This window comes from Sphingosinicella rhizophila (genome assembly GCF_032378825.1).
GTDB lineage: Bacteria > Pseudomonadota > Alphaproteobacteria > Sphingomonadales > Sphingomonadaceae > Allosphingosinicella > Allosphingosinicella rhizophila.
This window is the reverse complement of sequence record NZ_JAVUPU010000004.1, coordinates 1-226,848: the sequence shown is the minus strand read 5'-3', so window position 1 is coordinate 226,848 and position 226,848 is coordinate 1. Positions and strand designations below refer to the sequence as shown.

The 226,848-nt window shown below is 64.1% G+C and carries 208 protein-coding genes, 3 tRNA genes and 2 pseudogenes (1 of these 213 only partly in view); 109 read left to right on the top strand and 104 right to left on the bottom strand.

Annotation, left to right across the window (positions count from 1 at the left end):
• Positions 1–516 carry the 5' portion of a DUF3617 domain-containing protein gene (locus tag RQX22_RS09605; protein WP_315725912.1) on the bottom strand. 24 nt of this gene lie to the left of the window's left edge, so the window shows 516 of its 540 coding nt (coding positions 1–516); its start codon is at positions 514–516; its stop codon lies beyond the left edge, outside the window.
• A gap of 67 nt (positions 517–583) precedes the next feature.
• Here RQX22_RS09605 and uvrB point away from each other — a divergent pair, with 67 nt between their 5' ends.
• From uvrB to RQX22_RS09550, 11 genes are all read left to right on the top strand, one after another.
• The gene (uvrB, locus tag RQX22_RS09600; RefSeq protein WP_315725910.1) at positions 584–2,779 is read left to right on the top strand and encodes an excinuclease ABC subunit UvrB; all 2,196 of its coding nucleotides are present in this window, start codon (positions 584–586) and stop codon (positions 2,777–2,779) included.
• Between the two features lie 78 nt (positions 2,780–2,857).
• Complete coding sequence (locus RQX22_RS09595; RefSeq protein WP_315725908.1) at positions 2,858–4,639, top strand: ABC-F family ATP-binding cassette domain-containing protein; 1,782 nt, start codon at positions 2,858–2,860, stop codon at positions 4,637–4,639.
• Positions 4,640–4,829: 190 nt separating this feature from the next.
• On the top strand, positions 4,830–6,440 hold the full coding sequence (locus RQX22_RS09590; protein ID WP_315726283.1) for an amidohydrolase family protein: 1,611 nt from the start codon (positions 4,830–4,832) through the stop codon (positions 6,438–6,440).
• Between the two features lie 164 nt (positions 6,441–6,604).
• Positions 6,605–6,883: a hypothetical protein gene (locus RQX22_RS09585; RefSeq protein ID WP_315725906.1), complete on the top strand. Its 279-nt coding sequence runs from the start codon at positions 6,605–6,607 to the stop codon at positions 6,881–6,883.
• Positions 6,884–6,976: 93 nt separating this feature from the next.
• Positions 6,977–7,534, top strand: a complete 558-nt coding sequence (locus RQX22_RS09580) for an RNA polymerase sigma factor (RefSeq protein ID WP_315725904.1) — start codon at positions 6,977–6,979, stop codon at positions 7,532–7,534.
• Complete coding sequence (locus RQX22_RS09575; RefSeq protein ID WP_315725902.1) at positions 7,531–8,577, top strand: FecR family protein; 1,047 nt, start codon at positions 7,531–7,533, stop codon at positions 8,575–8,577. Before RQX22_RS09580 ends, RQX22_RS09575 begins: the two co-directional genes overlap by 4 nt.
• Positions 8,578–8,678: 101 nt before the next feature.
• Positions 8,679–11,168: a TonB-dependent receptor gene (locus tag RQX22_RS09570; RefSeq protein ID WP_315725901.1), complete on the top strand. Its 2,490-nt coding sequence runs from the start codon at positions 8,679–8,681 to the stop codon at positions 11,166–11,168.
• A 45-nt stretch (positions 11,169–11,213) separates the two neighbouring features.
• Positions 11,214–12,299 (top strand): alpha/beta hydrolase, encoded by a 1,086-nt coding sequence (locus tag RQX22_RS09565; protein ID WP_315725899.1) that lies wholly within the window; start codon positions 11,214–11,216, stop codon positions 12,297–12,299.
• Positions 12,289–12,585 carry a histidine kinase gene (locus tag RQX22_RS09560; protein WP_315726281.1) on the top strand — a complete coding sequence of 99 codons (297 nt, stop codon included), beginning with the start codon at positions 12,289–12,291 and terminating at the stop codon, positions 12,583–12,585. The genes RQX22_RS09565 and RQX22_RS09560 overlap by 11 nt, the downstream gene beginning before the upstream one ends.
• Before the next feature lie 161 nt (positions 12,586–12,746).
• A complete protein-coding gene (locus tag RQX22_RS09555) occupies positions 12,747–13,727 on the top strand; it encodes an aldo/keto reductase (protein WP_315725897.1) in 981 nt (326 codons plus the stop codon).
• On the top strand, positions 13,717–13,842 hold the full coding sequence (locus RQX22_RS09550) for a hypothetical protein (RefSeq protein ID WP_315725895.1): 126 nt from the start codon (positions 13,717–13,719) through the stop codon (positions 13,840–13,842). The genes RQX22_RS09555 and RQX22_RS09550 overlap by 11 nt, the downstream gene beginning before the upstream one ends.
• Before the next feature lie 209 nt (positions 13,843–14,051).
• Here RQX22_RS09550 and RQX22_RS09545 read toward each other — a convergent pair whose 3' ends face one another.
• The gene (locus tag RQX22_RS09545) at positions 14,052–14,519 is read right to left on the bottom strand and encodes a hypothetical protein (RefSeq protein ID WP_315725893.1); all 468 of its coding nucleotides are present in this window, start codon (positions 14,517–14,519) and stop codon (positions 14,052–14,054) included.
• Between RQX22_RS09545 and RQX22_RS09540 the strand changes: the two genes are divergently transcribed.
• The 4 genes from RQX22_RS09540 (at position 14,512) to RQX22_RS09525 (ending at position 19,138) form a co-directional block, all read left to right on the top strand.
• The gene (locus tag RQX22_RS09540) at positions 14,512–15,828 is read left to right on the top strand and encodes a serine hydrolase (RefSeq protein WP_315725891.1); all 1,317 of its coding nucleotides are present in this window, start codon (positions 14,512–14,514) and stop codon (positions 15,826–15,828) included. The genes RQX22_RS09545 and RQX22_RS09540 overlap by 8 nt on opposite strands.
• A gap of 136 nt (positions 15,829–15,964) precedes the next feature.
• Positions 15,965–16,639 carry a hypothetical protein gene (locus tag RQX22_RS09535; RefSeq protein WP_315725889.1) on the top strand — a complete coding sequence of 225 codons (675 nt, stop codon included), beginning with the start codon at positions 15,965–15,967 and terminating at the stop codon, positions 16,637–16,639.
• Entirely contained in the window at positions 16,639–17,913 is a 1,275-nt protein-coding gene (locus RQX22_RS09530; RefSeq protein WP_315725887.1) for a HEPN/Toprim-associated domain-containing protein, read from the top strand. Before RQX22_RS09535 ends, RQX22_RS09530 begins: the two co-directional genes overlap by 1 nt.
• A 199-nt stretch (positions 17,914–18,112) precedes the next feature.
• On the top strand, positions 18,113–19,138 hold the full coding sequence (locus tag RQX22_RS09525) for an IS110 family RNA-guided transposase (RefSeq protein ID WP_315725885.1): 1,026 nt from the start codon (positions 18,113–18,115) through the stop codon (positions 19,136–19,138).
• 502 nt (positions 19,139–19,640) lie between these two features.
• On the opposite strand, the gene RQX22_RS09520 is transcribed toward RQX22_RS09525, so the two are convergent.
• The 6 genes from RQX22_RS09520 to RQX22_RS09495 all read right to left on the bottom strand — a co-directional run bounded on the left by RQX22_RS09520 (position 19,641) and on the right by RQX22_RS09495 (position 30,699).
• On the bottom strand, positions 19,641–20,672 hold the full coding sequence (locus RQX22_RS09520; RefSeq protein WP_315725884.1) for an IS110 family RNA-guided transposase: 1,032 nt from the start codon (positions 20,670–20,672) through the stop codon (positions 19,641–19,643).
• A gap of 499 nt (positions 20,673–21,171) precedes the next feature.
• Positions 21,172–23,145 (bottom strand): serine hydrolase, encoded by a 1,974-nt coding sequence (locus RQX22_RS09515; protein ID WP_315725882.1) that lies wholly within the window; start codon positions 23,143–23,145, stop codon positions 21,172–21,174.
• A 223-nt stretch (positions 23,146–23,368) separates the two neighbouring features.
• Entirely contained in the window at positions 23,369–24,859 is a 1,491-nt protein-coding gene (locus tag RQX22_RS09510; protein ID WP_315725880.1) for an ABC transporter permease, read from the bottom strand.
• On the bottom strand, positions 24,856–25,788 hold the full coding sequence (locus RQX22_RS09505) for an ABC transporter ATP-binding protein (protein ID WP_315725878.1): 933 nt from the start codon (positions 25,786–25,788) through the stop codon (positions 24,856–24,858). Before RQX22_RS09505 ends, RQX22_RS09510 begins: the two co-directional genes overlap by 4 nt.
• A 243-nt stretch (positions 25,789–26,031) precedes the next feature.
• Positions 26,032–28,356 carry a TonB-dependent receptor gene (locus tag RQX22_RS09500; RefSeq protein ID WP_315725876.1) on the bottom strand — a complete coding sequence of 775 codons (2,325 nt, stop codon included), beginning with the start codon at positions 28,354–28,356 and terminating at the stop codon, positions 26,032–26,034.
• Positions 28,357–28,689: 333 nt separating this feature from the next.
• Positions 28,690–30,699: a serine hydrolase domain-containing protein gene (locus tag RQX22_RS09495; RefSeq protein ID WP_315725874.1), complete on the bottom strand. Its 2,010-nt coding sequence runs from the start codon at positions 30,697–30,699 to the stop codon at positions 28,690–28,692.
• A 387-nt stretch (positions 30,700–31,086) separates the two neighbouring features.
• Between RQX22_RS09495 and RQX22_RS09490 the strand changes: the two genes are divergently transcribed.
• The 3 genes from RQX22_RS09490 to RQX22_RS09480 all read left to right on the top strand — a co-directional run bounded on the left by RQX22_RS09490 (position 31,087) and on the right by RQX22_RS09480 (position 35,013).
• Entirely contained in the window at positions 31,087–31,563 is a 477-nt protein-coding gene (locus RQX22_RS09490; protein WP_315725872.1) for an Lrp/AsnC family transcriptional regulator, read from the top strand.
• A 202-nt stretch (positions 31,564–31,765) separates the two neighbouring features.
• On the top strand, positions 31,766–32,776 hold the full coding sequence (locus RQX22_RS09485; RefSeq protein WP_315725871.1) for a 1-aminocyclopropane-1-carboxylate deaminase: 1,011 nt from the start codon (positions 31,766–31,768) through the stop codon (positions 32,774–32,776).
• 5 nt (positions 32,777–32,781) lie between these two features.
• Positions 32,782–35,013, top strand: a complete 2,232-nt coding sequence (locus RQX22_RS09480) for a prolyl oligopeptidase family serine peptidase (protein ID WP_315725869.1) — start codon at positions 32,782–32,784, stop codon at positions 35,011–35,013.
• Positions 35,014–35,047: 34 nt separating this feature from the next.
• On the opposite strand, the gene RQX22_RS09475 is transcribed toward RQX22_RS09480, so the two are convergent.
• The 8 genes from RQX22_RS09475 to RQX22_RS09440 all read right to left on the bottom strand — a co-directional run bounded on the left by RQX22_RS09475 (position 35,048) and on the right by RQX22_RS09440 (position 45,226).
• The gene (locus RQX22_RS09475) at positions 35,048–36,979 is read right to left on the bottom strand and encodes a tetratricopeptide repeat protein (protein ID WP_315725867.1); all 1,932 of its coding nucleotides are present in this window, start codon (positions 36,977–36,979) and stop codon (positions 35,048–35,050) included.
• Entirely contained in the window at positions 36,976–38,340 is a 1,365-nt protein-coding gene (prsR, locus tag RQX22_RS09470) for a PEP-CTERM-box response regulator transcription factor (protein ID WP_315725865.1), read from the bottom strand. The genes RQX22_RS09475 and prsR overlap by 4 nt, the downstream gene beginning before the upstream one ends.
• Positions 38,337–40,415 carry an XrtA/PEP-CTERM system histidine kinase PrsK gene (gene prsK, locus RQX22_RS09465; protein WP_315725863.1) on the bottom strand — a complete coding sequence of 693 codons (2,079 nt, stop codon included), beginning with the start codon at positions 40,413–40,415 and terminating at the stop codon, positions 38,337–38,339. Before prsK ends, prsR begins: the two co-directional genes overlap by 4 nt.
• Positions 40,415–41,803: a TIGR03013 family XrtA/PEP-CTERM system glycosyltransferase gene (locus RQX22_RS09460; protein ID WP_315725861.1), complete on the bottom strand. Its 1,389-nt coding sequence runs from the start codon at positions 41,801–41,803 to the stop codon at positions 40,415–40,417. Before RQX22_RS09460 ends, prsK begins: the two co-directional genes overlap by 1 nt.
• Before the next feature lie 220 nt (positions 41,804–42,023).
• A complete protein-coding gene (locus RQX22_RS09455; RefSeq protein ID WP_315725859.1) occupies positions 42,024–42,317 on the bottom strand; it encodes a hypothetical protein in 294 nt (97 codons plus the stop codon).
• Positions 42,318–42,440: 123 nt separating this feature from the next.
• Positions 42,441–43,757, bottom strand: coding sequence for an amidohydrolase (locus tag RQX22_RS09450; protein ID WP_315725857.1), 1,317 nt, complete (start codon positions 43,755–43,757; stop codon positions 42,441–42,443).
• Positions 43,758–43,796: 39 nt separating this feature from the next.
• Positions 43,797–44,423 (bottom strand): DUF4893 domain-containing protein, encoded by a 627-nt coding sequence (locus RQX22_RS09445; protein ID WP_315725855.1) that lies wholly within the window; start codon positions 44,421–44,423, stop codon positions 43,797–43,799.
• A 20-nt stretch (positions 44,424–44,443) separates the two neighbouring features.
• Positions 44,444–45,226, bottom strand: coding sequence for a 3-hydroxybutyrate dehydrogenase (locus RQX22_RS09440; protein ID WP_315725853.1), 783 nt, complete (start codon positions 45,224–45,226; stop codon positions 44,444–44,446).
• 113 nt (positions 45,227–45,339) lie between these two features.
• On the opposite strand from RQX22_RS09440, the gene ypfJ reads away from it, so the two are divergent.
• Positions 45,340–46,218, top strand: a complete 879-nt coding sequence (ypfJ, locus tag RQX22_RS09435) for a KPN_02809 family neutral zinc metallopeptidase (RefSeq protein WP_315725852.1) — start codon at positions 45,340–45,342, stop codon at positions 46,216–46,218.
• Between the two features lie 9 nt (positions 46,219–46,227).
• Here ypfJ and RQX22_RS09430 read toward each other — a convergent pair whose 3' ends face one another.
• The 5 genes from RQX22_RS09430 to RQX22_RS09410 form a co-directional block, all read right to left on the bottom strand.
• The gene (locus RQX22_RS09430; RefSeq protein WP_315725850.1) at positions 46,228–46,914 is read right to left on the bottom strand and encodes a glutamine amidotransferase-related protein; all 687 of its coding nucleotides are present in this window, start codon (positions 46,912–46,914) and stop codon (positions 46,228–46,230) included.
• A gap of 67 nt (positions 46,915–46,981) precedes the next feature.
• The gene (smc, locus tag RQX22_RS09425; RefSeq protein ID WP_315725848.1) at positions 46,982–50,419 is read right to left on the bottom strand and encodes a chromosome segregation protein SMC; all 3,438 of its coding nucleotides are present in this window, start codon (positions 50,417–50,419) and stop codon (positions 46,982–46,984) included.
• A gap of 19 nt (positions 50,420–50,438) precedes the next feature.
• On the bottom strand, positions 50,439–51,140 hold the full coding sequence (locus tag RQX22_RS09420) for a thioredoxin domain-containing protein (RefSeq protein ID WP_315725846.1): 702 nt from the start codon (positions 51,138–51,140) through the stop codon (positions 50,439–50,441).
• Position 51,141: 1 nt separating this feature from the next.
• Positions 51,142–51,876: a DsbA family protein gene (locus tag RQX22_RS09415; RefSeq protein ID WP_315725844.1), complete on the bottom strand. Its 735-nt coding sequence runs from the start codon at positions 51,874–51,876 to the stop codon at positions 51,142–51,144.
• Complete coding sequence (locus RQX22_RS09410) at positions 51,873–52,490, bottom strand: DUF721 domain-containing protein (RefSeq protein ID WP_410001626.1); 618 nt, start codon at positions 52,488–52,490, stop codon at positions 51,873–51,875. Before RQX22_RS09410 ends, RQX22_RS09415 begins: the two co-directional genes overlap by 4 nt.
• On the opposite strand from RQX22_RS09410, the gene mutY reads away from it, so the two are divergent.
• The 4 genes from mutY to RQX22_RS09390 all read left to right on the top strand — a co-directional run bounded on the left by mutY (position 52,475) and on the right by RQX22_RS09390 (position 55,719).
• Positions 52,475–53,479 (top strand): A/G-specific adenine glycosylase, encoded by a 1,005-nt coding sequence (gene mutY, locus RQX22_RS09405; RefSeq protein WP_315725843.1) that lies wholly within the window; start codon positions 52,475–52,477, stop codon positions 53,477–53,479. The genes RQX22_RS09410 and mutY overlap by 16 nt on opposite strands.
• Positions 53,461–54,378 (top strand): NAD(+) diphosphatase, encoded by a 918-nt coding sequence (nudC, locus tag RQX22_RS09400; protein ID WP_315725842.1) that lies wholly within the window; start codon positions 53,461–53,463, stop codon positions 54,376–54,378. Before mutY ends, nudC begins: the two co-directional genes overlap by 19 nt.
• Positions 54,379–54,441: 63 nt before the next feature.
• Positions 54,442–55,146, top strand: coding sequence for a c-type cytochrome (locus tag RQX22_RS09395; RefSeq protein WP_315725841.1), 705 nt, complete (start codon positions 54,442–54,444; stop codon positions 55,144–55,146).
• Positions 55,147–55,272: 126 nt separating this feature from the next.
• Positions 55,273–55,719 carry a DUF1801 domain-containing protein gene (locus RQX22_RS09390; protein WP_315725839.1) on the top strand — a complete coding sequence of 149 codons (447 nt, stop codon included), beginning with the start codon at positions 55,273–55,275 and terminating at the stop codon, positions 55,717–55,719.
• A 6-nt stretch (positions 55,720–55,725) separates the two neighbouring features.
• Here RQX22_RS09390 and RQX22_RS09385 read toward each other — a convergent pair whose 3' ends face one another.
• The 3 genes from RQX22_RS09385 to RQX22_RS09375 all read right to left on the bottom strand — a co-directional run bounded on the left by RQX22_RS09385 (position 55,726) and on the right by RQX22_RS09375 (position 58,320).
• Complete coding sequence (locus tag RQX22_RS09385) at positions 55,726–56,601, bottom strand: LOG family protein (protein WP_315725838.1); 876 nt, start codon at positions 56,599–56,601, stop codon at positions 55,726–55,728.
• Between the two features lie 164 nt (positions 56,602–56,765).
• Positions 56,766–58,130 carry a putative O-glycosylation ligase, exosortase A system-associated gene (locus tag RQX22_RS09380; protein WP_315725835.1) on the bottom strand — a complete coding sequence of 455 codons (1,365 nt, stop codon included), beginning with the start codon at positions 58,128–58,130 and terminating at the stop codon, positions 56,766–56,768.
• Complete coding sequence (locus RQX22_RS09375; protein WP_315726307.1) at positions 58,123–58,320, bottom strand: hypothetical protein; 198 nt, start codon at positions 58,318–58,320, stop codon at positions 58,123–58,125. The genes RQX22_RS09380 and RQX22_RS09375 overlap by 8 nt, the downstream gene beginning before the upstream one ends.
• A gap of 53 nt (positions 58,321–58,373) precedes the next feature.
• On the opposite strand from RQX22_RS09375, the gene RQX22_RS09370 reads away from it, so the two are divergent.
• Positions 58,374–59,576, top strand: a complete 1,203-nt coding sequence (locus RQX22_RS09370; RefSeq protein ID WP_315725834.1) for a TIGR04063 family PEP-CTERM/XrtA system glycosyltransferase — start codon at positions 58,374–58,376, stop codon at positions 59,574–59,576.
• Entirely contained in the window at positions 59,573–60,448 is an 876-nt protein-coding gene (locus RQX22_RS09365; protein WP_315725832.1) for a hypothetical protein, read from the top strand. The genes RQX22_RS09370 and RQX22_RS09365 overlap by 4 nt, the downstream gene beginning before the upstream one ends.
• 26 nt (positions 60,449–60,474) lie before the next feature.
• Here the strand turns inward: RQX22_RS09365 and RQX22_RS09360 are convergent, their stop codons facing one another.
• Positions 60,475–60,657 carry a hypothetical protein gene (locus RQX22_RS09360; protein WP_315725830.1) on the bottom strand — a complete coding sequence of 61 codons (183 nt, stop codon included), beginning with the start codon at positions 60,655–60,657 and terminating at the stop codon, positions 60,475–60,477.
• 95 nt (positions 60,658–60,752) lie between these two features.
• Positions 60,753–60,920: a hypothetical protein gene (locus RQX22_RS09355; protein WP_315725829.1), complete on the bottom strand. Its 168-nt coding sequence runs from the start codon at positions 60,918–60,920 to the stop codon at positions 60,753–60,755.
• Positions 60,921–61,153: 233 nt separating this feature from the next.
• Between RQX22_RS09355 and RQX22_RS09350 the strand changes: the two genes are divergently transcribed.
• Complete coding sequence (locus RQX22_RS09350) at positions 61,154–61,366, top strand: hypothetical protein (RefSeq protein ID WP_315725827.1); 213 nt, start codon at positions 61,154–61,156, stop codon at positions 61,364–61,366.
• A gap of 133 nt (positions 61,367–61,499) precedes the next feature.
• Entirely contained in the window at positions 61,500–62,846 is a 1,347-nt protein-coding gene (locus RQX22_RS09345) for an omega-aminotransferase AptA (protein WP_315725825.1), read from the top strand.
• Positions 62,847–62,873: 27 nt separating this feature from the next.
• Here RQX22_RS09345 and RQX22_RS09340 read toward each other — a convergent pair whose 3' ends face one another.
• Positions 62,874–63,806 (bottom strand): LysR substrate-binding domain-containing protein, encoded by a 933-nt coding sequence (locus RQX22_RS09340; protein WP_315725824.1) that lies wholly within the window; start codon positions 63,804–63,806, stop codon positions 62,874–62,876.
• Between the two features lie 187 nt (positions 63,807–63,993).
• Here RQX22_RS09340 and RQX22_RS09335 point away from each other — a divergent pair, with 187 nt between their 5' ends.
• Genes RQX22_RS09335 through RQX22_RS09325 form a run of 3 tightly spaced genes read left to right on the top strand, consistent with a single transcriptional unit; the run spans position 63,994 to position 67,060 of the window.
• A complete protein-coding gene (locus RQX22_RS09335; RefSeq protein ID WP_315725822.1) occupies positions 63,994–64,962 on the top strand; it encodes a mechanosensitive ion channel family protein in 969 nt (322 codons plus the stop codon).
• Positions 64,959–65,705 carry a hypothetical protein gene (locus RQX22_RS09330; protein WP_315725820.1) on the top strand — a complete coding sequence of 249 codons (747 nt, stop codon included), beginning with the start codon at positions 64,959–64,961 and terminating at the stop codon, positions 65,703–65,705. Before RQX22_RS09335 ends, RQX22_RS09330 begins: the two co-directional genes overlap by 4 nt.
• The gene (locus tag RQX22_RS09325; protein ID WP_315725818.1) at positions 65,702–67,060 is read left to right on the top strand and encodes a DUF2254 domain-containing protein; all 1,359 of its coding nucleotides are present in this window, start codon (positions 65,702–65,704) and stop codon (positions 67,058–67,060) included. Before RQX22_RS09330 ends, RQX22_RS09325 begins: the two co-directional genes overlap by 4 nt.
• 27 nt (positions 67,061–67,087) lie before the next feature.
• Here RQX22_RS09325 and RQX22_RS09320 read toward each other — a convergent pair whose 3' ends face one another.
• The 6 genes from RQX22_RS09320 to RQX22_RS09295 are packed head-to-tail and all read right to left on the bottom strand — an operon-like array spanning position 67,088 to position 73,042.
• On the bottom strand, positions 67,088–68,368 hold the full coding sequence (locus tag RQX22_RS09320; protein WP_315725816.1) for an NAD(P)/FAD-dependent oxidoreductase: 1,281 nt from the start codon (positions 68,366–68,368) through the stop codon (positions 67,088–67,090).
• Positions 68,369–68,375: 7 nt separating this feature from the next.
• Positions 68,376–68,831: an SRPBCC family protein gene (locus tag RQX22_RS09315; protein ID WP_315725814.1), complete on the bottom strand. Its 456-nt coding sequence runs from the start codon at positions 68,829–68,831 to the stop codon at positions 68,376–68,378.
• A 49-nt stretch (positions 68,832–68,880) separates the two neighbouring features.
• Positions 68,881–69,267 carry a RidA family protein gene (locus RQX22_RS09310; RefSeq protein WP_315725812.1) on the bottom strand — a complete coding sequence of 129 codons (387 nt, stop codon included), beginning with the start codon at positions 69,265–69,267 and terminating at the stop codon, positions 68,881–68,883.
• Between the two features lie 21 nt (positions 69,268–69,288).
• The gene (locus RQX22_RS09305; RefSeq protein WP_315725811.1) at positions 69,289–71,529 is read right to left on the bottom strand and encodes a TonB-dependent receptor; all 2,241 of its coding nucleotides are present in this window, start codon (positions 71,527–71,529) and stop codon (positions 69,289–69,291) included.
• 47 nt (positions 71,530–71,576) lie between these two features.
• Positions 71,577–72,017 (bottom strand): nuclear transport factor 2 family protein, encoded by a 441-nt coding sequence (locus tag RQX22_RS09300; RefSeq protein WP_315725809.1) that lies wholly within the window; start codon positions 72,015–72,017, stop codon positions 71,577–71,579.
• Positions 72,018–72,046: 29 nt separating this feature from the next.
• Positions 72,047–73,042 carry an aromatic ring-hydroxylating oxygenase subunit alpha gene (locus RQX22_RS09295; protein WP_315725808.1) on the bottom strand — a complete coding sequence of 332 codons (996 nt, stop codon included), beginning with the start codon at positions 73,040–73,042 and terminating at the stop codon, positions 72,047–72,049.
• 185 nt (positions 73,043–73,227) lie between these two features.
• Between RQX22_RS09295 and RQX22_RS09290 the strand changes: the two genes are divergently transcribed.
• The 6 genes from RQX22_RS09290 (at position 73,228) to RQX22_RS09265 (ending at position 82,671) form a co-directional block, all read left to right on the top strand.
• Positions 73,228–73,857, top strand: a complete 630-nt coding sequence (locus tag RQX22_RS09290; protein ID WP_315725807.1) for an Lrp/AsnC family transcriptional regulator — start codon at positions 73,228–73,230, stop codon at positions 73,855–73,857.
• Positions 73,857–74,306, top strand: coding sequence for an SRPBCC family protein (locus RQX22_RS09285; RefSeq protein ID WP_315725805.1), 450 nt, complete (start codon positions 73,857–73,859; stop codon positions 74,304–74,306). Before RQX22_RS09290 ends, RQX22_RS09285 begins: the two co-directional genes overlap by 1 nt.
• Positions 74,306–75,124, top strand: coding sequence for a hydroxyacylglutathione hydrolase C-terminal domain-containing protein (locus tag RQX22_RS09280; RefSeq protein WP_315725803.1), 819 nt, complete (start codon positions 74,306–74,308; stop codon positions 75,122–75,124). Before RQX22_RS09285 ends, RQX22_RS09280 begins: the two co-directional genes overlap by 1 nt.
• Positions 75,125–75,222: 98 nt before the next feature.
• Entirely contained in the window at positions 75,223–76,485 is a 1,263-nt protein-coding gene (locus RQX22_RS09275; RefSeq protein WP_315725801.1) for a DmpA family aminopeptidase, read from the top strand.
• A gap of 197 nt (positions 76,486–76,682) precedes the next feature.
• A complete protein-coding gene (locus RQX22_RS09270; RefSeq protein WP_315725799.1) occupies positions 76,683–78,335 on the top strand; it encodes an N-acyl-D-amino-acid deacylase family protein in 1,653 nt (550 codons plus the stop codon).
• A 436-nt stretch (positions 78,336–78,771) separates the two neighbouring features.
• The gene (locus tag RQX22_RS09265) at positions 78,772–82,671 is read left to right on the top strand and encodes a hypothetical protein (protein ID WP_315725797.1); all 3,900 of its coding nucleotides are present in this window, start codon (positions 78,772–78,774) and stop codon (positions 82,669–82,671) included.
• A gap of 303 nt (positions 82,672–82,974) precedes the next feature.
• Here RQX22_RS09265 and RQX22_RS09260 read toward each other — a convergent pair whose 3' ends face one another.
• Positions 82,975–83,658 carry a hypothetical protein gene (locus RQX22_RS09260; protein WP_315725795.1) on the bottom strand — a complete coding sequence of 228 codons (684 nt, stop codon included), beginning with the start codon at positions 83,656–83,658 and terminating at the stop codon, positions 82,975–82,977.
• Between the two features lie 74 nt (positions 83,659–83,732).
• On the opposite strand from RQX22_RS09260, the gene RQX22_RS09255 reads away from it, so the two are divergent.
• The gene (locus RQX22_RS09255; RefSeq protein WP_315725793.1) at positions 83,733–85,514 is read left to right on the top strand and encodes a putative bifunctional diguanylate cyclase/phosphodiesterase; all 1,782 of its coding nucleotides are present in this window, start codon (positions 83,733–83,735) and stop codon (positions 85,512–85,514) included.
• A gap of 40 nt (positions 85,515–85,554) precedes the next feature.
• Here RQX22_RS09255 and RQX22_RS09250 read toward each other — a convergent pair whose 3' ends face one another.
• The 10 genes from RQX22_RS09250 to RQX22_RS09205 all read right to left on the bottom strand — a co-directional run bounded on the left by RQX22_RS09250 (position 85,555) and on the right by RQX22_RS09205 (position 92,059).
• Complete coding sequence (locus RQX22_RS09250) at positions 85,555–86,364, bottom strand: TlpA disulfide reductase family protein (protein ID WP_315725791.1); 810 nt, start codon at positions 86,362–86,364, stop codon at positions 85,555–85,557.
• Between the two features lie 6 nt (positions 86,365–86,370).
• The gene (locus tag RQX22_RS09245) at positions 86,371–87,150 is read right to left on the bottom strand and encodes a sulfite exporter TauE/SafE family protein (RefSeq protein ID WP_315725790.1); all 780 of its coding nucleotides are present in this window, start codon (positions 87,148–87,150) and stop codon (positions 86,371–86,373) included.
• Positions 87,151–87,177: 27 nt separating this feature from the next.
• A complete protein-coding gene (locus RQX22_RS09240; RefSeq protein WP_315725789.1) occupies positions 87,178–87,513 on the bottom strand; it encodes a protein tyrosine phosphatase family protein in 336 nt (111 codons plus the stop codon).
• 5 nt (positions 87,514–87,518) lie between these two features.
• Positions 87,519–87,962 (bottom strand): YeeE/YedE family protein, encoded by a 444-nt coding sequence (locus tag RQX22_RS09235; protein WP_315725788.1) that lies wholly within the window; start codon positions 87,960–87,962, stop codon positions 87,519–87,521.
• Position 87,963: 1 nt separating this feature from the next.
• Complete coding sequence (locus RQX22_RS09230; RefSeq protein WP_458309540.1) at positions 87,964–88,383, bottom strand: YeeE/YedE family protein; 420 nt, start codon at positions 88,381–88,383, stop codon at positions 87,964–87,966.
• A 19-nt stretch (positions 88,384–88,402) separates the two neighbouring features.
• Positions 88,403–89,332, bottom strand: coding sequence for an MBL fold metallo-hydrolase (locus RQX22_RS09225; protein WP_315725783.1), 930 nt, complete (start codon positions 89,330–89,332; stop codon positions 88,403–88,405).
• A 2-nt stretch (positions 89,333–89,334) separates the two neighbouring features.
• Positions 89,335–89,691, bottom strand: a complete 357-nt coding sequence (locus RQX22_RS09220; RefSeq protein ID WP_315725782.1) for an ArsR/SmtB family transcription factor — start codon at positions 89,689–89,691, stop codon at positions 89,335–89,337.
• A 118-nt stretch (positions 89,692–89,809) separates the two neighbouring features.
• Complete coding sequence (locus RQX22_RS09215) at positions 89,810–90,430, bottom strand: YbhB/YbcL family Raf kinase inhibitor-like protein (RefSeq protein ID WP_315725780.1); 621 nt, start codon at positions 90,428–90,430, stop codon at positions 89,810–89,812.
• A 117-nt stretch (positions 90,431–90,547) separates the two neighbouring features.
• Positions 90,548–91,036, bottom strand: coding sequence for a GFA family protein (locus RQX22_RS09210; protein WP_315725778.1), 489 nt, complete (start codon positions 91,034–91,036; stop codon positions 90,548–90,550).
• Between the two features lie 147 nt (positions 91,037–91,183).
• Positions 91,184–92,059: a dienelactone hydrolase family protein gene (locus tag RQX22_RS09205; protein ID WP_315725776.1), complete on the bottom strand. Its 876-nt coding sequence runs from the start codon at positions 92,057–92,059 to the stop codon at positions 91,184–91,186.
• Between the two features lie 187 nt (positions 92,060–92,246).
• Between RQX22_RS09205 and RQX22_RS09200 the strand changes: the two genes are divergently transcribed.
• On the top strand, positions 92,247–93,281 hold the full coding sequence (locus RQX22_RS09200) for a metal-dependent hydrolase (protein ID WP_315725774.1): 1,035 nt from the start codon (positions 92,247–92,249) through the stop codon (positions 93,279–93,281).
• Here the strand turns inward: RQX22_RS09200 and RQX22_RS09195 are convergent.
• Complete coding sequence (locus RQX22_RS09195) at positions 93,186–93,548, bottom strand: hypothetical protein (protein WP_315725773.1); 363 nt, start codon at positions 93,546–93,548, stop codon at positions 93,186–93,188. The two genes, RQX22_RS09200 and RQX22_RS09195, sit on opposite strands and share 96 nt — an antisense overlap.
• Positions 93,549–93,691: 143 nt before the next feature.
• Here RQX22_RS09195 and RQX22_RS09190 point away from each other — a divergent pair, with 143 nt between their 5' ends.
• The 3 genes and pseudogenes from RQX22_RS09190 to RQX22_RS19330 form a co-directional block, all read left to right on the top strand.
• Complete coding sequence (locus RQX22_RS09190) at positions 93,692–95,254, top strand: leucyl aminopeptidase (protein ID WP_315725771.1); 1,563 nt, start codon at positions 93,692–93,694, stop codon at positions 95,252–95,254.
• A 288-nt stretch (positions 95,255–95,542) separates the two neighbouring features.
• Positions 95,543–95,740, top strand: coding sequence for a hypothetical protein (locus RQX22_RS09185; protein ID WP_315725769.1), 198 nt, complete (start codon positions 95,543–95,545; stop codon positions 95,738–95,740).
• 131 nt (positions 95,741–95,871) lie between these two features.
• Positions 95,872–95,922: pseudogene (locus RQX22_RS19330) on the top strand (hypothetical protein); the annotation flags it as partial.
• A gap of 39 nt (positions 95,923–95,961) precedes the next feature.
• Here the strand turns inward: RQX22_RS19330 and RQX22_RS09180 are convergent.
• The 4 genes and pseudogenes from RQX22_RS09180 to RQX22_RS09165 form a co-directional block, all read right to left on the bottom strand.
• Positions 95,962–96,234 (bottom strand): annotated as a pseudogene (locus RQX22_RS09180) (DUF3297 family protein); the annotation flags it as partial.
• Between the two features lie 96 nt (positions 96,235–96,330).
• Positions 96,331–96,510: a hypothetical protein gene (locus RQX22_RS09175; RefSeq protein ID WP_315725767.1), complete on the bottom strand. Its 180-nt coding sequence runs from the start codon at positions 96,508–96,510 to the stop codon at positions 96,331–96,333.
• Positions 96,511–96,650: 140 nt separating this feature from the next.
• Positions 96,651–98,483 (bottom strand): DUF885 domain-containing protein, encoded by a 1,833-nt coding sequence (locus RQX22_RS09170; protein WP_315725765.1) that lies wholly within the window; start codon positions 98,481–98,483, stop codon positions 96,651–96,653.
• A 39-nt stretch (positions 98,484–98,522) separates the two neighbouring features.
• The gene (locus RQX22_RS09165) at positions 98,523–99,473 is read right to left on the bottom strand and encodes a LysR family transcriptional regulator (RefSeq protein WP_315725763.1); all 951 of its coding nucleotides are present in this window, start codon (positions 99,471–99,473) and stop codon (positions 98,523–98,525) included.
• A gap of 91 nt (positions 99,474–99,564) precedes the next feature.
• On the opposite strand from RQX22_RS09165, the gene RQX22_RS09160 reads away from it, so the two are divergent.
• Complete coding sequence (locus tag RQX22_RS09160) at positions 99,565–100,194, top strand: FMN-dependent NADH-azoreductase (protein WP_315725762.1); 630 nt, start codon at positions 99,565–99,567, stop codon at positions 100,192–100,194.
• Positions 100,195–100,241: 47 nt separating this feature from the next.
• Entirely contained in the window at positions 100,242–100,940 is a 699-nt protein-coding gene (locus tag RQX22_RS09155; RefSeq protein ID WP_315725760.1) for a pirin family protein, read from the top strand.
• A gap of 50 nt (positions 100,941–100,990) precedes the next feature.
• Here RQX22_RS09155 and RQX22_RS09150 read toward each other — a convergent pair whose 3' ends face one another.
• A complete protein-coding gene (locus tag RQX22_RS09150) occupies positions 100,991–101,341 on the bottom strand; it encodes a PilZ domain-containing protein (RefSeq protein WP_315725758.1) in 351 nt (116 codons plus the stop codon).
• A 242-nt stretch (positions 101,342–101,583) separates the two neighbouring features.
• Here RQX22_RS09150 and RQX22_RS09145 point away from each other — a divergent pair, with 242 nt between their 5' ends.
• From RQX22_RS09145 to RQX22_RS09135, 3 genes are all read left to right on the top strand, one after another.
• On the top strand, positions 101,584–102,339 hold the full coding sequence (locus RQX22_RS09145) for a Crp/Fnr family transcriptional regulator (protein ID WP_315725756.1): 756 nt from the start codon (positions 101,584–101,586) through the stop codon (positions 102,337–102,339).
• Between the two features lie 209 nt (positions 102,340–102,548).
• Entirely contained in the window at positions 102,549–102,755 is a 207-nt protein-coding gene (locus RQX22_RS09140; RefSeq protein ID WP_315725754.1) for a cold-shock protein, read from the top strand.
• Between the two features lie 149 nt (positions 102,756–102,904).
• Positions 102,905–103,105, top strand: coding sequence for a hypothetical protein (locus RQX22_RS09135; protein WP_315725752.1), 201 nt, complete (start codon positions 102,905–102,907; stop codon positions 103,103–103,105).
• Here RQX22_RS09135 and RQX22_RS09130 read toward each other — a convergent pair whose 3' ends face one another.
• Positions 103,106–103,789, bottom strand: coding sequence for a DNA-3-methyladenine glycosylase family protein (locus RQX22_RS09130; protein ID WP_315725750.1), 684 nt, complete (start codon positions 103,787–103,789; stop codon positions 103,106–103,108).
• A 102-nt stretch (positions 103,790–103,891) separates the two neighbouring features.
• On the opposite strand from RQX22_RS09130, the gene RQX22_RS09125 reads away from it, so the two are divergent.
• A complete protein-coding gene (locus RQX22_RS09125) occupies positions 103,892–104,209 on the top strand; it encodes a 2Fe-2S iron-sulfur cluster-binding protein (protein WP_315725749.1) in 318 nt (105 codons plus the stop codon).
• 101 nt (positions 104,210–104,310) lie between these two features.
• Here RQX22_RS09125 and RQX22_RS09120 read toward each other — a convergent pair whose 3' ends face one another.
• Positions 104,311–105,009: a hypothetical protein gene (locus RQX22_RS09120; RefSeq protein WP_315725747.1), complete on the bottom strand. Its 699-nt coding sequence runs from the start codon at positions 105,007–105,009 to the stop codon at positions 104,311–104,313.
• Positions 105,006–105,758: a TrmH family RNA methyltransferase gene (locus RQX22_RS09115; protein ID WP_315725745.1), complete on the bottom strand. Its 753-nt coding sequence runs from the start codon at positions 105,756–105,758 to the stop codon at positions 105,006–105,008. Before RQX22_RS09115 ends, RQX22_RS09120 begins: the two co-directional genes overlap by 4 nt.
• A gap of 148 nt (positions 105,759–105,906) precedes the next feature.
• Between RQX22_RS09115 and RQX22_RS09110 the strand changes: the two genes are divergently transcribed.
• Both RQX22_RS09110 and RQX22_RS09105 read left to right on the top strand, forming a co-directional pair.
• Positions 105,907–105,992 (top strand) — tRNA-Tyr (locus RQX22_RS09110).
• 293 nt (positions 105,993–106,285) lie between these two features.
• Positions 106,286–107,491: a DUF4118 domain-containing protein gene (locus RQX22_RS09105; RefSeq protein ID WP_315725743.1), complete on the top strand. Its 1,206-nt coding sequence runs from the start codon at positions 106,286–106,288 to the stop codon at positions 107,489–107,491.
• 23 nt (positions 107,492–107,514) lie between these two features.
• On the opposite strand, the gene RQX22_RS09100 is transcribed toward RQX22_RS09105, so the two are convergent.
• Complete coding sequence (locus RQX22_RS09100; RefSeq protein ID WP_315725741.1) at positions 107,515–108,816, bottom strand: SLC13 family permease; 1,302 nt, start codon at positions 108,814–108,816, stop codon at positions 107,515–107,517.
• 152 nt (positions 108,817–108,968) lie between these two features.
• Between RQX22_RS09100 and RQX22_RS09095 the strand changes: the two genes are divergently transcribed.
• Positions 108,969–109,826 (top strand): hypothetical protein, encoded by an 858-nt coding sequence (locus RQX22_RS09095; protein ID WP_315725739.1) that lies wholly within the window; start codon positions 108,969–108,971, stop codon positions 109,824–109,826.
• A 9-nt stretch (positions 109,827–109,835) separates the two neighbouring features.
• Here the strand turns inward: RQX22_RS09095 and RQX22_RS09090 are convergent, their stop codons facing one another.
• Together RQX22_RS09090 and RQX22_RS09085 are read right to left on the bottom strand one after the other, a co-directional pair.
• Entirely contained in the window at positions 109,836–110,297 is a 462-nt protein-coding gene (locus RQX22_RS09090) for an MgtC/SapB family protein (RefSeq protein ID WP_315725737.1), read from the bottom strand.
• A gap of 135 nt (positions 110,298–110,432) precedes the next feature.
• Positions 110,433–110,825, bottom strand: a complete 393-nt coding sequence (locus tag RQX22_RS09085; RefSeq protein WP_315725735.1) for a PRC-barrel domain-containing protein — start codon at positions 110,823–110,825, stop codon at positions 110,433–110,435.
• A gap of 252 nt (positions 110,826–111,077) precedes the next feature.
• On the opposite strand from RQX22_RS09085, the gene nhaA reads away from it, so the two are divergent.
• Complete coding sequence (gene nhaA / locus RQX22_RS09080) at positions 111,078–112,292, top strand: Na+/H+ antiporter NhaA (RefSeq protein WP_410001624.1); 1,215 nt, start codon at positions 111,078–111,080, stop codon at positions 112,290–112,292.
• A 103-nt stretch (positions 112,293–112,395) separates the two neighbouring features.
• On the opposite strand, the gene RQX22_RS09075 is transcribed toward nhaA, so the two are convergent.
• Both RQX22_RS09075 and RQX22_RS09070 read right to left on the bottom strand, forming a co-directional pair.
• Positions 112,396–112,908, bottom strand: coding sequence for a DUF421 domain-containing protein (locus tag RQX22_RS09075; protein ID WP_315725731.1), 513 nt, complete (start codon positions 112,906–112,908; stop codon positions 112,396–112,398).
• Positions 112,909–113,013: 105 nt separating this feature from the next.
• Positions 113,014–113,499 carry a MarR family winged helix-turn-helix transcriptional regulator gene (locus RQX22_RS09070; protein WP_315725730.1) on the bottom strand — a complete coding sequence of 162 codons (486 nt, stop codon included), beginning with the start codon at positions 113,497–113,499 and terminating at the stop codon, positions 113,014–113,016.
• Between the two features lie 245 nt (positions 113,500–113,744).
• Between RQX22_RS09070 and ectA the strand changes: the two genes are divergently transcribed.
• From ectA to RQX22_RS09025, 9 genes are read left to right on the top strand one after another with little or no spacing between them, the layout of a single operon-like run.
• Positions 113,745–114,254 (top strand): diaminobutyrate acetyltransferase, encoded by a 510-nt coding sequence (gene ectA / locus RQX22_RS09065; RefSeq protein WP_315725728.1) that lies wholly within the window; start codon positions 113,745–113,747, stop codon positions 114,252–114,254.
• Between the two features lie 13 nt (positions 114,255–114,267).
• On the top strand, positions 114,268–115,578 hold the full coding sequence (gene ectB, locus RQX22_RS09060) for a diaminobutyrate--2-oxoglutarate transaminase (protein ID WP_410001623.1): 1,311 nt from the start codon (positions 114,268–114,270) through the stop codon (positions 115,576–115,578).
• A 13-nt stretch (positions 115,579–115,591) separates the two neighbouring features.
• Positions 115,592–116,005 carry an ectoine synthase gene (locus RQX22_RS09055; protein ID WP_315726277.1) on the top strand — a complete coding sequence of 138 codons (414 nt, stop codon included), beginning with the start codon at positions 115,592–115,594 and terminating at the stop codon, positions 116,003–116,005.
• A gap of 12 nt (positions 116,006–116,017) precedes the next feature.
• Entirely contained in the window at positions 116,018–116,920 is a 903-nt protein-coding gene (gene thpD, locus RQX22_RS09050) for an ectoine hydroxylase (RefSeq protein ID WP_315725724.1), read from the top strand.
• A complete protein-coding gene (locus RQX22_RS09045; protein ID WP_315725722.1) occupies positions 116,917–118,359 on the top strand; it encodes an aspartate kinase in 1,443 nt (480 codons plus the stop codon). The genes thpD and RQX22_RS09045 overlap by 4 nt, the downstream gene beginning before the upstream one ends.
• Entirely contained in the window at positions 118,356–119,765 is a 1,410-nt protein-coding gene (locus tag RQX22_RS09040; RefSeq protein WP_315725720.1) for a sodium/proline symporter, read from the top strand. Before RQX22_RS09045 ends, RQX22_RS09040 begins: the two co-directional genes overlap by 4 nt.
• Entirely contained in the window at positions 119,765–121,003 is a 1,239-nt protein-coding gene (locus tag RQX22_RS09035) for an MFS transporter (protein ID WP_315726275.1), read from the top strand. The genes RQX22_RS09040 and RQX22_RS09035 overlap by 1 nt, the downstream gene beginning before the upstream one ends.
• A gap of 2 nt (positions 121,004–121,005) precedes the next feature.
• Positions 121,006–122,436 (top strand): MFS transporter, encoded by a 1,431-nt coding sequence (locus RQX22_RS09030; protein ID WP_315725718.1) that lies wholly within the window; start codon positions 121,006–121,008, stop codon positions 122,434–122,436.
• Between the two features lie 59 nt (positions 122,437–122,495).
• Positions 122,496–123,005, top strand: a complete 510-nt coding sequence (locus RQX22_RS09025) for a hypothetical protein (protein ID WP_315725717.1) — start codon at positions 122,496–122,498, stop codon at positions 123,003–123,005.
• 127 nt (positions 123,006–123,132) lie between these two features.
• Here RQX22_RS09025 and RQX22_RS09020 read toward each other — a convergent pair.
• Positions 123,133–123,206, bottom strand: a tRNA-Gly gene (locus RQX22_RS09020).
• Between the two features lie 82 nt (positions 123,207–123,288).
• Positions 123,289–123,933 (bottom strand): PilZ domain-containing protein, encoded by a 645-nt coding sequence (locus tag RQX22_RS09015; RefSeq protein WP_315725715.1) that lies wholly within the window; start codon positions 123,931–123,933, stop codon positions 123,289–123,291.
• Between the two features lie 154 nt (positions 123,934–124,087).
• On the opposite strand from RQX22_RS09015, the gene RQX22_RS09010 reads away from it, so the two are divergent.
• The 4 genes from RQX22_RS09010 to RQX22_RS08995 all read left to right on the top strand — a co-directional run bounded on the left by RQX22_RS09010 (position 124,088) and on the right by RQX22_RS08995 (position 130,494).
• A complete protein-coding gene (locus RQX22_RS09010; protein ID WP_315725714.1) occupies positions 124,088–125,401 on the top strand; it encodes a methyltransferase family protein in 1,314 nt (437 codons plus the stop codon).
• A gap of 76 nt (positions 125,402–125,477) precedes the next feature.
• Positions 125,478–125,753 carry a hypothetical protein gene (locus tag RQX22_RS09005; RefSeq protein WP_315725712.1) on the top strand — a complete coding sequence of 92 codons (276 nt, stop codon included), beginning with the start codon at positions 125,478–125,480 and terminating at the stop codon, positions 125,751–125,753.
• A gap of 362 nt (positions 125,754–126,115) precedes the next feature.
• Positions 126,116–128,314 carry a penicillin acylase family protein gene (locus RQX22_RS09000; RefSeq protein WP_315725710.1) on the top strand — a complete coding sequence of 733 codons (2,199 nt, stop codon included), beginning with the start codon at positions 126,116–126,118 and terminating at the stop codon, positions 128,312–128,314.
• A gap of 131 nt (positions 128,315–128,445) precedes the next feature.
• Positions 128,446–130,494, top strand: a complete 2,049-nt coding sequence (locus RQX22_RS08995; RefSeq protein ID WP_315725708.1) for a M13 family metallopeptidase — start codon at positions 128,446–128,448, stop codon at positions 130,492–130,494.
• 186 nt (positions 130,495–130,680) lie between these two features.
• On the opposite strand, the gene RQX22_RS08990 is transcribed toward RQX22_RS08995, so the two are convergent.
• The 4 genes from RQX22_RS08990 to RQX22_RS08975 form a co-directional block, all read right to left on the bottom strand.
• Positions 130,681–131,991, bottom strand: coding sequence for an MFS transporter (locus RQX22_RS08990; RefSeq protein ID WP_315725706.1), 1,311 nt, complete (start codon positions 131,989–131,991; stop codon positions 130,681–130,683).
• An 84-nt stretch (positions 131,992–132,075) separates the two neighbouring features.
• The gene (gene pip, locus RQX22_RS08985; protein ID WP_315725704.1) at positions 132,076–133,047 is read right to left on the bottom strand and encodes a prolyl aminopeptidase; all 972 of its coding nucleotides are present in this window, start codon (positions 133,045–133,047) and stop codon (positions 132,076–132,078) included.
• Positions 133,048–133,058: 11 nt separating this feature from the next.
• On the bottom strand, positions 133,059–134,432 hold the full coding sequence (locus RQX22_RS08980; protein ID WP_315725702.1) for a glutamate--cysteine ligase: 1,374 nt from the start codon (positions 134,430–134,432) through the stop codon (positions 133,059–133,061).
• A gap of 43 nt (positions 134,433–134,475) precedes the next feature.
• On the bottom strand, positions 134,476–135,231 hold the full coding sequence (locus RQX22_RS08975) for a 16S rRNA (uracil(1498)-N(3))-methyltransferase (protein ID WP_315725700.1): 756 nt from the start codon (positions 135,229–135,231) through the stop codon (positions 134,476–134,478).
• Positions 135,232–135,258: 27 nt separating this feature from the next.
• Here RQX22_RS08975 and ubiA point away from each other — a divergent pair, with 27 nt between their 5' ends.
• From ubiA to RQX22_RS08955, 4 genes are all read left to right on the top strand, one after another.
• On the top strand, positions 135,259–136,176 hold the full coding sequence (gene ubiA / locus RQX22_RS08970; RefSeq protein ID WP_315725698.1) for a 4-hydroxybenzoate octaprenyltransferase: 918 nt from the start codon (positions 135,259–135,261) through the stop codon (positions 136,174–136,176).
• Between the two features lie 37 nt (positions 136,177–136,213).
• A complete protein-coding gene (locus tag RQX22_RS08965) occupies positions 136,214–137,560 on the top strand; it encodes a TldD/PmbA family protein (RefSeq protein ID WP_315725696.1) in 1,347 nt (448 codons plus the stop codon).
• Complete coding sequence (locus RQX22_RS08960; protein ID WP_315725694.1) at positions 137,553–138,314, top strand: 3'(2'),5'-bisphosphate nucleotidase CysQ; 762 nt, start codon at positions 137,553–137,555, stop codon at positions 138,312–138,314. The genes RQX22_RS08965 and RQX22_RS08960 overlap by 8 nt, the downstream gene beginning before the upstream one ends.
• A gap of 82 nt (positions 138,315–138,396) precedes the next feature.
• Positions 138,397–139,383 (top strand): retroviral-like aspartic protease family protein, encoded by a 987-nt coding sequence (locus RQX22_RS08955; RefSeq protein WP_315725692.1) that lies wholly within the window; start codon positions 138,397–138,399, stop codon positions 139,381–139,383.
• A gap of 22 nt (positions 139,384–139,405) precedes the next feature.
• Here RQX22_RS08955 and RQX22_RS08950 read toward each other — a convergent pair whose 3' ends face one another.
• Together RQX22_RS08950 and RQX22_RS08945 are read right to left on the bottom strand one after the other, a co-directional pair.
• Positions 139,406–139,834: a CoA-binding protein gene (locus tag RQX22_RS08950; RefSeq protein ID WP_315725690.1), complete on the bottom strand. Its 429-nt coding sequence runs from the start codon at positions 139,832–139,834 to the stop codon at positions 139,406–139,408.
• 17 nt (positions 139,835–139,851) lie between these two features.
• Positions 139,852–140,829 carry an Mrp/NBP35 family ATP-binding protein gene (locus RQX22_RS08945; protein ID WP_315725688.1) on the bottom strand — a complete coding sequence of 326 codons (978 nt, stop codon included), beginning with the start codon at positions 140,827–140,829 and terminating at the stop codon, positions 139,852–139,854.
• A 71-nt stretch (positions 140,830–140,900) separates the two neighbouring features.
• Between RQX22_RS08945 and hflK the strand changes: the two genes are divergently transcribed.
• The 3 genes from hflK (at position 140,901) to RQX22_RS08930 (ending at position 144,471) form a co-directional block, all read left to right on the top strand.
• Positions 140,901–141,959: an FtsH protease activity modulator HflK gene (gene hflK / locus RQX22_RS08940; protein WP_410001628.1), complete on the top strand. Its 1,059-nt coding sequence runs from the start codon at positions 140,901–140,903 to the stop codon at positions 141,957–141,959.
• The gene (hflC, locus tag RQX22_RS08935; protein ID WP_410001622.1) at positions 141,956–142,819 is read left to right on the top strand and encodes a protease modulator HflC; all 864 of its coding nucleotides are present in this window, start codon (positions 141,956–141,958) and stop codon (positions 142,817–142,819) included. Before hflK ends, hflC begins: the two co-directional genes overlap by 4 nt.
• 107 nt (positions 142,820–142,926) lie before the next feature.
• Positions 142,927–144,471, top strand: coding sequence for a Do family serine endopeptidase (locus RQX22_RS08930; RefSeq protein ID WP_315725686.1), 1,545 nt, complete (start codon positions 142,927–142,929; stop codon positions 144,469–144,471).
• Positions 144,472–144,630: 159 nt separating this feature from the next.
• Here RQX22_RS08930 and RQX22_RS08925 read toward each other — a convergent pair whose 3' ends face one another.
• Both RQX22_RS08925 and queF read right to left on the bottom strand, forming a co-directional pair.
• A complete protein-coding gene (locus RQX22_RS08925; protein ID WP_315725684.1) occupies positions 144,631–145,674 on the bottom strand; it encodes a 2-dehydropantoate 2-reductase in 1,044 nt (347 codons plus the stop codon).
• 15 nt (positions 145,675–145,689) lie between these two features.
• Positions 145,690–146,136, bottom strand: a complete 447-nt coding sequence (queF, locus tag RQX22_RS08920; RefSeq protein WP_315725682.1) for a preQ(1) synthase — start codon at positions 146,134–146,136, stop codon at positions 145,690–145,692.
• 55 nt (positions 146,137–146,191) lie between these two features.
• On the opposite strand from queF, the gene sseA reads away from it, so the two are divergent.
• The 3 genes from sseA to RQX22_RS08905 are packed head-to-tail and all read left to right on the top strand — an operon-like array spanning position 146,192 to position 149,489.
• Positions 146,192–147,034: a 3-mercaptopyruvate sulfurtransferase gene (gene sseA / locus RQX22_RS08915; protein WP_315725680.1), complete on the top strand. Its 843-nt coding sequence runs from the start codon at positions 146,192–146,194 to the stop codon at positions 147,032–147,034.
• Complete coding sequence (gene metC, locus RQX22_RS08910) at positions 147,031–148,215, top strand: cystathionine beta-lyase (RefSeq protein ID WP_315725677.1); 1,185 nt, start codon at positions 147,031–147,033, stop codon at positions 148,213–148,215. Before sseA ends, metC begins: the two co-directional genes overlap by 4 nt.
• A 5-nt stretch (positions 148,216–148,220) precedes the next feature.
• Positions 148,221–149,489 (top strand): mechanosensitive ion channel family protein, encoded by a 1,269-nt coding sequence (locus RQX22_RS08905; protein WP_315726271.1) that lies wholly within the window; start codon positions 148,221–148,223, stop codon positions 149,487–149,489.
• Between the two features lie 175 nt (positions 149,490–149,664).
• Here RQX22_RS08905 and RQX22_RS08900 read toward each other — a convergent pair whose 3' ends face one another.
• The 11 genes from RQX22_RS08900 to RQX22_RS08850 form a co-directional block, all read right to left on the bottom strand.
• Positions 149,665–150,024: a hypothetical protein gene (locus tag RQX22_RS08900; protein WP_315725675.1), complete on the bottom strand. Its 360-nt coding sequence runs from the start codon at positions 150,022–150,024 to the stop codon at positions 149,665–149,667.
• Positions 150,025–150,125: 101 nt separating this feature from the next.
• Positions 150,126–150,542, bottom strand: a complete 417-nt coding sequence (locus RQX22_RS08895) for a DUF3035 domain-containing protein (protein WP_315725673.1) — start codon at positions 150,540–150,542, stop codon at positions 150,126–150,128.
• A gap of 2 nt (positions 150,543–150,544) precedes the next feature.
• Positions 150,545–151,093: a signal peptidase II gene (lspA, locus tag RQX22_RS08890; protein ID WP_315725671.1), complete on the bottom strand. Its 549-nt coding sequence runs from the start codon at positions 151,091–151,093 to the stop codon at positions 150,545–150,547.
• The gene (gene ileS, locus RQX22_RS08885) at positions 151,086–153,872 is read right to left on the bottom strand and encodes an isoleucine--tRNA ligase (RefSeq protein WP_315725669.1); all 2,787 of its coding nucleotides are present in this window, start codon (positions 153,870–153,872) and stop codon (positions 151,086–151,088) included. The genes lspA and ileS overlap by 8 nt, the downstream gene beginning before the upstream one ends.
• A 172-nt stretch (positions 153,873–154,044) precedes the next feature.
• Entirely contained in the window at positions 154,045–154,986 is a 942-nt protein-coding gene (locus tag RQX22_RS08880) for a bifunctional riboflavin kinase/FAD synthetase (protein WP_315725667.1), read from the bottom strand.
• Positions 154,987–155,130: 144 nt separating this feature from the next.
• Entirely contained in the window at positions 155,131–155,616 is a 486-nt protein-coding gene (locus RQX22_RS08875) for a dihydrofolate reductase (RefSeq protein ID WP_315725665.1), read from the bottom strand.
• Between the two features lie 2 nt (positions 155,617–155,618).
• Entirely contained in the window at positions 155,619–156,413 is a 795-nt protein-coding gene (locus RQX22_RS08870; protein WP_315725663.1) for a thymidylate synthase, read from the bottom strand.
• 48 nt (positions 156,414–156,461) lie between these two features.
• Positions 156,462–157,154, bottom strand: coding sequence for a methyltransferase domain-containing protein (locus RQX22_RS08865; RefSeq protein ID WP_315725661.1), 693 nt, complete (start codon positions 157,152–157,154; stop codon positions 156,462–156,464).
• Positions 157,144–158,271, bottom strand: coding sequence for a peptide chain release factor 2 (gene prfB / locus RQX22_RS08860; protein ID WP_315725659.1), 1,128 nt, complete (start codon positions 158,269–158,271; stop codon positions 157,144–157,146). The genes RQX22_RS08865 and prfB overlap by 11 nt, the downstream gene beginning before the upstream one ends.
• Positions 158,272–158,312: 41 nt before the next feature.
• Positions 158,313–160,835, bottom strand: a complete 2,523-nt coding sequence (locus RQX22_RS08855; RefSeq protein ID WP_315725657.1) for a penicillin-binding protein 1A — start codon at positions 160,833–160,835, stop codon at positions 158,313–158,315.
• Positions 160,836–160,909: 74 nt separating this feature from the next.
• On the bottom strand, positions 160,910–161,845 hold the full coding sequence (locus RQX22_RS08850) for an N-acetylmuramoyl-L-alanine amidase family protein (protein WP_410001621.1): 936 nt from the start codon (positions 161,843–161,845) through the stop codon (positions 160,910–160,912).
• A gap of 384 nt (positions 161,846–162,229) precedes the next feature.
• On the opposite strand from RQX22_RS08850, the gene RQX22_RS08845 reads away from it, so the two are divergent.
• The 3 genes from RQX22_RS08845 (at position 162,230) to RQX22_RS08835 (ending at position 167,016) form a co-directional block, all read left to right on the top strand.
• Complete coding sequence (locus RQX22_RS08845) at positions 162,230–164,797, top strand: Rne/Rng family ribonuclease (protein ID WP_315725656.1); 2,568 nt, start codon at positions 162,230–162,232, stop codon at positions 164,795–164,797.
• Between the two features lie 64 nt (positions 164,798–164,861).
• Positions 164,862–166,259, top strand: a complete 1,398-nt coding sequence (locus RQX22_RS08840; protein ID WP_315725654.1) for a M48 family metalloprotease — start codon at positions 164,862–164,864, stop codon at positions 166,257–166,259.
• Positions 166,246–167,016, top strand: a complete 771-nt coding sequence (locus RQX22_RS08835) for a DsbA family protein (protein ID WP_315725653.1) — start codon at positions 166,246–166,248, stop codon at positions 167,014–167,016. The genes RQX22_RS08840 and RQX22_RS08835 overlap by 14 nt, the downstream gene beginning before the upstream one ends.
• A gap of 33 nt (positions 167,017–167,049) precedes the next feature.
• On the opposite strand, the gene RQX22_RS08830 is transcribed toward RQX22_RS08835, so the two are convergent.
• Together RQX22_RS08830 and RQX22_RS08825 are read right to left on the bottom strand one after the other, a co-directional pair.
• The gene (locus RQX22_RS08830; RefSeq protein ID WP_315725651.1) at positions 167,050–167,727 is read right to left on the bottom strand and encodes an RlmE family RNA methyltransferase; all 678 of its coding nucleotides are present in this window, start codon (positions 167,725–167,727) and stop codon (positions 167,050–167,052) included.
• Positions 167,724–168,773: a Ppx/GppA phosphatase family protein gene (locus RQX22_RS08825; protein WP_315725649.1), complete on the bottom strand. Its 1,050-nt coding sequence runs from the start codon at positions 168,771–168,773 to the stop codon at positions 167,724–167,726. Before RQX22_RS08825 ends, RQX22_RS08830 begins: the two co-directional genes overlap by 4 nt.
• 145 nt (positions 168,774–168,918) lie before the next feature.
• Between RQX22_RS08825 and RQX22_RS08820 the strand changes: the two genes are divergently transcribed.
• The 8 genes from RQX22_RS08820 (at position 168,919) to typA (ending at position 179,550) form a co-directional block, all read left to right on the top strand.
• Positions 168,919–168,992, top strand: a tRNA-Gln gene (locus RQX22_RS08820).
• A gap of 125 nt (positions 168,993–169,117) precedes the next feature.
• Positions 169,118–170,785: a dipeptidyl-peptidase 3 family protein gene (locus RQX22_RS08815; RefSeq protein WP_315725647.1), complete on the top strand. Its 1,668-nt coding sequence runs from the start codon at positions 169,118–169,120 to the stop codon at positions 170,783–170,785.
• Positions 170,786–170,971: 186 nt separating this feature from the next.
• The gene (locus RQX22_RS08810; protein WP_315725645.1) at positions 170,972–172,936 is read left to right on the top strand and encodes a serine hydrolase domain-containing protein; all 1,965 of its coding nucleotides are present in this window, start codon (positions 170,972–170,974) and stop codon (positions 172,934–172,936) included.
• Positions 172,937–172,945: 9 nt separating this feature from the next.
• Positions 172,946–174,934: a serine hydrolase domain-containing protein gene (locus tag RQX22_RS08805; protein ID WP_315725643.1), complete on the top strand. Its 1,989-nt coding sequence runs from the start codon at positions 172,946–172,948 to the stop codon at positions 174,932–174,934.
• 95 nt (positions 174,935–175,029) lie between these two features.
• A complete protein-coding gene (locus tag RQX22_RS08800) occupies positions 175,030–176,535 on the top strand; it encodes a cytochrome ubiquinol oxidase subunit I (protein ID WP_315725641.1) in 1,506 nt (501 codons plus the stop codon).
• On the top strand, positions 176,535–177,536 hold the full coding sequence (gene cydB / locus RQX22_RS08795; RefSeq protein ID WP_315725639.1) for a cytochrome d ubiquinol oxidase subunit II: 1,002 nt from the start codon (positions 176,535–176,537) through the stop codon (positions 177,534–177,536). Before RQX22_RS08800 ends, cydB begins: the two co-directional genes overlap by 1 nt.
• An 11-nt stretch (positions 177,537–177,547) precedes the next feature.
• Positions 177,548–177,661, top strand: coding sequence for a DUF2474 family protein (locus tag RQX22_RS08790; RefSeq protein ID WP_315725637.1), 114 nt, complete (start codon positions 177,548–177,550; stop codon positions 177,659–177,661).
• 68 nt (positions 177,662–177,729) lie between these two features.
• Positions 177,730–179,550, top strand: coding sequence for a translational GTPase TypA (gene typA / locus RQX22_RS08785; RefSeq protein WP_315725635.1), 1,821 nt, complete (start codon positions 177,730–177,732; stop codon positions 179,548–179,550).
• Between the two features lie 74 nt (positions 179,551–179,624).
• Here typA and RQX22_RS08780 read toward each other — a convergent pair whose 3' ends face one another.
• Positions 179,625–180,023 carry an EVE domain-containing protein gene (locus tag RQX22_RS08780; protein WP_315725633.1) on the bottom strand — a complete coding sequence of 133 codons (399 nt, stop codon included), beginning with the start codon at positions 180,021–180,023 and terminating at the stop codon, positions 179,625–179,627.
• A 95-nt stretch (positions 180,024–180,118) separates the two neighbouring features.
• Here RQX22_RS08780 and RQX22_RS08775 point away from each other — a divergent pair, with 95 nt between their 5' ends.
• Positions 180,119–180,628, top strand: coding sequence for a hypothetical protein (locus RQX22_RS08775; RefSeq protein WP_315725631.1), 510 nt, complete (start codon positions 180,119–180,121; stop codon positions 180,626–180,628).
• A gap of 15 nt (positions 180,629–180,643) precedes the next feature.
• On the opposite strand, the gene RQX22_RS08770 is transcribed toward RQX22_RS08775, so the two are convergent.
• On the bottom strand, positions 180,644–181,231 hold the full coding sequence (locus RQX22_RS08770) for an alpha-ketoglutarate-dependent dioxygenase AlkB (protein WP_315725629.1): 588 nt from the start codon (positions 181,229–181,231) through the stop codon (positions 180,644–180,646).
• Positions 181,232–181,365: 134 nt separating this feature from the next.
• On the opposite strand from RQX22_RS08770, the gene RQX22_RS08765 reads away from it, so the two are divergent.
• Positions 181,366–182,121: a prolyl hydroxylase family protein gene (locus tag RQX22_RS08765; RefSeq protein WP_315725627.1), complete on the top strand. Its 756-nt coding sequence runs from the start codon at positions 181,366–181,368 to the stop codon at positions 182,119–182,121.
• 136 nt (positions 182,122–182,257) lie between these two features.
• Here the strand turns inward: RQX22_RS08765 and RQX22_RS08760 are convergent, their stop codons facing one another.
• A complete protein-coding gene (locus tag RQX22_RS08760; RefSeq protein ID WP_315725625.1) occupies positions 182,258–184,315 on the bottom strand; it encodes a 3-hydroxyacyl-CoA dehydrogenase NAD-binding domain-containing protein in 2,058 nt (685 codons plus the stop codon).
• A 120-nt stretch (positions 184,316–184,435) separates the two neighbouring features.
• On the opposite strand from RQX22_RS08760, the gene RQX22_RS08755 reads away from it, so the two are divergent.
• On the top strand, positions 184,436–186,409 hold the full coding sequence (locus RQX22_RS08755; protein ID WP_315725623.1) for a sulfatase-like hydrolase/transferase: 1,974 nt from the start codon (positions 184,436–184,438) through the stop codon (positions 186,407–186,409).
• A 59-nt stretch (positions 186,410–186,468) separates the two neighbouring features.
• Here the strand turns inward: RQX22_RS08755 and RQX22_RS08750 are convergent, their stop codons facing one another.
• The 5 genes from RQX22_RS08750 to RQX22_RS08730 form a co-directional block, all read right to left on the bottom strand.
• Positions 186,469–187,275 carry an SDR family NAD(P)-dependent oxidoreductase gene (locus RQX22_RS08750; protein ID WP_315725621.1) on the bottom strand — a complete coding sequence of 269 codons (807 nt, stop codon included), beginning with the start codon at positions 187,273–187,275 and terminating at the stop codon, positions 186,469–186,471.
• Positions 187,272–188,048 (bottom strand): SDR family NAD(P)-dependent oxidoreductase, encoded by a 777-nt coding sequence (locus tag RQX22_RS08745; RefSeq protein WP_315725619.1) that lies wholly within the window; start codon positions 188,046–188,048, stop codon positions 187,272–187,274. Before RQX22_RS08745 ends, RQX22_RS08750 begins: the two co-directional genes overlap by 4 nt.
• A 3-nt stretch (positions 188,049–188,051) precedes the next feature.
• Complete coding sequence (locus RQX22_RS08740) at positions 188,052–189,302, bottom strand: acyl-CoA dehydrogenase family protein (protein WP_315725618.1); 1,251 nt, start codon at positions 189,300–189,302, stop codon at positions 188,052–188,054.
• 92 nt (positions 189,303–189,394) lie between these two features.
• Positions 189,395–189,781, bottom strand: a complete 387-nt coding sequence (locus RQX22_RS08735) for a PaaI family thioesterase (RefSeq protein ID WP_315725616.1) — start codon at positions 189,779–189,781, stop codon at positions 189,395–189,397.
• A gap of 51 nt (positions 189,782–189,832) precedes the next feature.
• A complete protein-coding gene (locus RQX22_RS08730) occupies positions 189,833–191,119 on the bottom strand; it encodes a glycerate kinase type-2 family protein (RefSeq protein ID WP_315725614.1) in 1,287 nt (428 codons plus the stop codon).
• Between RQX22_RS08730 and RQX22_RS08725 the strand changes: the two genes are divergently transcribed.
• Together RQX22_RS08725 and RQX22_RS08720 are read left to right on the top strand one after the other, a co-directional pair.
• Complete coding sequence (locus tag RQX22_RS08725) at positions 191,085–191,777, top strand: TIGR02117 family protein (RefSeq protein ID WP_315725612.1); 693 nt, start codon at positions 191,085–191,087, stop codon at positions 191,775–191,777. The two genes, RQX22_RS08730 and RQX22_RS08725, sit on opposite strands and share 35 nt — an antisense overlap.
• A gap of 93 nt (positions 191,778–191,870) precedes the next feature.
• A complete protein-coding gene (locus RQX22_RS08720) occupies positions 191,871–192,455 on the top strand; it encodes a urate hydroxylase PuuD (RefSeq protein WP_315725611.1) in 585 nt (194 codons plus the stop codon).
• Between the two features lie 68 nt (positions 192,456–192,523).
• On the opposite strand, the gene RQX22_RS08715 is transcribed toward RQX22_RS08720, so the two are convergent.
• Genes RQX22_RS08715 through RQX22_RS08695 form a run of 5 tightly spaced genes read right to left on the bottom strand, consistent with a single transcriptional unit; the run spans position 192,524 to position 195,911 of the window.
• Positions 192,524–193,270 (bottom strand): J domain-containing protein, encoded by a 747-nt coding sequence (locus RQX22_RS08715; RefSeq protein ID WP_315725609.1) that lies wholly within the window; start codon positions 193,268–193,270, stop codon positions 192,524–192,526.
• 48 nt (positions 193,271–193,318) lie between these two features.
• The gene (locus RQX22_RS08710) at positions 193,319–193,795 is read right to left on the bottom strand and encodes a VOC family protein (protein WP_315725608.1); all 477 of its coding nucleotides are present in this window, start codon (positions 193,793–193,795) and stop codon (positions 193,319–193,321) included.
• A gap of 36 nt (positions 193,796–193,831) precedes the next feature.
• Positions 193,832–194,674: a VOC family protein gene (locus RQX22_RS08705; protein ID WP_315725606.1), complete on the bottom strand. Its 843-nt coding sequence runs from the start codon at positions 194,672–194,674 to the stop codon at positions 193,832–193,834.
• Positions 194,675–194,714: 40 nt separating this feature from the next.
• A complete protein-coding gene (locus RQX22_RS08700) occupies positions 194,715–195,434 on the bottom strand; it encodes a DUF1428 domain-containing protein (RefSeq protein WP_315725604.1) in 720 nt (239 codons plus the stop codon).
• Between the two features lie 39 nt (positions 195,435–195,473).
• Positions 195,474–195,911: a VOC family protein gene (locus RQX22_RS08695; protein WP_315725603.1), complete on the bottom strand. Its 438-nt coding sequence runs from the start codon at positions 195,909–195,911 to the stop codon at positions 195,474–195,476.
• Positions 195,912–195,972: 61 nt separating this feature from the next.
• Here RQX22_RS08695 and RQX22_RS08690 point away from each other — a divergent pair, with 61 nt between their 5' ends.
• From RQX22_RS08690 to RQX22_RS08665, 6 genes are all read left to right on the top strand, one after another.
• Positions 195,973–196,671: a winged helix-turn-helix transcriptional regulator gene (locus tag RQX22_RS08690; protein ID WP_315725602.1), complete on the top strand. Its 699-nt coding sequence runs from the start codon at positions 195,973–195,975 to the stop codon at positions 196,669–196,671.
• A gap of 78 nt (positions 196,672–196,749) precedes the next feature.
• On the top strand, positions 196,750–198,060 hold the full coding sequence (locus RQX22_RS08685) for an MFS transporter (protein ID WP_315725601.1): 1,311 nt from the start codon (positions 196,750–196,752) through the stop codon (positions 198,058–198,060).
• A 105-nt stretch (positions 198,061–198,165) separates the two neighbouring features.
• Positions 198,166–198,546: a hypothetical protein gene (locus RQX22_RS08680; RefSeq protein WP_315725599.1), complete on the top strand. Its 381-nt coding sequence runs from the start codon at positions 198,166–198,168 to the stop codon at positions 198,544–198,546.
• Between the two features lie 168 nt (positions 198,547–198,714).
• Positions 198,715–199,053: a hypothetical protein gene (locus RQX22_RS08675; RefSeq protein ID WP_315725597.1), complete on the top strand. Its 339-nt coding sequence runs from the start codon at positions 198,715–198,717 to the stop codon at positions 199,051–199,053.
• A 223-nt stretch (positions 199,054–199,276) separates the two neighbouring features.
• A complete protein-coding gene (locus RQX22_RS08670) occupies positions 199,277–201,292 on the top strand; it encodes a serine hydrolase domain-containing protein (RefSeq protein WP_315725596.1) in 2,016 nt (671 codons plus the stop codon).
• Between the two features lie 113 nt (positions 201,293–201,405).
• Entirely contained in the window at positions 201,406–201,918 is a 513-nt protein-coding gene (locus tag RQX22_RS08665) for a hypothetical protein (protein ID WP_315725595.1), read from the top strand.
• A gap of 424 nt (positions 201,919–202,342) precedes the next feature.
• Here the strand turns inward: RQX22_RS08665 and RQX22_RS08660 are convergent, their stop codons facing one another.
• Positions 202,343–202,909, bottom strand: coding sequence for an NAD(P)H-dependent oxidoreductase (locus RQX22_RS08660; RefSeq protein WP_315726269.1), 567 nt, complete (start codon positions 202,907–202,909; stop codon positions 202,343–202,345).
• Between the two features lie 134 nt (positions 202,910–203,043).
• Here RQX22_RS08660 and RQX22_RS08655 point away from each other — a divergent pair, with 134 nt between their 5' ends.
• From RQX22_RS08655 to RQX22_RS08640, 4 genes are all read left to right on the top strand, one after another.
• The gene (locus RQX22_RS08655; protein WP_315725593.1) at positions 203,044–203,469 is read left to right on the top strand and encodes an ion channel; all 426 of its coding nucleotides are present in this window, start codon (positions 203,044–203,046) and stop codon (positions 203,467–203,469) included.
• Positions 203,470–203,608: 139 nt separating this feature from the next.
• The gene (locus RQX22_RS08650; protein ID WP_315725591.1) at positions 203,609–204,418 is read left to right on the top strand and encodes a universal stress protein; all 810 of its coding nucleotides are present in this window, start codon (positions 203,609–203,611) and stop codon (positions 204,416–204,418) included.
• Positions 204,419–204,497: 79 nt separating this feature from the next.
• Positions 204,498–205,541: an HWE histidine kinase domain-containing protein gene (locus RQX22_RS08645; RefSeq protein WP_315725589.1), complete on the top strand. Its 1,044-nt coding sequence runs from the start codon at positions 204,498–204,500 to the stop codon at positions 205,539–205,541.
• Positions 205,542–205,597: 56 nt separating this feature from the next.
• Positions 205,598–206,005: a low affinity iron permease family protein gene (locus tag RQX22_RS08640; RefSeq protein ID WP_315725587.1), complete on the top strand. Its 408-nt coding sequence runs from the start codon at positions 205,598–205,600 to the stop codon at positions 206,003–206,005.
• A 39-nt stretch (positions 206,006–206,044) separates the two neighbouring features.
• On the opposite strand, the gene RQX22_RS08635 is transcribed toward RQX22_RS08640, so the two are convergent.
• A complete protein-coding gene (locus RQX22_RS08635) occupies positions 206,045–207,358 on the bottom strand; it encodes an NAD(P)/FAD-dependent oxidoreductase (protein WP_410001620.1) in 1,314 nt (437 codons plus the stop codon).
• A gap of 179 nt (positions 207,359–207,537) precedes the next feature.
• Between RQX22_RS08635 and RQX22_RS08630 the strand changes: the two genes are divergently transcribed.
• The 3 genes from RQX22_RS08630 to RQX22_RS08620 are packed head-to-tail and all read left to right on the top strand — an operon-like array spanning position 207,538 to position 212,236.
• Complete coding sequence (locus RQX22_RS08630) at positions 207,538–208,560, top strand: efflux RND transporter periplasmic adaptor subunit (RefSeq protein WP_315725586.1); 1,023 nt, start codon at positions 207,538–207,540, stop codon at positions 208,558–208,560.
• On the top strand, positions 208,557–211,814 hold the full coding sequence (locus tag RQX22_RS08625; protein WP_315725585.1) for an efflux RND transporter permease subunit: 3,258 nt from the start codon (positions 208,557–208,559) through the stop codon (positions 211,812–211,814). Before RQX22_RS08630 ends, RQX22_RS08625 begins: the two co-directional genes overlap by 4 nt.
• Positions 211,815–211,825: 11 nt before the next feature.
• Entirely contained in the window at positions 211,826–212,236 is a 411-nt protein-coding gene (locus tag RQX22_RS08620; RefSeq protein WP_315725584.1) for a DUF302 domain-containing protein, read from the top strand.
• Positions 212,237–212,507: 271 nt separating this feature from the next.
• On the opposite strand, the gene RQX22_RS08615 is transcribed toward RQX22_RS08620, so the two are convergent.
• Both RQX22_RS08615 and RQX22_RS08610 read right to left on the bottom strand, forming a co-directional pair.
• Positions 212,508–212,906, bottom strand: coding sequence for a hypothetical protein (locus tag RQX22_RS08615; protein ID WP_315725582.1), 399 nt, complete (start codon positions 212,904–212,906; stop codon positions 212,508–212,510).
• Between the two features lie 153 nt (positions 212,907–213,059).
• Positions 213,060–214,403, bottom strand: a complete 1,344-nt coding sequence (locus tag RQX22_RS08610) for an erythromycin esterase family protein (RefSeq protein ID WP_315725580.1) — start codon at positions 214,401–214,403, stop codon at positions 213,060–213,062.
• Between the two features lie 164 nt (positions 214,404–214,567).
• On the opposite strand from RQX22_RS08610, the gene RQX22_RS08605 reads away from it, so the two are divergent.
• The 4 genes from RQX22_RS08605 (at position 214,568) to RQX22_RS08590 (ending at position 218,905) form a co-directional block, all read left to right on the top strand.
• Entirely contained in the window at positions 214,568–216,457 is a 1,890-nt protein-coding gene (locus tag RQX22_RS08605; protein WP_315725578.1) for a PAS domain S-box protein, read from the top strand.
• Positions 216,458–216,473: 16 nt separating this feature from the next.
• Positions 216,474–217,130 carry a response regulator transcription factor gene (locus tag RQX22_RS08600; RefSeq protein ID WP_315725576.1) on the top strand — a complete coding sequence of 219 codons (657 nt, stop codon included), beginning with the start codon at positions 216,474–216,476 and terminating at the stop codon, positions 217,128–217,130.
• 121 nt (positions 217,131–217,251) lie between these two features.
• Positions 217,252–217,683 (top strand): response regulator, encoded by a 432-nt coding sequence (locus tag RQX22_RS08595; protein WP_315725574.1) that lies wholly within the window; start codon positions 217,252–217,254, stop codon positions 217,681–217,683.
• Between the two features lie 46 nt (positions 217,684–217,729).
• Positions 217,730–218,905, top strand: coding sequence for a L,D-transpeptidase family protein (locus RQX22_RS08590; protein WP_315725572.1), 1,176 nt, complete (start codon positions 217,730–217,732; stop codon positions 218,903–218,905).
• Between the two features lie 115 nt (positions 218,906–219,020).
• Here RQX22_RS08590 and RQX22_RS08585 read toward each other — a convergent pair whose 3' ends face one another.
• From RQX22_RS08585 to RQX22_RS08575, 3 genes are read right to left on the bottom strand one after another with little or no spacing between them, the layout of a single operon-like run.
• Positions 219,021–219,830: a universal stress protein gene (locus tag RQX22_RS08585; RefSeq protein WP_315725570.1), complete on the bottom strand. Its 810-nt coding sequence runs from the start codon at positions 219,828–219,830 to the stop codon at positions 219,021–219,023.
• Complete coding sequence (locus tag RQX22_RS08580) at positions 219,827–220,093, bottom strand: 2TM domain-containing protein (protein WP_315725569.1); 267 nt, start codon at positions 220,091–220,093, stop codon at positions 219,827–219,829. Before RQX22_RS08580 ends, RQX22_RS08585 begins: the two co-directional genes overlap by 4 nt.
• Positions 220,094–220,107: 14 nt before the next feature.
• Positions 220,108–220,722 carry a GNAT family N-acetyltransferase gene (locus RQX22_RS08575; protein ID WP_315725567.1) on the bottom strand — a complete coding sequence of 205 codons (615 nt, stop codon included), beginning with the start codon at positions 220,720–220,722 and terminating at the stop codon, positions 220,108–220,110.
• A gap of 123 nt (positions 220,723–220,845) precedes the next feature.
• Here RQX22_RS08575 and RQX22_RS08570 point away from each other — a divergent pair, with 123 nt between their 5' ends.
• Together RQX22_RS08570 and RQX22_RS08565 are read left to right on the top strand one after the other, a co-directional pair.
• Positions 220,846–221,526, top strand: coding sequence for a response regulator transcription factor (locus tag RQX22_RS08570; protein ID WP_410001619.1), 681 nt, complete (start codon positions 220,846–220,848; stop codon positions 221,524–221,526).
• Positions 221,527–221,584: 58 nt separating this feature from the next.
• Positions 221,585–222,388: a universal stress protein gene (locus tag RQX22_RS08565; RefSeq protein WP_315725565.1), complete on the top strand. Its 804-nt coding sequence runs from the start codon at positions 221,585–221,587 to the stop codon at positions 222,386–222,388.
• An 80-nt stretch (positions 222,389–222,468) separates the two neighbouring features.
• Here the strand turns inward: RQX22_RS08565 and RQX22_RS08560 are convergent, their stop codons facing one another.
• From RQX22_RS08560 to RQX22_RS08550, 3 genes are all read right to left on the bottom strand, one after another.
• Positions 222,469–224,055 (bottom strand): MBL fold metallo-hydrolase, encoded by a 1,587-nt coding sequence (locus RQX22_RS08560; protein WP_315726263.1) that lies wholly within the window; start codon positions 224,053–224,055, stop codon positions 222,469–222,471.
• Positions 224,055–224,912, bottom strand: coding sequence for a universal stress protein (locus RQX22_RS08555; RefSeq protein ID WP_315725563.1), 858 nt, complete (start codon positions 224,910–224,912; stop codon positions 224,055–224,057). Before RQX22_RS08555 ends, RQX22_RS08560 begins: the two co-directional genes overlap by 1 nt.
• Before the next feature lie 152 nt (positions 224,913–225,064).
• Complete coding sequence (locus tag RQX22_RS08550; RefSeq protein ID WP_315725561.1) at positions 225,065–226,738, bottom strand: SulP family inorganic anion transporter; 1,674 nt, start codon at positions 226,736–226,738, stop codon at positions 225,065–225,067.
• Positions 226,739–226,848: the final 110 nt, after the last annotated feature.

The following is a 226,848-nucleotide window of genomic DNA, read 5'->3' as shown; positions in this document are numbered from 1 at the left end:
AGCGGCATCATTACCGGCCGGCTCCGCGGGGCAGGCGCCGACATGGCGGCCGGCGATCTTGCTGGTCATCCGATAATCTCCGTCGCCGGGAAGATAGGAGGTCGAACTGACCGATCCGTCGAAACTGTCCGCTCCATATTTGCCGTCGATGACCATCATGATCTCGCCCTTCAAATCTTCGCTGGTGCAGGTGAGCGAGGCATTGAGGCGGCCGTTGCGGATATAGGAGTCGCGATAGCTGCACTCATAGCCTTCGCCCGCGAAAAGCGCCGGATCGGGCTTGGTCCGATTGGCTTCGCCGACGCAGACCTGGCTGCTTGCTTTGTCGCCGGTTTTGGCCTTGATCGCCGTCGCCGGGGCATGATCGGTGGCCGTGATGGCGCCGATTTCATGCGTCACTTCCCAAAGACCGGCGTCGATGCTGGCGGCGGGGGCGACCGGCTCGGCCGCTTTCTCTTCGGTGCCGCCGGAGCAAGCGGCAACGGCCGCAAACGCCATGATGATCGTTGCGCGCATCCCTATCCCCTTTTTTTGTTGGATCCCGACGGTAGCGCGGTGGCGGCGGAAACACCATATGGAAGCCATGGCGATCGCGATCAGGACCGGCCTCGAAGAGCCGGATACGGGCCAGGCCTTCGTTCCCCACCGTCCCCAGCGCCCCGAAAAGGCGGAGGGCGGACGGAGATTCACGCTCGTTTCCGATTATGAGCCGTCGGGCGACCAGCCGGCGGCGATCGCGGAGATCACGCAGCAGATGCGCGAGGGCGAGCAGACCCAGGTCCTGCTCGGCGTCACCGGATCGGGCAAGACCTTCACCATGGCCAAGGTGATCGAGGAATTGCAGCGTCCCGCTCTGGTGCTGGCGCCCAACAAGATCCTGGCCGCCCAGCTCTATGGCGAGTTCAAGAGCTTCTTCCCCGACAATGCGGTCGAATATTTCGTCAGCTATTACGATTATTACCAGCCCGAGGCCTATGTGCCGCGGTCCGACACCTATATCGAGAAGGAAAGCTCGGTGAACGAGGCGATCGACCGCATGCGCCATTCGGCGACGCGGTCGCTGCTCGAGCGCGACGACGTCATCATCGTCGCTTCGGTCTCCTGCATCTACGGCATCGGTTCGGTCGAAACCTATTCGGCGATGACCTTCAGCCTGAAGAAGGGCGACACCGTCGACCAGCGCGAGATCATCCGCAAGCTGGTCGCGCTTCAATATAAGCGCAACGACCAGGCCTTCGCCCGCGGCAATTTCCGGGTGCGCGGCGACAATCTGGAGATCTTCCCGTCCCATTATGAGGACATGGCCTGGCGGGTCAATTTCTTCGGCGACGAGATCGAGGAGATCGTCGAATTCGATCCGCTGACCGGCAAGAAGATCGCGTCGCTCGAATTTGTGAAGGTCTATGCCAACTCCCACTATGTGACGCCCGGCCCGACGCTCAAGCAGGCGATGGAGGCGATCCGCCACGAACTTGCCGAGCGGCTGAAGGAGCTTGTCGCCGAAGGGAAATTGCTGGAGGCGCAAAGGCTGGAACAGCGCACCAATTTCGACCTTGAAATGATCGCCGCCACCGGCAGCTGCGCCGGCATCGAGAATTACAGCCGCTTCCTCACCGGCCGCATGCCGGGCGAGCCGCCGCCGACCCTGTTCGAATATATTCCGGAAAACGCGCTCCTGTTCCTCGACGAAAGCCATCAGACGGTGCCGCAGATCGGCGCGATGGCGCGCGGCGATCATCGCCGCAAATTGACCCTCGCCGAATATGGCTTCCGCCTGCCCAGCTGCATCGACAACCGGCCGCTTCGCTTCAACGAATGGGACGCGATGCGCCCGCAATCGGTTGCGGTGTCGGCGACGCCGGGCCCGTGGGAAATGGAGCAGACCGGCGGTGTCTTTTCCGAACAGGTGATCCGGCCGACCGGCCTCATCGATCCGCCCGTCGAGATCAAGCCGGTCGAAGACCAGGTCGACGATCTCATCTTCGAGGCGAAGGAGACGGCGAAGAAAGGCTATCGCACGCTCGTCACCACATTGACCAAGCGCATGGCCGAGGATCTTACCGAATTCCTCCACGAAGCCGGGCTCCGCGTCCGTTACATGCACTCCGATGTCGAGACTTTGGAGCGGATCGAGCTGATCCGCGACCTGCGGCTTGGCGTCTACGATGTGCTGGTCGGCATCAACCTGCTGCGCGAAGGACTGGACATTCCCGAATGCGGCCTGGTCGCCATATTGGATGCGGACAAGGAGGGCTTCCTTCGCTCCGAAACCTCGTTGATCCAGACGATTGGCCGCGCCGCCCGCAACGTCGAGGGCAAGGTCATCCTCTATGCCGACCGCATCACCGGATCGATGGAGCGCGCGCTTCGCGAAACCGATCGCCGCCGCGAAAAGCAGAAGCAATATAATGAGGCGCACGGCATCACGCCGACCACGATCAAGCGCGACATCGCCGACATATTGACCCACGTTACCAACCGCGACAGCGTCATGGTCGATACCGGCGACGAGGAGACGCCGCATCTCGTCGGCCATAATCTGCGCGCCTATATCGAGGATCTCGAAAGCCGCATGCGCAAGGCCGCGGCGGATCTCGAATTCGAAGAAGCGGGACGGCTGCGCGACGAGATCCGGCGGCTCGAAGCCGACGAACTCGGCATTCCCGATCACGAGAAAGTCGCCCCCGTCACTGGCCGCGCCACCGAAGGCCGCCCGGGCACCCGCAAGACCCGCTATGGCAAGCAGAAGCAGATCAGGATGGGGAAGAGGGGTCGTTGAACCCCTGAAGGCGACCTCCGGGTAACGCTCGAATTCCCCTGGGGTGACGAATCTCGATTGTGTCCCTATCTGCCCCGCATGGCAGCCCCGGTCCTCGCTTATGAAAATCTCGGCCTCGTCCAAGGCAGCGGCTGGCTGTTCCGCGGCCTCGACCTGTTCGTCGGGCAGCGCGACCGGCTGGCCCTGATCGGCCGCAACGGCGCCGGCAAGACCACCTTGCTCAAATGCATCGCCGGCCTGATCGAGACGGACGAGGGCCGCCGCACCATCCAGCCCGGCGTGAAGGTCGTTCTGCTCGAACAGGATCCGCCGGTCGCCCGCTTCGCGACGCTTCGCGATTATGCCTTGGCCGCGCCCGATGCCCCGGCCGAATATGAAGTCGACGCCATCGCCGACCAGCTCGGCATCGACCTCGATCGCCCGGCCGCCACCGCCAGCGGCGGCGAGCGCCGCCGCGCCGCGATCGCACGGGCGCTGGCCCAGGATCCGCAGGTGCTGCTGCTCGACGAGCCCACCAACCATCTCGATCTCGCCGCCATCGAATGGCTGGAGGAATGGCTGGGCCGCTATCGCGGCGCCTTCATCGCCATCAGCCATGACCGCACCTTCCTGAAGCGCCTCACCAATTCGTCGCTCTGGCTCGACCGCGGCCAGTTGCGCCGCGCCGAGATCGGCTTCGGCGGCTTCGATGCCTGGACCGAGCAGGTCTATGCCGAGGAAGCGCGCGCCGCCGAGAAATTGGACGCGAAGCTGAAGCTGGAGCTGCACTGGCTTCAGCGCGGCGTGACCGCGCGGCGCAAGCGCAACATGGGCCGCCTCGCCAAGCTGCACGAAATGCGGGCGGCGCGGGCGGCGATGCTTGGGCCGGCGGGCACGGCCAAGCTCGGCCTCGCCAATGACGATGCCAAGACGAAGATGGTGATCGACGCCGAACATGTCACGAAAAGGTTCGGCGATCGCACGATCATCCGGGACTTCACCTTGCGCATCCAGCGCGGCGACCGCATCGGCGTGGTCGGCGCCAACGGCACCGGCAAGACCACCCTGCTCAAATTGCTGACCGGGGAGATGGCCCCGGACGAAGGCCGCATCGCCCGCGCCAAGACGCTGACCGGGATCGTCATCGACCAGCAGCGCAAATTGCTCGATCCCGACAAGCAGGTCCGCGACATCCTTGCCGACGGCGGCGACTGGATCGACGTGCGCGGCGTCCGCAAGCATGTGCAGGGCTATCTGAAGGAGTTCCTGTTCGCGCCGGAGCTGGTCGACGCGAAGATCGGCACCCTTTCCGGCGGCGAGCGCTCGCGGCTGCTGCTGGCCCGCGAATTCGCCCGGGAATCGAACCTGCTCGTGCTCGACGAGCCGACCAACGATCTCGACCTCGAAACCCTGGATCTGCTCCAGGAAGTGATCGCCGATTATGACGGAACGGTGCTGATCGTCAGCCACGACCGCGACTTCCTCGACCGCACCGTCACCATCACCCTCGGTCTCGACGGGTCCGGCAAGGTCGACATCGTCGCCGGCGGTTATGAGGATTGGCAGCGTCGGCGGGAGCCGGCTCGAAATGCTGCGGTCAAAGGCGCGCCTGCCGCCAGACCGGCGGCCGCGCCCAAGCGCCAGACCAAGCTGACCTACAAGGATCAGCGGGATTATGATCTGCTGCCGGGACGGATCGAGGAATTGGAGGCGGCCATCGCGCGCGACGAAGCGGCGCTGTCGGACCCGGATCTCTATACCAGCGATCCAGGGCGCTTCGCGGCCCTCACCGCCGCCATCGATCGGGCGCGGAGCGAAAAGGATGCGGCGGAGCTGCGCTGGCTGGAACTGGCGGAGCAGGCGGAAGCGCTCACGGCCTGACTGCGCTGCACCTTTCGCATAGAGCATGATTCACGCTTCGGATTGGTTCAATCTGAAGCGATCATGGTCTAGCTTACAAGACGAGGCGACAAGAGCAGTCGGCATTTCAGAGGGGGAAGAGACGGTGCGGAGCGGATTTCGATACAAGGCCATTTTGCCGATCCTCGTTTATGCGGCATCGTTTCCGGCCATGGCCGCCGCCGCCCCGCTTCCGCCGGAAGCCGGCGCAAATCCCGATGTGTCGCGGATCGTGGCGAATCCCGCGCCTCTTCGCCGTTCCGGCGAGGGTGCCGGCCCGTTCCGGAAGATGGTCATCCGCGGTGCGATCCTGATCGACGGCACCGGTGCGCCGCCGCGCGGACCGGTCGACATCGTCGTCGAGAATGACAGGATCGCCGAAATCCTCGTCGCCGGCACGCCGGGCCTTCCGCTCAAGGACGGGCGCGCGCCGCGAGATTTCGACTATGAGCTGGATGCGACCGGCATGTATGTCCTGCCCGGTTTCATCGACATGCATGCCCATGGCAGCTCGATCGATAAGGCGCCGGACCTCAGCTATTCCTACAAATTATGGCTTGCCCATGGGGTGACCGCGGTCCGCGGCGTGCAGCTTTCCGAATGGGATGTCTCCAGCGTCGAAAAGGCGCGCTCGGCGCGCAACGAGATCGTGGCGCCGCGCATCTTCGATTATCAACGCCTCGGCGCGGCCTGGGGCCAGGGCACAGTCCGCACGCCGGAGCGGGCGCGGGCATGGGTGCGCTGGGCGGCCAAGAACGGGATCGACGGGATCAAATTCTCTCTCAGCCCGACCGAGGTGCCGGAAGTGGTCAAGGCGGCGCTGGAAGAAGCCGAAAAGCTCGGCCTCGGCACCACCGCGCATCTGTCGCAGATCGGTGTTGCCCGCATGAATGCGCGCCAGGCCGGCGACCTCGGCCTCGGCACCGTCACCCACTTTTACGGGCATATGGAATCTCTTCTGAAATCCGGCGCCATCCAGGATGTCTCCACCGATTATAATTTCTACGACGAGCAATATCGCTTCGGCGAGGTGGCGGACATCTGGGACGAGATCCATGAGCCGGGCACGCCGGAATGGAAGGAATATCTCGCCCATCAGAAGGAAAACGGGATCGTCTTCGATCCGACGATGACGATCTATGCGGCCTCGCGCGACCTGATGAAGGCGCGCAACGCCGACTGGCACGATAAATATACGATGCCGCAGCTATGGAATTATTTTCAGTCGAACCGGGAAAATCACGGCTCCTATTTCTTCGACTGGACCACGCGGCACGAAGTGCAATGGCGCAATTTCTACAAGCGCTTCATGGCCTTGATGAACGATTACAAGAATATGGGCGGGCGCGTCGTCACCGGAACGGATTCCGGCTTCATCTACAAAAGCTATGGCTTCGGCTTTCCCGAGGAGATGGAATTGCTGCAGGAGGCGGGTTTCAACCCGCATGAGGTGATCCAGGCCGCGACCCTCAACGGCGCCTTGACGCTCTACGAGCCCAAGGGGATCGTCGATCCCCCGATCGGCACTGTCCGGGTCGGCAAGCTTGCCGACCTCGTCATCGTGAAGGAAAATCCGCTCCAGAATTTCAAGACGCTCTACGGCACGGGCACGCCGCGCCTGAATGAAAGCACGCAGCGGCAGGAGCGGGTTGGCGGCGTCAGCTATACCGTCAAGGACGGCATCGTCTATGACGCGAAGAAGCTGCTGGCCGAGGTCGCCGACATGGTCGTGGCCGAAAAGCGCCGGCTGGGCATGCCCGAACAGGGCCTTCCCCGTCCCTGACCGACGGCCCTCCATCCGCATCTGGCCCGCCGCGCTAACCATCTTTGTGCGGAACTTGAACCGGACCCCGGGCTTTTGACCATCCTGGCCGCCTGTCATGCGGCCGGCCGTGCGTTCGGGTCTTTAGGCCGGACGCCCCATGGTTGAAACGACGCAAAGGAAACATGATGAGGATCTTGGCTCAGGCAGCAGCTTCTGTCGCCTTTCTGGCACTCGCGGCATGCAACAATACGCCCGCCGAACAGGCCGCCGAAAATGTCGAGGAGGCCGCCGAGCATCAATCCGACATCCTCGAGGATCAGGCCGATAATGCGAGCAACGAAATGGTCGAGGATATGCTCGAAAACCATGCTGACGCCATCGAGGAACAAGGCGAACGCCAGGCCGACGCCATCGAAAACGGCACGGCACCCGTCACCGAAAGTGCGATCAACGGGATGTGATCCATCGGGCGGGCGCCGGCGCGGCGCCCGCCCTTCCGGGGGTTCTTGATCCGCCGCCATGCCCGTATCACCCTCGCGCGCGAGGAGTGGATCTTGGCCCAGCCGCCGCAATCGGATCATGCAGAACCAGGCGAAGCGGGCGCAGGCCTGCCCGCTTTCCTGGAAGGCGTTGCGCGCCGTTACCGCAGCGCCCTCAATGCCTATTTCCGTCGCCGCATGGGCAATCAGCGCCAGGACAGCGAGGATCTGACCCAGGAGGTGTTTGTCCGCCTGGCCAGGCGCGGCCAGCCCGCCGATATCCGCAACATCGAACCCTATCTTTTCCAGGCGGCGGCCGGCGTGCTGACCGATTATTCCCGGCGCCGCGCAGTTCGTCATGAAAGCGGCAGCCTGCCTTATTCCGACGACGATCACGCACCTGCGGATTTCTCGCCCGAGCGCGTCTTGCTCGGCAAGGAGCAGGCGGCGCGCGCGCTGGCCGCCATCGAGGCGCTTCCGGAACGGGCGCGGCACGCCGTGTTGATGTTTCGCTTCGAAGGGTTGAAACAGGCCGAAATCGCGCGGCGCATGGGCATCACTTTAAGCGCCGTCGAAAAGCATATCAGGCTGGGCATGATCCGCATCAGCGAAGCATTGAAGGACGAAGAGTGACCGGCGCCGCGCATCCGATTTCGCCCCAGGGGCAAAGGCTGGACGAAGCGGCCGCCGCCTGGCTCGCGCGCCGCCACGAAGGTCTCGGGCCGCGCGAAGAAGAAGCCTTCCTCGCCTGGCTCGGCGCCGATCCTGTCCACAAACAGGCCTATGACAGGCTCGCCCACGGCTGGGCGGCGCTGGACGCCATGGCGGCCGTGCCCAGGATCTCGGCCTTGCGGAGCGAGGCTCTGGTCGCCCATCCGCCCCGCCGCCGCCTGTCGGCGCAATGGGCGGCGATCGCGGCGATGCTCCTCCTGGCCTTCATCATCGGCGTCGGTCTCTTCGCGCGGCCCGACAGGCTCGGACCGGACGACGCGCGGACCGCCGCCGCCGCTGCGCCCCGCGACCTTCGCACCGTCAAGGGCGAACGTTCGACGATGATGCTCGCCGACGGATCGACGATCACGCTCAACACCGACACACGCGTCCGCATTGCCTTCGCGCCCGCCGAACGCCGCGTCATCCTGCTCGCCGGACAGGCCTATTTCGAGGTCGCGCAGGACAAGGCCCGCCCGTTCGTAGTCGGCGCCGGCGATCGCGAAGTGGTCGCCTTGGGCACCGCATTCGAGGTCCGTTTCGACCGCGCGAAAGTCGCCGTGGCATTGGTCGAAGGCAAGGTGAAGGTGCGTCCGCGCACCGATGTCGAAACCGGATCGGGCGCGTCCGCGGCCGCCGAGCTCAAGCCCGGCGAACAGCTCGTCTTCGCCTTGAACAGCCCTGCCACGTCGATCCGGGCGGCGGACGTCGCCAACCTCACCCGCTGGCGCGAAGGGCAGGTCCGCTTCGATGCCGCGCCGCTCGCCGAAGCCGTCGCCGAAATGAACCGCTACAGCATGATGCCGATCGTGATCGAGGATCCGCGCCTGGCAGCCATGCAGGTCAGCGGCGTCTTCCAGACCGGTCAGTCCAGGAACTTCGTGGCCGCGCTGACGGAGCTTTTCCCGGTCGCCGCCGAGACCACGGAAACGGAGATCCAGCTTCGCAAGCGCGACGCCTCCTGACGCGAAAATAATTTCGTCACCCGACCTGCGGGTAATCCGTGTCGCTGCGTCATGCCCCGCAGACAAGCCGCACCGAAGCGGTTCGCACCGGGGGGAATGACATGCGCAAGGCTTTGATCACACTGGGACTCCTGATCGGCGGCGGCACCGCCGCCTTCATCGCGGCCGCGCCCGCTGTGGCGCAGCCGGCCACGGCGAAGCGCAGCTACGATATCCCCAGCCAGCGCCTCGATCTGGCGCTCAACAGCTTCGCCGAACAGTCCCGCCTCCAGATCATGTTCGATCCTGCGCTGGTCCGCGGGCGCCGGAGCGCGGCCTTGCAGGGAAGCTTCCTTCCCTCCGACGGCCTCAGGAAATTGCTGGCCGGCAGCGGTCTGGTGGCGGCGCGAGGTGCGGGCGGCGTCTATATGGTGAAAAGCGGGCAGGGCGGCGGCGACACCTCGCTCTCCACCGGGGAGGGCGCGGCCACCGGTTCGGTCTCGAACGATGCTGCGGCAATGGCCGGCACCCAGGACATGGTCGGCGAAATCGTCGTGACGGCACAGAAGCGCAGCGAGAATCTGCTCGACGTGCCATCGTCGGTCAGCGTGGTCGGAAGCGAACAGCTCGAGCGGTTCAATGCAACCCAGCTTTCCGATTTCGCCGGCTATGTGCCGGGCTTCATCGTTGCCGGCGGCGGCATACCCGGTGCGGCCCGCCTTTCGCTCCGCGGCATCGCCAGCAATACCAGCGCGACGGTGGCGACCTATGTCGACGAGGTGCCGCTGGGCTCCAGTTCCTCCTACGGCGATCGCGGCTCCCTCTCGCTCGATCTCTTTCCCTATGACGTCGCCCGGGTCGAAGTGCTGCGCGGTCCCCAGGGCACGCTTTACGGCGCGAACGCGATGGGCGGCTTGCTGAAATATACGACCGTCCTGCCCGACGCGAACGCGTTCGAGGCGCGGCTTGGTGCCGACCTGTTCGATATCGGCGGAAGCGGGTCGCTCGGCTGGGGGATAAGAGGCGCCGTCAACATACCGCTGGCGACCGATGTCGCGGGTGTGAGGCTGAGCTATTTTCGGCAGCGCAATCCCGGCTTCATCGACAATCGCGCGACAGGCGAGGAGGACGTCAATGTCGGCAGGCAGGAGGGCGGTCGCATTGCTTTGCTCCTGCGGCCGGCGCCCGATCTGTCGTTGAAGCTGTCGGCGGTGAGGCAGAATCTGGACTATGACGGCGGCACCGCGATCACCGTCACGCTCCCCGATCGCCGGCCGGTCGACTCCGGTCTTTCCCGGTCGGACGTCTTGCCGACGCCCTATCGGCAGCGCCTGACCGTCCTGAACGGCACGATCGACTGGGACCTTGGCGGCTTGAGCCTGGTTTCATCCACCAGCTATGCGCGGTCCCACACCAACTCCCGCGGCGGCTTTGCCGATCTGCTGCCCATCTTCGGCATCATCGGGGCGCTGAACACCGACAACAGGATGACGAAGTTCACGCAGGAACTGCGTCTCGTGTCGCCGACGGGTGCCAGCTTCGAATGGATGGCGGGCGGTTTCTACACCCGCGAGAATTACAGGATCCGGCAGACTGGCGACGCCATCTTTCCCGACGGCACGCCGGCGGACGCTTTCAACCCGCTGCTGGATGCGGGACAGCCGAGCCGTTACGTCGAATATGCGCTTTTCGGGAATGCGACCTATCGGCTGACGGATCGGCTGGAATTGGGCGGCGGCCTTCGATGGACCAAGGATCGCCAGCTGTTCGGGCAGACCAATACCGGCTTCTTGTTCAATCCTGCGGATCCGACATCCGTCCTGACTGTCGAAACGCGTGCGTCTGAAGATGTGGTCAATTACATGGCGAGCGCGCAATATCGGTTCGGCCGCGATGCGATGCTCTATGCGCGCGTCGCCAGCGGATACCGGCCCGGCGGCCCCAATATCGTCTTCCCCGGCGCCCCCGCCAAGTTCGATTCCGATTCGCTCACCAATTACGAGGCGGGAATAAAAAGCGAATTCTGGGATCGGCGTGCCCGGATCGATCTGTCCCTGTTCTACATCGACTGGAAGGACATGCAGGTCGTCCTGACCACGCCCTCCTCCATTCCCTATTTCGTCAACGCTTCCGAAAAGACGATCAGCAAGGGCGCTGAATTCAGTGCTCAGCTGGTGCCGGTGGAGGGCCTGCGCCTCAACGTCAACATGGCTTATACCGATGCCACCATTCGCGGCGACGTGCCGGGCCTGCGCGCGCGCGCCGGAGACCGGGTACCCAATGTTCCCAGATGGACCGCATCCGCCACGGCCGATTACTTTATTCCGATCGGCCCCGACCTCGATCTCACTTTTGCCGCCGGCTATCGATATGTCGGCGAACGCCGGTCGCGCTTCACCTCCGATCCGGTCGGCGTGGACCTTGGTGACTATGGAATCCTGGATGCCAGCATGAGCGTGTCGACCGGGGTCTGGACGGCGCGGATCTATGCCAGGAACCTCGCCGACAAACGCGGCTTTTCGACCGATGGCGGCGCCGTCGCTGGGGGTTTCCGCAATCTGGCGATCATCACCCCGCGCACGATCGGCATCGCTCTGGACACCCGCTTCTGAACGGCGGACAATTTTCCCTGTGACTGGCCAATGGAAGGAATGACGATGCGGGCGCAAATGAGGATATTCGGGGCGGCTGCGATCGGCCTGGCCTGCCTGCTTCCGATGGCGGGGATCGCCGCCGGCGGCTCTGCCCGGGCCGAGGCGCCCGTACAGGCACAGGCACAGGCGACCGCGCCTTCGGCCAACGCCGCGCCCTCGGCCCACGCCGCGCCCTCCGCCAACGCCGCGCCCTCTGCCAACGCCTTGCCCACTGTACGCCCGCGCCGCAGCGAAATCGTCTCGCTGAAATCGGACCAGGGGCTCGATTACAGGATTTTCATATCGGCGCCCGAAGGGGAGCCGCCCGAAGGCGGTTTTCCCGTCATCTACGTTCTCGACGCCAACGCCTGGTTCGGCCTCGCTGCCGAAATCACCCGCCTCTACGAACTGGAGGGAGGGCCGGCCATCGTGGTCGGCATCGGCTATCCGGTGGATTCGCTTTACGCGCCAAAGCGTCGCGGCCACGATTTCACGCTCGGCGCGCCGGTCCGCGGCGAGACCTCGGTCTATGCCGGCACCGATTTCGGCGGGGCCGATACGTTCATCGACTTTCTGACCAATGATCTTCGCGCCGCGATCGGGGGCAGATACAGGATCGACCGCGAACGCCAGTCTTTGTTCGGCCATTCCCTCGGCGGCTATTTCGTCTTCCACGTCCTGCTTACCCGGCCGGATGCGTTCCACGCCTACACCGCCGCAAGCCCCGCAATCTGGTGGGATCCCGCCAAACTGGCGGCCGACGAAAGGGCCGCCGCCGCGCGCGTCCCGGCCGGCGATCGGCCGCCTCTGCTCGTGACGGTGGGCAGCGCCGAACAAAAGCTCGGCCGCGCCGACGAAAATCTGTTTCGGCGCATGCATGCGCAAAACCCCGCCGCCTTTGGCGGCAAATCGATCGAACAGGTGATTGCCGATACGCGCGAACAGATGGCGAAATCGGGCTTCGTCGACAATGCGCGCGACATGGCCGATCGCATGAAAAAGCTCGGCTACCCCACCGAATTCCTCCTCCTCGAAGAAGACAATCACCGCTCCTCCGTCCCCGCCGCCCTGATGCGCAGCATGCCTTTGTTCTTGGACGCTGGCCGCTGAGGGGCTGACCTTCGCGCCCTCGGCGGAGCTGTCGGTCAAGGCCCAGGAGGCGCAGGTCCTTGCGCTGCGCTATCAGATCAACCCCCATTTCCTGTTCAACACGCTGAACGCCATCTCGGCTCTCGTTCGCGACGCGCCAGCCAAGGCGGAGGAGATGCTGGTGCAGCTTTCGGACTTCTTCAGGCGCACCCTGACGGTCGATCTGGCGGAGGATGTGACATTGCCTGAAGTAGCCTGTAGCCAGCGTGTGAACGAGAATGGGTTGGCCTCCGCGCAGGATGCGTAAACAACCCCTTTGGGTACAACAATATCGGCGAAAGCCATTATTACAGTCCGCCTCGCCGTTTCCAGATGAGTTTGACCGTGGACATGTGAGGACATGTTGACCCAGGAAACACTCAAGTAGAACATGCAGAAACAGGACAGCTCAACCCGAGGAGGAGAATCATGATCGATCGGCGCACCTTACTTGGAACCTTGGCGGCCCTTCCAATGCTCGGGACGGGCGCCTGCGCCGCCACCAGCCGGCAGCCATTATCATCGGCAGCCGCGACCCACACTCGGCCGATACCGGGCGCGAACGAGCAGGTGCCGGTGATCGGTGTCGGCACCGCCCGTCGCTTCCAGGGCGCGAGCAGCGAAGAGCAGCTTGCGCCGCTGCGCGCGGCGATCACCCGCTTCGTCGAACTTGGTGGCCGGTTGATCGACACTGCCCCTTCCTACGGCGATGCGGAGCAGGTGATCGGTCGCCTGGTGGAAGAGCTCGGCGTAAGCGACCGCCTGTTCCTCGCCACCAAGGTGGCAGGCGCGAACGCCGCCGAAGCCCAGACGCAGATCGAACAATCGTTCCGTAACCTGCGTACCAGGCACATCGATTTGATCGCCCTCCACAATCAGCAGGACGCCATCAACAAGCTGGCCGTCTTGCGCGAGTTGAAGGCCCAGGGCCGGGTTCGGTCAATCGGCGCGTCCATTTCGTCCCAGGCGGGCTTCGCTCCGACTATCGACGCGGTTTCCTCGGCGCCGGGGCAGGCGGAGCAATATGCCGGCTTCGAGGAATTGATGCGTCGCGAGCGGCTGGACGTGATCCAGGTCGATTACGCGATCGACAATCGCGGTGCCAGCGAGCGCATCCTGCCGCTGGCGCAGGAGCAGGGGCTGGCGGTGATGGTCAACCTGCCGTTCGGCCGCGGCCGTCTGCTACAGGCGACGCAGGGTCGTCCGCTTCCGGATTGGGCAAGCGAAATCGGTGCGAAGACCTGGGCGCAGGTCTGTCTCAAATATATCGTGAGCCATCCGGTACGCCCGATCGCCATCCCGGGTATGGCGCAGGCACGCTATGTCGAGGACAATATGGGCGCGGCGCGCGGCCCCCTCCCTGACGCGGCGATGCGGAGGCGTATGGAGCAGTATATCGATGCGCTCTGAAGCCGAGGGTGGACCGCGGCGGCGCCTTGCCAACCTGATCGTCGCGGCCGGCATCTCAGTCGCGGCGGCCATCGTCGGCACGTTCGTCGCCAACGCATGGGCGGCGGCGGGCTAGCTCCTCGGCCGCCGCCACGAGAGAAATGCGGATCATGTGATTGCGTCAGCCCAGCGCAAAGGCATTGTGACCCTTGAGATGATGTGTAGCCTTCGCGCATTAGGCATCCCATCGCGTCCGCATCGCGTGATCCCAGGACGCAAATGAATGACCGCTAATGGCGCGCTTAGCGGAATGGCAGAAGATGGGCCGTTAGCCCTGTGGCAGCTTCAGATCGAGTTGAGCAGAAGCGGACGTTCGAGCCGCCGATCCGCTCGGTGTAAACGAACTGCTCGGGCTATCGCGTAGATCGGGGTCGCGCCGTCAATGTGATCTCCCTCCTTGATGAACGCCACCGTTGAGTCCGTAAGCTGCGCTAACAGCCACGGTTCGCGCTGGCATTGGCTATAGTTCCAGCAGGATCGGCTTGTCCCTATTGGAAATTGCGCTTGACCGATGAGATTGTGACGACCTAGCCAATTTGCAGAAAAGTCGAAGCGAATCGCAATATGGTTCGCACCGGGAAACGCCGGATTCTGGCAAAAAAGGGGAATGGTTACGATGATCCGTCGTTGCGTTTGCTTGCTCGCCATCTCGGCGCTTTTCGTTTTCCCCGGATCCGTGGCGATCGCACAAAGCGCACAAAGCGCACCGAGCGCGCGCTTCGATCTTGCGAAAACGCAAGCGGTCTTGACCACCCTGATCAAGCGAACACTGGCCGAAAACGGCATTCCGTCGATGTCGATCGCGTTGGTTCGCGGCGACAAGATCGTTTGGTCGGCAGCGTTCGGCTACGCCAATATGGCCACTCGCACGCCTGCCACCATCGATACGATCTACAGCACCGGGTCATCGTTCAAGTCGGTCACCGCAACCGCGCTGATGCAGCTCGCCGAGCAAGGCAAACTCAAGCTGGACGACCCGATCAACAATTACCTCGGCGACGACAGGGTTCAGGACCGGCTGCAGAGCGAAAAGCCGGTGACGTTCACCCACTTGCTGTCCATGTGGTCCGGGCTTATCGGCGGCGCGAATACCGAGCCGATCTGGGGCCGGAAATTGCCGAAGACCATGGAGGAATTTACCGGCAAGCTCTACTCGATCCGGGCCCCCGAAACGAAGTGGGAATACAACAATTTCGGCTACGGGACAGCGGGTCTTCTGGTGCAGAAGATTTCGGGGGTCGAGTATGAGAAATATGTGGTCGACAATATCCTGAAGCCGATCGGCGTGACGACGCCTCACCCGGTCTACCCCTCGGCCGACATGGTCGAGCACATGGCGCTGCCCTATTTGGCGGGCGGCTCGCTCGGCCGGCCTGTGCCGACGGCACAAGTGCATTTCGACGTCTATCCGGCCGGTGACATCTATCTGCGTCCCTCCGACATGGCGCGCTACCTCATCGCGCAACTCAACGGCGGCGTCGTCGACGGTCAGCGGATCCTGTCGGAAGAATCGGTGCGCGAGATGCACAAGCCCCGCTTTGGCGGCGACTATGGGTTCGGGTTTTGGAGCGTACGTGACCCGGTCTCGGGCCACACCATGATCCATCATGGCGGGGCCATCGCGGGCCAGCGGGCATTCCTGGTCGGCGACCTCGATGCCAAGGTCGGACTCTATTACATGACCAATTCCGACTCCCTGCCCGATGAGGCCCCGCCCGCCTGGTCGGACGTGACGGACGCAGCTCTCAAGCTGTTACGCGGAGAGGACTACACCATCCCGGCGAAACGCGAGGGCATCGCCGTGAACGAAAGGCTGCTCGACGCCTATGTCGGCACCTACGACATGGAGCGCGGGAGCATCGTCATCAGCCGCGAAGGTCGCACCCTTGTCATCCAGCAAAAGGACAATCCGGCAAGAAATGAACTGCTCGCTGCAACTCCCGAGCGCTTCTTCGTGCGGGGCAGCAATCGCACAATCATCTTCGAAGGCGATGGCGGCAACATCGATCGGCTCGTCATGGAGGTCGGCAGCAGACGGATGATAGCGACCCGCAACAAGTAGCTCGGAGCGTTCCGCCCTGCACAAGGGAGAGCTTCCAAGATTGGCGCGGCGGTTCTGAATAGCCGGAATTGGGCCGATTGCGGACTGATGGCTTTGAATATCAGGTACCGGAACAGCTGACATTCGCCGAGTACTGATGACTGGCAGCACGCGCCTCAATCTCTGCCACTCCCGTTACGCCTCTTTGGCGCTGCATCGCATTCCGTTAGCAGCCGCTGACACCGGCTCAGTCCCTTGCTATTGTTCCGGCATGATAACAGAAAGCTATTACTGGAAAAAACCACTCCTGACCGGTGCCAATTTCATCCGAAAATACATGGATGAAGAGAACATCACGGACGCGCAGTTCGCCCGGATTGAGCGCGAGATTTTCATTGGCTTCTATACCGTTCGCAAATTGCTCGAAGCGACGGGGAAGGTCAGCCCGGAGACCCGCGATTTGCAGGTTTCCCTAAAGCGTTACCCCAAGCGGAACGGGCAGCCACTGGTGGACTGGTATAACCGCAGCGAATTCTGGGAGCTGTATGATCTGGAGGATGGTCGCTCCGAGCAGCGTGATCTTCTCTACGTCGCGCATCAGATGGTTCACAGCTTCATCTTCGTATTATCTGGACATGATGATGGGCACGGCGCTTTCTTCACCAGCGACCGTGACAGGAAAGCCCGTCTCAGCTTCATCGCGACAAGCGAGATCGCCCGCATTTTCGAAATAGTCGGGAATGATTACCCCTCCGGGTTCAACGCTTGGCGCGACCCTGACACTGGCGAGATGAAGTGGGCCGTCCCGCTTCGCAAGGAGTCAGCCGCCTGATGGGAACCGCGATCGAACTGGAGGTCGGCGATGTATCTATCTCCTACGCCAAAAACCACATGGGCATGGATTTCGGATATCTGTTCCAGCCGGGAGATGAGACGCGCCGTAAATCGGACGCGATCAACTACGACTATTACGAGGAGCACCCGGAGGAAAAAGACGAGTTGGTCGTGCATGAGGCGGCTTTCGTCAGCCCTTTATCGCGTGTGCTCCCCCGCCTTTTGCTCTTCGGGTCCAGTATCGATAGCGCGCGCTTTGAATACGAGGCAATCATCGCCGAGGCGCGCGAGATTGCGTTCTATGGCGAGCCGCCCGAAGAACCTGATTTCCTGACCTTCGAGGAATACTGCGCTCTCGTTCGGCGTTATCCGCTTTCAAGCCTTGGCGGCGGAACAGAGTTTGACGATAAAGAAAAAGCGAAAGGCAGGCTCGCGGCGGATAAGAATTTCGCCCGCCTGCCTTGGACTGACAACTCTGACAGCTTCTGGTCGGAATCGAGCTTTTTCGCTGCGAAACTCGCGATTCTAAGCCCTGAGTCCATGCTCCATGTCTTTGCGCTGAATCCCGACAACCTCGACGCGGAGGTGAAGTGGGAGTTTGGCCCGCTGGTCGTAGCAGGCTGGGCGAGCCGCGAGAATTTCGAGTCGGGCGCGCGCCGTATGCAGAAAATCCTGATCGCGACGGAAGGCGCATCGGACGCACGCATCATCAAGCGTGCGCTCGAAATCCTTCGCCCTGATGTCGTGGACTTCTTCAATTTCGTCGATGTGGACGAACGGCATCACTTCTGGGGCACGGGCAATCTCGTGAAATTCGCCGAGGGTCTGCTCCGCATAGACGTACAGAACAAAGTGCTATTCCTTTTCGATAACGATGCTGAAGGGGTGGACGCCTACCGGAAGCTCAATGTGCTCAAGCTGCCCGGCAACATGCGCTCCATGCTGCTGCCAGACCTAGACGACTTTCTAAGCTTTCCGACCCGCGGACCGGAGGGCGTTGGCATTTCGGATATCAACGGCCGGGCCGCTTCGATCGAGTGCTATCTCGATCTCAACCTCCCCTCCTACGGTCCCGCGCAAGTTCTCTGGAGCAATTACAAAAGGGACATAGATGCGTGGCAGGGCGCTCTTGAGTTCAAGGAGTCCTATCAGCGCCACTTCTATGATCATGCTCCTGAGGCGTTGCTGTCAGCGAGCTATGACGTTTCGAAGCTTCTCAAACTCCTCGACGCGCTGATCGAGGAGGCCGCACTGGTTTCTTCTGTTGCGTAGTGCTAAGTAGCATGTGAGTGGTTTGATCCCGAAAATTTCAAGCAAGAAACCAAGCGGACAGAAGATTTGGCTGTCAGAACGTCGGCTTTCAGGCGATCGCCGTCGAGCCTTCGAGGACCGAGATTGATGCTGTGGACGGCTCTCCACCCTCGGCGGAGTCGGACCTAGTGTGCTCCGCTCATGATGGAGGAGAAGCACCATGGCGGATGTTAGGATCATCGGATTGGATATCGCGAAGTCGGTTTTTCAGCTGCACGGAGTAGATGATGCCGGTGCGACCGTGCTGCAGAAGCGGCTGACGCGAGCACGTTTGCTACCGTTCTTCGAGAAGCTGCCCCCTTGTCTGATCGGGGTCGAGGCATGTGCCACCTCGCACTTCTGGGCCCGCGAGCTCACGAAGCTCGGTCACGAGGTCAAGCTCATGCCGGCCCAGTACGTGAAGCCGTATGTGAAGCGGCAAAAGAACGACATGGCCGACGCGGAGGCGATTGCCGAGGCGGTCACTCGGCCGAGCATGCGCTTCGTAGGCCCCAAGTCGCCGGACGAGCAGAGTGCGATGATGTTGCACAAGGTCCGGCTAATGCTCACCCGGCAGCTGATCATGATCACCAACGCGACGCGCGCGCATATGGCCGAGTTCGGGCTTATCGCGCCGGTCGGGAGAGGCGGCGTCGATCGACTGCTCGCCATCATCGACGATCAGACTGATGAGCGGATACCTGCACAAGCTCGATCCTGCCTTCAGATGCTGGTTGCCCAACTCAGGCTCGTAAAGCTGCAGATCCTCGATAATGATCGTCAGGTCCTGACGCTGGCCCGTTCGACCGAGCTGGGTCGTAGGCTGATGGAAGTTCCTGGGATCGGCCCGCTCGTCGCCTCGGCCCTGGTGGCCTGCGTGCCCGACCCATCGATGTTTCGCTGCGGCCGCAACATGGCAGCGTGGCTCGGCCTGGTCCCGAAGCAGAACTCCTCAGGCGGGAAGGAGCGACTGGGATCGATCACCAAGGCGGGCAACCGGTATCTACGCCAGATGCTGTTCGCCGGCGCTATGGCCGTCATCCGCCGAGCGATGCAGGGCACGCGCCGGACCTGGCTCATCCGTTTGCTTGAACGGCGCAAGCCCAAGGTTGCAGCGATGGCGCTGGCGAACAAGAATGCCAGGATCGCCTGGGCGATGATGATGAGTGGCGAGGGCTATCGCGAACCGATGGCGATCGCCGCATGACGAGACCGCGCAGCTGAGACGCTGCGCCCAGAGGTTGGAAAGGGCAAAGGAGCTATTGCACGAAAGCCGGTCGACACCGCCAGATCAGACCACCCCATTTGCGCCCCGCACCTCGAGTGCGCGAAATTGATTGGGGACCAGATCCGCGGAAGGCATTATGGCCAGCGGCGATGAAACGGCCGCATCACAGGCCGAACACATGGCCGCACCGACCACCTAGTGCAGATGCTCAACTAGCTCTTGCCAACGGAGGGCCGTTCTCTAATCGCGCCTCCTCAGTCAATCTCTGTCTCGCGTTCTTGCTAGCCCGGGGTCACGGTTCTCTCCGCGGTCGGCAATGCCGCCGCAACATCTGGTACGAAGCCGAGGTGCTGCAAGGTCCACAACGGGCTCTCTTGAGGATCAAGAGGCCCAAGGCCCTCTCGCGCAGTCACCTACATCCTCGCCCGTTGGGCAAGCATCCATTCGGAAAATCGACCGAATGGAAAACGTACATGTCGCGTTAGGCAGTGGCGGGACTCTCCTGCCAGCGAAATGGCTCTCCTGAGCGCCAGATGCTGTGAAGAATAACCGACAGCTTGCGCGCCAAGGCCACCCTGGCCTTGCCTGCGCCCGATCGCCTGGCGATCGCCCCCGCCCACTCCTTGAGTTGGGATGGACGCTTTATCCGCGCCAGGATCACGACGGCTGCTTCATACAGCAGCGTGCGGGTGAGCGTATCGCCGCACCGTGATATTCTGCCGCTGCGATCAATCTCGCCCGACTGATATTGTCGGGGTGTCAGCCCGCAATGTGCACCAACAGACCGTGATCGGCGAAACCGAGCCGGATCTTCGACGGTGCTCACGTAGGCGAGCACCGACAATGCACCGATGCCGGGCACGCTCATCAGAAGCCTGCAGACCGGACTTGCCTTGACCAGCGCGCGCACGGCTTTGTCGAAGACAGCGATCTGCTCGCGCAACTGCCGCCAAGCGACGAGCATGGGTTGCACGATCGGCGCTACATCCGAACGGTCGGCGAGCAGGGCTTCAACCCGCCGGTCGAATGGCACACCGCGCATCGCGCCCGGCAGCAGACCAAATGTCTTCAGCACACCACGAATGTTGTTGGACAGCCGCGTTGTCATGCCGACAAGTTGGGCACGCGCGCCGAGGAGAGCACGCGCGCGGTGGGTCTCGAACGACTTCACGTGGACCGATCGATACCAGCCTGTGCGCATGATCTGCGCCAATCCCTCGGCGTCGTTCTGGTCCGTCTTGTTGAGCTGCATCTTCAGAGCGGCGCGTGCATGGCGAGCGTCTAGACACACAACGTCGAACCCTCGGGCGCGCAGCTCGTGAACCAGCCACGGCGTCATCGGACCTGTCTCTATGCCGAGACGCGCATCAGTACCAGCTCGACTGCGCACACTCGCCTCAATCTGCTCTGGCGTCGAGCCACACTGGTCTCGCCACAGCCTTTGCCCCTGCGTATCGACTGCGCAGATCGCCGTGATCTTCTGCGACACATCCAAACCGACATAGTGGATCATGATAGCCTCCGATGGTCAAACCACCGGGCGAACACGCCCGGACCGCGACACTATCAGCGACTCAAGAGCGCGCCGCGATTACCGGATGTCCACACATGGGCGCAAAGCAGCCACGGCTGGGAAAACCGTTGCGGGTCGTCGGCAATCGCGTGAAAGAGCCCGTTCCGTCTTACCCGGCGAGACTCCCGACAATCGACTTGAGCGTCAGGCGTCCTGACGCCGTATCCTGCTGATCAGCTCCACCGCGATGAACGCGGCGAGCAGCAGGCCGGTGCAGAGAACCTCCCAGGCCGGTGTGCCCGTGCGAGCCGCGCGAGGATGGCAAGGGGGGCATGGTGCTGGTCCGTCCGATCGACCGACCACGCCCCGCATGTTCGAAACGGATGCGACTACGGCTCCAGAGTTATTTCAAGGCAGATGGATCATCTGCCGACCCGGAAATAACGAAGAACAAGGAAAAGCCAGGCTCGGTCTCGGTTAAATATGACCGTCAACGAGTCTAGCCGCTCACCTTCTTGAACGCGATGTCGCGTGCCCGGCCGTTGCCGGCGTCGAACCCGATGACCTTGCCTTGCGCATCGCGGCGGAAGACGACCAGGTTGACTGGCAGCGTTCCGGAGAAGCTGTCCCCGCTGGTGTGCGTCAGCACGGCCGGGCCGAACCGACGGTGCCGGATGACGAGCTGTCCGTCCTCGACCCTCATGTCGTAGAACGTCTCCAGCTCCTCGCTATAATAGCGGCCCGTATAGTCGGTGAGGTCCACCGCGGCCGCTGTTTCCACGACGCGTTTCCCGGAATGCTCCCCGTCCTGATGAAAGGTGATCGTGTCCACCGCGCCGTCGGCTGCCGCGTTGAAAGTGATCCGCGCCGGTGCGCCGACCACTTCGAAGTCGATCATGGACGTCGGCCGCAGCGGGAGCGCCGGCTGGCCGGGAAGCTGGAGCCGCAGCTGGCCGTCCTCCATTTCCACGGTCATCAGCATGCCGCCGAGCGTCGTCATCTCATACTTGCCGACATAGCGCTCGAGCGTCGCAGCAGGCACGTCGACGGCGGCGCCCGTGGTCGCGGTCTCGGGCGCCGTCATATGCTGACCGAAGAAGGCGTCGGCCGCGACGCGGGCGATCCCGCCGGGGACCCCCTGATAGTTGCTGAACACGACATAGCCGGCGTCGAGGTCGGGATAATATACGAAGGTGGAGCTGTGCGCGACGTCGTTCCCGCCATGCTGCCACCGCCGCAGGCCGCGATTCGTGTCGAGAGACACACCGTAGCCGTAGTTCGTCGGCTTGCCATCGTTGAGCACGAACGAGGTCGTCAGCTCCTTGATCACTGCCGGCCCGCCCAATTTGCCGGTCTTCAAATTGCCCATCCACTTCGCGACGTCGCCCGGCGTCGTGTAGATGCCACCCGCGCCCATCGAACCGTGGAGATCCTGCACTTCGCGGAATCCGCCCTCGCCGGCGACATACCCGGCCGATCGGCGGGGGATGATCTGGCCGGGATGCGCGCGCACCCACGTCTTCGTCATGCCCAGGGGCAGGAAGACCTCGTCGCGCATCCACTCCGCGAACGGGCGGCCGGTGACGCGCTCCACCAGGATGGTCGCCAAGGCGAAGGCCGAATTGTTGTAGTTGAACTCCGCGCCGGGCTCGTTCTGCAGCGTCGGCTGCCGGTTGATCACCTTGATGACTTCATCGGGGGCGATGTAATCCCCCTGCAGCACCTGGCGCCCCTCGATGAGCAGCGTGTTGATGAACTCGCGATAGCCGGTCGTGTGCGTCAGCAGGTTCCGCACGGTGATCGTCTTGCCGAAATCCTTGAGCTCGGGAATGTGCTTCCGCACGTCGTCGTTCATCGAAAGCTTGCCCCGCGACGCCAGCAGGGCGATCGCGAACCCGGTGAACTGCTTCGACGAGGAGCCGATGTTCGTCGGCGTACCAGCCGTGAACGGCATCGCCCAGGTCAGGTCCGCGGCGCCATACCCCTTCACGAACGTCAGCTTGCCGCCATTGATCACGCCCACGACGGCGCCCGGGGTGTCCTCGTACAATTGGGCGGCGGCCTGATCCACCTTGCCTGCCGGTGTCGTCGCCACCGGCTCCGAGCGCGTGAGCTGCACGCGAAGGGCGCCACCCTTGCCCGCCGTCGCCGGCGTCACCTCGATCAGGTACCGGCCCGCCGCGTCGGTCGCGAACGCGAACGTCTCGGGCCCGCCTCGCCCGACGCGCGCCGCCTTCACCACATTCTTGCCTGCCGGGTCGGTGATCGTCACCGTTGCGTCCACCCCGTCCTGATCCACTCGGCCGGCGACGAAGTGGTCCTTCGGCAGATCCAGCGCGTACCGGAGCGTAGCGTCGGCCGCCAGCGTCGCCGGCACGGGCGCTCCGACCTGCAGCCGCGACGCTTGTTGCGCGTGGACGCCGCCGGCGCCCAGGAGAAGGAGGGCGAAACCGCCCGGAATGGAGACTTTCATGATGGGTCCTTGGAAGACAGGGCCGCCGCAAGGGGCGGAGAAGGTTGGAACATTGTCTATGCGACTTGGCATAGAGGGGATAGCCGCGCAACTGCAGCTGTGCCGGTTCCGCGCCGCGTGCGGACGGGGCTGCGCCTGATGATTACGCGCGGCATATCCGTGCAGCGCATGACCGGCCGCAGCGGACGACAGCGGTTGCCGGGCGTCTGCCCCGCCTTCAGCGTCAGGCGTCCTGGCGCCGCATCCTGCTGATCAGCTCGGAAAATCCGGGCTTCTGCCCCTGGGCCAACAGGCTGGCCCGGAACAGGCGGCCGAGCATGATCAGCTCCACCGCGATGAACGCCGCGAGCAGCAGGCCGGTGCAGAGGACCTCCCAGGTCGGTATGCCCGTGCCGAGCCGCGCGAGGATGGCAAAGGGCGTCCAGATGGGGACCCACGTCAGGACGGTGATGCCGATACCCTTGCCGCCCTGCAGGATGCTCTGGATCAGCACCGTGATCGGCAGGAGAATGGCCAGCAGGATCGGCATCAGATAGCCTTGCGCCTCATTCATCGAATCGCTGATCGCACCCACGGCCAGGAAGAAGATCGAGATGGCCAGATAGCCGGCGATGAAGAAGTAGATCATGGCGGCAATGGTACCGGGCGAGGTCAGCGGCGCGAGCGCCGGACGGATCAGGTCCGCAATGGCCCCCTGCGTGGCATAGGCCGCGACCGCGCCGCATCCGACCCACACCGCGATCATGGTCAGGCCCACGGCAACCGTGCCGAGCAGCTTGCCATACATCAGCTCTTCGGGGCTGACGGTGGCCAGGACCGTCTCCAGCAATTTGTTCGAACGCTCCTCGACCGTCCCCTGCAGCATCCAGCTGCCCGACAGCATCAGTGCCACCATCAGCAGATAGGAGGATGCCAGCGGCAGGATCGAGCGGACCAGCATGGCCTCCTTGGCGCCGCCGCCCGGAGGAGGCTTGGAGATCATCAAAGACGGAGCGATCGTGGACGCCGCCTCGGCCACGTCGGGCGCCGTTCCTTCGGTGAGGAGGAAGGTCTTGCGCAGGTTTCGCGTCAGGACATCCTGCACTGTCGTGACGAAGCCTATGTTCGGCTCCCCGGTGGACCAGAGGCGAACGGCGCCGTCCCGGCCGAAGCTGGCCGGCACCTGGAGAATATAATCGACCGGCTTGGCACCCTTGCCCTCCGGCTTGAGCAAGGGGCGGACGCGCGCGTCGAGCTCCGACGGCGGTGCCGCTGCGAGAGGCTTCGGCACCGGGACCAGCTCGTAACCGGATCCGGGCGGGTCGAATTCGGGCGTGTCCTCGGGCGCATGCGCCTGCAGCTTGGCGAGCGCCCGCGCTAGCCCGCCGCCTGCGGTGAACTGGCGCACTTCGGCGTCGGTGTACCAGCGGTCGTGCTGGGACCAGGGCGCCTTCGGATCGGCGCCTTGAAGCTTGTGCCGCTGAACGTAGCGGGAGAGGCTGATCAGCACGTCGCGGCTATGGTCGAGCGCCAGCCGATCCTGAAGCGCTTCGGCGGCATTGCCCCCGCTCTGGTCGATGATCATGATCCTGCGCGGATCGTCGTCGTTCATGAATCGCTGCGCCAGCGGCGCGATGGCAAATGCGAGCGGCAGGATCAGCAGCGTCAGCCAGAAGCTGCGCATCCGGGTGATCTGACGATATTCGCGGGCGGCGATGAGCAGGATTCGTTTCATGTCTGCGCTCCCGCCGGCCCCACCAAATGCAGGAAAACGTCATGAAGGCTCGGCCGGTGCTCCTCGAAGCGCCGCAGCGATATTCCGGCGGCGAAGCAGCGCTCCAGCACGTCGCCGGGCTCCACTCCCGGCTCGAGACGCAGCTTGCACTCGCGCCAGCCGCCGCCGATCTCCGCGCCCTCCGCGACGCTCTCCACACCCGGCAAGGCGGCGAGCGATTGTTGGGCGATCACGGACAGCCGGGCCGGAAGCAGGGCCCGGGCCTCGTCCAGCGTTCCCTGGAATTTCTTGCGCCCCTTGGCGAGCAGCAGCAGCCGGTCGCACAGCCGTTCGGCATGCTGCATCACGTGCGTGGAGAAGATGACGGTGGCGCCGTCGGCGGCCGCGCGTTTGATCTCGTCCTCCAGCAGGCCCTGGTTGACGGGGTCGAGGCCGGAGAAGGGCTCGTCCAGCATCAGCAGGCGCGGCCGATTGACCACCGCCGTGGCGAGCTGAACCTTCTGCGCCATGCCTTTCGACAGCTGGTTCATGGGCGAGCGGGCGTTGGCGGACAGGCCGAAGCGATCCAGCAGCGTCGAGCCTTCGGTCCTGGCGGCGGCGGCGCTCATCCCTTTCAGGCGGCCGAAATAGACGATCGTGTCGAGCGCCGTCATGTTCCGGTAGAGCCCGCGCTCTTCGGGAAGGAAGCCGATTTCCGAGGCATTCTCCCGCCCGGGGTCGCGCCCCAGGACGGTGATGCGACCTTCGGTGGGACGGATGATATCCAGCACCATCCGAAGCGACGTCGTCTTCCCGGCGCCGTTGCCGCCGAGGAAACCATAGACCTCACCCTGGGACACGTCGAAACTGAGCCGATCGACCGCGCAGACGGCGCCGAAGCGCTTCGTCACCCCGTCGAGTGAAAGTGCAGTATCGCCGTCCGAACTCACTCAAGACCCTCCAAACTCACGCAAAGAGCGTAGAACCGATGGAGATCGCTTGGTCAAGCGCGCGCTCGGCGAGAGAGGTCAGAGGTCAGGTGCGCACCGGCTTTGCCACCAGGTGGGGATGCGAAGTTCGATCTTTTACATCCCCGCCATGCTGGAAGCCGGGAATGGCCGCACGATATCGGGTGCAAAACCAGTCATCATCATCCTGCCCCTCGGCAGCGGAGGGGCAGGGCGGATGCTCGGTCAGAAATTGTAATTCAGTCGTGCCCCCACGGTGCGCGGGCGCATCCGGAACCCGAAAAATTCGCGGCCGGCATCGGATGTCCCGCGGAATGTATAGGAATCTTCGTTCATCAAATTCTGGACATATATGTCCAGGCCGACCCGCCCGAACATGATGCGGCCCGACAGGTCGATCTTGACATAGTCGCCCGCCTTGGTCGCCGGGGACTGATAGACGTCGCCATAGAATGACCCGACGTAGATGGAATCCGCCCGGATGAAGACGTCACGGCCGGCCACCATAAAATCATACTGGAGCGAGAGGTTGGCGTTCACCTTCGGCGAACCGGGCAACCGGTCCCCATCGAACGCCCCAAGCGCAGGCGCGTCCTGCGCGAGCTTGGCGTCAATGTAGGAGGCACCGAAATCCGCGCGAAGCGCATCGGTAATCGCCAGGCTGGCCTGGAATTCCGCACCTTTCGTGCGTGCCTTTCCGGCATTGGCATTATAGGTCAGCCCGCAGCCCTCCGGTGCGTCGGGAGCAGCAGTGCGAAACGGCACACCGTCCCAATCCATCAGGAAGACGGCCGCGGACGCCGTCAGGCGTTTTTGAAACAGGCTGAACTTGGTGCCAAGCTCGTAATTCCGAACCTTGTCGGATTCGAGCGACCGGGTCGACTCGATGGTGATCGTGGACCCGTCCACGATCCCGTCATTATTCACATCGCAGACCCCGGACGGGAGTCCTGCTTCGGGCTTGCCCAGGCGGAAGCCTTCCGACCAGGATGCGTAAAGCAACGTATTCGGCCCGGGCTTCCAACTCAAATTGCCGCGGAAGGTGGATCCGTTGGACTTGGTTTCCCGCGTATCGCTACTATCGCCAAAGAACTCGCCGCTCGTCATTTCCGAGACAGTCCGCGAATAATCATAATAGCGCCCGCCAACGGTCGCGGTCAGCCCATCGACGATCTCGTACGACAATTCCCCGAAGGCCGCTTTCTGGGTGAGGCGACGATTGTCCAGGAAATCGCCGGCAAATTCCTGGCTGAACAAAGCCGTGTCGGCTCTCGTCCCCAGATAGCGATAGTCGAATATCGCATTGTCTTTCACCTTTTCGGCATAAACGCCGACGAGGAAATTGAACCGCCCCCCGAGGTCGGATGCAAAGCGGATTTCGCCGCTATCCTCCTCGTGCTTGCCGTCCTGGATATAGGAAAGCGGCCAGATCGGCTGCGACTGGCTGAACGAGCTCGAATTGAGCGCCCAGCTGTCGATGTGGGAATAGGTCGCGAGCAGGCTCCCCCAACCCAGGCTATATTCGAGCGTGGCGTTGAACAGATCGATCTTCATGTCGGAGGCACCGCCCCTCTGCCCGCGAATGGCATGGCTTGGCGCGACGTCGAAAATCGCTTGCTCGAACCGCCCGCTATTGGCGAGTGCGTTCCCGTTGAGTTCGGTTTTCTGGGACAGATAGGAGAGAGTGAGCGAGAGGTCGTCCGTCGGCCTGATCAAAACTGCAATGCGCCCGCCCGTGAATTTGGAACTGCCGACATTCGTGTCGTCGCTCACCGCGCCCTCCGCGCCATAAAAGGCCGCGGCCTCCTGTATGGTCGGGTCCGTGGTGGCATTCTTGCGGTAAATGCCGCTGTCCGAAAAATGATAGGCACTGGCCCGAACGGAGACGATGTCGTTGATGATGGGAACGTTTATCGTCCCCTGGATCATGTAATTGTCGCTGCCATAGCCGCCCGTGCGTGAATAGCCGGCCCCGACATGTCCCTCCAGTCGACCGAGTTTCGGCGCCACCGGTATCTGGCGAACGGCACCGCCGAGCGAGGAATTGCCGAAGGCGGTCCCCTGCGGCCCGCGAAGGACTTCGACCCGCTCGATGTCGACCAGCTTGATGTCGACGTTGGTGTTTGCGGCCAGGCCGCCCGAATTGGTGATCGGGGTCTCGCCGAAATAGGTGGCCACTGTTGTGCCCGAGGAATAATTCTGGAAGGAGGGCGACGTCTCGAGGCCACGGATGATGATCGACGATCCGACCGGATCGGTCGTCTGGTTCACGCCGGGAATGCCGCGCAGATAATCTTCCGCGCTCACCAGTCCGCGTTTGCTGATTTCATCGGCCGTCACGACGGAAATGCTCAAGGGAACATCCTGGACGCTTTCGGCACGCTTTGTCGCGGTGACGATGATCTCCTGGGAAACGTCCTCGGTCTCGGTCGATACGGAATCGGAAGATTCGACCGCTTCGCTTGTCTGGCCGAATGCCGGAGAAACAATCGCCATGGACGCAATTGATGCGAGCATGGTGCAGCGAAGTATCGACCTGTAATTACGCATGGACATTCCCCTCTTTATTCAATCTGGCTCCGGGCCTATTTGCCGTTACTGTCTCACATTTGGGAGCAGGCCGCTCTATCCTTCTTTTTCCGGAAGCCCTCATCTCATTGTTGGATAAATTAACACGGCTGAAATGTCCCATCTAAATAGGGGTTATTTTGAATGCTCCTTGCGCAACTCTGCTTTATGATCGCCATTTTAGAGCAATTTTGCTTCACTCCGCGAACATATCTTCCAGAGATACGAATCTCCGCCTCAAGATAGTATAAGAATAGCAAATGAAAACAACGGGTTATAGCACCCGACAATCGCTATCGCGAATTGCCTCTTCCCTCAAAAGTCGGTGCTGAAGCTCAGCAGCTTATATTGCCAGGCGACCCAGGCCAGTATGAAGAAGGACAGAATGAGCGTGACGCTCCAGAGCCGGGAGGCCCAGCCTCGATTCCTCCAGGCCATCCATCCGTTGGCGAAAGCGAGCAACAGGCCGCCCGCATAGCCGACCAGGGTCAGCAGCGACGCCATGATGATACGGAAATCGATTGTGTTTTCGTCCGCTGTGAAGGTCATGATCGGTGCGATCGTCCCCACCCAGATGGACGGCACGATCAAGCCCGCCAGCGCAGCGATCCTGAGCCCGAGATAGACGCGCCGGTCTGCGGCAGGGAGCAATGCAGGCTTTCCACTGTAGCGGCGCAGCGCGGCGCTCGCCGGCCAAGCGGCGATTGTCAGAAGCAAGACGGCGAAGGCGAATTTGGAAAGCGGTTGCAGCCAGACGGTGGATCGCCACCATGGCAGGCGGTCCCAGACGACCAGAGGCGAAAGTTCGTCCGTGCTGAATCGAACCGGCCGGCCATCGACCAATTGTGCCGCCAGCCGCTCCCTGCCGTTCACCTCCCGCCACACCCAGGGCGTGATTTCGCGCCAGCGCTTCGGCGCGCCGTCGAGTCCGGTAAAGGCGGGAATGATCAAATTGCCGTCGCCATCGACCTCGATCGCGATTGGATGCCTGAAGAGGTTGACGGCGAGAAAGTTGGTCGCCGAGCGGTCGCTCACTTCATAATGGCCGACCATCGCCCGCGCATGGCGGGCGGCAATGTTGGGATCGACCCGGCCATCGACCTGTACGGACGGGAAATAGCGATCGGCGAATTTCGTGAAGAGCGCGGCCCGCACGATATCCGCGCCGCCATCTCGACCGCTACTGTTCAGCGAGACGAAGATGCCGACATTGTCGTCGAGGAATAGATTCAGCTGGCTGTGAAAGAAGCGGGTGTCGCCGTCATGGACGAGAACGCGCCGCCCGTTGATATCGTGCTGGTAGAAGCCAAGGCCCATGGCATGAAGCGGCGGCAGTATCGGATTTGGGATCACATGCATCATGCGGGCGGTATCAGGCTGCAAAATGCGATTTCGCCCGAGGGCGCCGTCGTTCAGATGGGCAATCATGAACCGGGCCATATCGGGCGCGGTGGAGGCCATTCCGCCCGCTGGCCGATAGGATACATATTCGTAGGGATGGGATGCGCCCGAGCCGAGCATATAGCCCTCCGACAGATCCTTCGCGAAAGCCGATGGCAAAGGCTGGCGGGAGGTCGAACGTGACATTCCCAGGGGGCGCAGGATGTGGCGGTCGACATAATCGTCGAAAGCCTCACCCGAGACCCGTTCCAATATATAGCCGGCAAGCGCCGGGCCATAGTTCGAGTAAGTCGGCGTGGTGCCTGGGGCGTAAATGCGGCTCGGAACCCACAGCTTCACCGCCGCTCCGAGATCCGCACCATTCGGCCTGGCACTGAACAGGTCCCGCATGACGAGTTCGAAGCCGGCCGTGTGCGTCATGAGATTGCGCATCGTCAGCGGCTTTCCCCTGTACGGGGGAATCCTGAAATCGAGATAATGGTTGATGTCGACATCGAGGTCGATCTTCCCTTTCTCGACTTGCTGCATGACGGCAGTCCAGGTGAATAATTTTGAGATCGAAGCGATCCTGAAGAGATGGCGGTCGGCATCGACCGGCACGCGCCGCTCGACATCGGCATAACCATAGCCTTTGGTCAGCAGGACCTGGCCATCCTTGACGATCGCGACGGTGGCGCCGGCAATGTCGCTTCGGGGCAGCGCAAGCGACATGAATCCGTCCAGCCAGCTTTCGACGTCCGCTTTGTCCAGCCTCGATGGAATGGGTGCGACAGGGTTGATCGCCGGACTCTTCTGGTACGCGGCCTGGCTAGCCGGGGGATCGGCCGGTCGCCCATGCGCCGGAGCGCCCCCAACAAGAAAACTGAAGAGAATGAAAAGAATGACAGCATGCATCTGGCGAGCAAAGGCCCCTATGATTTCCATGTCGCCCCTTTCTCGCCGCACGCCATGGCGTTTGACCAGGTCGGGCCTCATCGGTCGTGACTGGTGCAATGCCGTAAAGCCTATCCATGTTTGGGCTGGAGTGTCTCACCTAATATTGGCCGGAATCCTTGCATTCTCCTCCTGGGAGGCGCGACCTTTGGAAGGAATGGATGAATGAAAGGGCCTTTGTGAAAGGATTCCCGGGCCTGCACAGAACAAGCGATCATGCCGTGCCTATCCAGATCGGTCTGGCAGACGGGAGGGTTGCGAGTGGCGGTGAAAGATCTGACGCCTCATGAACCATCCTTCCAGGACAGACTTGAATATGTTCCATTCTTGCGTCACCTCCGTTGCTTTTGGGGAGTTTCCAGGATGCCGCAGGAAAAGATGGATGAATCTAGAAACGCCGCCCTCTCCCCGTCCGACCTGAAGATACTCCGCATCCTTCAGGCGGACGGCCGGATTTCGAATGTGGATCTGGCTCGGAAAGTGAATATGAGCCAGGCAACCTGCTTTCGAAAAACGCAGCGCCTTTTCGATGAAGGCTACATCAAGGAAGTCCGTGCGGAACTGGATCCGCAGAAGCTGAGCCGGGCCGCCCTGATCTTCGTCGGTGTCGTGCTCGACCGATCGACGCCCGAATCCTTCGCTGCTTTCGAAGCGGCCATACTCGAAATACCAATGGTCCTCGATTGCCACCTCGTCGCGGGTGACTTCGATTATTTTCTGAAAATCCGTGTCGAGGACATGGCTGCCTTCAACCGGCTGCACGGCAACAAGCTTATTGCACTTCCGTCGGTCCGCCAGACACGCACATTCTTCGTCATGCGCGAAGTGATCGACAACGCGCCATTCACCGTTTGAGCGACAATTTCGGCGCTGGCCTTGCCCGCCGCTGCGATTTGAACGATCCTTTCATAGCTATGGGCGATAGTGGGTGGACAGGATCCATATCGGCCCCATTCTCTATGATATCAGTCAAGTTTTACGGCCAAATAGGAAGGACATTCGACCGCCCTCCGATTACAATGGGCGCACCCTACTGAATTTGTGCACGGAGTGTTGAATGCTGTCCGACTTCGAACGCTATCCCCTGACTTTCGGTCCGACCCCGATCGAGCGCCTTGGTCGTCTGACGGACCATCTCGGTGGGAAGGTGGAGCTGTTCGCAAAGCGCGAGGACTGCAATTCCGGCCTGGCCCTTGGCGGCAACAAGCTGCGCAAGCTCGAATATATCGTCCCCGACGCTATCGCGAGCGGGGCCGACACGCTCGTTTCGATCGGCGGCGTGCAATCCAATCATACTCGCCTCGTCGCGGCGGTGGCTGCGAAGATCGGCATGAAGTGCCACGTCATCCAGGAAAGCTGGGTACCGCATGAGGACGCCGTCTATGATCGCGTCGGCAACATATTGCTGTCCCGCATCATGGGTGCGCAAGTCAGCCTGGTCGACGAAGGTTTCGACATCGGCATCCGCGATTCCTGGGTAAAGGCGCTGGACGAGGTGAAGGCCAAAGGCGGCATTCCCTATGCGATTCCGGCCGGTGCGTCCGTCCACAAATTCGGCGGCCTCGGCTATGCCGGCTTCGCCGAGGAAGTGCGCCAGCAGGAAGAGGCGCTCGGCTACGCATTCGATTATGTCGTCGTCTGCACCGTCACCGGCTCCACCCATGCCGGCATGGTCGCAGGCTTTGCTCTACAGGGGCGGCAACGCAATGTGATCGGCATCGATGCCTCCTGCACCCCCGCCCAGACCCATGCCCAGGTCCTGCAGATTGCGCAGAACACCTCCGCCTTGATCGGCGGACCGGAGATCGTCGCCGACGATATCGTCATCAAGGAGGATTATGCCTATCCCGTCTATGGCGTGCCGTCGCAGGAAACGCTTGAGGCGATCCGGCTGTGCGCACGGCTGGAGGGGATGATCACCGATCCCGTCTATGAAGGCAAATCGATGCAGGGCCTGATCGACCTCGTCAAGAAAGGCTATTTCCCGGAGGGCGCGCGCGTGCTTTACGCCCATCTCGGCGGCGCGCCGGCGATCAACGGCTACAGCTATACTTTCCGAAACGGCTGATGGTCATGTCTGCCACGCGAACCGACCGGCGCGTGCAATCCGTTCGAAGGTCCGGCCTGCGCGCGATCATCTTGTTCACCCTGTTCCTCGGACTCGCGATCGCGGCTTTTGCCGGTCCCATCCCGCCGGCGCCGGAGTTTCCGCGCGGGACGGTCGTTGAAACGATCCACCATGTCGCCGTCGCCGATCCCTATCGCCGACTGGAGAATGGCGACGATCCCGCCGTCCGGGCGTGGAGCGATGCGCAAAATGCCCGTACGCGCGCCTATCTGGATATGCTCCCCGGTCGCACAGAGGTCGCCGCCAAGCTGGCCCGGATGCTGAGGACGGCCTCGCCCTATACCAGCCAGCTAAAGGCGCGCGGCGTGCATATATTCGGCCTCCGCAGCGACCCGACGAAACAGCAGCCCTTGCTGGTCGTCATGCCGTCCTCGGGCGATGTTTCGCAGGCGCGCACGATCGTCGATCCCAACCGCCTGGATCCCGGCGGCGGCATCATGATCGACTGGTACGCGCCATCCCCGGACGGGAGCAAGGTCGCCGTCTCGCTTTCGAAAAACGGCAGCGAGGAAGGAAGGCTGCACCTCTACGAAACGGCGTCCGGGCGGGAGATTGGCGAGCCCATCGATCGCGTCCATCAGCCCACCGGCCTTGGCGCGGCCGCCTGGGCCGCGAATGGCCGGGGCTTCTGGTACACGCTTTATCCTGGGGAGGATGCGCCACCGGCCGAACGCCGGTTCAACGTCGCGGTCTACTTTCACGAATTGGGTACGCCCGTCGCATCGGACGTTCGGGTGCTTTCGGCGAAGGAGGGCGTGCCGCGCACCGGAATGATCTTCCTCGACGACGGCGCAGGCGCGCCTGCGACCCTGGCATCCGTCCAGTTCGGCGACGGCGGCCGCTGGCAGCAATATGTGCTGCGCGAAGGCCAGCCGGCATTGAGAATTGCCGCCTATGCGGATCGGGTGATTGCCGGCGCCGTCGCCAAGGACGGCACGATTTACGGCGTGTCGCGCAAGAACGCGCCGATGGGCAAGGTGTTGAGGCTGCCCGCACCTTATGCCGGGGGCTTCGGAGCCGCGAAGACCATCATCGCCGCGCGCCCCGATGCCGCGATCGTCGATGGCGGCGAGTTCGGCGCGCCTTTGAAAGTCGATGGCCGCCGCATCTATGTGACGCGGATCTCTGGGGGGCCGATCGGCACCGCTGTCTATTCCGATCGCGGCCGGCGCATCGCCACCTTGCCCGCCCCGCCCATCTCCTCGATCGATGAGGTGGTGCCGTTGCCGGGCGGCGACGTGCTTTATTCGGTCGAGACTTTTGTCGATCCGCCGCATTTCATGCGCTGGTCGCCGAACACCGGCAAAGCCGCAAGGACGCGCATCGCAATGACGTCCCCGGTCTCCTATGACGATGCAACGGTCGCCCGCGTCTACGCACGGTCGAAGGACGGGACCAGGATCCCGCTCAATATCCTCGCGAAGAAAGGTGTGAAGCTGGACGGCCGCAATCCGACCCTGCTCTACGCTTATGGCGGCTTCGGAGCGAACATGTCGCCAAGCTTTTCGACCGGATTTCGAAGGATGTGGCTGGATGCCGGCGGCGTCTATGTGATCGTCAACATTCGCGGCGGCGGCGAATATGGCGATGATTGGCACCAGCAAGGCATGCTGGGCAGGAAGCAGAATGTCTTCGACGATTTCGCCGCGGCTGCGGAAACCATGATCGCGCTCGGTTATACCAGCCGCTCCAAACTGGCGATGCGCGGCGTCTCGAATGGCGGCCTGCTGATGGGCGCGATAGTCACCCAGCATCCCGGCCTGGCCAGGGCCGTCGTCGGCCGTGTCGGCGTCTACGACATGCTGCGGCTCGAGCAGGACGAGAATGGGGCATTCAACGTCGGTGAGTTCGGTTCGGTCAAAGATCCCGAACAGTTCAAACGGCTTCACGATTATTCGCCCGCCCATCACGTCGTGCCGGGGAAAGTCTATCCTGCGGTCCTCCTTATGACCGGCGCCAATGACGGCCGCGTCAATCCGATGCATTCACGCAAATTCGCCGCATTGCTGCAGGCGGCGCAGGCCGAACCCCGCCACCCCATCCTGTTGCGAACCTCCCAGACGAGCGGTCACGGCATCGGTACATCGCTCGACGAGCAGATCGACCAGGACACGGACGAGCTCATGTTCCTCTACGATCAGCTCGGCATGAGCGTCGAACAGGCGGCAAAAGAATAGACCAGGAGGCGAAGCCTGATCCGCTCGTGCCTCTTCAGCCGCCTCGCACAGCGGCAAGCCGCCGCCTGATATCCGCATCGCTCGGCGCGCCCCGTGCCGCCTGCTCCAGCAGCGCCAGGCCCTGGGCCTTGTTCTTGCCGCTCTTGAACAAAAGCCACCCATAGGTGTCGGCGGTGGCGGGATTGTTCCTGTCCAATTGCCAGGCGCGGCGGGCGAGGGGGAGGGCGCGATCATGGTCGCCCGTCTCCGAATAGGCCCATGCGAGATTGTTGAGCAGGGTCGCGTCGCGATTGCCGATGCGGAGCCTCAGATTTTCGTAGATGCGGATGGCGCCGTCCCAACCTTCGGCCTGCATCAGGCTGTTGGCGGCCAGCATCTGCGCCGGCACGTTCTGCGGGTTCTGCTGGAGGAACAGGCGGAGCACCAAAGCTGCGCCGGCCTGATCCCCCGCATTGCGCAAAGCCTCGATCAGCCGCAGCGCCACCGGTTCGGTGAAGCTGAGATTCGCCGCCCGCCGATAGGCGCCAGCGGCGGCCGCGAAATCGCCCTGGATGCCGAAGGCGTCGCCGACCAGCATATGGGTTTCCGGCGTGCCCGGATGGGCTGCCTGCAGCCGGCGGGACCTCTGCAGCGCTTCGCCGCCGAGGCCGGTCGCGAGCAGCCCGCGGATCAGCCTGATCTGCAGCCCGGCATCGTCGGGCGCAGCGTCCGCGTCGGCCCGCCAGGCGTCGAGCGTCTGCGGGTCGAGCGGATCCGCCAGCAGCGCGGAGGCGTTGCGGGACGCGGGTTGCGCGGCCCGGGCATAATATAAGGAGGCGCCTTCGCGGTCGCCCTTGCTGGCCAGCGCCTGCCCCATCAAAGTCAACGTATAGGCATCGGCGTCGGGCCGGTCGGCGAGCGGCCGGAGCACGGCCAGCACGGCGTCGGCGTCGCCGGCCCGCATATGCGCGGCGGCCAGCAGCCGCCGTGCCTTGCCATTGTCCGGCTGCAGCGCGACCAGCCGGTCAAGCCACTTCACCGCTTCGGCGGTGCTGCCCGTCTCGAACGCAATCGCCCCCGCCAGCAGCATCGCCGCCGGCTGATCGTCGAGCGCTCCCTTGGTGCGCCGGAAGATGGCATCGGCCAGTTCGAAATTCCGGCCGCGCGCGGCCAGCATTGCCTGCAGGTAATAAGCCACCGGATTGCCCGGCGCGATCGCCAGCACCTTGCGCGCATCGGCGAGCATGGCGCCCATCCGGCCGAGATCGCCATAAGTGATGGCCCGTTCGAGCAGGACGCCGACATTGTCGGGATCGATCTCGATCGCCCGGTCGAACCAGGGCAAGGCGGCGCCGAGCCCATATTGACGGCGCGTAAGCTCGCCGCGAAGCGTCAGCGCCTCGACGCTGCGCGGGTCCAGTTTCGCTGCCTTGTCGGCGGCGGCGATGGCTGCGGCAAGGTCGCCCGTGCTGCGGCGGAAGCGGGCGAGATCGGTCCAGGCGGCGCTATCCGACGGGGCCGCTGCCAGCGCATCCTCGAAGGCGGCAAGGGCGTCCTGCTCGTCCCCCAGCAGCATCGCCGCGCGTCCGCGCATGCGGGCGGCATAAGCGGCATAAGCCGGCCCCGCCTGCTTCGCTTCGGCGACGGCGCGGTCGGGCTGGTCCTGGAGGATCAGCGCATGCGCCATCAGATGGCCGGTGTCGGAAACCGAAACGCCCAATTGCCGGGCCCGCACCAATTCCGCCTCGGCGGCGATGCCGTCGCCGAGCTGGAGATAGGTCAGGGCCTGGGCGATACGGATCCGCCCGTTGCCGGGCTGCGCCTTGATCGCGTTGAGGAATTCGATGCGGGCGGTGCGCGGCTGGCCCTGCTCCAGCGCCAGCAGGCCTTTCCTGTAAGCCGCCTCGGCCGATTCGTCGCCTTGGACGTTCGAACATGCGGCCGCCGCCAGCAGCGCCGGCAGGACAAGGCACAGGCTCCGTCTCAACGCTGCAGCCCATATTGCTTGAGCAGATCGTAGAGCGTCGGCCGGCTGATGCCGAGAAGCTTCGCGGTGCTGGAGATATTGTTGTCGTTCCGCGCCAGCGCCTGGCGGATCGCGCGCCGATCGGCATGTTCGCGCGCGGCCTTCAGGTTGAACGGCAGTGCTTCCTCGGCTTGCGGGCCGAGGTCGAGGTCCTGCGCGCTGATCAGCTTGCCGTCGGCCATGATCACCGCCCGCTTCATCCTGTTCTCCAGCTCGCGGACATTGCCGGGCCAGGGCCATTGGTCGATCGCCGTCATCGCCTCCGGCGAAATCCCCTTCACCTGCGGGTTCATCTCGCGGGAAAAGCGGTGCAGGAAATGCTTGGCGAGCAGGATCGAATCGCCCGGCCGTTCGGCGAGCGTGGGGATGGTCACGACGATCTCGGCGAGCCGGTAGAACAGATCCTCGCGGAAGCTGCCGGCCTTGATCATCTCCGGCAGGTCCTGGTGGGTGGCGCAGACGATGCGCGTGTCGACCGCGATCGGCTTGCGGCCGCCGATCCGCTCGATCACCCGTTCCTGCAGGAAGCGCAGCAATTTAACCTGGAGCGGCAGCGGGATGTCGCCGACCTCGTCGAGGAACAATGTCCCGCCTTCGGCCAGCTCGATCTTGCCTTCGGTCGTCTTGACCGCGCCCGTGAAGGCGCCCTTTTCGTAACCGAACAGTTCCGATTCCAGGAGGTTTTCCGGGATTGCGGCGCAATTGATGGCGATGAAATTGCCGGCCTTGCGGCGGCTGGCATTGTGGAGGCCGCGGGCGAGCAATTCCTTGCCTGTGCCGCTGGCGCCCAGCAGCATGACCGAGACGTCGGTATTGGCGACGCGCTCGATCGTGCGGGCGACCTTCAGCATTTCCGGCGCGGCGGTGATCATCGTGCCCAGCACGGTGCGATCCTCGCCGATCTGCTCCTCCAGCCGCCTGTTCTCCGCTTCGATGCCGTGAAGCTGGAAGGCGCGGCGGACAATCAGGCCGAGCTGATCGATGTCGACCGGCTTCTGGTAGAAATCATAGGCGCCGCCGGCGATGGCGCGGAGCGCGCTTTCGCGGGCGCCATGGCCGGATGCGACGATCACCTTGGTGTCCGGCTTCAGCGACAGGATGCTGTCCAAAGTGGCGAAACCCTCGCTCACCCCGTTCGGATCGGGCGGAAGGCCGAGGTCGAGGGTGACGACCGCCGGTTCCTCGGCGCGCAGCAGGTCGATCGCCGCATTCCGGTCGGAAGCGACGAATACTTCATAATCGTCATAGGCCCAGCGCAGCTGGCGCTGCAGCCCTTCATCGTCCTCGACGATCAGCAGCTTGGCCTTGGCCTCTTCGTTCATGCGCTCATCCGTTGATAGCCGGGAGACGCCTTTGTCTCTCCAAGCGGTAAAAAGACGGTGAAGCGGCTGCCTTCACCGACACGGCTTTCGACCTCGATCCGGCCGCCCATGGTGGCGACCAGCGTCCGCGCCTCGAAGGCGCCGACGCCGAACCCGTCATCCTTGGTCGATGCGAAGGGCTGGAACAGGCGGGTGCGGACGAAATCGGCCGACATGCCGGTCCCGCGGTCGATGATGTCGATCGCGACCTCGCCGCCGCGTTGATCATGATATAGCGTGACCGGCCGGCCGGCCGGGCTGGCATCGATCGCGTTCTGGACCAGATGCTCCAGCGCCTGTTCCAGCCGCACCGGATCGGCGATCGCGACAAGGTCGGCCTCGCCTTTGATTTCGATCCGATGCGCGCGCTTCCTGGTCTCCGCGACGGCGGCGACAATGTCCGCCACCCGGATCGGGCGCGGCGCCTCGGCCTCGACATTGTTGCCGCGCGACAGACGGGCGAGAAGGTCGTTCATCTTCTTCACCGATCCCTGCAGCGTGGCGATCATGTCCGCGCGGAACTCGGGATTGTCGGCATGGCGTTCGGCATTGCGGGCGACCAAGGCGAGCTGGCTCACCAGATTCTTGATGTCGTGGATGATGAAGGCGAAACGGCGGTTGAATTCGTCGAACCGCTGGACATTGGCCAATGCCTCCTGGCCGCGCGCCTCGGCCAGATAGCTTGCCGCCTGGATGCCGGCGGTGCGGAAGAGATCGAAATCTTCCCAGTCGAGCGGCCGCCGGACGAGCGGATGGTCGAGCACGACCAGCCCGACCAGCCGGTCGTTGTGGAGCAAGGGCACGCCCGCCCAGGCCGATCCGAAGGCGCGCAGGCCGTCCTGGATGGCGACTGCCTTTCCGTCCTGCCGAGCCCCTGCGGCCGTGTCGAAATCGATGATATGGGCGCTGGTCTCGAGGAAGCGGATCAGGGCTGCGTCCCCCACCGTCCCCGGCGGCGTTTGCAGATGCCAGTTCCAGCGCGCGCCGATGGCAAGCCGGCCATGATCGTCCGGGACCAGCAGCAATCCGCCCGGCGAATCGGCGATGTCGGCCATCGCCTTGACGATCCGTTCGTCCAGCGGCGCCTGGCTTTCGCCGGCCAGGCCGATGGTGCGGGTGAAGCGCAGCCATTCCTGGCGATAATCGTAGCGATGCTCGAACAGATGCTTGCTCAGGATGACCCGCAGCCACGCCCGCAACCGACCGGACGGCAACAGGATGCCCGCCGTGATCGTCATCGCCAGGACAAGGCCGATTTGGCCGATGCGGACCCAGTCGCCGCCGATGATCTCCATCGCCCGCGTCGCCGACATCATCAGGATCAGATAGGAAAGGATGGCGATGACCGAGATCGACTGGAAGGTCGCCGCCCGGCTGATATGGACCCGCCACTGCGTATTGCGCCTGCTCGCCAGCGCGAACAGCGGGACGATCATGGCCATGATCGCGCCGCGCATCGCGAACAGATCCTCGGCCGGGCTGCGCGTCAGATAGGCGGTGGTGTAAAGATGGATGTCGTAGATCCACATCGCCGCCAGCGCGAGCGCGGGCATTCCGATCGCCCAGCGCGAATCGCGGGCGGCCTGGCCATAGAGATTGTGGACGAGCACCAGGGAACCCGCGGCGATGGTGAGGCCGATGATCTGCTTGGTCGACAGCAGGGCCTGGTAGATGATCGGGTTGCCGGCAAATTCCGGAAGGACGCCGGCGATAGTGATCTGGAACCCTATGACGCCCGCCACGGTCGCATAAACGGGCTTCACCGCCTTCTGCCGTTCGTCCTCCGCCGCGCCGCGCACGATCGCGTACATGAAGGCGAGGAAGGCGAAGTTGCGGCCGCTTTCCGCCAATCCCGACAATATGTCATTGCTCCCGAGCATGGCGACGAAGATCGCCCAGGCCGAGGTGATGGCGAAGGCCCCCACCAGCTGCCTGTTGCCGTGCCGGAGATTCCAGTGGCGGAGCTGCCAGACGGCCAGCACGCCGAACAGGATCGCAGCGAGCGCGTGGCTCCAGAAGCCGATCAGGGCGACCATCAGCGCGCGCCCTCCGGCCACATCACCACCCGAACCGTCTGCAGCAGGATCAGCAGGTCGAGGAAGGGCGTGTAATTCTTGGCGTAATAAAGGTCATATTCCAGCTTCTGCCGGGCATCCTCGACCGACGCGCCATAAGGGAAATTGATCTGCGCCCAGCCGGTGATGCCCGGCTTCACGACATGGCGCTCGGCGTAGAAAGGAAGCCGCGCTTCCAGGTCGGCGACGAACTGCGGACGTTCGGGGCGCGGCCCGACCAGGCTCATCTCGCCCTTCAGCACCGTCCACGCCTGGGGCAGCTCGTCGATGCGGAGCTTGCGGATGATATTGCCGATGCGGGTGACGCGGGGATCGTCCTTCTGCGCCCACACCGCCTGGCCGCCGACCTCGGCATCCTGCCGCATCGAACGGATCTTCAGGATTTCGAACGGTTCGCCGTAGCGGCCGACCCGGCGCTGGCGGAAAAAGGCGGGGCCCTCGCTTTCCAGCTTCACCAGCAGCGCTGTCAGCAGGATGACGGGTGCGAAGATCGCCAGGATGACGCCGCTGACGAGGATGTCGAACAGCCTCTTGCCCGCGCTCGAAAGCCGCCGTCCGGCGGAAAAGCCGTCGGAAAAGATCAGCCAGGAGGGGCTGACGCTGTCGAGGTCGACGCGGCCGGTCTCGCGTTCGAGGAACGATGAGATTTCGTTGACATGGACACCCGTCGTCTTGACCCGCAGCAGATCGGCCAGCGGCAAGGCGTTGCGCCGTTCCTCCAGCGCCAGCACGACTTCGCCGATGCCGAGGCGAACGACATGGTCGGCAAGGCTGTTGATGGCCGAACGGTTGAGGGCATGGGCGACCGCCACGGGCCCGTCGTTCATGGCGACATAGCCGGCGATGGTGAAGCCCGCGCCTTCGCGCCGCGCCAGCGCTTCCAGGCGCGCGGCGCGCGGGCCGGCGCCAAGCACCAGCACCCGGCGCTTGAACGCCTCGCCGCCCAGGGCGCGGCCGATCATGATGCGGACGATAAAGGTCGCCGCCAGCGCCAGCATCATCGCGTAGAGCAGGTTGGAGCGCCAGAAGGTCAGCGCCGGGACGAAGAAGAAGATGAGCGAGAGCAGGATCACGCCCAGCGACACCGCGACGAACAGGCGGGCCGTCGCGATCCGCATCGATTGCAGCGAATCGGCGGCGTAGACGCCGACCCCCACCATCGCCAGCTGCAGCGTGATTGCAAAGGTGAGGAGTTGCGGCAGCCGCGCCGGATCGGGCGCGGCGTCTACCTTGATCTGCCAGAGGCGAAGCAACCAGCCCGCCTCTCCCGCCAGGACGAGCAGGACGAAATCGATCAGTCCCAGCAGCAGCACGGTGTGCGGAACATAATGTTTGAACAGCCGGACCATCAGGCGGCCGCCACCCTGCCCGGGAGGGAATGTGTAAGATTTGCCGACATGCTTTCGCAGTGTCGCTCAAATTGACAAATATTTTCTGAAGGCCGCGTTCACCCTTGCCTGTCAGGGTGCGATGCCGCGTGCGGCGCACAAGCGGGATGATATCGCAAGGTGGCCCGATGCCTCACGCGATCGTGCGCCACCTTGCGGAATTCGAATATCCTCTTCGGTCCTAATCCGTGCTTTTGGTTCCTTGGCCTTTGGCCTTTTTCGAACGGCCTCCGCTGCCCGATTTGGACCGCGAACGGGCGATCGGAATGGCCGCGGCCGCGATCGCGCCTGCGACCAGCGCGGCGCCGGCGGCAACGGCTGTTTTGGGATGGGCCTTGGCTGTGTCGGCCAGCTTGCCGGCCTTGTCGGAGAAGAATGCGGATGTGGACTTGCCTTCCGCCGCCCTGGTCTCCGCGTCGTCGGTCGCTGGGTTGGGGCCGGCATGGGGCATGGCTGAATTGGGGATATGGGACATAGGGGCTCCTTCTGATCGGCGTCGAAAAAGCAACGAAACGCCGCGGCCATCGGTTCCGCATCCGGGCTTCCGTCGGCCACGACTGGCCAGAATACTTCCCCGGCCCCGGTTGCCCGGCAAAGATCAGCCCTTGGCCAGCACGTCCAGGGCCGCCGTCACCATCGCTTCGGTCGCGGTCGAGATGACGGGCTCCGCATCCGGCGCCCAGAACGGACTGTGCAGCGATGGCAGCTTTGCCGGATCGCCGCCGGCTTCGTCCCATTTCGCCTTGGGTACGCCGCCCACCCAGAAGATCATGCTCTCGATGTCCTTGTCGACGAGATGATATCGGCCGAAATCCTCTCCCGCCATCACCGGCGCCACCCGGACCACCCGGTTGGCGCCGAATCGCTGGGTGAAGAGCGCCGTCGCCTTCTGCGTCAACGTCTCGGTGTTGACGGTGGCGGGCGTATATTCCCCGTCGCGGATCGTGACGGTCGGCATCTTGTCCTCCGGCATGCCGGCGGCGATCGCTTCCCCGCGGACGATGCGCTGGATCCCGTCGAGCAGCAGCTTGCGCGTTTCGTCGGTATAGCTGCGGACCGTCAGCAGCAATGTGGCCTCGTCCGAAATGATATTATGCTTGGCGCCGGCGCGGAAACTGCCGACGGTGACGACCGCCGGACTCTGCGGATCGTTCTCGCGGCTGACCAGGGTCTGGAGCGCGCCGACGATCCGGCTGCCGAGGACGATCGGGTCCCTGGTGGTGTGCGGATAGGCGCCGTGACCCCCCACGCCCTTCACGAATATGTCCACCGAATCGACGTTGGCGAAAGTCGGCCCCACCGAATAGCCGATCGTTCCCGCCGGGAGGCTGGCGGAATCGTGGAAGGCGACGACATGGGTCGGCTTGGGAAAGCGCGTATAGAGGCCGTCGTCCAGCATCGCCTTGGCCCCGACTCCCATTTCCTCTCCGGGCTGGAGGATCATCACCAACGTGCCGGACCATCGATCCTTCATGGCTGCCAGTCGGCGCGCCGTGCCGATCCAGCTGGTCATATGGGTGTCGTGGCCGCAGGCATGCATGATGCCGCTTTCCGTGCCGGTCACGCTGGTCGCGCGTACCTTGCTCGCGAAGGGAAGGCCGGTCTGCTCGACGACCGGCAATCCGTCCATGTCGGCGCGGATCATCAGGACCGGCCCCGGCCCATTCTTCATGACCGCGACCACCCCGGTCTTGCCGACTCCTGTGGTGACGTCGAAGCCCAGCTTCTTCGCCTCTGCGGCCAGTTTGGCGGAGGTCTTCACCTCCTGCATGCTGAGCTCCGGATTGGCATGGAGATCCCGATAGAGGGCCATCAGCGACGGCATGTCCTGGCGCACCTGGTCGGCGAGCATGTCGGCCCGGGCCGGCGCAGCGAACATGGTCATGGTCAGCAAAGCGGGGATCAGGGCTTTCATTCGGATTCCTCTCTTGGACTTCATTGCGCGCGGCGATTGCTATCGGCTGGGGACGAGCTCGATCACGTCGATCAGCGATTCGAAACTTGGATAGGGCAGGACCAGCCGCCAGCGGCTCTCACCGATCCGCTCCACCAGCCCGGCCATGTCGCGCTCGCGGTCATGGCTATAGCTGAACACGCCCTTCTCGTCGCCGAGCTGGAGCGTGCCGAGGAAGATCATCCGCCGGTCGTTTTCGGGGAAGAGCCGTCCGACGGGGCGCTGGGAGCCGGTCAGCTTGACGAATTGGAGGCCGTCGCTTGCCTGCGTGACCCGGCAATCGAAGGGCGGATAGGCGACATAGTCGAGCAGTCCTTCCGACTTCGCGCCGATCTTGATGGTGCGGCAGCGATAGTCGCCTGTCGGCAGCGCCGCTTCGGGAAGGGCGGCGTCGGGCTGCAGCAACATGCCCTCTTTTGAAATTTCGGCGCCGTGGCCGGCGGCGCGGGACTTGGCGAGCGCGCGAACCCAGGCGGTGCGCCATTCCCTCAGTCTTTCGCGGTCCCGCGCAGTGGCGATGCTGCGCCAGTTCTGGGTTTGCGGTTCGCCGGGGCCGACATTTCTCCCGTCGGAGGCGCAGGCGGTCAGAAGCAAGGCGAGCGGGAGGAAGAGCGCCTTATTTTTCATGCCTCCGTTCAACCACCTGCTCACGCCGCCGTCCAGCCGCCGTCCATCGAAAGATTGGCGCCGGTAATGGCCGAGGCCTCGTCGCGGCAGAGGAAGAGGGCGAAGGCGGCGACCTGGTCGACGGTGACGAACTTCTTGGTCGGCTGGGCAGCCAGCAGCACGTCGTTCATCACCTGTTCGCGGGTGAGGCCGCGCGCCGCCATCGTGTCCGGGATCTGGTTTTCGACGAGAGGCGTCCAGACATAGCCGGGGCTGATGCAATTGACGGTCACGCCGCTTGGCGCCGTCTCGAGCGCCACCGCCTTGGTGAGCCCGGCAATGGCATGTTTCGAGGCCACATAAGGCGCCTTGTTCGGGCTCGCGACCAGCGAGTGGGCCGAAGCCGTGCTGATGATCCGGCCCCAGCCCTTCGCCTTCATGCCGGGAAGTGCGAGACGGATGGCGTGGAAGGCGGCGCTGAGATTGAGGGCGATGATCAGATCCCATTTGTCGACGGGGAATTGGTCGATCGGGGCCACGTGCTGCATGCCCGCGTTGTTGATCAGGATATCCGCACCGCCGAGCGCATCCGCATCGGCGATCAGGCCGCCAATCTCCTCCGGCTTGGTCAGGTCGGCGCCATTATGACGAACCTCGGCGCCGCTTGCCGCGCCAAGCTCGGCCATGATCCGATCGATCGCTTCGCGGTCGCCGAAACCGTTGAGGACGATGCTGGCACCCTCCGCCGCAAGCGCCCGTGCGCAGGCAAGGCCGATGCCGGACGTGGAGCCTGTGACGAGGGCGGTCTTGCCTTTGAGGAACATCGGTGCGCCTTATGCGGGTGGTGCCGGACCTTTCGTCGCAGTCGCGGCGAAATGCAACCGGTCGAGGTCTCCGGACATTCAGGCTCCGGCGAATATGGCGGGAGAAGGCTTTCATGCGATTTGGCGGACGCAGGACCAGCAGCAATGTGGAAAGCGGCGGGAGCCGCGGCGGCTTCGGCCTGCCGATGGGCGGCGGAGGCATCCGCCTGGGCGGAGGCGGGCTCGGCTGCGGCGGGATTGTCCTGCTGATCGTCATTTCGCTCGTCTTCGGCATCAATCCGATGTCGCTGATCGAAGGCGGCCCGTCCGGCGTGCCACATGGCCAGCCGGCCCCCGGCGGCGAGACGCCCGAGGATATTTGCGGCGCCGACCAGGTCACGCGCTTTTCCTGTCAGGTGCTGGCCTCCACGGAGGATCGCTGGACCGAATTGTTCGCTGCGGCGGGCCAGCGCTACCGGCCGCCGACGCTGCGTTTCTATCGCGGCGGCGACATGTCGGCCTGCGGCGCTGCGCAGTCGGCGATGGGCCCCTTCTACTGCCCGGCCGATCGGCGCATCTTCCTTGATACGAGCTTCTTCGAGGAACTGGCGCAAAGGTTCGAGGCTCCGGGCGATTTCGCCCAGGCCTATGTGATTGCGCATGAGGTGGGCCATCATATCCAGAATCTCGACGGCACCAATGAACGGGTTCGGGCCATGCAGGCGCGCGCCGGGCGGGCCGAGGGCAATAGGTTGAGCGTGGCGATGGAATTGCAGGCGGATTGCCTGGCCGGCGTCTGGGCCGCGACCGAGAAAAGCGCCTGGGAGCCCGGCGACGTCGAGGAGGGGCTTCGCGCCGCGTCGGCGATCGGGGACGATCGGCTGCAGCAGCAGTCGCAGGGCTATGCGGTTCCGGAAAGTTTCACCCACGGCTCGTCGGAGCAGAGGATGCAATGGCTGCAGCGCGGCATGCGGAGCGGCGATCCGGCTTCGTGCGACACGTTCGGCGGATAGAGCCTCCGCTCAACCCTTTTTCAGAAATGTCCGGATCCACTGGCCGAGACGGGCGCCGTCCCCGGCTTGGTCGAGCGACGCGATCGCCGCATCGGGGTCCGGCAGGCGCCGCCTCCGGCACTCGATCAGTGCCTTGCCGAATGCAGGCTCGAATTCGGGGTGGGGCTGGAGGGATATGGCCGGTTGGTCCTGGTAGGCGATCAGGCCGAATGGCGTGAAGTCGCTGCCGGCCAGCACCGTCGCCTTGGGCGGCGGTTCGACGACCTGGTCCTGATGGGACACGATCGCGGCGAAGGACGGAACCGGATCCATCCAGTCCGCGATTTTCCGCACGTCGTAGCGATGGAGGCCGATGCCCCAGCCCCTGTCCGATTTCTCGACGCGGCCGCCGAACGTTTCCGCCATCAATTGGTGGCCGAAGCAGATGCCGACCAGTTTCGCCTTACCCTTTGCCGAACGCAGGAAATCCCGGAGCGGGGGAAGCCAGTCATGATCCTCATAGACACCGGCGGAAGAGCCGGTGATCAGATAGGCGTCCTGGTCCTCGACCGTTCCCGGCAGCGTTCCGGTCACCACGTCATAGCTGGTCGCGTCGAAGCCGGTGCCGAGCATGCCCCGGAACATGTCGTCATATTGGCCGAAGCGCGGAATGAGGGGAGCGGGCGGAGCGCCCGTGCGCAGGATGCCGATCTTCATGGGGGGTCTCTAAATTTCCGGCGGGGCCCGCGCAATCGCCTCGGTCATTCCTTCTCGAAGGCGCGCATCATTCGGCGGCGAGCAGGCGCTCGGCGCCGCCCAGGTCGACGCTGACCAACCGGCTGATGCCCCTTTCCACCATGGTCACGCCGAACAGGCGATGCATCCGGCTCATCGTCACCGCATTGTGGGTCACGATCAGGTAGCGCGTGTCCGTTTCGCCCGTCATCCGGTCGAGCAGGTCGCAAAATCGCTCGATATTGGCATCGTCCAGCGGCGCGTCGACCTCGTCGAGGACGCAGATCGGCGCGGGGTTGGTAAGGAACAAGGCGAAGATCAGGGCGACGGCGGTGAGCGCCTGCTCCCCGCCCGAAAGCAGAGTGAGTGCGGACAGTCTTTTGCCCGGCGGCTGCGCCATGATTTCGAGGCCGGCCTCCAGCGGGTCGTCGGATTCCACCAGCTCCAGATGGGCCTGGCCGCCGTCGAACAGGGTCGTGAACAGGCTGCGGAAGTGGCGGTCGACAGCCTCGAAGGCAGCAAGCAGGCGCGCACGCCCTTCGCGGTTGAGGCTGCCGATCGATCCGCGCAGCCGGTTGATGGCCAGGCCGAGTTCTTCCCGTTCCGCCTGACTCGATAGCCGCCCTTCCTCGAGCTCCTCTAGCTCCCGTTCGGCAACCAGATTGACCGGCCCGATCCGCTCCCGCTCTGCACTGAGCCGCTCGTGGCGGGCGGATTCGCCGCCTGCGGATTCGATGGTCGCCTCGTCGAAGCCGAGCTTCTCGGAAAGCAAGGGCGGCGGACATTCGAAGCGCTCGCCGGAGATGCGCGCCATTTCGATCCGCCGCGATTCCTGGTTTTCGTGACGGGCGACCGCGCCGGCACGCGCTTCGCGGGCGCTTGCCAATATCTCGGCGACTTCCACGAGGCGGGCCTCAGTCGTGCGCAGCGCCGCTTCGCTCTCGCGTTCGGCCGCCAGCGCAGCCTCGCTGGCGGCGGCTGCTTCCGCCGTCTCGCTTTCCATCTCTTCCAGGCGCGCGGCCAAGGCGGCGGGCGCGTCGGCCAGCTTCGCGGCCTCCTGCTCGGCCTCGTCGATGCGCCGGCCCATTTCCACGTGGCGTTTGCCCGCATCGGTCGCGCGGACCTGCCAGTCGGCGCTTTCCTTGCGGGCCGCGTCCTGCCGCTGCTTGTCGGCGCTGACCGCGCGGGCGTGGGTAGCGGCCTCGGCGCGGACTTCGGCCAGCGCGGCCTGGGCGGCTTCCGCCTTGACGCGAAGATCGGCGACGCGCGCATCGGTTTCCTGGGGATCGGGAAGCGCGGCCGCGATCGCTTCGGCCTCGGACAGCGATTTGCGGGCATCGGCAAGATCCGCGTCGGCCTGGGCGATGCGTTCGGCCAGGCCGGTGCGGCGTATGTCGAGCCGTTCGAGCGCGGTGGTTGCGGCATCCTCTTCCCGCCCGGCATCGCGGATCGCGGCCGCGGCATCGGCCTCGCTGCGCCGCGCCGCATCCGCCGCATCGCGCGACCGGGTCATTTCGGCAAGGGCGGCGTCGATCCGTCGCTGGGCTTCGCCGACGGACGCGGCGGCCGCCGGAATCGCCTTTTCGATCTCGGCCAACCGATTGACCCGGATCAGGCGCTCCGCCGCTGCTGCACCGAGCCCGCTCGCGACATAGCCGTCCCAGCGCCTCAGCCGCCCGTCGCGCGTCACCAGGCGCTGGCCGACCGCAAGCGGCACGCCGTCATCCTCTTCGGCGACGACGATCTGGGCCAGCCGCCGGGCCAGAGCGGGAGGGGCCTCGACATGGTCGCGAAGCGGAACATGGCTGGGCGGCAGACGCGGATCCGAAGCCAGGATCTCCGTCCCTTGCCACCGGCGCGGTCCGTCCCCGTCGAGCGCCGCCTCCAGATCGTCGCCCAGCGCCGCGGCCAAAGCGCGCTCATAGCCTGGCGCCACTTTCAGATGGTTGATGGCGCGGTCGCCGCTGCTGCCCTCGACCGTCTCCAGGAGCGCCTTCGCCTCCGATTCGAGCGCGGCCAGCGCCGCCCGCGCCGACGCGCCTTCGCTTTCCGCTTGGTCCCGGTCGGCCGCCAATTGCTGGCGCCGGGCTTCCGCGGCGGAGATCGCCTCGCCCGCCTCCGTCAATCTCGCCTCGGCCTGCTCGCGCCGCAGAGCGGCCGCGCGACGCGCTTCGACCAGCGGCGTCTCGTCGCCCAATTCCTGCAATTGCGCCTGCAGTCGCGCCGCCTCCTCCTGGGCGCGGCCCAATTTGGTGCGGGCCCCGCTTAGGCTGGCCTGGGCCACTTGCGTCTCGGCCTGTTCGGCCGCCTGGGCGGCACGGGCCCTGGCAAGGGCGGCTTCGGCCTCGCGCGATTTGTCCTCCAGCGCGACGGTGCGGACGTCGATCGTGCCCCGGCTCGCTTCGGCGGCGGCGAGCCGGGCGGCGATCTCGTTCGCTTCTTCCGCCAGCCTGGCCAAGGCGGCCTCGGCATCCCTGCCAAGCGATTCCTCGCGGTTGCGATCCGCCGCGAGCGCGGAACGGCGATCGCCGAGTTCTCTGATCCTGCGGCTGATCGTGTCGCGTTCCGCCCGCAGCGCGGCGAGCTTGTGGCCGAGCGCCGACGATTGTTCGCGGGCTTCCTGCGCCGCCCTGCGCCGCTGCGCCAGGGCCTGTGCCGCCTCGCTTTGATAGGCCGCGGCGCCGCGCTGCAGCTCTGCCGCCTTCTCGACCGCGGCCACGGCCGTCTCGGCTTCCTTCTGGGCGGCATCGGCGGCCTCGGAAGCCTCGCGCCAGCGGGCGAAGATCATCCGTCCTTCCGCGATCCGGATCTGGTCCGAAAGCTTGCGGTAGCGTTCGGCTGCCTTGGCCTGGCGGCGCAGCGCGGCCGACCTCTGCTCCATGTCGCCAAGCAATTCGTCGAGCCGCGTGAGGTTGGCCTCGGCTGCGCGCAATTTGCCTTCGGCATCCTTGCGGCGGACGTGGAGGCCGGCAATGCCCGCCGCTTCCTCCAGCATCAGCCGGCGTTCGGTCGGCTTGGCCGCGATCACGGCGCTGATCTTGCCCTGGCTGACCAGGGCCGGCGAATGGGCGCCGGTCGCGGCATCGGCGAAGAGCAAGGCGACATCCTTGGCGCGGACGTCGCGGCCATTGACGCGATAGGCGGAGCCGGCGCCCCGCTCGATTCGCCGGGTGACTTCGACATCGCCATGCTGGCTGACGCCAAGATCGCCCGGAAGATCTTCGGCGAAGCGTTCGACGAGCAGGGAGACTTCGGCGAAATCGCGCGCCGGCCGGGACGCGGTGCCGGCGAATATGACATCGTCCATCCCCGATCCGCGCATCGATTTGGGCGAGGATTCGCCCATCACCCAGCGGATCGCCTCGAGGACGTTGGACTTCCCGCAGCCATTGGGTCCGACCACCCCGGTCAGGCCCGGCTCGATGCGCAGCTCGGCCGGCTCGACGAAGCTCTTGAAGCCGGAAAGCTTCAGGCGCTTTATCTGCAAGGCGCGCCCCCGCTCAATCTCAGTCTCCGGCTTGCCGGATCAGCGGCTCCAGCTCCGCCCATTCATGCGCCACCACCTTCTCGCCGTTGATCAGGAAGGCGGGGGTGCCCGTTATGCCCATGGCGCCGGCTGCCCGCGCCATTTCGCTCAGGCGATTCTGCTTGTCCTTGTCGGCAAAGCATTGCCGCGCCTTTTGTCGCGTCACGCCGGACCGGCCGGCGAGGGCAAGGATGCCGGATGCATTCGCGACTGCCAGGAATTGGTCGGCTTGCGGCAGGGCGCTGATCCGTTTCTTCTCGGCCTCGCTGATCGCGCCGATCTTGCCGACCCACTCGGCTTGGGTCGCATAAAGGCCTTCCGTAACGCGGAAATAGCCCGTCGGACCGGCGCAGCGCGAAAGCAAGGCGGCAATGCCGTCGATGCCGTTCAGCACCAGGTTGCGGAATTCGAAGCTGACCTTCCCGCTCTTCACATGATTGGCGACCAGAGGCGGCACGCCGTCCTTGGCGAAATGGGCGCAATGCGGACAGGTCAGGGATCCATATTCGATCAGCTTCACCGGCGCGTCGGGATTGCCCATACGAAAGCCGCCTTCCGTCGTGGCCACGACATTATGGCTCCAATCCTTCTGGGCGCCAGCCTTGGCTGGCTGAGCGGGGGTCGCCGCGGGTGCGGCCAGCGCGAAAAGAGCGATGGCCGGAAGCAGGAAGCGCGGCCTCACCTTATTGCACCGCCTGGCGCAGCTTGGGTTCCAGGGCCGCCCAGCTCGACGCATTCTCGACGATCTTGCCGTTGATGAAGAAGCTCGGTGTCCCGGTCACGCCGTCCTTATTGCCCTGCTCGGTGATCGCCGCGACCTTCTGCAGGCCCTCCGGGTCGGAAAGACATGAATTGAGCTTGGCTTCGGGCATGCCCCGCTGGCGGAAGAATTGATCGAGCCCGGCGGCGCGTACCAGGGCTTCCGTCTTGTCCTGCGGCGACAGGCCTTCCAGTTGCTGCAGCTGTTCGGGCGGCAGCGCCTGCAGCCGTGCCATCCAGTTGGGCTGGTCGGCGTAAAGCTGCTCGGTCAGGCGGAAGAAGGGACCGGCTCCCTGGCAGCGCAGCAGCATCGACAGGCCTGGATCCGTGGGGAACAGGAGATAGGGTCTGAATTCCCAGCTTACCTGGCCGCTTTTGACATAGGTGTCGCGAAGCGGCGCCGAGGCTTCTTCGGTGAAGACCGCGCAATGGCCGCAGGTGAAGGACCCATATTCGACCAGTTTCACCGGCGCGTCGGGATTGCCCATGCGGAAACCGCCTTCCGCCGTCTCGACCACCGTCTGGGTCCAATCGCCGTTGGGCGCCTGGATCTGCGGCAGCGGCGCGCTGCTATTGCCTCCGGCGACTTCATTTCCGCTCTGGTCGCTGCCGCACGCCGCGACGAGAAGCAACATCGTCGCGCTGATCAAAAGCCTCATATCTTCTTCTCTCCACCAATTCTGCCGATCACTTTCATCGTTCCGGTGCCCGCGGCCGGTGCCGGCTCTTCCCCGGCCGCCACGCCGCGCGCTAGCGATTCCAGGCATGCACGAAGCTCCGGATCGACGATCTCCCGCAGCGAATCGCCCAGCGCGGCCGGGATCGGCCGGAGCGAAGGCGCTGCTGCGCGCGACTTTGCCTTGTCCAGCTGAACCATTCCTTGCCGGAATGCGATGCGGTCGACCGCCTTGTAGCCGAAGAACCGGTTCACGCGCTCGATGATTGCCGGCGCGACATGCTGCATCATCGGCGCATGGGCCCCCTCGACGATCAGGGTCAATATGCCTTCGGCGCGCTTGCCGGCGGGAAAGCGGATCGATTCCGGCGACGATACGGCGGCGTAGCGCTCGCCGACGATTTCGCGCCAGCGGCTGACCACGGACGATTGGACGAAGCCGAAGCGCCGGAACGCCATCCGGCCGACCTCGGGGACCATGTCGGAAACCGCGCGCGGGCGCCGGGCCCTTGCGACCTCCGTCTTCCCCTTTGTCGTTCCGCCCGATTTCGTCATCCGCGCCAGCATGGCATAAGCGGCCCATGACAGTCGATGCATCAAATGCCCTGCTGGATTGGTATGCTGTGGATAAAAGGCAGCTTCCATGGCGGGCGACCGGCGGCGAGCGCCCCGATCCCTATCGGATCTGGCTGTCGGAAGTGATGCTGCAGCAGACCACGGTCGCGGCGGTGCGGGCCTATTACGAAAAATTCACATCGCGCTGGCCGACCGTCGAAGCGCTTGCCGCCGCCGAGGATGGGGAGGTGATGGCCGCCTGGGCGGGGCTGGGTTATTATGCCCGAGCGCGCAACCTGCTCGCCTGCGCCAGGATCGTCGCCCGCGATCATGGCGGCCGTTTTCCGGAGGATGAGGCCGGTCTCGCCCTTCTTCCCGGCATCGGCCGCTACACGTCCGCGGCGATCGCCGCGATCGCCTTCGGACGCAGGGCGGTGGTCGTGGATGCCAATGTCGAGCGCGTCGTCGCCCGGTTGTTCGCGGTGAAGACGGCGTTGCCGGAGGCCCGGCCCACGCTCTACGAGCTGGCGGAGTCCATCACGCCGGAGGGAGGCAGTGGAGATTTCGCGCAGGCGATGATGGACCTCGGCGCCACCATCTGCACCCCGCGGGCGCCCGCCTGCGGCATCTGCCCGCTCGTCTCCCACTGTCGGGCCCGTACCGAAGGGAGCCCGGAAACCTATCCGGTCAAGGCGCCCAAGGCGCCCAGGCCGCGCCGCCAGGGCATCGCCTATTGGCTCGAACATGACGATCATGTGCTGCTCGTCCGCCGGCCGCCAACTGGCCTGCTCGGCGGGATGCTCGCACTGCCGACCGAAGCGGCCCCCGCCGCCGCCCATTGGAACGAGGCAGGTTCGGTCGAACATGTCTTCACCCATTTCGCGCTCAGCATGACATTGCTTTGCGCCGCATCGGCGGATCGGCGTGATGACGGAATCTGGTGGCCGATCGAACGGATCGGCGAGGCGGGCCTGCCGACTTTGTTCGCCAAGCTTGCGGCGCGCGGGCAGGAATGGCGGCTGGCCGCATGAGCCCGATCCGGCCGGGCTTTACCGGCGCAGGCCTGGATCGCGCCGATCGACTTCGCCTCGACGAGGCGCGGCTGGACGCGTTGGCGGCAAGTGCTTCGGCGCGTCTGCTTCGGCTGGCGGCGCTGGATCCGGTGCTGGATGGCGACGGGCGGCTCTGCTGGGATCCGATGACCGAGCGTGTGGCTGAAACCGGACTGATCTTTTTGGGGCTCGATGGCGAACGACCGCTTTTCGCTCCGATCGCTTCGGCGGATCCCGGGCAGCGGGCTTGGTCGGTTTTTCACATTCTGGCGGCGATGGCGCCCGCGGACGCAGCTTTATGGGGTGGTGCCCGCAGTCTGATCGGATGGCACAACCGCCATCTCTTCTGCGGCCGCTGCGGGACCGGCACCGATGCCTTCCGCGCCGGCTGGGGACGGCGCTGCGGTGGCTGCGGCCTCGAACATTTTCCTCGGATCGATCCGGTGGTGATCATGCTTGCGGAACATGGCGGGCGCGTGCTGCTCGGGCGGCAGCCCGGCTATCCGCCGCGGCGCTTTTCCGCCCTCGCAGGATTTGTCGAGCCCGGCGAATCGATCGAGGAAGCGGTCGCCCGGGAACTCGGTGAGGAAGCCGGATTGGAGGTCGGGGACGTTCGCTACGTCGCGAGCCAGCCCTGGCCCTTTCCCGGTCAGTTGATGATCGCCTGTTTCGCCCGCGCGCGCGACGATCGGCTGACGATCGACCGGGATGAGCTGGAAGCGGCGATGTGGGTGGACCGCGCCGACGTTCTCGCCGCGCTCGCCGGCGATCCGGAGGCGCCGTTCCTCGCGCCTCCTCCCTTCGCGATAGCCCATAGTCTGCTCGTCCATTGGGCGCAGGCTGCGGAGCCGCTTGCGGCGGGCGCGACCCGCCTCTAAAGGGGCTCCCAAAATTCCATCATGCGCGATGAGCCCGCGCGTCCCCGGAGGTAATGAAGCGGCATGGACAATCGCACGAACACGATTGCTGGCTGGGTGCTTGGCGCAGGAATAATCGCGCTGGGTGCCTCGATCGTCACTGGCGAACTCTTTCACGGCGAGCGCCCGGAGACGATGGGCTATCCGATCGAAGGGGTGGTCGAGGAAGGGGCGGGCGCTGCCGAAGCCGAAAAGCCGATCGCTTTCTATCTCGCGTCCGCGGATGCGGCCGCGGGCGCGCAGGTGTTCAAGAAATGCGCCGCCTGCCACACGATCAACCAGGGCGGCGCCAACGGCGTCGGTCCCAATCTGTGGGCCTCGATGGGCAAGCCGATGGCCCATGTCCCCGGTTTCCCTTATTCGGACGCTCTGAAGTCCAAGGGCCTCAGCTGGGATTGGGAAACGATGAACCATTGGGTGCAATCGCCCAAGGAACTGGTGCCCGGCACCAAGATGACCTTCGCCGGCCTTTCCAAGCCGGAGGATCGCGCCAACCTCCTCGCCTATCTCAACAGCCAGGGTTCGAACCTGCCTGTGCCGCCGCCGCCGGCCGCCGAAGGCAATCCGGCCGAGATCGCCGCCGAAGAAGCGGATGCCCCCGCCGCAGGCGACAAGGCGACGGACGTTCCGGTGCCGACCGAAGCCCAGGCCGCCAAGCAGCCGGAAGGCAATGTCGGCGGCGAAGGTGCGCCGGCAGTGACCGGCACGTCCAAGCAGGAGCGCCACTGACACTGCGGACTCGCATTGTTCCCGAGCCGGGCGGATTCATCCGTCGGCACGGAAAAGGACCGAAGATCGAAACATGTCCGGACTCGGTTCGGTCCGATCGGACGTCGGCGAAGCTGAGGGAGTCGGATGGCAAGCAGCAAGGCGGCGACGCCGCAAGCCTATCTCGCCGAGCTTCCCGCCGATCGGGCCCCCTTGATTTCCGACGTTCGCGATTTCGTGAACAGCCATATCCCGGAGGGTTATGCCGAGCGCATGAACTGGGGGATGATCAGCTGGGAAGTGCCGCTCGAAACCTATCCGGACACCTATAACGGTCAGCCGCTGCTGTTTGCGGCGCTTGCCGCGCAAAAGAATTATAACGCGCTTTATCTCAACTGCATCTCGCCGGCCGATGGCGGGAACAGGCCGTTGAAAGAGGCTTATGCGGCCGCTGGCAAGAAGCTCGACATGGGCAGGAGTTGCTTGAGATTCAAAACCAGGGACCAGCTGGTGGAGGATGCGATAGCCGAAATGATCGCGGCCATGCCGGTCGCCCTCTTCATCGCCCGCTATGAAGCGCGCCGTTCGAAATAGGGCGTTTCAGCAGCCCGGGCCGCCATTCTTCTCATAATGTTCGCAGACATGGGCCCAGGCCTCTTCGGCGGTCTCGACGAAGGTGAACAGCGACAGGTCGTTGGGAGAAATGGTCCCTTCCTCGGCCAGCGCTTCGAAATTCACGACCCGCTGCCAGAATTCCTTGCCGAAGAAGAGGATCGGAAGCGGCGCGATCTTGCCGGTCTGGATCAGGGTCAGGAGTTCGAAGGATTCGTCGAACGTGCCGAACCCGCCCGGAAAGATGGCGACGGCGCGGGCGCGCAGCAGGAAATGCATCTTGCGAAGTGCGAAATAATGGAACTGGAAGCTCAGCGCCGGTGTGACGTAGCGGTTGGGCAATTGTTCGTGAGGCAGGACGATATTGAGCCCGATCGATTCCTTGCCTTCGTCGGCGGCACCGCGATTCGCTGCTTCCATGATCGATGGACCGCCGCCCGAACAGACCACGAAATGGCTCTTGCCGTCGGCGTCGCACGACACCTGGCTCGCCAGCCGCGCCAGCTTTCGCGCTTCGTCGTAATATTTCGCCTTTGCCTTCAGCCGTTCGGCGATCCGGCGCTGGCGATCCGTCGCGGCCGCCTCGATGATCGCATCCGCCTTCGAAGGTTCGGGGATACGCGCCGAACCGTAAAAGACGAAGGTCGAAGCGATGTTCGCCTGGTCGAGCAGCAATTCGGGTTTCAGCAATTCCAGCTGAAAGCGGACCGGGCGCAGATCCTCGCGCAGCAGGAAATCCATGTCTTGGAAGGCGAGGCGGTAGGCCGGATGCTCCGTCTGCGGGCTCGACGTCGTCTGGCTGGCGACTTCGGCTTCCTCCCGCGCCGGAGAGAAGCCGCGCTTGGGCGGTACGATTTCAGTCATCGCCGTTCCCTAAGGTCCAAACCGGATCCCGACAATGGCCGGGGCCTGGCCTGTTCGTGCCTCGGCGGAATCCGACAGGTGATGGGGTCGCACTGCCCGCTTCGGGACCGTTCGAGCGGTAGCACGGATCTGGCGTCGGCGACCCGGGGTTCGCCCGGTCCTGACTATCCCGCCTTGACCGCGAGCGGCTCCGCTTTCGCCGCGCGAAACGGCTTCCGCGCTTCCGCTTTGTCCTTGCGCGTCACATGGGTGTCGAATGCGATCTGCACCGCCAGCAGCATGTAGACGAAAGGCTGGAAGGCGATGCCGACGAACAGTGAGCCGACCAGGTAGATGATCTGCGCGCTTTGCAGCGCCGTCGCCAGCGGCGCGATCCAGGCCTTGTCGCCATCCGCCTTGATGTGGCGGCGGCGCAGCACCTCCATCCGGATGAGGCCGATGCCGTGGATGAGCAGGAAAAGGATGAGACCGGGGAAGCCCTGCTCGCCCAGCATTTCGAAATAGCTCGAATGATAGGCCCGGCCCTTGTCGACCGACACTTGCGAATCGACGATTTGGACGGGACCGTCGGCGTTGGCCGAGACCGTCTTCACCAGCAGGCTGTTCTGGCGATAGGCCTCGAAGCCGCCGCCCAGTGGATGATCCTTCACATAATCCCAGGTCCAGCCCCAGACCGCCAGGCGCGAGGCCGCCGAACCATCGGCCTGGTAGGTCGAAATCGTCTCCATCCGCGTCGAGAAACTCGACGGCAGCATGGGAATGGCGGCCAGGCCGGCCAGGCCGATCAGTCCCAGATAGAGCAGGCGGCGCTTCACGTCGCGCAGCATCAGCACGACGAGAACGGCGATGCAGACCAGGCCGGTGCGCGCCTCGGTGCCGATCGGGATCAGAAGGCAGGCGAAGACAAGGTTATAGGCGAAGATCCTCACCCGCCAGTCGCGGGGATAGATGGTCGAGAACCGGGCCAGCCAGAGGATGACCGGCACCAGCGCGATGGCGACCGTCGAGATGGTGCTGCCTTCGTAGAGGCCGCTATTGCTGCTCACCATCAAATTGAGCGCGCCATAGCCGCCGCCCGAGGCCGCGGTCTTGATGCCGCCGACGATGATGATCGCCGCCGCGGACAACGTCATGAACAACAGATAGGCTTCGATGCGAAGCCGGGTCCGCAAGGTGAAGGGCAGGAAGATCGCCCAGATCATCGCCTTCCACACCCATGCCCATTTTTCCAGCGCCTCGACCGGAAAATCGGCGTGGAGGGTGGTATAGCCCGCATAGGCCAGGAGCATCAGCATCAGTCCTTGCCGCGGCGTGACGGAAAGACCCTTCTTGTCGTCGGCGATCATCCAGCCGGCGATCGCGAGCGAGGCCACGATCATCGACAGCGGAATCGAGTTCAGCAAATAATAGGAAAGATGCTGCGGCGAGACGATGTCGATATAGGCATAGGTCAGGACGAAGATGAACGGCCGCTTCAGGCCGAAGCCGAGCAGCGCCATTATATAGGCGATGAAGACGAGATCACGCACCGGGGCGAGACTCCGTGCCGGGGCGGCCGAAGCCCTGCTTGGTCGGTTCGCGCGGCGGGGGCGGCGCGTCCTTGTCGAGGTCGGGGCGGGCGAGCAGGCGCCACGCGGCGAGCATCATCAGCCCATGGCTCAGCGCCAGCGCGAAATTGTCGATCATGCCAGCCTGTCCCGCCGCTTCATCCTCGCGCATTTAGCCGCCGTCGGTTGACGCTGCGTTAAGTTTGTCGTGGCAAAGCGCCTCCCATGCGGATCCTTCACGTGCTCGATCACAGTCTGCCCCTGCACAGCGGCTATACGTTCCGGACCCGGGCGATCGTCACCGCGCAGAAAGCCAAGGGCCTGGAGATCGCCTGCCTGACCGGCGCCCGTCACCGGCGCGACGGGCCGGATCCGGAGGTGATCGAGAATATCGCTTTCTATCGCACGCTTGCTCCCGCGGTGGGCCCCTCTCCGCTGCGGGAATGGCGGGAGATCAGGGCCCTGTCGGACCGGCTGGAGCGGCTGGTGGAGGAATGGCGGCCCGATCAGCTCCACGTCCATTCGCCGGTGCTGAACGCTTTGGCGGCGCTGCCTGTGGCCAAGCGCAAGGGCCTGCCCCTCCTCTATGAAATACGCGCCTTCTGGGAAGACGCCGCCGTCGGCAACGGCACCGGGAGCGAAGGCTCCCCCCGCTACCGGCTGACCCGCGCGCTCGAAACCTATGCCGCGCGCCAGGCGGATGCGGTGGCGGTGATCTGCGAAGGGCTGCGCCGCGACCTGATCGCGCGCAACATTCCCGCCGCCAAGATCATCCTTGCCCCGAACGGCGTGGACATGTCGCTGTTCGGATCGCCGCTCCCCCCGGATCGGGTGCTCGCCGCGCGGCTGGGCCTGGCGGGCGCGGACGTCGTCGGGTTCATCGGTTCCTTCTACGATTATGAAGGGCTGGACGATCTGATCGCCGCCATGCCCTTGCTGCACGCGCGGCGGCCCAACGCCCATCTCCTGCTCGTCGGCGGCGGGCCGATGGAGGCCGCCCTGAAGGCGCAGGCTGCGGCATCGCAGGCCGCCGGCCAGATCCATTTCATCGGCCGCGTGCCGCACGAGCAGGTCGAGCTTTACTACAGCCTGGTCGATATCCTGGCCTATCCGCGCAAGGCAATGCGCCTGACCGAATTGGTGACGCCGCTGAAGCCGCTGGAGGCGATGGCGCAGCGCAAGCTGGTCGCCGCTTCCGATGTCGGCGGCCATCGCGAGCTCATCGAGGACGGCGTCACCGGGACCCTGTTTCCGGCCGGTGATCCGGCGGCGCTGGCGGAGGCTTTGGACCGGCTGTTCGCCGATCGCGGCCAATGGGAGCAGCGCCGGGAAACCGCCCGCCGCTTCGTCGAACGCGATCGTAACTGGTCGTCAAATATTTCGCGTTACATTCCCGCTTACCAAAAGCTGACAGGCAAGGCTGTATGATGGCAGATGTGGGTTCTGATCAGGCGGAATCGCCCGACGGTTGGGAAAGCCTTGCGGGCGAGGGCAAGCGGCTTCGCGACCGGTTCGGTGCGCTTGGCAACGGCCCCGGCTGGTTTTCGCCGGCAGGGGGCAGGAAACTTCTCCTGTCGCTCGACGCTGCCGTCGCATCCTTCGCCGCCGCCTCGCTCGCCTTCCTCATCTATGCCATGCCGGCCAGTCTCTTTTCCCGGCTGGTCGTCGCGTCCGGCCTGCCCGGCCTCGTTCCGGCCGCCGAACCGCCGCTGGGGATGACGGCGCGTTTTGCCGTCCTCGTCGCGGCCGCCGCGCTCTGCTTCCTCGGAATCTGGTCTCTGCTCCGTCTCCTGGACCGCATACCCGCCCGGCGCCCGCAGCGGCACTATGTGACCTTTCCGACCGAGGCGCCGCGCCTTCGCCGTGGCGATGCCCATCCCGATGCCCCGCCCCGTCCGCCCTTGCTGGCCGGACATGATTTCGGCGAACCCTTCGAAACCTGGCCGGCCGACCCGGCGGATCCAGCCGTGGCTGAGCAAATCGCCGAGCCGCTGATCCTGTCCGATCCGCTGCCGCAAGAAGCCATTGTCGAAGCCGCGGCCGCCGCCCCCGAACACGATTTCGAACGGGTTTCCGCTCCGGCGCCGGCGCGCGGCGCAGCCGTCATCGACGCATTGAAGGTGGCGCTTCCCGATCCCGCCGAGGAAAGTGTCACCGGCCTGATGCAAAGGCTGGAAGGCGGTCTTGTCCGCCGTGAGCAGGCGCCGGTCGCCGAGCCCGCCCCGCCGGCTGAGGCGCCCGCCGGGCACCGCCTGCGCAGCGCCATCAACGATCTCGAGCGCATGGCCAAGGGCCGCTGACGATCGGCTGGTCCCGGTAGCGGGCCTTACCCGGAAACGGCTTGCAGGCGATGGGGTCTGGCGACAGAACCCAGCGAGCGCGCCCGTTCCATGTGCAGGGCGGACAGGCGGAGATGCGACGCCGCCGCTTCGTTGTTGGGCGCCCGATAGGCGCTGTCCAGCTCCGCGCGCGCACGCTGGACGTGATAGTCGCGATCGTCGTTGCGCATGAGGCCGCTCCTCCTGAAAGCGCACATCTAGCCGACGGCTACGGCGCGCGCATTAACCTGAGTCACGAAGCGTGCTTCTTCTTTTCCGTGCAGCGTCAGCGCCGATCCTTGAGCCACAGCAGCAGGAGCGCAGCTGCGCCGATCGCCGCGCCCGCAATCACCCCGATGCTGGGCTGCCCGGCAAGGGTTCCGGCAATCGCGCCGAAGATGATGGCGAGGGCGAGAATCGCTCCGCCCGCCCGGCTGTTCCTGCGTCCGTCCATGATCCGTCCATGGCAGCTTCTTCCCGCCGGTTCCAGACGGGGGCCCAGGATGATGGTGAACGCTGCGTTGACAATGGTGATGCGGCAATTTGGAAAGCTGGCCTGGCTAGACCGGGTGCAGGCCGGATGAGATCCGGCGGTTCGGAAACAGGATCGCACATGCCCAGACCTTCCGTGGCCGACATGCGCCGCGAACGGGCCTGTGCGCGGCCACGACATTCGAAGGGGGTCTCTTGCTCAATTACGTCACGCTTCCCGATCGCGCGGCGCTTGCCGATGCCAAAGATCTGATCGCGCGTTTCGGCGATTATGCCGGGACCGAAGCGGCGCTGCGGGCGGACAAGAGCCGTGCGCTCGGCAATGTCGTTCATTTCTGCAAATGGCGACAGGTCGAACGGTTGATCGCGATGCTGAGGGACGAAAGCACCTCGGGAACGTTGCACTGAGGCGGGAGGCGGTGCCCGCCAGGCACCGGGTGCGTAAAGCTTGGCACCTTGCCCGGCGCGCGCGTTGCGCCGAAAATGACCCGCATCGCAGGCGCGCCCGGTGGCGCGCGATGATCGTGAGGATGCCGGATCGATGAAGCCTGACAACGATGGTGCCGGAACCGGCAGGGAGGGCCTGTCCACCGGGCTTTCGAACTTCTGGATGCCGTTCACCGATAATCGCGGCTTCAAGGCGGAGCCGCGCCTGCTAGCCTCTGCCGAGGGCATGTATTACCGCACGCCGGAAGGCCGCCAGGTACTCGACGGCACGGCCGGGCTCTGGTGCGTCAATGCCGGCCATGGCCGGCGCGAAATCGTCGAGGCGATCGGCCGGCAGGCCGCGACCCTGGACTTCGGGCCGACGTTCCAGCTTGGCCACCCCCAGGCTTTCGAGCTGGCCGAGGCCTTGGCCGCGCTCATGCCGGCCGGTCTCGATCGCATCTTCTTCACCAATTCGGGATCGGAATCGGCGGACACGGCGCTCAAGATGGCGCTCGCCTATCACCGTGCCAATGGCGAATCCGGCCGCACCCGGCTGATCGGGCGCGAGCGCGGCTATCACGGCACCAATATGGGCGGCACCTCCGTCGGCGGGATCGGCGGCAACCGGCGCAGCTTCGGCGCTCAGGTCTGGGGCGTCGATCATCTGGCGGCGACCCTTCGTCCCGAAGCCGCCTTCACCCGTGGCCAGCCCGACAGCAATGAGGATATGGCCGGCGAACTGGAGCGGCTGGTTGCCCTGCACGGTCCCGAGACGATCGCCGCCGTCATCGTCGAGCCCGTCGCCTGCTCGACCGGCGTGCTGGTTCCGCCCCGCGGATATCTGGAACGGCTGCGCGAGATCACCGCGCGCCATGGCATCCTGCTGATATTCGATGAAGTCATTACCGCCTTCGGCCGGCTCGGCGCGCCGACCGCCGCCGAATATTTTGGCATCGCGCCCGACATCCTGACTATGGCCAAGGGCCTGACCAATGCCGCCGTACCGATGGGCGCGGTCGCCGCCAGACGCTTTGTTTACGACCGCATCGTCGATGCCGCCCCGCCGGGCATCGAATTCTTCCACGGCTACACGTATTCCGGCCATCCGCTCGCCGCCGCCGCTGGCCTCGCCACCCTGTCCGTCTATCGGCAGGACGAGCTTTTCGCGCGCGCCGCCGGCCTGTCTTCTTATTGGCAGCAGGCCGTCCATCGCCTGCAGGGCGCGCGCCACGTCGTCGACATCCGCAACCTCGGCCTGATCGCCGGCATCGAGCTTGCGCCGAGGCCCGACGCGCCCGGCAAGCGCGCCTTCGAGATCTTCCACCGCTGCTTCGACGATGGCCTGCTGATCCGGGTGACCGGCGACATCATCGCTTTGTCCCCGCCCCTGATCGTCTCGGAAGCCCAGATCGACGAAATCGTCGACCGCATCGGCGTCATGCTCAAGGTCGTCGACTGATTCCCCCTTTCGACCCCGGGGCGATTTTCAGTCCGACGGAGCGGCCTGACCCGCCGTCCGTGCCTGCAGGAAGCGCCGCAGCGCGGCGATGGCGGGCGATGCCCAGCGGTCCTCGCGTGCGACGAAGGCATAGGTGCCGAGCTCGACCGGGTGCGTGCCGGCGATCGCGACTTTCACCAGCATGCCCTGCTTGAGGTCCCTGCCGACCAGATAGTCGCTGGCCAGCGCGACGCCGCGGCCGCGGCGGGCGGCGGCGATGGCCAGATGCGCGTGCCACAGCAAGGGTCCGGGCAGCCGGTTGGGAACGGGGACGCCGTTCAGGCGGAGCCAGGCGCGCCACTGCTCGTCATGCTCCTCATGAAGCAGCGGCGCATCGATCAGGTCGGTCGCCGCCGCGCCCGCCAGCCGCTCGGCCATGTCCGGACTGGCGACCGGGAATATGGCGGGCCGCGCCAGCGCGACGGAGCGAAGGCCCTTGCCGCCAGGGGCTGGCGCATAATCGTCGCCATAGAAACGTATGTCCACGTCGGCCTCGCGCGCCAGCAAATTGGCGGCCTGGTCGGTCGGGCGCAGCTCGACGCGATGATCGGGGAAGGCGGCTTCGAAATCGGTGATCTGATCGGTCAGCCATTGCGCGGCGAAGCCCGGCACGCACCATGTCTTCAGGCTGCGTCCCCTGCCGCCGGCGGTCCCGTCGCCCGTCGCCTCGGCCGTCGCACCCGCGATCTCCGCGATGGCCTGCGCGATCCGGCCGTGGAACCGCGTCCCTGCTTCCGTCAGCTGCAGACGGCCTTCGCGGCGATGGAAGAGGGCGATCCCCATCCATTCCTCCAGCGACCGGACATGGCGGCTGACCACCGCATGATCGAGCCCCAGCGCCGCCGCCGCCTTGCGGATGCCGCCCTCGCGCCCGACCGCGTCGAAGGCGCGCAGCGCGGCGAAGGGCGGAAGGCCGCTCATGCTTCCTTCTCCTTCGTTCCGGCGGGGCGGCGCTTGGACATTGCGGAACTATGCTGTGTCGGTGCATGGAGGGCAACGCCTTGCATGGTCTCTCACGCCGGCGCGGCGGTAGCATGGCGATGGGTCTGCCCGGCACCCGCTTGGAACCGGCGTCCGCACCGGGCTTTGATGCTGCAAGAGGTCCCAATTGAACAATCCCGAGGCGCTGCACATCCTTGGAATCCGACTGGTCGGCGCCACTCCCGAAAACGGGAGCAAGCTGCTGCTCAGTCTTGCGGTCCTGCTGTTCGTCCTGCTCTTCACCTGGATCGGGCGCCGGCTGACGGCCATGCGGCGTGGCGGCCAGGGCGGGGATCGTTTGCGTTTCTGGGCGCGTCAGGCGATCAGCCTGGCCGCCGCGTTGATCTTCATCCTCGGCATCGTTTCGATCTGGTTCGACGATCCGACGAGGCTCACGACCGCGCTCGGATTGGTGACGGCCGGCCTCGCCTTCGCCCTGCAGCGGGTGATCACCGCAACGGCGGGATATTTCATCATCCTCAGGGGCAAGACCTTCAATGTCGGCGACCGGATCGTCATGGGCGGCGTGCGTGGCGACGTGATGGCGCTCACCTTCATGCAGACCAAGATCCTGGAAATGGGTCAGCCCCCGGCCGTCGAGGCCGCCGACCCGGCGCAATGGGTGCGGAGCCGCCAATATACCGGCCGTATCGTGACGGTCAGCAACGACAAGATCTTCGATGAACCGGTCTACAATTACACCTATCATTTCCCTTATATCTGGGAGGAGATGCGCCTGCCGATCGCCTATCGCGACGATCGCGACGCCGCGGAACGGATACTGAAGCATGTGGCGAAGCGGCACGCCGTCACCGCGGCGGCACTGGACGACGACGAACGCGCCGAGCTCGAACGGCGCTACAACATCTCCGTCAGCCAGATCGAGCCCAAGGTGTATTGGCGGATTACCGACAATTGGCTGGAACTGTCCGTTCGCTTCCTCGTCCCCGATCACGGCGTGCGCGACATCAAGGATGCGATGAGCCGCGAGATCATGGCTCGCCTGGACGAAGCCGGCATCGGCATCGCCTCCGCCACCTACGAGCTCACGGGGGTCCCGGCCCTGAGGATCGCTCGGGGCGACGGCGGCGCATGATGATGGACGATCTCATCCTCCTCTTCACCATCCTGCTGTTCGTGCTGGTCCACGTCTTCGGCGGGCGCCTCGCCTTCCTTTCCAGGACGCCACGCAGCATCTGGCTGTCGGCGGCGGGCGGTGTATCCGTCGCTTATGTCTTCGTGCATTTGCTGCCCGAACTTGCCGCGCATCAGGAAACCTTGGGGGCGCGGGCGCGCGACAGCGGGATGATCGCCTCGCTGGAAAGCCATGCCTATCTCATCGCCCTGATCGGCCTGATCATGTTCTATGGCTTGGAGCGCCTCGCCCGGTCGGTGGGGCGCGCGCGCGGGCGCGGCGGGCAGCAGGGCAGCCCGCTCGGTGTGTTCTGGGTCCATCTCGGCGCCTTCGCGCTCTACAATGTGCTGATCGGCTATCTGCTCGTTCATCGCGAAGAGGCCGACATGCGCGGGCTGCTCATCTATGCGATCGCCATGGGCCTGCATTTCGTCGTCAACGATCAGGGCCTGCGCGCACAGCATGGCCAGATCTATCACCGTTACGGGCGCTGGCTGCTGGCTGCGGCGCCTGTGGTGGGTGTCGGGATCGGCATCGCGACCCGCGTATCGCCGCTGTTGCTCAGCGCCCTGTTCGCGCTCCTTGCCGGAGGCGTCGTCCTCAATGTCCTGAAGGAAGAGCTGCCGGAGGAACGCGAGAGCCGCTTTTCCGCTTTCACGGGAGGCGCCGGCATCTATGCGGCGCTGCTGTTGCTGACGGCATGAACGGCGGCATCCGCGCGCGCCTGCTGGCGATCCGCTCGAGCTATTGGTTCGTGCCCAGCGTCATGGCCTTGCTCGCCATCCTGCTCGGTGCGGGGATGATCTGGATCGATGTGCGGCTGGGCAGCGGCTGGATCAAGGGGATCAGCTGGTATCAGCAGATCCGGGCCGACGGCGCACGCGAAATGCTGTCGACGATCGCCGGCTCGATGATCACCGTCGCCGGCGTCGTCTTTTCGATCACCATCGTCGCTCTGGCTTATTCGTCGAGCCAATATGGGCCTCGCGTCCTCACCAATTTCATGGGCGATCGCGGCAACAAGGTGACGCTGGGAACCTTCATCGCCACCTTCCTCTACAGTCTGATGGTGCTGCGCACGATCCGCAGCGGCGACGATGGCTTCGTACCGCAATATGCGGTCGTCGTCGCCATGCTGCTCGCAGCCTGCTCGATCGGCGTGCTCATCTATTTCATCCACCATGTGCCGCAGAGCATCCATATCAACCACGTCGTGGCGCGCATCGGCGAGCAGTTGGTGGACGATACGCGCAGGCGTTTTCCGACACAGCTCGGCACGCCCGCCGAAGCGCCGCGGCCGGATCGCCGGCTCGCTCTGGAAGGCGATCTCATCCGGGTGCCGGGCGAGGCCACCGGTTACATCCAGAACATCGATCATGATCGGCTGCTGGGCGTCGCCCGCGAGGCCGACGTGCTGATCCGGCTCCGCTACCGGCCCGGCGATTTCATCATGGCCGGCCGCAGCCTGGCGGTCGTCGGCGGCGACGGCGATTGGGACGAAGGCTGTACCCAGGCGCTGCAGGCCTGCTTCACGGTGGGCCGGAAAAGGACCCCGGAAGACGACCTGATGTTCCTGGTCAGCGAGCTGGTGGAGATTGCCGCGCGGGCATTGTCGCCGGGCGTCAACGATCCGATGACGGCGGTCACCTGTCTCGACTGGCTGGGCGCCGGCGCCCTGGAATTCGCCGCGCGCAAGCTGCCCGAATCCGTCCGCGAGGATGAAGACGGCACGCCGAGGCTGATCGCCCGGCCGGACGATTTCCGCTTGTTCGTCGCGGATAGCCTCGGGCGTCTGCGCCACTATGTCGCGCGCGATCCGATCGCCAGCCTCCATTTCCTGCGGGTCGTTGGCGAGGTCGCCGCCGGTTGCCCCCTGCAGGACCAGATCGACCTTCTGAGCGCGGAGGCCGCGCGTTTCACTGAAGTGGCGGCCGCGCAGCTTGACGGCGCCGACGCGCGGGCCGTCGAAGAGCGCGCGCGGGAGCTCCAGTCGATCCTCGCCCGGGGCGCCGGCCGGATCGATTCCGCCCAGGCGGAATGGCTGGGCGGATCCGCCTGATCGGCTTCCGGACCCGCTCCTTGGGCTTCAGGCGCCGAGCCGGTTCAGCATCGGCACCAGCACCCGCCGCATCACCCTTTCCAGCATCGCCTTGCCGCGCATCCTCCGCGCGGGCAGGACCGGCAAGGCGAGCTCGCTTGGTTCGGCGCCCGCCAGCAGCCGGGCCGCCTCGCGCGCGGCGCTGATGCCGTGGGTCAGGCCGAAACCGTTGCAGCCGGACAGCGCCCAGCCATCCTCGCCCAGCGCCAGGATGCGCGGCACCCCGTCCGGCGTGATCGTCATCCGGCCGGACGAAAGCTGCGTGAAGGCGGGGCGGTCGCGGCCCGGAAAGGCGCGGGCGAAGCGGCGCTGCAACGGCCCGGCCGCGCCGGGCAAGGCGGGCGTCGCATCGGCGCACAAAAAGCTGGCGGCCAGCCGGCCGTCGGCGGTGATGGTCGGGCTGAACACGGCCTTGTCGTCCAGGTCGACCACCGCCCCGCCCGCCGGCAGCATCGCCGCGCCGCGATCGGCGAGCGCCTCGGTCGCCACAACCGCCGCCACCATCTGCGGCAGCGCCTGTTCGGCCTCCGGGAACAGGCCGTCGCCGGTCGCGCCGGTCGCCAGCAGCAGCCGCCGCGCCCGCACACTGCCCTCGGCGGTGGAGACGGTCCAGCCGCCGTCGCCGCGCGCCGCCGTCAGCACCCGGCTGCCGCCATGAACCGCGGCGCCCTTGGCGACGGCGGCTTCCGCCAGCCCGCGCGCCAGCCGCAGCGGATTGAGCGTGCCGCTGTCCGCCAGCAGCGCGCCGCCGGCATAGCGGCCCGAACGGACGTGCGCGGCCAGCGCCGTCGGCGCCACCATCTCGAACCGCCCGCCATAAGGGCGCCATGCCTCGAACTTCGCCCGCATCCGCGCCACGCCGCGCGCCGATCGCGCCACGCACAGATAATGGCGATCGAGGTCGCAGGCGATATCATGCGCCTCGATCGTGTCGATCAGCCACGCGCCGGATCCCGCCAGCATCTCCAGCCAGCGTGCGGCGCGCGCTTTCCCCAGGCTGTTGCGCACCTTCGCCATCGACGAATTGCCGAGCATCAGCGGCGCGAAATGCCCGGCATTGGCGCTCGACGCGCCGGCGCCGGGCTGTTCAGCCTCCAGCAGGGTCACGTCCAGTCCCGCCGCTCTGGCCTCGATCGCCGCGATCAGGCCGCTATAGCCGCCGCCGATGATCACCGCGTCGGCGGCATGGCTGCCGCGCAGCGCCGGATATTCCGCCCCCGCCGGTCCCGCATCCCAGACCGGCGCGTCCCGGGCCGGCGCGCCGCTCATCGCCTCGTCATCCGCCGAACCGGCGCTTCAGCGCGGCCATGACATGGTCCAGATTGGCCTCGATCGTCGCCTGCGCCGCCTCCGCCTCGCCGTCGATCGGCTGGGCCATGGCCAGCCAGCTGATCACCGCCGCATCCGGCCCGGCCGCCAGCACCTGCGCGCAGCCGAGATAGCGGGTGAAGGGCAACGGCCCATGATCGATCATGCGATAGACGTAGCAGCGCTCCGCCGGGTCATGATGTTCGATCCGTTCGGTCAGCGAAAGGCCGCCGGGCAGATGGAAGCGCCGGATCGCGCCGGCGCCTTCGCCCGTCACCTCGACCCGCTCGATCAGCCCTTCGCCGATCGTGCCGTCGGCGAGATTGCCGACCGTCGCCCAGACGAGGTCCGCCGGGCTGGCCAGCCGCGCCGCCCGTTCGACATGCAAGCCGCGCGGAAAAAGATCGGGAAGGGAAAAGTGCATCTCTTCCTCCTGGAAAGAAATCTGTCGGCGGATGAAGGCGCGTCGGGCCTCAGCGCGCCGCGACGATTTCCACTTCGACCATGCATTCGGGGAAGGCGAGCCGCCGCACCTCCACCGCCGTCGCCGCGGGCAGGTCGCATCCCTTATACCGAGCCAGCCGGGCGGCGTTGGCGGCCAGGAAAGCGTCCATGTCGGTCACGTAGATCCGCTCCGAAACCACGTTCGGGAAATCCATGTCGAACGCGCAGAGCGTGCGCCGAAGCGTGTCGTAGACCCTTTGGAGCTGCGCCTCCATGTCGCCGGCATGGAGCGGCGTGAAATCCTCGTCGACGCTCAGCGTGCCCGATATGTGCAGATAATCGCCGCGCCGGACGGCCTGCGCATAACCGAACGCCTTTTCCCCGGCGGGGTTCAGGTGGAAGCTTTTGCGGCCCATGTCTCGATCCCCTTGTCCTCTCTAGAAGCGGAAGCTCAGCTCGCCGCCGAAGATCCGGCCCGGATCGATCTGCACGGCATCGGCATTGAGCTGCAGGAATCCGGCCGCGAAAATGTATCGGGAGAATGCCGACGTGGCATAATCGCGCCCGAACAGGTTGCGGACGAAGAAGGTCGCGCTCCAGTTGCGGCCCTCCAGCCCCAATTGCGCGTCGACGACATTATAGGCCTTCTGGAACAGGAACAGGTCCGGCGCCGCCGGGTTCTGGAAATCCTGGAAGCTCTGCCGCCCGACCGCGGCATAATCGATGCGGATCCGGCCATCCACGCCGTTGCTGATCGGGTGCCGGTATTGCGCGCCCAGGTTGAAGGTGAATTCCGGCGCGTTCGGCAATTGCTGCCCGACATAGGTATCGGTGACGCCGTCGAAATCGGCGATCCTGGTGTCGATATAGCCGAAGCCGGCATTGATATCGAAGCCGCGGGCGGGGCGGGCGTTGAGCTCCAGCTCGATGCCCTTGATCTCCGCCTTGCGGGCGTTGAGCGATCCCTGCGTGAAGGTCGCCGCGTCCAGCTGGAAGATCTGCGGATTGAGATGCTCGGTATAGAAAGCGGCGACGTTCAGGATCAGCTTGCGGTCGAACCAGCTCGTCTTGGCGCCCAGCTCGTAATTGCGGGAGGTTTCGGCCCCCACCACCCGCGGAAAGGCCGGCCCGGCGGAGGCCGGGTTGAAATTGCCGCTCTTGAAGCCCTGCGAATAGGTTGCGTAGAGCGTCAGCGCATCCGACGGCTTGTAGGCCAGCGACAATTTGGGCTGCAGCTTCGAGAAGGTTTCCTCCTCCGTGATCGCGGACTGATAGTCGTTCAATCGTCCCTTGATGCTGTCGTAACGCAGCGCCGCGGTCAACTCGAGCGTATCCATTATGTCGTAATTGAGCTGCCCGAACACCGCATATTGATCGAAGGTGATCCGGTTGTCGGCCAGCGCGGCCGAAATCACCCCGCTCGATGCGAAGCTGCCGCCGGGGCCGCTGAAGCAATTGCCCAGGAACAGGCACAGGTCGAGGTCCGCGGCGGTGTCGATGTCGCGCTTGGAATTCTGGTAATAGCCGCCGACGATATAGCGCAGCCTCTGGCTGCCCGGCGACGTCAGCCGCAATTCCTGGCTGAAGCTTCGCGTCAGCCGCGTCTGATAGGCCTGCGGCACCAGCGGAAAGGGCGATACGTCCAGGTCCTGGTTGAAGAATACGTCGATCCGGTCATAGGCGGAAATCGAGGTGAAGGTGCCGATCGGGCTGTCATAATTGATCGCCAGCGAGAAATCGGTGATTTTCCGCCGCGTCAGCGAAGGGCCGTCCTGGCTGGGCGGCGTATCGGCGATATCCGATGTGATCTCGCCACCCGTCGTGCCCAGCACGTTGAACAGGCTGAACCAGGTCGATCCGCCCCGCTCGCGCGTATAGGCGCCGCGCAGGTCGAAGCTCAGGTCCGGCGTCGGCTCGAAGATCAGCCGGCCGGTCAGCCGCGTCTGGCGGTTGCGGTCCAGCCCGCGGCCGTCCAGCGCGTTGATGATCGTGCCGTCGCCGTCGCGGTGCGACGCCGTCACCCGCGCCAGCAACTTGTCCTCGATCAGCGGCCCGCTGATCGCGCCGAACACGCGCACATTGTCGCCGCTGGAATAACCGGCCTTGATCTCGCCCTCCAGTTCGTTGGTCGGCCGCTTGGTGGTGATGTTGATCGCGCCGGCGATCGCGCCCTTGCCGTACAGCGCGCCTTGCGGGCCTTTCAGCACCTCCAGCCGCTCGACGTCGCTCAGGTCCATCGTGAAGGCGTCGGAATCCGGCAGCACCACGCCGTCCACCGAAAAGGCGACGGCGGCGGCCTGGTTGCGGTTCGATCCCAGCCCGCGGATGGCGATATTGTTGGTCGCCGTATCCTGGTCGTTATTGATGCGCACGTTGGGCGTCTGCGCCAGGAAATCGTCGATCCGCTCCAGCCTCCGGTCGGCGATCGCATCGGCGGAGAAAGCGGTGATCGAATCCGGTATCTCCTGCAGATTCTCCTCGCGCTTGCGGGCGGTGACGACGATGTCGGCAATGCCCTGATCGGCTTGCTCTTCATCGGCGGCGGCTTCGGCTTCCGCCGCCTGCGCCGATGGCGTTGCCGTGTCGCTGCTGTCCTGCGCAAAGGCGGTTCCCGCCGCGCCGGCCGTTGCAACCATGGCGATCGCGATCAGGCTCGCATGGCCGGCCGCTCTTTTCATCCTGTCCATTTTCTCGTCCCCCGATTGATTTTGATTCTCGACGCGGCTCAGGCCAGGTCGGCCGGCAGCTTGATTTCGTCCGTCTCATTGTCCCAGATCGCCGAAAGGATGACCCAGCGTCCCTCGTGGCGGACGATCTGGGCGAAGGTGACGCCGCGCCGTTCCGCGCCGTTCATCGCCGCGACGAAGGCGCTGCGCACGCTCGCCACATTGCCGAACGCCTCGACATGGCGGCCGAGCTCGTCCTCCCGGAAATCCTCAAGTTCGCCGGACGCGCGCTGCGCTTCCATCGCCGCGATGAAATCCTCGATCGCGATGGTGGCCGCCGCGCCGGCGCTCAATGGCGCCAGGATCGCCTGGCTGTGGCAGCAGGCCCGGAACGTCTCCCAATCCGGCGCCTTGTCCGCATTCCATCCCACCGCCGCATAAAGCCGTGGGCACAATGCCAAAATCTCTTCCAGATCCTGGTCGGTGATTCCGCCGCGCATGTCCTGTCCTTTCCGGCCTGGCCTGATGTTCAGCTGATGAATTGCGCCGAAGGGTGGGCGCGCGGATAATCGCGAAGGTAGCGCAGGAAACGGCTCAGGCTCTTGTCGCTGCGGGTCAGCGTGCCGGGCCGGAAACGGGCGCGTTCGACGATCGGGAGGTCCTCGGTCGCGACCTGCACTTCCAATGCGTACATGGCGTCCAGGAAGGCGCGGGCGGCCGCCGGATCGCTGCCATCATCCTCCACCGCCACCGCGAAGAACAGGCGCGTATTGCCCGGCGTCGGCAGCCCCATCGGCGCGATGAAGCCGAACCAGCGGCCGTCGATATAGCCGTCCTGCCAATAGATGTTGGTGCCATATATGCCGACCCGGAAATTGATCGGCGCGCCGTCGCGATGCTTGCCGTTAAAGGCATAGAGCATCGAATGGTCGGTCCATTCCACCTGGTCGTGCGGCTGGCCGTTGTCGAAACTGATGCCGTGCACCACCTCGATATGCTGCATGTCCGGCGTGTTGCAGCACACCACCCACGGATCGGTCGGCAGGCCGCCTTCATATTCGCCGGTCTTCCAGATCAGCCGTTCCGGCGCGTCCGGGAATCCTGGAATCTCGAAGGAAGGATCGTCGCCATTATAGGCGAAGATGCAGCCATATCGTTCCACCGTCGGGAATGCGAACAGCCGCGCCGTCGGCGGGATCGGATCGCCCGAACCGGTCGTCACGCAGCGGCCGTCCGGCCCGTAGCGCCAGAAATGGAACGGGCAGCGGACTGTATTCTCGATCATCTCGCCGGTGCACAGGTCCGCGCCAAGATGCGGGCAATAAGCGCTCAGCACGCTCGCCTTGCCGTCCGCGTCGCGCATCACGATCACCCGGCCGCCCAGGAAATCGGCGCCATGCACCTTGCCCGCCTCCGCCTCGTCGGATCGGCACACCGGAAACCATGTCTGGCTATAGACGCCGTCCGTCCCTTCGAATGGCGGCGCCAGCGGGCGCGGCGGGGCGGGGGGCAGTATCTGGTTCAAGTCGCTCTCCTGGAACGGGGCCGGTTGCCGGCTTTCGCTACGGATATGATTCGATATTGGGCAAGTCAATACGGATTCCTCATCATATGCGATGATAAACTGTGGATACCGCAATCAACGCATGAACCTGTTGCGGATAATGCTGCCGTTGGTTACAGTCGCAACGGATCGAGCATGGGGACATCATGACCGCAGGGACGAAGACGGCTGGCAAGGCGGCCAGGAAGACGGTCGCGAAGACCGCTGCGAAGACCGCTGCGAAGGCGGGCGCGAGGAAGGACGGGAGGTCCGCCGGCCCGCCTCCGTCGGCCGCCCCGTCCGATGATTCGCATGAGCTCAACGCCCGCATCATCCAGCTGCTGCAGCAGGATGGCCGCATGCCTTATTCGATGATCGCGGCCTCGGTCGGCGTGTCGGAAGGGACGGTGCGCAACCGCGTCCGCCAGCTGATCGACGACAATATCATCTCGATCCAGGCGGAGGCGCTGCCGGAGGCGTTCGGCTACGGCTTCAACGCGCTCACCTTCATCAATGTCGCCCAGGGCGCCGATCTCGATGCTTTGATCGCGCGCCTGCACGACGTGCCGGAGGTCTTCTATCTGATCATGACGCTCGGCCGCTTCGATGTCGGCGTCGCCACCTACCATCGCTCGCACGACGATTATCGCGAATTCCTGACCGCCCATTGCTACGGCAAGCCGGATATCGGCGCGGTCGAGACCAGCCTGGTGCTGAAGGTTCACAAGATGCAGCTGCAATGGGATCTGATCGGCAACGGCCAGGGCCCGGTTCTGGCGAAAGGAAGGAAAGGCTGATGATCATCGTCGAACGGGCCGCACGCTTCGAAGCGTCGGCGGAACGGATGTGGAAATTGTTCGATACGGAAGAAGGGCAGATCCGCGCCGAACGCGGCTTCGTCTCCGCGATCGAGTTCGAAGGGCAGGGGCTCGGCATGGTCCGCACCATGCGCACCGAAGGCCATCTCGCCGATGGCTATGTGAAGGAAAAGCTGGTCCATTACGATCCCGACCGGATGGAAATGACCTTCGAGATCATCGACACCGGCGATATCGTCCCCTTCGCCGGCTATCTCGGCTCCGCCAGGGTCATCCCGGCCGGCCCCGATGCCTGCATCCTGCTTGCCCGCTCCACCTTCACCCCGTTGGACTACGTGCCGGAGGAACAGGCGCGCGCCATGTCGGAGGCCAATTACAGGCTCTTCTTCGACAATCTCCGCGAAGCGCTCGCCTCCGGGGAATATTGATGACGGCCAAGGTGCTGCCGCTCCGCCCCGGCACGCCCTTCGATCATTTCCATTACATCGTCTATTGCCCGGAAACGCGCGAAGCCGCCGCCATCGATCCCTTCGACGATGCCGCCATCCGCGCCGCCGCGGCCGCCCACCGGCTCGACCTGAAAATGGTCGTCAACACCCACGAACATTGGGATCATGCCGGCCGCAACGCCGCGATGAAGGCGTCGGACAATGTGCAGATTCTCGCCCCCCACGCCGCCGCCGGCACCCTCCAGGATATCGACCGCACGCTGAAGGACGGGGACGTCATCCGCATCGGCAATGCTGCCGAACTGAAGGTGATCGCAACGCCCGGCCATACCATGGCCAGCATCTGCCTCGCCGGATCGGAAGGCGGCACCCCGTTCCTGATCTCGGGCGATACCTTGTTCGCGGGCGGCGCCGGCAATTGCGGCTATGGCGGCCACGCGCCGAGCCTGTACGCAACCTTGGTCGCGAAGATCGCGCCGCTGGCCGATGAAACCATCCTCTATCCCGGCCACGATTATCTCGCCCGCAACCTCCGCTTCGCCGACCATGTCGATCCGGGCAATGAGGATGTGCGGGCCGTCGCCGACGATCTGGCACGGCTTCCGGCCGATCGGCTCCATTTCACCACCTTGGCGGAAGAACGCCGCATCAACCCTTTCCTGCGGTGCGGAAGTTCGGGCCTGCGCCGGACCCTGCCGTCCCTCGCCCCCGGTCTGGATCCGGCTGCGGAGGAATCGGAGATGTTCGTGACGCTGCGGGCCTATCGCGATCATTGGGCCGACACGATCGCCGCCTGATCGGCCGAAACTGGCCCGTACCATCTTGCGATGTGCCACCTTGCCATTCGGCCCGATCTGATCCCTATCGGTCTTGCGCTTTTTCTTCCGGGGGCATCATGATCAGGAACCTTGTCGCGACTTCGCTTGCCGCTCTCCTCTCCCTCGCGCTTCCCGCCGCCGCACCGGCGCAGTCCGATGGGGCGGCGCAGCCCGCGCGCGCCCGCGATCTCGGCGTCCCTTTCCATGGCGAGCCCGGCAGGCTCAACGCCATCACCGACGTCGCCGGCGTCGAGGTCGGCCATGTCACCCTCATTTCCGGCACCGGCCCGCTCCGCGTCGGCGAAGGACCGGTCCGCACCGGCGTCACGGCCGTCTTGCCGCGGGGAAAGGCATCGACGGCGCCGGTCTTCGCGGCCTGGTCGACCCTCAACGCCGCCGGCGAGATGACCGGTACGGTCTGGCTGGACGAACGCGGCCTGCTCGATGGCCCGGTCATGATCACCAACACCCACAGTGTCGGCGTGGTCCGCGACGCGACGATCGGCTGGATGGTCGACAAGGGCTGGGATGCCCGCTGGTTCGTGCCGCTCGTCGCGGAAACCTATGATGGCGTCCTCAACGATATCAACGGCTTCCACGTAAAGGCCGAACATGCCCGCCAGGCGCTCGACGCGGCCAAAAGCGGCCCCGTCGCCGAAGGCGCGGTCGGCGGCGGCACCGGCATGATCTGCAACCGCTTCAAGGGCGGCATCGGCACCGCGTCCCGCCTCGTCCGCCAAAGCGGCAAGAGCTATACGATCGGCGTGCTGGTCCAATGCAATTATGGCGATCGCGCGGCCTTGCGCATCGCCGGCGCCCCGATCGGCGCCCAGCTCGCCGACACCTATCTCCCCTGCAAGGCAGACCCCGCCATCCAGGTCACCAACCCGGTCATGCCGGCCGGCCTGCCCGCCTGTCGCCCGGCGGCGGCGCCCGGCGGCCGCGCCGGCGACGGCTCGATCATCATCATCGTCGCCACCGATGCGCCGCTGCTGCCGCACCAGCTCAAGCGCCTCTCCAAGCGCGCCGGCCTCGGCCTCGGCCGCCTGGGCTCGGTCGCCAGCGCTGGCTCCGGCGACATCTTCGTCGCTTTCTCCACCGCCAATGCCAACGTCCCGGCCGTCCAGGCCGGCACCACCCGGGTCGAACTTTTTTCGAACGAGGAACTCACCCCCCTCTTCGAAGCCACCGTCGACGCCACCGAGGAAGCCGTCGTCAATGCCATGGTCGCCGCCCGCGACATGACCGGCGCCGACGGCTTCAAGGTCTTCGGCCTGCCGCATGACGCGGTGCGTGCGGCGATGAGGAAATGGAAGGCGGCCGGGGCGGCGAGCCGCTGAGGGGCGGTGCGCCGTCGAGGATCGCTTGCCCCATTCGATGAGGGGTGCGATCACGGTAACGGTCTTGGCGCAGGAACGGAATCGTTGCGGCCGCTTCGGCGCGGCAAGATTTAAAGGCGGCTTCCTGTTCCCGAAATACCGCGTAGAGATGGCGCGCTGTGATGTCGCCGCGGCGACCGCGAGAGGGGAAATGCGCAATGAAACTCAAACTCTGTGCCGCGCTTGGTGCCGTCAGCATTGTAACGACGCCAGCGGCAGGTTGGCAGGCCACTGGCGATTATGACATCGTCATCCGTGGTGGCCGGGTCCTCGACGGTGCCGGCAATCCGTGGGTGTCAGCCGATGTCGCCGTCAAGGACGGGCGCATTGCGAAGATTGGGAAAGTTTTGGGCAGGGGTAAACGCGAAGTCGACGCGCGTGGCCGCTATGTCACGCCCGGCTGGATCGACATGATGGACCAGTCAGGCAGCGTGCTGCGCAAAAATGGGCTTGCCGAAAACAAGCTGCGCACCGGCGTCACGACGTTGATCGCGGGTGAAGGCGGTACCCCGGTGCCTGCCGAGGAAATCGCCGCCTATTTCAAGGAGCTTGAAACCACGGGAATCGCAGTCAACTTCGGTTCTTATTACTCACCGACGCAGGCGCGTAGCGCGGTAATGGGCGATGCCGATGGCCGACCAACACCATCGCAAATGGTCGATATGCAAACGAAGGTGAAAATCGCGATGAACGCCGGCACGCTCGGCCTTGCCACCGCGCTGATCTATCCCCCTGGCACGTTTCAGACGACGCAGGAACTGATCGACATCACCAAAGTGGCCGCGCCATGCAACGCGGTCTACGCGACGCACATGCGCGACGAGAGCGCGGGCTTATTGGAGGGCATCAAGGAGGCGATCGCGATCGGCGAGGGCGCTGGGGTGAAAGTTGAAATTTTTCACCTGAAAGCCTCCTACGCACCCAAATATGGGCAGCTGATGCCCGGCGCCGTTAAGCTGGTGAACGACGCGCGAGCGCGCGGCGTCGACATCGCCGCCGACATGTACATGTATCCGTTCTCGGGGACCGGACTGGAGGTCACGGCGCCGACATGGGTGTACGCCAAAGGCTTCGATGAGGCGGTGAAGCTGCTCAAGGATCCAGCTCAGCGCACAAGGATGAAGGCCGATATAAAGAAGGGTCCAATGCCTGGCTGGACAAATATGGTCTACTCGGTCGGCGGATGGAATAACGTCATTCTGGCCAATCCGCACAATCCGAAGTTCGCGAAATATCGTTTCAAGTCGATTGCAGACATCGCCAAGGCGGAAGGTGTCGCCGACCCGGCCGATTTGGCGTGGGACATCATGCTTGCGGCTCTGCCGAAGCGCGCGATGGCGATCTACATGTCCATGGACGAGCGCGATATCGAAACTGCACTGAAGCAACCATGGGTCTCGATCGGAAGCGACGCGGGCGCGGCAGAAGTCTATGGCGAAATAGACGGTCTGGGCCTGCCGCACCCCCGAGCCTATGGCAACGCCGCACGGACAATCGCCGAATATGTGAAGCGTCGCAACGTGCTGACGCTCGAAGATGCGGTGCGCAAAATGACGTCGTGGCCGGCGCACCGTATGGGATTGACCGATCGCGGCGTGCTGCGGGAGGGCCTGCGTGCCGACATCACGATCTTTGATTACGACAAACTTGACGACCGCGCGTGGCTCGACAAGCCGACCACTTCTCCAGTCGGGATCGACGACGTCATCGTCAATGGTCAGCTCGTGCTAGCCGATGGCAAGGTTACGGGCGCTCGGCCGGGCATGGTCCTGAAAGGTGGCTGCGCGGCGCCCGGGGCGCAGCTTAGGTGAAAAAAGCTCGGCCTTGCCACGCGGGTAGAGTAATCCCCATGCGAGGCCCGCCATCGCGGCTATGGCCGGTCCTGGGCCGCTTGCCGACTGGCAGGTCTTAGGTGCGATAGCCGTCAGACCGGACATTGGCTGATCAACTCAGCGATCCGCTGGAAATGGGCAGATGCAGTCTGGCAGCTTTGACTAGCGAGGCTCTCAAAAAAGATCCATAGATCAGCTACCAGGCAGGGCTGCCGGGATCGGCGGGAAAGGAGCCACTCCGTCGGATTTCCCGCAGCCTTGAAGCGGATTTGCCGGACTTGTGCGTCATCGCTTTGGGGGCCAAACGTCACGGACCTTGAAAAAGGTCAAGTAGTTGACCGCATTCCTGAAGATAAGCACATGCTGGTTTGGCAGCGAAGGTATCCACAGACTTCCGCCAAAAGACTGAGCGCAAGTGGAATTTCTGTGTCAAGCCCTAGGGCTTAATACGCTGTGCTCCTTCTTTGTTGCCTTCGAAATCATTAAGGCAACTGTCAGCATTGGAATCGTTGAGGCCAGTATGTTTGAAGTAACTGGAGATGAGATTCAGCGTTTGGGCGACACAGAGTTACGCACGCTCGTCTCTCGCCTGGCTATCGCGGAACTTAGAGCAAAATGCATGCCTATCGCCGGCGTAACTGCGGGCGGCCACCAAGACGCCGCTGATGGTGGATTGGATGTGCGCGTCGAGGTCGCGGTTGAAGGTTACGAAGGGGATTTCGTTCCTCGGGTGCCGTTGGGTGTCCAAGTCAAAAAGCCGGATATGTCGGCGTCGGCAATAAAAGACGAGATGTCGCCCAAAGGCATACTGCGACCGGTGATCGGCAACCTCGCAGACGACGGCGGAGCGTACATAATTGTAAGCTCCCAGGGTTCCGTCGCTGACAAGCCTCTCAGCGATCGTCGGACAGCGATGTCGGAGAGCCTTGATGGTCATCCGTCTCAGTCAAAACTTCTGGTCGATTTCTATGACCGTGAGCGCCTTGCAACGTGGGTCAATCAGTATCCCGGCGTTGCGGCATGGGTGCGGGCGAAGGTCGGAAGGCCCTTAGCGGGCTGGCAATCGCTTGGAGACTGGTCTGGCATACGCGTTGGTGGAGACGGCAAATTTATCGCCGACGATGCCGCCTGTTTGATCGATGCTCGAACAGGAGTTCAGCATGTCCTAGCCGTCGTTGACGGCATTAACAGTATCCGCGACCTTCTGTCCCAGCCTGCGCAATGCGTTCGCCTGATCGGCATGTCGGGCCTCGGAAAAACAAGGCTGGTACAGGCCCTTTTCGAGAGTGAGGTCGGTGGGGAGGCGCTCGATCCGTCTCTCGCGATTTATACAGACTATTCAGATACGCCGGACCCCACCGCAAAGCAGCTTGCTTTGCAGTTTCTCGAAACCGATCAACGGGCAATACTGGTTGTCGATAACTGCAATCCGCAAACGCATGCGGATTTGGCGAAGATCTGCGGGAGCGGCAAAAGCCAAGTTAGTCTGATCACGGTTGAGTATGACGTTCGAGACGATGAGCCAGAACGCACTGAGATTTTTCGCCTACAGGCTGCTTCGGATGGAACGATCGGCGAATGGCTAAAGGCAAACTTTGACTATGTTGCTCAAGTTGACCGGGATCGGATAGCTGAGTTTAGCGGAGGGAACTTTCGGGTCGCGGGGGTTCTGGCTGAGACTCTAAAAAGAGGCGGCACTCTCGGAAATCTTAGGGATCGCGATCTCTTCGCGCGAATTTTTCAGCAACGCAACGATCATAGCGATGACCTACTCAACGCAGCCGAGGCACTTTCGCTGGTCTATTCGTTCGACGGGATGGACCTCTCCGATACAGGCGAGCTTGCCTTCTTAGCGCCCATCGCGGGGGCCAACACGATCAAACTGTATGCCTTCGTGGCGGAGTTGAAACGGCGATCCGTCGTGCAATCTCGTGGTCGTTGGCGCGCATTGTTACCGCACGCAATTGCCAATCGCCTGGCAGCACAGGCACTTGAACGCATTCCGCCGGATCAATTGGACAGCCTGTGCGCGAATGCTCCGGCACGGTTGCAGAAGTCGCTCTCACGTCGGCTCGGATACTTACATGACAGCACTGAGGCCCAGCAAGCTATTAGACGCTGGCTGCAACCCAATGGACCATTTGGCAACATTTTCGTCGGTGATGACAACGCGCTGGAGATGCTGCGCAACATAGCCCCGGTGGCACCTACGCTCGTTCTTGCAAGGATCGAGGCAGAGGTGGCCGGGCCAGACGAGGCTGCGATTCTCGATCCTAAAGCGCCGTCTCGATGGCAATTGACGATGGTCTTGAAGTCGCTGGCTTACGATCCTGCCCTATTCGACCGCGCGACCAGTCTGCTCGGTAAGTTTGTTGCGGCAGAATCGCAGACTGAAAACCACAATTCAGCCCGTGGCGCTTTTGAAGAACTCTTTCATCTGCACTTGTCGGGCACACAAACCTCACCAGATCAAAGAAGGAACTTGATCCGCACGCTGTTCGGGACCGGTGATAATGGGCCAATCCGTTGTGCAGGTTTGGCGCTGGACGGCTTGCTACAGTCAGGCCATTTTTCGTCATCATCTAACTTCGATTTTGGTGCACGCCCTCGGGACTTCGGCTGGTATCCGCCGACTTATGGCGACATCTGGGACTGGTATAGCGACGCAATTTATCTAGCCGTTGAACTAGCTGCGAACGCCGCGCATCGAAGCGAGATCAAGTGCATCGTGTCTGCAAATTTGCGCGGCATTTTGGGCATTGAGGCGTGTCTCAATGCGATAGAGGCTGCTGCGTCCGAATTCATCAAAGATGGAGAATGGATCGATGGCTGGCTCGCAATTCGCGGAGCCATTCAATTTGACGGGGATCGTTGGCAACCAGAAGTAAAGGCGCGCGTCGCCGCAATCGAGGAGCGACTACGTCCCTCGGATGCGCTCAATGTGGCGCGAGCGTATGTTTTGCAGGGGCGCGGGGTCGGCTTCGACGTGCTGGACGGCGAGCGCAATGAAAATGGCGAAAGGGATTACGCCCGATCCTACGAACGACTAGCGCAAAAGACGACGGCGATCGGTCGAGACTTCGGTAGCCAGGCAGACCTCATGGCGACCTTTTTGCCAGAGGTGCTACAGTCTAGTTCGGCCCCTCGCGCATTCGCTTTCGGCGTTGGCTTGGCCCAATCCGCGGCGCCTCCCACCGAAACCTGGGCAACGCTTCGAAGCGCGTTGATTGCGCTGCCAGTCGAGAGTCGCTGTGCCACCACCCTTGGTGGGTTTCTTCGCGAGTTGAATAGCCTCGACCCTGATCTCTGCTCTTCGATTCTTGATGACTTGCTGACGGATACGGAAATGGCCGCGCATTTCGTATACCTGCAAGCGCAGGTTGGAATTGACGACAAAGCCATCGCGCGGCTTCGAGCTGCAATTTCTCACGGAAACATTGAAGCGTATCGTTTTCATTCGTTGGCATCGGGAGTTATCGGGACCGCCCCACAAAGCGCGTTGGTGACGATGCTCGATGACCTTTGCGGGCTAAGCGCAGGGCCAGCGGTTGCTCTCGAAATTCTGCACATGGCCATCTACTGCCTGAAAACCGACGGGAAGGAGATAGAGGGAGCCCTTTACGATGTGGGGCACCGGATACTTCTCGGGATCAACTACAAAGACACGGGTGATGTCAGAGAGCATCGTATCCAGGAAACCATCAAGCATTGCTACGTCGGTGCAGAAGGTGAGACGAGGGCGCGCGACCTGATCCGCGTCCTCAAAGCCAAGATTGCCGCTCGGGAGGTTTACGCGTTTCAACTTGATTATGCGTTCGATGCGCTGTTCGAAGCGCAGCCACGCGTGGCCTTGGATGAGTTCTTTCTGGTCCTCGGCGACGACGATGACCCTATTTACGGCGGCGTCGGGCTCGACAAGCGTTCGCCACTCGAAAAGGTTAAGCCGGAGGTTTTATGGGCTTGGGCTGACAAAGCGGCAGATTCCCGGTATCCATTGATCGGTCGGTCCTTAAGTATTTTCACCTCAGACCCCCTCGACCAGAATATCGGTCTATCCCCGCTGTTTGTGGAGGGGATCGACCGTGCACCTGATCGCGCAGCTTTCCTCGAACATAATGCCTCACGATTGGCACCCAGCGGCTGGTCTGGAAACCTGTCGGTTATTCTGGACCGTCGTCGAGAACTTCTCCTCGCCTTGTCCGAGCATTCCGATGCTACCGTTCGGTCGTGGGTTTCAACTCAGATCTCTAAACTCGCTGACTGGGCCGATCGCGAAAGGGAGCGAGAAGGCGAACAGGAGGAACGGTTCGAGTGATGAGCGGCTAACCGGCATTTTAGCCGGCTAACTGCGATTAAACGGGTTGGCGAATTTCTCCTTTGTTCAAGGCCGCCTCTCTGCCCGTCGTTGGACGCATCCGCGATGCGACCTTGCGTCTTCGGCCATCCTCAAAGAAGCGGCTCGGCCAAAAAGCGATGGCCATCGACGTTGCGAACGATTAGCTACAACGGCAACTAGGGGGCGCGCTGCCGTCGGCTTCTGCACGAGAAATGCTGGACGCCTAGAAGTAATCCGGAACCACTTCAGTTGCCTAGCTTCGGCGACGGGCGACAGAACCTATCAGGCAATTTTCCCTGCCAATTCAGCGACGCGCTGCACTTCGGGCCGAACGGAGCCAAAATCATGTTTCTGGCCAAGGAGGACGAAAATCTCTTTCACGGGATCGATTAGCCGGAAGATATGACTAACGGGATCGTCTGCGAGCTCGGTATCTTCCATCATTGGACCCGGAAAAATGTAGCCGGCAATGTCGCCGAGAAGGTATTCGTCTAACCGCTCGTCGAAGTGCTCGAGAGCGTTCCGCAGTTCGCGGTCAATCAGCGGCGAGGCGTTGCCAATCGTGAATTGCTTGCGAAGGTTCGCTGCCCGCGCACGATGCCTTCGGGGAATGACGGACGAGGGCGCTGCGCCTTGAGCTGGAGGTATCCGAACCAGAGCCCGCTCGCGATCGCCAACAGTAATTACGGTGACAGTTTTCCTAAACACACCAATTGTGCCGCAATATTCCAAGAAGCAGTTGCTCCGGCCGACGTTCCTTTCGTCTGGCTGGCCGGGGCCATCGGCTCCGATCGCGCCCTCGGCAAAGCGACGCTCATCGGGCGGAATGTTCCAGACGATTGCGTGAACAAGGGATCGACCGCCGGCGCATCGGCATCCTCGACGATCGCCGCCAACCTGTCCGCCTCGGCCGAAACCTCGCCCCAAGATCAGGTGGCGAAGCGCCCTCGCTATCTGCGGCGTCACCGCGATCCCAATCAAACACCGTTAAACATCTCTAAACGCTAGCCTTCTATCCTGCCGGTTCGGAGAATGATCCCATGCACGATATGCAAGAAGAAGCGCGGCTCGACGCACTTTACCGGTTGAACCTGCTCGATACGGCCCCGAGCGAGAGTTTCGACCGGATCACGCGCATGGCGAGCCAGATCTTCGGCCTGCCGATCGCCGCCGTCTCGCTCACCGATCGCGATCGCCAATGGTTCAAGTCCCGCGTCGGCGTCAGCCATTGGTCGATCCCGCGCGAAAAGGCGCCATGCGCGCAGGTCGCCGAAAGCGCCGCCACCGTCCTGATCCCGGACCTGCTGGAGGATAGCTGCTACCGCACCAGCAACCTCGCGGCGCAGGGTGTCCGCTTCTACGCCGGGGCCTCGCTGACGACCCGCGAGGGGTACAGCCTGGGCGCTCTGTGCGTGCTTGGCACCGAGCCGCGTGAAGCCACCGCGCTGGAGATGAACGCGCTCGACGATCTGGCCAAGATGGTCATGGCGCAGATCGAGTTGCAGCATGCCTTCGGACGGCTCGATCCGTTGAGCGGATTGCCGAACCGCACCCAGTTCCTAGAGGATCTGGCCGATCTCGGCCGGGACCGCCCCGGTGAGCGGCGGCTCGCAATGCTCGTCGATCTCGCCAGGCACGAACAGCTCGACAACGGCCTGCGGGTGATGGGCGCGGCCTTCCTCGACCAGATCGTGCGGGAGGCCGCCCGCACCATCACCGGCGCGCTGGGGCGGGATCGCACCGCCTATCACGTCGCCGCGACCCAATTCGCCTTCCTGGCGCCGCCCGAAGTGGACGAGCAGGCCTATCTGGCGTCGCTGGTCGAGATATTGGGCCGCTTTGCCAATCGCTCCGGCGATCGCTTCATCATGGCCACGAGCATCGGCGTGGCGCCGTTCGTCGCCGGTGAAACCACGCCGAGCGCCGTGCTGCGGACCGCGCACAGCGCGGCGCAGGACGCGCGCGGCTCTCCGTCGATGGTCAGCATCTATTCGCAGGCCGCCGACAGCCTCCACCAGCGCCGGTTCCGGCTGCTGAGCGACTTCGGCAAGGCGCTCGCGGCCAAGGACCAGCTGTCGCTCGCCTACCAGCCGCGCATCGACCTCGCGACCCGCCGGTGCGTGGGGGCGGAGGCGCTCATTCGCTGGCGCCACCCCCAGCTCGGTGAGATTTCGCCGGCGGAATTCATCCCGGTCGTCGAACAGACCGCGCTTGCCAACCCGATGACCGGCTGGGTCCTGGATACGGCGCTCGAACAGCTTGCGCGGTGGCAAAAAGCGGGGATCGACCTGTGCCTGTCGATCAATATCTCGGCGACCAACCTGAAGGATCCCGGTTTCGCGCAGCAGGTGCAGCTGCTGCTCCTCAAGCATCGCGTCCGTGCGCAGTCGGTCGAACTCGAAGTCACCGAAAGCGCCATCATGGAAGACGTCGCCGGCGCCTCCGCCCAGCTCGGCGTCCTGGTCGAGGCCGGCCTGCAGGTCGCGATCGACGATTTCGGCACCGGCCATAGCAGCCTTGCCTATCTCCAGAAGCTGCCGGGCAATATCCTGAAGATCGACCAGTCCTTCGTCGGCGACATGGTGCGCGGCGATCGGGAACAGACGCTGATCCGATCGATGATCACGCTGGCGCACGATCTCGGCTACCGGGTGGTCGGCGAAGGCGTTGAAAGGGTCGAGATGCACGATTGGCTGGTCGCGATGGGCTGCGACGAAGCGCAGGGCTATTTGTACGGCCGCCCCATGAGTCCCGAAGCCTTGTGCGGCTGGCTCGAAAGCGACCGAAGCGACCAGTTCGGGTCTTGCGCGGCGGCGGCATAAGATCGAAAGGCGGCCAATCTGCCTCTCGACCCGCTATCGCTTACCGCCGACGCAAATCCTCCATCCCCTGCAGCAGCGCCGCCCGGGACATTTCTCCCATATGGGCTTCCTCGATGCGTCCGTCCGCCCGCACGAAGAGCGTCGTGGGAAGGCCGGAGCTGCCGGTGAGCCGCATGAGAGTCGCGCCGCGATCGGAGAGGATATTCCCGGCCGGCAGCCCCTCATCCTCGAGGAAGTCCTGGATCAGGCGCCGGTCCTCCCCCTGATTGACCAGCAGCACCCGAACGTCCGGCGTCCTGGAGGCCACGTCGACGAACATCGGCATTTCGCGGCGGCACGGTCCGCACCAGGAGGCCCACAAATTCACCACGAAGGGCCGTCCGCGAAGATCGCCTGGCGAGAAAGGCCGTCCGTTGAGATCGGCAAGAGCGATGCCTTCGGGAAATGATGGACGAGGGCGCTGCGCCTCGAGCTGGAGGTAACCGAACCAGAGCCCGCTCGCGAACGCCAACAGGAGCAGGGATCCTGCGGCCTTGCGGACGCTCTTCATGCCGATGACGAGAATGGCGGCCGCGGCCACGATGCCCGCAACGGGTTCGAACCCACCTTGCCAAAGATACGCGACGCTTGCCGGGTCGGGCCGATACGCCTCCCAATGCGCTGCGACGAAGCTCATCCGGGCGGCGACGATCCCTGTGCCGAGCGCCAGCCACGGCGTGCGCCTGGCGCGCCGGTCCTCCTTCCGGACCAGCCGGAGCGAGCCCGTCAGGAACGCCCAGATCAGGCCGACGGCCAGAAGGCGCTCCAGCGGAAAGGCCAGCGGGCCAAGTGTCACGACGTCAGGCAACATGATCGATCAGAGCGCGGCGGCGCTTTGCCATAACATGTAGGCGGCGACGACGAAGATCAGGCCGGCGAAGAGGGTGGTCAGGCGGCCTTGCTTGCCGGAGAGCTGCCTGGCCAGGCGCGCGCCGATGAAGCCCCCCGCCACGCCGCCGGCGACGAAAGCGGCGGCGAGCGCCCAGTCGATCAGGCCCGAAAATGCGTAATTGGCGGCCGTCGTCAGTCCGAAAGCGCTCACCGCCACGAGCGACGATCCGATCGCATTCATGATCGGCATGCCCGTTGCGGCCACCAGCCCCGGCACGATGAGGAAACCCCCGCCGATGCCGAAGAAGCCGGCGAACAGGCCGGTACCGGCGCCAAAGCCGACCAGCTTGGTTGCATTCTCCCGCCCCAGGACGACCGAAGCATCGCCCTCGCGGCGCCGGTTGCGGAGCATCGCTATGCCAACGACCACCATGACGATGGCGAACAGGAAGAGCAGCTTCTGGCCATCGAAAGCCTTGCCTGCGGTGGATCCTGCGAAAGCGCCGGCAATGCCGGCGGCGGCGTAGACCAAAGCGCAGCGCCATTTCACATTGCCCTGGCGGACGTGGTTGAGCAGCCCGGTCAGGGCGTTGGCCGCCACTGCGAGCGCGCTGGTGCCGATCGCCACATGCGGGTTCGGCACGCCGACGAGATACACCATCAGCGGCACGGCGAGGATCGAGCCGCCGCCCCCGACCAAGGCGAGAACGAACCCGACCAGCACACCCGATCCGGCGCCAAGCAGATATTGAATGGTATCGAGCATGCGGGATCATCCAGTTCGAGGCAGGCGTCAGACTATTCCGTGCACGGCCTTCCAGAGTGTGGCGGAGCGGTTGCCGGTTCGGCAGAAGGCGAGCACGGGACCCTTCGCTTCGCCGAGGGCAGCGGCGAATGCCTTTACGTCCTTGTCGGTCATCGCCCCGGGCGCGACGGGTATATGCCAATAGGCAAGGCCGATCCTTTTCGCTTCGGTTTCGAGTTCGAGCGCGCGCGGCTGGTCTGGCGCTTCGGCATCGGGCCGGTTGTTGATGATGCCGACGAAGCCGGAGGCGGCGATCTCGCGAAGATCCTCGGGCCGCACTTGCGGCGCCGTCGCCAGCTGCTCGGAAAGTCGCGTGAATTCCATCTTGATCATCCTTCATATGCGGGCGCGGGCGCCCGGATCGAGGTGAAGAGGTGGTGCAGGCCCATGCCGGCAAGCATCGCGCCTGCGAACAGCCACGTTTGCCAGGCGCCCAGCACCAGTCCTGCGACGGCGGGTCCGGGACAAAGGCCGACCAGGCCCCAGCCGACGCCGAACATGGCGGCGCCGACAAGCAAAGGGCGGTCCAGGACGCGGCTTTCCGGTATGGCGAAGCGGTCGCCGAACAGCGGCCGCATCATCCGGCGTCGAAGGATCAGATAGGCGATGGCGGACGGCACGAGCGCAGCGCCCATGACGAACATCAAGGTCGGATCCCAGGCGCCGGCAATGTCGAGAAATGCCTGCACGCGGGCCGGGTTCACCAAATCCGACAGGGCCAGCCCTGCGCCGAAGACGATTCCCGTGAACAGGCCGGGGAAGAGATTGCGCATGTCAGCCTCCGATCACGTGGCGCAGGATGAAGACGGCGGCGGCGCCGCTCGCCATGAAGGTCGCCGTGGCGGCGAGCGACCTCGGCGACAGACGGGCCATCCCGCAGACGCCATGGCCGCTGGTGCAGCCATTGCCCAGCCGGGTGCCGAAGCCGACCAGGAGACCCGCGCCGATCAGCAGCGGCACCGATGAGGTGACGATCACCTCCGGCGTCCGTACCAGCAGCGCGATCGATGCCGCGCCGATCGGCAGGCCGACGAGAAATGCCGTCGCCTGCGACCGGGGCGTACCGCTCGGCCCCATCCTGGCCGCCGCGGCGATCATGCCGCTGACGCCCGCGACGCGGCCGCTCAGGAGCAGGAAGAGGGCCGCGGCGGTGCCGATCAGCAAGCCTCCGCTTATGGCCAAAAATGGTGTCATCAGGTCCATGATTGCCTTCTCAGAGCTGGTTGATCGGCAGCTTCAGGTAGCTGACGCCATTTTCCTCGGGCTCCGGCATCCGGCCGCCGCGCATGTTGACCTGGATCGACGGCAGGATGAGCTTCGGCATGGACAGGGTCGCGTCGCGCTGCGTGCGCATCTCGACGAAATCCTCCTCGCTCACGCCCTCGTGGATGTGGACGTTCCCGCTACGCTCGGCGAGCATGGTCGTCTCCCACACATATTCGTCGCGATTCGGTGCCTTGTAATCGTGGCACAGGAAGACCCGGCTCCGATCCGGCAGCTTCATCAGGCGGCGGACGGACCGGTAAAGCTGGTGCGCGTCGCCGCCCGGAAAGTCCGCTCGCGCCGAGCCGTAATCCGGCATGAACATCGTATCGCCCGTGAAGACGGCGTCCCCGATAATATAGGCCATGTCCGCCGGCGTATGGCCGGGGACGTGGAGCGCGATCAGGGGGATTTCCCCGATCGTCAGCGTGTCGCCGTCGACGAGCAGGCGATCGAATTGCGAGCCGTCGCGGGCGAAGCCTGTGCCTTCGTTGAAGATCTTCCCGAAGACATTTTGCACCGTGACGATCTCGGCGCCGATCACGATCTTGCCCCCCAGCTTCTCCTGGAGATAGGGCGCGGCCGACAGGTGATCGGCATGTGCGTGGGTCTCGAGCAGCCATTCGACCTTCAGGCCGCCGGCCTGGACATAGGCGATCATGGCGTCGGCGGAATCGAAGCTCGTCCGTCCTGACGGTTGATCGAAGTCGAGCACGCTGTCGATGATCGCCGCAGCCTTCGTGGCGGGATCGTGGACGACGTAGCTTGCGGTGAAGGTTGGCTCGTCGAAGAAGGCCTTCACGTGCGGCGCTTTTATGTTCCCCTGCAGTACCGCCGCCACCTGGGATGCGGCGCGTTCGAGGTTGATGTCATTTTCCATGATCATGTCCCTTTGGTTCCGGTGGCGCTTTCCTGCCCGAGCTCCGGGCAGAAGAGGTCATGAAGAAGCGCGAGCAGCTGCTCGGCCTTCGGATCGCAGACGCGGTAGAAGACGGTTTGGGCATCCTTGCGGGTGGCCACCAGTCCTTCCTCACGCAATCTGGCGAGGTGCTGCGACAAGGCCGATTGGCTCAGGCCCACCCGTTCCGTGAGGTCGCCGGCAGACATCTCGCCGGCCTCGGCGAGATGGCAGAGCACGAGCAGGCGCGGCTCGCTGGCCAGGGCCTTCAGCAAGCCCGCCGCCTCGGCGGCGTGGCGGCTGAACTGGATGACAAAGCCCTGTTGCAATAGATCCTCCATTAGATAGAACTAATTTAGCGCTATCTAATGGAAATGCAAGGGGGAGTTGCGGCGACAATCTGCTGAACGCGCCGATGGCCTCGCCCTCCCTGATATATCCGGAAGCCGCTGCCCGATTTCAGGCTAGCGCGGTGCGGCTCCCGGCAACGTCCGCATCGACGGCCTCACCCCGCGAGTACGACCCGACCAGTATGCCGGCCGCGACGACATGGCCGGTGATCGCCTCGACGAAGGCCGATCGGCCGGGATTGCTTTCGATCTTGGGCGCACCGGCGAGCGCGAACAGCTGGAACACATAATCATGCGGACCATGGCCGCTCGGAGGATCGGGCGGCAGCCAGATTTCGCCGAAGCTGCTTCGGCCGACGTCGCGGCCGTCCGGCAGACCGGGGCCATCCGCTGCGATCGCACCCTCGGCGAGGCGCCGCTCGTCCGCCGGGATGTTCCAGACGATGGCATGGACCAGCGGATTGACCGCCGGCGCATCGGGATCCTCGACGATCAGCGCCAGTGAATCCGCCTCGGCTGGAACATTGCCCCAGATCAGCGGCGGCGAAACGCCCGCGCCATCCGCGGTGAACCGCTCCGGCAGCCGCCCGCCATTGGCGAAGGCCGGGCTGGAAAGATCGATGAACGCCTCGGTGGTGACGATCCCTTCCTGGACGATGGTCAGCTTGGAATGACCGGCCCGGACGTTGCGCATCATCGCGCCTAGCCAATGGGGAACATGTTCGAGCATCCGGCCTCTCCGCGCTATGGATCCTGCCCATTGAACCCGCACGCGGCGCTTTGGGTTCATTCGTTCGCGCGGCAGGGTGTGGACTTGTTGCGCCCTTCCGTGCGCGGCCCGCATCGATCAGTCGATCCAGAGCCCCCGCGCCCGGTGCCAATCCTCCAGCGCATTCTCCGGATATTCCTCGAAACATTGATCGTCCGGGCCGATCTCCGGCTCGACCCAGTTCGCCTTGGACGAAAGCATCATGTGGACGCGCGACGGCGCCTTCGGCAATTCGCTGTCGATGGCCGATGCGAAGGGATGGCAGAGTTCCGGATAGTCCGGGCTGAACACCCACAAGGCGCTGCCGCAGCGCGGGCAGAAATGCCGCTCGATCTCGCTGGTGCGGCAACCGCCCTCGCCATCGTCGATCTCGGCATGGAAGATCCGGGTCTCGCCCTCCACCTTCAGCGTCGCTTTGTCGGCGTGAAGGTTGATCGCATATCCGCCGCCGCCCGCGGTCTTTCGGCATATCGAGCAATAGCAGCACATGAACGGCACCGGCGCATGGCTGTCGGCGGAAAAGCGGACCGCGCCGCACCGGCACGATCCTTCGAGTTTAAGGGGCATGGTCGATCCTTTCGTACCCTAAACCGCCCGGGCGCCGGACGGGTTTCCTGCCGATCGATCGGCGCAGGGCTCGGCTCGGTGTGAAACCTACCGATCCGCTTCCTCCGGCCGGCGCTGGCGCATGGCCGCAGGAACCGCGATCCGCCGCTACAGCGTGGCGAACAAGGCGCTCATCCGTTCCCACGCGCGCTCGGCCGCCGCGGCGTCGTAGGAGGGGCTGTCGATCACCGTCCAGCCATGGTTGGCGGAATAGACCTCCACCTCCGCCGGCCGTCTGGCCGCGGCGGCGGCCTCCCGCAGCGCCGTCTTCACCTCCGGCGCCTTTGCATCGTCGTCCTGCCCGATCGCGAACAGATATCGCGCCCGCGTGTCGGCGAGCAATTTGTGCGGGCTTTGCGGATCGTCTGGCTTCACCAGGCCGCCGCCATGCAGCGATGCCGCCGCCCGCACCCGCCCCGGCACCGCGGCCGCGGTCCACACGGTGAAAGGTCCGCCCATGCAATAGCCATGCGTGCCGACGCCGCGGCCGGTATCGACCTCGCGGCGATCGTCGAGCCATCCGATCGCGGCCTTCGCGTCCCGCTGGATCGCGTCCGCCGTCAGCGCGCCGCGCCACGGCCCCACTTTCTCGAACCCGTTCTGGCCGCGAAACTCGGCGAAGTCGCGGAATTGCGGCGCCGGCAGCGCGCGATAATATGGATTGACGACCAGCACGGCATAGCCTTGCCCCGCCAATCGCCGCGCCATCACCTCGAATGCCTCGCGCAATCCGGCAATGTCCGGCCAGGTCAGGATCGCCGGATGCCGCCCCTGCGCCGGGCGGACGAAGAAACCGTCCATATTGCCGTCCGCGGTGGCGAAGCGCACCCTTTCTTCGGCAAGTTCGCCGCTGCCGGCACCTACCGAACCGCTCGCGCACGCCGCCAGCGCCCCCAGCCCCGCCAGCGCGAAATGCCGCCGGTTCATCGCCCAATCATGGCTCCCGCCGCGGCTCCATTGGTCGATCTGATCGCGTTCGCACATGTCATGTTCCTCGCCGCCGATGCCGGACCGGATAGTAACGCGCGGTGGGCGGCGCGGTAAAGGCGTGCGCTGGCCGATGCCGTTCACGCTTTCGCTTGCGCCGGCCGGCGGATTGTCCTTTCACCGGCTCCGCATGGAATTCGCCGTTCGCGGCCCCGAAAAGCGGGCCATTTGAAAAGGGGGCCATTTGGATAATCTCGCCCACGCCTTGGCGGGCGCCGCGCTGGGACAGGCGGGGCTGAAGACCAGGACGCGCTTCGGCATGGCCGCCCTCATCGTCGCCGCGAACCTGCCCGATGTCGACGCGCTCGGCCTGTTCTTCGGCGAAAATCTCGCATGGCGGCGCGGCTGGACCCACGGGCCGGTCGCGATGCTGGTGCTGCCGCCCCTCCTAGTCGCGGCGCTGGTATTTCTCGACAAGTGGCAAAGGCGCCGCCGCACGCCCCCGCCTGGCCAGCCCGCCGTCAATATCGGCTGGCTGTTCGCCTTGGTCTATATCGGCTGGGCATCGCACCCCTTGCTCGATTTCATGAACACCTACGGGATCAGGCTGCTCATGCCTTTCTCCGAACGCTGGTTCTACGGCGACGTGCTTTTCATCATCGATCCCTGGCTGTGGATCGCGCTCGCTTTGGGCGTCTGGCTGGCGGCAAGGCGGTGGCGAAGGGGAATGGCGCATCCGGGCCGGCCCGCCTGGGTCGCCCTCGGCCTGCTGTGCTGCTACGCCATGGCGATGGGCGCGAGCAGTGTCGCCGCGGAACGGCTGACGCGGCAGGCGGCCGAGGCGCGGGGCCATGGCCCGATCCGGGCGGCGGTCGCCAGTCCGGTGCCGATCGATCCGTTCCGGCGGGAGGTCGTGTTCGCCACCGACAGCGCCTATGGCTTCGGCGAGCTGCGCTGGACGCCGTTCCCGGAACTGCGCCTGGATCCCGGATTGATTCCGACGAATATGGACGATCCCGCCATCCGCCAGGCGCGGCAGACGAAGGAGATCGCCGATTTCCTCTATTGGTCGCGTCTTCCCTTCGCCACCGTCGATCGCCGCTCGGACAGCACGATCGTCACCATCGCCGATGCCCGCTATGCCCGGGGTCCGGGCTCCGGCACGTTCGTGCGGAAGGTGCGCTTACCCCCCGCTTCCCTGCCGCATCAGCCGGAACGCACGCCGCAGCGCCCACAGCCCGATCAGGAGCATGACGGAAAGCGCCGCCAGATAGAATGAACCCGCCGCCTTGGGCGGGCCATGGATCTGGTGATCGGCCGTTTCGATCAGCAGCACGAGCACGAGCCCGCAATAGCCGCCCCAGGCCGCGAGGTGCCAGGCCGCGCCGTCATGGCGTGCGCGCCAGGCCGCCCAGGCCAGAGCCAGCGCGACCAGCATCTCGTCCAGTGCCATCGGAAAGAAGCGGTCGCTATTCCAGAATCGGGCGATCTCGCCCGCAGCGAGCAGCAAGGCGATCGCATAGGCAAGGCCGTTCAGTGCGCGCATCCGGCCTCCATGACTATCCGCTATGATCGGGCGAATTCAAGCCGGATGGATTCCCGCAGGCGGCCCGTGGGAGCATCTTGCACGCCGCGCGGCGCTCCGCCAATAAAGTCCTTCGCCTTTTCGCATATCGTTCACGAGGTTTCATGCGCACCATCATCGCCGCCGCTTTTCCCCTTCTCCTGTTGAGCGCCGCCGCCGACCCGGCGCAAGCCGCGCGGCCGATCCAGTTCGAACGGCAGGCCGCGCCCGCCGGCGCCCTCGTCATCCCGCTGTCCGACGCGGCCGATCTTGCGGCGCGGGCACCGATGCTGGATCCTGCCGCCCGCGAGGCGGTGGCGCGGGCGCTGGCCGCGGCCAAGTTCGACGGCAAGGCAAAATCGAAGTTGACGCTGCGCGGGATCGGGTCCTGGTCGCAGATCCTGGTCGTCGGCACCGGGCCGGACCCGCTGTCGACGCCGGTGCTGCACGATATCGGCGGCATCGCGGCCCAGGAAACCGCCGCGGAGGAAGGGCCGGTCACGATCGCCGCCGCCGGCCTCGCCGCGCCGGATGCCGCCGCGCGGATCGCCGCCGGCGCGGCCATGTCCGGCTACCGGTTCGACGAATATATGTTCGCGGATCCGGCCGCGCCGCGATCTGCCGCGCTCGATGCGCCGTTGACGATCCTGACCGGGGATCCCACCGCTTCCAGCGCGCGCTTTCGCCAGGTCGGCGCGCCGCTGGCCGCGGCAGTGGCCTTCAGCCGGGATCTGATCAACGAACCGCCCAACATCGTCTATCCGGAAAGCTTCGCCGATCGCACGCGCGCGGCCTTTCGCGGCGTCGCCAATGTCACGATCGAGGAACTGGACGTGCCGGCCATGGAACGGCTGGGCATGGGCTCGATCCTCTCCGTGGGAAAAGGGTCGCGCCGCCCGCCCCGCATGCTGATCGTCCATTACAAGGGCGGCCGCGACCAGCCCGTCCTGCTGGCGGGCAAGGGCATCACCTTCGATTCCGGCGGCATCTCGCTGAAGCCCGGCGCCAATATGTGGGATATGAAGGGCGACATGTCCGGCGCCGCGGCCGTGGTCGGCACCGTGCTTTCGCTGGCGCGGTCGGCGGCCCCGGTCAATGTCGTCGCGATCGCCGCGCTGGCGGAAAACATGCCGGGCGGCGGGGCTACCCGGCCCAGCGACATCGTGAAGGCCTATAATGGCCGCACGATCGAAGTCCTCAACACCGATGCCGAAGGCCGGCTCGTCCTCGCGGACGCCGTCGCCTACGGGGAACGGCGCTTTCGCCCGTCGGTGATCGTCGACATCGCCACGCTCACCGGCGCCAAGGTCGGCGCGCTCGGCAACGAATATGCCGCCCTTTTCACCCGCAGCGATCCGCTCGCGCAGCAGCTGCTGGCGGCCGGGACCGAGAGCGGCGAGGAAGCCTGGCGGCTGCCGCTCCATCCAAGCTATGCGGAGGATCTTAAGTCCAATTATGCCGACATCCGCAACATCGCGCCGGGCGGCGGCCCGGGGGCAGGGATCGGCGCCCATTTCATCGGTTATTTCGTGACCGACGCGACGCCATGGGCGCATCTGGACATTGCCGGCAACGAATTCGCGGACAGTGCCCGCCCGACCGGCCCGAAAGGCGCCATCGGCTACGGCGTTCGCCTGCTCGACCGCTTCGTGCGCGATTTCCGCCCGGTGCCCGCTTCACCGCGCTGATCCGGCCCCGGTTAGGCCGCCGGCTTTGTTCTTGAAATGTTCCGCATCTTCTGCTATGCGGAAGAGCTGGCCAATCCCTGTCTCCCTTCGCCTTCGGGAGAAAGTTTTTTTGCTTCTTAGGAAGCCGAACCTTCTGAACTTCCCCAGAGGGCGGCTCTTTCTCATTGTCGGAATTTCAGCAGTCACCCGCGGGCCGTGCTGCGCGCGCATTAACCATGATCTGCATCAATGGACTCGGCCATTGCGAAGCCTAAGCTCGTAGCTTCAACTGCGAGTCGGAGGTTCCAGATGCGTTATTACAGGATCTGCTTCGACACCAAGGAGCGGTCATTCTGCTTCGATGAGTTTCTGGCAGAGGATGACGTGCAGGCGCTTCGGGAGGCGGAGCAGCATGTGGATGGGGAACAGGAGGCTGTTTTGTGGTGTGGAGAGCGCCGCGTCAGCACCGTCCGCAGCAAGGCAGACGCGAAGCCCGTACATTCCTGATCGACCTGCTCCGCCTGCAGAATTGGGCGCCACCGGCCGGGAAGGCATTCAGCTGCCGATACGGTGAAGCAGTCCCGCCTCGCTCAGGCCAGTAGCAACGACGGCGGCGCGCCGGTTCAGCCGGCGTCGGCCTGATCGGGGCCAGTCTGATCGAGGCCAGTCTGATCGAGGCCAGTCTGATCGAGGCCAGTCTGATCGGGGCCAGTCTGATCGGCGCCCTTCTCGGCTTCCCCACCGGCTTCCGCGTCGTCCGCTTTCACGTCCTGGAAATAGGGCTCGACCGGGCCCTGGAGTTTCAGCGTCATCGGCTGGCCATAGCGGTCCAGGCTGCGGCCGGCGGCGACCCGGATCCAGCCTTCGCTGACGCAATATTCCTCCACATTGGTCTTTTCCTGGCCCTTGAAGCGGATGCCGATCCCGCGCTGCAGCAGCGCGGCATCGAAATGCGGGCTGCGCGGGTTGAGCGAGAGGCGGTCGGGAGGCGTATCGGTCACGTCACTTCTTTCACTTAGGCCCCTCTCCTTCAGGGGAGGGGTTTGGGGTGGGGGTTGTCAGGGACTACCACATTGGTCGGGGCAGGGCCTGTCGCTTCAGCGCAGCTTGGCGATCTTCAGTCCGTCGATCTTGGCGCGGTCCTTCACCGATTCCTCGCTGCGGGTCAGCGCCTTGGCGATCGCCTTCAGCGCCATGCCCTTGCCGGCCAGCGTCTTGAGCTTGGCGACTTCCTCGCTCTTCCACGGCTGGCGGTGACGGACGAAGGGCTCGGCCATGCTCTATTCCTTGACCAGGCCCTTGGTCGAAGGCTTGGCGGCGATCACCTTCTTCACTTCCTTCTTGGGCTTGCGCGCTTCCTTGTTGCTCTTCTTCTGACCCTTGGCCATCTCGTCTCTCCTCTGACGCTTGTGACGTTCTAACGCTTCGCGGCGGCGATATAGGCTTCGACCCGTTCTTCCAGAATGTCGAGCGGAAGCGATCCGTTCTCCAGCACCGCGGCGTGGAAATCGCGAATGTCGAAGCGGGCGCCCAATTCCTTCCGCGCCTGCTCGCGCAGCTCCAATATCCTCAGCTGGCCGATCTTGTAGCTGGTCGCCTGTCCCGGAATGTTGATGTAGCGCTCCACCTCCTTGACGATGTCGCGCTCGGACAGGAGCGAATTGTCCTGGAAATATTTGATCGCCTGCTCGCGGCTCCAGCGCTTGGCGTGGAGGCCGGTGTCGGTGACCAGCCGGACGGCGCGCCACAGGTCGAGCGAAAGGTGCCCGAATTCGGAATAGGGATCCTGATAGAATCCCATCTCCTTGCCCAGTTTCTCGGCATAGAGGCCCCAGCCTTCGACATAGGCGCCGTGGCCGCCGAAGCGCCGGAACTTGGGCACGCCTTCCAGCTCCTGCTGCAGCGCGATCTGGAAATGGTGGCCGGGCGCGCCTTCATGATAGCTGATCCCCTCGATCTGGGGCTTCAGCACCTGGTTCATGTCGGCCAGGTTCACATAATATATGCCGGGCCGCGAACCGTCGGGCGAAGGCTGGTTGTAGAAGGCGACCGCCGCCGTGTCCTGGCGCCAGGTCTCGACCGCCTTCACCTCCAGCGGCGCCTTGGGCAGGCGGCTGAACCATTTGGGCGCTGCCGCCATCACCTGGGCGATGAAGGCATTGGCGTCCTTCAGATATTGGGCGCGGCCCGCATCGCTGTTCGGATATTTGAACTGCTGGCCGTTCTTGATGTGGGCGAAGAATTGCTGGAGCGTGCCGTCGAAGCCCACACGCTGCTTGATCTTCTCCATCTCGCCATGGATGCGCGCGACCTCGTCCAGGCCGATCTGGTGGATCCGGTCGGCGCTGAGGTCGGTGGTCGTCATCGCACGCAGCCGGGCCGCATAATAATCCGCCCCGCGCGGCAGGCTCCAGGCGCCGTCATTGCCCTTGGCCTTGGGCTCGATCGCATCGAGCGTCGCCAGCATCGTATCGAAGCCGCGCTTGAACGGGCCGGCCAGCGCCGCCTTCGCCTCCCCGATCAGCCGCGCCTTGACCTCGGCCGGCGCATCGAGGGCGGTCACCTTCTTGCGGAAATCGGCCAGCAATGTGCTGTCGGGGCCGGCGTCGAACGGCGCGCCGCTGATCACGCGCTTGGCGTCCGCCCGCACCGGCGCGAAGTTGAACTTGGGCGGCACGATCCCCTGGTCGGCCTGCGCGCGCGCCTGCGCCATGATCTCGCCCATCACCCGCTCCACCTCGCCCAGCCGCGCGATATAGGCTTCGGCGTCGGCGACATTGTCGATCCGGTGCTGGTTGATCAGGAAGACCGGGATCGCCCCGGCCGGGCTCCCCATGGTCGTCATCGGGAAGATGTGGTTGCGCCACTCGAACATGCGCCGCGCTTCCGCATTCTCCTGGTCGAAAAGGCGATAATTGAGCTGCCCGGCCGGGCTCAGTCTGTCGAAGTCGAACTGAGCCTTCATCCGCTGCACCTGGGCCTCGGAAAGCGCGAGCATCCGCTGCGCATAGGCGTCGGTATAATCGTCCAGCTTGCCGTAATCGCTCTTCAGGCCCAGGCTCGTCTGGGTCTGCGGGCTGGTGGCGACGGCCTCGTCGAACGCCTTGTCCAGGAAGGCGAGCAGGCGCGCATCTTCCGCATTCCGGCTCGTTTGCGCCGCGGCCGGCGGCGTGGTCGCGGGCGATGCCTGTTGCGCGGCGGCGCCGGTCGCGGTGGTCAGCAGCAAGGCGAGGAGCAGGGTGGATTTCAAGGCCGGGATCCTTTGTCGAAGCGGAGCTCGCCCGGAGTCTTAGTCGCTTCGCCCGTCTCGTCCAGCCCGATCCTGCCCGGCGACCCAGCAGGGGTCCCAGAAGGGCTCGGGGCCGAAGCGGCCGGCGAGGAAGTCGATCAGCGCCCGCACCCGCATCGTCGTCGCCCGGCCGGGGGGCATCACCGCATGCAGGCCGGCTTCCTCCAGCGGATAGTCGATCAGCAGGACCTCCAGCGTTCCCGCCTCGATCGCCGGCGCGGCGATGAAGCTGGGCAGGATGCAGATGCCCAGGCCCGCCTCGGCGGCCGCCCGCAGCATCTCGCCATTGTCGGCGCGGAGCCGCGGCTGCACGCGGACATGCTCCCACGCTTCGCCGATTCGGAATCGCCATTGTTCGTTGCCGTAGAGCAGGACGTCATGGCCGCCGAGGTCGCGCGGATGGGCCGGCCGGCCGCGCCGTTCAAGATAGCCGGGGCTGGCCAGAGCATGTTTGCGCACCGGCGCGATCCGGCGGGCGATCAGCGCGGAATCGGGCAGGGCGCCGATCCGGACGGCCAGGTCGAACCCGCCGGCGGCAAGATCGATGTGGCGGTCGTCGAACGAGATATCGAGCGCGACCTGCGGATGCTCGGCCGCGAATTCCGCCAGAGCCGGGGCGAGATAGGAGGTACCGAAGGAAAAGGGCGCGCTGAGCCGGATCGGCCCCGCAATCTGGGTCACCGATTCCGCGACAACCTCCTGGGCGGCCTCCAGTTCGGCCAGGATGTTGGCGGCGCGCTCGAAATAGGCCTGGCCGACATTGGTCGGCTGCGTCCCCGCTGCGCTGCGGGTCAGCAGGTGCGCGCCCAGTTGCTGCTCGAGTCGCTTCACCCGCCGGCTCAGGATCGATTTGGAAATGCCCATCCGTTCGGCGGCGCGGGAGAAGGCGCCCGTTTCCACCACCCGCACGAAGGCGAGCACGTCCAGCAGGTCCACGGATGATCGTTCCATAATCGGCAACACCAAGATGCGACATGTGTGTCTACTCGCAACACAGCTAGGACCTTAGATGGGCTTCGACAAGCCATTCGGAAGGACAATCATGACCAAGGCACTGATCATCGACAGCGCGGCGACGGGCGAGGCGTCGGTCTCCCGCAAATTGACGGGCGCCCTCGCGAACAGGCTGCGCGAGCTGGATCCGGAGCTGGAGCTGGTGGTCCGCGACATCGGTGCCGATCCGGTCCCGCATCTGAGCGCGCAATCGGTCCCGGCCATCCGCGCCGGCGTCGCCGAAACCGACGTTGCGCGCCGGACCCTCGCTCTGTCCGATGCGCTGATCGCCGAGCTCAATCAGGCCGACCTGATCGTGATCGGCGCGCCGATGTATAATTTCGGCATGGCCTCCACGCTCAAATCCTGGTTCGACCATGTCCTGCGCGCCGGCATCACCTTCCGCTATTCGGAAGCGGGTCCGGAAGGGCTGGTCAAGGGCAAGAAGGCGATCGTGGTCGAAACCCGCGCCGGCTTGTACAGCGAAGGCCCGGCCGCCTTCATGGACAGCCAGGAACCGCATCTGCGCACCTTGCTCGGCTTCATGGGGATCGACGACATCGTCTTCGTCCGCGCCGAAAAGCTCGCCTTCGGGCCGGAGGCGGCCGACGCGGCCATCGCCGACGCCCTGGCCGAGCTGCAGGGTCTTGCCGAACGGGAGCTGGCGCTCGCCGCTTGAGGCGCACGAACCCGATACCCATTTGATTCCAGTATAAGGAGGCCAAGATGATCGACGTCCGCCGCTTCGAAACCCTGGGCCATGCCGATCATGGCTGGCTCAACGCCCGCCACCATTTCTCGTTCGCCGACTATCACGATCCCGCCCGCATGGGCTGGGGCGCGATCCGGGTCTGGAACGATGACGAGATCGCCGCCCGATCGGGCTTCCCGCCGCATCCGCACCGGGACATGGAGATCATCACCTATGTCCGCACCGGCGCCATCACCCATCAGGATTCGATGGGCAATAAGGGCCGCACCGGCGCCGGCGACGTCCAGGTGATGAGCGCCGGCACCGGGGTCCAGCATGCGGAGTTCAACCTGGAGGACGAGGATACGACCTTGTTCCAGATCTGGGTGCTGACCGACAAGCCCGGCGCCGAGCCGAGCTGGGGCGCCATGCAATTCCCGAAGGCGCAGCGGGCGGGAAGCTTCGTCACGCTCGCCAGCGGCTTCGACGAGGATGGCGATACGCTCCGCATCAATGCCGCCGCGCGCGTGCTGGGCGCCACCCTCGCCGCCGGCGACACGGCCGAGCTCGCGGTCGATCCGTCGCGCCACCTCTATCTGGTGGCGGTGAACGGACCGATCGAGGTCAATGGCGTCCGCGCCGAGCCCCGCGACGGCGTGGCCGTCACCGGCGAGGAGAGGATCAGCATCAAGGCGATCGGCGACAGCGAGGTGGTGCTCGTCGACGCCCGCTAGCTGGCTAAAGGGGACAGGCTGCGCATCGAAAAGGGTGCGCAGCCCGTCTGCTAGGCTCGCCGGAAGATGTTCTTCGGAAGGCGCTTCGGCGGGGCGGAGAGGCTTGCGATCTCGGCCGGATGGAGCGGCGCTTCGAACTCGAAGCCGGCTTCGCCATTCTTGAACCACACGACCCGGCTGCGCTTGGCCTCGAAGCCGGGCAGTTTCAGCCAGACCTCCGTTTGCGGCTCCAGCGGGGCGGGAAGGGCGGCCTTAAAGCCTCCCGGCGAAAGGTCGATCACCTGCACCGTCGTGGTGACGGCGCCGGTCTCGCGCAGGGCCGCGGCGATGTTGACGATCCGCCGTTCCGCCTTGCGTCCGTCGACAACCGGCAACCGCGTAAGCTCTGCATTGATGAACAAGGTGCGTTCCTCGGACTGTGGACTATTTTCCGGCTAGCGGGTTTCGGCTAATATTCCGTTAGCGACGGCGTGCCGACGGGAAGTTCAGGGGGCGAAGGGACGACTCGCCGGGGGCTGTCATTGCGAGGGGGCACTGATCCATGTTTGGGTTGAGGCGCATTCATGCTATCGTGCCGCATCACCGGCTTCTTCGTGGCGCCGATGACTGAGAGACCGTTGTGCTCCCGTCGAACGAGGAGCGCATGATGTCTGCCGAGACCCTTGCCCCCATGGTCGCCAAGCTCGCGCGGCGAAGCTGTCTGGACGAAGAGGCGCGGGCGCATCTGCTCGCCCTCCCGCACAGCCTGCGGAAGATCGAGGCCCGCCAGCATATCGTCCGGCAGGGCGATCGCGCCCGCCACAGCGCCCTGCTGCTCGACGGCTTCGCCTACCGCCACAAGATTGTCGGCGACGGCGGCCGCCAGATCGTCTCGGTCCACATGAAGGGCGATCTCGTCGATCTCCAGAACAGTTTCCTCAATGCCGCCGATCATAATGTGCAGACGCTGACCGATGCCCTGGTGGCGTTCGTGCCGCGCGATGCGATCGCGGCGCTGGCGGCGCAGAACGCCCAGATCGGCATGGCCTTGTGGATCGATACGCTCGTCGACGGCTCCATCTTCCGCGAATGGATCGCCAATGTCGGCCGCCGCGACGCCAGGATGCGGACCGCCCACATCCTGTGCGAATTCGCCGTCCGACTGGAGGCGGCCGGGCTTTCCCAGGGTCCCAGCTACGGGCTGCCGATGACCCAGGAGCAGCTCGCGGACGTGCTCGGGCTGACCCCGATCCACGTCAACCGGACCTTGAAGGGCCTGGAACGGGACGGGCTTATCGCCCGCGACAAAAGGTCGCTCAGGATCACGAACCGGGCAAGGCTTGCCGCCGTCGGCGATTTCAGCGACCAATATCTTCATCTGGAAAAGCAAAGCGTGTCGCTGGTCGCCGCTGCACAATGACGGCCCTGCACGGCGCCGCTTCGTGCGCCGTGGCCGCTTTGCCCCAAATTTGCCTTTTTCCCTAAAAAGGCGCATGAGGATGAAGCTGATGTCGCATGCGACGGATTTCGGCGTCTCGAGGCCCCCATTTCCCGACACAAGCTTCCTACGCAACGGCAATGCGCGAACCGCGTCTTGCCGCATCTATGACTATGTTTAAGGAAATGACTATGCCGATTGGCACCGTGAAATTCTTCAATGCCGACAAGGGCTATGGTTTCATCCAACCCGAAGGCAGCGGCAATGACGCTTTCGTCCACATCTCTGCGGTCGAAAAGGCGGGCATGCGCACTTTGGAGCGCGACCAGCGCGTGAGCTACGAGCTCGAAACCGACAGCCGCGGCAAGACCAGCGCCTGCAATCTGCAGAACGCCTGAGGGGGGTGCGGCCGGCCCTGTGCCGGCCGGAAGGGGCGCGGGACTGTCGACGACATGTCCCGCGACCCTCCCGACGCTCTCTTCACACCTGTCACGGAGCAAATCGGCCGTTCGGGCCCTTTGCAACCTCCAGCAACCGAAAGGCGTCCATGTCCCAGCTTGAATTCTACCAGACCCGCGCCGCCGAAGCCCGGCGGGACGCCGACGCCGCCACGCTCGACAATGTCCGCGATCGCTGCCTGAGGGCCGAGGCCGCCTGGTCCGGCATGGCCGCCCGCGCCGAGCGGAGCGAGAAGATGCGCGCCCAGCTCGAAGAGCGGAAGCAGGCCGAACGCGCCGAGCTTATCTAGCTAGACGCCCTTGCTGACGCGGTCCCGCCCGGGACGGGACGGCGGCGAGGCCTTTTCGTTCAAGGCGAGAACATTGGGCGCCTTGCGATAATGCCAGGCGAACACCGCCAGCGCGCCGCGATGCGGACGCCATCGTTCGGCCAGTTCGCGCACCATCTTCTCGCTCGGCCTATCGGCAAGGCCGAGGATGCGGCCGATTTCGATCTGGACGGCGAGATCCCCGGCCGGCCAGATGTCGAGCCGACCTTCCGCGAACAGCAGATAGATTTCCGCCGACCAGCGGCCGATACCCTTGACGCGGACCAGTTCGGCGATGGCGGCTTCGTCGTCCGCCGGCAGGTTGGCGAGATCGAGGCGGCCGCTGATCACCTCTTCGGCCAGGCTCCGCGCATAAGCCGCCTTCTGGCGCGAAAGGCCTGCGCCGCGCAGAACCTCCTCGCCGGCCACGGCGATCCGGGCCGGATCGGCGGCGCCGCCCACGATCTGGTCCAGCTTCGCCCAGACGGCCGCCGCCGCCTTGATGCTGACCTGCTGCCCGACGATGGCGCGGAGCAGGGTGACATAGCCCCGTTCGCTGATCCTCGGTTCGGGATAACCGGCCAGCCGGATGGCGGCGGCGATCGCGGCATCGCGTTCGGCCAGCGCATCCAGCGCCTGCTTCAGTGCCTCTTGCCTTATCCCCATTGCACGCCCCGTCTTGCCTAATGCGACCCTGCCTAGCATAGCACCGGCCGCAGCCGCCTCCCGTTTCCGGACGGTAGGCCGACAGAATCATCGGGGAGATCAATGGCCAAGCTCATCATCGTCACGCGCGACGGAACCGAAAAGCAGGTCGAGGGACGCTCCGGCTGGAGCGTCATGGAGAATATCCGCGACAATGGCGTCGACGAACTGCTGGCCCTGTGCGGCGGCTGCTGCAGCTGCGCCACCTGTCATGTCCATGTCGACGAGGAATGGGTGGACGCCTTGCCGCCGGTCGGGCCGGATGAAGACGATTTGCTCGACAGCTCCGATCACCGCCAGTCCAACAGCCGGCTGTCCTGCCAGATTCAGTTCAGCGACGCGCTGGACGGACTGCGCGTCCGGATCGCTCCGGAGGATTGAAGCATCGTCCCGTCAGGCGAATTGCCTGGCGACTCGGAAGACAAGGCAAAACGCCTCCCCGGACGCGCTTCGATCGAACGATCAAGGGGGGCTCCGCTTGCTCAGTTCGCGAAGCGCACCACCGCTGTCGGCACGGTCTTGCTGGTCGGCGTCACGGTCCACACGATCTTCTTGCCGGGGCCCGGCGCGAGCCCCTCTTCATTATTGTGCATGACGAGCTCGGCGTCGGTGGTGAAGGTGAACGTGCCTTCGCGGCTCTCGGCGGCGTCGGCCGTCGGGCTGGCCTCGCTCATACCGCTCGAATCCTTTTCGCCGAACGCCATCGCCTTCACACGGGCAGTGCCGTCGCGCCGTATCTCCACGGCGATCCAGGGGATGATCGAATCGAGATCGGTATTGATCGGGTAGACGAAGCCGCGGTCGAGCTTGCCCGAAACGGCATAGTCGACCCGGAACTTGTTGTCGCCGAGATACTCGACGGAACGATAGCCGGCCTCCTTCGCGAGCGTCTCCGCCTGGCTTCGGCGCTCGGCGATCCGTTCGGCCGTCTCCGGCTCGGGTATTGGCTTGGCCCGCGCGGGCTTGGTCCCGTCGTCCTCGCCATCCTCGTTCGCGCCCGTCCCGCTGCTGCTGCTCATGGTCGCGGCGGGATCCAGGAGGACGACTTCGCCCGCATAAGTGAAGGTGAAGCTGCGATCGCTCTTGATGTCCAGCGTGGAGACGAACTTGCCCGGCGTCAGCAGGCAGGACATGAGCAATAATGGCGCCGCCAGAACCAGCGCCAGGCGCGAATAGCTCATCGATCGATCCCCCCTGCAACCGTGGCGGCATATAAAGCAATTGCGGCCGCGTTGGAAACGTTCAGGCTCTCCATCCGGTCGCTGATCGGCAGGCGCGCCAGCGCATCGCAATGCGCCTCCGTATTCTGACGCATGCCTTCGCCTTCGGCGCCGAGCACCAGGGCGATGCGGGGTGGGCCCAGCGCCTCCGCCAGGAGCATATCGGCCTCGCCGGTCAGGCCGACCCGCCAGAAGCCGGCTTCGGCGATCTCGTCCAGCGCACGGGCGAGGTTGACGACCCGGACCCACGGCACCGTCTCCAGCGCCCCGCTTGCGGATTTGGCGAGCGCGCCCGATTCCGGCGGCGCGTGCCGATCCTGGGTGACGATGCCGAGCGCGTCGAAGGCGGCAGCCGAGCGCAGGATGGCGCCGACATTGTGGGGATCGGTGACCTGGTCGAGCACCAGCAAGGGCCGCCCTTCCGGTGCGTCGTCGAGCAGGTCGCCGAGCCAGATGTCCGGCAGCCTGTCGACGTCGATGACGATTCCCTGGTGGGGCGCATCGCGCGGCACCAGCCGGCCCAGATCGGCCGCGTCGGCGAAGCTCAGCGGGATCTTGGGATCGAACTCGAATTCGGGCGCAGCCTCGCGCGTGACCCAGATCCGGGCGATCGCACGGTCCGGATTGGCAAGCGCGGCGGCCACCGCATGGCGGCCCCAGAAGCGGGGACGGTTTTCGGCCTTGGTGGCCTGACGGGCTTTGCGACGCATGGAGCGTGCATGGCGGGGGCCGGGGCGACTGGCAAGCCTCCCCGCCGCCGGCGCTTCCGTGCGAGGCCGGCGCATTGACAGCCGCCGGGCCTTTCGCCATTGAGCCGCCTCCCTATTCATGGGTGCTGCCGGCAGGCAGCCTTCGTGGGGACAGGTGGCCGAGTGGTTAAAGGCAGCAGACTGTAAATCTGCCCGCGTGAGCGTACGCTGGTTCGAATCCAGCCCTGTCCACCAGATATCCAGTCCAGTTTCAGCCGGCGCTTTTCCGTCTAAGTATATAGCTGCCGCGCATCAGTTCCCGCCAGGTGCCTCTGCTGCCGCCCAGGAAGCCTCATGTCGAAAGGCCAGGAGTGCGGCCTGAAGCGGATCAGAGGGAAGAGGGACAGCGGCGGATTCGTGGACGGATGCGATGTGGCCGGTGCCCGTCAGGGCATTTCCGGTCGCGGCGATGATCGACGCCGATTGAATTCCGTGCTCCAGCTGGATTAACAGCGGCTATGCGGCCTCTAGCGCAGGATCATCCGAACATGGCCGAAAACGCAGCAATTGTCGTCGCCGTCGGCTCGGATGCAGGCGCCGAAGAGCTGGTGACGGCGGGCCAGAGACTGGCCGATGCGCTGGGCAGGCGCTGGGAAGCGGTTCATGTCGAAACCCCCGCCGGTATCGATCAGACCGCGATGGCGGCCGAAGCGCTGGATCTTGCCGCTCGCCTGGGCGCGACGGTGGCGACGCTGCCGGCGGGAACGGTGGCGGACGGCCTGGCGCTTCATCTCGAGAGCACCGGCTCGGCCGATCTCGTCATGGGTAATGCCAGGCGGCGCAGGCGATTGTTCGGCCGTCAAAGCCTGGTCCGCGCCATCACGCGGCGCCGGCCGGACCTGACGGTCCATCTCGTCCCGGTCGATCCGAGACGGAAATCCGGCGAGCGGCGCACCCGCAAGGCCGTTCCTTTGGCCGCTTATGGTTATGCGGCCGGCGGCGTCGCCGCCACGATCATCATCGGATTGCTGCTGAACAAATTCGCGGGGCTTCGTTTCCTCAGCGTCCTGTTCCTCTTCCCTGTCATCGCGGCCGCGGCGCGAAGCGGCGTCAAGCCTGCGCTCGCGGCAGCCTTGCTGTCGGCGCTCGGCTTCAATTTCTTCTTTCTCGAACCGGTCTCTGTCCTCAAGCCGTCGCTCCAAAGCCTGGTGATGAGCATCGTGCTGGTTCTGGTGGGCCTCTATACGGGCGCGCTTACCGCCAGCCTGCGCGGCCGGAGCATCTTGAGCGAGCGCAGCGCCCACGAGAATGCCAGGATCGCCGCCTTCGCGATCGAATTGACCAAGGTGGCCGATTGGGCCGCGACCTCGCGCACCATTACCACCCAGGTGAGCGCGCTTCTCGACGTGCAATCGATCATCGTCCGCGAGATCGGCGGGAAACTGAGGATTGCCGCATCCTTTCCCCCCGGGATCGCGCTCGAGACGCTCGATCAGGCTGCGCTGGATCTGGCCTGGGAGCGGGGTGAGCCTACCGGCAATGGAACGAAGATGACGTCCGCGGCCAATTGGCAGTTCCAGCCGCTAAGGACTTCCCTCGGTACTTTGGCCATATTGGGCCTGGCGCGGGAAAATGAGGGCGAAGTCGTTCCGGCCCACCGCAAGGTCCTGCTTTCGACCCTGATGGCGCAAGCGGCGCTTTCGCTCGAACGCCTTCGCCTCGAGGAGATGCGGATCGACCGATCCCGGTCTTGAACGCTGCGGAAGGACTGGCCGAATTAGAGCGGAAACACGTAGACGATGGCGACCAGACCGACTGCCCAGGTGATGAGGTTCAGCGGCAAGCCGACGCGCACGAAGTCCATATAGCTATATTTACCGATCTGGTAGACGAGTACATTCGTCTGATAGCCGAAAGGCGTGGCGAAGGCTGCGCTGGCCGCCATCATGACGGCGACGAGAAAGGGACGGGGGCTGACACCGAGGCTTTCCGCCAGCGCGACCGCCACCGGCGCGAACAGGACCGCGACGGTGGCATTGGAAAGCACTTCGGTGAGAAACAAGGTGGCGCCGTAGAAGAGGGCAAGCGTCAGGACCGGCCCCAAGGGCTTCGAGACGCGGACGAGCGCATCGGAAGCATAGCCGGCCAGACCGCTTTCCTCCAGGGCAATGCCGAGCACCACCATGCCGGCAATGAGCAGGAGGATTTCCGGGCGAAGACCCTGATAGGCCTCGTCGGCGCTGATCACGCGCAACAGGATGAGCAGGACCGCACCCGCGAAAGCCGACGCGGCGATCGGCGCGATGCCGAGAGCGGCGACGGCGATGACCGACGCGAAGACGAACAAGGAAAGGGCGGCCCGCTTCGTGTCCAGGCGTTGATGCGGGGTGAAGACCTCGGGCGCACCGACTTGGGCTCCCGACATGTCCATCCTGCCGAGCGCGCCGGGGGCGGCGGCCTGGCTTTCGTCCGCTTCGATGAGCCTGCCACTGGCGAGCAACAGGTAGAGCGCACCGGCTGCCGCGATCGCCAGGCCGACAGGGGTGATTTCGAACAGCCCGAATACCGGCTGCCCCGAAACCCGCGCCATGTCGGACACCAGAAGGTTGGTCGAAGTCCCGATCAACGTGCAGCAGCCCCCGAGGATGCACATATAAGAGAGCGGCATCAGGAACCGCTTCGGATTCAGTCCCAGTTTCTCGGCGCTGTCCCGTATCACCGGCGCGGACAGGACGACGATCGGGGTGTTGTTGAGGAAGGCGGATGCCGCGCCGCAAAGCGCTATCGTGATCCACAGGCCAAGCGCGCCGAGCCTCTGGCCAAGACGGACCGCCAGTGCGATGAGCCGGTCGAGCAAGCCGGAAAGCTCGATCGCGTAGACAATGACGAAGAGCGATGCGAGCGCGATCAGGGCGGGGCTGGCAAAGGCGCTTTGGGCCTCGCTCGGGCGCACCACGCCGGATGCGAGCAGGACGGCGGCTCCGGCAAGCGCCGCCACGTCGGCGCGCACCTTGTCCCAGATCAGCGCCGCTACGACCGCAGCCAGGACGAGCAAGGTGACGAGTTGGTCCGGGGTCATCAGGCCACCTTTGCGATGCGCACGCCTGTTGTGGCAAGGACTATGGCACAGGCGCCGCTTTTCCCGCACAATGGCGGAATGGCGAGACAAGAGGAGAAACGACCGGGCATGGTCTCATGAACTGGCGAGCTATTCTGGCTGCTGCGATATTCGTGGCGCTTCTGATCGCGGCGATCTGGATCGTCGAGCGGGCGGAAACGCCCCGGGATGTGCCGGTCCGTCCGCAGTCTCCGGCGGAAAGACCGGTCGTCGCCGTACCGCCGCCGCCACTGAACCGGGCCGGCCTTATCGACGCGGCGGCCCGCGCCGCCGACGCCCATGCGCGAGGGGTCCCGTCCCCCCCGGACATTGGCGGGCTCGTCGGCCGCCGCTTCACCCTGAAACTCCCCTTTGGCTGCTCGGGCCCGGCGTCGGAGGATCAGGAAATGCCGTTCCGATGGCGTTACGATGTGGAGCAGGAGACTTTGCGTGCGAGCGTGACGCCCGAAGTCTGGACCAAGGCGACTTTCCTCAAATCCATCGTCGCGGCAAAGCCTTTCGAAGCGGCCGAGGGATTCTGGATTGCCCGGCCCTGGATACGGATCGGGGACTGTCCGGCCCAGCCGCAGGTTCCGCCGGAGCAGCCGCCCACCGAAGCACCGGAGACCGCCGCTCCGCCCCGGGAATCCGGGGGAGAGAGAGAAATGCCGGCGGAAACACTTGCTCCCGTCCGGCGCGAAACACTGGGGATCGTGGAACTGTTCGAGCCGGGATCGCGCCGCGCAGCGCGCCGCAACGGCAGTCCCTACGAGCTCGTCACAAAAATCGCCCCAAACCAGATCGACCTGAGCCGCGGCCTCCGATTGGTCATCGAAGGCCGTCTTGCTCCCCTGGCCGGCCCGCAGCCGATTGCCTGTCAGGCAAGGGAAGGGGAGGATCGGCCCCCTTTGTGTCTGATCGGCGTCAATGTGGACAGAGTGGCGATCACCGGAGCCTCGGGTCAGCGGGTTCTGGCCGAATGGGCCGATTAGGCCCCCGATCTATTCCGGATCATATTTCGAGGTGAAGGGCGCGCTGAGCATCAGGAGGAGGAGCACGCCGGCCGCGAGGATCGCCGCAAGCCATAGCAAGCCGATGCCCGACAGTATGCCGATCACGCCCGATGCCCAGATCGACGATGCCGATCCGGCGCCTTTGACATAATTGTCCTGCCGGAACATCGCGCCCGCGCCCAGGAATCCTATGCCGGTGATCACGCCGGCGAAGATGCGGCTGGGGCTCAGGTCAATTTGCGGATCAGTCGCCCGCGCTGCCAGCTCCAATGTGCCCAGAGACAATGCGCACGCGCTCAGCGACACGATGACGAACGGACGAAAGTCGATCGGCTTTCGCCGCAGAAACCGGTCGATGCCGATCATCAGCGGAAGCAGGATCGAGGCGGCGATACGCAGCAGGGTTTCTAGCCAGGAAATGTGGATGGGAGAAAATGTGCCTGCTTCCATCCACCATCAACGGCCGGTGGCCGGCTCAGTTGCCTGGTTCTTCCTTGTTTTCCGCTATCCCGGAGTCGTCAGACGATTCCATCTGCCTTGAAATAATTCTGGGCCATGAGGGCGGCGGAAGCCGCCCCCTGATGTTCAGATCCTGCCGTAGAAGCCGCCGATCCGCTCGGCGTAGACACGGTCATAAGCGGGCTCCTGACCCCGTTCGAACGAAGGTGCGCCTTCAAGCCGCTCCTTGTCCAGATCGACGGAATAGCCGCCCATGTCCGTATCGTAGGTGAGGACGTCCCATGGCAGCGGATGATAACGTTCGCCGATTCCAAGGATCCCGCCGAAATTCATGACCGCATAGCGAACGCGACCGTCGCGCTTACCGACCATGAGGTGGTGGATCGAGCCGAGCCGCTCGCCCTGGCGGTTATATACGGCCGTTCCGTCTACCTTTTCCGAAGAAATGAGACCGTCCGTCTCGTCGTGGTCGAGGCTTTCTCCGGGCCTGTCCAATATGTTGGTCTGATCGAATGCCATTGAATTCGTCTCCTTTGGGTTGTGTTGTGGGATATTTCGAAAGCGAGAGCCGAGGCCGGATATCCCGTGCCGTCCGTCCAGGAGCCTGCCGGTTCCGCGAGCAGCCCTCATCCAGTCAACGCCGCGGAGGCCAGTTGGTTCTGCAGCGGAGTAAAGATCGGCACTTTTTTGCCGCGATCGATTCAAGCTGCTGCGGTCTTCGTCCTTTTCAAACCGGCGACGCGGACGCTAGGGGAATCGAAGGAGATGAAAATGGACGCAAAGGCTCGCCGCAGCGGCACATCTGTAGTGCCGGAATTCCTGGAAAGCGAAGCCGCAGGCGGCCTGCTGCTGATGGCGGCGGCGGCGCTTGCCATGCTCGTCGCCAATTCTCCTCTGAGCCATTTCTATCACGACCTGCTCCATCACCCTTCGGGCCTGGTGCTGACCGACAAGATCGGGCCGATGACTCCGCATTTGTGGATCAATGACGGCCTGATGGCGATCTTCTTCCTGCTGGTCGGGCTCGAGATCAAGCGCGAATTCGTCGGCGGCCGGCTGGCTTCCTGGGATCAACGGCGCCTCCCCATCATCGCCGCGGCCGCCGGCATGGCCGTGCCCGCCTTTCTCTATCTGCTCGTGGCGGGCGGAGAGGCGGGCCTGGAAAATGGCTGGGCCATTCCGGCCGCTACGGACATCGCTTTCGCCATTGGCGTTCTGGCATTGCTCGGCAGCCGCGCGCCGACTTCCCTCAAGCTTTTCCTGACCACGGTCGCGATAGTCGACGATATGGGTGCGGTGGCGATCATCGCCCTCGCCTACACCGCCTCTATCGACACCCTTGCTTTGGGAATTGCCGCCGGAATCCTGCTTGTCATGTACGTCATGGGCAAGAGCGGCGTGAGTTCCTTATGGCTCTACATGCTCGGCTTTGCGTGCCTCTGGTATGCTGTGCTTCTCTCGGGCGTCCATGCGACGATAGCCGGCGTACTGGCGGCAATGACCGTGCCAGTCGTGCAGGCAGGCGGTTCCGGGGAACGCGCCAAGTCTCCGCTTCACCGCCTGGAACATGCCATCCACCCGGCAGTCGCCTTTTTGATCGTGCCCTTGTTCGGATTCGCCAATGCGGGGGTTTCGCTGGGCGGGATCGGCCTGGATCAGATTCTCGCGCCCCTTCCTCTCGGGATTGCCGCGGGCCTTTTCGTGGGCAAGCAAATCGGAATCTTCGGGGCGATCTGGCTCTCGGTGCGGTTCGGCCTCGCCAAAAAACTCGCCGGATCGACCTGGCTGCAAATCTATGGCGTCTGCATAATATGCGGCATCGGTTTCACCATGAGCCTGTTCATCGGAGCACTCGCCTTTCCAGGCGAGCCGCTGCTCATCGAGGAAGCAAAAATCGGCATACTCCTCGGATCCTGCCTGTCGGCTGTCGTCGGGTTCCTCGTCCTGCGCCTCGCGCCGAGGCTCCCGTCCGAGGCAAGTGCGTAGGCCATCGGACGGGGTTCTGATCGGCAAGTCCTGACATTTCCGGGCGCAGTCGCATGACCATGATCGGTCCAGATTGGGTCGATCCGAAGCGTGAATCAGCTTGCTAAGGAGCGCCGGAGACATCCTGAAGAGCAGTGAGGTCACCGTCGCCGGTCTTGCGGATGACACTGATGCTGCCGTCCGTCTCCAGCACCACCGCCGCCACATCCTCCAGTCGTCCGATGCCCTGTTTTCGGATCGCGGCCTGCACTTCGCCGTGCGTCACGCGTTCGCGCGCCATCGCCTTCTCCAGGTAGCGGCCATCCTCCAGCAAGAGCGCCGGTTGGGAACGAACCAGCTCCTTGAAGCTGGACGAAGCAATCGAAATCCGGGAAACGACATATTGGAGAATAGCCAGCATCGCGAAGGCGAGAATGCCTTCCGTTAGGGCAACGTCCTTGGACAACAGGATCGTGGCCAGGGTGGATCCCAACGCCACCGTCACCACCAGATCGAAGGCGTTGAGTTTCGCGAGAGACCGTTTTCCGGCCACGCGAAGAATCAGCACGAGCGCCGCGTAGGCGAGCACCGAAACCGAAGCGACACGGAGCAGGGCTTGCAGATTGTCGAAGATCACGAAAGGTCAAAGCTTGGAACGTGGAGCTTGGTTCCCATAAAGCCATCGGGCCCCGATTGACGTGCACCGCTCGGCTTTGTCTGCGGAGTGGCGATTGCCGCTCGTTCACCCGACGTTTCGATCGATCGCCCCTGTGTCGATCAGGGGAGCCGCATCGATTTCGGAGGCATCGAGCAATTGCCCGAGCCGCTCGAGCCCTGCCAGCATCATAGCCTGCTCCCAGGGCAGGAGCGCCGAAAACTCCTGGCGAAACCGCTCCTGAAGCGGGTCCGGAGCGGCGTCGAGGGTCCCTTTCCCCGACGGCGAGATCCGAAGGAGCATCTGTCTCCGGTCGCGCTCGCTGCGCTGGCGCAGCACCAGTCCCAATTCCTCCAGGCGGTCGAGAATGTTGGTTACGGTCGGCTGGCTGAATTGCAGCGCGGCGGCAATTGCGCCGGGCGTGGTTTCGCTGCGCTGATCGATTTCCTTCAGCACAAGCAATTGTGACGGCGTCAACCGGGTCGCCGCCGCCAACTTGCGGGTGTTTTGCTCCGACGCCCGCAGAATGCGTCGGATCGCCTTCAAAGCCGCGCTCGCAATCTCATCCTGCATGCTTGTGGACCTACAATTCCATCCGAAGAGTACCAAATCTTTTTATATTTCTGATATGGAAGGAAATATCGGGTCCCTAGGACGGAAACCAAGGGGCGACTCGCCCCGTTGGGGTTGATAAATCGCCATTTATCGCTATTATTAAGCCTTCGATACGCTGTCCCTTTTGCAAAGAGGTCTCATCAAAACCATTAAAGATGGAAATAAAAATTACCGAGGAACACCCGCGAGCCACTTCGGGGAAAGTGGATCCGCCCCTCGGCGGAAAACTTGCGTTCCGGGCGCCGGTCCCCGAAGACGGGCCCGCCGTCAGCCGGCTGATTGCCGACAGTCCGCCGCTGGATACCAACTCCGCCTACTGCAATCTTCTGCAATGCACGCATTTCCCCGAGACATGCGTCGTCGCGGAATGTGAGGGGCGCATCGTCGGCTGGATTTCCGGCTACCGGCCGCCGGCGATGCCGGATCAGATTTTCGTCTGGCAGGTGGCGGTCGATGCTTCGGCAAGGGGGCTCGGACTGGGCGGGCGCATGCTCGATATCCTGCTCGCTCGCCCCGCCACTTCCGGGGCGAAAGTCCTCACGACCACCATCACCGAAGATAATGACGCTTCCTGGTCTCTCTTCGCGGGACTGGCGCGCAGACTTGGCGCCACGCTGACGAAAGCCCCGCTGTTCGAGAGGCAGGCGCATTTCGCCGGAGCGCATGCGACCGAATGGCAGGCCATGATCGGCCCTCTTCCCACGATAGAATAGCAGCGAAAAAGGAATGAACGTGACTCTTGAACCCAGCCCCAGTCCTCTGTCCTGCGACATATCCCTGTACGATCGCACGGAATCCCGCGTCCGCACCTATTGCCGGACCATGCCTCGCCAGTTCGGCCGGGCCGAGGGGGTCTGGATGTATGATGACGAAGGCGGACGCTATCTCGATTTTCTGTCGGGCTGTTCCAGCCTCAATTATGGCCACAACCATCCGGTGCTGAAGCAGGCGCTTCTCGATTATATCGAAGCCGGAGGCATCACCCATAGCCTGGACCTCCACACCGAAGCGAAATCGGCGTTTCTGGAAGCTTTTACGGATATTATCCTCAAGCCGCGCAAGCTTGATTATCGCATCATGTTCACGGGTCCGACCGGGACGAATGCCGTCGAGGCGGCATTGAAACTCGCGCGCAAGATAACGGGCCGCCAGCATATCGTCGCTTTCACCAACGGCTTTCACGGCATGACCCTGGGGTCGCTCGCCTGCACCGGCAATGCCGGCAAGCGCGGGGGTGCGGGCGTTCCGCTCGGCCATGTCAGCCACGAGCCATTTGACGGCTATTGCGGTCCCGACGTCGATACCGCCGATCTGCTCGATCAGAGGTTGTCGGACCCGTCGAGCGGCCTGGACGAGCCGGCCGCTATCCTGGTCGAGACGGTGCAGGGCGAAGGCGGCCTCAACGCCGCGTCAGCGGAGTGGCTGCGCAAGATAGCGTCCATCGCCAAACGCCATGGCGCATTGCTCATCGTCGACGACATTCAGGCCGGATGCGGCCGCACCGGAGAATTTTTCAGTTTCGAGGATGCCGGCATCGTTCCGGACATCGTGACTCTCGCCAAGTCGCTTTCGGGCATGGGCTTGCCCTTCGCGATGACCTTGTTTCGTCCGGAGCTCGATCAATGGGCGCCGGGCGAACATAATGGCACTTTCCGAGGCAATAATCATGCCTTCGTGACGGCGACCGCGGCGCTCCGGCATTTCTGGAGCGACGGTATTTTCGCGGCGGATGTCGTTCGACGCGGCAGGCTGCTCGAACGGCGGCTCGAAGCGATGGCGCGGGAGCATGGCCTCTCGACGCGCGGACGCGGCATGATGCGCGGACTGGATGCCGGTTCCGGCGAGGCGGCCGCCGCGATCACCGCAGCGGCTTTCGATCGCGGAATCATCATCGAGACCAGCGGGTCACATGATGAGATCGTGAAGGTCCTGGCGCCACTGACAATCGAAGACGACGTGTTCGCGCACGGCCTCGACATGCTCGAGGAATGCGTCCGCACCACCATGACGCCGGCTTTCGGCGTCGCTGCCGAATAGGAGAATGAAGACAATGATTATCCGCAACCTGGCCGACGTGCGGGCATCGGATCGTAACATCAAGGGCAATGGCTGGGAAAGCGCGCGGCTTTTGCTCCAGGACGATGGGATGGGTTTTTCCTTCCACCTCACGACCCTCTACGCAGGGGAAGAGATCAAGATGCATTACAAGAACCACCTCGAATCCGTCTTCATCCTGAAAGGGGAAGGGACCATCGAGGATCTCGGTACCGGTCTCACGCACGAACTGCGTCCCGGCATCCTTTATGTTCTGAACGAGCATGACAGACATGTCGTCCGTCCCAAGACGAACATCCTGACGGCCTGTGTCTTCAATCCGCCCGTGACCGGCAAGGAGGTCCATGACGAGAGCGGATCCTATCCCGCCGAGATGGATGTTCCGCCCCCCATTCCCCTCGCCCATTGAGAAGAAAGGCCCATGACCGACCTCTATTCCTCGCGTTGCGAGGCCCAGCCGCATCTGCTGCCCCGCCACGATCCCGTGGTCTACGGCGAATGGACGCCGGACGCACCGTTGACGCGTGCCCAGATGGAGCAGTTCGACAGCCAGGGTTTCCTGATCCTGCCGGGCGTCTTCGACAAGGATGAAGTCGCTTCATTGCAGGCCGAGGTGGGCAATCTGCTCGCCGACCCCGCCGCTTTGGACGACCGCACGACAATCACGGAGCCCGGCAGCGATGAAATCCGATCGATCTTCGAAATCCATCGCCAGAACGATCTTATGGCCCGGCTTGCCGCGGACGAAAGGCTGGCAGGCGTTGCCCGCCTCCTGCTCGATGACGACGTCTACGTCCATCAGTCCCGCCTGAACTACAAGCCGGGCTATCAGGGCAAGGAGTTCTTCTGGCACTCCGATTTCGAGACGTGGCACGTGGAGGACGGGATGCCTCGCATGCGTGCTCTTTCGGCTTCCGTGCTGCTGGCCGCGAATACGGATCATAACGGCCCGCTCATGCTGATGCCCGGATCGCATCGCAACTTCCTGGCCTGCGTCGGGGAGACCCCGGACGACCATTATCTGGTTTCGCTGAAGAAGCAGGAATATGGCGTTCCCGATGAGACCAGCCTTGCCGAACTGGCGGAGGCCCATGGTATCGTCGCGGCGGTCGGCGAGCCCGGCACGGTCGTTCTCTTCGACTGCAACATGATGCATGGGTCGAACGGCAATATCACGCCCTATCCACGCGCCAATGCGTTCATCGTCTACAATGCCCTGTCGAACCGCCTGACCACGCCGTACGGGGCGAAGGCGCCGCGTCCTTCGTTCATTGCTGCACGGGACGCAGAACCCGTCCGGATCCGGAAGGGAAGGCTTGCATGACCGGCCTGCATAGCGTCGAGAAGATCGGCGGCACTTCGATGGCCGCGACCGACACGATCCTCGAAAACGTCCTGATTGCCGGGCGTCAGGGTGACGATCTCTACGGGCGCATTTTCGTGGTTTCCGCCTTTGCCGGCATCACCGATCTGCTGCTCGAGCACAAGAAAAGCGGAGAGCCGGGCGTCTTCGCCAGTTTCCTTGCCGACGATCCGGAAAAGCCATGGAAGGCCGCGCTCGAGCGGGTGGGCACGGAGATGCGGAACCGCAATGCGGCGATGTTCGCCGGCAGCGACCGCCGCGCGGAAGCCGACCGGTTCGTGGACGAGCGGCTTCATGCGATGAGCACCTGCCTGGAGGATCTGGACCGCTTGCGCGCCCATGGTCATTTCCGGCTTAGCGAACCGCTTGCAACGGTCCGGGAGATGCTGGCCGGGATAGGGGAAGCGCATAGCGCCCATACGACCGTCCTGCTGCTCCGCGATCGGGGGGTGAACGCCGTCCTGGTCGACCTCACGGGCTGGGCGCAGAGCGAGATGCCCACGCTCGACGAGCGTATCGCGACAGCGCTGGAACCGCTGGATCTTGCGACGCAGATGCCGATCGTCACCGGCTATGCCGGATGTGCGGGCGGCATGATAAGCCGGTACGATCGCGGCTATACGGAAATGACGTTCGCGCGGGTCGCCGCCCTGAGCAAGGCGAGCGAAGCGATCATTCACAAGGAATTCCATCTGTCGAGCGCAGACCCAAAGCTGGTCGGTCCCGAGCGCGCGCGCAAGATTGGCCGTACCAATTACGACGTCGCCGATCAGCTCGCCAACATGGGAATGGAGGCGATCCATCCGCGCGCCGGACGCGAGTTGCGTCAGGCCCAGATAGCCCTTCGCGTCCGCAACACGTTCGACCGGGAAGATGAAGGCACCTTGATCTGCGGCGACTATGTGTCGGATCGTCCGCGTGTCGAAATCGTCACCGGCCACCGGTCGCTGTTCGCGCTCCAATTCTTCGAACAGGATATGGTCGGCGAGAAGGGCTATGACGCCGCGATCCTCGAAGCGCTGACGCGCCACAAGGCCTGGATCGTCAGCAAGTCGTCCAATGCCAATACGATCACCCATTATCTCGCGGCCAATGCCTCGGTCGTGCGCCGGGTCATCGAGAATCTTGAAGGTCAATATCCGGGCGCCGCGATATCGGCGCGCTCGGTGGCGATGGTATCGGCCATCGGGAGCGACATCAGCGCGCCCGGGCTTGTGGCGAGGGCGATGACGGCCATTACGAATGCGGGCATTACCGTCATCGGACTGCAGCATCAGATCCGCAACGTCGACGTTCAGTTCCTCGTCGAAACGAGTGATTTCGAAGCCGCCGTCCGTGCGCTGCACGATGCCCTGATCGATACCGCGACGGACCGTCCGGTCGAACTACAGGCAGCTTGATCACGATCCTGAGCTTCGGCGGGTTGCTGATCCTCTATCTCGGGATCGGCTTTGCGGCATCCATGAAAGGGCGTGAGACCCCGGACGATTATCACCTCGCGAGTCGATCCGTTCCGCCATCCCTGGTCGGTCTTTCCGCCATCGCGACGAACAACAGTGCGTTCATGTTCATTGGCGTCATCGGCTACACCTATGTCGCCGGGCTCGCGGCGGCATGGCTCCTGTGCGGATGGATATTCGGCGACTTTCTCGGCTCGCTCCTGATCCACCAGAAGCTGCGCAAGGCGACGGAGCGTACCGGCGAACGTTCGTTCGGCGGCGTGATATCGCGCTGGAACGGAGCGGATATGCCGACCTGGCGGCGCCTGGCCGCCATCGTCACAATCGTATCTCTCGGGACCTACACGGCGGCGCAGATCGTTGCCAGCGGCAAGGCGTTCCAGGGCGCGCTCGGGTGGGAACGGTCGAGCGGGATCTGGATGCTGGCCCCGATCCTGCTCCTCTATGGCGCTTTCGGCGGAATTCGTGCGTCGATGTGGAGGGACGTGGCCCAGGCCGCCGTCATGCTGGCTTCGATCGGAATGATGTTCTTTGCCGGTCTCAGCGCGGCTGGCGGCATTTCCGAGACGATCGCGGCGTGGCGCGCCATTCCGGGCTTCCTGGACCTGACGCCACCGGCCTTGATCATATCCGGCGCCGGCGGGCTGATCCTGTTCGCCCTCGGTTGGATCCTGGCGGGACTCAGCGTTATCGGGCAGCCGCACGTGATGGTCCGGTTCATGGCCCTGGGGCGTCCGCAGCAGATGATGGCCGCCCGCATCTATTATTATTCCTACTTCATCATCTTCTATCTGCTGGCGACGGGCGTGGGAATGCTGGCGCGGCTTCATGCGCCGGGCCTGGCGGATGCCGAACTGGCGCTGCCCGTCATGGCCGCCAGTCTGCTGCCGCCGGCGCTATTGGGCATCGTGCTTTCGGGGATCTTCGCAGCGGCGATGTCGACCGCCGATTCGCTGGTGATGAACTGCTCGACGGCTTTGGCTTATGACGTGCCACCCGATCGGCTTCAGCATCCGCTGGCCTTGAAGGCGGGGACGATGATCATCGTCGCCGCGGCGCTTGTGCTTGCCCTCCAGACGGATGCCGCGATTTTCGATCTCGTCATCTTCTCCTGGTCGGCTTTGGGCGCCGCATTCGGCCCCCTCCTGATCCTTCTCGCGGGCGGCCGGAGCGTCAGTCAGACGAGTGCGATCTTGATCACCGCGACGGGGGTCGCCGTGGCGCTGGCGTGGCGAGGCGCCGGATTTCATGATATGGTCTATGAAGGCTTGCCCGCGATCGCGGCCGGCCTCGCCCTCGGACTGGCGCTGTCTTCGGGCAAACAGCGGAGATTCGTTTCGGGATGATGCTCGCGGCCATCCTGTCCGTACGCAGCCTGTTGCTTGCCATCTTCATGCTGATGGCCGGAAGCGGCTTCCTGGCGACGTTGCTCGGCCTTCGCCTGGAAGCGTCCGGCACCAGCGCCATGCTGATCGGCCTTGTCGCCGCTTCCTATTTCGTGGGGCTGACGGTGGGCTCGCTGCAGGTTTCCAAAATCATCCGCAGCGTCGGCCATATTCGCGCCTTCGCCGCCTTCGTGTCGCTCTTTTCGGCGAGCACGCTCACCTATGCGGTCCATCAGGACGTGCTTCTCTGGGCGGGCCTCCGCTTCGTCGACGGCCTCTGCATGGCAGGGGTCTTCATATGCCTCGAAAGCTGGCTCAACGAGCGCGCCGAACCGGAAGCGCGCGGCGTCGTCCTGGCAGCCTATATGATCTTCCTTTATGCCGGCCAGGCGCTGGGCCAGTTCCTGCTGAATCTGAGCGACACGAAGCCCTCGATGCCTTTCATGGCGGCTGCGATCCTGCTCTCGCTCGCGGTCATTCCGGTGGTGCTCACCAGGATTGCGAGCCCCTCGGTCGAGGACCAGGCGCCGCTCTCGGTCGGCAGTCTCTACAGGGTCTCGCCGCTGGGAATGGTCGGCGCCAACGTGACGGGGCTGATGCTCGGGGCATTTTACGGGCTGGGCGCGGTCTATGCGCGGCGGCTTGGCATGGATCTGGCGACGACCGCCTTGTTCATGAGCAGCGTTATTCTCGGCGGTGTTGCCCTTCAATGGCCACTGGGGCGGCTTTCGGACCGCTTCGACCGGCGCAAGATCATCGTCCTTGCTTTCGTCGGCGCCGCCTCGGCCAGTCTCCTGATCGCCCTCGTCGGCACGCCTGGCCCGGGGCTGATGTTGATTGCATCGCTTTTCGGGGGAATGACCTTTGCCCTCTACCCCCTCTGCGTCGCGCATACCAACGACCATCTGACGAGAGCGCAACGCGTCGGCGCCAGTGGCGGACTCGTACTCGTCTATTCTATCGGAGCGGCCGCGGGGCCATTGGCGGGCGCCGCCGCTATGAGCGCATTCGGACCAAAGGGCCTTTTCCTGCTGACGGCATCGTGCGCCGCGATCGCCCTCGCATTCGCTTTCTATCGGCAATGGTCGGCTTTGCCCGTGCCGGACGCGCAGCAGCAGCCTTATCAGATCCTGCCCCGCACGACGCCCATGTCCGCGGTGCTCGATCCGCTTGCCCCAACCCAAGCAGCAAAGGATTGATCATGGCTTCCGAGAAAGACGATGAAAAGCTTGTCGGTGCCGAGGTCCCCGCCGGTTCCGCCGATGCGGTTCCTCCCGGCGTTCTCAAACGCGCCATCGCGGCTTCGGCGATCGGCAACGCGACAGAATGGTTCGATTATGGCATTTATGCCTACGGCATAGCCTATATCTCATCGGCCCTGTTTCCCGGCGAGGCGCAGGAGGCCACCCTCTTCGCCTTGGCGACATTCGCCATTTCCTTCCTGGTGCGCCCGCTCGGCGGGCTGTTCTGGGGCCCGCTGGGCGATCGGCTGGGCCGCAAGACCATCCTGGCGATCACCATCCTGATCATGTCCGGAGCGACGGCGCTGGTCGGCCTGATCCCCAGCTATGAAACGATCGGCTTCTGGTCCCCGCTGTTGCTCATCGTCCTGCGCATGATCCAGGGCTTCTCGACCGGCGGGGAATATGGCGGCGCGGCCACATTCATGGCGGAATATGCGCCTGACGACAAACGGGGCTTTTGCGGCAGTTTCCTGGAATTCGGGACGCTCGCCGGCTTTTCGCTCGGGGCCTTGCTGATGCTCGGCTTTTCGTTGCTGCTCGGAGATTCGGCGATGCACGATTGGGGCTGGAGGCTGCCGTTCCTGGTGGCCGCGCCGATGGGACTGATCGGCCTGTATCTGCGGTCGAAGATGGAGGACACGCCGGTTTTTCGGGAAATCCAGGAGGCAGGCGAGGAAGAGCCGGGCGCGACGGTCGAACTCAAGGAGCTTTTCAGCGGCTATTGGAAACAGCTGATCGTCCTGGCTGCCCTGGTCGTGGCCCTGAACGTCGTCAATTATACATTGCTCAGCTACATGCCGACCTATCTCGAGCGCCGTCTCGGCCTTTCGACCGGAGAGGCGCTCGTGGTGCCGATCATCGGCATGCTCTTCATGATGATCTTCGTGCCGTTCGCCGGGGCGCTTTCCGACCGGATCGGACGCAAGCCTTTATGGTGGTTCTCCCTTCTCGGCCTCATCATCCTCGTCCTGCCGCTCTACAAATTGATGGCCACCGGTCTGCCAGGCGCGATCTTCGGTTTCGCGATCCTCGGTCTTCTCTATGTGCCCCAGCTTGCGACGATTTCGGCGACCTTTCCTGCCATGTTCCCGACGCCATTGCGCTTTGCCGGCTTCGCGATCGCCTATAATGTATCGACCTCCCTGTTTGGAGGCACCGCGCCGGCATTGAATTCATGGATGATCGATCAGACCGGCAGCGAACTGGTCCCAGCCTATTTCATGATGGGCGCCTGTGCCATCGGATGCGTGGCCTTGCTGTTCCTCATCGAAACAGCGGGTGTCTCCATCCGTGGCACCCACATACCGGGCACGAAGGAGTCACGTCGGCAACTGGCGCCGGTGCGCGGGGACCGAAAGGAGGCGTTGACGAACTTGGCTTCACATTGAGACACTCAAGGTTCAGGACCTGGGTGATATACTTATCCCATTCAAAGGAAGGAGAAATCATGACCCGTGCGTTCAAGCATCTTACCATGGCCCTGTGTGTTTTGGGGGCCGGCGCAGTGTCGCAACCGGCGCTTGCGCAAGCCACCGAGCCCGGTCCAGGAGCCGAAGTCATCGGCCCTAGCGGCGGCGTGGTCGGCACGATCGCGTCCGTGGACGACACGTCCTTCGTCGTGAAGACCGACAAGCATGAAGTTCGTGTGCCACGCACGTCCTTCACGCCTCACGAGGGCAAGCTTCTGTTCGGCCTGACCCGCGAGCAGCTCAATGCGGAGTTCGAAAAGGCGCTCGCCGGCGCCAATGCCAATCTGGTCGTCGGCATGGTGGTTCACGGCTCGCAAGGGACGGCTGTGGGGACGATCGATACCCTGGACGATCAGTTCGTCACGCTGAAGCTCATGTCGGGCAAGCTGATAAAATTGCCCCGTTCCGGCGTCGCGGGAGGACAGAATGGTGCAGTCATCGGAATGACGGCCGAACAGCTGGAAGCTGCCGTTCAAACAAGCTCCTGATCTCGCTTCAGGCGGCGCCGATAGGACCGGAGCGCATTCGACTCAGGATGCCTCCGGGATCGCGCTGCCAATAGCAATCCTATGGGAAGGCAGGCGCGTCCTTGCCATTATCTGGCGCGGTCAGGGCTGGAGCGGGTAGCGGGAATCGAACCCGCGTCACAAGCTTGGAAGGCTAGTGCTCTACCATTGAGCTATACCCGCTCGCGGCCATGCCTATGGCCCAGCGCGGCGCGGTGGGCAAGACTCTGTTGGGATGAGGCCCAGGCTTTTTCGGCCCGGGCTTTCAGCCTTTCGGCCGCAGCCAGCCCATTAGTTCCTGGAACGGAATCGGCTGATTGAAGGAGATTCCGCAAAAGCCGCCATCGCACCAGCGTACGACACCGGCCACGGGGCGAAATTTCTCCAAGCTGAGCATGACTTCCGTGCCGGCTTCGACCGGCTCGTCCGTCTCGATCTTCACGCCGCCTTGCGAGATGTCGCATGTGTTGACGCCGTAGAGAAGGGCGCCGACGCGCAGGGTCGCCAACCTGTCCACCTCCACCCGCGGCATGCGGTGACGCCAGCCCTGTTCCTGCATCGCCTGGTTGGTCAGCATCTCTTCGACGTCGACCATCTCGTCGAATTCGATGCCGATATTGGAATCGCGCACCCATAGGATGCGGCCGGGAATGCGGTGATCGGTCTTGAGCTCGACGGTGACCCGTTCGCCCTCCTGATGCTGGCAGTAAACGTGCGCCATGAGACCGCCGCCGGAGATGTTGCGGACCAGACACAGCTCGCGGCCCACAGGCGTGATCAGGGTGCCGACGCGCAAGATCGTGATCTGGCGCACGTTGCGCCGGCGATCGGGCGGCGGCGGGGCCTTGGGCGAAAACGAGAAGGTCGTTTCCGCATATTGTTCATTCAAGGTGTCGCGTTCGGCGCCCATCAATCTTCCTCCCCGGCGAAAGATATCTCTCCCGCAAGGTCTGAATATTAGGGTCAGAGGTTTACGAACTTCTTACGCAACGAGCGGGAATTAAGTCCGAAACGGTGGTTTCGTTCACGTCTTGCTTACCAATTTTTCCTAGAGCGTTTCCGATATGAATGCAGAAGCGAAGATCGCGCCGGAATTGCGCCGAAATCCGCGCCCCGCTTCGGCGGTCAGCACGATGGTGGGCGTGGCCGGCCTCGTCGGTCTGTTGCTTTGGGCGGGAATATCCCGAAGTTTCGGTTTTGTCGGTCCGGGCGCCGCTTTGTGCGCGCTGCTTGCCTGCGGCATTCCGATGATCGCCTGGTCGCTGGGCGTGGACAAGGTGCACCGAAATCCGACCACGGGAATCGATTGGGACGGTCCGCCGAGGCCACTTTCGGAATCGCTTGACGTCAGCCTCGTCAAGATTGCCGGTCTGTGGGCGACGTGGGCGGCGATCGCCTTCGCCTATTGCCTCGGCCGCTGGTATTGGGACGGGCAATATCTCTTTTCGATGCAGGTGCTGAGCTATGCGGCGGTGCCGCTCCTGGTCCTGTCCATTCCCTATGTGATCTGGATCGATCGGCGATTGACGGAGCCACGCGACGGCGCCTGGCAACTCGGCAGAATGATCATCGGTCGTAGCGGCACGAGCGACCGCGACCTGTTGCCCGAACATTTGCGCAGCTGGACCGTGAAGGGGTTCTTCCTTGCCTTCATGATCTCGATCGTCCCCGGCAACTGGCACGAAACGATCGCGCCCGTCGCGGCCGACATCGCCGCCAATCCGATCAACCTGTCCCGATGGCTGATCAGCGCCATGTTCATGATCGACGTCTGCTTCGCGACCGTTGGCTATGTGCTGACGATGAAGCCGCTCGACGCCCATATACGGTCCGCCAATCCTTATGCGGCGGGCTGGATGGCGGCACTCATCTGCTATCCGCCCTTCATCCTGATGGGAGACGGCGGTCCGCTCGATTATCATTACGGCACTGCCGAGTGGACTTATTGGCTGGATGGATCGCCGCTCGCCATGGCACTGATCGGCTTCGTGCTGGTGTTCCTGACGGCGGTCTATGCCTGGGCGACGATGGCATTCGGCCTCCGCTTTTCCAATCTCACCCATCGCGGCATCCTCACCCACGGGCCCTATGCCTGGACCAAGCATCCCGCATACGTGTCGAAGAATCTGTTCTGGTGGCTGTCGACACTGCCGTTCTTCGCGACCACTGGCAGCCTGACCGACATCGTCCGCAACACGTCGGTGCTGGCGATCGTCACCGGCGTCTATTATTGGCGGGCGCGAACGGAGGAGCAGCATCTGAGCGCCGATCCCCATTATCGCGAATATGCCGAATGGATGGAACAGCACGGTCCGCTGCCCCGGCTGATCAACAGGTTTCGTGGCCGGCGAGGGCCGTTTCCCGTTCCGGCCGAGTAGCCCCGAAAGGACCGTTGCCGTTGCGAACGGCAGGACAGGGTGACAAAAGATGTCGTCCCCTGCCGCGGAACCTGCAATGAGAATGTCTCTCCTTCCCTTGCTGATGCTCGCCTCCGGATGCACCATGGCGGTCTACAATCCGGAGAAGGGCAGGCAAGAGGCGCAAGCCGATATCGAATCCTGCAAACAGGAAGCCAATCGCCGCCATTATTGGGACCGGATGGCCGCGTTGAACGTCGCCAATCAGTGCCTGGAGGCAAAAGGCTATAGACGCGGTCCAGCCGCTGGCCCGGTCGCCTCCGACGGTCGGCGCAAGCCGGACCCCGGGCAACCCTGCGAAATACCCTGCTGAGGATATAGGCCCGGCATCTCGGCTGCGGCGCGCCGGCAGAAAAAAGCCCCGGCATTTCTGCCGGGGCTTTGTGGGTAACCGGAGGGGGGGAGGGGCCGGTTACCACGGGGGGGTGAAGCTGAAACGCCCTACCCGCGCAGGGGTTCCATAAAAAACGAAACGCTTCGGATTTTCCCGAAGCGTTTCGCCGACAGTCTGCCGGTTCGGCGACCATCTCCCGTCCCCATCTCCTTCTTACTCTAAATTGCCCTAAATGAAAACCTTCCTCAGTGACTGGCAGCCGCGATGAAAAAGCGCCGAGGCTCGTCGCCGCGATGCCTGGCGGGGTTCTCAGCCGGCCATGGAGGCTTTAGGCTCTGGTGATGAAACATCGGTCGATGCGAACATGCGGACGTCTTCCGGCCTTGCTGGCTCTCGTCATGCTGCTCGCGGCCTGCGTCACGGCATCGGGGGGCAGCCGGGCCGAAAATGCGCGTTGGGAAAGCCAGGCGGCGCGGGTGACGATCGTCCGGGACGATTGGGGCATTGCCCATGTCAGCGGGAAAAGCGATGCCGACGCCGTCTTCGGCATGATCTATGCCCAGGCGGAGGACGATTTCAACCGGATCGAGACCAATTACCTCGTATCGCTTGGGCGGCTCGCGGAAGCCGAGGGCGAAAAGGCGATCTGGCAGGATCTACGCGCGAAACTCTATATGCAGCCCGAGGCGTTGGAGGCACGATATGCTGCCAGTCCCGAGTGGCTGAAGCGGTTGATGAACGCCTGGGCGGACGGGCTCAACTTCTACCTTGCCTCCCATCAGGCTGTGCGGCCTCGCGTGATCACCCGGTTCGAACCCTGGATGGCGCTGAGCTTCAGCGAGGGCAGTATCGGCGGCGATATCGAGAATATCGACCTTGCCGGGCTGGAATCATTTTATTCGAACACCAGATTGGCGCGCGTCGCGAAGACGCCGGCCGGCCGGGAGCCCAGCGGATCGAACGGGTTCGCGATCGCGCCGTCCAACAGCGTCTCCGGCCAGGCCTTGCTGCTGATAAACCCGCACACCAGCTTCTTCTTCCGGTCGGAGCTGCAGATGACGAGCGAAGAAGGTCTGAACGCCTATGGCGCCGCCACCTGGGGCCAGTTCTTCATCTACCAGGGTTTCAACGCCGATGCCGGCTGGATGCACACGACCAGCGGGGTCGACGTGGTCGACGAGTTTGCGGAGACGATCGTTCGCCGCGGCGACCGCCTCTTCTATCGTTACGGGCGAGAAGAAAGGCCGGTCCAGACCGCCACTGTCTCCGTCCGTTATCGAACGGGCGATGGCGGCATGGCCAGCCGCAGCTTCCAGACCTACCGGACCCATCATGGCCCGATCATCCGCAGCGAAGGCGGCAAATGGATCGCCTTTGCGATGATGCACAAGCCGGTCGAAGCGCTGCAGCAATCCTTCCTGCGGACCAAGGCGCGGGACTATGCTTCGTTCCTGAAGGTCGCGGAGCTCAAGGCGAACAGTTCGAACAATAGCATATTCGCCGATTCCTCCGGCAATATCGCCTATCTGCACCCCCAATTCATTCCGGTCCGTGACGACAGGTTCGACTATCGCCGGCCGGTCGACGGCAGCGATCCGGCGACCGACTGGCGCGGCCTGCATGCGCTGGCCGATGCGCCGCATCTGCTCAATCCACCGGGAGGCTGGATCCAGAACACCAACAATTGGCCTTATTCCGCCGCCGGCCGGCACAGTCCGAAGCGCGACCGCTTCCCACGCTACATGGACAGATTCGGCGAGAATCCGCGGGGCCTCCATGCCTTGATGGTGCTCGAGGGGCGCAAGGATTTCACGCTCGAGCGGCTGCGCGCGGCCGCTTATGACAGCTACATGCCGGCCTTCGCGCACCTTGTTCCAGGGCTCGTCGAGGCTTGGGACGGGGCGCCCGCCTCGAACCCGCTGAAGCGCGACCTCGCCGCGCCGGTCGCCGCGCTCAGGACATGGGATTTCCGTTGGGCGAAGGAATCCGTGCCCACGTCGCTAGCGGTCTTCTGGGGCGACGAGATGTGGCGGACCGCCGCAGGCGCCCAATGGGAGGAAGGGCTCCTTAGCTATGAGAAGATGGACAAGGCGCCGGCCACGCAGAAGCTGGAAGCGCTGGCGGCGTCGGTGAAGCGCCTGAAGCAGGATTTCGGCCGCTGGGACATTGCCTGGGGCGAGATCAACCGCTTCCAGCGTCTTACCGGCGCCATAGTCCAGCCCTTTGCCGACGCCGCGCCCAGCATCGCCGTCGGCTTCCCCTCCGCGCGCTGGGGGACGCTGGCCTCCTTCGGCGCCAAGGCCTATCCCGGCACGAAGCGCTGGTATGGAACCGGCGGCAACAGCTTCGTCGCCGTGGTGGAGTTCGGCGACCGGGTGCGCGCGCGTGCGGTGACGGCCGGCGGCGAGAGCGGCGATCCGCGCTCGCCGCATTTCAACGACCAGGCGCAACGTTATGCGGACGGCGATCTGCGCGAGATCCATTATTATCCGGATCAGCTCGTCGGCCGGACGGAGCGCCGCTATCATCCGGGCCAGTGAGGGCAGACGGGCCAGGTTTCCGTTGAGGCCGTCCGATAGCTTTTCTGGGGCTTGGGCTCAGTTACTATGGTTTGCCGAAGCGTGTCGCTGACTTGATACAGTCGGTATCCTGTCTTTCCCCGGGGGTCCCGATGCGCCATCTCCTTCTTCCCGTCCTGCTCGCCGCCACGATGCTGGCCGGTCCCGCCGTCCTTTCCGCGCAGGAGGCGCCGAGCGTCGCCTCGCCGGTGGCGGGCGGCAAGCCGCAGCTCGGCACGTTCGGCTTCGACGAGACCGGTGTCGACGAGGCGGTCAAGCCCGGCGACGATTTCTATGCTTATGCCAATGGTGGCTGGGCACGGAACACGCCGATGCCGGCCGACAAGGCGCAATGGGGATCCTACATGATCCTTCGCGACCTCACCACTGAGCGGCTGCGCGCCATCATCGAGGCGGCGAAGGCCGATCCGGCGAACAAGCTCGGGCAGGCTTATGCCGCTTATATGGACACCGCCAGGATCGAGGCGCTGGGCATGGCCCCGATCCAGCCCTGGCTGGGCAAGATCAAGGGCCTGACCGATCGCACGGGCTATACGGCCCTGGTCGCGCAGGCGAACGAGATGGGCATATCCGGGCCCTATGGCCAATATGTCTGGTCGGACGACAAGCAGCCGGAGCGCATGGTGCTGCTGATCGAACAGGGCGGCACCGGCCTGCCTGATCGCGACATGTATCTGTCGGACAAGCCGGCCTTCGCCAAGATGCGCGAGGCCTATGTGACGCATCTCGCCAATGTGCTGACCCTGGCCGGGGAGAAGAATGTCCGCGCCCGCGCTCAGGCGATCATGGCGATGGAGACCGAGATCGCCAAGGTCCAGTGGACCCGCGAAGATGTCAGCGACATGGCCAAGACCTATCACAAGTTCACGCTTGCCGAGACCGCGCAGTTCGCGACGCCGACGCTCGATCTGCAGGCGATATTAAAGGCGGCCGGCTCGAACCTCACCGACGTGATCGTCCGCGAACCCAGCGCGGTGAAGGGTATCGCCGCGATCGTGGACAAGGCGCCGGTGGCAGTGCTGCGCGACCAGATGATCGTGCGCAGCCTCGACAGCCTGGCGCCGGCCTTGCCCGACGCGGTCGAGGCCGAGCGCTTCGCCTTTTACGACAAGGTGATGAAGGGAACGCCGGAGCGCGAGCCGCGCTGGCGGCGTGGTGCGACCCTGGTCAATTACATGCTGCGGGACGAGGTCGCGCAAATCTACGTGCAGCGTCACTTTCCGCCCGAATATAAAGCGGTGATGAACGATCTTGCCACCAATCTGCTGGCGGTGATGGACCAGCGGATCGACCGGCTCGGCTGGATGCAGCCGGTGACCAAGGCAAAGGCGAAGGAGAAATTGAAGGGCTTCACCGTCCGGGTCGGCTATCCTGACAAATGGCGGGATTATGCCGGGCTCCAGGTTCGATCCGACGATCTGTTCGGCAATGTCGTCCGCTCGAACCGGTTCGAGTTTCGCCATGTGGTCGATCGGGCCAATAAACCGACCCAAAGGTGGGACTGGTATCTTTCCCCGCAGACGGTGAACGCCAATGCGACCTACAACCGGCTCGAGATCACCTTCCCGGCGGCGTTCCTGCAGCCGCCCAGCTTCGACGCAAGGGCAGATCCGGCGGTCAATTACGGCGCGATCGGCGCGATCGCGGGCCACGAGATCAGCCACCATTTCGACGACCAGGGTTCGAAATATAATGAGAAGGGCGTGCTCGCCAATTGGTGGACGCCGGAGGATCTGAAGGCCTTCGACGCCGCCGGCAAGGCCCTGATCGCGCAATATGACGCCTATGAGCCGCTGCCCGGCGAGCATGTGAAGGGCGAGTTCACGCTTGGCGAGAATATTGGCGATCTCGCCGGCCTCACCATCGCCTATGACGCCTATAAGCGCTCGCTCGGGGGCAAGCCGGCGCCGGTGATCGACGGCTATACCGGCGACCAGCGCTTCTTCCTCGGCTGGGCGCAATTCTGGCGGCTGAAACAGCGCGACGAGCATCTTCGGCAGGCGCTGCTGACCGACGCCCATTCGCCAGCCATCCAGCGCACCTGGGTCGTCCGCAATCTCGACGCCTGGTACGATGCCTTCGACGTCAAGCCGGGCGACAAGCTCTACCTCGAACCCGCCAAGCGCGTGCGGGTGTGGTGAGGCCATGACTTTCTCGGCTTCCTACTGAGCCGTCATCGCGAAGTCGCATGGGCCCGCCGGTTTGCCGGCACGGCGTCCGAATTCCACGATGCCAGCGTGTCGCGTTCCGTTTCCGCACGGGGCCACGCGCCAGCACCTCGCGCCACTACGCACTCAGCTGGTCCGAAGTGCCCAGCCGACGCGGCGTCAGCGTATCTCGCTCAATTCGATGCCCTTGGTTTCGCGCGCGAGCAAGGCGCTGACGCCGCTGACGACGCAGGCGATCGCGACGTAAATGGCGACCGGAACCGCCGATCCTGTCTGCTGATACAAAGTGAGGGCGATCATCGGCGCCACCGAACCCGCTGCGATGGTGGTGAGCTGATAGGCGATGGATGCGCCCGAATAACGGATCCTCGTCGGGAAAAGCTCGGCGATGAAGGCCGCCTGCGGGCCGTACATGGCGCTGTGCAGGATAAGGCCGATCGTGACCGCGGCGACGATCGCCAACATGTTGCCGCTGCCCAGCATCGGGAAGAAGAGGAAGGCGAAAATGGCGAGTCCGAAGGCGCCGATCGCATAGACCGGCCGGCGGCCGATCCGGTCGGAAAGCCGGGACAATAGCGGGATCGCGAAGAATTGGACGAAGGCGCCGATCAGGATGGCGTTCAACGCGTCGCTCTGGTCCAGCTTCGCCATCTCCGTCATGTAGGTGATCGAGAAGACGGTCACGATATAATAAGAGATATTCTCGCCGAGCCTGAGGCCCGATCCGAGCAGGACCGCCCGGGGCTTTTCGCGAAATACGTCGAGCGCGGGCAGCTTCGGCGGGCTTTCCGATTCCGCCATGGCCGCCTCGAACGTCCGGCTTTCCGACACCGACGTCCGGATCCACCAGCCGATGACGACCAGCACGGCCGAAAGAATGAAGGGAACGCGCCAGCCCCACGCAAGGAAGTCCGCCTCGCTCTGCAAGCCCGCCATCATGGCGAGCACGCCCGAGGCAAGGACCAGACCCGCGGCGACGCCGGCCTGCGGCCAGCTCGCCCAGAAGCCGCGCCGCTTCGCATCGGCATGTTCGGCCGCGAGCAGCACGGCGCCGCCCCACTCGCCGCCCACCGCGAAACCCTGGACGAGGCGCAGGAGGACCAGTGTGATCGGCGCCCAGACGCCGATCTGCCCATATGTCGGGAGCAGGCCGATCAGGGTGGTGGCGACGCCCATCAGGATCAGGCTGATCATCAGCAGTCGCTTGCGTCCGATACGGTCGCCGAAATGACCGAAGACGATCCCGCCGACCGGTCGGGCGACGAAGCCGAGCGAATAGGTGGCGAAGGCCAGCAGTGTGCCCGTCAGCGGATCATATTCGGGAAAGAAAAGCTTGTTGAAAACCAAAGCGGCGGCAGTGCCGTAGAGGAAGAAATCATACCATTCGATGGTCGTGCCGACGAGGCTCGCCATGATCACCCGCCGGAGCGGAGTCTTCTCGCCCGTTGCGCCGTCCTGCCTTGTCGCCATTCGCTGTCCCCCCGGTTGAGGAAAGTCAATTAACCCGAAGAAGCGGCGCCGCGCCAGCGCCTCGTTGGCGGCGGCCGCGACGGCTCAGATCCGGTCGGCCAGTGCGTCGGTGGCCCTGATCAGACCATCGAGGATTCCGGGTTCGTTGAACAGATGTCCCCCGTCGGGCACGATGTTGAGCTCGGCTTCGGGCCAGGCCTTGTGGAGAGCCCAGGCGGCGGCCGGCGGCGTGCAGCTATCGTGCCGGCCCTGGACGATCACCGCAGGGATGTGCCGCAGCCTGCCGACGTCGCGCAGCAGCTGCCCTTCCTCCAGCCAGCCTCCGCGGATCATGTAATGATTCTCGATCCGGGCGATCGCGACCGCGACATCATCGCTGGTGAAATGATTCACGACCTCGTCGCTGGGCAGCAAGGTGACGGTTTCGGCTTCCCACCGGCTCCAGGCCTTGGCGGCCTCGACGCGGACGAGCGGGTCGTCGCTGGTCAGGCGGCGCTGATAGGCAGCGACCAGATCGTCTCGCTCCTCTTCCGGAATGAGGCCGACAAAGTCCTCCCATTTGTCCGGATAGATTTCGGACGCGCCGCGCCGATAGAGCCAATCTAGTTCCAGCCGGCCCATCAGGAAGATGCCGCGCAGGACGAGCGCAGTGACGCGCTCCGGATGGGTCTCCGCATAAGCGAGCGACAGGGTCGAGCCCCAGGATCCGCCGAACACCATCCACCTCTCGACGCCGACCATTTCGCGAAGCCGCTCGATATCGGCGACGAGATCCCAGGTCGTGTTCGCTTCCAGCGAGGCATAAGGCGTCGATCGCCCGCATCCGCGTTGATCGAACACGAGGATATTGTAGCGCTCCGGATCGAACTGGCGGCGATGATCGGGGCCGGATCCGCCGCCGGGGCCGCCATGGAGGAAGACCACCGGCTTGCCCGCAGGGTTGCCGCATAATTCCCAATAGAGGCTGTGGCCGTCTCCGACTTCCAGCATGCCGGATCGGTAAGGCTCGATGGCCGGATAGAGGGTCCTGCGATCGGAAGTCACCGGGTCAGCCATTCTCAAATCCCCTAAAAGCTCATTTCCTGATAGATCCGGCTGGCGTCGCCGCCCCACGCCCCTCGATAATGTTCGAGCAGCACCTCCGCCGGCGTCGTGCCGCGCGCGAGGATTTCCCGCAGCGGATCGAGGAAGCCGGATTCATTGTCGCCGGAATTGTTGAGGCGTGCGCGGGCGGAAAGGCCGGACTGCGCGATGGCGAGGATGCGCCGGCCGAGTTCCAGGAGCGTTTCGCCATCGGGAGTGACGGCCTTGAGGCCGAGCCTGGGCACGCTGTCGCGCAGCTGTTGCCGGCCCTCGATCGACCAATGCCTGACCTCGTCCCACGCCGCGTCGAGCGCGGCCTGATCGTAGAGGAGCCCAACCCATAAAGCGGGCAAAGCGCAGATCCGGCTCCAGGGGCCGCCATCGGCGCCGCGCATCTCGAGGAAGCTTTTGAGCCGGACCTCCGGAAAGGCGGTCGAGAGATGGTCGGTCCAATCCGAAAGCAAGGGCTTTTCGCCCGGCAGCGCCTTAAGCTCGCCCTTCAGGAAGTCGCGGAAGGAGAGACCGGCCGCATCGATATAGCGGCCGTCGCGGAAGACGAAGTACATCGGCACGTCGAGGGCATAATCGACGTAGCGATCATAGCCGAAGCCTTGTTCGAACACGAATGGGAGCATGCCCGTGCGGGCGGGATCGGTGTCCGACCAGATATGGCTCCGATAGGAAAGATAGCCGTTCGGCTTTCCTTCGGTGAAGGGCGAATTGGCGAAGAGGGCGGTGGCGAGCGGCTGCAGGGCCAGGCCGACGCGGAACTTGGCCGCCATGTCCGCTTCGGATCCATAGTCCAGATTGACCTGGATCGTGCAGGTACGGAGCATCATGTCGAGTCCGAGTCCGCCGACCCGGGGCATGTGGCGGAGCATGATCGCATAGCGCCCCTTGGGCATGATCGGCAGTTCGTCGCGACTCTTGTCGGGCCACATGCCGAGCCCGAGGAAGCTCAGCCCGAGCTTCCTGCCGACCGCCTTGACCTGCTCGAGGTGGCGTCCAGCCTCGGCGCAGGTCTCGTGCAGATTATCGAGCGGCGCGCCCGAAAGCTCCAGCTGACCGGCCGGCTCCAGGCTGACATTGCCGTCAGGCCCGGCGAGGGCGATGACGTTCCCATTTTCCTCGATCGGCGTCCAGCCGAATTCGGTAAGCGCCATCAGCAGGTCGCGTATGCCGCCCGGCTCCTCATAGGAAGGGGCATGATGGTCGTCATTGCGATAGACGAACTTCTCATGCTCGGTGCCGATACGCCATGCGGCTTTCGGCTTTTCGCCGGCGACGAAGGGCGCCAGCAGATCGTCGCGTGTCTCGATCAGCGGATCGGCCTTGCCGGATTCGGTGCGTGTCGTCATCGCCCGAGCCTTAGCGCCGGGCCCGAGCCTCCGCCAGTAGGTTTCATCGCGCTACTGAATGGGACCAATCGCCGGCCTTTGCCATCCACAAGGCGATGGCGGCGAGGGCGGCCGTGTCGGCGCGGAGGATGCGCGGGCCGAGCGAAATCGGGCGTGCGGCCGGCACCGCCCCGACCGCAGCGCGCTCCGCATCGGTGAAGCCGCCTTCCGGACCGATCAGGATCGCCGCCGGCCCCGGCACGGCCGCCTCGGCCAGCGGCGTTCCGCCACGCTCGTCGGCAAAGAACAAGGTTCGATCCGCCGGCCAGTTGCGAAGCAGCGCGTCCAGCTTGGCCGGATCGGCCAGTTCGGGCAGGGCGGTTCGTTCGCATTGCTCGGCCGCCTCGATCGCATGGGCGCGCAGCCTGTCGATATTCACCCGGTCGACGATAGTGCGCCCGGTCAGGACCGGCACCAGGCGCGCCACTCCGAGCTCGGTCGCCTTTTCCACCAGCCAGTCGATCCGGCCGCGCTTGATCGGCGCGAAGAGCAGCCACAGATCGGGCACCGGCTCGCGCGGCCGCAACCGGCGCACGACCCGCAGGGAAAGCCTCTTCTTCCCCGGTTCGGCGATCTCCGCCAGCCACTCGCCGGTCCGGTCGTCGAACAGTTTCAGCTGGGCGCCGACACCGAGGCGCAGGACATTGCCGAGATAATTGGCGGCCGCGCCGTCGAGGACCAGCGGGGCATTGTCGGCCAGTTGCCGGTCCACGTACAGACGGGGGAGGCTGGCAGGCGGCCAGGCGGGGGTTGCGACCATGCTTCTCCCTACGGCAAGGACGAGCGCGTGACCACAAAAGAGCATGATCATATCGTCCCCGACAGCGAAAGGCGCGGGCTGATCGGCGCGCTTCCCAAGGCGCTCCGGCCGCTCGCCTCGCTGATGCGTATCGACCGGCCGATCGGCGTCTGGCTTTTATTCTGGCCAGGCGCGTGGAGCGTCGCGCTGGCCGGCATGGGCGGGCACGGGCCGATGCTGATCCTGTGGCTGGCGATCGGCGCCTTTGCGATGCGGAGCGCGGGCTGCGTCTATAACGACATCGTCGACCGCAATCTCGACGCGCGGGTCGAGCGCACTCGGCTGCGGCCGCTGGCGAGCGGGAGGGTGACCTTAAGGACTGCCTGGCTGCTGCTTGTCGCGCTCGGCCTGGCCGGCCTCGTCGTGCTGCTTCAATTCAACCCGATGGCGCAAATCGCCGCACTGGCAAGCCTTGTGCCTGTCGCCCTCTATCCGTTCATGAAAAGGATCACCTGGTGGCCCCAGGCTTGGCTGGGCCTCGTCTTTTCCTGGGCGGCCCTGGTCGGCTGGCCGGCGGTCACGGGCAGGATCGAGCCGGCGGCGCTCCTGCTCTATGCGGGCTCGATCTGCTGGGTGATCGGCTACGACACGATCTATGCGTTGCAGGATCGCGAGGATGACGCATTGGTCGGCGTCAAATCTTCGGCGCTTGCCTTGGGCGGGCGTGTACGGGAAGGTGTCGGCTTCTTCTACCTGCTCGCATTGGGCTTGTGGAGCGCCGCGATCTGGCAGGTTCGCCCGGACCTGCCAGGCCTTGCCGCCTTGCTGCCGATGACGCTCCATTTGCTTTGGCAGGTGCTGACCTTGCGGTTGGAAGATGGCGGCGACGCACTCGCCAAATTTCGCTCCAACCGCTTCGCCGGCCTGCTCATGTTCCTCGCTTGCCTGGTCGTCGGCACCGCCTGAGCTTTGCTTTTCCGTTCAGTGTCCTTACGTGACGCTGATGCTGACCACCGACCAAGCCACTGCCCGTGCCGCCGCCCTGATCGATGCTGCCCTCAAGGCCGGCGCCGACGCCGCCGACGTTCTTTACGTCGGGGACGCGTCGACCGGCGTGCAGGTGCGTCTCGGAGCTCTCGAAGACGTCCAGCGCTCCGAAGGCGAGGAGATCGGCCTGCGTTTCTTCGTCGGGCGTCGTTCGGCTTCGACCTCTTCGTCCGACCTTTCCGACGACGCCCTTGCAGCGATGGTGGAGAGAGCATCGGCGATGGCGCGGGAGGCGCCCGAGGACGTGCATGCCGGTCTCGCGCCGGCCGAATTGCTGCTGCGGGAAGCGGGACCGGATGTCGCCGGCGACGACAGACAGGATCCGGCGCCTGCGGAGCTGAAGCAATTGGCGCTCGCCATCGAGGACGCGGCGCGGTCCGTCGAAGGCGTGACCAACAGCGAAGGCGCGGGAATCAGTGCCGGCCGGTCCGTGGTTGCGCTCGCCACCAGCCATGGCTTTTGCCGAGGCTATGCGACCAGCGGCTATAGCGGGTCGGCCAGCGTCATCGCCGGCACCGGCGGCGCGATGCAGCGCGACTATGCCAGCCATAGCGTCCGCTGGTTCGAGGATCTCGACGACGCGGATGCGATCGGCCGGCTTGCTGGCGAGCGCGCCGTCGCCCGGGTCGGTCCCGGCAAGCTCAGCAGCGGATCCATGCCCGTCATATTCGATCCCCGGGTCGGCGGCAGCCTGATCAGTCACCTGCTGGGCGCCATCACCGGCTCCGCCATCGCCCGCAAGACGAGCTTTCTGCTTGGCCGCGAGGATGAGCCGATCTTCGCGCCCTATATTACCATCACCGACGATCCGCACCGGCCGCGCGGCCTCCGCTCCAAGCCCTTCGACGGCGAGGGCCTGCCGACCAGGCCGCGCAAGCTGGTCGCGGACGGGCGGCTCACCGGCTGGTTGCTCGACAGCGCATCCGCGCGCCAGCTCGGCCTGCAGCCGACCGGCCATGCCACACGCGGCATCGGCGGCGCTCCGGGCGCAAGCGCGACCAACGTGCATCTCGAGCCCGGACGCCTTTCGCAAAGCGAGCTGATCGGCGATATCAAGCGGGGCGTCTACGTGACCGAGCTGATCGGCCAGGGCGTCAATCCGGTGACGGGCGATTACAGCCGCGGCGCATCCGGCTTCATCATCGAGGATGGCGAGATTGCCGGACCGGTGGCGGAGATCACGATCGCCGGAAACCTGCTCGACATATTCAGGACGCTGACGCCCGCGAGCGATCTGGAGTTCCGCCGCGCCATCAACGTCCCGACGCTTCGTATCGAGGGAATGACCGTCGCCGGTGCTTGACCGGGTCTCCAGCATCGCCGCCGAGGCCGGACGGATTGCGCAGAGCCGCAGTGGCGGCCCGTTCAAGCGGTGGGAAAAAGTGCCGGGCCATCCGGTCTGCGACATCGACCTGGAGATAGACGCATTCCTGCGCGAAGAATTGTCGCGGCTGGATCCCGACGCCGGCTGGCTCTCGGAGGAGACGCTCGACGATTCCGATCGGATCGAGCGGCGGCGATTGTGGGTGGTGGATCCGATCGACGGTACCCGCGACTATCTGCGCGGCCGGCCGGGCTGGGCGGTATCGGTGGCGCTGGTCGAGGATCGGGTGCCGATCATCGGCGTGCTCGATGCGCCGGAGCGGGGCGAGCATTGGCAGGCGGCGGCGGGACAGGGCGCATGGCGCAACGGCGATCGTCTGCAGGTCAGCGGGCGAAAAATATTTGCGGGCGCGCGGGTCCCCAGCGACTCGCTTCCCGCCGAAGATGCCGACCTGAAAGCTGTCGCCAAACCCAATTCGATCGCGTTGCGCATCGCGCTGGTGGCCGCCGGCGAGGCGGATCTGGTCGCCACCCTTCGATGGGGTTTCGAATGGGACATTGCTGCGGCCGCGCTGATCGCGAGCGAGGCCGGCGCCACCGTCAGCGGCGCACTGGGCCAGCCGCTCGCCTTCAACACCGCTTCGGGGTCCGCTTTCGGGGTGCTGGCGGCGACGCCTGCCATCCATGCGGCGGCGGTCGCGCGTCTTCGGGGGCGGGCGATGGCGGTCGTCTGACCGGTCGCGGGAACCGCATGCAGGTTCCCCTTCGCCTTTCCCGGCAAAAGGCGTAGAATGGCTCCGGATTGGAAGGTTGGCGATGAAACCTCTTCTGCTTGCCGCTTCTGCATTCCTGACCGCTCTCGGTGCCGCTTCACCGTCGGCCGGGCAGGACATGGTATCGCTTCCCCAGCCCATCGTCGACGAGAGCGGGCATGTTCTCAGTTTCGGCGAGGATGAAGGGGATCGGATGACCGTTCCCGTCAACATCGGTGCGAGCGGTCCTCACCTGTTCGTCATCGACACCGGATCGGAACGCACCGTCATCTCACGCGAACTGGCGCGCGCGCTCGACCTCGTACCGGGTCGGCCGGCGAGGATGCATAGCATGACGGAGGTCAGCACCGTTTCGACGGTCGTGATTCCGGAGCTTCAGGTCGGCGGCAAGAGCGTGCACCGGATCAACGCGCCGGCATTGGAGCGGCGCAATCTGGGCGCCGAGGGACTGCTGGGCGTGGATACGCTCCAGTCGCAGCGGGTCCTGTTCGATTTCGTGAAACAGGAAATGACGGTCACACCTTCCCGCAAGCGGGAGCCTAGATGGCCGAGCGATACGATCGTGATCACGGCCAAGAGCCGGTTCGGACATCTCGTGCTGGTCGACGCCACGGTCGAGGGCCAGAAGGTCTGGGTGATCGTCGACACGGGATCGGAAGCGACGGTCGCCAACAATGCCCTGCGCCGGAAGCTCGAACGGAAGGGACGGTTGAAGACCACGATCCCGGTAGCGCTCACCAGTGTTACCGGATCGACGACGATCGCCGACCAGGGCCTGGCCCGGCGCATCAGGATAGGCGGCATCGAGATGCAGAATTTGCCGCTCGTCTTTGCGGATGCGCATCCGTTCCGCAAGCTCGGCCTGATGGAGCGTCCGGCCATATTGCTGGGCATGGACGCGCTGCAATTGTTCGAGCGGGTCTCGGTCGACTTCGCCAACCGGACGGTGAAGATCCTCCCCGGCGACACCTCGGCGCTTCAGCCGCCGACCCGGGTGGCGCGGACGGAAGGCGCGCGCCCGGCGGGGTGATCCGCGCCGGGGCCGGGGGCGTTCAGCCTATCGGCGGCACGCGGAGACGTGGAATCTCGATCTTGGGGCAACGGTCCATCACGACCTTGAGGCCGGCCGCCTCTGCCCGGGCGGCCGCATCCTGGTTGACGACGCCGATCTGCATCCACACCGCTTTGGCTCCTGCGGCAATCGCCTCGTCGACCGCGTCGCCGACGGCCTCGGGTCGTCGAAAGATGTCGACCAGGTCGATCGGCTCGCCGATCTGGGAAAGCTCGCGCCAGACATATTCGCCATGAACATGCTCGCCGGTAATTTGCGGATTGACGGGGAAGACCCGATAGCCCTGGTCCTGGAGGAATTTCATCACGCCATAGCTCGGGCGGTCGGGACGGTCCGAAGCACCGACCAGCGCAATGGTGCGCGTGTTCGCGAGCAGATCGGCAATTTCCTGGTCGTTCGTGAGCGGCATGCTGAGTTCCTCAGTTTCTAAACCCGATTTTCCAAACTCTTCATCTGATCGAGCAGTTTCGTCGCCAGCGTGGAGAATAAGGCGGCCTCCTCCCCGTCCCCGATCGCCGGCGGCGTGCCGGCGTCCGAAGCCTCGCGTATGGAAAGGCTGAGCGGAATGCGGCCGAGGAAGGGAATGCCGAGAGTCCCGGCCGCGGCCTCGGCGCCGCCGGAGCCGAAGGGATCGGAGATCTCGCCGCAATGGGGACAGGCATAGCCGGCCATATTCTCGACCAGGCCGATCACCGGCACGTTCATCTTGCGGAACAGGTCGATGGCACGGGTGGCATCGATCAGGGCCAGGTCCTGCGGTGTCGAGACGATCACCGCGCCGGCCGGACGCCATTTCTGGACGAGGGACATCTGGATATCCCCTGTGCCCGGCGGCAAATCGACGATCATGAGATCGCGGTCGCTCCATTCGCCGTCCATCAGCTGGCCGAGCGCGGACGTGACCATGGGCCCGCGCCAGGCGAGCGCGGTTCCGGCCTCTACCAGCTGGCCGATGGAAAGCATCTTCACGCCATGGGCGTCGACCGGGATGATCTGCTTCTCCACCGCGTCGGGCCGCTGCTCATTGCCCATGATCCGCGGCTGCGACGGGCCGTAAATGTCGGCGTCGACAAGGCCCACCGTGCGGCCGGCGCGGGCAAGGGCGATGGCGAGGTTGGCAGCCAGAGTGGATTTTCCGACCCCTCCCTTGCCACTGCCGACGGCAATGATGGTCCGGTGGACCTTCTCTTCGGTCAGGGCGATTCGAACCTGATCGACCTCCGGCATGGCTTCCAGCATGGTGCGGATGCGATGCTGGAAGTTGCTTCTCGCTTCCGGCGCGAGGCCGGAGGCGTCGAGCACCAAGGTGGCGATCCCGCCCTTGAGCCGAAGCGCGGAGACGCGGCCCGCGACGCCGGGCAGCTCGTTCAAAGCGGCCGAAACCTTGCCTATATCATCGTCCATTGCCCAGCCGATAATCGGCCGCGCGCCGGTTGGCACTGTTTTTCCGCAAGGGCGGTTCCTATAAAGGTCATATGAAGAAGATTTTCGGGTGGGGCGCGCGCTCCGGCGCCATGATGAACGAGAATAAGGGCCCCTGGGGCGGCGGCTCCGGCGGCGACGACGGCGGCCCGCGCAGTCCCTGGAGCCAACCGCCGCGCAAGCGCCGACCCGGGAGCGTGGGCGGCAACGTCACCTCGCTGGACGATTTCCTGAAAAAGAGCCGCGACCGCTTCGGTGGCAGCTTTCCGACCGGCAACGGGCGCCCCTACTGGCTTTACGGCCTCGGCATATTCCTGTTGCTGTGGCTGATCTTCACCAGCTTTCACCGTATCGGCCCGCAACAGGCCGGCGTCATCACCCGCCTTGGCAGCTTCAGCGGGACGCTCGGTCCCGGCATCGGCTTCACGCTGCCGGCGCCGATCGATCGCGTGCAGAAGGTCGACGTCCAGGAGATCCGGACGATCGACATCGGATCGACCGACGCGAGCAGCGAGAATCTGATTCTCACCGGGGATCAGAACATCATCGACCTCGCTTATTCGGTGCGCTGGAATATCGCCGATCCCGAACTCTACCTGTTCCAGATCAAGGACCCCGAACAAACCATCCGCGAGGTTGCGGAAAGCGCCATGCGCGCCGTCGTCGCCGGCGTATCGCTGGACGACGCAATCGGCGCGGGCCGCGGAGAGATAGAACAAAGGGTGCAACAGGTGATGCAGCGGCTGCTGAACGACTATCGCTCCGGGATCCGGGTGCAGGGCGTCGCCATCAAGCAATCGGATCCACCGGCCGCGGTCAACGACGCCTTCAAGGAGGTTTCGGCGGCGCAGCAGGAAGCGCAATCCTATATCAACCAGGCGCGGGCCTACGCGCTTCAGTTGACCGCCAAGGCGCAGGGCGAAGCCGCCGCCTTCGACAAGGTCTATGCCCAGTACAAACAGGCTCCGGAGGTAACGCGGCGACGCATGTATTATGAAACGATGGAGCGCGTGCTCTCCAAGGTCGACAAGACCATCGTCGAGACGCCCGGCGTGACCCCCTATCTCGCCCTGCCGGAAATCCAGAAGCGCGCGGAAGGAGCGGCACGATGATCGGCCAGGTCGTCCGCAATCCGATTGCCATGGCCTTTGCCGCGATCTTCGTGCTGATCGTGGCCGGCACCACCTTCGCCGTCGTCCCGGAGACCCAGCAGGCGGTGATCGTCCGCTTCGGCGAGCCGAATCGAATCATCAACCGCTATCGCGAAGGGGCCCCGTTCGGCGAGACGGGCGCCGGGCTGATCGTGCGCATTCCCTTCATGGAAGAGGTGCACTGGATCGACAAGCGCATCCTCAGCGTCGACATGGACCGACAGCAGGTGCTTTCGACCGATCAGCTTCGGCTTCAGGTCGACGCCTTCGCCCGTTATCGGATCGTCGATCCCCTCCGCATGTATATTTCCGCCCGTACCGAGGAACGGGTCAGCGACCAGCTTCGCCCCATTCTGGGCTCCGCGCTGCGCAACGAACTCGGCCGCCGGCCCTTCGCCGCCTTGCTCTCCCCGGAGCGTGGCCAGATGATGGACAATATCCAGAACGCCCTCAACCGCGTTGCCAAGCAATATGGCGCCGAAATCGTCGACGTGCGCATCAAACGCGCCGACCTTCCCGAAGGAACCCCCCTGCAATCGGCCTATCAGCGCATGCAGACGGCGCGGCAGCAGGAGGCCCGTTCGATTCGGGCGCAGGGCTCGAAGCAGGCGCAGATCATCCGGGCGGATGCCGATGCCGAAGCGGCGAACACCTATGCCGAGGCATTCGGCAAGGATCCCGATTTCTACGATTTCTACCGGGCCATGCAATCCTATGAGGCGACCTTCGTGAACAACGGATCCGGGGAGGAGCAGGGCCGTTCCAGCATCATCCTGTCTCCGGACAATGATTATCTGAGGGAATTCAGAGGTCGTCGATAACCACGCCATTCAAATCACGTTCAGCAGCACCACATAGTTTGCGACGTCGAACGACCCGTCCGGGTCCAGCCCGCCCGGGCCAGAAGATGATGAGGAGGATTCCGATCGTGCGTTACGCATATGGCCTTACCGCCGCCCTGCTCCTTGGGGGAGCAGCCGCCACCCTGACCGTCGGTCCCGTCGGCGCCCAGACCGCGCAGAACGAGCCCGGCACCATATCGGCCGCGTCGCCCCGCCCGGACGCGCCGATGAGCTTCGCGGATCTCGCTGCCCGTCTGCAGCCGGCGGTCGTGAATATTTCAACGCGGCAAAGTATACAGATCAACCGCCAGCGGCAATTGCCGCCGGGCCTCGAGGAATTCTTCCGTCAGTTCGGCGCGCCTGTGCCGGACAGCAATGATCGGCCGGTCACCCAGCGCGGCGGTTCATTGGGTTCGGGATTCCTGATTTCGCCGGACGGTTACATCGTCACCAACAACCATGTCGTCTCACCGGCGCGCAGCGGCGCCACCGTCGACGAGATCGTCGTGACCTTGGCGGATCGCCGGGAGTTCGAAGCCGAGCTTGTCGGGCGCGATACCGCCACCGACCTGGCGGTGCTGAAGATCAAGGCCGCCGGCCTGCCTTTCGTCCGATTCGGCGATTCCACCCAGACGCGGGTGGGCGACTGGGTGGTTGCGATCGGCAATCCGTTCGGGCTCGGCGGCACCGTCACGGCCGGCATCGTCTCGGCCGTGCACCGCAACCTCCAGGCCGGAAATTACGACCGCTACATCCAGACCGACGCCTCCATCAACATGGGCAATAGCGGCGGTCCGATGTTCGATCTCAACGGCAATGTCGTGGGCATCAACACCGCTCTGATTTCGCCGACGGGCGGGAATGTCGGACTCGGCTTCGCCATTCCCGCCGAACAGGCGCGGCCGGTGATCGATGCCCTGCGCAAGGGCGAGCGGCCGCAGCGCGGCTATATCGGCGTCAGCCTGCAGCCGTTGGACGATGCGATCGCCGAATCGCTCGGCGTCCCGAAGAACAGGGGCGAATTGATCCGCGGCGTAACGCCGGGCGGCGGCGCCGAACGGGCCGGCATCGAGCAAGGCGATGTCGTCATCAGCGTCGACGGCAAGCCCGTCACGCCGGAAGAATCGCTCGCCTATCTCGTCGCGAATCTGCCGGTCGGTGCGAAGGTACCGTTCGAGCTGATCCGCGATGGCCAGCGCCGCACCGTCACCGTCACGATCGGCGAGCGTCCAACCGACGAGGAATTGGCCAAGCTGAATGGCATCGAGACCGAAACGCCGGTCGAGGAACCCTCGGAATCGCAGCAGAGCAGCAGCCAGCGTTCGGCGCGGGAGAATCTCGGGATCACCGTGCAGCCGCTCACGCCGCAGATCGCGCGCTCGCTCCGGCTTCGCGACGAGACTATCCGGGGCGTCGTCGTGGCGTCGGTCAATCCGTCCAGCGACGCGGCAACCAAGATCCAGCAGGGCGACATCATCCTGTCGATCAACCAGCGCGCCACCCGTACGCCGGACGAGGCGGCCGCTGCCCTTCAGGCGGCGCGGACGGGCGGACGCGATTCGGTGCTCCTGCTCGTTCAGACCGGGAATACCCCGCCGCGTTATGTTGGCGTGGAGTTGCTGAAGCGCTGAGCTTCAGCCTCCCGCACGGGCGATGATCGGATGCCTGGATTCATGTCGTCGGTGGCAGCGCGAGGCGCTTCCACCGACGACCACCAGACCTCGGATTTTTCTTTGCTTTCCGTCATTTCCCGGACGTCAGATGATTCCATCTGCCTTGAAAATAACTCTTTAATAGCCGAACAGAGGCGCGGCCTGGCCGCCCTCCAGCACGTGCCGGCGGAGCTCGGCTCCGCTCCAGCGCCTTTCGACACCGGCCTCGGCTTGCTTGATCAAGGCGAGAAGCGCGGAATTGACGGGCGCCTTGCGGCCAAGCCTCGCGGCCAGCCTCACCACCTCGCCGTTCAAATGCTCCGCTTCCGTCGCGCGCCCGGCCGCAAGATCGTCATACATGGATGAGCGAGCCCTGGGATCGATCTTCTGGATACGCAGGAAGATATTCTTGAAGACGATATCCGGCGATCCGATGGCATGGGGAAGCAGCCCTGGCGGCACCGGGCCGAGTTTGGCCGGCGCGATGCCGGCGGCTTTCAGCAGGTCCAGCGTCTCCATCATCGAAGCGGCCCAGACTCGCCGGTAGTCGCGGTCGGCGAGCTCTTCGAGCAAAGTCCGTCCCGACAAGGCGTTGATCGCATTGTTGAGGTTGATGAGCAATTTCCCCCAGGCGACCGCAATGATGTCGCCGGTCGGATCCAGTCTCGCCGGACCATTCCCCAGGCCGGCGGCGAGCGCGCGCGTCGCCGGCCGATCCTCGATCAAAATATCGCCGGCGACCCCCTTGTGCCAGCGCCCTTCGCCCAGATAGGCGATGTTGAAAGGGATCACGGCCTGGACGATCTCGAGCTTTGGAAGCTTCCGCTTCAGCACGTCGACATTGCCGAGGCCGTTCTGAAAGCTGATGACCATCGGCTTGCGCTTGGCATGGGTCGCGATCTGCTTCGCTGCCGCCTCGGTGACATTGCTCTTGACGCAGAGCGCGACGATGTCGGCCTTGGCAAGGGCGGCCGGCTTCGTGGTCATGGGAAGTTCGCCCGCGGGAATGCGGCGTTTCCAGCCATCGAGATCGCTGAGGATCAAGCCGTGCTGGCCTATCGATCGGACGAGGGGATCGCGGCCGATCAGGCTCACGTCGGCACCCGCGAGATGCCAGGCGCCGCCGATGAAGCCGCCGATCGAACCGGCTCCGAGGATGACGATCTTCGGCGTTTCGCCCATGGCCGGTCCGGGCGCCTAGCCGCGGCCGCGATAGGAAGGGACGTCCTGGGACGGTACCCAAAGACCGGCAGGCGGTTCGCCGCTTTGCCAGAAAATATCGATCGGGATGCCGCCCCTCGGATACCAATAGCCTCCGATGCGCAACCAATGGGGCTCCATCTCCCGGTGCAGCCGCTCGGCGATCCCGACGGTGCAATCCTCGTGGAAGGCGGCATGGTTGCGGTAGGACGCCAGGAACAGCTTCAGCGATTTGGATTCCACGATTGACTCGGCGGGCGCATAGTCGATGACGATATGCGCGAAATCGGGTTGGCCGGTCACCGGACAGAGCGAGGTGAATTCGGGAGCCGTGAAGCGCACCAGATAGGGCTTGCCGGGACGCGGGTTCGGAACATAGTCGAGCTTCGCCTCTTCCGGCGAAGTGGGAAGGGCGCTGGAACGGCCGAGATGAGTAAGGTCCATGGCGGATATCTAATCGGTCGGGCTCTAAAGCTCTAGGACAATAGAGAGGCATGAAATGGATTCACTGGTTTCTACCCAATGGCTTGAATCGGAGCTCGGCGCACCGGACCTGAAGGTGATCGACGCGACCCTGTTCCTGCCGTCGGACAATCGCGACGCACGCGCCGAATTCGAGTCGGAGCATATACCGGGCGCGGTCTTCCTCGACATCGACGACGTGTCCGACAGCGCGAATCCGGCGCCGCACATGCTGCCGCCCGAACATAAATTCGCAAGCCGCATGCAGTCGCTCGGGCTCCGCGACGGCAGTCGCTTCGTGATCTATGACAACAGCCCTCTCCACAGCGCGGCCCGTTTGTGGTGGATGCTGAAGATATTCGGCGCCCATTATGTCGCCATCCTCGACGGCGGCCTCCAGAAATGGAAGGCGGAAGGGCGCCCGCTGGAAAGCGGGAAGCCGCAGGTCCGGCACGGGCATTTCACGGCTTTCCTCGACGGAAATGCCGCAGTCGACAAGGATTTCGTCGCCGGCATCGTCCATTCCGACGACCATGAGATCGTAGACGCGCGCGGCCCCGGACGATTTGCGGGGGAAGAAGCAGAGCCGCGTCCGGGCGTCGCGCCGGGCCATATTCCGGGATCGCGCAATGTGCCGCAGGGCAGCCTTTTCAACCCGGATCATAGCTGGAAACGGGGCGACGAATTGCGGGCCGTCTTCGAAGCGGCCGGGGTCGACCTTGGCAAGCCCATGATCACGACGTGCGGTTCCGGCGTGACGGCGGCCGTCCTGCTGTTCGGCGCCCACCTGCTGGGCAAGGAGGATGTGCGAATCTATGATGGCAGCTGGTCGGAATGGGGTGCCGATGCGTCGACGCCCAAGGCGCTGGGGCCCGCATGAGCGGAAAGAAGGGCCGCATCGACACAATCCTGGTTGAAGGCGGCCGGCGCAAGGAATGGACCGGGGCCATCGTCAATCCGCCGGTGTGGCGGGCATCGACGATCCTGTTCGACACCGTCGAGGAATTGCACGCCTCCAATCCGCCCCAGCAGGGACGGCTCCAATATGGCCGCAACGGCAGCCCAACGATCTGGGCGCTGGCCGACGCGCTGACCCAGCTGGAGCCGGGGTCGGCAGGTACCCGTCTCTATCCTTCCGGCGTTGCCGCGATCTCGATCGCGCTGATGACTTTACTCAGGCCGGGCGACGAATTGCTGATGGTGGACACGACCTATTCACCCACCCGGGCCTTTTGCGACGACGTCCTGGCGCGGATGAACATATCGACCCGATATTATGATCCCTTGATCGGGCGCGGCATCGAGGCGCTGATCGGCGAGAAGACCCGCGCCATCTTCATGGAAAGCCCTGGATCGCTGAGCTTCGAGGTGCAGGACGTTCCCGGCATATGCGCGGTCGCCAAGGAGAGGGGGGTCGCGACGCTTCTCGACAATACCTGGGCGACACCCTTCTTCTTTCAGGCGATCGCGGCGGGCGTCGATCTCTCGATGCTGGCCTGCACTAAATATGTGGTCGGTCATTCGGACGTCATGCTCGGCTCCGTGACCGCGGCGCCGGAATATTGGACCAGGCTTCAGCGTACCACGCGTTCCTTCGGCCAGCAGGCGAGCCCCGACGACGCCTTTCTGGCGGCGCGCGGTCTCAGGACCATGGGCGTCAGGCTGAGGCGACACGAGGAAAGCGCGCTCACGGTCGCGCGCTGGCTGCGGGACCAGCCGCAGGTCGCACGCGTCCTTCATCCGGCTTTTCCCGATTGCCCTGGCCATGAATATTGGTCGCGGGACTTTTCGGGCTCTTCCGGCCTCTTCTCCTTCATCCTGAAAGGCGGCGATGACGCCGCGCGGTCGAGGCTGATCGACAATCTCGACCATTTCGGTATCGGTTATAGCTGGGGCGGCTATGAAAGCCTCGCCTTGCCCGCCGATCCGGCGCCCATTCGTAGCGCGACCGCCTGGACCGCCGAGGGTCCGATGGTCCGGCTCCATATCGGCCTCGAGGATGTCGACGATCTGATCGAGGATCTGGCGGCCGGCCTCGGCCGCTACGGCGCGAGCGGGTGAGAGAAATGTTCGAGGGGCTGGGGGTCACCTGGCCGACTTATGCCGACTGGGTGTCGGCCGGCATCGCCTTCGTCATCGTCCTGCTCGCCTGGGGCATTTCCCATCTGATCGCCCGCAAGGCCGCACCGTGGCTCGCCGAACTCTGGGCGCAGCGCGCGGGTGCGCGCGGCGAAGGGCTGGCGCCCAGGATGGGCGATCTGGCCCGCTATCTCAGCGTGTCGCTCATCCTCGCCGTGATCGTGAACGCCGATTCATGGCGGCCGCTTTCGGCGATCGTGCTTGGCACGGCACTTGCGGCCTCCGCGGCTCTCCTTATTTCCGGTCTCGCCCGCGGGCTGCAACTGCCGCGTTGGGCCGCTGCCCTGCTCGCCGGCACAGCCTTCGTTGCCCTGCTGACGCGTGTCGTCGGCGGTCTGGAGCCGATCACCCAGACCCTGGATCGCGTCGGCTTCACTGCCGGCGACCATCGCTTTTCCTTATTGTCCGTGCTCCAGATCGTCCTGACGCTTGTCGCGCTCTATGCCCTGGTAAAGCTGGTCAACCGGATTGCCGGTCATTCCATCAAGCATTCGAGCGGCCTCGACGCGACCCAGAAGCTGCTTGCGCAGAAACTTGTCGGCGTCGCCCTTCTCATCGCCGCGTTCTTCATCGGCATCGATCTGGTGGGCATCGATCTCACCGCGCTCGCCGTCTTTTCGGGCGCGTTCGGACTCGCCATCGGCTTCGGCTTGCAGAAGACGTTCGGCAATCTGATTGCCGGCATCATCCTGCTGATGGACCGGTCGATCAAACCGGGCGACGTCATCGTCGTCGGCGACAGCTTCGGTCATGTGGGCAAGATCGGCGTCCGCGCCGTCTCGATCGTCACCCGCGACGGCAAGGAGCATCTGATCCCGAACGAAAATCTGATGACGCAGGAAGTCGAGAACTGGTCCTATTCCAGCCCGAACGTGCGGGTGCACATCCCGGTGGGAGTCGCTTATGATTGCGATCTCGCATTGGCGCAGAAATTGATGATCGAGGCTGCCGTGGCGCCGGCGCGGGTGCTCGATACACCCAAGCCGAGCCTTTGGCTGACCGGGTTCGGGGAGAGCTCGGTCGACCATGAGATATTGGTCTGGATTGCCGATCCGCAGGCCGGCGTGGGTGGCGTGCGCTCGGAAATCCTCAACCATCTCTGGCGGCTGTTCAAGGAGAATGGGATCGAAATTCCCTATCCTCAGCGCGATATCCATGTCCGATCCTGGCCAGGACCGCCCGAGGCCGAAGGTTGAGCCCCTCCCCGCCGCGTTGAGCGAAAGGGACACCGCACCTGCCTGTCTCCGTGCTTGCTCCCCGAATTCCCTGTGATCCGACCTGCCGCCTGGGGATTATATGAACTGAAAGCGAATCTGACTTTGCTTTCGGCTATTTCGAGCCGTCAGATGATTCCGTCTGCCTTGAAATGACTTAAGCCCGAATGATCGTGACCAGCCGCTTCAGCGCCTTTGCAAGGGCATCGGCGAGCCGGGCGGCGGCGGGCTCCGGCGCGCGATTGCGATCCTGGAGCGCCAGCAGCGCCTTGACGCCGGCAGAGGCCCAGATGGCCGTCTCCGCCGCGAACGCGTCGAAGCGGCGCTGAACGATCGGCAATGCGGATGCGTAAAGCGCGCTGATCCGGGCGGCTTCGTCCAGATCAGCATCCTTTGGTGCGTTGACCGTCCTGCCCGCAATCTCCTCGACGAGGGTGAGGACATGGCGCAACTGCGCCACCTGCTCGCCGGGATCGCCATGGTCGGGTGCGGAGGACGGGGCCGATTGATAGGACATCGCCCGCGACTCTAGGATGGGAGCGCTAATGAAGACCTAATGCGGCGAGTGCCTTTTCGCCTGGTCGCGACGCCGGACAAGCCCGGACCGTCTCTGTCTTCCTATTGCGGGGTCGCCACCGTGGCGTCGCGGCCTGCGCCAGCCGGAGCAGCAAGGATCGTCTGGGTCGTGGCGCCCTTGTCGACGACGACAGTATTCGGATCGCCGGCCACGGAGCGGGCGCCCAGTGCGGCGCTGCCGCGGCCAGCCTCGTTCAGCATCTGCCGTTCGGAGTCGCTGCGCGGCGCAGGTCCGCCGAACAATGCCTCCAAGGCCTGGGTGCGGGCGTCGGCCCCTTGCGGCACGGCTTCGCCGGGACGCGGCGGCGCCAGAGCGAAATCGGGCGGAATGACCAGAGGCCGGGAGCGGCTGACGGCGAATTCGTCAGGGCGGTCACGGTTCGCAATGCCGCCCGAACTGCAGCCGGCCAGGATCAGGGTCGTGGCCGATGCGGCAAGGGCGATTTTCACGATACGCATTGTCACACTTCCTCCCGAGGAGCTTTTCCGTCGCGCGTCAGCAGCGCGCGGACCAGCAATAGCAGAATGCCGATGGTAATGGCAGCGTCGCTGACATTGAAGACTAAAAACGGATGGATGTCGCCGAAGTGGAGGTCGGCGAAGTCGACCACATAGCCGAAGCGCACGCGATCGAGGATATTGCCGAGTGCGCCGCCGAGCACCAGCGACAAAGCCAGGACGTCGTCCCGGCGATTTTCCCGCCATAGCCAGACGGTGACGAGGACCGACAGGCCAATCGTCAGCGCAACGAGGAGCCAGCGTTCCAGTTCGGAGCCAGCGGTCAGAAACCCCATGGAGACACCGCGATTCTCGACCCATTTGAGATCGAAGATCGGAAGCAGCTCGATCGTGCCGCGCTGGCGAAGCTGGAAGATGTTCGTGACCACCCATTTGGTGGCCTGGTCGAGGATGAAGATGAATGCGGCAATGCTGAAGCCGAACGCGCGGTGATTCCCCGGCTCTGTCGAGGGGTGGGGCGCTCGGGCCGCTCTTTTCACTGTTTCAGCCATTCACAACCTCATCGCAGCGGGCGCACAGCGCGCCGTCTTCGGTGACTTCAGGGAGATAGCGCCAGCAGCGGCCGCATTTTTCATGATCGCTGATCTCGACCGTGATATTGTCGAGCGCGTCGTCGACCGAGACCTCGGACACGATGAAGGTTTCGGCCAGATCCTCGGGACTGGCGGCGGTCATCTGCATATGGAGCTGAGGGAAACGGATTCTCGCCTGCAGGCTGGATCCGATCTTCTTGTCCCGACGCAGCGGCTCGATACATTCGGTGACGCTTTCACGCCAGTGGCGGATGGCCGCCCACTTGCCCGCCAGCGCGTCGTCGCGCCAGGCCGGGTCGATCTCCGGCCAGGTCTCGAGATGGATGGAGCCGGCGTCGGGATAGCGCGTCTGCCAGACTTCTTCTGCGGTGAAGCAGAGAATCGGGCTCGCCCAGCGCACCAGCGCCTGGAAGACGTCGTCGAGGACGGTCCGATAGGCACGCCGCTTCAGCGAGTCCGGTGCATCGCAATAGAGGCTGTCCTTGCGGATATCGAAGAAGAAGGCGGATAGGTCGTCATTGGCGAAGGCGCCCAGCAGCCGCGAATAGCGATTGAATTCATAGCCGTCGGTCGCCGTGCGCAGCTCCGCATCTATCTCGGCGAGCCGGTGCAATACCCAGCGTTCCAGCTCCGGCATATCGGCCGGCGCGACCCGTTCTTCCTCGGTGAAGCCGGCCAGCGCGCCGAGCAGATAGCGGAAGCTGTTGCGAAGCTTGCGATAGGCGTCGGTGGTCGTGGCGAGCACTTCCTTGCCGATGCGGACATCTTCGAAATAATCGGTCGAAGCCACCCAGAGCCGGAGGATGTCGGCGCCTGCGTCGCGGATGATGGCAAGCGGATCGACCACATTGCCGGTGCTTTTCGACATCTTGCGGCCATTTTGGTCCAGCGCGAAGCCGTGGGTCAGGACCCCTGTATAAGGCGCCTGACCACGTGTGCCGGAGCTTTCCAGCAAGGAGGACTGGAACCAGCCACGATGCTGGTCGGAACCTTCGCAATAGACGTCGGCGCGGACATCCTGGCCGTAGCGCGCCTCGACCACATAGGAATGCGTCGATCCCGAATCGAACCACACATCGAGAATGTCGGTGATCGGCTCATAATCCTCGACGTCATAGCCGTTGCCCAACAGCGCCTGATGGTCGGCGGCGAACCAGGCATCCGCGCCGCCTTCGTGAAAGGCGTGGATGATGCGCGCATTGACGGCGGGATCGCGAAGATAGTCGCCGCTCTTGCGGTGGACATAGAGCGCGATCGGCACGCCCCAGGCGCGCTGTCGGCTGATCACCCAGTCGGGTCGGCCTTCGACCATCGCGCCGATGCGGTTCTTCGAGCGCGCCGGAACCCAGCGCGTTTCGTCGATCGCCTTCATCGCCGTCGCCCGCAGCGTGCCGCCCAGCAATTCGACCGGCTTGTCCATCGGGATGAACCATTGCGGCGTCGCCCGGAAGATCACCTTCGCCTTGGAGCGCCAGCTGTGCGGATAGCTATGCTGGAAATCGGCGCTGGCCGCGAGCAGGGCTCCAGTATCGGCCAGATCGGCGCAGATCGGGCCGTCCGGCGCGTTGAACTTCGGATTGATCACCGAGCCCTGACCGCCGAGCCAGAGCCAGTCGGCGCGATATTTGCCGTCGCCCTCGACCGCGAAGACGGTGTCGATGCCGTGCGCCTTGCAGAGCAGGAAATCGTCCTCGCCATGATCCGGCGCCATGTGGACGACGCCCGTGCCGGCGTCGGTGGTGACGAAGTCGCCAGCCAGGAAAGGACGCGGCCTGGCGAAGAAGCCGCCAAGATGGTGCATCGGATGCCGGGCGATCGTGCCGGCCAGCGTCTTGCCGGCGAAGCTGCCGGCCGAGCTTCCCGATGCTCGTCGGCCGACCCTGTTCAGGAAGGCTTCCTCCAGATCGCTGGCGACGAGGTAGCGCCTGTCGTCCAGTGCGACGAGCCGATATTCGATCTCCTCGCCATAAGCGATGGCCTGGTTGACCGGGATGGTCCAAGGCGTGGTCGTCCAGATCGCGACATAGGCGCCGACCAGTTCCGGGATCGGGCTTTCGACGATCTCGAATGCGACATCGATTTGGGTCGAGGTGATATCCTCATATTCGACCTCGGCCTCCGCCAGCGCGGTCTTTTCCACCGGGCTCCACATGACCGGCTTGGCGCCACGATAAAGCTGGCCGCTTTCGGCGAATTTGAGCAGCTCCTCGACGATCTTCGCCTCGGCCTCATATTTCATGGTCAGATAGGGATCGTCCCACTCGCCCATCACGCCGAGGCGCTGGAACTGCTCCGACTGAACCGCCACCCACTTTTCGGCATAGGCCCGGCATTCGGCCCGGAACTGGGCGCGCGGCACCTCGTCCTTGTCGAGCTTCTTCTTGCGATATTCCTCCTCGACCTTCCATTCGATCGGCAGGCCGTGGCAATCCCAGCCCGGGACATAGGGTGCGTCCTTGCCGAGCAGGGATTGCGAACGCACGACGATGTCCTTCAGGATCTTGTTCATCGCATGGCCCATATGGATGTCGCCATTGGCGTATGGCGGGCCGTCGTGAAGCAGGAAGCGGGTGCGCCCGGCGCGGCTTTCGCGCAACTTGCCGTACAGATCCTGCTCGGCCCAGCGGGCGAGGATCTGCGGTTCCTTGGCGGCAAGCCCGGCCTTCATCGGAAAGTCCGTCTTGGGCAGGAACACCGTATCGCGATAATCGGGTTTTTCGGGCAAGTTTTCGGACATGGGGCCGGGGCTTAGGGTCCAAACTCGCTTTCCGCAACGGTCGTCATCGCCCTCCTGCAGGCGAATGCGAGGCGGCGGGGTTCATTTGGCAACCGCGCCGTGCGTCGGTCAGGATGAAGTAGCACCTGCCCACCATCACCCTTGGGCCCGTCCCGGTCGTTGCGGAGGACCGTCAGGCGGAAGCGGATGCGGCGGCAAGCCGCCGGCGTGCTTCGTCGCAATCGGCCGCCATCTGAACTGTCAGCGCATCGAGGCTCTCGAACCTCTCTTCGGGACGGATGAAGGAGATGAGCTCGACCTCGATCTTCTGGCCATAAAGGTCCCCGTCGAAATCGAAGAAATAGGGTTCGAGCAGTTCCTTGGGTGGTTCGAATGTGGGACGTATGCCGAGATTGGCGGCGCCGTCGAGGATGCGTCCGTCGGCCAGGCGTCCGCGCACCGCGTAGATGCCGAAGCGCGGGCGAAGATATTTGCCGAGATTCAGGTTCGCGGTCGGAAAGCCGATCGTGCGGCCGCGCTTGTCGCCATGTTCGACCTGGCCTTCGATCGCGAATGGTCGGGTCAGCAGACGGGTGGCGGTTTCGCAATCCCCGTTCTGAAGCGCCTCGCGGATGCGGCTCGACGATATCGGTTCGCCATCCTCCATCACCGGCGCCACGGCGTCGACCGACATGCGATGTCCGCGGCCGAGGATCATCAGCAGTTCCAGATTGCCGCCGCGCGCCTTGCCGAAGGTGAAATCCTCGCCGGTGACGACGCCCGCGGCCCCGATCCGCGACACGAGATGATCGCTGACGAAATCGGGCGCGGTGACGCCGGCCAGGCTGGCGTCGAACTGGAACACCAGCATCGCCTCGGCGCTCGCGGCTTCGAACAGCCGCTGGCGCTGGTCGAGGGTCGTCAGCCGGAACGGTGGCGCTTCGGGCTTGAAGAAGCGCACGGGATGCGGATCGAACGTCGCGACGAGCAGGGGCCGGCCTTCGGCCCTCGCACGGGTCAAGGCGCGCCCGACGACCGCCTGGTGCCCCTTGTGAAAACCATCGAAATTGCCGAGCGCGACGATACCCCCGCGAAGACGCTCCGGAACCGCCGAGCCGCCGTCCAGCCGCTCCATGCGATGTCTATAGGGAGGGCTTGGGTACGTGCCTAGAGCCTGGTCGTTGGAGGTGGAAGCGCTTGGCGCTTCCACCGATGACCTGAATCAGGCTCTTCAAACGCCCGGGGGAGGAGGTGTCTCAATCCTCTCTGTGTGGAGGATCTACGGCTGGCGCCGCTCCAGTCTCACCCAGTCAAAGGCTGGTCTTTCGTCCTCGGCGGCATGCGCCTCCCGACTGACCTCCTGCCAATGCGTCGGATCGGGCGCCGGCATGAAGGTGTCGCCATCCGGGGCGGAATGGACTTCGGTGAGCTCGATCACGGTGGCATGAGGCATGAACAGGTCATAGATTTCGGCGCCGCCGACGATCGAGACGCGCATGCCGGCTGCGGCGCGGAGCGCGTCGTCGACGGAATGGACGACTTCCGCCCCAGGCCGCGTCCAGCCCCGATCCCGCGTCAGAACGATATGGCGACGTCCCGGCAAGACTCTGGGAAAGCTTTCGAACGTCTTTCGCCCCATGATCATCGGCGCGCCCATCGTTGTCGCCTTGAAATGCTTCAGGTCGTCAGGGATATGCCATGGCATGCCCCCATCCTTCCCGATCGCGCCATTTTCGGCGCGGGCGACGACGAAGACGATTTCCATCGTCACACAGCCACCGGCGCGCCGATATGCGGATGGGGATCGTAATCGACGATCTCGAAATCCTCATAATCGTAGCGGTCGATCGCCGGCGGACGCCGCTTGATGTTCAGGCGCGGCAGCGGCCGCGGGTCGCGGCTCAGCTGCAGGCGGGCCTGGTCGAGATGGTTGGAATAAAGGTGGCAGTCGCCGCCGGTCCAGATGAAGGCGCCGGGCTGAAGGCCGCATTGTTGGGCGAGCATATGGGTCAGAAGCGCATAGGAGGCGATGTTGAAAGGCACGCCCAGGAAGACGTCGGCACTGCGCTGATAGAGCTGGAGGTTCAGCTTGCCCGCCGCGACCTGGGTCTGGAACAGGCAGTGGCAGGGCGCCAGCTTCATCCGGTCGATCTCGGTCGGGTTCCAGGCGGAGACGATCTGGCGGCGCGACGCGGGATTGGTGTTGATCTGGTCGATCAGCAGGGCAATCTGGTCGATATGGCGGCCGTCGGCCCCTTCCCAGTCCCGCCATTGCTTGCCGTAGACTGGGCCCAGATCGCCATTTTCGTCGGCCCATTCGTCCCAGATGCTGACCCTGTTTTCCTTCAGCCAGGCGATGTTGGTCTCGCCGCGCAGGAACCACAGCAGTTCGATGATGATCGATCGCAGATGCAGCTTCTTCGTCGTCAGCAGCGGAAACCCCTGGGACAGGTCGAAGCGCATCTGGTGGCCGAATACCGACAAGGTGCCGGTGCCGGTCCGGTCCTCCTGCGGAACGCCTTCGTCGAGGATGCGGGACAGTAGCTGGTGATAGGCCTGCATGGCTCTGCTTATGCACCCGCGCCTTCGAAGCACAAGCCTCGCGAAAGGCTATATTTGACAGACGCGGATCTGATCGGGTTCCGGCCTCGGGCTGTTCGGCTCGAATTGGGCGAAATAGGATTCCGAATCGGCCAGTCTTTCGAAGCGGGTGAGCTCGTAGCCGACGGAAGCGAATTCGCAGATCAGGAGCCGGGGCGGCGTTCCGTGGCGCGCCGTGGGACGATCGGCGTCGACCACGACCACCCGGCCGCGCCTTTTCAGGTCGTCCCTTATATGCCACAGGAATTCGCTCGGCCGCTGGATCTCATGATACATGTGGATCATGAAGATGCGGTCGAACGACCTGTCGGGCAGGAGCGGATCGTTGGGCTGGCCGAGCTTGACCGCGACATTGTCCAGCCGCTCGCGCTGGACGCGCTCGGCCAGGCTGTCGCGTGTGCCCGGCATGATGTCCTGGGCGAGGACGCGGCCCTTCTTGCCCACGAGGGGTGCCAGCCGGACCGTATAATAGCCTTCGCCCGCACCGATATCGGCAACCGACATTCCGGGCTGGACATCGGCCAGTTCCATCACGGTCTCGGCCTCGCCGACCCCGTCGCGCGCATCCTCGTTGGAATATCGTGACGAGACGATCGGTGCGACCGGGCGGTGGGGATCGGGGAAAGGCGATTTTTTCGGTTCCTCCTTGCACGCGGCAAGGAGCGAGCACGTCAGGAGGAACAGGCCGGTCCTAATCGACATCTTCGACTTCGACGGTCTCGCCGGTCACCTTCTGCGACAAGGCGGCCGCCATGAAACGGTCGAGATCGCCGTCGAGCACGTCGGACGGCGAAGTCGAGGTCACGCCGGTCCTGAGGTCCTTCACCAGCTGATAGGGCTGGAGGACATAGGACCGGATCTGATGGCCCCAGCCGATGTCGGTCTTGGCGGCATGTTCGGCGTCGGCCGCGGCTTCGCGGCGCTGCAGCTCGGCCTCGTAAAGCCGCGCCTTCAGCATCTTCATGGCCTCCGCCTTGTTCTTGTGCTGGGATCTCTGGTTCTGGCAGGCGACGACGATCCCGGTCGGCAGGTGGGTTATCCTGACGGCGCTGTCGGTGGTGTTGATATGCTGCCCGCCGGCGCCCGACGCGCGATAAGTGTCGATGCGCAGCTCGCCTTCATTGACCTCGATGTCGATATCGTCGTCGATCACCGGATAGACCCAGACCGACGCGAAACTGGTATGGCGCCGCGCCGAACTGTCATAGGGACTGATCCGGACCAGGCGATGGACGCCGCTTTCTGTCTTGGCATAGCCATAGGCATTCTCGCCCTTGAGCAGCAAGGTCGCCGATTTGATCCCCGCCTGTTCGCCGGCATGATAGTCGACCAGCTCGACCTTCATGCCATGGCGTTCGGCCCAGCGCGAATACATGCGCTGGAGCATTTCGGCCCAGTCCTGGCTTTCGGTGCCGCCGGCGCCGGCATTGACCTCGACATAAGTGTCGTTGGCATCGGCTTCGCCGGCCAGCAGGGCCGTCACCTTGTCGCGCTCGGCGCGCTCGGCGAGGGCGGCCAGGGAGGTCACGGCATCGTCGACCAGGCCCTCATCATCTTCCGCTTCGGCCATCTCCATCAGCTCGATCGTATCGTCGAGTTCCTGCTGGATCTTGCGCGTGGCGCCGATCGCCTCGTCGAGCCGGCGGCGCTCGCGCATCACCTCCTGCGCCGCCTTGGGATCGTCCCACAGCGACTGGTCCTCGACGCGGGCATTGAGCTCGTCCAGGCGCCGCAAGGCGCGATCCCAATCGAGGAACCGTCTCAGTAGGTCGAGCGCCGACCGGATCTGGTCGACATGGGCTTGCGCCTCGGCGCGCATGGAAATTCCTCGAAAGCGTTGGTTGGGGGACCGCCAGGGTCCTAGTAAATACCGCCCTGATTTTGCAAGAAGTCGCTGTCACGGCGCCGCTCGGCACGGGTCCGCGTCGCGGAACGCGCCGCCTTCGCCGCGGCCGCATTCTCGGCCATTTCCTCGCGCCGGATCGAGCGGCGGGGCTCGCTTTCCGGTTTGAACGCTTCCCAGATCACGGCCGCCTTGGGATCGGTGCCGGGCCATTCGCCGAAGACCTTGCGGCCTGAACGCCGGTCGATCCGGACCATCCTGATTCCTTCGGGCGCGCGGAACGGAACGACCGGCATGTCCTTGAACGCGGTCAGTGCGAATTGCTTGAAGACCGGCGCGGCCAGGGTTCCCCCCTGGGCATAGCCGCCCATCGGCCGAGGCTGATCGAAGCCCATATAGATGCCGGCGACGATATCGGGCGAACCGCCGATGAACCAGACATTGGTCGGGCCGCTGGTCGTGCCGGTCTTGCCGAACAGGGGCCGATTGAGCTCGCGCAGTGTCGTCGCGGTGCCGCGCTGGACCACGCCTTCCAGTATATGGACCATCTGATAGGCCGTCATCGGGTCCATCAACTGCTTGGTCCGCAACGGCGGCCGCGGCATCGGCTTGCCGTTCCAATCGGGTGCGTTGCAGCCTTCGCACGGGCGGGTATCGGCCCGGTAGATGACCTTCCCGGACCGGTCCTGGACATAGTCGATCAGCGTCGGCTTCACTTCCTTGCCATTGTTGGCCAGGATGGCGAAGGCGTTGGTTATCTTCATCACCGTCGTGTCGCCGGCACCCAAAGCGATCGCCAGATAATTGGGATATTCGCCAACGCCCAAGGTCTTCGCCAGTTTCGTGACATTCTGCATGCCGATCTGATTGGCGGTGCGCACGGTCATCAGGTTGCGGGACTGCTCCACGCCCCAGCGCATCGTCTGCGGTCCGGCATTGCCGCCGGAAAAGTTACGGAAGCATTTGTTGCCGAGGCCCGCGCCCTGCCAGACGCAGAACGGCCCGTCGACGATGATCGAGGCGGGCGTCAGGCCATTGTCCATCGCGGCCGAATAGACGACGGGCTTGAAGGTCGATCCGGGCTGCCGAAGCGCCTGGGTGGCGCGGTTGAAATCGTCGCCGCGCGAATCGAACCCGCCCTGCATGGCAAGGATGCGGCCGGTCGCGACCTCCTCGACGACCATGCCTCCCGAAACTTCGGGGATGGAACGAAGGACATAGCCATTTCCTTCCCGCTTGACGACGATGATCATGCCGGGTCGAAAAGTGTTGAAGGCGGGCGTGGACGTGCCGCGCTTGGGCATCGACGCCGCAGAACTGGGAAGGATCGCCGTGCTGCCGTCGGCAAAGCCGATCGTCGCGCTCGTCGCCGATTTGGAAAGGATCGCGGCCGCGCGCCAATCGGGATAGCCGGTGCCGAATGGCGCCCGCGCCAGCTCGCTGCGCCAGTCTCCGGAAAGCTTGACCGAGAGGCCGGGATCGCGCCAGCCCTTGCCGCGATCATAGCGGGTCAGGCCGTCGCGCAGCGCATTTTCGGCCGCCCTCTGCTTGGCCACGTCCAGCGAGGTGCGCACCCACAGACCGCCCGTATAGACGCCGTTCGGCCCCTTTTCGGTTTGCTGGCCGTAGCGGTCGATCAATGTCCTGCGCACCTCCTCGATGAAATAGCCGCCGAAGTTGCGGACGCTGTTGCTGGCGCCGCGGCCGGTGCCGAGCGGCGCGGCTGTTGCTGCGGCGCGCTGCGCGGGCGTGATGAAGCCGTTCCGCTCCATTTCCGACAGCACCCAGTTGCGCCGCTCCAACGCCCGTTCGGGATAGCGTTCGGGGCTGTAGTTGCTCGGCGCCTTGGGGAGCACGGCGAGATAGGCCATTTCGGGGAGTTCCAGATCCTGGACGTCCTTGTCGAAATAGGCACGCGCAGCCGCCTGCACGCCATATGCGTTTCGGCCCAGGAAAATCTGGTTGAGATAGAGTTCCAGGATCTGTTCCTTGGTCAGCACGCTTTCGATGCGGCGGGCGAGGAAGGCTTCCTTGATCTTACGGGTAACCGAATATTCGTCGCCGAGCAGGAGATTCTTGGCGACCTGCTGGGTGATGGTGGATCCGCCGCGGGCACGTTCGCCCGACCCCATCTTCGAGATATAGTCGCCAACCGCACCGATCACACCGGGATAATCGATACCGCCGTGGCGGAAGAAGGTGCGGTCCTCTGCTGCCAGGAAAGCGTTGATAAGCTGGGGTGGATATTCGTCGAACTTCAGCTCGACCCGCCGCTCGCGGGCGAAAGTCTGTACCGGCTCCCCGTCCGCGCCGCGCACGTTGGTCGGCAAAGGCGGCTGATAGGTCAGCAGGGATTCGGCGGATGGAAGGGCCTGGGCGAAGATGAGCCAGAGAAAGAAGATGCCGAGGATCGGCAATGCGGCGAGTAAAGCGAGGATCTTTACCCAGCGTTTCTGCCAGGCGCGCCGTACGTCTTCCCGAAAGCGGCCGGCGTCGCGGCGGAGGACGAAGCGGTTGCTGCTGCTGGTGTTCGCGGTCATTTACGGCGAGGCTTTAGCGGATGATCGGGTAGGGGTGAAGCGGGAGTCTTCGGCTTCTCTCGTGCTTCGGCGATCTACCGCCGGGCGACGTTGATCAGCCGCCGCGCGAAATGAGCCTCGATCGCGCGGCGCATGCCAAGCGCGATCTGCTTCCGGCCCTCGTCCGACTGGATATAGGCGGCATCGACGGCATTGGTCAGATAGCCCGTTTCGAACAGGATCGACGGCACGTCGGGGGCCTTCAGCACGATCAGCGAGGCGAAACGGTGATATTCGGGCCGGAACGGGAAGAAGGCCGAAGCCTCGCGGCGGAGCAGGCTGGCGAAATCAGCGGAAATGTTCATGCTTTCGCGCTGGGCGAGGTCGATGAGGATCCTGTTGACGCCGGCATCCTCGCTGAGCGCAGCACCGCCGATCTTGTCCGAAGCATTTTCCTGGACGGCGAGCAAGGCGGCTTCCCGGTCGGATGCGACTTCGGACAATGTGTAGATGGTCGCGCCGCGGGCGCCGTCATTATGGGGAGCGGCGTCGGCATGGACCGATATGAATAAATCGGCGCCCAGCTGGCGGGCGATGCCGTAGCGGTCGCGAAGCACGAGGAAGCGGTCGTCGTCGCGCGTCAGGGCGACCCGCACCCGTCCGGACGCGACCAGTTCGTCCCGGATCGCCCGCGCGATGGCGAGGGTGACATCCTTTTCGGGGCGCCCGCTGAAGGGGGAGCGCGCGCCGGGATCCTTGCCGCCATGGCCGGCGTCGAGGACGACAAGTGGCCGGTTCGCGCCGCGTCCGCCCATGATGCGGGGGGAATTGGGCCCTGGCGTCTCGGGCTGGTCGAGGGAGATGGTGATGCTGCCATTGTCGGCCGGAGGCGGCGTATCGGGCGGCGACAGGCCGAACAGGGACGCCAGCAATGCCCACAGGAAGTCCATGTGCCTATCTGCCGCGACCACGCCGTCCGGGTCCAGCAAATAGTTGGAATGGGCATTCCGATACCGCGCAGGCCTGTTCATGCCGCGCGAGGCCGTCAGGTCGGAAAGCTAGCGGTTGCTGCTGCGTCTTACTGGTGCTAGCACCAATGCTCGGCATGCTGTTTGAAGACATTCTTCCCGACAAGCGCCGAGCATCTTGCGCCGGCTTTCTGACCGGCCATCTAGGTTGACGCTGCATGAGGCATATTTTCCCGCACTGGCTACGCCCCCTCTTTGACAGGGCGGTTGCGGTGGGGAGCTTGCGGCCGGCGATGAACGCCGGCCTGCCGGGCGCAGCAGAAGCACGGATTCTATCTTCAACCCGGACCTTGAAGGCGCACGCCCGCGCGGCCCCGCCTTCGTCCATATTCGAGCGCGCGCACCGCCTCGCCAGCGAGGCCGCGGCGCGCGTGTGGAGTGAACTTAATGACAATGCGCATGCTAATCGACGCGCGCCACCAGGAAGAAACCAGGGTGGCCGTGGTCAAGGGAAACCGGATCGAGGAGTTTGATTTCGAATCCGCCGAGCACAAGCAGCTCAAGGGGAATATCTATTTAGCCAAGGTCACCAGGGTCGAACCGTCGCTGCAGGCGGCGTTCGTCGATTATGGCGGCAACCGGCATGGCTTCCTGGCCTTTTCGGAAATTCACCCCGATTATTACCAGATCCCCAAGGAGGATCGCGAGGCCTTGCTGCGCGAGGAGGCGGAGCATGCCGCGGAGGAAGAAAAGCTCCGTGCCGCCGAAGACAGCCGCTATGAGGAACATGGCGACGAGGACGAACGCGACCACCGATCGGAGGATTTCGAAGAGGATCAGGATTCCGACGATGCGGATCATGACGATGACGGCGCCGCGCCGCCGCTCGCCGATTCCGCGGAAAGCGCACCTGAGGAGAATGCCGCCGACGAGCTGAGGCGGAAGCGTCAGAACCTGCGCCGCCGCTACAAGATCCAGGATGTCATCCGGCGGCGCCAGGTACTGCTCGTCCAGGTGGTCAAGGAGGAGCGCGGCAATAAGGGCGCGGCGCTCACCACCTATCTGAGCCTGGCCGGGCGTTATTGCGTGCTGATGCCCAACACGTCGCATGGCGGCGGCATCAGCCGGAAGATCTCGAACGGCGCCGACCGCAAGCGGCTGAAGCAGATCATGGCGGAGTTGAACCTGCCGACGACGATGGGCTGCATCGTCCGCACTGCCGGCCTGTCGCGCACTAAGACCGAGATCAAGCGCGATTTCGATTATCTCGCCCGGTTGTGGGACGAGATCCGTGAAAAGACGCTGCAAAGCTCGGCGCCCGCGCTGATTTATGGCGACAGCGACCTCATCAAGCGCGCCATCCGAGACATTTACAACCGCGACATCGACGAAGTGATCGTGGAAGGGGACGAAGGCTATCGCGCCGCCCGCGCCTTCATGAAATTGCTGATGCCGAGCCATGTCCGGCGCGTGAAGACCTATGCGGGCGCCGTGCCGCTGTTCCAGCGCAATGGCGTCGAAGACCAGCTGGCCGGCATGTATCAGCCGATCGTGCAGCTGAAGTCCGGAGGCTATCTGGTCATCAACCCGACCGAGGCCCTGGTATCGATCGACATCAATTCCGGCCGGTCGACCCGCGAACACAATATCGAGCAGACCGCCTACGCGACGAACATCGAAGCGGCGCACGAGATCGCCCGGCAGCTGCGCCTGCGCGACATGGCGGGCCTGGTCGTGATCGACTTTATCGACATGGAATCGAACGGCCACATCCGCAAGGTCGAGAAGACGATGAAGGAGGCGCTCAAGAACGATCGCGCGCGCATCCAGGTCGGCCGCATCTCCTCCTTCGGGCTGATGGAGATGAGCCGGCAGCGGCTGCGCACCGGCGTGCTCGAGGCTTCGACCAAGCCTTGCCCGCATTGCGAGGGCACCGGCCTGATGCGCACTGCCTCTTCGGCCGGCCTGTCGGCACTGCGCATGCTGGAGGACGAGGCCGCGCGCGGCCGCGGCAGCCGCATCCTGCTCCGTGCCGGGCGTGAGGCGGCGATCTATGTCCTGAACCGCAAGCGTTCGGAAATCGCCGAGGTCGAATCGCGTTATGGTGTGGTCGTCGAGGTGTTGATCGACGAAAGCCTCGAAGGCGCCAAAATGAGTGTCGAATCGCTCGGGCCGCCGCCCGTCGAACGGCCGCGCGCCCAGACCGTCGCCGCGCCTGCCGTGGATGAGGAGGAAGATCTTCTCGACGAGGAGGAAGAGGAAGAGGCCGAAGACGATACGGCGGAAGCCGGCGAGGAGCGCCGACCGGATCGTCCGCGCGATCGGGATCACGAGCGGTCCGACGAGGGAGAAGGCGATCGCGGTCGCAAGCGCCGTCGTCGCCGCGGCCGTCGTGGCGGTCGCCGCCGGCCTGGGGAGGAAGGCCAGGATCGTGGCGACGAGCGGCCCTATGAGGAGGGCGATCGTGTCGAGCAAAGCGAGGCGCGGCCCGGCGAATCCGAGCCGTCTGCAGAACCGGCACCCGCCGAGCCGGCGCCAGCCGAGCCCGTGCCCGCCGAAGATGCCGGCGCCGAAGAGGAAAAGCCCAAGGGGCGTCGTCGTCCGCGCGCACGCCGGAAGACCGAGGCCGAGGATCAGCCTGCGGTAGCCGCGCCCGCCGAGGAGGCAGCGGCCGAAGCGGCCGTGGCCGCTCCCGCCGAGGAGAAAGAAGTCGAGGCGGAGGCCCCCAAACCTCGCCGCGGGCGCCGCAAAAAAACGGAAGAGCCGCCTCAGCCGACGGCGGCGGAACCCGCGGAGGAGGCGCCTGCGCCCGAGGCTGCCAACGATGAGGAGGCGAAGGCGAAGGCCGTCCCGGCAAGGAAGCCACGCCGCGGCAGCCGGGCCGCTCTGCCCGCCGACGCGCCGGAAGCGCCTGTGCTGGAGCGCCAGGAGCCGATGGTCGACACGCAGGACGACGGCGCCGACGAAGGCGCCGGCGGCCGGCGCGGCTGGTGGCAGCGCACCTTCGGCGCCTGATCGTTTCGGCGGCGGCGTGGAACGCTCATCTCCGGTTCAGGACGGTCTATTAAGAGACGCCGCCATGGCCGAAGCGATCCGACCACGCCGCGCCTGGGGCAGCTTCATCGTCCGGCTGCTCATGCTGCTCTCCTTGAGCTTCGCCATGATGTCGCGGCCGGCGCTGGCACAATCGATCCTGCGCGACGCCGAGACCGAGTCCCTGTTCCATGACATGTCGGCGCCGCTCGTCGAAGCTGCGGGCCTGCGTCCCAAGGACGTGGAAATCGTCCTCATCCACGACAAGTCGATCAACGCTTTCGTCGCCGGTGGCCAGGTCGTTTATGTCCATTCGGGACTGATCGCCGCTGCCGACAATGCCAACGAGGTCCAGGGCGTCATCGCCCACGAGCTTGGCCACATCGCCGGCGGCCATGTCGTTCGCTTCGGCGAAGGCATGAAGATGGCGACCGGCATCATGCTGCTTTCGCTTCTGCTCGGCGCGGCCGCCATGGCAGCCGGGGCCGGCGAGGCGGGCGCAGGCATATTGGCGGCGGGCCAGCAGGCCGCGCTCGGCAAGTTCCTCGCTTTCTCGCGAGTCCAGGAATCCAGCGCCGACCAGGCCGGAGCAAGCTATCTCCACAAGGCCGGCATCAGCGGCCGGGGATCGATCGCTTTCTTCAAGAGGCTGCAGAACCAGGAGTTCCGGCTCGCCATCCCCCAGGAGGACAGTTACGGCCGGACTCATCCGCTGAGCGGCGAGCGCATCCAGATCCTGGAAAATGCCTATAAGAACGACGCCGCCTGGAACACCAAGACCGATCCGGCACTGGAGGACAGGTTCCAACGGGTGAAGGCGAAGCTTGCCGGATTCGTCGAGGATCCGCGCACCACCCTGATCCGCTACCCGGAAACGGACAAGAGCGTTCCCGCCCGCTACGCCCGTGCTTATGCCTGGCACAAGAGCGCCTATCCGGACCGTTCCATGGCGGAGGTGGACAGCTTGCTGCGTGACAGGCCGAATGACCCCTATTTCCTGGAGCTGAAGGGTCAGGTCCTGCTCGAATCGGGGCATCCGGAAGAAGCGCTCGCCTCGCTTCGCGACGCGGTCAGCCGCGCGCCCGACCAGCCGCTCATCTCGGCCCTCTTCGGCCACGCATTGATCGCGACCGAGAAACCGGACAATTTCCCGGAAGCGAAAAAGGTGCTCCGCTCCGCCATCGGACGCGACAACAGCAATCCCTTCGCCTGGTATCAGCTGGGCATCGTCTATGATCGGGAAGGCGATCGCGGCCGCGCTGCGCTCGCCACCGCCGAGCGCTACAATCTGGAAGGTGTGCCAAGGCTCGCGCTCGCCAATGCCGAGCATGCCATGCAGAATATCGCGCGCGGCACCCCCGACTGGATCCGGGCGCAGGATATCGCGATGGTCTCCCGCACGGCGATTTCCCGGGAGGGCAAGAAGGGCGATGGCGTCAAATAAGCTTGGGGCGGCCGATCCGGCCGGGGGAATGTCCGCCAGGGGAAGCATGCTGGCCGGATTGATCGGGATCGTCATTGGCGGCTCGGCGGTCGCCTTGTGGGCGGACCGGAAGGAAGGCGCCGGGGGCAGCCGAGCCGAAATGGAGGGGGTCGTCCGCGACTATATCCTCGCCAATCCGGAAATCCTTCCCGAAGCCATGGAACGGCTTCAGCAGCGCAGCACCGCAGAAACGATCGAGGCCAATCGCGCCGCATTCGAAACGCCGTTCGCAGGCGCCTGGGCGGGCGCGCAACAGGGCGACGTCGTGCTTGTCGAATTCTTCGATTATGCCTGCGGCTTCTGCCGGAAGAGCAATGCGGACGTCGAGCGGCTGCTTCGCGAAGATCCGAAGCTCAAGGTCGTGTGGCGGGAATGGCCGGTCCTGGGTCCGAACAGTCTGGCCGCGGCCGAAGCCAGTCTGGCGGCCGCCCGGGCGGACAGATTCCAGGAGTTTCACGACCGGCTATTCGCCTCGGGACGGCCGACACCGCAGGCCATAGTCGCCGCCCAGCAAGCGGCCGGGATCACGCCCGAGCAAGTCGCCGCCATGCGCGGATCGCTGCAGGCGCGCGAGGAGCTGGAGCGCAATCACAAGCTGGCGACATCGTTGAATGCATCCGGCACCCCCACCTTCGTCATCGGCGATCAGCTGCTGCAGGGCGCTATCGGCTATGAAGCGCTGAAGGCGGCGATCGCCAGGGCGCGGGAGAAGGCGTGACGGCCGGCCCCTCAACATTTAAATAGCGCCTGATCAGGCGCTTCCCTTGAATCCCTGCGCCACCACATACCATTCCGACGAGCCCTTCCGACTGGCGGGGGGCTTGGCATGTTTGACCGTGCCGAAGCGTCGCTTGAGCTCCGCGACAAGGTTGGCATCGGCGCCGCCCGCAAGGACCTTGGCGACGAAGGCGCCGCCCGGTTTCAAAACCTCTGTGGCGAACAGGAGCGCCGCTTCGACCAGGCCCATGGTGCGCAGATGGTCGGTCTGCGGATGGCCGACCGTGTTCGCCGCCATGTCCGACAGGATCAGATCGGCCGGGCCGTCCAGGGCCTCCCGCAGCCGGTCCGGCGCCTCGTCGGCCATGAAGTCCATCTGCAGCAGGGTCGCGCCATCGATCGGATCGGTCGGCAGCAGGTCGATCCCGACCACCGTGGCGCGCGGCACCTTTTGCCGGACGACCTGGGTCCATCCGCCGGGGGCGACGCCGAGATCGACCACCCGTTCCACGCCTTTGAGAAAGCCGAACCGTTCGTCGAGCTCCAGCAATTTATAGGCGGCGCGCGAGCGATAGCCTTCGGCCTTCGCGCGCTTCACATAAGGATCGTTGAGCTGGCGTTCGAGCCAGCGCGTCGATCCGATCTTGCGGCCCTTGGCGGTCTTGACCCTCGTCTTGAAACCGCCGCTCCTGCCGCCCGGATCGCGGCTCACAGGCGATGACCGTCGCGGGCCATCAGCGATCGCAATATGCCCTCGCGAATGCCACGATCGGCGACCCCCAGAATGTTCGCGGGCCAGATGTCCATGATCGCTTCCAATATGGCGCAACCGGCGACGACCAGATCGGCCCGCTCGCCGCCGATGCACGGCAAGCGCGATCGCTCCTCCATGCTCATTCCGGACAACATCTGGCTGACGGCCCGCATCGATTCGGCCGGCACCATCAGGCCGTCCACGGCCTTCCGGTCGTAGCTCGGCAAGGCGAGGTGGACGCTGGCGAGCGTGGTGACGGTTCCGCTGGTGCCCATCAGCCTTATATTATTCTTGTCGGCGGGCAGCAGCTCGGCGAACCGGCTGAAGGCATGGCGGACGCGCTCTCGCATGCGACCATAGGAGGCGAGCCTCTCGCCCGCATCGGCGAAGTTGCGGCCTTCGCTCTCGGTCAGCGAAACGACGCCCCAGGGTGCGCTCCACCAGCTCCTGATCCTCGGCTCCGCGCCATCCGTGTCGATCAGGATCAATTCGGTCGAGCCGCCGCCAATGTCGAAGATCAAAGCGGGCCCGTCACCGGGCTCGAGCAGGCGGTGGCAGCCGAGCATCGCCAGCCGCGCCTCTTCCTCAGGCGCTATGATCTCGAGCGCGATTCCGGTTTCGTCATAGACGCGCTGGATGAAATGGCGGCCATTGACCGCACGCCGGCAGGCTTCGGTTGCGACCGAGCGCGCCAGCGATACGCGGCGGCGGCGCAATTTGTCCGAACAGACGGAAAGAGCCGACAGCGCGCGGTCGATCGCGGCGTCGCTGATCCTGCCGCTGGCGGCAAGGCCCTCGCCAAGCCGGACCACCCGGGAAAAGGCATCGATGACGACAAATCCGTTTTCAGCGGGACGCGCAATGAGCAGGCGGCAATTGTTGGTGCCGAGATCGAGCGCACCGTAAATATGTCGACAGGGCGGCCGCCGGAACGGGATCGATCCCCTTCCCGCCTGCGCCGGATCAGCCGGCGTTAGCGGAGCCGTGACGGCTTGCTGCGCCATATCCAAATACTCTTATATTCTCATTCCGGGCGGACGAGCCGCCTTTGACCTGTCATCAGGCTATAGCAGCAGGACCCTTTCGGCAAGGGACGGGCCCGCAGAGGCGTTGACAGGACGGGGACCGCTGCCTATCTCGCCCCTCCTCTGCCCCGTCGTCTAATGGTAAGACTACGGACTCTGACTCCGTCTATCGAGGTTCGAATCCTCGCGGGGCATCCAGCGCCAGGCCTCATTCTGCGCTATTCGTCGACTTTGCAGCCATTCGCGAGCGCCCGCGTTGACGCAGTCGGCCGTGTCCCCTCTTTCGATCGTGGCGGGAGATGCGGCGACAGAGGGAAGGCGAGATGCGAAGATTGATCATTGCCGCATTTTTGGCGACATCGGCGGCGTGCAGCCCGGCCTCCGACTCTCAGGCCGGGAACGAAGCCACAGCGCCCACCTACGACCTCGCCGCGCAGCGGGCGAAGATCGCGCGGGTCGAGATGAATCCTGACACGTCCTTCCTCAGTGCCGAGGAGAAGGAGGTCGTGAACCTCCTGATCCAGGCCGCGGGCTATATGGACCAGATCTACCTTCGCCAGCGCTTCGTCGAAAATCCGAAGATCCGCGCCAGCATCGCCAACAGCCAGGATCCGCAGAAGGCGGCCCTGCTCGACATGTTCGACCTCCATTATGGTCCGTGGGATACGCTTGCCGAAAACCATCCCTTCTTTGGCGAAAAGGCCATGCCGCCAGGCGCCGGCTTCTATCCGGCCGATCTCACCAAAGAGGCGTTCGAGGCCTATCTCGCCGCGCATCCGGATCAGAAGAAGGCGCTGACCGATCCTTACACGGTGGTACGTCGGGCGGGCGACCGGCTGGCCGCCATTCCCTATTCGGAGGCTTATGAAGAGTGGCTGGAGCCGGCGGCGCGGCTACTGGAGGAGGCGGCCGCCAAGACGAGCAATCCCAGCCTCAAGCGCTTCCTGACGCTCCGCGCGAAAGCCTTCCGGACCAACGATTATTATCCGTCCGAAATCGCCTGGATGGAGGTGAAGGACACGCCGATCGAAGTCGTGATCGGCCCCTATGAGGTTTACACCGACAGGCTTTACGGCACCAAGACCGCGTTCGAGGCCTTCGTCACCGTCCAGGACCCGGAGGAGAGTGCGGCCCTATCGCATTACAAGGCGCTACTGCCCGAAATGGAGCGCAACCTTCCGGTCGAGGAGAAATACAAGAATTTCAACCGGCCGTTCGAATCGCCGATCCTGGTCGCCGATCAGGTGCGCGGCGGCGGCGACAATGTCCCCGGCGTCCAGACGATCGCCTTCAACCTGCCCAATGATGAGAGGGTGCGCGAACAGAAGGGCGCCAAGAAAGTGATCCTGGCGAACGTGCTCGGCGCTAAATATGATCGCATCCTCGCGCCGATGGCGCACCAGGTGCTGGTGCCGGACCAGGCGAAACTGGTCACCAGAAAATATATGACCAACGAGACCCTGTTCCACGAGCTATCGCACAGCCTCGGTCCGGGAAGGATCAATGTCGACGGGCGGCAGACCACCGTCAACGCCGAGCTCAAGGAGCAATATTCGGCGATCGAGGAAGCCAAGGCCGACGTGATGGGCGTCTACAACATCCTCTACCTGATGGAACGCGGGGAGATACCCGTCGCCGAGAAGCCGGAATTGTTTGCCACTTACTTTGCCGGGATCTTCCGCGCCGTCCGCTTCGGCATAGACGAGGCGCATGGCCGCGGCGCGGCCATGCAATATGATTATCTGAAAGAACAGGGCGCCTTCGCCTGGGACGAGGAAGCGGGCCGGTACCGGATCGATCAGGCCAAGATGGAGCAGGGCATCACCGATCTCGTCGCCAAACTCGTCAGGCTGCAAGGCGATGGCGATTATGCCGGCACCAAGGCCTTCCTCGATCGGCATGCCCGGCTGGACGAGCATGCCAGGAAAGTGCTCGCCGCGAGCGCCGATATTCCGACAGACATCCAGCCGGTCTATCCGACGCGAATCTGACGGGGCCGGACAGCCGCCCGGCCGGCGAGGCCCGTGCGATGCGTCGCCGTGTCAGATTTGGCTTGTCAGTGCATTTGGTCGACTGTATCAGTCGCATAAACCACTGACGGATGTACGCAGCGGCCTTCGGGCCGAGAGGGCCCGTCGAACGCCTGGAAAGGTGTTAGGCGAGGGGGGCTGCGTGACATGAAACAGACATCCGTATTTTCGAAAATCGCTACATTCTGGTCGGGAGTCCTGCTGCTGTTCGGGCAACATGGCCTTGCCCAATCGCAGCCCGCGCCGTCAACGCCCGGCTCCGCCCCAACACTCGATCGTGCCGACGTCGAAACCTGGCTGGACGGCTATCTTCCTTATGCGCTGGAAAGCGCCGACATTGCCGGTGCCATCGTGGTCGTCGTCAAGGACGGCAAGATCCTGCTTCGCAAAGGCTATGGCTATGCGGACGTCGCCAAGCGCGAGCCGATGGATCCCGGCCGTACGTTGATCCGGCCCGGCTCCATCTCCAAGCTCTTCACCTGGACGGCAGTGATGCAGTTGGCCGAGCAGGGCAGGATCGATCTCGACGCCGACATCAACACCTATCTCGACTTCAAGATTCCGGGACGGTCCGACGGCCCGATCACGATGCGGCATCTGATGACGCACACGCCCGGTTTCGAGCAGCCGCTGCGCAACATGTTCACCCAGCCTGGCTTGCCGCCGCCGCTCGATGTCTATCTCAAGAGCAATATTCCGCAGCGTATCTTCCCCGCCGGCAAGGTTCCTGCTTATTCCAATTACGGCACGGCACTTGCCGGCCATATCGTCGCCCTCGTGTCGGGCCTGAGTTTCGACACATATGTCGAGCGGCACATCTTCGGACCGCTCGGCATGCGCAACGCCACCTTCCGCCAGCCGCTGCCGGCGCGCTTCGAACCTCATATGGCCCAAGGCTATGACCGCGCCTCAGGCAAGTCCTTGCCCTATGAGCTTGCGGCACCGGCGCCGGCCGGAAGCATGGCCGTGACCGCGGACGATCTGGCCCGTTTCATGATCGCCCACCTGCAGAAGGGCGCATTCGGTCCCAACCGTATCTTGCGCCCCGAGACGGCAGACATGATGCACCGGACGCCTTACCCGGTTCTGCCTGGACTGCAGCGCATGCTGCTCGGCTTTTACGAAACCAATCGCAACGGCCACAGGATCATTGCCCATGGCGGCGATACGCCCGCTTTCCACAGCGACATGCGGCTCTACATCGACGACAATGTCGGCTTCCTGATTTCGATGAACAGTTCCGGCCGCGATTACATGCATTATTTCATGCGCGGCAATCTCGCCGAGCAATTCGCCGACCGCTATTTCCCTGCGCTGACGCCGCGCGATGGCAGGGTCGATGCCAAGACCGCTGCCGCCCATGCGAAAATGATGGCAGGCCGCTACGACCCTTCGCGCACCTCGTGGAGCAGCTTTCTTTCCGTTTCCGCCTTGATGGGGTCGGTGGTGGTCGAAGCCCATGACGACGGTACGATCGGCACTTCCGAGCTTCAGAAGCTGAACGGCCAACCCAAAAGGTGGCGCGAGATCGCGCCCTTCGTCTGGCGCAATGTCGACGGGAAGGATCTCTTGTCGGCGAACGTCAAGGACGGCAAGGTCGTCATGTTCAGCTCCGACGAACTTTCGCCGGCGGTGGTCTTCCTTCCTTTGCCGTCGTGGCGCGCGCGTCCGGATCTCTGGTTCTACGCCATCGCTGCTTCGCTCCTGGTCCTTCTCGCGACGGCAATCCTGTGGCCGGTCCGCAGCTTCCTGCGCTGGCGGACAGCCACGGCTCTACCCGGGCCGGTTCGGACGGCCAGGCATCTGACGGGCATGGCCGCGCTCGGCGCCTCCGCCACCTTGATCGGCTGGTTGTGGCTGCTGTCCAATCTCGGATCGGCCGAGGTCCCGCTCACCGCCAAGACCGACCCGATCCTGTGGACGCTGCAGATTGCCGGGGCGCTCTTCTTCGGCGGCGGCTTGCTGATCGCCCTTTGGAATGGCTGGAGGACATGGGCGGGTGGGGGCGGCCGGGCGGCCAGGATCTGGACTATTGTCCTGGCCCTGGCTTTCCTGGTGCTGTTCGTGACGGCCCTGGCCTTCCATCTCCTTGACTTCAGCACGGCCTATTGAGCCATGAACATGAACGCGCATAGGCTTGCGGTCTCGATCCGCATTCTCATCGTGGCTCTGCTCGCTCCGCTGCTGGGTCTGGCTGCCGCCGAACCGGCGATGGCGCAAAGTGAAGCCGCCAGCTTGGCTTCCACTTCCCCGACGGGCGCATCGCCGCTCACGGCCGCCGATCTTTCGACCTGGCTCGACGGCTATATGCCTTATGCCATCGAGGCCGGGGACATTGCCGGCGCGGTCGTGGTGGTCGTCAAGGACGGCCAGGTCCTGCTGCGCCGCGGCTATGGCTATTCGGACGTCTCCCGGCGAAGGCCGGTGGACCCTGCGAACACCCTGTTCCGGACAGGCTCGATCTCCAAAGCCTTCACCTGGATTTCCGTGATGCAGCAGGTCGAGCGCGGAAAAATCGATCTCGACGCCGACATCAACGCCTATCTCGACTTCACGGTGACCGGCCTTGGCGGTGCACCGATCACGATGCGTCACCTGATGACCCATAGTGCCGGATTCGAGGAAGCGCTGGGGGACCTTTTCTCGTTGCGCACCGACCGCATCGCGCCCGATTTGCGATCGTACCTCGTCAAATATCTGCCGCGGCGTGTCTTCGCACCCGGCACGGTTGCGGCCTATTCCAATTACGGCACGACGCTTGCCGGCTATATCGTCCAGCGCGTGTCGGGCGAGCCTTATGAAGCTTATGTCGAGCGCCACATCTTCCAGCCGCTGGGCATGGTGCATTCGAGCTTCCGTCAGCCGCTTCCGTCGAGGCTCCGGCCGCTCATGTCCCAAGGCTATCGGCTCGGCTCCGGCGAGCCGCGTCCCTTCGAGATGATCACCGCCGTCCCGGCCGGGGCGCACACCGGCTCGGGCGACGACATGGCGCGGCTGATGATCGCGTTGCTGAACGACGGCGCCTCGTCGAGGGGACGCATTCTCCAACCAGCGACCGTCCGGCAGATCTACGGCACGCCCCACAGCCTATTGCCGGCGCCGGTCGACCGGATGCTGCTCGGCCTCTACGAGGAGAATCTGAACGGCCACCATGTGGTCGGCCATGGCGGCGACACTTTCCTTTTCCATTCGGAAATGATGATTTTCCCCGATGACGGGATCGGTCTGTTCATGGCGATCAACAGCAGCGGGCGGGACGGCTATTCCAATATCCAGAAGGCGCTGCTGGGGCGCTTTGCCGATCGCTATCTGCCCGGCAAGGTCCCGGACGGAAATGTGGATGCAGCGGCAGCCAAAGTCCATGCGCGGATGATGCGCGGTACCTATGAAAGTTCGGTTCGCTACGGGAATTTCTTCAGCCTGATGAAATTGTTCAGCCAGGCGTCGATAAATGTCCATGACGACGGAACGATCAGCTTCCCTGCCTTTCGGAACCTGGCCGAGGCACCGAAAAGGTGGCGGGAGATATCGCCCTTCCTTTGGCGCGAGGTCGGCGGCGAGGATTTCCTGGCGGCGAAGGTGGAGGACGGCGAGGTCGCCATGTTCTCCGCGAGCAAATGGACCGGGACGATGATCCTTCCCGTTCCCTGGTGGCGATCGTCCGGCTGGCTCGTCCCGGGCCTCTTTCTTGCCCTGGGGGCGCTTTCCCTCACAGTCCTCGCCTGGCCGATCGTCGCCATCCGTCGCCGCCAGCAGGCTGTCGCGGCGGCCGGGACGGTGCGGCAGCGCAAGGCGCTTTTCGGCGTCCGGCTTGGCGCCGTGGCCGTCCTGCTCGTTTTCGGTGCGTTCTTCGTCACCATGACGATGATGCTGAGCGATCCCTTGTCCATTTCCAGTGATCTGGACTGGTGGATATGGGCGCTGCACATCCTTTCGCTGATCGTCTTTCCGACCGCCCTTCTCCTGGCAATCCGGTGCGCCTGGCTGAATTTCAAGGAAGGCGCCCCCGCGGGAATGAGGATTTGGAGCGTGATTCTGGCCGCGTCCTCCTTCATCATGCTGTGGATCGCGATCGCCTTCAAACTGATCTGGTTCAGCGTGGTTTACTGACGGGGGGTATGCAAGACGGTGCGGCTGCACGAGCCGCACGCGCATGATTCTATTTTGCATCAGAAGCGCGGTCGGATTGTGCTAGAGGGGCCGTCATGCCGGATGCCGAGACCGCATTGCTACTGGCGCGACTCCAGTTCGCCTTCACCGTCTCGTTCCATTTCATCTTTCCCGCTTTTTCGATCGGCCTGGCATCCTATCTGGCGGTGCTGGAGGGGCTTTGGCTGAAGACCGGGAAGACGGTCTATCTGACGCTCTTCAAATACTGGCTGAAGATTTTTGCCATCGCCTTCGCGATGGGCGTCGTTTCCGGGATCGTCATGTCCTATCAGTTCGGCACGAACTGGTCGGTCTTTTCCGACAAAGCCGGGCCGATCATCGGCCCGCTCATGGCCTATGAAGTCCTCACCGCCTTCTTCCTGGAGGCCGGATTTCTCGGCGTGATGCTGTTCGGGCTGGAGCGCGTCGGCAAGAAGCTGCACTTCCTCGCCACATTGATGGTGGCGGCGGGCACGGCGATGTCCGCCTTCTGGATCCTGTCGGTAAACAGCTGGATGCAGACGCCGTCCGGCTGGGCGGTGAACGCGGCCGGCCAGTTCGTGCCGGCGGGGAGCTGGATCGACATCATCTTCAATCCGAGCTTTCCCTATCGCCTGGTGCATACGGTGATTGCGGCCTATCTGACGACGGCCCTGGTCGTCGGCGGGGTAGGGGCCTGGCATTTGCTGAAGGCCCGTCGCGGCAGAGCCACGTCGGCCGCCGGCTCCGGCGCGTCGGCCGCCGCGGGGTCCCCCGACCCAGCGGGACGGGATCAGGGCGCCCGCACCATGTTCTCCATGGCGATGTGGATGGCGGCATTGGTCGCGCCGGTGCAAATCTTCGTCGGCGATCTTCACGGGCTCAACACTTACGAGCATCAGCCCATCAAGGTGCTGGCAATGGAAGGGCATTTCGAAGCGAGCCCGGACGGCGCCCCGCTCATCCTGTTCGGCATTCCCGACGACGATGCCGAAACCATCCATGCCGCCGTCAAGATACCCAAGCTTTCCTCGCTGATCCTGGAACATGATCCCGACGCGCCGATGCCGGGGCTGAAGATGGTTCCCAAGGAGGATCGGCCACCGGTCGGAATCGTCTTCTGGTCGTTCCGGGTGATGGTGGGCCTTGGCTTCCTGATGCTTGCGCTCGGCCTGTGGAGCGTCTGGGCGCGCATGCGCGGCCGCCTCTATGAATGGCCGCTGCTCCATCGTTTCGCGATATTGATGGGCCCTGCAGGCTTCGTCGCCGTGATCGCCGGATGGATCACGACGGAGGTCGGCCGTCAGCCCTGGGTCATCTATCACCTGTTGCGCACCAGGGACGCGGTGTCGCCGATCGCGACGCCGGGCGTCACCGGATCACTGATCGCCTTCGTGATCGTCTATTTCACCGTCTTCGCCGCAGGCACGATCTACATCCTGAAGCTGATGGCCAAGCCGCCGCGAGAAGGCGAACCGGCGCCCGCAAAGGCACCGATCCGGACCGCCGGCATCACGCCTGCTTCGTCCATGAGCCGGTCGGGCATCGAGCCGCGCCCGGATCGCGCCGAGGGAGCCGAATAATGGACCTCACCATCGTCTGGGCGATCATCATCGCGTTCGCGGTCGCGGCTTATGTGGTGATGGACGGGTTCGACCTCGGCATCGGGATTCTCTTTCCGACCTTTCCCGTCGGCGGCGAGCGAGACCAGGCGATGAACGCCATCGCGCCGGTCTGGGACGGCAACGAAACCTGGCTCGTGCTCGGAGGCGGCGGACTGCTTGCCGCTTTCCCGCTCGCTTATGCGATCATTCTCCCGGCGCTGTACGCGCCGCTCACCGCCATGCTGCTGGGCCTCGTCTTCCGCGGTGTCGCCTTCGAATTCCGCTGGCGCGACGCAGATCATCGCCGCTGGTGGGATGCGGGATTCTTCCTCGGCTCGCTGATCGCAACCTTCGCACAGGGCATCACTCTCGGCGCGCTGCTGCAGGGGATCGACGTGGAGGGACGCGCTTATGCCGGCGGCTGGTGGGACTGGCTCAGTCCGTTCAGTTTGCTGACCGGCGCCAGCCTGGTCGCGGGCTACGCGCTGCTCGGTGCCACCTGGCTCATCTGGAAGACGGAGGGGTCACTGCACGAACGGGCGCGCAGGCATGCGCGTCATCTGCTCCCGGTACTGATCCTCGCCATCGGCCTGGTCAGCCTGGCGACGCCCTTCCTGGAAGGCAAATATCACCAGCGCTGGTTCGATTGGCCAGGCCTTGCCGTCACCATCCCGATGCCCTTGCTGGTCGCCGCGTTCGCCTTCCTGCTTTGGCGCAAGCTTGCCCGAAGCCACGACGCCTTGCCTTTCCTGTTGACCCTGGCCCTGTTCGCATTGTCCATGGCCGGCCTGGGAATATCGATGTGGCCGGACGTGATACCGGGCCGGGTGACGATCTGGCAGGCGGCTGCCCCTTATTCCAGTCAGCTCTTCATGCTGGTCGGCGCTGTGGTGCTGGTCCCCTTGATCCTGGCCTATACGGCCTGGGCCTATTGGGTGTTTCGCGGCAAGGTCGGTGAAGACGGCTATCACGAACATTAGGGCCGGGACCGATGGATCCTGATCCGCGCTGGCGCCGGCTGGGCTGGTTCGTCGGCATCTGGGCGGCCAGCGTGGCGGCTTTGGCGGTGGTGGCTTACGGACTGCGCGCCCTGCTTCATCCCTGAAGCGCCCTTGTTGCGCCGCAATATCCTGCGTATAGGCGCGCCGACTTCTATCCATCGGGAAAATTGAAATGAGCCTCCGCAACGTGGCGATCATTGCCCACGTCGATCATGGCAAGACCACGCTCGTCGACCAGCTGTTCCGCCAGTCCGGCACCTTCCGCGACAATCAGCGCGTCGAGGAACGGGCGATGGATTCGAACGACTTGGAAAAGGAGCGGGGAATCACGATCCTCGCCAAATGCACGTCGGTCGAATGGCACGGCACCCATATCAACATCGTCGACACGCCCGGCCACGCCGATTTCGGCGCCGAGGTGGAGCGGATCCTGTCCATGGTCGACGGCGTCATCCTGCTGGTGGACGCCGCCGAAGGACCTATGCCGCAAACCAAGTTCGTCACCGGCAAGGCGCTCGCTTTGGGCCTCAAGCCGATCGTCGTCGTCAACAAGATCGATCGTCCCGACGGGCGTCCGGCCGAAGTGCTGGACGAGGTGTTCGAACTGTTCCTCAGCCTCGAGGCCAATGACGAGCAACTCGACTTCCCCACCCTCTATGCCAGCGGCCGGGCCGGCTATGCGGGCCGCAGCGACGATGTCCGTTCGGGCGATCTTTCCCCATTGTTCGAGACGATCGTCGACCATATCGGCGCGCCCGATGCTGATCCCGACGGGCCGTTCAAGATGCTGGCGACCCTGCTCGACCGCGACAATTTCGTCGGGCGCGTGCTCACCGGCCGGATCGCCTCGGGCAAGCTCAAGATCAACATGCCGATCAAGGCGATCGACGACGAGGGCAAGATCGTCGAGGAAGGCCGCGCCACCAAGATCATGGCATTTCGTGGCCTCGAGCGCGTGCCGGTGGACGAAGCCGGTGCCGGCGACATCGTCGCCATTGCCGGTCTCACGAAAGCCACCGTTTCGAACTCGATCGTCGAGCCGGCGGTGACGGAGCCGCTCCATGCCCAGAAGATCGATCCGCCGACACTGGCAATGACCTTCACCGTCAACGATTCGCCGATGGCCGGCCGCGAAGGCAGCAAGGTCACCAGCCGCATGATCCGGGACCGGCTGGAGCGCGAGGCCGAAGGCAATGTCTCCTTCAAGATCACCGAGAGTGCGGAAAAGGACAGTTTCGAGGTGGCCGGCCGCGGCGAACTCCAGCTCGGCGTGCTGATCGAGACGATGCGCCGCGAAGGGTTCGAACTGACCATCAGCCGTCCGCGCGTGCTGTTTCGCGACGGTCCCGAGGGACGAGAGGAGCCTTATGAGCAGGTCGTCGTCGACGTGGACGACGAATATTCCGGTACGGTCGTCGAGAAGATGGCCCAGCGCAAGGCCGAGATGACCGACATGCGTCCGTCGGGCGGCGGCAAGACCCGCATCACCTTTTCCGGGCCTTCGCGCGGCCTGATCGGCTATCATGGCGAATTCCTGTCCGACACGCGCGGGACCGGGATCATGAACCGCATGTTCGAGCGCTACGGCCCCCACAAAGGAAAGATCGAAGGACGGCAGAATGGCGTCCTCATTTCCAATGGATCGGGCGAGACGGTGACCTATGCGCTCGGGCCTCTGGAACAGCGCGGCATCCTGATGGTCGGCAGCGGCGAGCCCGTCTATGAAGGCATGATCATCGGGGAGAATGCGAAGCCCGAGGATCTCGAAGTCAATCCGATGAAGTCGAAGCAGCTCACCAACTTCCGTGCTTCGGGCGGCAAGGACGACGCGATCCGCTTGACCCCGCCCAAGCGCCTGACGCTGGAGCAGGCAATCGCCTATATTGCCGATGACGAACTGGTCGAAGTTACGCCCAAGTCGATCCGCCTTCGCAAGCGTCATCTCGATCCGCACGAGCGCAAGAAGGCATCACGGCAGAAGGACACGGCCTGACCCGCAAAGCGGATAGTCCGGACGGAAGCGATCGGCTTTTTTGGGCTCATCCTTTAGGGGAGGGGCCAGAATGCTTAGCGGCTCATCTCCAAGATCCGCTTCCACTCGGCATCGCTGACGGGCGAGACGGACAAGCGGGACTGTCGGAGCGTTTCCAGCTTCGCCAGCTTCGGCTCGGCCTTCATGGCCGCGAGCGTCACCGGCCTGGCGAGCGTTTCGACCGGCTTGACCTCGACCGAGACCCAGCGGGCTTCCTCGCCATCCTGTCTGGCGGTTCGGCTGATCTCCATCACGCCGACGACCGCCTTGTTCTTGCCGCTATGGTAGAAGAAGGCCTTGTCCCCGACCTTCATGGCGCGCAGGTGAAGCGCTGCGGCGGGATTGCGCACGCCGTCCCATTCGGTCTTGCCGTCGCCGACGAGGTCGGACCAGCCATAGGTTTCGGGTTCCGACTTCATCAGCCAATAGGCCATGCTTGATCTCCCAATTCGATACGAGGCGGCCCGGTTGCCGGTACCATTCGACTTGCAGCGTAGATTTTTCCCGCAATGCGCGCCAGATAGGGTCGATGCGGCAATCTCTCCTCCTGTTCGGCCTGCTCCTCGTCGCCGGCTGCGGCGAGCCCATTCGCGATGATCATTTTGCCAATGACGAAATGGCGGCCGCGCCGATTCGCGAGCAGGCGGTGGCCGAGGCGGTACCCGTGAGGATCGGAGAGCTTGGGCCCAGTTTCGATGCGTGCGCCGCTGCTGGAACGACCCGCCATGTCGCCGAAGGCACGACATTGCCGGTCCGTGCGGCGCCGTTCGACACGGCCGCCCAAACCGCCGAGATTGCATCGGCCCAGCGCTTCTTCGTATGCGCGCGGACGCTGGATCAGAAATGGTTCGGGATCGTGTTCGATGCGGAGGGAGCCTTGCCCAGCCGTTGCGGCGTGGCCGCGCCCACGCCTTCACCCCGGCCCTATGCCGGCCCCTGTCAATCGGGGTGGGTGGCTAGCGCCTTCGTCAAACTGGTCGCCGGCAATGATGTGCCGCCAGCGACGGTGGTGGAAAACGGAGCCGTCCAAGGCCAATGATTTCCGGATTTCCCGCTACGACGGTTCCTGGCCGAAGCGGAAGTTCCGGAAGGTGATCGAGTAACGAAGCCCGTCCATCGGCGGGATGCTATGTTCCCATTCGTTCCGGGCCGGCCCGTCGATGAGATAGGCCGAGCGCGGCTCGGCGATCAGGGCGCTGCGTTCCCATTTCTCTTCGCGTCTCCGCCGAAATCGCAACCTGGCGGGCGCCAGCAGGGAGATTCCGACGACCTTGTCGAAGACGGGTCTGTCCCGGTGCCAGCCTATGCCTGCCCCATCCTGATATTCGATCAGCAAGGCGTGCGCCAACGCCTCCGGCGCCAAGCCGGCAAAGGCGGCTGCCCGGTCCCTGAGGGCGAGCAGGAAGGACGGCATCTCCTCGGCCTTTTTCAGCCCGCTGCCGTCGAATCTGTAGTTCCAGCCGAACGAGACGGTTCGCCTGTTGCCAAGAAAACCCTGGAATTCGAATGGTTTGAAAGGAAGAGTCCGAAGCGTCCGGACGAGATCCTGCTCCTCGGCCGCCGACAGGAAGTGGGCGCGATAGTCGAGACCTTCCGGCGGCCTCGGTTCCGCCCCGAACATGTTGAGCTGGTGACTCGCCATATCGATCTTTAACGGGCGCGGTTCGACCCGGGCAAGTGTGGAGCGCGCGAAGTCGGACGAAGCGCAAGGTGGCGGCTTGCGTCCTCCCTTTTTCGCAAGTAGCGGAATCGAACGGATTTTGACGGGATTGGTCGATGGCGGTGGAACCAGGCGGGATTGTGACGTCGCGAGGCGCGGGCTTCGTGACGAGCCGGATCAAGGCGCCGCCAAGGCAGCTCTCTCCCGCCGCGAGGCGGGCCGCCATGTCCAAGGCGATTCGGGCGCGGTTGCTGATGCGCAAGAATATCAAGAACGCCTCCCGCAACGGCCTGGAAGCTTATGTGGTGCCGAACTTCCTCACCCTGCAGGATTGCGAGGACCTGATCCGCCTGATCGATGCCGGACGCGAGCCGTCGGGCCTGCTCGCCGCCCATGCCGATCCCGACTTCCGGACCAGCGAAAGCTGCAACCTGCATCCCCTCGACGAGCCGGTGAAACGCGTCGAGGCCAGGCTCGCGGAGCTGATGGGAATCCCGCCGGCCTTCGGCGAAACGATCCAGGGACAGCGTTACGCAGTCGGGCAGCAGTTCAAGCCGCACCATGATTATTTCCACACCGACCAGCCTTATTGGGCGGAGCAGGAACGCAATGGCGGGCAGCGCACCTGGACCGCCATGGCCTTCCTCAACACACCCGAGAAGGGCGGCCACACGAAATTTCCCGATGCCAAGCTGGAGATCGTGCCCGCGGTCCGCGGGCTGCTCGTCTGGAACAATGTGGACGATAAAGGCGAGCCGAACCCGCAGTCGCTTCATCAGGGCCTGCCGGTGGAGGCCGGGACCAAATATGTCATCACCAAATGGTTTCGCGAACGTCCCTGGGCGGTGGGATCGGGCCCGGTGGAATATTGAGGCGCGGACACACAGGGCGTTTGCACCTGACTTAGCCGTCATGCTGAATCTATTTCAGCATCCAGTCCGGCGACCCCGGCGAGGATGGAGAACTGGACGCTGAAACACGTTCAGCGTGACGAAGAAGTTGGACGACCTAGCGCGTGAATTTCTCTCCGGCTTCGGCTTTGCGCACGAGAAGCGGCGACAGAGTGAAATCGCTGCCGAGCCGATCCTCCTGCCGCTCCAGTCCGTCGACGATTTCCTTGAGTCCCACAGTGTCGGCCCAGAACATCGGCCCGCCGCGATAGACCGGCCAGCCATAGCCATAGACCCATACGACGTCGATGTCGGAGGCGCGCTGGGCCATATTCTCGTCGAGGATCTTCGCACCTTCATTGACCATGATGTAGAGCGTACGCTCGATGATCTCCTGATCGGAGATCTCGCGGCGCGCGATGCCTTCCTTCCGGGAAAAATCCTCGATGATCTGCTGGACGACGGGCGAGGGGGAGGGGCGCCTCTTGTCGTCATAATCGTAGAAGCCGGCGCCCTTCTTCTGGCCCCAGCGCTCCATGGCGCAGAGCTGGTCGCGTATGCTTTCGATTCGGCTGGGATCGCGGTGCCAGCCGATATCGACGCCGGCCAGATCGGCCATCTGAAACGGCCCCATCGGCATGCCGAATTCGACATGGACCCGGTCGACCTGCTCGGGCGTGGCGCCTTCGAGGAGCAATTTGGTCGCCTCGATCTGACGGGGCATCAGCATGCGGTTGCCGATGAAGCCGTGGCAGACGCCGGCGACGACGGCCACCTTCCTGATCTTCTTGGCCAGCTGCATGGCGGTCACGAGCACGTCCGGTGCGGTCTTGGCGCCCCGCACCACCTCGAGCAGCTTCATGATATTGGCAGGCGAGAAGAAATGAAGCCCCACCACATCCTCGGGACGGGATGTCGTCGCCGCGATCTCGTCGACGTTCAGATAGGATGTGTTGGAGGCGAGGATCGCCCCCGGTTTGGCGATCTTGTCGAGCTTGCCGAAAATATCCTTCTTCACGTCCATATTCTCGAACACGGCCTCTATGATCAGGTCGCATTCGGCCAGATCCTCGAGCTTCAGACTCGGCTTCAAAAGAGCCATCGCCCCTTCGACCTGCTCGCCCGTCATTCGGCCCTTGGCGGCGGTCGCCTCATAGTTTTTCCGCATCACGCCGGTGCCGCGATCCAGCGCCTCTTGCGCCATCTCGACGATCGTCACCGGGATTCCTGCCGAAAGGAAATTCATCGAAATGCCGCCCCCCATGGTCCCGGCGCCGATCACGCCGACACGGGCGATGGCACGAGGCTCCGTGTCCTCGGGGAGACCGTCTATCTTGGAGGCCTGACGCTCGGCGAAGAAGAAATATTGCTGGGCGCGCGCCTGGGTGCCGCTCATCAATTCCATGAACAGCCGCCGTTCCTCCTGCACGCCTTCCTGATAGGGTTTGGCGACCGCTGCCTCGATGGCCTTGATGACGGCTTCCGGGGCGTCGAATCCCTTCATCTTCCTGGCATTGGCCTTGCGATATTCGTCGAAGATGGCGGGGTTGGCGCGTGCCTCTTCAACCTTGTCGTCGCGTGTGCTGCTCTTTGGGATCGGCCTTATGTCCCGTACTTCTTCGGCGAAGGCCACGGCATGCTGTTCCAGATCGCCTTCGGCGAGGCGATCGACGAGGCCGATCTCATGCGCTTCCTTCGCCCCGATCGGATTGCCGGTGGCGGCCATGTCCAGCGCCTTGGCGACGCCCGCGACGCGCGGCAATCGCTGGGTGCCGCCGGCGCCGGGCAGGATGCCGAGCTTGACCTCGGGTACGCCGAGCTTCGCCGAAGGCACTGCGACCCGGTAATGGCTTGCCAAGGCGACTTCCAGGCCACCCCCGAAGGCGGTGCCGTGGATCGCCGCGACCACCGGCTTGGTGCAATTTTCGATGATGTCGACCACCTGGGGGAGCATCGGCATCTGCATCGGCTTGCCGAATTCCTTGATGTCGGCACCAGCAAAGAAGGTCTGCCCGGCGCAGCGTATCACGACAGCCTTCACCTTGTCGTCGGCATCGGCTTCGGCGATGGCCTGGACCAGGCCCTCACGCACGGCGTGGCCGAGCGCGTTGACCGGCGGGTTGTTGGAGGTGACGATCAGCACGTCGCCATGACGCTTGGTGGAAATCGGGCTCATCGGGCATCTCCGTGCTGGGACTCTGGCGAAGCCGATACGGGCTTCCTTCCGTAAGCGTCAACCTTTCCCTGCCCGAAACCCTTTTTCAACGCGCTTGCACTAGACGAGCAGACTGTTCTCGTGGGGATTCTGACCATTTCGACCCTGGAAAGATTGAAGGCCCTGTGGGCGCCGACCGTCGCCTTCGTCGCGACCCTTGCCGTCGAGCTGGCCCTGGTGGAGCGCAAATATGCGATTTTCGGTGGCGGCTTCGGCGCATCGCATGTCGTCGATACCGCGGTGGAGGCAGGGCTGTTCACCGCCGGCCTGATCGTGTCGCAGGCGCTGCTGATCGTCTTGTTCTTCCTGGGCATCCGGGCCTGGCACCGCAAAGGCGCCGACCGGCCTCTGTTCCTGTTCAACTTCCTCTTCTTCACGATCGGCACGATTGCCGCTTTGCTGGCGGCCAAATTCGAGGTTCTAAGCTATTTCAGCGATGCCATCGGTTTCAAGCTGATCCGCAACCTCGGCGGGGGCAGCCTGGTCGAGGCCTTGCTCTATGTGCGCGACGAAGCAGCCCTGGTCGGAGTCGCGGCCGTCGGCGCGGGGATCACCTATTGGCTTTGCCGGATCGTCGTCAAACGCAGCTTCACGGGTCAAGTGCCGAAAGGCAAGCTTGGCTGGCGCCAGATGCTCTGGCTGGCCGCCGCGCTCGTGTTGATATCGCTGGCAGCCAACCGCAATCCCGACGTCCGCTATGCGCTCACCCGTTTCAATTCCTATGCGCTCGCCGACATTGCGCTCCAGGCGCTGACCGATTTCGACCGCGATGGCTATAGCTGGTTCGGCGCCAGGATCGACCGCCATCCGTTCGACGCCGCCCGGCATCCGCTGGCGCTCGACATTCCGGGCAACGGGATCGACGAAGATGGCTATGGCGGGGATTTCAGTTTCGCTGGAAAAGCGGCGCCCGTCCTGGCGCCGAAGCTTCCGGCTTCGCCGAAGAACGTCGTTCTGATCGTGCTCGAAAGCACCCGCGGCGACGCCATCGGCAGGCGTGTCGGCGGCCGCGAAGTGACACCGGTGTTGAACGCGCTGGGCCGCCAGGGCACTTATGTGGAGGAGGCCTACAGCCATGTCGGCTTCACTTCGCCGTCACTCAAGAGCCTTTTTACGGGTGCGCTCGCGCCGGCGCCGGGCACTCCGTCCCTGTTTCGCGACCTGAAACGGGCCGGCTACAGGATCGGCGTCTATTCCGGCCAGTCCGAGGATTTCGGCGATATCTCGGCCGTGGCCGGAATGGCGGAAAATGCCGAGCCTTTCGTGGATGCACATGTGCTCGAAGAGCATCGCGCATTCGAATTCGCGTCGAAATCCTCCATCAAGATCGACGGCCGGATCCTGCTACGCGAATATGACAAAAGCTTCGGCCAGGCTTCGGACTGGACCCGACCCGTCTTCCTCTATTTCAATTTCCAGGAAGCCCATTTTCCCTATCATCATCCGGGCATGTTGCAGCTTCTGCCCGGGAAGCCGATCCCGCGCAGCGATGTGAGCAAGGCCAACAAGGATTGGGTCGCCCACACCTATTGGAACGCCGTCGCGTTCAACGACTGGCTGATCGGCCAGGTGGTCGAACGCCTGAAGAAAATGGGCGTCTGGGACAATACATTATTGGTGGTCACCGCCGATCATGGCGAATCCCTGTTCGACGACGATTTCCTCGGCCACGGCCATGTCATCAACCGGCAGCAGACGCAGGTGCCCCTGATCATCGCCGCGCCGGGCGCCGCCGTCAGCGCACCGGTCGGTCTCGACGATTACCGGACCATGATCCTGCGCCTGCTCGGCGCCGAAGGTGTGGCGGAGCGGCCAGCCGGCCCCGTCTTTCAATATATCGGCGATCTCGATGCGCCGACCGAGATAGGCATGGTCGAAAAAGGCGGTCGCTGGACGACGATGCGGATCGACAGCGAGACGATGTGGTTCAGCGAATCCGGGCGACGCCCGCGTTACGAGGAGCTTCGCCCGGGATCGACGGAGAAGGGGCGCGCCGACCGACTGATCGACGAATGGGCACGGCAGCGCTGGCTGGCGGAGCTTGCCCGGCGCTGAGGCAGGCGGCCGCTTTTGCAGCAGACCATGAGGCGGAAACCCTCGGCAAGTTCCGGGTATCAGATGGCGGTGCGGCCATAGCTCTGATTGTTGAAAGGGTGAGACGAGGAAAGGCCCCCATCGACGACGAGCGCCTGACCATTGACATAGCTGCTTTCGTCAGAGGCCAGGAACAAGGCCGCGGATGCGATTTCCTCCGGAGTGCCGCCCCGCTTGAGCGGATTGAGATGGCCGAGCTGCTCTTCTCTGCCCTTCGCGCGGGCGCGTTCGTAGATGAACTCCGTCATGCCGGTCTCGATCAGGCCGGGACAGATTGCATTGACCCGGACATTGGATCCGGAAAGCTGCTGGGCCGCCGTCTTCACCAGGCTGATCACGCCTGCCTTGGATGCGGAATAGGCGCCGCTGCCCGCACCGGATCGAAGCCCGGCCACGCTGGCCGTGCAGATGATCGAGCCGCCGCCGCGCGCCTTGATGAGCGGCGCGGCATAGCGGATCGCCATGGCGGGCCCGATCAGGTTGACGCGAAGGATCTCTGCCCAGTCTGCGGCGTCCTGATCGAAGATGGAGGCGAGCCCGCCGGAAATGCCGGCATTGGCAAAGACGATGTCGAGCCCGCCGAAATGCTGGACGGCCGCCGAGATGGCGCCTTGCAGATCCGCTTCGCTGCCGGCGTCGGCCTGCAGCCAATAAGCGCTTTCGCCGATCAGATCGGCGGTCGCGTCCGCGTCTTTGAGATCGGTGAGAACGAGCTTCGCGCCGTGCCTTGCGAACAGCAAAGCGGTGGCGCGGCCGATGCCGGAGCCGGCGCCGGTGACGAGCGCGATCCTCCCTTCGAGACGGCCGCCCGCATCCCTTTCGGTCAAAGCCCGGCGCCCGTCGTCGCGCCGCCATCGACGATGATCGTCTGGCCGGTCATGAAGGTGGAGGCAGGCGCGGCGAGGAATATCGCGGCGCCGGCGATTTCGTTCGGCTCGCCGATCCGGCGCATCGGCGTGTGGCGGGTGACGGCCTTCAAAGTCTCCGGATCTTCCCAGAGCGCGCGTGCGAAATCGGTGCGGATCAGCCCGGGCGCTATGCAATTGACCCGGACGCCCGAGGGCCCGAACTCGGCCGCGAGGTTGCGGGCAAGCTGGAAGTCGGCCGCCTTGGAGACGTTATATGCGCCGATCGTCGTCGAGCTGGTGAGCCCTCCGATCGATGAAATGATGATGATCGAACCTTCCTTCCGCTCGATCATGTCGGGTGCGACCATGTTGATGAGCCAGTGATTGGCGAGGACGTTGTTTTCGAAAATCTTGCGGAACTGCTCGTCGCTGATCCCCGACATCGGCCCATAATAGGGATTGGAGGCGGCGTTGCAGACGAGGATGTCGATCCGTCCCAATTGCCGCCGCGTCTCGTCGGCCAAATGCTGCAGCGCCTCCTTCGACGAAATATTGGCGGGAATCACGATGGCCGTGCCCTCGCCATGTCGGTCGTTGATCGTTGCGGCGGCTTCCTCGCAAGCTTCGGCCTTGCGGCTGGAAATGACCAGCCTGGCTCCTTGCGCCGCCATCGCTTCGGCGATTGCGCGGCCTATGCCGCGAGACGAACCGGTGACGATGGCGACCTTTCCGGTCAGGTCGAACAGCGACATCTTCTATGAATCCCTTTCCGGCGCATGTTTGGCGAATTCGATCCGCGCGATGGCGCGATTGTGGACCTCATCCGGGCCGTCGGCGAGCCGCAGGGTGCGAATGCCTGCCCAGCTATGGGCCAGGTTGAAATCCTGGCTGACGCCGGCGCCGCCATGGGCCTGGACCGCGTCGTCAATGATGCAGAGCGCCATATTCGGCGCCTGCACCTTGATCATCGCGATCTCGGCCAAGGCGGCCTTGTTGCCGGCCCTGTCCATCAGGTCGGCAGCCTTGAGGCAGAGCAGACGCGACATGTCGATGTCGATCCGCGCGCGCGCGACGCGCTCTTCCCAGACGCTGTGCTCCATCAATTTCTTGCCGAACGCCACCCGGCTTTGCAGGCGCATCACCATCGCCTTCAACGCCTCTTCGGCGGCGCCGATGGTGCGCATGCAATGGTGGATCCGGCCCGGCCCCAGCCGCCCCTGCGCGATTTCGAAGCCACGGCCTTCGCCGAGCAGCATGGCCGAGGCGGGGACGCGCACGTCATCCAACGCGATTTCCATATGACCATGAGGCGCATCGTCATAGCCATAGACATGCAGCGCCCGTTCGATCGTCACACCGGGAGCATCCAGCGGCATCAGCACCATCGACTGCTGCTGGTGGCGGGGATGTTCGGGATTGGTCTTGCCCATCACGATGGCCAGCTTGCAACGCGGGTCGCCCGCCCCGGACGACCACCATTTGCGCCCGTTCAGAACGTAGGAATCGCCGTCGCGTTTGATCTGGCATTCGATGTTGGTGGCGTCGGAAGAAGCGACACCGGGTTCGGTCATCAGGAAAGCGGAGCGGATTTCGCCCTTCATCAATGGCCGCAGCCATCGTTCCTTCTGGTCCAGCGTCCCGTAGCGGTGGAGCACCTCCATATTGCCCGTATCGGGCGCCGAGCAGTTGAAGACCTCCGATGCCCAGACGATGCGTCCCATTTCCTCGGCGCAGAGCGCATATTCGAGATTGGTGAGCTGCGTGCCTTCGAAGGCGAAGCTTTCGTCGACATGCTGGAGCGCATGACCGGGCGGCATGAACAGGTTCCAAAGGCCAGCCTGGCGTGCCAGCGGCTTCAGTTCCTCGATCACAGGAACTGGCCGCCACCGATCGCCCTCGGCGATCTGCGCCTTATAGTCGGCGCTGCGCGGCCGCACATGGGTCTCGATGAACTCCCGAACGCGGTCGCGATAGAGAGCCTGCCGTTCCGTAAGGTCAAAGTCCATGGTCGGGGATCGCCTCGATGCGGGTTTCGCTCTTCCCTGTCAGAAACGTCGGATTTGCGCCAGCCTGCGGCATCCGAAGGAGAGGAGATATCTCAGGTGGGCCGCTTCAATAGCAGGTTCATATGGGCTGCGGCGATCGGCTTGGTGCGATCCTGCTGCCAGGCATGGGCTTCGACATTCGCGACCCTCTTGCCTAGCCGGGTGACGGTGGCGGCGGCGAACGTATCGTGATCGGTACCGCCCCGCATATAATCGACCGTAACGTTGATCGGCTTCACCGTGACGTCCTGCTCCTCGCCAAGGGCTTCGAAGAGGGTGCCGAGCGCGGCGAATTCCAGCAGGCCGGCAATGGCTCCGCCATGAAGGAAGCCGGGTCGGCCGATCACTTCGTTGCGGAACGGCATGATCCAATAGGTCTCGTCTCCCTGGCGCCGGGTGCTGAGGCCAAGCAGTTCGGCATAAGGCGGAAGCGTTTTCATTCCTGCGAATCTAGACGGTCTGTCGGCATTCGTCATCACCGGCGGATCAAATCAGGAATCGATCAGCAACACGCGAAGATCATTGACGTTGGTGCCGGTGGGGCCGGTGACGAACAGGTCGCCGGTCGCCGCAAACAGGCTCCCGCTGTCATTGCGCGCCAGCATCGCAACGGAATCGCCGCGAAAGCGCCCGATCGTATCCCCGTCGAAAAAGGCCCCGGCCGCCTCGCTTCTTCCATCCACTCCGTCCGTATCGGCGGCAAGCCCGCATATGTTCGGGTGGCCCGCCAGTGCCATTGCGGCAGCCAGCGCAAATTCCTGGTTAGGGCCGCCATGGCCTTTGCCCACGACGGTAACCGTCAATTCTCCGCCGGAGATCAGGGCCGTGCCAGGCGGCGACCGCAGCGCAAGTTCGGCCTGGGCGCGCCCCGCCTCCCGCGCCTCTGCATAGATTTCGCTGACGATCGGCCGGTAGCCCAGGGCGGCCGCCTTTTCGGCCGCAGCCGCCAGGGCACGTCCCGCGGATGCCGCCAGCCGCCAGTCGCCCGTCACAGTCTTGGCGCTTTCCGACCAGCCCGCTGCCGGCGAAACGATATCATATTTTGCCAGAAGCGCACGCGCTTCGCCGATCGTGGTCGGATCGGCGACGGTCGGGCCTGACCCGATATCCTCCATCCGGTCTCCTTCCACATCGGAGATGGCGATCGTGACAAGCCGGGCCGGCGCCGCGGCCAGTGCGAGCCTGCCGCCCTTGAAGGCCGACAGATGGCGGCGGACGATATTGATCTCGCCGATCGGCGCGCCCGAGCGGAGCAGGTCGCGGACGATGCGCTGCTTTTCCGCGAGACCGAGGCCCTGTCCCGGAAGGCTGGCGAGCGACGATGCGCCGCCGCTCAGCAGCACCAGCACGAGGTCGCCGCGTCCGGCCGCCGATGCCAGGTCCAGCAGCCGCTGCGCGGCGGCGAGGCTGCTCTCGTCCGGCACCGGATGGGCGGCTTCCAGCACCTCGATCCGCTCCAGCCGGCCGGTATTGCCATGGGGCGCAACGGCAAGACCGGACAGCGGGCCTTCCCAGTTTCGTTCGACGGTCTCGGCCATCGGCACGGCCGCTTTTCCCAAAGCGAGCAGGAATGTCTTTCCCGCCGGGGGATCGGGCAGGTGCGGTGGCATCAGGCGAGCGGGCCGGCATGATTCCATTCCCATTCGAAAGATCGCTTCGAGTTTCGCACGCACGTCCATGGCGAGGGCTATGAGACCGCCGGAACGCTTCATCAAGCCGGGCACCTCGTCTATGCGTTGCCGGGTGAAAAGGTCCGCGACCACGAAGCTGTCGGCCATCGCCCTGCGCGTGCTCGCCGGGCTCCTCGTCTTGCCCATCGGCTACCTGCTGGCCGCCCTCCTGCTCGGTTTCCTTCCCGCCAACCCGGATTGGCGCGAGCCGGGGCGGGGTGTGACGATCTTTGTCCGCTCGAATGGTGTTCATACCTGGATCATGGTCCCCAAGGTCAATTCGGACATGGACTGGCAGCCGCTGGTGCCCGGGACGGACCTCAGGGATCCCCGTTGGGGCCGGGGCAATTATGTGGGCTTCGGCTATGGCAACCGCACCTTCTATCTGGAAACGCCCACCTGGGGCGATCTGACCATGAAGAATGCCCTGCTGGCCGCGTTCGGAAGCGGCCGCACCCTGATCCATGCCGATCATGATCACGATCCCGAAGCCGACGATCACCAGCGCCCGATCGTGCTGACCCGTGATCAGTATCGAAAGCTGGTTCATTATATCCGCGCCAGCTTCGAATATGGTCCGGAGGGCCGGACCATCCCACTGCCCGGCCGCGGCTATCATGATTCCGATATGTTCTACGAAGCGGTCGGGCCATATAACGGAGTACTGACCTGCAACGAATGGACCGGCCGCGCGCTTCGCCGCGCCGGCGTTCGCACAGGCCTTTGGACGCCGCTTGCGCAAAGCATCATGTGGCGGCTCGATTAAACGCTACCTAGCCGATTGGAGACTTGCTTAGGGGCTTACCAACGAGCAGGCGCTTCGATAGATTGTTCCGACCATGATCGACAGGGGGTTCTGATGGGAAAAATACTCGGCAATCTGAATTTGGCTTTATTGCTGGCAGTGGTGCTGCTCGCCGTCACCATGTTCGGCCTCCATGGCGACATGATGGGCGAGGGTTATTTCAGTTACTGGCTTCGTTTCTTCCACGTCCTGGCGGGGATATTGTGGATCGGACTCCTCTATTATTTCAATTTCGTTCAGATCCCGACGATGCCCAAGGTCCCGGCGGAACTGAAGGGCGGCGTCAGCAAATATATCGCGCCCGAGGCCTTGTTCTGGTTCCGCTGGTCGGCGCTTGCGACCGTGGTCCTGGGCCTGCTGGTCGCCGAAACCACCCAGGGCGGATATGTCGCCCGCGCCTTCACCTTCGAACCCGGGTTCAGGGTGATCGGCCTCGGCATGTGGCTGGGCGCGATCATGGCCGCCAACGTCTGGTTCATCATCTGGCCCAACCAGCAAAGGGCTTTGGGTCTCAAGCCCGCGGACGACGATGTGAAGGCCAAATCGGCCAGGACGGCGATGCTCGGGTCGCGCACGAATTTCGTGCTGTCGCTGCCGATGCTCTATTGCATGGTGCTGCAGGCTTATCTGGCCAAGTGAAGGCTCGGCTCCTCTCCCGGTGAAAATCGGGGGAGGATTCCTGCGGGGCCATCTTTAGCGTCCGGGCCCTAGTAGATATAACCCTCGCGTTCGAGGAAGTCGGCGGGCTCCGACCGGTCGGCCGGCGCGTCCGGGCGCTGGCCAGATCCTTTCCGTGCTGGCGGGCGGCGTGTGCGCCCGACCTGTTTCGTTTCGCCGCCGCCACCGCTGGCCTCCATGCTGCGGGATTCAAGCGTCTTCAGGAAGGCGGCTTCCTGTTCCTGTCTTTCATCCAGCAATTTGACGAGGCTGGCGGGCAGTGGCTTTTCAGGTCTCGTTGCGCCCCGCGCCCCCATCGCTTTCTCTTCCGCCTGCGCTTCGACCTCGGCTTCTGCGACCGCTTCGGCGGCCACACGCGCGGGTGCGGAGCGGGAAGCGAGCTGAGCCGCGGGCAGAGTGATCTCGCCCCAGGGCACGAATTGCGCTGCCGCCAGGATCAAGGCCACCAGCCAGCCGCTCCACCAGCGTGCCCCGCGCGGCCGCGGCCGCTGTGGCTGGAAGGCGGCCGCCTGCGCCGCATTGCGCATCGCCCGCAACCGGCGGTCACAGGCATCCCGCGCTTCCGGGTTCTTCAGCATCGCGAAGGCCTCGTTGATCGCTGCCGCGCGTGCCTGTGCGCCCGGATCCTGAAGCCAGAGATCGGGATGATATTTCTTGATCAGCGCCTTGTGGGCGGCTTCGATGACGATCGATTCGGCATCCGGCGCTACGTTCAGCGTCTCGTAAGGGCTGCGATAATGGGCCATCCCGAACGAATGATTACCGATTGGCGTCAATAACGCCAATCCTTAACGCGATCCCGTCGAGCAGAAGGTCCTTTGCGCTCAGCCGGCAAAGGCCTTTTCGAGCTTGGCGATGTCGAGCTTGCCCATTTCCAGCATGGCCTCCATCGCTCGCCGAGCCGCTTCTCGATCCTCGCTCTTGAGCATTTCCGTCATGCGCGCTGCATTGATCTGCCACGACAGCCCCCAGCGGTCCTTGATCCAGCCGCATGGGCCAGGTTCGCCGCCATTCGACGCGATCCTATTCCATAGCCGGTCGATCTCCTCCTGATCCGCGCATTCGATCTGGAAGGATATCGCTTCGTTGAACTTGAATAGCGGTCCGCCGTTCAACCCGACAAAATCCTGACCGGCCAATGTGAATTCGACCGTCAGCACCATTCCGGCCGGCCCGCTCGGATTGTCGGCTGGCGAGCGGGTGACATCGCCCATTCGGCTGTCGGGCAGCAAGGTCACGTAAAAATTGGCGGCCTCTTCGGCGTCGCCGTCATACCAGAGGCAGGGTGTGATCTTCGACATATGCTTTTCCTCGAGGATTGACCGGAATGGTGGCGTTCAGCGTGTGGTCGATACCAAGGCGAAAAAGGCGCCTTGCGGGTCGAAAGCCTGAACGATCCAGCTTCCACCCGGAACCTGGTGGGGGCCCATCGCCACCTTGCCGCCATTGGCCGTGATCCGATCGATCGCCGCATCGATGCCGTCGACATCGACGTAGAAGGACCAGGCCGACACCGGCATTTCCGCGGGCTGATCCATCATCCCACCCATCCGGACTCCATTGGAGCCGAAGATGCGGTATTGCCCCATCGGCCCCATATCCATCATCTCCATCGTCTCCCAGCCGAATTGCCTGGAATAGAAATCGAAGGCGGCCTCCTGGCCGTTGCCGGCATAGAGTTCATGCCAGCTTATATTGGCAAGTTCATTGGGTTCCGCCGGCGGCGGGACATCGCTCCGCGGCAACGGAGTCATCACGTAGAAGACAGCGCCGCCCGGATCCCCGACCATGGCGAAACGGCCGACATTGGGAATGTCGTCGGGACCCATATGCACCGAACCGCCTGCCGCGACGATCTGTTTCGCCGCAGCGTCCGTGTCGGGAACGCCGATATAGCCGACCCAGGCGGGGCGGGCGCCATGGCCGAGCATCTCATCGGTAAGCTGCATCAGTCCGCCGATCTGACGGTCGCCCGCAGATAGGATCGTGTAACGGAAATCGCCCATTTCGGCCATGGTCTGGTCGCTTGCCGACCAGCCGACGACCGCCTCGTAGAAGGCGATCGCCGCATCCTGCTCGGTCGTCATCAGCTCGTACCAGATGAAGCCACCTGTCCCTTCGGGCGGACCCTGGCATGTTTCAGCATTCGCCGCGGGCGCGGCGTTCGAGACGTCGGTCATGGCAATCATCCTTTCGCGGAGGGATCGGTCCGAGCAGTCCTTATTCGTCGACGATCGGGGCGAAGCCGCCATAGATCATCCGCTTGCCGTCGAAGGGCATGCTATCCTTGTCGGGCTGCATCCGCTCGTCGGCCATGATCTTCGGCCAGGCTTCGTCCCGGACCTGTTTCGACGGCCATTCGACCCAGGAGAAGACGACGGCTTCGTCTTCGTTCGCGTTGACCGCACTCTTGAAGTCGGTGACCTTGCCATTGGGTACATCGTCGCCCCAGGCCTCCACGACCCGCGTCGCGCCATATTCCTCGAACACGGTCGCGGCCTTCGCCGCCATGTCATGATAGGCTTGCTTGTTGTCCATCGGCACGGCGACGAGGTAACCGTCGGCATAGCCGAAGGCGCCATCGCTCCGTTTCTCGAGAAGCGGGGCGAAACCGCCATAGATCATGCGCTGCATGTCGAAGGGGGTGGATTCCCCGTCCATGTTGAGCCGTTCGTCCGCCATGATCTTCCGATTGGCCTCGTCGCGCACTTCCCGGGACGGATAGGTGACCCAGGAAAAGACGACATTCTCGCCCCCTTCCGCTTTCACGGCGCGCCTGAAGTCGGTGATCTTGCCATCCGGAACGTCATCGCCCCAGCATTCGACGAAATGCTGCGCTCCATGCTCCTTGAAGATGGGCGCGGCCTTCAGGGCCATGTCCCGATATGCTTCCTTGTTGCGATCCGGCACCGGGATCACGAATCCGTCCACGTAAGACATGATGTCTCTCCTTGCTGCGGCATTGTTCGTTCAACTGGGTCAGGCGGCCGCCACCTCTTCGCCAGACGCCATTGCGCTGGTCGCTGCTTCCAGGTCCATCCACATCGGCTCCCAGATATGCCCGTCCGGGTCTTCGAAGCTGCGGCCGTACATGAAACCATAATCCTGCTTTTCGCGCGGTTCGCGTCCACCTGCCGCCAGCGCTTTCTCCGTGATGGCGTCGACCTCTTCCCGACTGTCGGCCGAGACGCAGATCAGGACCTCGCTCGTCTCATGGGCGTTCGCGATCGTCTTGGGTGTGAACTGTTTGAACTTGTCATGTGTCAGCAACATGACGTGGATGGTGTCGGAAAAAACCATGCAGGAGGCCGTGTGATCGCTGAACATCGGGTTTTTCTCGGCACCGATCGCCTCGTAAAAGGCATTGGCGCGATCGAGATCGGCCACTGGCAGGTTCACGAAAATCATTTTCGGCATGTCTCGCTTCCTTCGACTCACTGTTTGACCGGAATATGCAGGTGGGTTATAAAAAGCAACTATGAAGTTAAAAAAGCTAACTGGGTCGGCTTCTTCCTCTCGTCGCCGCTATGACGATGCCTGCGGTACGGCCCACGGCCTCGATCTGATCGGGGAACGCTGGGCATTGCTTGTGATGCGCGAACTCATGCTTGGCCCTAAGCGGTTCAGCGATATTCGCGGTGACCTGCCCGGGATTAGCGCCAATGTGCTCACCCAGCGTCTGGAAGGGCTGGAAGCTGCCGGGTTGGTGGTTCGCCGCAAATTGCCGCCGCCCGCATCCGCGCAGGTCTATGAGCTGACCGAATGGGGCTATGAGGCCGAGCCGATCGTACAGGTTCTGGGCCGCTGGGCCGTCCGCTCCCCCGATCATGATCCCAATCAGCCGATCAGTCCCGTATCGCTGATGCTTTCCTTTCGGACCATGATGAATCCCGAACGGGCCGGGGACACGAAGGCACGCATCGGCTTTCGCCTCGGTCCTGAAAGTTTCCTGGCCCGGATCGCGGACGGGGGAATCCAGGTCGTGCGCGGGCCCATCGAGGCCGCCGACCTGATCTTGGCGGGGCCACCGGCCGCCATCGCAGCCGCCGTCTATGGTGGACAATCGCTGGAGGCCCTCGAAGCGGACGGGATCCTGGCGGTGGAGGGAGACCGCGACCTTGCCCGGCGTTTCACGACCTTCTTCCCGTTGCCGCCCAAGGCTGAGCGCAGAGGATGAACAGGATGTCCGCAATGTTCGCGGCGGCGGGACATCATGGCCGTTGACCATGGCCGCCAAGGCTGACAACCAACGCTCATGTCCGATGCTGCGCAAACGATAGGGGCGACCGGCCTGCCTCAAGCAACCGATGATCGGCGCGTCCGGCGCGTGCTATGGGCCAGCCTCGTCGGCACCTCCGTCGAATTTTACGATTTCTATATCTACGCGACGGCCGCCAGCCTGTTCTTCGGCGCCTTGTTCTTCCCGGCGAGCTCGGAATCCGCGCAACTTCTGGCCGCTTATGCGAGCCTTGGTCTCGCCTTCGTAGCCAGGCCGCTCGGGGCGGCGGTGTTCGGCCATTTCGGCGATCGCGTCGGCCGGAAATCCACCTTGGTCGCGTCGCTTCTTCTGATGGGCGGTTCCACCACCGCCATCGCCTTTCTCCCCACCTATAACGAACTTGGCTGGATCGCGTCCCTGCTGCTCTGCCTGCTGCGCTTCTGCCAGGGTTTGGGGCTTGGCGGGGAATGGGGCGGCGCAGCCTTGCTTGCGGTCGAAAATGCTCCTCCTGGTTGGCGGGGCCGCTTCGGCATGGTCCCGCAGCTCGGCGCGCCGATCGGCTTCATCTTCGCCAACGGCTTCTTCCTGCTGCTCGGCCTGATGCTGACGCCGGAGCAGTTCCTGTCATGGGGTTGGCGGCTGCCCTTCCTCGCCAGCGCGCTGCTCGTCGGACTCGGGCTATGGGTCCGGCTCAAGCTCACCGAGACGCCTGCTTTTGCCGCCGCCCTCGCGCAGGGACGGCCGGCCACCGTGCCGATCGCCGCCATATTCCGCGACCATCTGAAGCCGACCCTGGCCGGCATGTTCGGGGTCGTCGCCTGCTTCACCTTATATTATCTGATGACGGCCTTCGTACTGGGCTACGGCACGACCACGCTTGGCTATGCGCGCGAGACCTTCCTGCTCGTGCAACTGGGCGCCATCCTCTTCATGGCGATCGGCATCGTCACCGCAGGCATATTTTCGGATCGGTTCAATCCCCGGATCGTGTTGGTCTGGGCGTGCGCTGGCACCATCCTGATCGGCTTCATCCTCGCCCCGATGATGGAAAGCGGATCGCTGCTGCTTATCTTCGTGTTCCTGGCGCTGGCTTTGCTCTGCATGGGTTTTCTGTACGGCCCGCTCGGCGCCTGGATGCCTGGTCTGTTTCCGCCGCTCGTGCGCTACACCGGCATTTCGGTGGCGTTCAATGTCGGCGGCATATTGGGCGGCGCACTAGCGCCGATGGCGGCGCAGATGATGGCCGAAAGAGGCGGGCTGATGCCCGTCGGTCTCTATCTTTCCGCCGCCGGCGCCATCAGCCTCGTGGCGATGCTGACGGTCAGGAAGGAAAGTCCGGCCGAATAAGCGCGAACCGCCAGTAACCAATGTAGCGAATGCGGTCCAATTTGGATCACTCGTCGGGGCGGCGGAGCTTGGGGCTTGATTTGGCGGCGATAAAGGCGGCCATGCTTGTTCATGGATGCCGAAACTCGCCTCGACCTGATTGTGCGGGAACTGCAGACGGTGCTGCACGCGGTGTCGTCGGCCAATACGCTCGATCGCATCTGGGCATATCGCTACACGCGATGCCGCGATCTGGTCCTGCAATTGTCACCCCGCCCCGCCGTGCCCGGATTCCTGCGCCAATGCGTGTCGGTGGACAATTTTCACGATTTCATCCGCTTCTATCATCCCGCGATCCCCCACCGGCATGCCTTTATCGATGAAGCCCTGGAAGCCTGCCGTAGCTTCCGCATAGAGGAGCAGATGGTCGGTGAATCCTCGGTCGCGCTCGGCAAGATCCGTGCCGTATTGCTGGCTCAGCCGCCCCGCGCCGTAGCGGAAATTTAGATCCAAAGTCCGGCTCGCGCTGTTCAGTAGCGGACGATGGCTGTCCGGCAGCGAACAGAATTTTTCACCATTTCTTCGCAAAATTGCCGCTTCCTTGGCCTATCCTTGGTGCGACCGCCGAATGACCGGTCTCTAACGCATTGAAATACCGTCTGCCGGCGTTTTGGCATGACTGATGCATCTTCCAAAGCGCGGTCGGATTCCCGCTCCGCCAGCTTCAACGTCGAAAAGGGACATGCAATGCTCACTTTCTCTCTCCACCTCCGGCGCGCTGCCGCGGTCGCAGCGGCTGCTACGCTCCTTCTCGGATTCACGGCGCCGGCTTCGGCCGGCGAGGCGACCGATGCCAATGCCAGTGCCGCCAAAGGCAACCCGACCGGTGCGAAGCCGGCGCCGACGAAGAAATATTGCTTCCTGTTCGAAACAACCGGCTCTCGCATGCGGTCGAAAGTCTGCAAGACCAGGGCGGAATGGGAAGCCCAGGGCCAGCCCATCGAAGAAAAATGAGTATATGACCCGCGGTGCCCTGCGCACCGCGGGCCTCTTTTCGCCTTTTGCCCTTGCCGCGACCGGCGCCGCCTCCCGGGCACTTCCCGGAACGGCCTCCGCTGGGCGCCGCTTTCAGCCGCGGCGACATTGACAAACATTCCCAAACAGGCAGGAATGTGCCTGCCTGGAAAATGAACGGTACCGAAAGCTCGGGCCGCAACGGGCGAATAGGGGGGATCGCATGGCCGGCTTCAAACCATTTTTGGGACTCGCATTGCTGGCGGCGGCGGCCGCGCTTGGTGCGCAGGTGACGAAGGCGCCGGTTCCCGCCCAGGCGGCGGCCGCGCCTGTCGAGACGCCAGCGGCTTCTCCCGTCCTGGCTCGTGGCACGGTCATACCGGCCGCAGATCTCGAGAAGTTCGTCGACGGCTATGTCCGCCGTGCCATGGCCGATGAACATGGCGCCGGCGTGACCGTCGGCATCGTCCAGAATGACCAGCCGCTCCTGCTCAAAGGCTATGGAATGGCAAGCCTCGATCCAGTCCGGCCGGTCGATCCCCGCCGCACCTTGTTCCGGATCGGATCGGTGTCCAAGACGATGACCTGGACCTTGATGATGCGCGAGGTCGAAAAAGGGCGCCTGAAGCTCACCGATCCGGTCAATCAATATCTGCCGCCGGAACTCCAGGTTCCGGACCAAGGGTTCAAGAATCCGATTCGCATCATCGATCTGATGAGCCATTCCCCCGGCTTCGAGGATAGTGGACTTGGGCATCTGTTCGTCGACACCCCGGAACGGATCTTGCCGGCGGCCGAATATCTCGCCAGGCATCGGCCGGATCGCGTCCGGGAGCCCGGCACGATATCCGCTTATTCCAATTATGGCGTGGCGCTTGCGGGCGAGATCCTCGCACGTCTCAACGGCGTCGATTTCCAGACGCTCGCCGACCGCGATATTTTCGGTCCCCTCCAGATGCAGCGCAGCACCTACCGCGAGCCGTACGAGCCCCGCGCCGGTATCCCGCAGCCGATGCCGAAGGCGCTTGCCGCAGATCGATCTCACGAATTCAAGTATAAAGGCGGCCGCTACCAGCCGTCCGGTTATGATTATGTCACGACCATCGCCGCTGCCGGATCGATCTCGACCACTGCGGAAGACATGATCCGATACATGCGTCTGCATCTGAACGGCGGCACATTGGATGGCGTGAAGCTCTACGGACCCGAGACCGCACGCCTGTTCCGCACGCCGGTGCTGAACGTGCCCGAGGGCGTCAATGGATGGGCGCACGGCTTCGGCATGTCCCGCATGCCGGGCGGCTTTGCCTCCTTCAGTCATAGCGGTGGAACCACGAGTTTCTTCACCGACATGGTGTTGGTGCCGGAGCTCAATCTGGGCATCTTCATCAGCACCAACACGAGCGGCGCCGGCGGGATCGTCGGTTCCTTCGCAGACGCCGTGGTCGACGAATTCTATGTGAAGTCACCGCCGATCCGGCGCGCAGGGGATCCTGCGCTGAAGGACAAAGCCGGAAATTATGCCGGAAATTATATCACCACCCGGCGTCATTATTCGGGCCTCGAGAAATTCGTCGGCCTGTTGGGCGGAATCAACCAGGTGTCCGTTTCCGACGATGGTTATCTCGTGACCGCCGGTGGGGGCAGCGCGCGCAGCTGGGCCCCGACCGGCAAGGCCGGACAGTTCCAGGCCGCCGATGGCGATGATCTTCTCAACTTCGTCCTGGACGAGAATGGCAAGGCCACCGGCGTCTATCTCGGCTCCTTTCTGGACCGGGCCGGACCGTTGATGAGCGCGACCTTGTTCGCTGCCGTTGCCGCCCTCGCCGCCCTCACCGGCTTCGGGATCTGGCTGGCCTTCTTCGCGAGAAAGCGGGTCCTGTCGCCGCTCGTCGGCCAGCGGCGGTCGGAACAGGCGCTGCTCGCCGCCGCGGGATTGTGGCTCGCCTCGATCCTTGTCTTTGGTGTCTGGATGGCGACCTTCACCGACATCGTCGGGCTGCTCTACCATTTCCCGCCGGCACTGCTGGTCATTGCCTCGACGCTCGCTCTGTTCGGCACGATCGCAACGTTCGTGGCCTTGGCGTTCATGGTCATGTCGGGGCGTCGTTCGCCGGCCGCCGGCCGGGAAGGCGGCTGGACGATGTGGGGCACGGCCCGTCAGGGTCTCGCCATCGCCCTGTTCCTGCTGCTGGCCCTGCTGGTTGCCGTTCGCGGCGGGTTGTTGCCCTGGGCGTGACCGACAGGCATCCGGCCGGCGGGCGTCTGTTGGCCGGATGCGTCGCCGCGCTTAGCCGGTCGGTAACCAATCTCGGTTAAGCCGTTTTCTTTGGCATGGGAAAGGGCGGGAGAATGGGGCTCGCACGCCTGAAGCAGGGGGACAAGCGAAGAGCGTCGCGCATGGCCGTCTCGCTCGCTTCGAGATTGCGCTGGTCGGCGCGTGAAAGCGTCCTGGTCGAGGTCGAGGACCTTTCGATCTACGGACTGCGCGCGTCGGGCCGGATTTCCTTGAGGCGCGGCGACTGGGTTTCGATAGAGGTGCCCGAACTGGGCCCGGTCACAGCGAGAATAGCCTGGACGAAAAATGATCGGTTTGGCGCTGTCTTTCGTGACAGGATCGATATCCCGGCGCATTCCGAAGCGAGGCGGGGCCTGTTCGAGATCGTCACGGGCCTTCCGATCAGGTTGCGGAACTCCGTGTGGAGTTCGGGGCCCCGCCATCCTGTCCAGGAAATGAGGCTGGAAAGAATCACCCGGACATCGGAGACGGACCAGGAGCGCGTGGACCGCATCGCCCGCACTACCAGGGAAGTGCACGACTATCTGCGCGAACGGAAGGAAGAGCGCGCGAAGCGCCTTGGATGATCGCTGCGTCCAGGCCGAGCGGTACCGAAGGAAAGAGCAGGCGGCGATAGGGTGGAATCGCCGCCTGCCCTCCGGCCCGACCCGAGGAGCCGTGGCGGAAGGCGGCTTGCCGCCGCCGCCCCGGACACCGAGACGACCGGATCTCGAAAAGACGTCATTTCGACGTCCGCCGTGAAGCTGCGGCCCTTCGACATGATGGGCGCCGGCTCCGGGCGATATATGCGCATCGCCGCTGAACGATGATGGCCTCCCGAACAGGAAGGGACAGCGCTCCGGACGGCATGACGTGCAGACTGTTCGCATCCTCCCTCGATTATGTCGCGACATTTTCACATATTCAAAGGTAATGCAAATATAATCAAGCGGCGTTGCGGCATTCCGAGTCGTGGGAGAAATTCGACGAAGAGGTGACGGGAGAAACGGATCAGCGCGCCTTCGTGCCGAGACGGCAGACCCTGGCCAGCCAATCCTTCCGCCGGTGCGGGCTGCCCTCAATCCCTCCGATGATTGTCGAACGGACGGGGCTTAAACCCGTAAAGTTCAATATGTTACGTTTCAAGCTCTTCAGGCTGTGGGCTCTGTAGAAGAGCCGATAGGCCAAAGCGGGCATTCCCATCGTGACGATCAGTCGCGCCGATCGGCCCTTCAGCAGCTTTTGCGGAAGTCCATGGTCGACGTAACGAAAGGCGAAGTCGGGGCGCATCACCTGCTCGAAAAAGCCCTTCAGGAGTGCCGGTACGTCGCCGAGCCAGAGTGGATAGAGGATGACTAGATGCTCCGCCCAGGCGATCGCTTCCTGGGCCTGGACAATATCCCCTGGCGCCTTGCCATGTTCCCAGGCCTGCCGTGAATGGATGAGCGGGAAGTCCAGGTCGGCGACACGAATGCAGCGCACCTCGTTGTCGACCCCGGCACCTTCCGCATAAGCGTCGGCCAGGGCATGGATGAAGCGGCTCCCGTCCGGATCCGGATGTCCGTCGATGATGGTCACGCGCGTCAACAACCTGCTCCCTTCTGCCCGACTCTTGGGACCGGCAATGCGAGAGGGGGATAGGTAGAGCTCCCTATAGGGCCGTTGCCGGAAGCGGATTAGCGCACAATCCATGTTCCGTAGGATTTCGCTCCATGCTTGGTGAACTCACGATAGCGACCGCAATGGTCGTACTGACGGTCATCATCCACGGCACCGGCCTTTACTTCCTGACCCGCATCCTTCGGCTCGAAGCACTGGAGGAGGCGGCGGAGCATATGGGCGCTTTGTCCGTGCGCGGGATCCTCGTCACGTTGGTCGTGATCCTCGGTCTTTTCGCACTCCACGGTATCGAGATCTGGCTCTACGCTTTCCTATATTATCTGATCGGAGCGGTGGAGGGATTGCGCGAGTCCGTCTATTTTTCGACCATCACCTATGCGGCGATCGGCTATGACGATGTCGCCATGGCCGAACGCTGGCGGCTCATCTCGGCGATCGAAGGCATTAATGGCATCATCATGATCGGCTGGTCGACAGCATTCTTCGTCACGGTGGCGGCCCGATTCCGCCGGTTCTGACAGGTCGCTACAAGCCCAGATCCCGATCTACCCTTCAGTTCGAATCAATCTACAACGATCAGGGTCTAGGGGCCTTTACCTATGGGGCAGTCGACGGCGCTGGCCTAGGCAGGACTCTCTCGGAACTGGGGGCGAACCCATGAAATCGATCCTTTTGCATGTCTATGACGATACCGGCCTCGAATCGCGGCTGCAGGCCGCATTCGATCTGGCGCGGACATTCGAAGGCCATGTCACCTGTCTGCACGCTACGCCCTTCGAGGACTATCTCGCCATCGATCCTCTCCTGATGGCTTATCTTCCGGAGGAATTCTCCGAGAAGATGAAGGCGCTTCGGTTTGCACTGCAGGCTCGGATCGAGGATCGGCTGCGAAGCGAAGGCTTGAGCTGGGATTGGATGCATGTGGACGAGCTGCCGTCGCGTGCCCTCATCGGCGCTTCGATCCTTGCCGATGTCGTGGTGGTCAGCCTTTCGGGCGGCGCTCTCTTCCGGGACGAACCGCGTCCGCTTGCCGCGGCCGTCGCAACGAAGGCGCGCGCGCCGGTGCTGGCCGTTCCCGAATCGCTTCGCGCGCTCGACCTCGAGGCCCCCGTCCTGATCGCGTGGAACGGATCGTCGGAAGCGGCCGCCGCGCTTCGTTCGTCGCTGCCCATCCTGCGGCAAGCCTCGGCAGTCCACATCATCGAAGTCCAGGATAAGCCCGCGCCATATCCTCGCGATGCAGCCGCCCGATATCTGGCGCGGCACGGCATCGAAGCCGAAATTTCGCAGCGGCCGCAGATCCAGGGCAGCACCAGCCGCACGATTGAAAGCGCCGGGCTGGCGCTCGGCGCCGGGATGATCGTGATGGGGGCCTATGGCCATTCGCGCCTGCGGGAATATCTGCTGGGCGGCGTCACCCATGATCTTATCGGCGATTGCCGGCTGCCGCTTCTGCTTGGACACTGAGGGATCGCCGCGGCGCGTCCAGGAAGGACAAGGGAGGGGAATGATGGGCGCGATTTCGGATCATGGACCGCTGCCAATCATGGCATCCCCGGCCGTCGGAAAAGGGCGGCCGGTTGGTGGCGGCCGCCAACAGGATGAGGAAGCGCCATTTTCGCCTTCGGTCGACGACCTGCTGATGCTGATCGGCGACGGCGTGGTTGCCACCGACATGCATGGGCGCATCATATTGTTCAACCGGGCCGCCGAGGAGATGTTCGGCCGCACCCGGAAAGACGTCATCATGGAGGGGATCGAAATCCTCCTGCCGGCCCGGTTTCGCGACGACCACCGCAGGCAGGTCGTCGCTTTCGCGAGCGGCAAGCCAGGCGCCTCCCGTCTGATGGGTGTGAGGCGGGAAGTGATCGGATTGCGCAACAATGGCGAAGAATTCTGGACGGAAGCCACCCTCTCACGCCGGATCGTGTGCGGGCGGTCCGTGAATATCGTCGTCCTGCGCGACGTCACCGAACGGAAGCTGCTGGATGAGCAGCGCCGGATCTTCTCCTCCGAAATCGCCCACCGGATGAAGAACAATATCGCCGTCATCAATTCCGTCATCTCGATGATGGCCGGTTACAGCTCCTCGGTCGCTCATTTCGCCGAGGCCTTGCAGGGCCGCTTGGCTGCGATCGCCAATTCGAACGAATTGCTGATGGCCGGCAGCGGCGGCAATGCCGATCTGCGCCATTTGCTGAATGCCGAACTCGGACCGTTCTTGCATCCCGATACTCGAAATGTGGTCCTGAGCGGTCCGGACCATCTTGTCGGAAGCCGTCTTGCCATTGCCTTGAGCCTGGTGGTCCACGAGCTGGTGACGAACAGTGCGAAATATGGAGCGTTCAGTCGGATCGGCGGCAGGATCGAGATCGAATGGGGTATCGAGAACGAGGCCGGCAGGCCGCGGCTCCTTCTCCAGTGGCGCGAGAGCGGCGGACCCCCCGTCCATATGCCTACGCGTCGCGGTTTCGGCACCGACTTGATCGAACAGATGCTTGCACGCTCCTTTTCGGGCAAGGTCGACTTCGACTATCGTGCTGACGGGTTGATTTGCCGCCTGGATGTGGCGCTCGATCGATGGACATGATGCCGGATCGCCCCGGCGCGGGAAAGCAGGCCGTTCCGAGTAAGATGGAGGTGTTGATGGAACGCTTCTTCACGGCCGCGGCATCGCGCGTCGCGGCAATGAGCGGTCAGCCGGCCGCCTTCATCATCGCGTGCGCATTGATCTTGCTATGGATCGTGACGGGGCCGCTTTTTCAGTGGACCGACACCTGGCAGCTGGTCGTCAATACTGCGACCACCATCATCACGTTCCTGATGGTATTCCTGATCCAGAACAGCCAGAATCGCGATGCTGCGGCGATGCAGGCCAAGCTCGACGAGTTGATCAGGGCAGTCCGGGACGCGCGCAACGAATTCGTCGGCATCGAGCATCTTACCGACCGGCAGATCGAAGCCATCCGCTTGGACCTCGAAGAAGAAATAGCCGATCATGCCCGCGGCCGGCACCCTGCCGACAGCATAAGCCGACTGCTTACCCGCCGTTAGGCTCTTTCCCACTACTGCCCGTTCCGGGGGAGACGTTCGTCATCCCCGATCGGGCCCAACGGGTCGCGGCGCCGCGCGCTTGATCTTTTCTATGCCGAGCATGTGGAGCACCATGCGCTCGTAAAATGGTTCGGGCGATCCCCGACGTACCTTGCGGATGAAATAGCGTTCGAACAGCACTTTAGCGAGGTGCACCCAGCGGCCACTGGCCGACCAGTTGACGTTGCGGGGCGGGATTTGGGGCTGCGCCACGAAGGCGACGCCGCCATCGCCGAAATCGGCAAGGCAAACGGCGTTCCAACTCGCCTCGTTGGTCGGTTCGACACCGTCGATCAGCTGGCCGATGTTGCGGGCGACCGCGGTCACCATGCTTTCGATCATGAAGCCGGTTTTCGGCACGCCCACCGGCACCGGAGTCGGCCCGGATGGAGGGATGGCGATGCAGACGCCAAGCGCGAAAATATTCGGGAAGGCGGCGTTGCGCTGTCGCGAGTCGACAGTGACGAAACCGCGCGGATTGACCAGGCCGTCGATCCCCCGAAGCGCGGCGATGCCGCGAAAGGCCGGAAGCATCATCGCAAATTCGAAGGGAAGGTCATGCCGTGCCGAGACGCTGCCGTCGGCGGCGACCTCCTCGACATGCATCAGGCCCTTTTCCACCGACGAAACCCGGGCGTTGGTGATCCATTTGACGTCGCGGCCCCGGAGCTTTCCTTCCAGCAGTGATTTGGTGTCCCCGACACCATCGAGACCGAGATGGCCGATATAGGGTTCGGCCGTGACGAAGGTGATAGGTACCCGGTCGCGAATCCGGCGACGGCGCAGCTCGGCGTCGACGATCATGGCGAATTCATAGGCCGGACCGTAACAGGATGCCCCCTGCACAGCTCCGATCACGACCGGTCCGGGCTTTTCCACGAAGCGGTCGAACGCATCGGCGGCGGCGCTGGCATGGTTGGTCTGGCAAATGGAAACGGTGTGGCCGTCCGGTCCAAGTCCTTCGATTTCATCGAACGCCAATTCCGGTCCGGTGGCAATCACCAGATAATCATAATCAAGGCTGGATCCGTCGCCAAGCTCGACACGGTTTTCGGCGGGATGGAGCCGTTTGGCGCCGGCCGCGCTGAAGCCGATGCCGTGGCGGGCAAAGACGGGCGGGAGATGGACCTGCACCTGTCCCGGTTTTCGCCAACGGACGGCCACCCAAGGATTGGAGGGGACGAACGAGAATGTCTCCGTATCGGACACGACGGTCACGTCCGCTTTGTCCCGCAGCGTATGCCGCAGCTCGAAAGCCGCGACCGCGCCCCCGAGACCTGCTCCCATAATGACGATTTTCGGCCGGGTCATCATTCACCTCCCTTGCGAACGCGCCGGCGAATCCGGCCCAAGAGGCGACGCCTCCTAGCCTCGGTTCTGGGCCGATGAGGCGGGGCAGGACATAGGGGATTGTCCGCATTCGCCGGATCGCCCCGCGGTGGTAGCCCCTGATCGAAGCCGTCGGCATTGGTGCCCGCGGCAGAGGCGAAAACATGACGCGGAATATCTGGATTCTCGTGTTTGCGGCCTCGCTGCTTGCGTCCTGCGGCCGAGACAAAGCAGCGGAGCCGCAGGCCCGACTGCGCACTCCCACGGGCGAGCGCTTGACCCTGGCCGCCGTGGCGATCCCGGAGCGCAAGTCTGTCGCGGCGGAGATCACCACCCGCGACCAGGCAGAAGCATTGGCCCGGATCTCGGGGCGGCTGGTCCGCCTGTCCGTCCGCGAAGGCGACATGGTCACCCGCGGCCAGGCGATCGGTTTGGTCGTGGATGAACGTATTGGTCCCGAGACGCGTGCGCTGGAGGCGCAGATCGCGGCGGCCGCCGCGGAAGCGGAACGGGCGGGTGCGGAGCTCAGGAGGGTCGAATATCTCCACCGACGCGGCTTCTACGCACTGGCCCGGCTTGAGCAGGCGCAGGCAGGCGAGCGTTCGGCCCGTGCCCAGCTCGCCGCAGCAAGGGAGTCCCGTTCGGCCAGCGTCGCGTTCAGCGGCCAGGGGGAAATCCTGGCCCCCGCAAGCGGCCGTGTCCTGCGCGCCGATATCCCGCCGGGTTCGTCGGTCGTGCCAGGAATGTCCGTGGCGACTGTCACTGCCGGACCGCCGCTGCTCCGGCTCCATGTCCCACAGTCGCTGGCAGACAGAATTGGCGCCGGTACGGCCGTCACGGTCGATGAAGACGGCTTCGAGACTCGCGCCGGGCGCATCGTTCAGGTCTATCCGGCGACGGCGGCAGGCCAGGTCGTCGCCGACGCCGATCTTTCCGGGCTGGCTGCGGACCTCGTCGGACGCCGCGTCAGCGTTGTGCTCGACGTCGGCTCCCGTCGCGGCATCCTCGTGCCTCGCCGCTTCGTCCTCACCCGCTACGGCATCGATTATGTCGATCTCGTGGGACGGGAGGGCGCGGTCGCCCGTATCCCGGTGCAGACCGCGCCTGCGCCCGATCCGACGCAGGTGGAGCTGCTGACCGGCGTCTCCCCAGGCGATATTCTCCAGAATCCGGGTAATCGAGGATGAAGCTCGGATTTTCCGGATGGCTGACCCGCGCGATGATCCGCTCGCCACTCACGCCATTATTCCTTTTCGCGGCGCTCGCGGCTGGGCTGATGGCGCTGTTCTCCATACCGCGCGAGGAAGAGCCACAGATCAGCGTTCCCATGATCGACATCAGGGTGGCGGCCCCCGGCCTCGCCGCATCGGACGTCGTCGAGCTGGTCGGCAAGCCGCTGGAAACGATCGTTCGAAGCGTCGACGGTGTCGAGCATGTCTATACCCAGGCCGAAGACGATGGCGTGCTGGTCACGGCACGTTTCCTGGTGGGCTCCGACCCCGACGACGCCGCCCTCCGCATCCATGAGAAGCTCCGCGCCAATTACGATCGGATACCGGTCGGTATCGCCGAGCCGGTCGTCACCGCCCGCGGCATAAACGACGTACCGATAATCGTGCTGACATTGTCGCCGCGGCCGGGGGTGGCGGGCCTGTGGACGGCCGGCGCCTTGAACGAGATTGCCAACCGGCTGCGTACCGAGGTGGCGAAGGTAGAGGATGTCGGCCTTTCCTTCATCACAGGCGGCAGCGCCGAGCAGATTCGTGTCGCGCCCGATCCGACCCGGATGGCGCTTCACGGCGTGACGCTGGCCACCCTTGCCGATACGGTGGCGCAGGCCAATCGCAGCTTTCCCGCCGGCACGGTGCGCGAGGCCGGAAAGGCGGCATCCGTCGCCGTAGGGCGTACCTTAGCCAGCGCCGCCGACATCGGCTTGCTGACGGTTTCCGCCGTCGATGGCCGGCCTGTCTATGTCCGCGATGTCGCCGATATCGGCCAGGCGCCGGCGGAAACGCAAAACCGGGTCTCGCGTTGGGTCCGGGCCGAAAGCGGGTGGCATGGCGCCCCGGCGGCGAGCATTGCCATCGCCAAGCGGGCCGGCGCCAATGCCGTCACCGTGTCGGAAGCCGTCGCACGTCGGGTCGGTCAATTGCAGGGGAGCCTCATTCCTTCCGGACTTGAGGTGGCGGTCACGCGAAATTATGGCGAAACCGCCAACGAAAAGGCCAACGAACTCCTTTTTCACCTGGCGCTTGCCACCTTTTCGATCATCGCCTTGATCGCTTTCGCGATCGGCTGGCGCGAAGCGGCCGTCACGGCCATCGTCATTCCGACAACGATCCTGCTCACGCTCTTCGCCTCCAATCTGATGGGCTATACGATCAACCGCGTCAGCCTGTTCGCGCTGATCTTCTCGATCGGCATCCTCGTGGACGACGCGATCGTGGTGATCGAGAATATTGCGCGGCATTGGGCGATGGGGGATGGGCGCGGCCGGATCGACGCAGCCGTCGAAGCGGTAGCGGAGGTCGGCAATCCCACCATCGTCGCGACCCTGACCGTGGTCGCCGCATTGCTGCCGATGCTGTTCGTCTCGGGGCTGATGGGACCCTATATGGCCCCGATACCGGTCAACGCCTCCGCGGCGATGATCTTTTCGTTCTTCGTCGCCATGGTAATAGCACCCTGGCTGATGGTGCGGCTTGCCGGACGGCATGTTTCGGACGCGGGCGCGCATGGGGTCCATGCCGGAGGTCGGCTCGGCGGCCTCTATGCCAGGGTGGCGCGACATGTGATCCGCACCAGGGGTTCGGCCTGGCGCTTCCTGATCGTAGTCGGCGTCGCCACCCTGATCGCGATGTCCATGTTCTACTTCAAGGCTGTGACCGTCAAATTGCTGCCCTTCGACAACAAGTCGGAGGTGCAGGTGGTCATCGACATGCCCGAAGGCACGAGCCTCGAGGGAACCGGGCGTGTCGCCGAACATGTGGCCGCGGCGGCCCGAGACCTTCCCGAGGCTTTGGCCATGGAGCTTTATGTCGGCACCGCCGCCCCGTTCAACTTCAATGGGCTGGTTCGCCACTATTTTCTACGCGACCGGCCGGAAATGGGTGACGTGATGATCACGTTGCTGCCCAAAAGCGAGCGCGACCGATCGAGTCACGATGTCGCACTGGCGTTGCGCAGGCGCCTCGAGAGCGTGAACCTGCCTCCCGGCGGATCGCTCAAGGTGGTGGAAACGCCGCCCGGGCCGCCGGTGCTGGCTACACTGCTCGCTGAAGTCTACGGCCCCGACGAGGCGACGCGGCGCGCGACTGCCGACGAGATTGCCGCAATCTTCCGCGCCGTTCCGTTCATCGTCGACGTGGATACGAGTCACGGGCTTCCCCGACCGCGCCTGCGCCTGCTCCCGGACCGCCAGCGGCTGGAATATTACGGTCTGTCGGAACGCGAGGTCTACGATTCCCTCGCGATGCTGCTGGGCGGACGGATCATCGGCTATGCACCGCGTGGCGACGAGCGAACGCCGCTGCCGATCGCATTCGAACTGTCGCAATCGTCCCGGCGCTGGAGCGAAGCCCTTGCGTCTACCCCCATTGCGGTCTCGCATGGTGCCGGCGAAGGGCGGCTGATCGAACTTGGCGAGATCGTCGAGGTCCGGATGGAACGAGGCAGCCACATCTTGTTCCGGCGGAACGGCCGACCGACGGAGATGGTCTCCGCGGAGCTTGCCGGCGCCTATGAAGCGCCGATCTATGGTCTGATCGCCGTCGACGATGCGATTGCGGACCATGATTGGGCTGCCAAGCAGCTGCAGCGGCCCGCAATCAGCCTCCACGGCCAGCCGGAGGATGAAAGCCGCACCACCTTGCTATGGGACGGGGAGTGGGAAATCACCTGGGTTACGTTCCGCGACATGGGCGCCGCATTCGCGGCCGCCTTGCTTGGCATCTATTTCCTGGTCGTCGCCCAGTTCCGAAGCTTCACGCTTCCCCTGGTCATATTGACGCCGATTCCGCTGACGCTCGTCGGTATCGTCGTCGGCCACATGCTCTTCGCCGCACCGTTCACGGCGACCTCGATGATCGGCTTCATTGCCCTCGCCGGCATTATCGTGCGAAATTCCATCCTTCTGGTCGATTTCATCCGCCATAGTCGGGGAAGCGATGAACCGCTGCGCGATGTGCTGATCGAGGCAGGGTCGATCCGGTTCAAACCGATCCTGCTGACCGCGCTGGCGGCCATGATCGGCGCTGCGGTGATCCTGACGGATCCGATCTTCCAGGGCTTGGCGATCTCGCTGCTGTTCGGCCTGGCATCCTCGACCCTGCTGACCGTTCTCGTCATCCCCGCTCTTTATATCGTGCTGCGGGACGACGGGCGGCCGGCGAGCCGGACCGGGAGCGGATTTCCCGCGGCACCGCCTGACGAGTCAATATGATGGAGGTGAACATGATCTATTATTTCGCGACGACCCTGGCGATTCCCTTCGAAGAAGGGGTGCGACGGACGAAAGCCGCCTTGCAGGAGGAAGGCTTCGGCGTCCTCAGCGAGATCGACGTCGCGGCGACACTCAAGCAGAAGATCGGCGTCGAATTCCGGCCTTATCGGATCCTGGGCGCCTGCAATCCGGCGCTCGCCTATCAGGCGCTTCAGCAGGAAGACAAGATCGGGACGATGCTGCCCTGCAACCTGGTGGTGCAGGAACAAGCGCCCGGATCGGTCGAGATCGCAGCAATCGATCCGGTGGCATCGATGCAGGCGGTGGAAAATCCGGCGCTCGGCGCCGTCGCTGCGACGGTGCGATCGAAGCTGGCCGCTGTCGTCAAGCGGCTGGAGGCCGGGAATCAGGATCGTCCTTAGCGCCTGATCGTTTGAGTTGGATCAGGCCGTGTAGGAATGACCATGGTTTATACTTGAGGTCGATTCTGTCGGAAACGATGATTGTCGAGCGCCGCTAGGCGCATCCCGCCCTGATTCGGGATCGCGGAGCTTCTCCCTGAATTCCTGGACCCTTGAGCGGTAGCTGCCGGCTCCACCTATTTGAGGAACTGCAGACAGCTTTGGTGCTTGTTCCCCCCTCAGACCCATCTGCCTCAGATCGGACAGGGATGGCCGTGATCCTGTCGTTCCTCTATTTCGGCGGCGATTCCGCGGGGCTGACCAGCCGCGCTTCCGCAGGGTTCAGGATTTGCGCCACGCCTCCCGCTCCGAGTACGATTGTCCATTCCTGTCCGCCGTCGCAGCTGGCTGTCCATACCGGCATCCCCTGATATTCCCCGGCAGCGGCTGAGCCGCTCACATGCTGGCAGTCCAGGCCGGCGTCCCTGATCGCACGGATGAATACGGCATTCCGTTGTCCTTCCGGCATCGTCTCCAGCCGGTTTTCGTATGCTGCTTGATCCATCGGCTCCACGTCGTTGGAGGCCGGCTCCTGTTCTTGGCCGCAACCGGCCAGCACGACCAGCAGCAATCCGATGCTGAGATTCCTTTGCATTTCCTTTCCTTTCATCAACGACAGCGTCCGCCACATACAACGTCTGGGGCAGGAATTCGTCCGGGCGTGTGAGACCTGCGCATGCAGCCGCCTTGCCGCGCGCTTCCGGAATGATGACCGTTCTGTCTTTCGCCGCGGCCGGCGGTCAATCACCAAGATAGAAATCACGGCAGTCGGACCCACTTTCTCTCAGAGGCCGAAAGGATAGGTTTCGGGTGCCCCATGCGGCGTTTCGCGGCCGAGTGGGGCGACGGCCTTGCTTTGCTCGAACCATACCCAGGCATCGAATTGCTCGGCCATAACGGCTTCGAAATAGTGACTCAGAAGCTCCGTCTCCGGCCGGTAAACCACGCCGATCGCACGTTCGAGCATTGGCTTGCGAAGGGCCTCCATGAGCTCGCGGCGATCCGGTCCACGCCAGTCGGTCAGGCTCCTCGCCACCCCGGTGTGGCGGAACGCATACTCATAGCTTCCGGGCCGGGCGGGACGAATCGTCTTGATGCGCATGTCGGCGCCCCAATCGCTTGCCGCCGCCACCGTGCCGGTGTCGGTCCCGAAACCGATAAGCACGGCATCGTCGCCATAAGCGATCCGGCACAGCTCCCCGATATTGAACTGCCCGCGCCATCCCATGGCGGTGGCGGCGGCATTGCCGATATGGGAATTATGCGCCCAAATGACGGCTTTGGCTCCGTCGCCACGATGGGCCATGATCGCCTGCAGCGTGTCGAACATGTGCCGGTCACGCAGGTTCCAGGACTCCGTCGAACTGCGATACATGATCCGATAATAACGCTCGGCGGCGCGGACGACGCGCGCGCTCTGGAACGCATCGAACCATGTCTGGCCGTCTTCCTTCAACCAGGAAAGGCGCTTGTCCAGCATTTCGCGGAGCTGCTGGACCACCATTCCCTCACAGCTTTCGCGGCCGCCATACATGGTTTCCCGTCCATACCGAGTCGGGTCGTCCTGCCACGGCGAAAGGCATCCGAATCTGAGTCGGGCCTTGGCCGCGGTGCCTGGATCGACCCGATCGAGATAGTCGATGACGGCGTGGGTGGACTGGTTCAGGCTGTAGATGTCGAGCCCATGGAAGGAGCAGCGCCGATCGGGCGGCAAGCCTTCATTGTGGCCCCGCAGCCAATCCGCGAATGCGAGCGTTTCGACATTGCGCCACATCCAGGTCGGAAAGCGCGCGAAGCCGTCGCCTCGACGGGGCCTTGGATCATGATGCCGGACATAATTGTCGATCCTGGCCGCATCGGGCCAGTCGGCTTCGACTGCGACGATCGTGAACCCATGTCTTTCGATCAGCCGGCGGGTGATCGCATCGCGCGCACGGTAAAATTCCGACGTTCCATGTGTCGCCTCGCCTAATAGAATCAGGCGGGCACTTCCGTAACGATCGAAGAAGTCAGCGAAATCGGTAACTTGCTCGGGATGGGGCAAGGGTTCCGCATATCCCCGCAACGTATCTGACAGCGATTCGGGCTTATCATGCTGGAGCTGTTCCTGTTCGCCGCCCTGGCCCATCTCGCTGCTCCGCCGAATATCGGCTCTGACTAAAGGAAGGCCAGGGAATCGTCTTTAGGGACTATTACGGAGGTATCCTTATCCGTCCGATCCGGATTGAAAAAACGCATTTGACGACTTGGAACTTGGCGGTGCTGGCCGTATCACCATCGAGGGGAGATCGGATGGGCTCGCGGCGGATCGAAAGCGCGAAGCGGCAAATGGGCCGGAGTTCCGGCTATTTCCTGGCCGCGGCGACGGTGACGGCCGCTTATGTCCTCCGCTTGCAGCTCGAGTCCTTGCTGGACGGCCGTGTCCGCTTCCTCATTTTCGTCGTCCCAGTCCTGTTCTGCGCCCTGGCGGCGGGGCGAGGCCCGGCAATTCTTGCTGCGATACTGTCGCTGGGTGCCGGCCTCGCCCTGTTCTTGCCCGAGCGCCTTGGAACGGTGCCGGTGCTCGTGGAGGCGGGGACATTCGCGATCGTGAGCATCTTCATCGTCTGGATTGCGGGCCGCTTCGCTTCCGAAAAGCGGGTGTCGGAATGGCATCGGCTGCATGCCGAGGATGAGGCCGTGCGTGCGCATCGCACGGGGGAGGAACTCCGGCTGATGCTGGAAGGCGCCACCCATTACGCCATTTTCACCACCGATATCGAAGGGAGGATCACGACCTGGAACAGCGCGGCCGAGCGCCTGTTCGGATGGAGTGAAGCGGAAATCCTCGGCCGGGATTGCGCCATATTCTACGGACAGGAAAGAGCCGAAAGCGAGAAGGCGGCCGCCGATCTGGGCAGCGCCTTCGACAGCGGACGATTTTCGGATGAGATCTGGCAGATTCGGAAGGACGGTTCCGAATTCCTGGCGGATGTGACCATTACCGCGCTCAAAGGTGCCGAAGGCGAAGTCCGCAGCTTCGGAAAGATGGTCCACGACGTTACCGATCGGCGGGCGGCAGAGCGGGCTCTGGAAAAGAGGGAACAACACCTCCAGTCGATCCTTGCCACTGTCCCGGATGCGATGATCGTCATCGACGAACGCGGCATAATGATCTCCTTCAGCGCGGCCGCCGAGCGCCTGTTCGGTTATGCCGAAGCCGATGTCCTGGGACGTAATGTCAGCATGCTGATGCCCAATCCGGATCGCGAGCGTCACGATGCCTATCTTCAACGCTATCTGGACACGCGCATACCCCACATCATCGGCATCGGCCGTATCGTCACCGGCCTTCGCGCCGACGGCAGCACCTTTCCGATGAAGCTATCGGTCGGCGAAGCGCTCAGCGAGGACCAAAGGCTTTTCACCGGCTTCGTCCAGGATTTGACCGAGCGAAAAGATTTCGAGGCGCGTCTGGAACAGCTGAAGTCGGAGCTAATCCACGTGTCGAGGCTAAGTGCGATGGGGACCATGGCATCGACCCTGGCCCATGAACTCAATCAGCCGCTCACCGCCATCGCCAGCTATGCCGAAGCGGCCGGCGATTTGCTGAAAGATCCCGACGAGCAAAATATTGCGATCCTGCGGGAGGCGTTTTCGGATCTCGTTGCGCAGTCGCTGCGGGCCGGCGCCATCGTGCGGCGCCTTCGCGACTTCGTCGCCCGCGGAGAGACGGCGAAGTCGGTGGAGGATTTGCCGGCCCTGATCAACGAAGCGAGCGCGCTCGCCTTGGTCGGAAGCCGCGAGCGCGGCATTTCAGCGAATTTCCATTACGCTCCGGATGCGACGCCGGTGCTGGTCGACAAGGTCCAGATCCAGCAGGTGCTGATCAACCTCATGCGCAACGCGATCGAGGCAATGGAGATTTGTCCGGCACGTAAGCTTTCGGTGACCACGTCGTTGATCGATCCGGCGACAGTCCAGGTATCGGTGGCCGATACAGGCCCCGGTATTTCGCCGGAAATGCAGGAGAGGCTGTTCGAAGCCTTTGCGAGCACCAAGAGCAATGGGATGGGACTCGGCCTTTCCATCTGCAGGACGATCGTCGAGGCTCATGGCGGCCGGATCCGGGCCGTGCGGGCCGATGGCGGCGGAACCGAATTCCAGTTCACCTTGGCCCGGCCGACGATGGAGCCCGGATGATGACCAAAAGGCCCGGATGATGACCAAAAGGATGGTCTATATCGTCGACGACGAGGAAGCCATTCGCCGCTCGTGCACGCTGATGTTGCGGGTGCAGGGGTATGAAGTCGCGACCTTCGAATCCGGCGTGTCGCTGCTGAACGTCCTCAAGGCGCTTGCGCCCGGCTGCATATTGCTCGACGTTCGCATGCCCGAAATGGACGGCATCGAGGTCCAGAAGGCATTGAACATCGAGGGGAGTCTTCACCCCGTCGTGGTGATGACAGGTCACGGCGATGTCGGAACCGCAGCCGCCGCCTTGCGCGAAGGGGCCATTGCTTTCATCGAGAAGCCCTTTTCCAAAATCACTGTCAATCGCGCCCTGCATCTTGCCTTTCTGAAGCTCGAGCGTCCTCACGATTATCTCGCCCATATCGAGGCGGCAGCTTGCGCGGTGGCATCGCTGTCCGAAGAGCAGAAGATCGTTCTTGCGAAATTGGCGGAAGGCAAATCGAACGAAGCCATGGCCGCCGAAATGGGCGTCGATATGGCCGCTGTCGAAATGCTGAGAGCGCGACTCCTTTCGGAGCTGAAGGTCGAAAGCATCACGGAAGTGCTATGGATCGCCTTTGCAGCTGGCGTGGGCCGGCAGGCCGGCGAAACCACCTCATTTTCCCGGGATCTCAATATTTAAACAAAGCCTGATTCACGCCACCTCAAGCGATCAGGTCTAGGGGCCATTACCTAGAGACCTGCCGCTCCTGGCCGTCAAAAATGGCCCGATGTCGATTCAGCCTGAAACGCGCATGGGGCCCGTGCCCGAGTCCTCCGTTCATCGGGTTCGACCCAGGATTTTGCTCGTCGAGGATGACAGCGCGGTGCGCCGATCGCTGCAATTACTCCTTCAGGCACAAGGACTCGATGTCCGTGCCTATAGATCCGCTGTCGGGCTCGCCAGCGATCCCGAAGCCTTGAAGGCGGTGTGCATGGTCTCGGATCTCCTCCTTCCCGACGAGGACGGCATGCTTCTGCTCCAGGAGATGCGTCGAGCAGGCTGGACGGGGCCGGCGATCCTTATCAGCGGCCATCTGACGGACGAATGGGCCGCGAAGGCCATGGAGCAGGGATTCGCGGAGATACTGGAGAAGCCGATAGCGGAGCGCCGCCTAATCGATTGCATTGCCCGCTTGCTCACCGGATCCGGCGCGGGGAACTGCGGTCGGACCGATGGACCATGCGCGCCATAAGGTCTCCGGAACGGCCGGATCCTCGGCGAAGGTGTGGAGATCATGAATGACTCGGCTGTTCAGCTTGCTCTTGATAATCCTGATAGCAACGGGCTCGGCTTCATCGAACGGCCAGGTCCCGACGGCGCCGCTGCCATGGAGCCGCGAAGATGCCGAAGCGCTCGCCGCTTTCGTCGAACAGATTGGCAGCGAAGGACTGGACCCCGCCGATTACGAACCGGACCGGCTGCGCGCCTTGATCGCTTCGAATGACGCGGCCCTGGCGAGCATCGCAACCTCCACCTTCCTCCATCTCGTCACGGACCTGCGGCAGGGCCATGTGCGCGGCAGCCACAGGATCGCCTGGCACATTCCGGACCCTGCGATCGACCGGCCGGCCCAGCAGGCGATGCTCGTTCGGGCCTTGGCAACGCATAGCGTCAGCGAGATGTTAGGCTCGCTGCTTCCACATCATCCCGAATATGTCGCACTGAAAGCGACCCTGGCCGCGACGCCGTTCCAGGATCGGGCCGCCGTCGAGCGGCTCAGGGCCAATCTGGAGCGTTGGCGCTGGATGCCGCACGATCTCGGCACGGATTACATCCTGGTCAATGTCGCCGGGTTCGAACTGCAGCTGGTTCGGGGCGGCAAGACGATCTCGCGTCACAAGCTCATCGTCGGCAAGACCAGCACCCCCACGCCGCAGTTCAGCACGCGCGCAACCGGTCTTATCCTCAACCCCTGGTGGGACATACCGCAAAGCATCGTTGCCGAAAGCGTCGGGCGGCTGGTGAGGACCAATCCTGCCGGCGCGCGGTCGCGAGGCTATGTCTGGTCGGGCGGGCATTATCGCCAGTCTCCCGGTCCGGGCAATGCACTGGGGCAGATGAAGCTTGTCATGCCCAATCCTTTCACGGTGTACATCCACGACACGCCTTCCAAGTCCTTGTTCGATGAGAAGACACGCGCCTTCAGCCACGGCTGCATCAGGGCACAGGATCCGTTCGCGCTTGCGGCCTTGCTGCTCGCCAGCAATCCCGGTTGGGATCGCGCCGCGATCGACCGCGTCGTGGCGAGCCGCGCCTCGACCAGGGTCGATTTCGCCAGGTCGCTGCCGGTCTATGTGACCTATTTCACGGCGGCCACAGACGAATCCGGTGCAATCGCGGTCCATCCGGACATTTATGGTCGTGACAAGGCCGTCGTCGCGCAGCTCACAGATGCCGAAGTGACGAAGGATTGAGCGCTCGGGTATCGATCGCGCACTTGGCCGCATCGAACCGCCGTGTAAGATCAGTTTGGGTGGCGCCGGCCTCGCGCGGCTATTGCCGGCGACGCGGTCCGCATCGTCCCAGTTCCTATCGTCCGAGGAGAAGGGGCAAAGGCGACTTGGTCATCATAGCCCGCGTCACCCCGCCAAGAACGGCTTCCACGAAGCGAGAATGGCCAAAGGCGCCCATGACGATGAACTTGGCGTTGAGGGCGCTTGCCGCAGCAAGGATCGCATCTGCGACGTCACCGTCGGCAGGATGGCATAGGTGGAACTTCGAGGAGATTCCGTGCCGCTCCAGGTACAGCCGTGCTTCCGAGGCCTGGCGACTCGATCTCTCGTCGCCGACCGTTACCAGTTCGACGCCTGCGGCTTCCTTCAGCAATGGTAGCGCCTTGCGCAGGACATGCGCGGCCTCGATGCTGCAGTCCCAGGCGACCAGCGCCGGTCCATTCCACTTCGAAGGCTTGGCCGCGAAAGGAATGCACAACGACAAAGGTCCGCCGGTCACCGCGAGGCTGGAGGCCAGGGTCATATGCCGATCGCCTACATGATGGCCGTCCGGGCCACTCAGAACGACAAGGTCGGCCAATGCCGATCGGTCGGCAAAGGCTTCCGCCTGCAGCTTCTCTTCATGAATCCACTCGAAGGAAACCCCCTCGCGACGGAGCCTGTCTTCCACGTCCCGCCGATGGGACAATGATCGAGCGCGGATCCGCTCTGGGCTGGAAGGCAAGACATTTCCGTCCAGCGGATCTCCGCTGAAGAGGATGTCCACCGGCACGACCTCGAGACAGACGAGATGCGCCTTGAAGCGATCCGCCAATTCGAGCGCGGCCTGGAAACGGGTTTCGAAGGCGGAATCCTCCCCCGCATCCAGCAGGATCGTCTTGATCATGACAGACGTCCCTCGTCAGACAGGCTCCGAAGCCGTTCCTCCTCCCAGGCTCCACCAAGGAACTGACCCGGGCCGATTGCCGCCAAGCCGTGAAGAAACAGTCCGATCGTCCATCCGACCAAGGGCCAGAAAAGCCGCCATTCGAGTCCCGACGTGAGAGCGGCGAGGATGACAATCGCGAAAAGGATCATATGGGCAAAGTAGCCGCGCAGTCCGGCGTTCCGCCGGATCATCCTCAATGTGCGCCGAACCGCATCATCCATCTGACCCTCCTGCTTCAGCCAGCCCCGTGGACAGAGGCGGGTTTTTGCGGGCCGGCCAGGTCCTTGCGGACCAGCACCAGGGTCGCATCGCCGGGACAGGTCGTCGCGGTGAAGCCCATTTCCGTTTCGAGGGCGATGGCTTCCCGATTATCGCGGCATTCGATTGATTCGAGGGTCTTGATACCCCGCTGCGCAGCCTGGTCGGCCACATATTGCAGCAGCACCCATCCTATGCCGCGATGCTTGAAATCGCTGCGGATCGCGATCGCCACCTCGGCTCGTTCCAGCGAGGGCTCGGCGGCAAGCATGGCGGTCGCAACCAGAGTCTTTCCCGATTCGTCAAACGCGAGAAAATTCTCGGTATTGCTGTGGTCGACATCCAGCAGAGTCTTGAGCTGATCGTGGCGGACTTCCTTCATGGGCGTCAGAAAGCGAAAGCGGACATCGTCGGGAGCCACATGGGTGAAGAATTCGACCAGCAGCGCTTCGTCATCCGGTGATGTCGGTCTCACGTTCAGGCGAAGGTCGCTGAGGGTGGTGAGCTCGGCGCTCCACTCCGGCAGCAGCAAGGTCGGGGTCTGGCCGGACGTGGTGGCCGGCGGGGCGCTTGGCTGGGCAGAATCGGTCATCTTATGTCTCGCCTTGGATCGGGGTAGTCCGAACATTATCCCGGCCGTGCGACTGCTCCATCCGTAGTTGCCCTTATGAGGTCCGCTCTGCCGACTTGGCTTCGGCGCCCTTTCCCGACATAGATGAGACCGATCGATGGATGGGGCGAGGGCATGGACGGGCAAAGAGTTCATCTGGTCGACGACGATGAGGGAATCCGGCGTTCCGCGAGCTTCCTGCTGCGCACGTCCGGCTTCATCGTCGTCACCTATGCGTCCGGCGTCGATTTGCTGAAGGATCCCAAGGCCATCGAGCCAGGCTGCATTCTTCTCGACGTGCGAATGCCGGAGATGGATGGGCTCGAAGTGCAGCAGGCACTGGCGGAAAAGGGCGTGCTCCTGCCCGTGATCATCATGACCGGACATGGCGATATAGACCTTGCCGTGAGAGCCATGAAAGCGGGCGCGGTCGATTTCATCGAGAAGCCGTTCGACAAGGCCACGCTGGTCGGCGCGTTGACGGAAGGATTCGCCCGGCTGGCGGATGCCGGCCGACGCGAGGCCAATGCTGCGGAGGCCCTGGCGAAGCTTCAGCCCCTGACGGCCCGGGAACGGGACGTCCTCGAGGGCCTGGTTCGCGGCCATCCCAACAAGACGATTGCCTATGATCTCGGCATCAGTCCGCGCACGGTGGAAATCCATCGCGCCAATCTGATGAACAAATTGGGCGTGCCGAGTCTGTCGGAAGCATTGAGGATCGCTTTTGCAGCCGGCCTCGACGGGGACGCTGCGCTGCAACAGGAAGACCTCGGGAAAAACACCTAATTACCTGCACCTCTCTGCGCCCTATTCCTCCGGTGAAATCGTTTGCATGGAGGGCGAGATGAAATCCGTATTGCTATATGCCAATCAGGATTCGGGACTTGAGGCGCGGCTGCAGGCTGCCCTGGATGTCGCCCGTCGGTTCGGTGGCCACCTGAGCTGTCTCCAGGTGACGCCCTATAACAGTTTCATCATGGGAGACCCGTTCGGCGGAGTTTATGCGCTTCCCTCCGTCGCGATGGAGGTGGCCGAAGCCGACGACCGGCATCGCGAGGATTTGGAGCAAAGGTTGCGCGGCGAGGGGGTGTCGTGGGATTGGTCCCGCTTCGACGGGCAGCCGGCCCAACTGATCGTGGATCGGTCACGTCTTGCCGATCTGATCGTGCTCAGCCTTGCCGCAGACCGCGATGACGCACTGCTTCCCGTCGCTGCCGACGTCGCTCTCCACGCCCGCTCCCTGGTGCTCGCAATGCCCAGGTCGAGCCGCAGCTTCGACGGAGGCGGCCCGGCGCTGGTTGCCTGGAACGGATCGGCCGAGGCGGCGAATGCGCTTCGTCTCGCCCTGCCGATGCTGGCGACGGCGGCGCAGGTCGATATCGTCACGATCGCCGAAGACGATGCCGAATTCCCGTCGACCGACGCGGCGGAATATCTGTCCCGCCACGGCGTGAGGTCGGAACTGCACGAACGGCATCATGAGGGGCGTACGACCTGCCATGCCATCATCGATACCGCCCAGACGCTCGGCGCGGCTTATGTGGTCATGGGTGCCTATGGCCATAGCCGGCTTCGCGAGGCTGTCCTGGGCGGGGCCACGCGCGACATGATGGATCAAAGTCCGTTGCCGCTCCTTCTGGGGCACTGACCCGACGGGTTGATCGAAGACCCGTCCGACGCCGTCCCCCTTCATGCCGTCGGCGTAACTTGCGAGCCGGCGCCGCCTCCTCATGTTTGGCTATGTTTGCGCCTTCGATGATCGGCATATTGGTCGAGGATCAGGCGCATTCGCGCCAGCGCCTCCGCGCGCCTTTCGTTGCTTTCGATCCGCTGCAGCCTGCGCTTGAGGTTCACGGCCAGATCCGCATATTCATTCTGCCAGTCGCGGCTGAGCGCAGCCCGGACATCGGCGCGGCCGGTTTCGAGCCTTCGTGCCGGGGCGCCTGCCGGCAGTTCGTAGCGTTCGCCGATTTCCGGAATGACGATCGAGGCAAGGTCGCGGCGGAGACCGTCATGCAGCGATTGCAACGCGTCGGCCTCGCCATGGGTGAGGAACAGGCTGCCAAGGATCGGCTGGCGATCACGCACCCAGGCGATCAGCTCCTGCCGATCGGCATGGGCCGAATAGCTGTCGATTCGCTCGATCTGCGCGCGGACCGCCAGGTCCTGGCCGGAAATCCGCACGCGCCGGGCGCCCTCCAATATCGTGCGGCCCAACGATCCCTGCGCCTGAAAGCCGACGAACAATATGGTGGAGTCCGCGCGCGGCAGGTTGGAGCGCAAATGATGCCGGATCCGGCCGCCCTCGCACATGCCCGAGGCCGCCAGAATGATTGCCCCGGACATGGCATTGAGGCGGATCGATTCCTGTACGCTTTCGACGAAGTGGAATGCCGGATGGCGGAAGATTTCGCCGTCGCCGAGATCTTCGAGGTCGGCCTGATAGCGTCGGAAGACTTCGGTCGCCCGGCTGGCAAGCGGGGAATCGATGAACACATGGGCCTTGGCCAGGCGTCCACCGTTCATCAATCGCGCGAGATCGAGCAGCAACTCCTGGGTTCGCTCCAGCGCAAAAACCGGGATGACGAGATTGCCGCCTCGTGCCAGCGCTTTCTTGACCTCCATCTCGAGAAGCCGCTGTCGCGCCGCGATCGTCACCGTCTCGCGGTCGCGATTGCCATAAGTGCTCTCGCAGAAGACATGGTCGATTTCGCGGGGGCCGTTAGGGTCAAGATGGAAGCTCTTATTGTCGGGGCCCAAGTCTCCGGAAAAGAGCATCGTCACGCCGCCGGCGGCGATTTCGACCGAGGCAGAGCCGAGGATATGCCCGGCATTCCAGAATCGGACCTGCATCCCCGGGGCGGCATCGAACTGTTCCTCCAGTCCTGCCGGACGCGCCAGTTCGATGGCACGCTCGGCATCGGCGAGGGTGTAAAGGGGGTCGATCGGCGGTTCGTCGGCGCGATCTCCGCGGCGGTTTCGTCGTTCCGCCTCCATCTCCTGAATATGGGCCGCATCCGGGAGCATCACTTCCAGAAGGTCGATGGTGGGCTGCGTGCACCAGATCGGGCCCTTGAAGCCGCTGGCCACCAGTCGCGGGAGGAGCCCGCTATGGTCGAGATGTGCATGGCTCAGCAGCACCGCATCGATTTGTCCCGGGTCGAAGGCGAAACTTTCCCGATTGAGGGCTTCAAGGCTGCGCGATCCTTGAAAAAGGCCGCAATCGACCAGGAGACGGCGGCGCCCGAAGGCAATCTCGTAGCATGAGCCCGTAACCGTGCCCGCGGCGCCGTGCACCTTGACCGTCGGCGCCATCATAAAGCTGTTTCGCCGTTGTCGGACATCCGCGTCACGAGAATGTCCGACCGGCAACCGAGCAGCACATATTCGGTGAAGCTGCCGTGCAGCAGGTGCGAGAATCCCGATCGCCCGTGCGTTGCCATCACGACGAGGTCGGGTTCGATCTCGGACCAGCTTTTCATGATGACGTCCATGACCTCGCCCTGTCGGGCGATAACATGCATTCGAACGTCCGGGGCAGGGCCATTGGCTGGCGCGCCATGCCGGATGATACGGTCGAGCGCGACCTGCTGATCCTTTTCGACCCGTTCGATCACGTCGCCTTCCGAAAAAACCTGGCTGAGCCTGGATTCGAACGCATGAACGACGAACAATTCCGCCTCTGGCGCGATCGCCATTGCCGCCTGAAGCGGCGCTTCGGCCGATCCGACATCGTCGAGGGCCGCCATCACCTTGGTATAAGCAATGCCATCGTCGTTCTGGACCACGAGTATTGGATAATCGCAATGCCGCATCAGATGCATGGAGGTCGTGCCGAATATGGCGTCGCGCAGCCGCGGTTCGCCATGGGCGCCGACCAGCACCAGGTCGGCATCGATGCGCTTCGCTTCCCTGTTGATCGCGGATGCGGGATCACCCGATCGAATTCGAATCGACCAATTCAGCTCTCGTCCGCAAAGCTCCTCCATCATCAGCCGCGTTTCCGTTTCCAGGCGTTTGCGGATGGTCAGGCAATCGAAGGAGGAAAGCGTGGTGGGCGCCGAATGGATGATGCGGATGCTCGCACCCGTTTTCGCCGCGAGCCGGATCGCGCGGCCCATCGCGTGATGGGAGCCGTTGGTCAGGTCGTTCGCCACCAATAGATTTCGCATCCTCGCCCTCCTTCGTTGAGCGTTGCGGACAATCCTGCGGCAGCACGCTTCGCGCCGTCGCAATTCCCGGAATCGGGATAGGCTGGTCGCCGTAAGCCAGGGATACGGGAAGTCCCTTAGGCAAGGACCTCAGCAGGTCGGACGCCTTGCTCTCACTGGTCCGGCAAGGCGGCCGCAAGCCGTAGCGCCGCTTCAAAATCCGGGGCCATGAGGGGAGGAGGTTTTTCGGGATCGTGGAGACTCTCGACAATCGGACGCTGATCGGTCGGGATTGCGCAAAGAACGATCTTGATCCCCGCGCTGCCGGCCTGTTCGAGAAATTCCCGAAGAGCGATCGATCCGCTCGCATCGATGAAGGAAACCTCTTCAAGACGCAGGATGATGGCCTTCGGCGCGGTGCCGATCCGCTTCAATATGTCCAGTAGCTCGCTGGCGACGCCAAAGAAGAAGGGTCCATTGATCCTGAAGACTTCGACGCCAGCCGGCAGGCGCTCGCGCTGCGAGACATCTTCCTCCCCTATGTCGTCCGGCCGCACACCCGCCGCTTCGCTCATCCGCGCCATGAAGGTCAGGCTGGCGAGCGTGACGCCGACGCCGATCGCCACCGTCAAGTCGATCAGCACTGTCAGGAGGAAGGTCAGAAGCAGAATGGCGCGTTCTGCGGCCGGCATGCGCAACAGGAACAGGAATCGCCTTGCCTCGCTCATTCCCCACGCCACCATCAGGAGGACGGCGGCGAGCACCGCCATCGGCACGAACGCCATCAGGTCGCTTGCCAACAAGACGAAAAGGAGGAGGAAGGCCGAATGGAATATTCCGGCCACCGGCGTGCGTCCGCCGGCCTTGATATTGGCAGCGGTGCGAGCGAGGGCGCCGGTGGCCGGCAGGCCGCCGAACATGGCCGACGCAATATTGGCGGCGCCTTGGCCCACCAGTTCCTGGTTGGACCGGTGGCGAAAGCCGGTCATGCCGTCCGCCACGACGCACGATAGAAGCGCTTCGATTCCCGCGAGGAAGGCGATGGTGAAGGCGGAGGGTAGCACCTCCTGGGCCTTGGCGAGGGACAGGTCCGGAAAGGACGGCAGCGACAAGCCGGTGCTCATCGATGGAAAATGCGAGCCGATCGTGTCCACATCCAACCCGAATGCAGGTACGGCAATCGATCCCGCGATGATGGCGACCAGGAAGGCCGGCAGCCGCGGCACGAAGCGCTGCATGATGATGATAAGCGCCAATATGGCGAGTCCCAGGGCGGTGCTTGCCCTATCGATGGTAGTGAGCGCGCCCAGATAGGCTTCCCATTTTTCGAGAAAGCCGGCGGGCAGATCGGTAATGGCGAGACCGAACAGGTTCTGAATCTGGCTGGTCGCGATGATGACGGCGATGCCGGCAGTAAAGCCGATGATGACCGGTTGCGGTATGTATCGAATGATCCCGCCCAGACCTGCATAGCCGGCGATCACCAATATGATTCCGGCCAGCGCGGTGGCGAGGATCAGTCCATCATATCCGTGCAGGGCGATCACATTGAAAATGACGACGACAAAAGCCCCGGTCGGCCCGCCAATCTGTACGCGGGAGCCGCCGAGGGCCGACACGGTGAAGCCGGCGACGATAGCCGTTATCAAACCACGATCCGGGGAGGCGCCCGAGGCGATGCCCAGCGCCATGGCGAGCGGCAGTGCGATCACCGCAACGGTCAGGCCGGCGAGAGCATCGTTCCTGAATGCCTTCAGGCCGTAACCCTCCCAGAATGTCGTGACCAGCTTTGGAGTGAATGATCCGCGCGGGCCGTATGGCGGCTGGCGCTGCGTTGTTCCTGCCATGTGCCCAGGGCGGCCGTTCCTGGGGTCTCCTTTGGCGCGGGAGGAACGTCTTTTCGCTGTCGGCGGCGATTTCATGCCGCGAGTTTCATTTCCATTCGGCTCCAGATTTC

What these genes read in the sequence shown, in the direction of transcription:
- uvrB (WP_315725910.1), top strand. Translation starts at nt 584, where the DNA reads ATGGCGATCGCGATCAGGACCGGCCTCGAAGAGCCGGATACGGGCCAG.
- RQX22_RS09595 (WP_315725908.1), top strand. Translation starts at nt 2,858, where the DNA reads ATGGCAGCCCCGGTCCTCGCTTATGAAAATCTCGGCCTCGTCCAAGGC.
- RQX22_RS09590 (WP_315726283.1), top strand. Translation starts at nt 4,830, where the DNA reads ATGGCCGCCGCCGCCCCGCTTCCGCCGGAAGCCGGCGCAAATCCCGAT.
- RQX22_RS09585 (WP_315725906.1), top strand. Translation starts at nt 6,605, where the DNA reads ATGATGAGGATCTTGGCTCAGGCAGCAGCTTCTGTCGCCTTTCTGGCA.
- RQX22_RS09570 (WP_315725901.1), top strand. Translation starts at nt 8,679, where the DNA reads ATGCGCAAGGCTTTGATCACACTGGGACTCCTGATCGGCGGCGGCACC.
- RQX22_RS09565 (WP_315725899.1), top strand. Translation starts at nt 11,214, where the DNA reads ATGCGGGCGCAAATGAGGATATTCGGGGCGGCTGCGATCGGCCTGGCC.
- RQX22_RS09555 (WP_315725897.1), top strand. Translation starts at nt 12,747, where the DNA reads ATGATCGATCGGCGCACCTTACTTGGAACCTTGGCGGCCCTTCCAATG.
- RQX22_RS09550 (WP_315725895.1), top strand. Translation starts at nt 13,717, where the DNA reads ATGCGCTCTGAAGCCGAGGGTGGACCGCGGCGGCGCCTTGCCAACCTG.
- RQX22_RS09535 (WP_315725889.1), top strand. Translation starts at nt 15,965, where the DNA reads ATGACTGGCAGCACGCGCCTCAATCTCTGCCACTCCCGTTACGCCTCT.
- RQX22_RS09530 (WP_315725887.1), top strand. Translation starts at nt 16,639, where the DNA reads ATGGGAACCGCGATCGAACTGGAGGTCGGCGATGTATCTATCTCCTAC.
- RQX22_RS09525 (WP_315725885.1), top strand. Translation starts at nt 18,113, where the DNA reads ATGGCGGATGTTAGGATCATCGGATTGGATATCGCGAAGTCGGTTTTT.
- RQX22_RS09520 (WP_315725884.1), bottom strand. Translation starts at nt 20,672, where the DNA reads ATGATCCACTATGTCGGTTTGGATGTGTCGCAGAAGATCACGGCGATC.
- RQX22_RS09515 (WP_315725882.1), bottom strand. Translation starts at nt 23,145, where the DNA reads ATGAAAGTCTCCATTCCGGGCGGTTTCGCCCTCCTTCTCCTGGGCGCC.
- RQX22_RS09510 (WP_315725880.1), bottom strand. Translation starts at nt 24,859, where the DNA reads ATGAAACGAATCCTGCTCATCGCCGCCCGCGAATATCGTCAGATCACC.
- RQX22_RS09500 (WP_315725876.1), bottom strand. Translation starts at nt 28,356, where the DNA reads ATGCGTAATTACAGGTCGATACTTCGCTGCACCATGCTCGCATCAATT.
- RQX22_RS09495 (WP_315725874.1), bottom strand. Translation starts at nt 30,699, where the DNA reads ATGGAAATCATAGGGGCCTTTGCTCGCCAGATGCATGCTGTCATTCTT.
- RQX22_RS09490 (WP_315725872.1), top strand. Translation starts at nt 31,087, where the DNA reads ATGGATGAATCTAGAAACGCCGCCCTCTCCCCGTCCGACCTGAAGATA.
- RQX22_RS09485 (WP_315725871.1), top strand. Translation starts at nt 31,766, where the DNA reads ATGCTGTCCGACTTCGAACGCTATCCCCTGACTTTCGGTCCGACCCCG.
- RQX22_RS09480 (WP_315725869.1), top strand. Translation starts at nt 32,782, where the DNA reads ATGTCTGCCACGCGAACCGACCGGCGCGTGCAATCCGTTCGAAGGTCC.
- prsR (WP_315725865.1), bottom strand. Translation starts at nt 38,340, where the DNA reads ATGAACGAAGAGGCCAAGGCCAAGCTGCTGATCGTCGAGGACGATGAA.
- prsK (WP_315725863.1), bottom strand. Translation starts at nt 40,415, where the DNA reads ATGGTCGCCCTGATCGGCTTCTGGAGCCACGCGCTCGCTGCGATCCTG.
- RQX22_RS09460 (WP_315725861.1), bottom strand. Translation starts at nt 41,803, where the DNA reads ATGGTCCGGCTGTTCAAACATTATGTTCCGCACACCGTGCTGCTGCTG.
- RQX22_RS09455 (WP_315725859.1), bottom strand. Translation starts at nt 42,317, where the DNA reads ATGTCCCATATCCCCAATTCAGCCATGCCCCATGCCGGCCCCAACCCA.
- RQX22_RS09450 (WP_315725857.1), bottom strand. Translation starts at nt 43,757, where the DNA reads ATGAAAGCCCTGATCCCCGCTTTGCTGACCATGACCATGTTCGCTGCG.
- RQX22_RS09445 (WP_315725855.1), bottom strand. Translation starts at nt 44,423, where the DNA reads ATGAAAAATAAGGCGCTCTTCCTCCCGCTCGCCTTGCTTCTGACCGCC.
- RQX22_RS09440 (WP_315725853.1), bottom strand. Translation starts at nt 45,226, where the DNA reads ATGTTCCTCAAAGGCAAGACCGCCCTCGTCACAGGCTCCACGTCCGGC.
- ypfJ (WP_315725852.1), top strand. Translation starts at nt 45,340, where the DNA reads ATGCGATTTGGCGGACGCAGGACCAGCAGCAATGTGGAAAGCGGCGGG.
- RQX22_RS09430 (WP_315725850.1), bottom strand. Translation starts at nt 46,914, where the DNA reads ATGAAGATCGGCATCCTGCGCACGGGCGCTCCGCCCGCTCCCCTCATT.
- RQX22_RS09415 (WP_315725844.1), bottom strand. Translation starts at nt 51,876, where the DNA reads ATGAGGCTTTTGATCAGCGCGACGATGTTGCTTCTCGTCGCGGCGTGC.
- mutY (WP_315725843.1), top strand. Translation starts at nt 52,475, where the DNA reads ATGACAGTCGATGCATCAAATGCCCTGCTGGATTGGTATGCTGTGGAT.
- RQX22_RS09410 (WP_410001626.1), bottom strand. Translation starts at nt 52,490, where the DNA reads ATGCATCGACTGTCATGGGCCGCTTATGCCATGCTGGCGCGGATGACG.
- nudC (WP_315725842.1), top strand. Translation starts at nt 53,461, where the DNA reads ATGGCGGCTGGCCGCATGAGCCCGATCCGGCCGGGCTTTACCGGCGCA.
- RQX22_RS09395 (WP_315725841.1), top strand. Translation starts at nt 54,442, where the DNA reads ATGGACAATCGCACGAACACGATTGCTGGCTGGGTGCTTGGCGCAGGA.
- RQX22_RS09390 (WP_315725839.1), top strand. Translation starts at nt 55,273, where the DNA reads ATGGCAAGCAGCAAGGCGGCGACGCCGCAAGCCTATCTCGCCGAGCTT.
- RQX22_RS09385 (WP_315725838.1), bottom strand. Translation starts at nt 56,601, where the DNA reads ATGACTGAAATCGTACCGCCCAAGCGCGGCTTCTCTCCGGCGCGGGAG.
- RQX22_RS09375 (WP_315726307.1), bottom strand. Translation starts at nt 58,320, where the DNA reads ATGCGCGAGGATGAAGCGGCGGGACAGGCTGGCATGATCGACAATTTC.
- RQX22_RS09370 (WP_315725834.1), top strand. Translation starts at nt 58,374, where the DNA reads ATGCGGATCCTTCACGTGCTCGATCACAGTCTGCCCCTGCACAGCGGC.
- RQX22_RS09365 (WP_315725832.1), top strand. Translation starts at nt 59,573, where the DNA reads ATGATGGCAGATGTGGGTTCTGATCAGGCGGAATCGCCCGACGGTTGG.
- RQX22_RS09360 (WP_315725830.1), bottom strand. Translation starts at nt 60,657, where the DNA reads ATGCGCAACGACGATCGCGACTATCACGTCCAGCGTGCGCGCGCGGAG.
- RQX22_RS09355 (WP_315725829.1), bottom strand. Translation starts at nt 60,920, where the DNA reads ATGGACGGACGCAGGAACAGCCGGGCGGGCGGAGCGATTCTCGCCCTC.
- RQX22_RS09345 (WP_315725825.1), top strand. Translation starts at nt 61,500, where the DNA reads ATGAAGCCTGACAACGATGGTGCCGGAACCGGCAGGGAGGGCCTGTCC.
- RQX22_RS09340 (WP_315725824.1), bottom strand. Translation starts at nt 63,806, where the DNA reads ATGAGCGGCCTTCCGCCCTTCGCCGCGCTGCGCGCCTTCGACGCGGTC.
- RQX22_RS09330 (WP_315725820.1), top strand. Translation starts at nt 64,959, where the DNA reads ATGATGATGGACGATCTCATCCTCCTCTTCACCATCCTGCTGTTCGTG.
- RQX22_RS09325 (WP_315725818.1), top strand. Translation starts at nt 65,702, where the DNA reads ATGAACGGCGGCATCCGCGCGCGCCTGCTGGCGATCCGCTCGAGCTAT.
- RQX22_RS09320 (WP_315725816.1), bottom strand. Translation starts at nt 68,368, where the DNA reads ATGAGCGGCGCGCCGGCCCGGGACGCGCCGGTCTGGGATGCGGGACCG.
- RQX22_RS09315 (WP_315725814.1), bottom strand. Translation starts at nt 68,831, where the DNA reads ATGCACTTTTCCCTTCCCGATCTTTTTCCGCGCGGCTTGCATGTCGAA.
- RQX22_RS09310 (WP_315725812.1), bottom strand. Translation starts at nt 69,267, where the DNA reads ATGGGCCGCAAAAGCTTCCACCTGAACCCCGCCGGGGAAAAGGCGTTC.
- RQX22_RS09305 (WP_315725811.1), bottom strand. Translation starts at nt 71,529, where the DNA reads ATGAAAAGAGCGGCCGGCCATGCGAGCCTGATCGCGATCGCCATGGTT.
- RQX22_RS09300 (WP_315725809.1), bottom strand. Translation starts at nt 72,017, where the DNA reads ATGCGCGGCGGAATCACCGACCAGGATCTGGAAGAGATTTTGGCATTG.
- RQX22_RS09290 (WP_315725807.1), top strand. Translation starts at nt 73,228, where the DNA reads ATGACCGCAGGGACGAAGACGGCTGGCAAGGCGGCCAGGAAGACGGTC.
- RQX22_RS09285 (WP_315725805.1), top strand. Translation starts at nt 73,857, where the DNA reads ATGATCATCGTCGAACGGGCCGCACGCTTCGAAGCGTCGGCGGAACGG.
- RQX22_RS09280 (WP_315725803.1), top strand. Translation starts at nt 74,306, where the DNA reads ATGACGGCCAAGGTGCTGCCGCTCCGCCCCGGCACGCCCTTCGATCAT.
- RQX22_RS09275 (WP_315725801.1), top strand. Translation starts at nt 75,223, where the DNA reads ATGATCAGGAACCTTGTCGCGACTTCGCTTGCCGCTCTCCTCTCCCTC.
- RQX22_RS09270 (WP_315725799.1), top strand. Translation starts at nt 76,683, where the DNA reads ATGAAACTCAAACTCTGTGCCGCGCTTGGTGCCGTCAGCATTGTAACG.
- RQX22_RS09255 (WP_315725793.1), top strand. Translation starts at nt 83,733, where the DNA reads ATGCACGATATGCAAGAAGAAGCGCGGCTCGACGCACTTTACCGGTTG.
- RQX22_RS09250 (WP_315725791.1), bottom strand. Translation starts at nt 86,364, where the DNA reads ATGTTGCCTGACGTCGTGACACTTGGCCCGCTGGCCTTTCCGCTGGAG.
- RQX22_RS09245 (WP_315725790.1), bottom strand. Translation starts at nt 87,150, where the DNA reads ATGCTCGATACCATTCAATATCTGCTTGGCGCCGGATCGGGTGTGCTG.
- RQX22_RS09240 (WP_315725789.1), bottom strand. Translation starts at nt 87,513, where the DNA reads ATGGAATTCACGCGACTTTCCGAGCAGCTGGCGACGGCGCCGCAAGTG.
- RQX22_RS09235 (WP_315725788.1), bottom strand. Translation starts at nt 87,962, where the DNA reads ATGCGCAATCTCTTCCCCGGCCTGTTCACGGGAATCGTCTTCGGCGCA.
- RQX22_RS09230 (WP_458309540.1), bottom strand. Translation starts at nt 88,383, where the DNA reads ATGACACCATTTTTGGCCATAAGCGGAGGCTTGCTGATCGGCACCGCC.
- RQX22_RS09225 (WP_315725783.1), bottom strand. Translation starts at nt 89,332, where the DNA reads ATGGAAAATGACATCAACCTCGAACGCGCCGCATCCCAGGTGGCGGCG.
- RQX22_RS09220 (WP_315725782.1), bottom strand. Translation starts at nt 89,691, where the DNA reads ATGGAGGATCTATTGCAACAGGGCTTTGTCATCCAGTTCAGCCGCCAC.
- RQX22_RS09215 (WP_315725780.1), bottom strand. Translation starts at nt 90,430, where the DNA reads ATGCTCGAACATGTTCCCCATTGGCTAGGCGCGATGATGCGCAACGTC.
- RQX22_RS09210 (WP_315725778.1), bottom strand. Translation starts at nt 91,036, where the DNA reads ATGCCCCTTAAACTCGAAGGATCGTGCCGGTGCGGCGCGGTCCGCTTT.
- RQX22_RS09205 (WP_315725776.1), bottom strand. Translation starts at nt 92,059, where the DNA reads ATGTGCGAACGCGATCAGATCGACCAATGGAGCCGCGGCGGGAGCCAT.
- RQX22_RS09195 (WP_315725773.1), bottom strand. Translation starts at nt 93,548, where the DNA reads ATGCGCGCACTGAACGGCCTTGCCTATGCGATCGCCTTGCTGCTCGCT.
- RQX22_RS09190 (WP_315725771.1), top strand. Translation starts at nt 93,692, where the DNA reads ATGCGCACCATCATCGCCGCCGCTTTTCCCCTTCTCCTGTTGAGCGCC.
- RQX22_RS09185 (WP_315725769.1), top strand. Translation starts at nt 95,543, where the DNA reads ATGCGTTATTACAGGATCTGCTTCGACACCAAGGAGCGGTCATTCTGC.
- RQX22_RS09175 (WP_315725767.1), bottom strand. Translation starts at nt 96,510, where the DNA reads ATGGCCGAGCCCTTCGTCCGTCACCGCCAGCCGTGGAAGAGCGAGGAA.
- RQX22_RS09165 (WP_315725763.1), bottom strand. Translation starts at nt 99,473, where the DNA reads ATGGAACGATCATCCGTGGACCTGCTGGACGTGCTCGCCTTCGTGCGG.
- RQX22_RS09160 (WP_315725762.1), top strand. Translation starts at nt 99,565, where the DNA reads ATGACCAAGGCACTGATCATCGACAGCGCGGCGACGGGCGAGGCGTCG.
- RQX22_RS09155 (WP_315725760.1), top strand. Translation starts at nt 100,242, where the DNA reads ATGATCGACGTCCGCCGCTTCGAAACCCTGGGCCATGCCGATCATGGC.
- RQX22_RS09145 (WP_315725756.1), top strand. Translation starts at nt 101,584, where the DNA reads ATGATGTCTGCCGAGACCCTTGCCCCCATGGTCGCCAAGCTCGCGCGG.
- RQX22_RS09140 (WP_315725754.1), top strand. Translation starts at nt 102,549, where the DNA reads ATGCCGATTGGCACCGTGAAATTCTTCAATGCCGACAAGGGCTATGGT.
- RQX22_RS09135 (WP_315725752.1), top strand. Translation starts at nt 102,905, where the DNA reads ATGTCCCAGCTTGAATTCTACCAGACCCGCGCCGCCGAAGCCCGGCGG.
- RQX22_RS09130 (WP_315725750.1), bottom strand. Translation starts at nt 103,789, where the DNA reads ATGGGGATAAGGCAAGAGGCACTGAAGCAGGCGCTGGATGCGCTGGCC.
- RQX22_RS09125 (WP_315725749.1), top strand. Translation starts at nt 103,892, where the DNA reads ATGGCCAAGCTCATCATCGTCACGCGCGACGGAACCGAAAAGCAGGTC.
- RQX22_RS09120 (WP_315725747.1), bottom strand. Translation starts at nt 105,009, where the DNA reads ATGAGCTATTCGCGCCTGGCGCTGGTTCTGGCGGCGCCATTATTGCTC.
- RQX22_RS09115 (WP_315725745.1), bottom strand. Translation starts at nt 105,758, where the DNA reads ATGCGTCGCAAAGCCCGTCAGGCCACCAAGGCCGAAAACCGTCCCCGC.
- RQX22_RS09105 (WP_315725743.1), top strand. Translation starts at nt 106,286, where the DNA reads ATGGCCGAAAACGCAGCAATTGTCGTCGCCGTCGGCTCGGATGCAGGC.
- RQX22_RS09100 (WP_315725741.1), bottom strand. Translation starts at nt 108,816, where the DNA reads ATGACCCCGGACCAACTCGTCACCTTGCTCGTCCTGGCTGCGGTCGTA.
- RQX22_RS09090 (WP_315725737.1), bottom strand. Translation starts at nt 110,297, where the DNA reads ATGGAAGCAGGCACATTTTCTCCCATCCACATTTCCTGGCTAGAAACC.
- RQX22_RS09085 (WP_315725735.1), bottom strand. Translation starts at nt 110,825, where the DNA reads ATGGCATTCGATCAGACCAACATATTGGACAGGCCCGGAGAAAGCCTC.
- nhaA (WP_410001624.1), top strand. Translation starts at nt 111,078, where the DNA reads ATGGACGCAAAGGCTCGCCGCAGCGGCACATCTGTAGTGCCGGAATTC.
- RQX22_RS09070 (WP_315725730.1), bottom strand. Translation starts at nt 113,499, where the DNA reads ATGCAGGATGAGATTGCGAGCGCGGCTTTGAAGGCGATCCGACGCATT.
- ectB (WP_410001623.1), top strand. Translation starts at nt 114,268, where the DNA reads ATGAACGTGACTCTTGAACCCAGCCCCAGTCCTCTGTCCTGCGACATA.
- RQX22_RS09055 (WP_315726277.1), top strand. Translation starts at nt 115,592, where the DNA reads ATGATTATCCGCAACCTGGCCGACGTGCGGGCATCGGATCGTAACATC.
- thpD (WP_315725724.1), top strand. Translation starts at nt 116,018, where the DNA reads ATGACCGACCTCTATTCCTCGCGTTGCGAGGCCCAGCCGCATCTGCTG.
- RQX22_RS09045 (WP_315725722.1), top strand. Translation starts at nt 116,917, where the DNA reads ATGACCGGCCTGCATAGCGTCGAGAAGATCGGCGGCACTTCGATGGCC.
- RQX22_RS09035 (WP_315726275.1), top strand. Translation starts at nt 119,765, where the DNA reads ATGCTCGCGGCCATCCTGTCCGTACGCAGCCTGTTGCTTGCCATCTTC.
- RQX22_RS09030 (WP_315725718.1), top strand. Translation starts at nt 121,006, where the DNA reads ATGGCTTCCGAGAAAGACGATGAAAAGCTTGTCGGTGCCGAGGTCCCC.
- RQX22_RS09025 (WP_315725717.1), top strand. Translation starts at nt 122,496, where the DNA reads ATGACCCGTGCGTTCAAGCATCTTACCATGGCCCTGTGTGTTTTGGGG.
- RQX22_RS09015 (WP_315725715.1), bottom strand. Translation starts at nt 123,933, where the DNA reads ATGGGCGCCGAACGCGACACCTTGAATGAACAATATGCGGAAACGACC.
- RQX22_RS09010 (WP_315725714.1), top strand. Translation starts at nt 124,088, where the DNA reads ATGAATGCAGAAGCGAAGATCGCGCCGGAATTGCGCCGAAATCCGCGC.
- RQX22_RS09005 (WP_315725712.1), top strand. Translation starts at nt 125,478, where the DNA reads ATGAGAATGTCTCTCCTTCCCTTGCTGATGCTCGCCTCCGGATGCACC.
- RQX22_RS09000 (WP_315725710.1), top strand. Translation starts at nt 126,116, where the DNA reads ATGAAACATCGGTCGATGCGAACATGCGGACGTCTTCCGGCCTTGCTG.
- RQX22_RS08995 (WP_315725708.1), top strand. Translation starts at nt 128,446, where the DNA reads ATGCGCCATCTCCTTCTTCCCGTCCTGCTCGCCGCCACGATGCTGGCC.
- RQX22_RS08990 (WP_315725706.1), bottom strand. Translation starts at nt 131,991, where the DNA reads ATGGCGACAAGGCAGGACGGCGCAACGGGCGAGAAGACTCCGCTCCGG.
- pip (WP_315725704.1), bottom strand. Translation starts at nt 133,047, where the DNA reads ATGGCTGACCCGGTGACTTCCGATCGCAGGACCCTCTATCCGGCCATC.
- RQX22_RS08980 (WP_315725702.1), bottom strand. Translation starts at nt 134,432, where the DNA reads ATGACGACACGCACCGAATCCGGCAAGGCCGATCCGCTGATCGAGACA.
- RQX22_RS08975 (WP_315725700.1), bottom strand. Translation starts at nt 135,231, where the DNA reads ATGGTCGCAACCCCCGCCTGGCCGCCTGCCAGCCTCCCCCGTCTGTAC.
- RQX22_RS08965 (WP_315725696.1), top strand. Translation starts at nt 136,214, where the DNA reads ATGCTGACCACCGACCAAGCCACTGCCCGTGCCGCCGCCCTGATCGAT.
- RQX22_RS08955 (WP_315725692.1), top strand. Translation starts at nt 138,397, where the DNA reads ATGAAACCTCTTCTGCTTGCCGCTTCTGCATTCCTGACCGCTCTCGGT.
- RQX22_RS08950 (WP_315725690.1), bottom strand. Translation starts at nt 139,834, where the DNA reads ATGCCGCTCACGAACGACCAGGAAATTGCCGATCTGCTCGCGAACACG.
- RQX22_RS08945 (WP_315725688.1), bottom strand. Translation starts at nt 140,829, where the DNA reads ATGGACGATGATATAGGCAAGGTTTCGGCCGCTTTGAACGAGCTGCCC.
- hflK (WP_410001628.1), top strand. Translation starts at nt 140,901, where the DNA reads ATGAAGAAGATTTTCGGGTGGGGCGCGCGCTCCGGCGCCATGATGAAC.
- hflC (WP_410001622.1), top strand. Translation starts at nt 141,956, where the DNA reads ATGATCGGCCAGGTCGTCCGCAATCCGATTGCCATGGCCTTTGCCGCG.
- RQX22_RS08925 (WP_315725684.1), bottom strand. Translation starts at nt 145,674, where the DNA reads ATGGGCGAAACGCCGAAGATCGTCATCCTCGGAGCCGGTTCGATCGGC.
- queF (WP_315725682.1), bottom strand. Translation starts at nt 146,136, where the DNA reads ATGGACCTTACTCATCTCGGCCGTTCCAGCGCCCTTCCCACTTCGCCG.
- sseA (WP_315725680.1), top strand. Translation starts at nt 146,192, where the DNA reads ATGGATTCACTGGTTTCTACCCAATGGCTTGAATCGGAGCTCGGCGCA.
- metC (WP_315725677.1), top strand. Translation starts at nt 147,031, where the DNA reads ATGAGCGGAAAGAAGGGCCGCATCGACACAATCCTGGTTGAAGGCGGC.
- RQX22_RS08905 (WP_315726271.1), top strand. Translation starts at nt 148,221, where the DNA reads ATGTTCGAGGGGCTGGGGGTCACCTGGCCGACTTATGCCGACTGGGTG.
- RQX22_RS08900 (WP_315725675.1), bottom strand. Translation starts at nt 150,024, where the DNA reads ATGTCCTATCAATCGGCCCCGTCCTCCGCACCCGACCATGGCGATCCC.
- RQX22_RS08895 (WP_315725673.1), bottom strand. Translation starts at nt 150,542, where the DNA reads ATGCGTATCGTGAAAATCGCCCTTGCCGCATCGGCCACGACCCTGATC.
- lspA (WP_315725671.1), bottom strand. Translation starts at nt 151,093, where the DNA reads ATGGCTGAAACAGTGAAAAGAGCGGCCCGAGCGCCCCACCCCTCGACA.
- ileS (WP_315725669.1), bottom strand. Translation starts at nt 153,872, where the DNA reads ATGTCCGAAAACTTGCCCGAAAAACCCGATTATCGCGATACGGTGTTC.
- RQX22_RS08880 (WP_315725667.1), bottom strand. Translation starts at nt 154,986, where the DNA reads ATGGAGCGGCTGGACGGCGGCTCGGCGGTTCCGGAGCGTCTTCGCGGG.
- RQX22_RS08875 (WP_315725665.1), bottom strand. Translation starts at nt 155,616, where the DNA reads ATGGAAATCGTCTTCGTCGTCGCCCGCGCCGAAAATGGCGCGATCGGG.
- RQX22_RS08870 (WP_315725663.1), bottom strand. Translation starts at nt 156,413, where the DNA reads ATGCAGGCCTATCACCAGCTACTGTCCCGCATCCTCGACGAAGGCGTT.
- RQX22_RS08865 (WP_315725661.1), bottom strand. Translation starts at nt 157,154, where the DNA reads ATGTCGATTAGGACCGGCCTGTTCCTCCTGACGTGCTCGCTCCTTGCC.
- prfB (WP_315725659.1), bottom strand. Translation starts at nt 158,271, where the DNA reads ATGCGCGCCGAGGCGCAAGCCCATGTCGACCAGATCCGGTCGGCGCTC.
- RQX22_RS08855 (WP_315725657.1), bottom strand. Translation starts at nt 160,835, where the DNA reads ATGACCGCGAACACCAGCAGCAGCAACCGCTTCGTCCTCCGCCGCGAC.
- RQX22_RS08850 (WP_410001621.1), bottom strand. Translation starts at nt 161,845, where the DNA reads ATGAACAGGCCTGCGCGGTATCGGAATGCCCATTCCAACTATTTGCTG.
- RQX22_RS08845 (WP_315725656.1), top strand. Translation starts at nt 162,230, where the DNA reads ATGACAATGCGCATGCTAATCGACGCGCGCCACCAGGAAGAAACCAGG.
- RQX22_RS08840 (WP_315725654.1), top strand. Translation starts at nt 164,862, where the DNA reads ATGGCCGAAGCGATCCGACCACGCCGCGCCTGGGGCAGCTTCATCGTC.
- RQX22_RS08835 (WP_315725653.1), top strand. Translation starts at nt 166,246, where the DNA reads ATGGCGTCAAATAAGCTTGGGGCGGCCGATCCGGCCGGGGGAATGTCC.
- RQX22_RS08825 (WP_315725649.1), bottom strand. Translation starts at nt 168,773, where the DNA reads ATGGCGCAGCAAGCCGTCACGGCTCCGCTAACGCCGGCTGATCCGGCG.
- RQX22_RS08815 (WP_315725647.1), top strand. Translation starts at nt 169,118, where the DNA reads ATGCGAAGATTGATCATTGCCGCATTTTTGGCGACATCGGCGGCGTGC.
- RQX22_RS08810 (WP_315725645.1), top strand. Translation starts at nt 170,972, where the DNA reads ATGAAACAGACATCCGTATTTTCGAAAATCGCTACATTCTGGTCGGGA.
- RQX22_RS08805 (WP_315725643.1), top strand. Translation starts at nt 172,946, where the DNA reads ATGAACGCGCATAGGCTTGCGGTCTCGATCCGCATTCTCATCGTGGCT.
- RQX22_RS08800 (WP_315725641.1), top strand. Translation starts at nt 175,030, where the DNA reads ATGCCGGATGCCGAGACCGCATTGCTACTGGCGCGACTCCAGTTCGCC.
- cydB (WP_315725639.1), top strand. Translation starts at nt 176,535, where the DNA reads ATGGACCTCACCATCGTCTGGGCGATCATCATCGCGTTCGCGGTCGCG.
- RQX22_RS08790 (WP_315725637.1), top strand. Translation starts at nt 177,548, where the DNA reads ATGGATCCTGATCCGCGCTGGCGCCGGCTGGGCTGGTTCGTCGGCATC.
- typA (WP_315725635.1), top strand. Translation starts at nt 177,730, where the DNA reads ATGAGCCTCCGCAACGTGGCGATCATTGCCCACGTCGATCATGGCAAG.
- RQX22_RS08780 (WP_315725633.1), bottom strand. Translation starts at nt 180,023, where the DNA reads ATGGCCTATTGGCTGATGAAGTCGGAACCCGAAACCTATGGCTGGTCC.
- RQX22_RS08775 (WP_315725631.1), top strand. Translation starts at nt 180,119, where the DNA reads ATGCGGCAATCTCTCCTCCTGTTCGGCCTGCTCCTCGTCGCCGGCTGC.
- RQX22_RS08770 (WP_315725629.1), bottom strand. Translation starts at nt 181,231, where the DNA reads ATGGCGAGTCACCAGCTCAACATGTTCGGGGCGGAACCGAGGCCGCCG.
- RQX22_RS08765 (WP_315725627.1), top strand. Translation starts at nt 181,366, where the DNA reads ATGGCGGTGGAACCAGGCGGGATTGTGACGTCGCGAGGCGCGGGCTTC.
- RQX22_RS08760 (WP_315725625.1), bottom strand. Translation starts at nt 184,315, where the DNA reads ATGAGCCCGATTTCCACCAAGCGTCATGGCGACGTGCTGATCGTCACC.
- RQX22_RS08745 (WP_315725619.1), bottom strand. Translation starts at nt 188,048, where the DNA reads ATGTCGCTGTTCGACCTGACCGGAAAGGTCGCCATCGTCACCGGTTCG.
- RQX22_RS08740 (WP_315725618.1), bottom strand. Translation starts at nt 189,302, where the DNA reads ATGGACTTTGACCTTACGGAACGGCAGGCTCTCTATCGCGACCGCGTT.
- RQX22_RS08735 (WP_315725616.1), bottom strand. Translation starts at nt 189,781, where the DNA reads ATGAAAACGCTTCCGCCTTATGCCGAACTGCTTGGCCTCAGCACCCGG.
- RQX22_RS08730 (WP_315725614.1), bottom strand. Translation starts at nt 191,119, where the DNA reads ATGGCCGACAGCTTCGTGGTCGCGGACCTTTTCACCCGGCAACGCATA.
- RQX22_RS08720 (WP_315725611.1), top strand. Translation starts at nt 191,871, where the DNA reads ATGGGAAAAATACTCGGCAATCTGAATTTGGCTTTATTGCTGGCAGTG.
- RQX22_RS08710 (WP_315725608.1), bottom strand. Translation starts at nt 193,795, where the DNA reads ATGTCGAAGATCACACCCTGCCTCTGGTATGACGGCGACGCCGAAGAG.
- RQX22_RS08705 (WP_315725606.1), bottom strand. Translation starts at nt 194,674, where the DNA reads ATGACCGACGTCTCGAACGCCGCGCCCGCGGCGAATGCTGAAACATGC.
- RQX22_RS08700 (WP_315725604.1), bottom strand. Translation starts at nt 195,434, where the DNA reads ATGTCTTACGTGGACGGATTCGTGATCCCGGTGCCGGATCGCAACAAG.
- RQX22_RS08695 (WP_315725603.1), bottom strand. Translation starts at nt 195,911, where the DNA reads ATGCCGAAAATGATTTTCGTGAACCTGCCAGTGGCCGATCTCGATCGC.
- RQX22_RS08690 (WP_315725602.1), top strand. Translation starts at nt 195,973, where the DNA reads ATGAAGTTAAAAAAGCTAACTGGGTCGGCTTCTTCCTCTCGTCGCCGC.
- RQX22_RS08685 (WP_315725601.1), top strand. Translation starts at nt 196,750, where the DNA reads ATGTCCGATGCTGCGCAAACGATAGGGGCGACCGGCCTGCCTCAAGCA.
- RQX22_RS08675 (WP_315725597.1), top strand. Translation starts at nt 198,715, where the DNA reads ATGACTGATGCATCTTCCAAAGCGCGGTCGGATTCCCGCTCCGCCAGC.
- RQX22_RS08670 (WP_315725596.1), top strand. Translation starts at nt 199,277, where the DNA reads ATGGCCGGCTTCAAACCATTTTTGGGACTCGCATTGCTGGCGGCGGCG.
- RQX22_RS08665 (WP_315725595.1), top strand. Translation starts at nt 201,406, where the DNA reads ATGGGGCTCGCACGCCTGAAGCAGGGGGACAAGCGAAGAGCGTCGCGC.
- RQX22_RS08655 (WP_315725593.1), top strand. Translation starts at nt 203,044, where the DNA reads ATGCTTGGTGAACTCACGATAGCGACCGCAATGGTCGTACTGACGGTC.
- RQX22_RS08650 (WP_315725591.1), top strand. Translation starts at nt 203,609, where the DNA reads ATGAAATCGATCCTTTTGCATGTCTATGACGATACCGGCCTCGAATCG.
- RQX22_RS08645 (WP_315725589.1), top strand. Translation starts at nt 204,498, where the DNA reads ATGGCATCCCCGGCCGTCGGAAAAGGGCGGCCGGTTGGTGGCGGCCGC.
- RQX22_RS08640 (WP_315725587.1), top strand. Translation starts at nt 205,598, where the DNA reads ATGGAACGCTTCTTCACGGCCGCGGCATCGCGCGTCGCGGCAATGAGC.
- RQX22_RS08635 (WP_410001620.1), bottom strand. Translation starts at nt 207,358, where the DNA reads ATGATGACCCGGCCGAAAATCGTCATTATGGGAGCAGGTCTCGGGGGC.
- RQX22_RS08630 (WP_315725586.1), top strand. Translation starts at nt 207,538, where the DNA reads ATGACGCGGAATATCTGGATTCTCGTGTTTGCGGCCTCGCTGCTTGCG.
- RQX22_RS08625 (WP_315725585.1), top strand. Translation starts at nt 208,557, where the DNA reads ATGAAGCTCGGATTTTCCGGATGGCTGACCCGCGCGATGATCCGCTCG.
- RQX22_RS08620 (WP_315725584.1), top strand. Translation starts at nt 211,826, where the DNA reads ATGATCTATTATTTCGCGACGACCCTGGCGATTCCCTTCGAAGAAGGG.
- RQX22_RS08615 (WP_315725582.1), bottom strand. Translation starts at nt 212,906, where the DNA reads ATGTGGCGGACGCTGTCGTTGATGAAAGGAAAGGAAATGCAAAGGAAT.
- RQX22_RS08610 (WP_315725580.1), bottom strand. Translation starts at nt 214,403, where the DNA reads ATGGGCCAGGGCGGCGAACAGGAACAGCTCCAGCATGATAAGCCCGAA.
- RQX22_RS08605 (WP_315725578.1), top strand. Translation starts at nt 214,568, where the DNA reads ATGGGCTCGCGGCGGATCGAAAGCGCGAAGCGGCAAATGGGCCGGAGT.
- RQX22_RS08600 (WP_315725576.1), top strand. Translation starts at nt 216,474, where the DNA reads ATGATGACCAAAAGGATGGTCTATATCGTCGACGACGAGGAAGCCATT.
- RQX22_RS08590 (WP_315725572.1), top strand. Translation starts at nt 217,730, where the DNA reads ATGACTCGGCTGTTCAGCTTGCTCTTGATAATCCTGATAGCAACGGGC.
- RQX22_RS08585 (WP_315725570.1), bottom strand. Translation starts at nt 219,830, where the DNA reads ATGATCAAGACGATCCTGCTGGATGCGGGGGAGGATTCCGCCTTCGAA.
- RQX22_RS08580 (WP_315725569.1), bottom strand. Translation starts at nt 220,093, where the DNA reads ATGGATGATGCGGTTCGGCGCACATTGAGGATGATCCGGCGGAACGCC.
- RQX22_RS08575 (WP_315725567.1), bottom strand. Translation starts at nt 220,722, where the DNA reads ATGACCGATTCTGCCCAGCCAAGCGCCCCGCCGGCCACCACGTCCGGC.
- RQX22_RS08570 (WP_410001619.1), top strand. Translation starts at nt 220,846, where the DNA reads ATGAGACCGATCGATGGATGGGGCGAGGGCATGGACGGGCAAAGAGTT.
- RQX22_RS08565 (WP_315725565.1), top strand. Translation starts at nt 221,585, where the DNA reads ATGAAATCCGTATTGCTATATGCCAATCAGGATTCGGGACTTGAGGCG.
- RQX22_RS08560 (WP_315726263.1), bottom strand. Translation starts at nt 224,055, where the DNA reads ATGGCGCCGACGGTCAAGGTGCACGGCGCCGCGGGCACGGTTACGGGC.
- RQX22_RS08555 (WP_315725563.1), bottom strand. Translation starts at nt 224,912, where the DNA reads ATGCGAAATCTATTGGTGGCGAACGACCTGACCAACGGCTCCCATCAC.
- RQX22_RS08550 (WP_315725561.1), bottom strand. Translation starts at nt 226,738, where the DNA reads ATGGCAGGAACAACGCAGCGCCAGCCGCCATACGGCCCGCGCGGATCA.